This is a genomic window from Nicoliella spurrieriana, from assembly GCF_023380205.1.
In the GTDB taxonomy this organism is placed as follows: domain Bacteria; phylum Bacillota; class Bacilli; order Lactobacillales; family Lactobacillaceae; genus Nicoliella; species Nicoliella spurrieriana.
The window spans coordinates 1,326,443-1,557,128 of the sequence record NZ_CP093361.1; the positions used below are offsets into that span (position 1 = coordinate 1,326,443).

Below are 230,686 nucleotides of genomic sequence, written 5' to 3' on the forward strand. Positions count from 1 at the left end.
TAATTCCTCCATATATTAAAAAAGCCCTTGTGAATTTCACAAAGGGTTCTCTAGTAAAACAATTAGTCTAACGATCAATTTGTACAACGCCCGCTGCAATTTCTTCGAACGCCTTTCCAATTGACTTTTGTGACTTATATTCTGATAACAATGGCTTAGCACCGGCATCTAATTCGTGGGCCCGCTTACTTGCCAACATAATTAATGAATACCGAGAATTCACTTGGGTCAATAATTTATCAACTGATGGGTATAGTAACATTAATCTTCATCTCCTAACATTGAAAGGTAATCAGGCATTACACGAGTAACCTTCAATCGTTCGCTGCGAACGATGTTTTTAATATTGGTAACTGCATTTTCCACCTTATCATTCAAAACGGCATAGTCATAATTGCGCATCATCTTGATTTCACCAACGGCAGTATGAATTCGCTTATTGATAACATCCATTTCATCGGTCCCCCGACCAATTAATCGATTTCTTAATTCTAATAAGTCAGGTGGCGTTAGAAATACAAAGACGCCCTCTGGTGAATTAGCACGAACTTGCATGGCACCATTCACTTCAATTTCTAAAAAGACATCCCGCCCTGAATCAAGGGTTTGATTAACGTATTCCAGTGGTGTGCCATAGTAATTGTCAACGTACTTAGCGTACTCTAACATTTCACCATTCTTAATTTTTTCTTCGAATTCTTCCTTTGATACGAAGAAGTAGTCAACACCATTCTTTTCCCCATCACGTGGTTTCCTAGTCGTCATGGAGATTGAATATTGAAAATCAACATCTGGTTCATTAAAAAGTGCTTTTCTAACGGTTCCCTTACCAACGCCAGAAGGCCCTGATAACACAATTAACATTCCTCTTTTAACCATTTTTAAATATCCCTTCAAAATAAGCTATTATTTATATTATCACTTTTTTTAACCAATTTATCAACCCATTAATTTAGATTAAACGTGTTTCTTTTCTGAAGCCATCTTAAGCATTTCATCAGCATGTTCTAATGTTAATTTTGTCACCTTTTTACCAGCTAACATTCTTGATAATTCAGTAACCTGCTGATCATGGTCCAGTTTTTGAATTGTGGTTTTAGTCCGGTTGTTAATCACCTGTTTTCCAATAAAGTAATGGTGGTCACCAATTGCTGCAACTTGTGGTAAATGGGTGATGCAAAGGACCTGTTCAGTCTCAGCAATCGCACTGATCTTTTCGGCCATTGCCTGTGCAACACGACCACTAACCCCGGTATCAACTTCATCAAAGATAATTGAAGTTACCCCCTGTGCGCTAACAAAGATGGTTTTTAAAGCCAGCATAATTCTGGACAATTCACCACCGGAAGCAATTTTGGCTAATTCATGAAATCCTTCTCCCGGATTAGTTTGAATGTAAAACGCCACCGCTTCAATCCCATTGCTAGTAAAATGGTGGGTGGCATTGGGCGTAAAACTAACCTCAAAGCGCGTTTGTTCCATGTATAAATCTGCTAATTGTTGGTGAATGCGTCCTTCTAATTTAACTGCAGATTGATGGCGAAGCGAACTCATTTGCTCACCTAACTGCTGTAACTTCGTTTCCACAGTTAATAATTGTTCATCTAAATCATTACTATCACTTTGATCCGCTTCGGTTTGTTTTAATTCTTTACTAATTTTTTGATAGTAATTCAAAATTTTTTCAATGGAATCTCCATATTTACGCTTTAGTTGGTAAATCAAATCCAAGCGCGCTTCAATGTCCGCTAAGCGATTTTCATCGAACTCCTGTAAATCAGTTTCCCGAGAAATTTGATTAGAAGCATCCTGTAAGGCGTAGTAAGCATTCTGCAAGTCTTCACTAATCGCTTGATAGCTGTCATCGTATTGCTCAATGGATTGCATCGAATTCATTGCATCACCAATCATATCCAACGGGCTAATGGTTTCATCCCCATTAATTTGAACAAAGCTCCCCTTTAACGCATCGCTAATTTTTTGATGATTTAACAGCTGATCACGTTCCTTCACTAATTCGTCTTCCTCATTTGGTTGTAACTCAGCTGCATTAATTTCATTCACTTGAAATTGGAGCATATCAATATGCTGTGCCCATTGTTGTTGATTATTATTCTTATCTTCAACTAGCTGCTTGAGCTTTTTAAAACGACGGTAATAATGCTGGTATGATTCCAAAATGGTTTTGATGGGTTTGCCGATGAACTCATCCAAAAGATGTAGGTGGCGCTCCGGTTGCAATAATTCCTGGTGGTCATGTTGGCCCTCAATATCAACGATGGTCTGCCCAATCCGTTTTAAAGTATTGGTATTGACTAACATTCCGTTAACTCGACAAACATTCCGCCCATTTTGGGTAATCTCACGTTGTAAAATCACACTACCATCATCATGATCAATGCCTAGTTCATCTAATAAGCGGTAGGTCAGCCCGTCAGCTGGAAAGATAAATTGACCCTGTAAGACCAATTTATCGGCCCCCGATCGAATCAACGATTTAGAACCCCGCCCACCGGCAAGTAGGCCAATTGCATCCATTACGATTGATTTCCCAGCACCGGTCTCCCCGGTCAGCACCGTCATATGGTCCTCAAAATTGACCTCAATATGATCAATAATGGCTAAATTCTTGATGTTTAATTCCTGTAGCAATGGAGAAATCCCCCTATAACAAAAAAAGACTCAACGATTAAGTCCCTTTATTTTACCACTAGTTGATTTATTTTGTCTCTAAATTCGATAGCCGCTGCATCTGAAACACAGATAATCAAAACGGTATTATCATCACATAGGACCCCGAAGACGGAGTCGTAGTTCATTTTCTCCACTAACGAACTAAGAACGGCCCCGCTACCTGGAGAAACCTTGATCAAAACGTTCTTGTCCTGAACAGCGATTGAAATTAAAGAATCATCAACTGCTTGTTGGAGTTTTTTTTCGATATTAATTCTTTTTTCTTGTGGCAAGCTGTATTTATAGCCACCTAAACGGGAGGGCACTTTTACTAACCGCATTTCCTTGATGTCTCGAGAGACCGTTGCTTGAGTTACTTTGACCCCCACTTCATCAAGCATCTTAACGAATTCTGCTTGATTCCGGATTGCTTCTTTACTAATTAATTGTTTGATCATGTGTTGGCGATCTCTTTTTTTCAATTCGGAACCCCCCATTCCTAATGTTACTTTTTAATATTTAGTGCTTCATCTGCATTTTTTAGGACTTGCGCAACAGACACGTCTGGTGAAATTTCTGGATGCTCAACGGACTTTAAATGAATTAAGAATTCAATATTACCCTCGCCACCCTTAATTGGTGAAAAGTCTAATCCTAAGACTGAATAGCCACTGGCAACTGAAAATTGGATAATATCATTCAATACGTCAACGTGCACTTGATGGTCACGAACAATTCCATGTTTACCAACGTTTTCACGACCAGCTTCGAATTGTGGCTTCACTAGCGCAACGACTTCCCCTGCCGGTTCAATGATTTGCTTCAATGGTGGCAAAATTAAATGTAGTGAAATAAACGAAACATCAATTGAAGCAAACTCAGGACGACCATCAGTAAAATCTGCTAGCTTACTATACCTGAAGTTAGTATGTTCCATTACAATTACCCGGGGGTCATTTCTTAACTTCCACACCAATTGATTGCTACCCACGTCTAATGCATAACTTTGCTTAGCACCCGATTGCAGCATTACATCGGTAAACCCACCGGTCGAAGATCCAATATCCAATACGATGCGGCCACTAACGTCAATTTTAAATACCCGGAGTGCCTTTTCTAATTTCAAGCCACCACGACTAACGTACGGTAGCGGTTTTCCCTTGATGTGTAATTTAGTATCAACGGGAATCCGTTCCCCGGGTTTATCCAGTCGTTCCTCATTTTTACCCAGAACTTCACCAGCCATTACGGCCCGCTTGGCCTTTTCTCGTGAATCAAATAATCCCTGTGCGACCAATAAAATATCTACTCGTTGTTTTTCCATTCTTATGCTCCATTAAAATTGAAAATAAGAAAAAAACGATGCCAATAAAGTGGTATCAACGTTTTTTTCTGCTTGCATTTGCTTTAAAGCTGAACGTCCCGCTTCAATTGTCTTAGCCAATTGCTGATAGGAACGATCAAGCCCCATTAAATTCGGATAGGTGTTTTTATTTGCATCCTGGTGGACCGGTTTACCAAGTTGATCGGCACTGCTGGTAACATCCAAAATGTCATCATAGATTTGAAACGCAAGCCCGAACGATTTAGCAAATTGATCCAATAAGGGTTGGCAATCACTGCGGTTTGCAATGAGCCCCCCTGCCCGAACTGCATATAAAATTAAGTCACCGGTCTTATGACGGTGTAATTTTTGTAAATGTGCTAAAGCTAATTGATGTTGTTCATAATAAATATCATCAGCCTGGCCCGCTACCATCCCGGATGGACCGGCTAATCGACTCAATTGGTCCACCAACTCAATTTTAGTCGCTGCTGGTAATGAATTATCAACTAGCCACTGAAAGGCAAGTGTCAACAAACCATCCCCAGCCAACGTAGCCATTCCTGCACCAAATTTAACGTGATTAGTCGGCAGTCCCCGTCTTAAGTCATCGTCATCCATAGCTGGTAAATCGTCGTGAATTAATGAATAGGTATGCAATAACTCAACGGCACTGGCAGCTTTAAAACTCGCCTCATCTGGTTGGACTTGAAATGTTTCTAACACCGCAAGCGTTAACAACGGCCGCAGCCGCTTGCCACCAGCAGTAATCGAATAAAGCATTGATTTAGCCAACTGAGCTTGGTCCACATCTACCGGGACCCGTTGCGCTAGGAACGTATTAATTTGAGGCCGCAAACGAGCTTCAAAATCCATTAATTGTTTATCAACACCCATTATAATTACCCCTGATCACGATCAAATGGTTCTTCTTGGTTGTTTTGGTTCATAACCTTAGTTAACTTGTTTTCAGCATTGTTAAGTGTTGATTGGAGATCGCCACTTAATTTAATCCCAATTTGAAATTGTTTGAGGGCCTCTTCCAAGGGAACGTTGCCCTGTTCTAGTTGTTGAACAATTTGTTCTAATTTTTTCATATTTTGTTCGAATGTTGGTTGTTCACTCATTATCTAATCCTGCTCCTTAGCTTGAATTTGTTTAATTTCGGCGGTGGCGTTCCCATCGATAAACCCTAGTGTGATTTGGTCATTTACCTTTAAATCACTAACTCTTTGAATCACGTGCGTATCCTTTGAAACGTACGAATACCCGCGACCCATGATTTTCAATGGACTTAGGTGTTCCAAGGTGTTAACGAGTTTTTTAAATTGGTTTTGCTTGTCATTAAAGCGGTTGTAAACGGCGGCCTTCATCCGTTGATTTAATAAATTAAGCTGATTATTTTGAGCCTGCACCAATCTAATTGGTGATTGGTAACGTAAGTTATAATTTAGTTTTTCTAACCGCTGACGGTCCAGATTCAATTGATTTTGAAAGCCATTATTCAACCGATCACGCAAGTTATCTAATTGTTGAACGTAGCTTTCATATAACCGTTCTGGTTGCCGAAAGACATATGAACCCTTGATATTATTCAACCACTGTTGATTCCGCGCTAAGTAATTATGAAAGGCGTTGAAAATCCGCTCATGGGCATTTTGTAAACTAAATAACACATCGGATAACTTAGGAACAGCCATTTCAGCAGCAGCCGTCGGTGTTGCAGCACGTTGATCAGCTACAAAATCAGCGATCGTTGTATCAGTTTCGTGTCCGACCGAAGAAATCACCGGAATGCGACTTTCAAAAATCGCCCGAGCCACTCGTTCCTCATTAAATGGCCAGAGGTCTTCAATCGAGCCACCTCCCCGTCCAACGATCAAGGTATCAAAGTTCCCCAATTGATTGACCCGTTCAATTTGTCTCACAATGTCATCAGCAGCCTGATCGCCCTGAACAATCGCTGGAAATAAAACTAATTGAGCAATTGGGAACCGGCGCCTAGTCGTAGTAATAATATCCTTAATTACCGCACCGCTTTCCGATGTAATCACCGCAATTCGTTTTGGGAGCATTGGCAATGGCTTCTTATACTGGGGATCAAACAAACCCTCACTGGCTAGTTTATTTTTTAATTGTTCGTAAGCCTGATATAGTGCTCCGATTCCATCCGGTTCCATTTTATCAACGTATAATTGATAGGTCCCAGTTTTTTGGAAAACTGATATCCGTCCCCGCACATTGACCTTCATTCCATCCTCTAGCTTAAATGGGAGCTTCGCAAATACCGACTGCCACATTACAACGTCCATTTTGCTATGATCATCTTTTAATACAAAATATTGATGTTTTGGTCGCAGCCGGAAGTTAGAAATTTCCCCTGTAATAAAAACCTGCCCTAAATATGGATCAACATCGAACTTCCGCTTAATGTAGGTATTAAAGGCCGTTACCGATAGGTATTTATTATCATTAATCATTTTTAGCACTCCATGATGCTAATTCAACGGTTTGCCGCATTAAAATTGCAATCGTCATTGGCCCCACACCACCAGGAACAGGTGTAATGTAACCAGCAACCTTTTCGGCGGATTCGTAGTCAACATCCCCAACTAGCTTCCCAGCTTCGTTCAAATTTTGACCAACGTCAATTACGGTCGCACCGACCTTTAAATCTGCTCCTGAAACCATATGGAGCTTTCCAGTCGCAGCCACCACAACGTCTGCCTCCTTAATATAGCTTTTAGCATCTTGTGAATAGTGGTTCAAGACCGTTACGGTAGCATTAGCATTGATCAATAGGGCTGCCATTGGCCGACCCACAATTGAACTTCTCCCGATTACAACTGCTTTTTTACCAGTTAAATCGATGTTATATTCAGCAAACATTGCCATGACTCCCTTAGGGGTACATGCTACCGGGTAGTTTTTAGGTTCATTCAAGAATAAATTACCGACGTTCACAGGATGGAAACCATCAACGTCTTTTTCTGGTTTGATCGTTCTAGTAATCAATTGTTCATCAATGTGCTTTGGAAGTGGTGATTGAACTAAGATCCCATTAATTGCATCATCATCATTATATTCATTAACGACCTTTAACAATTCTGCCTGAGTGGTTTCCTTTGGGAGGTGGTTAACGATGGATTCGATGCCCAACTGTTCGGCTTTTTTGTGCTTATTCCGAACGTATCTAGCACTGGCCTGGTCATCACCCACTAGAATTACCGCTAAACATGGTTTAATTCCTAAACTATGTAGCTCGTTTACCATTTGTTTAGTATCATCATTAGTTTTTTTTGCTAACGCTTTTCCATCAATAATTTTTGCCATGTTCCAATTCAACCCCTTGATTTTTTATGCACCAATTCGAATTAACATTATCTTATTTTAGCATAACATAAAAAAGGGTTCGTACTGTGTACGAATCCTTTATAATAAATTAAATTATTATTAAGTTTTTAATAATTAACCACTAACTACGTGTGAAAGGACCCCGCTAACAAAGCGTCGGGAACGATCATCACTATATTTCTTGGTTAATTCGATTGCTTCATTAACCGCAACCTTATCGGGAATGTCATCAACGTAATCATGTTCATAGAATGCAATTCTAAGAATAATTAGGTCCACCTTTGCGATTCGATCGATTGACCACTTGGCGCTTAAATATTCACTAATTTGTGAATCTAACTCGGGTTGATGTGCTAATACACCATCAACTAATTGGCACAAATAATCGGGATATTCCGCTTGGTCATCCTTAACAATTACATGGAAGAACGCTTCCTTATCAGTCTCCTTATTTGCATTAATCGCAAATAAAGTCTGAAAAGCAAGTTCTCTAATTTGGTGTCGATTTAAACTCACTTTTTCTCACCCTTACTATTATCGTTATCTGCAAATAAATCATCAGGATCAATTTTGCTTTCAGAATGAGCATGAACAATCCCGTCCACATGAACGTTAACATCCAATACATCCAATTCGGTCATAAAGAGTAATTGTTGTTTGACCTTATCTTGAATTTCTAGAGCAACCTTTGGTACTGATACCCCGTATTCAACGTAGACGTAGATATCAACACTAACTTGATCACGGTCATTAAAGGAGAGCTTAATGCCCTTCCCAAAATCCTTGTGACCAAATAGTTCGTTTACTCCAGTGGAAAATGAACCACGCATGCGTTCAACTCCTGGAACCTTAACAGCAGCAATACTTGCAATAATTTCAAGCACCCGGGGAGCGATTTTAATCGAACCCGCGCTTTCTTTGCCACCCTTTAATAAAGTGTTACTATCTGCCATAAATATCACCCTTTCATTAGATGCCGGTATTGATATTGTAATTAAGCTCTAGAAATATAAGTCCCATCAGTAGTGTTAATTGATAGCTTGTCCCCTGAGTTAACAAAGAATGGAACTTGAACTACTAATCCCGTCGTCATCGTAGCTGGCTTGGAACCACCTGAAGCGGTGTTTCCCTTGATACTTGGTTCAGTATCGGCAACTTCTAATACTACGGTGTTAGGAAGTTCCACTCCAAGCGTTTCACTACCATATTGAACCACGTTCACTTCCATGTTTTCTTGAAGGTAGTTTAACTCATCCTTAATTTGGTTACCAGGAATGGTAATTTGTTCGTAAGTATCCATATCCATAAATACGTAACCAGAAGGATCACCGTATAGGTATTGCATCTTGCTAGTCGTAATGGGTGCTTGTTCCATCTTAGCACCGGCTCTAAAAGTCTTGTCCTGAACGGCACCGGTTCTTAAGTTCTTTAACTTAGAACGAACGAATGCGCCCCCCTTACCAGGCTTAACGTGTTGGAAACTGATGATCTTCCAAATTGCGTTATCTACTTCGATCGTTAACCCGTTCTTAAATTGTGCAGTTGAAATTGTAGCCATTGTTATTCCTCCTAATAGTAAAAACAATGATATCTCTATCTTAATGTCCTAAATATTATAACATACTTAGTCTAACATTATTAATTTTGCAAATAAAAAGGAGCCTCACGGAGGCTCCTTAGTTATCTTTTATCCGTATTATTTAGCGACAGCTTCAGATACTGGGTATACTGAAACTTGACGACGGTTACGGCCTAAACGTTCAAACTTAACGATCCCGTCAGCAAGGGCAAATAAAGTATCATCGCCACCACGCTTAACATTTTTACCTGGGTAAATGTGAGTACCACGTTGACGGTAAATGATTTGACCAGTAGCGGCCTTACCACCGTCAGGAATCTTAGTTCCTAAACGACGACCAGCTGAGTTACGACCATTGGCAGTAGAACCTCCCCCTTTATGGTGAGAGAAGAATTGTAAGTTCATTTCTAACATATCGATTACACCTCCACGGATGAAATTATTAATTAATTTTTAAGTTAACGTATTGCGAATACTGTTTCGCAATCTCCTTCATGCCTAGCTCAAATGCTGCAAGCAACGTCTGAGCTTGCAATGATTGCTCATCATTATCAATGACTGGCACCCTTACGATTAGCAATCCGCCATTAACGGAATCGCTTTGAACGTCTGGGGTAACACCAGCAACAGCAATTAACGCATTTGTCGTTGTAATGGACAATGCTGATGCCGCTGCACAAACAATGTCTTGACCATACTCGCCTGAATCAGCATGACCCGTTAATTCAAAGCCGGTAATCAAGTCCCCCTGACGGTGGATAATTGTCTGTATCATTAACTGCTCCTTAATTAAGCCTTGATTGAGTCAATCTTAACCTTAGTGTAAGGTTGACGGTGACCCTTCTTTGATTGGGCACCCTTCTTTGGCTTGTATCTAAAGATAGTGATCTTCTTTTCGCGGCCTTGCTTTTCAACAGTTCCTGAAACTGAAGCACCATCAACGAGTGGAGCCCCAACCTTAGCTGAGTCACCACCAACAAATACAACCTTGTCAAAAGTAACCTTGTCACCTTCGTTTGCGTTTAACTTTTCAACGAAGATTGATTCACCTTCAGCAACCTTGTATTGCTTACCACCTGTAATAATAATTGCGTACATCTATGTGCACCTCCTTAAATAATTTGCTTAGACTCGCCGAAATTAAGCGCCGGCAAAACCGAACTTAATACTTAAATCGTGCGGTTGTAGCTGTGGAAGTCCACAAATACAACAACGCTTAGTATACCCCATCTAATCAACTTAAGTCAAGCCACAAAAAAACATTAGCCTAAAAAGACTAATGTTTTTTAATGCTATTCACTAATGTCGCAGGAGAGACTCGAACTCTCGACCTACGGTTTAGAAGACCGTTGCTCTATCCAACTGGGCTACTGCGACATTCAAACAACATTAATGATTATACGAGATGATTTCAAATGTGTCAATCCATAATTTTAATTTACTGGTGATCAATGCTCTCAACCCCGCACTGGTGGTCGAACTCAGTCGCAATCTCTTTTTGCGAAAAATGCAGATCAGCTAACCCTAATTTTAGCAATAACTTCCATGCATGGTTAAAATCAGTCTCACTATGCTTAAAGTAGGCTGCATTCAACATGTTTTTAGTTGCTAAATAAAGCTTACTAAAATCAGTCTGGGTCAATTGTCGCCCTAATTTAGCTAACTGCTGGTCATCCACCAAGATGTTGCGGTTCCAGTTGCGTAAATTAGCAACCAATAAACAGCCTCGTAATACCCGGGTATACTGGACTAATAATTCATCCTTAGTGACTGCTTTGCGGTCAGCTTTCGCCATGAACCAGCCAATTTGAGCGGCTAATTCAGCAAATGATACATCTAAAGCAACCACCGCATTTTTAAACCGGGTCTCCGGTAAGGGGTGCAGTTGGTTGTGTTGTTCGTATTGACGATAATAATTCACCGCGTTGATTAGCATTGCTTGAAAATTCAATTTAACCATCCCTTCTAAATTAGTCGGCATTAATTTGTAAATCAGAAAGGTTCTTTAGGTACCAATCCCTTAAGAAATCGTATTTTAATAGTAATTGGAACCAAGAGACATTGTTATCCCCATCAACAATCTGCATTCCCCAATTCGGATTCACATCTGTCCCATCGTTAAACAGATTTAAAGTGGCCCCGTCTAATTTTAACTGGGCGCCGGTCTGCTTATAAGAAATTAATGAATACTTATCCTTGGCTGAACTGATGAATAATTCATCAATAATTGCGCGGGGTAGCTTCCGATTTTTAAACGCGTGAAAATGCTGATCACTCGTATCTAAAATGCCATAACTAACCTGATAATCATAATCAGCATGCATAAAATCAGCAAATGCAATTAAGGTATTTACTGCGATAATAATCGGGGTGGGGCCTAAATCATCATTTAATGTCTCCACAAATAAATCTAACAGGGCCTGATCATTAAAATGAATCCGTTTGATTTCAAATGATAGGTCAAACAAGGGGTTGCCATAGGTCGTATCAGTATATGAGATTCGATCATTATTGACTACAAACTTAAAAGTAATCCCATTATCTAGTTGAATCAGCCGTTGGGCAACATTGCCCGCAGTCCCGTTCATATCCATTTGAATCATTGAAGAAATATTATTTTCTTCTAACACCCGCGCCATAAAGATTAAATAAAAATCGGCACTAGAATACCTAATTGGAAATTGAACGTAATCGGTATCCATTTTAAAATGAATCAAATCATCGATCGATTTTAACAGTTCGTCCTTATCATCGGTATAAATCATCCGATCTAATAATTTGGAATAATCATCACCGCGCTTCAATCCCGCCTTTAACTGCCGATTGTATTCAAACAATGCAATGCTCATTTTACGATCACTATCCTTCATCATGGCTGCCCCCCTTATGGGTTGCTAAATATTGCATGTAATCATAATACAAGTTTGATTGCACCTCCATAAAGCGACCAAAGTTTTGGAATTTATCACGGATACTTTGCTTTTCGTAGCTAATGATCGTATCTTCTTTATTCAATTCTAAGATTTTAGACTCATTCTTCTTAATCTGCTTAGCACCAGCTGCAGCTTGATCGTCCTCCGCCACTAATTGCTTATACTGATCAGTCAAACTAGTGTGTTCTTCTTTGACCTTCGCAGCATCCCATGGCATTGTAAAGCCGGATTCATTTTCACGAATTGCCACCTTGAGCTGGCTCTTAATGGCATCGCGGTCAGTCTTTGAATCAATTAAGGTCTGTAGTTTTTGGCTTTCGTTAGTGATTTCCATAATATCATCAGAATAGTAGGTCTTATTTTCAGCTTCTAATTTAAACGATTGCCCTAGTTTGTTTAATTCCACATCATTAAATTCAAACCGGACGTTCAATACGTCTAATTCACCGAATAATTTATGGTCCCACCAGTTTCCGAAATACATCCGAAAACGGCCGTTTTCATATTCATTATAGTAAAAAAATGGAAACTCCATCCCTAAGTAATCAATCAATTGATCACTTAGGTAGTGACTCAATTCAGGTTGAATATCACTTACGATTAGTGAAACATCATACTTATCATCCACTGGTTTTTTTGGTTGCATAATGGAATTGAACCGTTCGGCATTAATCGATTGATAGATAGTTAAATCGTCATGATGACGTAATGCATCACGTAATGCATTCAAATGGTAAATCTTAGCGTTCAAACTAGTTTTGAGTTGGTCTGCGCTAGATTCGATTCTATCATTATTCATTGTTTACCCTCGCTCTATTTCGTAGTTTAAGGCTGCATCTTGTAATAAACAAAAATGTAGCCAACTTAAGTTAACTACATTCTATAATATCATAATTTAATTTTTAGGATAAATCTTTTTGCATTAAATTGTATTAAGTTTTCCACGGAAATCAGCTAATGCGGTGTAGCCCTTATCAGCCATGATCCGTTCTAACTCATTGGTCAATCGGTGGTAGACCCCGATTCCTTCAGCTTGGAGTTGGGTCCCAATTGAAACTAACTCCGCACCACAAAGAATGTGCGCAAAAACATCGGCACCGGTCTGGACCCCACCGGTCCCAATCACTTTGATCGAATCGTTCAACCGTTGTCTTAACGCCCGGACGTTCGCAAGGGCGGTTGGTAAGACCATCTTGCCACCCAGGCCCCCAAAGCCACCCTTGGGCTTAATTACGACCGATTCACTAGCAACATCGACCCACAGGCCATTGCCAATTGAGTTAATCGAATTAACATGGGTCAACGGAAACTGGTTCAAAATGGCCGTAATTTGATCAAAATGAACTAGGTCAAAATATGGTGGCAACTTAACCCCCAGGGGCTTCTTAAAGAAGCTGAACACTGATTGAAGCAGGGCTTGGGTGCCCTCAAAATCATATGCCATTTGGGGCTTCCCAATTACATTCGGGCAGGAAAGGTTCAATTCGGTCAATCCCTGATAGTCGGAATCTTGAATCTGGTTCAGCAATTGAATATCGTCATCCGCAGATAAGCCTGCCACCGATAGAATCGTCGGCTTCGCATGGAATTGTAAGACATATTGAATGTAGTAATCGAACCCGTTATTGGGTAGCCCCATTGAATTAATGGAGCCATTTGCTAGTTCGTAGTAACGCGGGGCGGGATTGCCGGCCCGCTTTTCAAGGGTGGCACTTTTAGTCACAGCGCCCCCCACAAATTCATCCTGCAATAATTCATCTAATTCGGTCGTACTTTGACAATGCACTCCCGAGGCGTTCAAGAACAACCGGTCAAAGGGCACCCCGTTGATTTGCCCCGTTAAATCAAACTTACTCATGTTTTATCCCCCAATTATAATGGCTTAATCTCAAATGAACGGGCCTCTAACACATCTAAGAATGCGGCGACTGTGTCTAGTCCAGTAAATAATGGAATTTCATTTTCAATTGCCGTTGCTCTAATTTGGCTTTCATCGTTTGCAGCCCGTTTCGTGTTATCCACCGTGTTAACGACCACCTGTAGTTGATCGTTTTGCAGTTCGGTCACCGCATTATTTTCTGATTCCTCAATTTTATCGATCCGATTAGCAACTAACCCGTGGTCTTCAAAAAATTGGGCGGTTTGGGCAGTGCCTTGAATTTGGAAGCCCAATGCTTTAAAGCGCTTTGCTAGGTCCAGTGATTCCTGCTTATCGGCATCAGCCACCGTAAACAATACGTTCCCATGGTCTGGAACGGTAATGCCAGATGCCACGAACGCCTTGTACAATGCCTTTGAGAAGGTCACATCTGATCCCATCACTTCACCGGTCGACTTCATTTCAGGCCCCAGCGTACTGTTAACTGCTGGTAACTTGCTGAAGCTAAATACGGGTGCTTTCACATGCACCGTCTGCGGTTCTGGAACCAAGCCCTCTTGATAACCTAATTCAGGGAGGGTCTGCCCCAGCATTACCCGAGTGGCAACTTGCGCCATTGGGATATTAGTGACCTTCGATAAGAATGGCACCGTCCGGGAAGCTCTCGGGTTGACTTCGATCACGTATGCCCGATGATCATGAATAACGAATTGAATGTTCATCAATCCAACCGTGTTCAAATCCTTAGCTAACTTGATGGAGTCATCAATAATTTGTTGTTTGATATTTGGTTGCATGTTTTGTGGTGGGTAAACCCCCATTGAATCACCAGAGTGAATTCCGGCCCGTTCAATGTGTTCCAAAATCCCAGGGATTAAGACGTTGGTCCCATCTGAAATCACATCCACTTCGGCTTCCGAACCCACTAAGTAGGAATCAATCAACACCGGATGTTCATTTGAGACCTTCACCGCTCTGTTCATGTATTCACGCAGTGCATCGTCTGAAGTAATAATTTCCATGGCCCGGCCACCCAGCACATATGAAGGCCGAATCAAGATCGGATAACCAATTTCATTTGCGACCTTAACCGCACCATCAACGGTAGTGGCAGTGGCCCCCTTGGGTTGGGGTAACTGTAAGCGATCGATGACTTCACCAAATAACTCCCGATCTTCACCACGGTTAATATCTTCGACCGTCGTCCCCAGAATCTTGATTCCGCGTTGATGGAGTGGTTCGGCTAGGTTAATTGCGGTCTGGCCACCAAATTGAACCACTACCCCCAGGGGTTGTTCATGGTCAATGACGTTCAATACGTCCTCTAGGGTCAACGGTTCAAAGTAGAGTTTATCTGAAATCGAAAAATCAGTTGATACCGTTTCAGGATTCGAATTCATAATAATGGCTTCATAGCCGGCCTTTTGAATCGCCCGAACGCTGTGGACGGTCGCGTAATCAAATTCGACCCCCTGTCCGATCCGAATCGGCCCCGAACCAACAACTAGAATGGATGGTTTCTTGCTTACCACTGATTCATCCTCTTCTTCGTAGGTCCCATAATAATATGGGGTTTGGGATTCAAACTCTCCAGCAACGGTATCCACCATTTTATAAACGGGCAGGATTTGCTGTTGCTTTCTAGTGGCCCGAATCTGATCGCCACTTTGGTCCCATAGCTTACCGATCACATCATCGGTAAATCCATTTTGCTTCGCTAAGCGCAACGTATCACTATCATGGTGCTTACGTAGTTGGTCCTCAATTTCAATGATGTGTAATAATTTATCAAGGTAAAATTCATTGATTTTAGTAATGGCATGGATCTTTTCAAGGGCTACGTGTCTTCTTAGTAATTCACAAATTACGAATAACCGGTCATCTTGAGCGGGCACTAATTGATTCAATAGTTCTTGGGTGTCGACCTTTGCAAGCCGCTCATCAAAAACGTACTTGTCATCAATTTCTAGTGACCGAACCGCCTTTAAGATTGATTCCTCAAAGTTTCTCCCGATTGCCATCACTTCACCGGTCGCCTTCATTTGGGTCCCTAGTCTGCGACTTGCTGCTGGGAACTTATCAAATGGCCACCGGGGAATCTTAGTTACCACGTAGTCCAATGCTGGTTCGAATTCTGCTAGCGTGGTCCCGGTAATCGGGTTGGTAATTTCATCCAGGTTTAAACCAACGGCAATTTTAGCCGCCATCTTAGCAATTGGATAACCAGTGGCCTTAGAAGCTAGTGCCGAAGACCGTGAGACCCTTGGGTTCACTTCAATGATGTAGTATTTAAAGCTATTGGGATCCAATGCCATTTGGATGTTGACCCCACCTTCAATGTCTAGTGCCCGAATGATCTTTAAAGCCACGTCCCGCATCATTTGATAATCGCGATCCGATAGCGTTTGGGTGGGTGAAACCACAATCGAATCACCGGTGTGCACCCCAACTGGATCAACGTTTTCCATTGATGCAACGATCAAGGCGTCATCCTTTGCATCCCGCATCACTTCAAATTCAATTTCCTTATAACCGGCAATTGATCTTTCGACCAGGACCTGGGTCACGGGGGATAGCTCCAACCCGTTCGTGGTAATTTCATCTAATTGGGCGTCGTTGTAAGCAAAGCCACCCCCGGTCCCACCTAACGTGTAAGCAGGCCGAATTACGACTGGATAGCCGACTTCAGCAACAAAGGCCTGGGCTTCTTCTAGCGTTGTTGCAATTCGTGATTCTGGAACTGGTTCATGTAGCCGTTCCATTAAATCTTTGAATAATTCCCGGTCTTCGGCCTCTTCGATCGAATGGAGCTTCGTGCCCAGTAGTTCAATTTTCAATTCAGCTAAGATACCGGAATCAGCTAGTTGCTTAGCCATGTTCAATCCGGTTTGCCCCCCTAGCGTTGGTAGGATGGCGTCCGGTAATTCTTGGCGAATGATTTTTGAGACGAATTCTAGGGTGATGGGTTCGATAAAGACCTTATCGGCAATTTCTTTATCGGTCATAATGGTTGCCGGGTTGGAGTTAATCAAAATCACTTCGTAGCCCTCTTCACGCAACGATAGACAAGCTTGTGACCCTGAATAATCAAATTCAGCCGCTTGGCCAATTACAATGGGTCCCGATCCGATGACCAGGATTTTTTTGATGTCGGTTCTCTTTGGCATTAGTCTTGACCTCCATTATTGTGCTTAATTAAATCAATAAATTGATCGAACATGTATTCAGAATCATGTGGTCCGGGACATGCATCCGGATGGAATTGAACTGAAAAAGCGCGATGGCCCTTTAATTTAACCCCTTCGACCGTTCCATCGTTGATTTCTTCGTGGGTAATCACTAAATCCGTATCCCGTAGTGAGTCCCGATCAACTGCGTACCCATGGTTTTGGGAGGTAAAGTTACACCGGGGACTATTCACATCGTGAACAGCGTGGTTAAAGCCACGGTGGCCAAACTTCATTTTGTAGGTCTTTGCCCCATTTGCTAGTGCAAATAACTGATGACCCAAACAAATCCCCATTAGCGGATAGCGTTCCTGAAGGGTCCGAATCGTATCCAGTGCGTATGGGTATTCAGTGGGGTCCCCAGGCCCGTTGGATAGCAATACCCCAGCTGGGCGAGATTCAATGATTTCCTTAACGGGGGTGTTCCCAGGAAATACGATCACGTTTGCATTTCGTTTTGAGAGGGCTTTGACGATTGATTCCTTCAACCCAAAGTCCAGCAATGCAATTCGAACGCCATCATTGGGGGCTTGGTAAATATTCTTCGTTGCTACTTGCTTGGCCTTAGCTTCTAATTCAGCTTGGTAGTCGCGTTCAAACATTTGATCGATCTTAGCCTGATCTAATTCGCTCACGATTACGGCGGGCATGGAACCCTCTTTTCTAATTTCCTTAGCTAGCTTCCGGGTATCGACGCCGGTTAAGCCGGGGAGGTCTTCTTGTTCGGCATATTCAGCTAGGCTCATTACCGAGCGAAAATTACTAGGTCTGCGGGCTAACTCATGGACGATAATTGCATCCACTGCAGGTTGAAAGCTTTCAAAGTCATCGCTGTTGATTCCGTAGTTGCCAATCAATGGGTATGTAAATACCATTGCTTGCCCGTAGTAACTAGGGTCGGTGATGGTTTCTTGATACCCCGTCATCCCAGTACTGAAGACGACTTCCGTAAACACATCTCGATTGGAACCGAATCCCTCTCCGGAATAAACCGAGCCATTCTTTAACACTAAGTAACGTTTCATTGTAATCCCCCTCAAATGTAATTAATAAACCTGTTTGCCATCAACGAACGTTGCAATCGTCTTCCCATAAACTGACTCGCCAATGAACGGTGAGTTCTTTCCCTTCGATAGGAAGTCATCTGCATCAATTTGGTACCCATGGTCTAGGTCCATGATTGCTAAATCAGCTGGATCGCCAACTCGTAATTGGCCGGCGTCAGTAATGTTAAACGCTTGAATTGGGTTGGTCACCATCCACTTCAACGCAGTGGCTAAATCGACCAAGCCGCTCTTCACAAAATGAGTATAAATTAAACTAAATGCGGTTTCAATCCCAACAATCCCAAATGCGGCGGAGCGCATCGAACCACTTTTTTCTTCCTTGCTGTGGGGGGCATGGTCGGTCGCCACCATGTCAATGGTGCCATCCAATAACCCGCTGATCAATGCCGCGCGATCTTCTGGAGTCCGCAATGGTGGGTTCATCTTCATCATTGGATTATCCATTTCAATCATCGAATCATCAAGGAGTAGGTGGTGTGGTGACACTTCGGCAGTCACGTTCAGCCCCCGGGCCTTTGCAATTCGTAATAATTCGACCGATTCCTTCGTCGAAATGTGGGCCACGTGATAGTGAACACCAGTGGCAGCAGCTAACACCAGGTCCCGTGCTAATTGAGCCGACTCACTTAACCCACTCATGCCAGGTAAGCCTAGGCGTTCGGCAGCAGCCCCCGCATTCATGACCCCACCATGAATTAAACTATCATCTTCAACGTGGGCCACGATTGGTAAGTGAACCGCTTGGGCCTGTTGCATGGCTTGATACATTGTATCAGCAGTTTGGACCCCGTGCCCGTCGTTGGTAAACCCAATCGCTCCTAATGCAGCCATCTTTTGAATATCGGTAATACGATCAGCCGTTAATGCCCCTGAAATCGCTGCGTACTGTTTCACCTTAATGACACCATCGCGGCGGTTACGCTTTACCATCTCAGCAAATGCAGCTGGTGTATCCACGACCGGGTCAACGTTTGGCATTGCAAAAACGGTCGTAAAACCCCCGTGAGCAGAAGCAAGGCTGCCGGTCTTAATCGTTTCCTTGTACTCTAATCCAGGATCGCGAAAGTGCACGTGGACGTCGACTAACCCGGGAATCACGTGGTTGCCAGCCGCATCAAAAGTTTGATCAACTGGTGTATCAACGGTCGAAGCAATTTTAGCAATCTTGCCGTCTTCAATCAGAATTGAGACCAATTCATCGTTCCAACGGGCATTTTTAATTAAGCTCTTCATTAACTATTCCTCCAGTAATCCACGTTGGTTTAACAACGTAGCCAAAATGGCCATCCGGGCAAACACCCCGTTGCGCATCTGGGTAAAAATACGCGATTTAGGAGCTTCTACCAGGCTTGAAGCAATTTCAACGCCCCGATTGACCGGTGCGGGATGCATGATAATAGCACCCTGCTTCATTAATTGAGCCCGTTCTTCAGATAGCCCATAGGTCCTGTAATATTCATTGGGCGTAAATGCTGCGACGGCGTTTTGGTTCAAACGTTCTAATTGGACCCGTAATAACATCACTACGTCTAGGTGGGGCAGGATGTCATCAATCGAATCGCAATAGGTCCCAAATTGATCAAAGTCAGCTGGATACCATTCCCGTGGACCCGCAAAGAAAACGTTGACCCCTAGCCGTTGTAAAATCTCAGCGTCGGAGCGGGCGACCCTAGAATGGGCTAAGTCGCCGATAATGCCGATGTTTAAACCCGTAAATTGACCAAATTCATCGTGAATCGTCATTAAATCCAAGAGGGTCTGGGATGGGTGTTGACCACTGCCATCCCCCGCGTTCACCAGGGAAAGATTGATATTTGGATCACTGGTCAATTGATCGTACCAACCAGTTTGGGAATGGCGAATCACGGCAATATCAACGCCAATTGCTTGCAGGGTCTTGAGTGTATCACCAAGCGACTCACCCTTCTTAACGGAACTATCAGCCGGATTAATGCCGATTAAATCAATTCCTAACTTCTTTTCAGCCATTTGAAATGAACTATGGGTCCGGGTGCTGTTTTCAAAAAACAGGTTCGCAGCATACACCGGTCGGACCAATCGGACCTGTGCAGTCCCTGCTTTAAACCGTTCTGCTAATTCAATCAAATCATTAATTTGAACATCTGTTAAGTCGTTAATGTTCAAGAAATGGTGGTCACTTACTGCTTGAATCATAATTGTGCGTCCTCCTCCAAAATAACCAGTCCAATGGATCATTAATAATTGAATGAATTTGATATCGGTCAAATAAAAAGGACCTCCTAACGATTAATCATCGTCAGAAAGCCCTTTGGTTTGGTCTTACAGTATGTATTCAGTGCGCTATCTACCACACCCATACTATCTCAAACCTTGGCGACTCTCTGGTCAACTCTTAAAGGATATCAATATTCATATGTTGATAGTATTATAGCATTGAATCCATCATAAGACAATCATAAATCAAAAAAGAGGGGCCGAATTGATCGGCTCCTCTTTTTAAATCGAAATGATTTTAACCAATGACTAGATGAACTTAACGAACTTCTTGTTACTGGTCAAATACCTACCCTTTCCAACATAGAAACGGGTAATTCCCTTGTAGTTCACGACCTTGTTAATCTTGATCTTAGAACCTGGTTTGTAGTACTTGAACTTCGTCGTAAAGTGCTTGTTACCATGAATGATGGCACCCTTTGGATTAATTACCCGAACGGTGTGCCGACCCTTTAGGTCTGATTCTTGGTAGTAAGCGCTAACGACATAGTTATGGTTAGCAGTGACGTAGGCACCCTTCCCACCAGGGAGAACGCCCTTAACGTAGTAACGAACCAAACCACTGGCTGAAACGGCAATCTTAGTTATCTTGAACTTGTCGATGTTCTTACCAGCCATGGCGCTAGACTTAGCAATCCGTTGGTCCTTAGCAAACGTTGGATTTTCGTAGAGGTAAATCTTCCGTTTATTGTAGACGTATTCAGAATGCTTAGTTAGGCGCTTGTTAAATGTAGCAACATAACCATCTACGTACCCCTTCGCTTGATTCCGTAGCGATGGGGTTGCAATGGTATCAGCCTTAGCTGCGGCCTTCCCATCTGCATACTGCTTTACATATACCGAATGCCCAGTTGCATAGGCCCTAGCAAAATCACTTGCGTAGGTTGATGAAACCCCGGATGGCAATACTGATGAAGCATTGTTAGAACCGGCAACATAACCATCATAACCACCCTGGTAGGTTGGTTGATCAGCATAGGCCTGACTCTTTCCAGTATTGGCTTTAGCAGCGGCAACCCCCATTGAGTAGTAATTATCACTAACGCTAGCGCTAGATGCACTGGAAGTTGCTGATGAAGACGTAGGTGCAGAATTTGAACTAGCAGTCGAGTTGGCGTTATTAGCACTCGTAGCACTCGCGTTACTACTATTCGAACTGGAACTAGCTGAACTGCTATTAACACTGGATGATGCAGTGCTATTAGCGGCACTCGACTTGGCAGCATTGGATGCACTGGCAGATGCACTAGCACTTGCAGACGCGCTAGCACTTGAAGATGCGCTAGCACTCGCAGATGCACTGGCACTTGCAGATGCACTGGCACTTGCGGATGCACTAACACTAGCCGCCTGACTTGAAGCGGCAACCACACCGGAAGAAATCAACGTTGCAGCACTAGTAGCAAGGTGGTCGTTCGTGTCAACGACGCTTGCCAATGAAGTTGCAATTGAGTGTTCAACACTGACAACTGCTTCGGCGCTGTTAGCAAGGCTTGCTTGAACAACAGCAGCACTGGCGGCAGCGTCCGCAACGGAACGAGCAGAGCTAGCAACGCTGTTGTTCCCAGCATTCGCTGCACTATTTGCGGCCACCGCAGCATTAACAGCGGTGGAGTTAGCACTAGTAGCGGCAGCGCGTGCTGATTGAGCAACCTGATCAGCAGAACTGGTCGTGCTAGTAGCCGAACTAATCGTTGCAGCGGCGGAATTAACCACCGCATTGGCAGCACTAGCAACGACGGCCGCACTGTTAGTAACGTTTGCAATTGAAGCAAGCATTGCATCTGAAGGATGCAGCCGTGCTAATGAACTAGCTTGTTGAGCTTGACTCATGACTTGAGCAGCGGTGGAGTTCAGCGTCTGCACCGTCTTAGTGGTGGTGGATTGAACCGCCGCATCAACGCTAGCAGCAGAACTCGTAAAGCCAGTAATGCTATTAGTTGCAACGGCAGCTGAGCTCGTTACTTGTGAGTCCTTAGCAGCAACACTGGCGTTCGATGCTGCTGAGTAAGCAGCTTGTGCAACCGTGAATGCGGATGTTGCTTGGGCATTCAGTTCATTGGCAGCACCTTGATTAACAAGGGCTTGTGAAGCGGCGGAACTTGCAACTAACGTTTTAGCAGCAACTAGTGATGCAGCGGAACTTAACACTTCGTTGGCTGCAGCAATCCCACTCGTTGCTGAAGTTGCTAGCCGTTCATAAATATCCCCGGCACTCTGGTTCCCCTCAACGTAGTAAGACTTAGCTTGAGCAGCAGTTGAATTGGCGAACGAAGCGTTCGTAACAATCGTTGCAGCAGCTGAGCTAGCAACTACGCCGGCAGAATCCACAAGCGTCTTTGCAGCATTGGCAAGACTGGCTTGCACAGATCCAGCGGAATTAAGGCTAGCGGCAGCACTAGCAGCGGAACTAGCGACACTGGCTTGGGCGTTAAGCACTCCATTGGTCGAGAATTGACTCCGCAAGTTGGCAATCATTGTCGCAGTCGAATTAATCGATTGACTAGCGGCACTAACGGCACCTGAAGCGGAGTTAGCAACGCTGGCGTAACTATCAGCCTGTCCAGTATCAACATTTGCAACACTGGCGACGCTGGCAGCACTCGTCGCAATCGAACCAACCGAACTGGTAACCTTACCAGCGGCATCCGTCCCGGCACTAGCGGCAGTCACTTCACTGCTAATTGCTTGGGCGGCAGTACTTGCCACCTTCATCGCACTTTGGGCGGTACTGTTATCATCAGTAGCAATTGATTGAGCAGCAGCTCCAATCGAGCTTAACGATGTGGCAACGATTACAGCAGCATCCGCTTGACTCCGGTAAATTGCAATCGTTGCAGCAGTCGATTCAGCAACTGAACGGGCTGAACTAGCTTGATCACGATTGCCGGCTTGGGCAAATGCACTGGCAGCGGTATTCGCACTTACTACGGATGCATTAGCACCATTAGCAGCACTCAATGCTGAATCAACGGTCTGACTAGCACTGTGTGCTTGTGAGAATGCTGAGCTAGCAACACTAGCGGCTGATGCAGCCTGGGTCAATGCACTATTGGCAACGACGGCAGCGGAACTAGCAACACTGGCGTTCGATTTAACGAATTGGTCCTCAGGATATGCTGAGGCAAGTGAAGCAGCAGCCGTTGCACTTGCAGTCGTGGTTTGAGCGGCTAAAGCAGCACTGGTAGCCTGTTGCGAAGCAACCTGACTATTGGCAGCAATTTGAATACTGACCGAACTAGTAACACTAGCATCGGCAACGATCTTAGTCACATCCCCCTGTGCATGCTCAGCAGCGGCTGACGCCCTGAGTGCATCGGATGCAGCAGCACTAGCCTGAACCGCGGTGCTCGTAGCACTACTGATTTGATCAGATAATCCATCCGCAGTCCTTTCGGCATTGACGGCAGCTGAAGCAGCTTGACTAGCAACGCTAGCATTCGTAACCACGGTGTTGTAAGCCGATGCGGCCACACTGACCATTGCAGTGGCAATCGCTGCATTTGCTGATGCAGACGCATTGTATCTACCAGCATTGGCGAAGTCACGGGCGTTAGTAGCACTAGTAGCTAGTGATGCATAGATTTGTGCATCCCGATCATTTGCACTGGCAGTTGCATTAGCACTGTTAACCAGTGCGACGGCGGAATTAGCACTATCCGTAGCAGCAATTGCGGCCTGCTTTTGAGCACTGGCAACTGCATTTACGCTGGTCAATTGACGATTAGCAACACTCACCGTTTGAACTGCAGCGGAAATGGCAGCGTTATTGGCAACCGCAGCAGCAATCGAATTAACGGTCCCAGCTGCAGCGCTCCCTTGAGCAACGTCACTAACCACTACCGCAGCTGCTGATGTAGCGATTGAAGCGGCTTGACTAGTTGGGTTCAAGTCACCATTAGCTTGACTTGCATAGCTAGCAGTCTGGTTGAATGCATTCGTAGCAGCACTCCCGTTCCCAGTAGCATCGCTAGCAGCAGCGGAAATGGCTGCACTAGCGGTAGCACTAGCAAGGCTAGCTAGTTGATCGGCAAGGCTTTGATCAGCAATCGCATTTGCAGCAGCAGTGCTAGCACTACTCTTGGCAGCGCTAGTAGCACTAGCCTGAACAGTAGCAACACTTTGTAAACTAGCAAGTCCAGTTGCAGTTGCAACCGCTTGACTTGCGTAGGTGCTTCCAGCATCGGTATCACCAACTGCGTATGCCGAATTAGCGGCACTACTCAAGCTGTTGACGAGGCTGTAAGCACTGCTTGCAGCAGTGGAAGTAGCGATAAGTGAAGCATTAGCAGCACTGGCGGCGCTAGCAGCACTTTGCGCTACGCTGGATTGATAATCAGCATCTGATTGCTTGGTTACAGCCGCATTGGCAGCACTAGTGGCAGTGGCAGCTTGTGCTGATACGAATTGGTTAGAAGCATCGTTAGCAGCAGCGCTGTTAGCATCGGCAGCATCGCTTTGGGCCATGCTTGTGACATGGTCAGTAGCAGTGGCAGCAGAAATGGCTTGACTTGCGTAACTACCTGCAGCACTAGCATCGTTATTAGCATTGTCAGCTTGGTAACTAACCGCATTCGAGTAGCTATTTGCACTGTTGGAAGCAGCTTGGCCACTATTGGAACCAGCACTGGATGCACTAGAAGCAGCGAAAGCAACCTGGTTAGCGGAACTAGCAACCGTTGCAGCACTGGCGGCAACGCTTTGATCAGAAACTGCCCGAGCCGATGCGGAACTAGCAACGTCGGCAGCGGAAATGGCGACGCTTTCGGCATCCGCAGCATTCACACTGGCACTAAGTGCAGCACTAGCGGCACTGATGGCCAACCCGGCAGCACTTGAGGCGACCGAACTGTCACCACTCTGGGCGGCATTCGAAGCGGCAATTGCGGCACTGGCTGCGGCACTATTATCCAAAGCAGCAGTCTGGTTAGCAGCACTAGCAACACTATTGGCACTGTTTGCAACGAAGCTAGCACTGGTGGCAACGCTGTTGGCAGATTCTGCATCAGCCAATGCAGCACTCGCCACGCTCGCAGCGGAAACCGCAACACCCGCAGCACTACTGATCTTCACGTTCGTTGGCTGAGCATTAGCTTGGCTTTCAGCAGCTGAAGCCACGTTATTAGCGGTATTGGCAGCCGTAGCAGTCCCAGCCATGTTGGAAGCAACGGCACTTGCGTTCGCATTGACCGTGTTAGTGGCGGATGCGGCTCCCGCGGCAGCTCCACTGGTCGTAACCGTAGCAGAACTAGTAACCACGGCGGCACTATCAGCAGAACTAGCATTAGCAGCAGCAGATGCAGCGATGGCAGCGAAACTAACGGCACTCGCCATTTTATCGGACAGAACACTGACGGCACTCATATCACTAACCCCTTGACTGGCTGCGGCACTTGCGATCACAGTGGCACTTGATGCGATAAGACTCGCAACACTGGCAACGCTGATTTGAGCATTGGCAGCACTGGCATAACTACCCGCAGCCGAGTTCAATGCAGCGGCTTGAGTGTAGTTTCCAGCGGCGTTCGCAGATGCAGCCTGACTGGCAATGAAGCTAGCCATATTTGCATTCGAACTAGCGACTACACTGGCTTGAGTAGCGTCACTTGCGGCAGTCGATGCCGTCACTGCAACCGAGGCGGCCCGACTAAACTGTTGACCGGCATCTGATTTCAGGCTGGTGATTGCGGCACTGGCTGAACTAACTAGGCTCGCAGTACTATTGATGGCCGCGTTGTTCGAGTAGTTAGATATAAAGCCACTCATTTGAGCACTTTGGGCGTTGGCACTGTTGGAATCAGCATTAATCATGCTATTAGCACTGGTGGCAACACTAACGGCAGTTGAAACCCGGTTTGCATCAGTGTTCGTAGCACTCGTTAGGTGATCAGTTTGGGTGCTTCCACTGGCGGCGTTCGCACTAGCAGCACTGGCGCTAGCGGATTCACGTTGCTGATCGCTTTCAGCCGTGCTTGCGACGAATGAATTTGCGGAACTCAGTGTCGTATTGGCACTGTCCACAGTGGCTTCATCACTAGCAGCTTGACTAGCGGCACTAACAACCACTAGGTTCAACTTAGCGTTTGCACTAGCTACACTGGAAGTAAATTGTGCAGCAGCACTAGCAACGCTGGCAGCTGAACTAGCGTTAACCCCCATTTGCGTTCCGGTTGCAACATCCCCATTTGCATATGCCGATGATGCTTGTTGATAGAAGGTCATTGCATTTTGACTCGCATTCGTTGCGGTAACGTTCGCGGAGCTAACCAAACTAGCGTTAGCTGAAATGTTATTTGCAACGCTTGTGGCAATGCTATTTTGGACCTTCGCATCATCATTAGCACTATTGATGGTGTTGGTTGCACTCGTTGCAACACTAGCAGCGGACTTAAAGGTCTGATCGTTTGGATCATTTACATAGTAGCTATTGATGGACCCAGCAGTTTGACTAGCAACCGATGCCTTCGAACTAACTGCACTATTAGCTGAGCTTGCAATTGAGGCGGTCGAGTTTGCACTGACTTGTTGGGCACTCGCAACTACGGCGTCACTTGCGGTCGCACTATTCGCAGAACTAGCAGCACTAGCTTTATCACTAGCGGAGTTCGTTTGAACATGGGCAAAGCTAGAGGCACTCGTAGCTTGACTAGCGGCACTGTTCAAGTCAACGGTGGCCGAGGCAATGGCCGAATCATCACTGGCAGCCTTTGCAGCAGCAACGCTCGCAGTCTTAGTAGCAGTAGCGATTGCACTGGCATTTGCAGTAATCGTCTTAGTAGCAGCACTGGCATTCGCAACCGTTACGGTAGCAGCATTGGCATAACTACTTGCGGCGATTAGATCACCACCCAGTTCAGCAGCGGTAGCGGAAGCATCCATGGCTGAAACCTGGGTCGCATAATCGCTCAACGTACTGTTCAATGATCCATTCGCACTGGTCAACGATTGAGCGGTGCTGTTCGCAGCAACGGCAGTGCTCGATTGAACTTCAGCATCACTTGCGTATGAAGCGATGGCGTGATTGTCCGCACTAGCAATGGCAGCATAACTTGCGACCGAGCTGTTCGAAGCATTTGCGCTCAACACATTAGCAACACTGTTGTTAACGGAACTAGCAACAATGGCAGCTTGATTTGCAATCGTTGCATCTGAAACGGCTTGTGATGCGTATGCACTAGCTGAATTAACGCTTAGGGTTGCACTCGCAATTGCTTGGGCAGTAACGCTTTGGTCCGATTGAACGGCCATCGAGTTAGTTTGCGCATTTTCAATCGTGCGATCTGCATCACTAGCAGCGGAGCTAGCAACGCTAGTGGCACTGGCAACCACTTGATTGGCAACGCTCGCAGTCACTTCAGCGGACTTCGCAACGCTAGCTGCAACACTGGCAACGCTGGTGGCCGAACTAGCCTGAACGGATTGGGCAACGGCATCGCTTTGGAAGGCCGCCATACTAGTGGCAGCGGAGCTGGCTTGTGAATTAAATACACTTCCAGCAACGAGGTTGCCGGCACCGTAGGCGACATTCGCCTGACTAGCAAAGTTACTTACGGTCTGAGCGCCATTTGCAGCCAGACTGTTATCACGGTCCGCTTGACTAACGGCTTGACTAGCATCACTAACAGCACTGGTGGCCGTTGAGTGTGCACTCGTTGCGATGCTATCCGCATCTGAAACGGTCACGTATGCACTGGCAACGACACTCGCAGCACTGGAGACGATGTGATCATTTGGTAATGCACTGACTAGGATGGCAGCAGTCGTTGAGTTGCTTTGGGCCACTTGGTCGTAACCGCTAGTAACTGCATTAGCAGAACTAGCAACCACGGCAGCGGAACTGGCGGCAACTTGGTTCGTATTCGTTTGACGAGCTAAAGCAACCGTTGCGCTCGCAATGCTTGCTGCAACCGTATTAGCAGCACTGGCACTGAGCGAACCCTGTTGACTAGCACGATCAGCAGCATCGGCAGCTGAATTAGCGGCCTGGGCGACGCTATTGGCGGAACTAGCCACACTGCTATCAACCAACGCATTCGATGAAGCGGCACTAACAATTGCTGCTTGTTGAGCAGTCACACTAGCGGCGCTCGCTGCATTAGCACTGGCAACCATTGCGGTGGTAGCAGCACTGGATGCGGTGTTGGCATACGATGCAGCAGCATCAACATCCCCGCTTTGGGCAGCGACGGAAGCAGCACTGGCGGTACTTTGGGCCACTGAACTTGCGACACTAGCAACTACGGCGGCACTTGAAGTCATAGCACTAGCACTAGCAGCTGCAATCGAAGCACTCGAAGCAACGGAAGCATTCGAATCAGCATCAGAAGCAGCTTGACTAGCAACGCTTGCTGCTGAATCAGCAACGACCGCAGCAGAACTAATTAGCGAGTTTGCAGGGTGTTGCGCTGAGTTCACAGTGGCTGATTGAGCAGCCGTGGACGCAGCACTGGCATCATGATGGGTCGCAACCGTGTTAGCACTAGCGCTTTCACTGGCAAGCTTAGTAGCGGCATTGGCAGCATCAGCAACACTACTGTTGTTGGTTGCGAGACTTTCAGCCCCACTTGCGACCTGCGATGCAGCAACTGCATTGCTTGCATAACTAGCAGCAGCACTTGCAACACTAGCGACGCTCACATAACTGGTAATTTGAGCTCCATCGTCAGTAGCGGCACTTTGATCAGCAATTGCGCTAGCGGCAGCAGAACTGGCAGCCAGGTTCGCAGCATTTGCACTAGCAACGGCAGTCGATGCTTGAGCAACTGCGGAGTCAGTAGCACTGGAGTACGCAGCAGCACTGCTGTTCAATGCATTTGCTTGAGCATAGTTACCGGCCGTCGTAGCCGATTCGGCTTGACTGGTGTAAACGCTGACCATTGTAGAATTCGAACTAGCAACCACGCTTGCATCGTTTGCAATCGTTGCGAACGAACTAGCTGCTTTGGATGCGTTAGCAGCACTGACTGCTTGCAACGAGGCGTCTGATTTAACGCTCCCTAACGAAGCAAGGACCGTCATCATCGCACTCGCAGCACTCTTGATGGTTGCATTGCTTAGGTTTGCTGATGCAAACGCACTCATTTGAGCACTTTGTTGATCAGCGGCATTGGATAAGCTCGTAACGACACTTACTGCAGATGCAGCGGCACTGGCGTATCCGGAAGCGGACGTGACATCAGCACTTCCAATCAATGCGAATGAATGCGTAGCGGCACTTCCAATCGTAGCGTGGGCGGCTTGTGATTGAGCATCAGCACTGGCCTGATCAGCAGCACTCGCAGCTGAATTAGCAGCACTAGCGGCACTGGTGGCAGCAGTCGCGTTCGATAATGCAACCGCATTGGCAGATTGTTCGGTCACTAATGCAGCACTAGCGGCACTCACGGCGGAATCTGCGATCGACTTCGCAACGGCAGCGGAAGCATTGGCACTAGCGGCAACACTCGCAGCCGAACTAGCTTGGTTCATGGCAGCAGTCGTTGCACTGCTGTTCCCACTATTTGCATTGAGCGAGGCAATGAAGGCCGCGCTCGAAGCAATTGATTGAGCAGTGGCACCAGTTGAAGCAGCAACACTGGCGTTATGGCTTTGAACCGCAACCACGGCCGCAGCGGAACTAACAACTGCACTTTGGGCGCTAGCGACGCTGGCAGCGGAACTAGCAACACTGGCAGCGGTCCTTGCGGTTTCAGCAATTGATTGAACCGTAGCGTTACTTGGGTTGGCAGAAGCAACCGCAGTAACTGAGGTTGCGGTGCTTGCGGCACTCGCAGCGGTAGTTCCAGCAACACTGGCAACACTGGATGCAACCGAATCATTAGCGCTCAGTGCATTGGAATCATCACTGACGGCAGCGCTGGCAGCGGAAGTCGTTACAACCGCATTTGATGCATTGACTGCATCACGCGCAGCGGCAGCAGCGTTCGCATCAGCAGTACTGCCAAGTTGAGCGGCACTCAACGCACTTGCGGCAACCACGGCAGCGGCAGAAGCCTTGGCTTGGGCCCCGGCAGCTGATGCAGCTGCGGTAGAAGCGATTGCGGTCGCAGCATTGGCAATTGACGTTTGGATAGTGGCATCGCTTGATTGAGCACTCATCGCAGCAGCGGCAGCAGCGGCGGTGGAAGTCAGGTCACTACCACCATTCTCATCACCACGGGCATACGCACTATTAGCGGATGCAACTAAGCTGTTGACGCTATTAACCGTCAAACTAGCGTTATAAGCATCCAAGTTGGCCGTTGAAGCAGCGCTGTTGGCAACTAGCGCAGCGCTACTTGCGACGCTGGATTGAACGGCAGCATCGGAAGTCGCAGCACTAACTGCTCCGGCAGCGGAACTAGCGATGACAGCCTGTGATTGAACAAAGCTGTTATTGCTGTTGGCAGCTACGATTTGATCAATGGCAGTCGATGCACTCGTAACTTGGCTTGCGTAACTATCAGCAACCGTTGAATCAGCACCTGCAACGACGGAGTAACTAGCTGCAGTTGAGGCATCTTGAGTCGTCCGCGTTGCATTGGTATTGATGCCCACTGCATTGCCACTAGCGAGTGAAGCGGTTTTGACGTTCGCATTCGAAGCGGAACTAGCAGCACTGTTAGCAGCACTACCGGCTGCATTGGCACTTTGGGCGGTACTATTTGCAACGCTAGCGGTAGCACTGGCGCTTTGGACGGTACTATTAGCTAAGCTGGCATCGGAAGCGGCAGCATCAGCAACCGCCTTAGCACTGGTAGCAGTGCTTGCAGCATTCACTGCAATCGACGCAGCAGCGGCTGCATTGGAACGTGCAAAACTAGCGGATGCACTGTTGCCGGCACTCGCGTAACTAGCAGCAGCAATCTTAGCAACGGTCGCAGCACTATTTGCCTGCGAACCACTAACAACGGCTGAGCTAGCAACTGCTGATTGGGTCGTAATCGTATTACTGTCGGTAACCACTTGATTCTTGGCACTTGCAGCCACTGCAGTTGCGCTATCGGCAACGCTGGCAGCCGAACTAGCGGCTAATGCAGCGGATTGTAGCGTAACGTTTCCAGAGTGGAGCGAAGCAAGCACGGAAGCGGCAATGAATGCGGAGTTTGCTGAAGCAGCAGAATGATCAGCTTGACTAGCAGCACTAAGTGCAGTCGTCGTGACGGAATCAACAGTTGCCGAATCAGCATTCACACTATTTTGTGCATCCCCAGCGCTTTGGGCAGCGGTATTAGCAACCGTTGCAGCACTGGATGCTTGATCAGCATCACTATCCGCCCCACTGGCCTGTTGAACAGCAACTAATGCATTTGATGCAGCAGTTAGGGCAGCGCTAGCAGTGGCGCGATCAGATTGGGCCTTAACCGCAGCACTGGAAGCAGCCGTTGAAGCGGCAGCGGCACTAGCAGCTTGGTCAGTAGCAACACTTACTTGCGATTGCATTCCAGTAGCCACTTGGGCAGCTTGGGAAGCAAGTAAGCTTCCGTTCGTAGCATCCCCAGTGGTGTAGGCACTATCAGCGGCACTGGCGAGGCTCTTCACAACGCTAGCGCTGGCACTAGCAGCACTGGAAGCTTGGTTTGCACTACTTGCAGCAACACTAGCGATTAGATATTGACTGTTTGCAAGCATTGATTGATCGTTAGCATCACTGGCGGCAACGCTTGCAACCGCACTATTGGAACTAGCAAGCGCTGCTTGTGATTGAATGAAGCGACTAGCAGCATTACTACTGTTGGCGGCAACGATGCTTGCAATGGTAGCAGTCACGCTAGTCATTTGCCCACTATCGCTAGCAGTAACCGAAGCAGCTAGGCTAGCGGTTTGGGCATCAGAAGCAGCGTTGTTCGCATCTACATCGGCAGCACCGGCATGGGCACTGGTTGCGACCGAGTAACTGTTTGCCAAACTATCACTACCGGCATCACTGACAGCAGCGGCACTGGCGGCACTCGCATTCGCACTAGCAGCATCGGTAGCGCTAGTAGTGGTGCTGTTGTAACCGCTAGCGGCGCTCGCAGCACTTTGGGCGGCGCTATTAGCAGCATTGGCAAGGCTAGTAGCAAGGACAGCAGCTGATTTAGCAGCGGCGGCACTGGCAGCGGCATTGGCGGCATCTGAAGCAGCCGAACTAGCAATGCTTTGGGCGGTATCCGCAGCGCTTTGGTTCCCGACATTGGCGACGCTTACAGCGACGCTGGCAGCCGAACTAGCAATTGAACTAGCGGTCGAACCAGCAAGCACAGCAGCACTAGCAATGCTATTTTGAGTGCTGTTGATTCCGGCCTCAGAACTAGCAACCGAACTAGCTGACTCAGCCACAGCGGCTTCACTAGCGGCAGCGCTAGATGCATTATTAGCGCTAGTGGCTAATGCTGCGATGGTCGAGTTGCTTGGGTGGGTATTGGCCATTGACGTTGCAAGCGATGCTTGTGCTGAAGCACCCTTAGCATCAGTATCAGCAGCAACACTGGCAACACTTGCCGATTGACTAGCCCGACTAGTGGCCACAGCAGCTAAACTAACGGCACTACTATCACTAGCAGCACTTTGGTCTGCCGTGGCGGCATTGGAAGCGGCACTTACCGCTTGACTGGCGGCGCTAACGGCAGCACTGGCAACCGATGCAGCGTTCACTTCTGCAGTCATGGCACTACTTAGTCCATTTGCTTGGGCTTGTAGACTAGTGGCTTGACTAGCAGCACTTTGGGCGGCAACGGTCGCGCTGGCGGCGTTGACACTGGCAGAACTAGCAGTTGATGCGTTCACGGAGGCAGCTGCGGCATTGGAAGCGGCAATTACGTTAAATTGACTAGCGAGTGTGTAGTTGTGCGCATCGTTAGCAGAAAGCGCCTGACTGGTGGTGAAGCTAGCAAGACTAGCGTTGACACTAGCCATTTGACTATTACTGTTAGCAACGATTGCAGCAACACTGGCGGCTTGATATTGAGCATTGGCAACACTTGCAGCAGCTTCAGCACTGGCCTGAACACTGGCCAACGCTACGCTGGCACTGTTCAATGCCACGCTAGCGGAACTAATTGCTGAGTTCCCCTGATTAGCAGCAGCAGTGCTTGCGACGACTGAAGACTGTTGAGTGGCAACGCTAACGTTCCCACTAACTCCGCCAGCAACGGAACGAGCAGTTGAATTAGCACTGGCAGCTTGATCGGCATTCGCACTCGCAGCTGATGAGTAAGTCCCTGCAGCACTATTAGCGCTGGCAGCGGACGTATCAGCAGCACTGGCACTGGCAACGATGGCACTGCTGTCAGCAGCGGCAACGTTCGCGGTCTCAGTCGCAATTGAATTCAATGAATCATTTGCAACGCTCGCGGTGTTGGCAGCGCTTTGAGCTGAACTAGCAGCGGACTGCGCAACGGTAGTTAGACTAGCGGCCAATGTGGCAGCACTAGCGGTACTGTCCGCGGTGGATTGGGCAACGTTCAGGTATGAAGTGGCGATGCTAATTGCAGAATCACCACCGGAAACGTTACCGGCGTTGTAATCAGAGACTGCAACGCTATTGTTAAAGGCGGCCGCAGTCGAATTATTGGCAACGACTGAACTAGCGGACGCAATTGCAGTTGTGTATGAACTAACCACTGCATAAGCACTGGTTGCAATGCTCTTTTGAGCTTGCGCATCAGTGTTGGCACTATTAATGATGGCCATGACACTGTTGGCAGCTGCGGATGCACTCTTGAACGTTGCATTCGATGGATCGTTAATGAAGTAGCTACCAATGGTACTAGTCGTGGCATTAGCACTATTAACGGTGGTGGTTACGACTACCCCGGTCGCACTGGCGGTGGATGCAGCCACGCTGGCAGCTGAATCATCAGCAAACGCAGTGCTGGTGGTCCCGGAAATTTGTCCGGTAGCAACGGCTGAAGCACTGGCAACTGAAGCAGCAACGCTATCGCCACTCTTAGCGGCACTAACGGCGCTTTGGATTGCAGCAGATGCGCTTGCAAAGCTGTTCATTTGCACCCCAATTTGTTGAACATCATTAGCTGCACTCGATGCAGCAGCACTCGCAACGTTAGTGTAACTAAAGATGGCACTGAAGTGGTTCAACATCGTTTGCGCAGTTTCAGAGGCAGTCGCAGCAGCTTGGCTAGCAACCTTCGCATAGCTATCACCAGCAGATGAACTCCCAGCAAGGTATGCGGAATTAGCTGAAGCCACGTTGGTAGCAACGGCACTCGAAGCACTGGCAATCGTGGTATTCAACGCACTATCAGAAGCATGAATGGTCTGGGCAACGAAGGCGGCACTCGATGCGATTGCATTTTGACTTTGGGCATCAACATTGAACGAACTAAGTGCGGCGCTAGCCATTGATGCAACTACGGCAGCACTAGCAACAGAAGCGTTCGAAGCATTGGCACTGATCAAATCAGCCATCCCGCTGTTCACAGCGCTGATGCTATTTGCATTGGAGCTAGCAGCCTTAGCGGCACTCGATGCAACCCCGGCAAATGAACTTGCAGCACTGGCGTTGGTGTTATCACCAGAAGTAACACTCCCGGCAACCGAACTAGCGGAGCCTGCCGTTGTGTTTTCGTTACTTCCGGCAATTGAGGCAGAAGTAGCTTGACTAGCGGCACTTTGGGCAGCAACCACGGCAGTTGAACCAACGGTGGCAGCAGAACTAGCAACTGATTGGTCATCAATTGCCTTAGCAGCAGCGGCACTTGCAACCACGGTTGCAGAAGCGGCCGTAGATGCTAACTTAGAAGTTGATTGTGACTGAGCACTCATTGCACCTGCGGCACTAGCAGCAAGTGAGGTTAAGAGTGCGCCTTGTGAAATATTCCCATCGGTGTATTCAGTGTTGGCAGCTGATACTAAGCTATTCACACTGGCCACGGCCAAGCTAGCGTTGTAAGAATCTAGACTAGCTTGACTCGCAGCAGCGCTAGCCACAACGGATGCACTAGCGGCAACGCTCGTTTGAGCATTCGCATCGGTATCAGCACTAGTGGCAACGCTAGCTGCGGAGTGCGCTAATGCAGCTTGAGCGGCAACAACACTGTTTTGTGGGTTTGCACTAGCCGTTTGATCAGCTACAGTAGCATTACTTTGGGCATTCTGAGTAAAGGTCGTCGTCATTCCAGCAGCAGAACTGGCTTGGGCCGCATCAGTCGAAGCCTGTTCAGCATCAACAGCGGTAGCACTGTAATTGCCATTCACATCGGCAGCATAACTAGCAGCAGTGCTGGAAGTGCTTGCGTTCTCAACGGCAGCGGATTTAACTCCGCTAACGGTTGAGTTCACGGCACTATTGGCACTAGCAGCCGCACTACTATCCGTATCGGCAGCAGCACTAGCATTGGATGCATCTTGATTAGCAGAATTGGCGGTACGATTAGCATCGGCAGCAACTGCCATCGCAGATGCGGCAATCGAAGCAGCCGTTGAAGCAGCAGTATTGGCAGCAATTGCGATTGAGTTCGCAACGCTAGCGGTCGAACTATTACCAACGCTAGCGGCACTAGCAGCAACCTTTGCAGCACTAGTAGCAGTCGAGCTAGCAACGACTCCGGAAGCAGCGGCAGATGAAGCCACACTACTTTGGGTGGTTGCAACGCTAGCAGCGGAACTAGCCACGGAGCTTGCGGATGACGCAACGGAGGCCTCACTCGTAGCGGCACTGGCAGCACTATTGGCAACGGCTGCATATGATGCGATCGTCGTGTTGCTTGGGTTGGCATTGGCAGTCGAAGTAGCAGCCGAAGCATCCTTAGCAGCAGCACTCGCGGTCGTACTAGTGGCAACACTGGTTGCATGGGCAGCAGTATTTGCAGCCGTTGCAGAATCAGTATCGGAAGTAACGGCCATGCTATCAGCATTCGCAGTGGCAGCGAAACTAGTAGCAGTCACAGCATTACTATTAGCAGCACTGGCACTATCGTCAGCCCCACTGGCAATTTGGGCATTGCTCAAGGCCGTCGAAGCAGCCGTAGAGGCAGCATTGGCAGTAGAACTGTCAACTTGCGCCTGCTTAGCAGCACTTTGCGCCGTGGTGTTTGCAACACTGGCAATTGATGCCTGCTTAGCAGCATCTTCAGATTGTGCACTCATGGCAGTTGCACTTTGGGCAGCTTGGGAAGCAAGCAGGCTTCCGTTTGCAATGTCACCATCAGTGTAAGCACTATTGGCAGCACTGGCTAAGCTGTTAACGGCACTGGCAATGGCGTTCGCATTACTTGAATCCACGTTAGCGGTACTTGCAGCGGCTGAAGCTGCTTGATAAGCACTGGCAGCGGTGGATGATTGAGCATTGGCATCGGCAATTGCGGCACTAGCAGTCGCGCTGGCTGAAGTGATGATCGATGATTGAGCCTTGATGTAACCATTAGCAGAATTACTACTGTTAGTGGCAACGATGCTGGCAACTGCACTGTTAGCGGTAGTAATCTGGCTACCATCGCTATTGGCAACGGAAGCAGCAACACTAGCGGTGTTGGCAGCATTAGATGCATTAGTAGCATCGGCATTGGCAGCACTCGCATTGGCACTTACATCGGTGGCATAGCTACTTGCCTTTGCAACATTGGCAGCATCACTAGCTGAAGCGGCGTTAGCGGAAACGGCAGTCGAAGTGGCATCGCTATTGGCGGTGCTTGCAGCAACACTAGCGGCACTAGCAGCAGTGTTGGCACTTTGGGCCACCCCGGCAGCTGAGTTGGCGGTGCTGTTAGCAGCATCTGCAGCAAGCTTAGCAGCAGCTACTGCTGACGCCGCACTTTCGGCATCACTGGCAGCCGAACTAGCGATTGCGTTTTCAACGCTCGCCGTGGAACTGTTTCCAGCACTAGCGGCACTGGCAGCGACTTTCGCAGCACTGGCAGCGGTGGAACTAGCTGTTGATCCGACCTTAACGGCGGAAGTGGCCACACTACTTTGAACAGTTGCAACGCTAGCAGCTGAACTAGCCACGGAGCTTGCGGAGGTAGCAGTTGAAGCCTGTGTTGAAGCAACACTCGCATCACTATTAGCAGCGTTTGCGTAGGAGGCAATCGTTGCATTCTTTGGATTAGCATTCGCGGTTGAAGTGGCCGTAGAGGCATTCTTGGATGCCGCACTGGCAGTCGAAGTAGCGGCAGAGGTTGCCGTACTTGCAACCTGGTTAGCGGCATCTGCAGAGCTTGCGTCAGCACTTACCGCACCACTATCAACACTAGCCGTCGAAACAGCACTAGTGGCGTCGGCAGCATTACTGTTGGCGGCACTGGCACTATCATCAGCCCCACTGGCAACTTGGGCATTGCTTAAGGCCGTCGAAGCAGCCGTGGAGGCAGCATTGGCAGATGCACTGTCCACTTGCGCCTGCTTTGCAGCACTTTGCGCCGCGGTATTTGCAGCATCAGCAATTGATGCTTGATCACTGGCATCATTTACTTGTGATTGCATGTTAGCGGCAGTTTGGGAAGCTTGTGAATCCAAGAGTTTCCCGTTGCCAGTATCCCCATTCGAGTAAGCAGAACTAGCGGCGGCAACGAGACTATTCACAGCAGCTAGACTTGCACTGGCAGTCGTGGAATCAACCACCGCCTTGCTAGCAGCGATCGAAGCAACTTGGGCTTGACTAACCGCAACGCTGGATTGAACGTTGGCATCGGCAGTAGCAGCACTGGCAGTCGCACTGGCAGAAGCAACAGTTGACGATTGGGCCTTGATGTAGCCATTAGCAGCATTACTACTGTTTTCAGCAAAGATACTATTCACGGCCGTTGAAGCATTGGTAACCTGACCACTATCGCCGTTAGCAACCGAAGCAGCAACACTAGCAACGTTAGCAGCACTGTTGGCGGAGTTTGCATCGTTAACAGCAGCCCCGGTGTATGTGCTGGTCTTGGTGTCTTCATTGGTTGCACTCGCATCGACACCGGCATCACTACCCGCAGCAGCACTGGCTGCGCTTGAATTTGCAATCGCAGCACTGGTAGCACTAGCGGCCGTCTTACTATCACCACTAGCAGCCACATTCGCAGCTTGACCCGCATTCGCAGCACTATTGGCGATACTATTTGCTACATCAGCGGCAGCTTTTGCAGATGCAGCGGAAGCAGCGGCATTCGATGCATCATTGGCAGCCGAACTAGCAATTGAGTTTTCAACGCTGGCCGTGGAACTATTTCCGGCACTAGCAGCACTAGCAGCAGCTTTCGCAGCACTATTAGCAGTTGAACTAGCAACAATCCCGGAAGCAGCAGCGGTTGAAGCCACACTACTTTGGATGGTTGCAACACTAGCAGCGGAACTTGCGACTGAACTGGCGGATGAAGCCACGGAAGCTTCACTCGTAGCGGCACTGGCAGCACTATTGGCACTAGATGCTAGCGATGCGATCGTTGAATTCTTAGCATTGTTATTCGCAATTGAAGTAGCAGTCGAGGCACTTTGCCCGGCAGCACTCGCAGTGTTAGCAGCAGCGGCACTAGCATCATTAGCAGCCTGGTTTGCAGCGTCTGCAGAAGTGACATCAGCACTGACGGCACTGCTATCAACAATGGCGGTTGAAGCAGCACTGATGGCGTTCGCAGCGTTACTGTTAGCAGCACTGGCGCTATCATCAGCCCCACTGGCAACTTGGGCATTACTCAAGGCAGTTGAGGCAGCCGTTGACGCAGCATTGGCAGTAGAACTGTCAGCTTGAGCCTGCTTAGCAGCACTTTGGGCCGTGGTGTTTGCAACGCTAGCAAGCGATGCTTGCTTAGCAGCGTCTTCAGACTGCGCACTCATGGCAGCAGCACTTTGGGCAGCTTGGGAAGCAAGGAGGCTTCCGTTAGCAATATCCCCATTCGTATAGGCACTATTGGCAGCACTGGCTAAGCTGTTCACGGCACTGGCAATACTATTTGCAATTCCAGAATCAACGTTAGCGGTACTTGCAGCAGCTGAAGCAACTTGGTAGGCGCTTGCAGCGGTGGATGATTGAACGTTCGCATCAGCAGTAGCGGCACTAACAGTCCCCATTGCTGAAGTAACGGTAGCAGCTTGGGTCTTAATGTACCCGTTAGCAGCATTACTACTATTCGTAGCAATAATGCTATTGAACATCCCGGAAACATTAGCAACTTGACCACTATCACTAGCGGCAGTCGAAGCAGCAACGCTGGCGGTGTTGGCAGCAGTTGATGCATTATTCGCATCGGTATTAGCAGCACTGGCATTGGCACTCACATCGGTGGCATAGCTACTTGCCTTTGCAGCATTGGTAGCGTCACTTCCGGAAGCAGCGTTGGCAGAAACGGCAGTTGAAGTGGCGTTACTATTAGCGGTGCTTGCAGCAACACTAGCAGCACTAGCTGCAGTGTTGGCACTTTGGGCCACCCCGGCAGCTGAGTTGGCGGTGCTGTTAGCAGCATCTGCAGCAAGCTTAGCAGCAGCTACTGCTGACGCCGCACTTTCGGCATCACTGGCAGCTGAACTAGCAATTGAGTTTTCAACGCTCGCCGTGGAACTATTCCCGGCACTCGCAGCACTAGCAGCCGCTTTCGCAGCACTGGCAGCAGTCAAACTAGCAGTGGATCCCACCTTAACGGCAGAGGTAGCAACACTACTCTGGTCATTTGCAACGCTGGCAGCTGAACTAGCCACGGAGCTTGCGGAAGTTGCAGTTGAAACCTGTGTCGAAGCAACACTGGCATCACTATTAGCAGCATTTGCGTAGGAGGCAATCGTTGCATTCTTTGGATTGGCGTTCGCGGTCGAAGTAGCCGTCGAAGCATTCACGGATGCGGCACTAGCGGTCACGGTAGCAGCGGAGGTAGCAGTACTTGCAGCCTGATCGGCAGCAGTCGCGGAGGTGGCGTCGGCACTCACGGCACTGCTATCAACGATGGCGGTGGAAGCCGCACTGATGGCGTTCGCAGCGTTACTATTAGCAGCACTGGCGCTATCATCGGCACCACTAGCCACTTGCGCATTGCTCAAGGCCGTCGAAGCAGCCGTGGAAGCCGCGTTAGCAGTGGAACTGTCGACTTGCGCCTGCTTAGCAGCACTTTGCGCAGCAGTATTCGCATCGCTGGCAATTTTAGCTTGGTCATTCGCATCGCTCACTTGTGATTGCATATTAGATGCAGTTTGGGCAGCTTGGGAAGCCAATAAACTCCCCTGTGCAATATAACCAGCGGTGTAAGCACTATTAGCAGCACTAGTCAAGCTGTTGACAGCCACTTGACTGTTATTAGCAGCAGTCGAGTCAACCACCGCCTTGCTGGCAGCGATCGAAGCGATTTGGGCCTGACTATTAGCACCATTGGATTGAACATCAGCATCGGCAGCGGCAGCACTCGCAACTGAACTAGCTGAAACAACGGTTGCAACTTGAGATTGAATGTAAGCATTGGATGCATTGCTACTATTAGCTGATGCAATGCTATTAATGGTACTAGTAGCACTATCCAATTGCCCACTATCATGATTGGCAACCGAAGCAGCAACACTTGCGGTATTGGCAGCAGTCGATGCATTGGCAGCAGCCGTCGTAGCTGAATCAGTATCAGTATTGACGGTTGCAGAATTAGAATTAGCTTGGGCGGCCGTTCCGGAATTATTTCCATCAGCGGCGTTCGCTTGACTAACGGTCGCATTAATGGCGCTATTAGCAGCGGAAGCAGCAGCACTGTCAGCATTGGCAGCGGTGTTAGCGCTTTGGGCGACTCCGGCAGCAGAATTAGCAGTGCTGTTGGCATTGTCAGCAGCAGTCCTAGCAGCAGCAGCGGAGGCAGCAGCATTTGAAGCATCAACCGCAGCAGAACTGGCAATGGCATTTTGAGCACTGGCAACGGAGCTATTGCCCACACTAGCGGCACTGGCAGCGACACTAGCAGCACGGTTAGCAGTGGCACTAGCCTTAGCACCACTCGTAGCTGCAGAATTAGCAGTGCTATTTTGGGCACTCGCAACGCTAGCAGCGGAACTAGCCACTGAACTAGCGGAGGCAGCAATCGATGACTGGCTCAAAGCATCGGTAGCAGCACTATTTGCAATTACAGCATATGAGGCAATCGTTGCATTCTTTGGATTGGCGCCAGCAGTCGAATTAGCGAGCGAAGCATTCTTGGAAGTCCCAGCATTCGCAACGCTAGTTGCAGCGTTAGCAACACTAGCAGATTGACTTGCACCATTTGCAGCAATCGCATCGGAACTAGCAGCAACTTGATCAACATTTGCACTAGCGGCATTCGCATTGGCATTGGCAGCGTTGCTGTTGGCAGCACTGGCACTGTCATCAGCGCCACTGGCAACTTGGGCGTTGCTAAAGGCCGTCGAAGCAGCCTTTGATGCAGCATTAGCTGTTGAACTGTCTGCTTGAGCCTTAGTAGCAGCACTTTGGGCAGCAGTATTTGCAGCGGCAGCAATCGATGCTTGATCACTAGCATCCCTTACTTGTGATTGCATATTAGATGCAGTTTGGGCAGCTTGTGAATCCAAGAGTTGACCATTGCCAGTATCCCCATTCGTGTAGGCAGAACTAGCGGCGGCAACCAAGCTGTTCACGGCAGCTAGACTAGCGCTGGCCGTTGTGGAATCAACCACCGCCTTGCTGGCAGCGATTGAAGCAACTTGAGCTTGACTGGCAGCAACGCTAGATTGAACGTCAGCATCGGCAGTCGCAGTTGAAGCCACGCCACTGGCGGAAGCAATTGTTGAAGCTTGGGCCTTGATGTAGCCATTAGCAGCATTACTACTGTTTGCGGCAACGATGCTATTAACGGCCGTTGAAGCATTGGCGACTTGACCACTATCACCGTTAGCAACTGAAGCAGCAACGCTCGCAACGTTGGCAGCACTATTAGCACTCGTTAATGCCGTATTCGCATTGCCAGCGTAGGTACTGGTTTGGGTCGCGTAGTTCGTAGCGCTCGTATCCGTTCCAGCATCACTACCCGCAGCAGCACTGGCGGCACTGGCATTGGCACTGGCGGCATTTGTGGCACTATCGGCAACGCTACTATCAGCACTGGCAGCCGTGTTAGCACTCTGGGCAGTACTGTTCGCAGCACTGGCAGCGATCTTAGCAGCATCAGCACTGGTTTTAGCAGCTGCAGCACTCGCAGCAGCATTCGATGCATCATTAGCAGCCGAACTAGCAATTGAGTTTTCAACGCTAGCCGTGGAACTATTACCAGCACTAGCGGCACTGGCAGCGGCAGCAGCAGCACTGTTAGCAGTGGAGCTAGCAATCGAGCCGGCGCTCGTAGCTGCAGTAGCAATGCTACTTTGAACACTGGCAACACTAGCAGCGGAACTAGCGACTGAGCTTGCAGAAGCAGCGATTGAAGCCTGGTTGGCAGCATCACTAGCGGCACTGTTGGCACTGGATGCTAACGATGCAATCGTTGCATTCTTGGCATTCGCATTGGCAGTCGAAGTGGCAATCGAAGCATTCTTCGATGCAGCAGAGGCTGCATGGTTAGCAATCGAATTAGCGGTACTTGCAGCAGCATTGGCTGAATTGGTAGCACTGGCATCAGCACTAACCGCTCCACTATCAACGATTGCACCGGAGGCATTACTGGTTGCATTAGCAGCATTACTGTTAGCGGCACTCGCACTGTCGTCAGCCCCACTAGCAGTTTGCGCATTGCTTAAAGCAGTTGCGGCAACACTAGCAGCAGCATTGGCAGTGGAACTGTCGGCCTGGGCTTGACTCGCAGCTGATTTAGCAGCAGTTGAAGCCGCATTCGCAATTGAGGCTTGCGATGAAGCATCGCTAGCCTGTGACTGCATCCCGATAGCAGTTTGGGAAGCAAGCGACGCCTTAATGCTACCGTCAGTGGCATCCCCATTTGCGTAATCACTATTAGCAGCAGTGATCAAGCTATTCACTAGGCTGGTGCTGGAACTAATGGCATTGGAGTCATTGTTCACTGCAATGACCGCCTTCGAAGCTACTTGATAAGCACTATTGGCAACGCTAGATTGAACCATTGCGTCCTTCGTAGCTGAACCAACGGTCTGATTAGCACTGCTTACAATGGTAGCTTGTGACTTAATAACGCCGTTCGCAGAATTACTCCCATTAGCAGCCATAATGCTATCGATGGCACTCGAAGCATTGGTAACCTGACCACTATCAAGATTAGCAACGGAAGCAGCTGCACTCGCAACATTCGAGTAGCTCCCGGTATCATTTTCATCAGAATTAACTACACTTGCATTATTAGCAGTTACTGAGTTGTAGCTATTTGCGGTGCTAGCAGTGGTTGAATTATTGCCAGAAGCAGCATTCGCAGAACTAGCAGTGGATGCAGCCGCACTATTGGCACTAGAAACGACCGTACTATCGGAGCTAGCCACACTATTGGCACTTTGGGCGGTATTGTTAGCAGCACTCGCATCGTTAGCAGCAGCATCAGCAGCAGCTTTAGCGGATGCAGCAGCGCTAGCGGCATTGGCTGCATCATTTGCAGCGGAACTAGCCTTAGCCTTCGCGGAAGCAGCAGCAGAACTATTCCCCGCATTGGCTGCAGCAGAACCGGCAGCAGCAGCGCTACTTGCAATTGAATTAGCAGTCACACCAGCAGCATTGGCAACACTAGCGGCACTATTTTGAGCACTCGCAATTGATGCATCGACACTAACCTTAGCACTAGCCGAAGCGGCTGTGGATGCCGCAGTTGAAGCGGCATTCGCAGCACTATTGGCACTGGATGCTAATGCTGAAATAGCGGAATTCTTCGGGTTAGCATTGGCAGTCGAAGTGGCAGCGGACGCGCTCTTAGCAGCATCGCTGGCGGTTGCAGCAGCAGCTGTATTCGCGGCGCTTGCAGCCTTACTGTTCGTGTTGATAGCACTTGCATCCGAAGTAACGGCAGTGCTATCAGCATTGGCGTTGGATGCAGCACTAGCAGCATTGGCAGCATAACTAGTGGCAACACTAGCATCATTATCAGCAGAACTAGCCTGTTGAGCAGCAGTAAGGGCAGCACTAGCAGTTGCAACGGCACCGCTAGCATTGCTTTGATCATTGGCAGCCTTAGATGCAGCAGCCTTCGCACTTGCAGTTGCAAGCGAAGCAATTGACGACTGCTTTGATGCATCAACGGATTGAGCATTCATTCCAGCAGCAGCTGTCGAAGCCTGTGCAGCTAGGAGACTTCCACCGTTAATATCACCATTTGAGTAAGCAGCATTCGCGGAACTGATCAATGCATTCACGTTGTTGGCGGTCAAACTAGCGTTATAAGCAGCTAAGTTCGCGGAACTAGCGGCACTAGTAGCGACTTGATAGTCACTGTTGGCGTTACTAGATTGAACATTGGCGTCCGAAGTGAGACTGTTTGCGGCTGAAGCAGCACCACTTGCAATCACAGTTTGTGAGTTGATGAAACTGTTATTACTGTTAGCAGCAGCGATACTGTTGATGGAAGTCGAAGCACTTGTCACTTGGTTACTATCTAAACCAGTAGCAACTGCATTTGAAACCGCTTGGGCAGCGTAGTTAGATGCAAGTGCTGCGCTTTGCGTTGCAGCAGTTGCAGACGCATTGATCGAATTAAGGTAACTATTTGCAATCGAGCCGGTCCCTGAATCCATTCCAGAAGCTGAATTAGCAGCTGAATTAGCGGAACTACCAGCAGCATTGGCGCTTTGTGCCGCACTATTAGCGGAACTAGCAATGTCACTGGCACTTTGCGCCGTACTATTGGCTGCACTCGCAGCATTCGCAGCTGCATTGGCAGTTGATCTTGCTGTATCAGCATTTGCAGAAGCATCGGCAGCATCGGCAGCAGCAGAACTGGCAGCAGAGCGTTCAGCACTAGCAGAGGCACTATTACCAGCACTAGCAAAACTAGCGGCAGCACTGGCGGCACTGGAAGCAGCAGCATTCGCACTGGTCCCACTAACGTTCGCAGTACTTGCGATGGTGGATTGAGTAGCAATCACGCTGCTGGCACTAGCAGCATTACTGCTTGCGCTATTGGCAACGGAAGCAGCACTGGATGCAACGCTTGCGGCTGAACTAGCGGCACTAGCTGCAGATTGAATTGCAGTATTGCTTGGGTGCAATGAAGCAAGAACGGAAGCAGCAATTGAAGCGGCACTAGCTGATGCAGCCGAACTAGCAGCGGTGCTAGCAGCCGTCTTAGCAGATTGATCAGCACCACTGGCAACGGAAGAATCACCACTAATGGCACTGCTATCAGCGTTAATATCGATTGCAGCGCTCGTTGCATTGGCAGCATCACTAGATGCTAGACTAGCATCATTATCAGCACCACTGGCAGCTTGGGCATTGCTCAAAGCACCAGCGACCACGCTAGCAGCAGAATTAGCAGTGGCACTATCTGATTGGGCCTTCGAAGCGGCAGTCGAGGCATTGACAGTTGCAGCAGACGCAATTGAGGCCTGATCAGAAGCATCATTAGCTTGTGAACTCATGGCAGTTGCAAGTGATGCCGCTTGGGAAGCAATGTAGCTACCGTTAACAGCATTTCCAGCGGTATATGCACTGTTGGCAGCACTAACTAAGCCGTCAACGGCAGCTTGATTAGAAGCCGCTGCACTGGAATCAGCATTGGCCTTGCTAGCAGCAGTCGAGGCTACTTGGTAGTTACTAGTGGCAATCGATGATTGATTCGTTGCATCGGTAGCAACGGAACTCAGCACTTCGTTAGCGGAACTAGCGGCAGTCACTTGAGCCTTGATGTAACCATTGGAAGCATTGCTCCCGTTAGCCGAGAAGATACTATTAATTGAAGTCTCATTATTATTTGCTTGTCCACTATCACTATTAGCGACTGAAGCAGCCACGCTCGCAACGCTGGCGTCGATCGATGCACTGCTTGCATCAGTATTTGCAGCACTGGCGTACGAACTAGTGGTAGTACTGTTGCTATTGGCAGTATTCGCAGCACTCGCGTTGTTCCCAGCGGCCTTGCTGGCAGCACTGATGGTCGAATTAATGGCACTGTTTGCACTGGATGCAGCAGTACTATCAGCACTGGCAGCACTATTAGCAGCAGCTGCAGCACTATTGGCAGCACTCGCATCATTAGCTGCGGAATCAGCAGCCGCACGAGCGGAGGATGCGGAATTAGCAGCATCGGAAGCGGCACTGGCAGCCGAAGCGGCAATGCTGGCTTCAGAACTGGCAGCCGAGCTGTTGCCGGCCTTCGCAGCGGCAGCTGCGGCACTCGCAGCGCTGGTGGCCGTCGAGTTCGCAGTAGACCCAGCGGATGCAGCTGAAGATGCGGCACTATTTTGTGCACTCGCAACACTAGCAGCCGAGCTAGCCTTAGCACTGGCAGCCGAAGCGGCACTCGATTGGTTAGCGGCATCGGAAGCGGCACTATTAGCAGATGAGGCTAGTGATTGAATCGTTGCATTACTTGGGTTGGCATTGGCAGTCGAAGTGGCCGTTGAAGCAGCCTTAGACGCCCCACTAGCAGCGGTGCTAGCGGCAGTACTGTTCAAACCAGCAGCGGAACTATCAGCATTGGCAGTACTTGCATCGGAGCTAGTCACTACACTGTTGGAAGCAGTATTGGAATTGGAAGCAGAAGCATTGGCAGCATTGCTGTTAGCGGCGCTAGCACTATCATCAGCCCCACTGGCAGCTTGGGCGTTGCTCAAAGCATTCGCAGCCGTTGTTGATGCCGAATTAGCAGTCGCACTATCTGCTTGGGCCTTCACAGCGGCACTATTGGCAGCGGAAGCAGCTGAGTCAGCAAGCTGAGCTTGATTTGTGGCATCACTAACCACTCCACTCATTGCAGCAGCGGTTGAAGCAGCCTGGGAAGAGAACGTCGTTCCCGTAGCGGTATCACCAGCAGCAAAGGCACTGTTAGCAGCCTTAACCAAGCTATTCACAGCAATCACACTGGCACTAGCGGTAATCCGATCGTTATTTGCATTACTTGCAGCAATTGAAGCCGCTTGAGATTGTGCATTGGCAATGCTAGATTGAACATTCGCATCCGAAGCTGCGGCACTAGCCGTAGAATTTGCCCCACTAGCAATCGTAGCCTGTGATTGGATGAAGCTATTCGAAGCATTACTGCTGTTTGCCGAAAGAATACTATTGATCGAATTCGATGCATTCATGACCTGACCGCTATCGCTGTTGGCAACTGAGGCGGCAAGGCTGGCCGTATTCGCAGCCTTCGATGCATTTGTTGAATCCGTATTCGCAGTCCCGGCATTCCCAGAAATAGTGGTAGCATAGCTATTGGCAGTGGTACTAGTGGTGGCATTGCTGCCGGCAGCGGCACTGGCAGCACTAGCATTCGCATTGGCGGCGGCGTTGGCACTGGCAGCCGTACTATTATCAGCACTAGCAGCATTATTGGCACTTTGGGCCGCACTGTTTGCAGCATTGGCATCAATGGATGCGCTATCGGCCGTCGACTTGGCAATTGAGGCCGAAGCAGCAGCATTCGAGGCCGTGCTCATTGCAGAACTAGCAATTGAATTCTCAACACTAGCCATCGAACTATTACCGGAACTGGCAGCTTTAGCAGCAGCACTAGCGGCACTGGTGGCCGTTGAACTAGCCTGATTGCCAGCATTAGCAGCACTGGAAGCGATGCTATTTTGAACGCTAGCAACACTAGCGGCCGAACTAGCCCGACTGTTAGCAGCAGAAGCACTGGCGGCTTGCGCTGCAGCAGCACTAGCGGCGCTGGTGGCACTAGAAGCCAATGACTTCACAGCCGAATTACCAGGTGTGGCGTTCGCAATCGAATTAGCGGTCGAAGCATTCGTAGAAGCGGATGCAGCAGCACTATTAGCAGACGTGTTGGCAGCACTGGCGGCCGAACTATTCGCGTTGATCGAAGTTGCATCAGCACTAACGGCACTACTATCGGTGTTAGCAGTGGTAGCATAGCCACTCGTTGCAGCAGCATTGCTGTTAGCGGCACTGGCACTATCATCTGCCCCACTGGCGGCTTGGGCGTTGCTCAATGCAGTTGAGGCAGCAGTTGAGGCAGCATTAGCAGTGGAACTATCCACTACTGCAGTCGAAGCAGCAGTGGAGGCAGTCGTTGAGGCAGCAGCAGCATTGGAAGCTTGATTAGATGCATCAATCGATTGGGCACTCATAGCAGTGGCAGTCGCTGCAGCCTGGGAAGCTAGGAAGGAACCATTAGCAGTATCACCCTTAGTGAATGCACTGTTAGCAGCGCTAACCAAACTAGTTACTAGGCTAGCGTTGGAACTAGCAGCATTAGAATCTAACGCTGCCTTACTTGCAGCCAATGAAGCTGATTTTGCAGCGGAACTAGCGGTACTAGATTGCAGATCAGCATCAGCAGTTGCGGCACTAGCCGTCGAACTAGCTGCAGCGACTGCCTTTGCTTGGGCAGCAATGTAGCTGTTCGAAGCGTTACTACTATTTGCTGATTCAATACTACTAATTGCACTAGCATTATTGGTGATTTGACCACTGTCACTATTAGCGACTGCAGCAGCCACACTCGCAACACTGGCATTGTTAGCAGCATCACTCGCATCATTTGAGGCAAGCGTAGCAGAAGCGTCGGTGGCACTATTGTAGCCGTTAGCAGTGTTGGTAGCTCCAGAATTCCCACTTGCAGCTGATTGGGCCGCACTAGTGGTCGAATTAATGGCACTGTTTGCACTGGATGCAGCCGTACTATCAGCATTGGCGGCACTATTGGCAGATCCTGCAGCAATATTGGCAGCACTGGCATCATTAGCTGCGGAATCAGCAGCCGCACGAGCGGAGGATGCGGAATTAGCAGCAGTGGAAGCTGCATTGGCAGCGGAACTGGCAATGCTGGCTTCAGAACTGGCAGCCGAGCTATTGCCGGCCTTCGCAGCGGCAGCTGCGGCACTCGCAGCGCTGGTGGCCGTCGAGTTCGCAGCGGAACCAACGGACGCAGCTGAAGATGCGGCACTATTTTGTGCACTCGCAACACTGGCAGCCGAGCTAGCCTTGACACTGGCAGCCGAAGCGGCACTTGATTGGTTAGCAGCATCGGCAGCGGCACTGTTGGCAGATGCGGCTAGTGATTGAATCGTTGCATTACTTGGGTTGGCGTTGGCAGTCGAAGTGGCCGTCGAAGCAGCCTTAGACGCCCCACTAGCAGCAGTGCTAGCGGCAGTACTGTTCGAACCAGCAGCGGAACTAGCAGCATTAGCGGTACTTGCATCGGAGCTAGTCACTACACTGTTGGAAGCAGCATTGGAATTGGAAGCAGAAGCGTTGGCAGCATTGCTGTTAGCGGCGCTAGCACTATCATCAGCACCACTGGCAGCTTGGGCGTTGCTCAAGGCAGTCGAAGCCGTCGTTGATGCCGAATTAGCAGTGGAACTATCTGCTTGGGCCTTCGAAGCGGCAGTATTCGCAGCGGCAACGGCACTCGCAGCACTAACGACTTGAGTAGAGGCATCAGTTGACTGAGCAATCATCGCAGCAGCGGTTACTGAAGCTTGTGATGAGAGATAAGTTCCCTGACTAGTATTCCCAGCCGCAAAGGCTACGTCAGCAGCACTAACGAGGCTGTTAACGGTGCTGGCACTAGCACTGGCAATATTATTATCATTATTTGCGTTACTTGCAGCAATTGAAGCAGCTTGAGATTGCGCATTGGCAATGCTAGATTGAACATTCGCATCCGCAGCTGCGGCACTAGCCGTAGAATTTGCCTCGCTAGCAATCGTAGCCTGTGATTGGATGTAGCTATTCGAAGCATTACTACTGTTTGCCGAAAGGATACTATTGATCGAATTCGATGCATTCATGACCTGACCGCTATCGCTATTGGCAACTAAGGCGGCAAGGCTGGCCGTACTTGCAGCCTTCGACGCATTCGTTGAATCCGTATTCGCAGTCCCGGCATTGGTACTAGTAGCAACTGCATAGCTATTGGCAGTGCTCTTAGTCCCAGCATCACTGCCAGAAGCGACACTGGCAGCACTCGCATTCGCAATGGCGGCGGCGTTAGCACTGGCAGCCGTACTATTATCAGCACTAGCAGCAGTATTGGCACTTTGGGCCGCACTGTTTGCAGCACTAGCATCAACAGAAGCGCTATCGGCCGTCGACTTGGCAATTGAGGCCGAAGCAGCAGCATTCGATGCCGAAATCATTGCAGAACTGGCAATTGAATTCTCAACACTAGCCGTCGAACTATTACCGACACTGGCAGCTTTAGCAGCAGCACTAGCGGCACTGGTGGCCGTTGAACTAGCCTGATTGCCAGCATTAGCAGCACTGGAAGCGGTGCTATTTTGAACGCTGGCAACACTAGCGGCCGAACTAGCCCGACTGTTAGCAGCACTAGCACTAGCGGCTTGCGCTGCAGCAGCACTAGCGGCGCTGGTAGCGCTAGAAGCCAATGACTTCACAGCTGAATTACCAGGTGTAGCGTTCGCAATCGAATTAGCAGTCGAAGCATTCGTAGAAGCGGATGTAGCAGCACTATTGGCAGAAGTGTTGGCAGCACTGGCGGCCGTACTATTCGCGTTGATTGAAGTAACGTCAGCACTAACGGCACTGCTATCGGTGTTAGCAGTGGCAGCATAGCCACTCGTTGCAGCAGCATTACTGTTAGCTGCGCTGGCACTATCGTCTGCTCCACTGGCAGTTTGGGCGTTGCTCAATGCAGTGGAGGCAGCCATGGATGCAGCATTAGCAGTGGAACTATCTGTTTGTGCTTGCTTAGCAGCACTGGAAGCAGCCACGGATGCAGCATTTGCAATTGATGCTTGATTAGAGGCATCAGCCGATTGAGCACTCATGGCAGTTGCAGATGCAGCAGCTTGGGAAGCAAATAAACTCCCGTTAGATGCATCTCCAGCAGCGTAGGCGCTATTGGCTGAACTGATCAAGTTTGCAATCCCACTTGCAGCATTACTGGTCGTATTCGAATCAATTGCGGCTTGGTTAGCAGCACTAACAGCAGCCTGGTAGGCCGAATTGGCGGTACTGGATTGTAAATCAGCATCGCTAGCAGCGGAACTAGCGACTGAATTAGCTGAGCTTGCAGTTGAAGCTTGAGTGCTAATGTAGCTATTGGAAGCATTACTACTGTTGGCAGAGAAAATACTACTAATTGAATTCGATGCACTAGCAACTTGATTACTGTCACTATTAGCAACCGTAGCAGCCTTACTTGCAGTTTGCGCATCATTGGATGCGCTATTGGCATCAGTAGCTGCAAGCTTAGCACTAGCAACTGTCGAAGCATTGTAGGCACTAGCAGTACTACTAGTAGTAACATTCCCGCTCGTAGCAGTATTAGCAGCATTGGCAGTCGAACTAGCCGCGCTGTTGGCGGAACTAGCAGCCGCATTCGCTGCACTTGCAGCCGCGTTGGCAGAACTAGCATCAATATTGGCGGAATCAGCATCGTTGGAAGCGGAGTTTACAATCCCCCTTGCAGTGGCTACAGATGCAGCAGCAAGCGTGGCCGTGATGATTGCTGAACTAGCAGTTGAAGCATCCTTACTAGCGGCTACACTATCCCCATTTTGAGCGGCACTGACGGCAGCAATCGAAGCAGATTGGGCACTGGCATACGCACTGTCAGCTACCTTAGTGGCTGATGTTGCAACTACAATTTGGGCACTGATCGTAGCCGCATCGGAATTAGCCCTGGAATTAGCAGATGCAGCAGCACTGGATTGAACCGCAGCATTCGTGGCAGCAGAAACGGCGGCCGATGCGAATGACTTGATCGTGGCATTGCTTGGATTTGCTGAAGCAGTGGCAACAGCAGATGCAGCTTGTACGCTCGCAGATTGGGCCTGAACTGATGCACTGGCAGCAGCACTAGCGGTACTCGTAACTACACCGTTAACAGCACTAAACTGCGTCCCCATGGCCGAACTATCACTATTTGCATTAGAATCGTAACTACCAGTTTTAATCGTAGCGCTGGAAGCGTTGGATGCATAGCTAACGGCTGTACTTGCATTGGTAGCAGCTGTAACGGCACTGCTCATTGCACTACTCAAGTTAGTGGCAGAATTAACATCATTAGATGCAACACTGGCGGCTGAAGTGGCACTCGTAGTTGCAGTTGCAGCACTTTGACTAGCAGTCTTAACAGACTCTGCATCTTGGGAAGCAAGGGCCGCATAACTAGCGGCGTTGGAATTAAATTCACTTGCAACTGGATAGTTATGGGCAGCATCGGCAGAGTTAGCTTGCGAAGCAGCTTGACTAGCTAAACTAGCATTAATGCTTGCTGAATTATTGTTGTTATTGGCAACTACGGCAGCGGAACTAGCAATTTGATATTGACTAGCTGCAACGCTAGCGGCACTATCAGCATCCTGCTTCACTCCGGACAATGCAGCACTAGCACTCGTAAAGGATTTGCTTGCAGAACTGATGACCGGGTTGCCAGAATTAGCAGCATTACTTACATAGCTATTCATAACTGCACTTTGCGCATCCGCGTTGTTAGAATCACTGGTAACGACGCTGTCAGCGGAACTAGCCGTGCTATTAGCATTTGACGCACTCGTAGCATCAGCATTCGCACCACTTGCATACGAACTAGCAACACTGGATGCAGAACTGGCAGCACTACTATTGGCAGCGGCAGCATTACTTGCCCCGCTCCCTTCATTTGCAGCGGCACTAGCGGCAGTGCTCGAGGCACTACTCAAGGAATTCATAGCAACATTAGCGCTATTCTCATCAACTACCGCTTGGCTAGCAGCTACAGAAGCGGTATTCACTAAGTTTGCAGCATCTGATGCAGCAGAACTGGCAGCACTAGCACTTTGGCTAGCTTGGTTAGCAACGGAAACCGCACTGGCAGTATAACTATCACCATCAGATGTATCACCAGTCTTGTATGCAAAACTAGCTTGCGCATAGTAGCTATTAGCACTAATTACAAAACCAATGATTGCTGAACTAGCCACACTGATCAATGCAGATTGTGAAGCCACGGCTGAAGAAGCGCTACTTGCGATGCTCTTTTGAATTTGGGCGTCGGAATTAGCACTATTAATTACCGTCATGGCACTATTGGCATTTGATGCTGCGGACTTAAAGGTCTCATTATTCGGATCAGTAGCAGCAATGCTATTAACTGCACTGTTCATCACCGTTGCACTGGCATTATCATCGCTAGTTACCACAGCAGCAGAACTAGCGGTTGATGCATAATTGCTAGCATTGGTAGCGTCAGTTCCCACTGCCACACTGGCACTATTAGTTGCAGCACTAGCAGAGCTAGTGGTACTACTTGCCCCACTAGCAGCGGCACTTCCACTATGATCAGCAGCATTAGCACTATTCGCAGCACTGGCCGCACTGGCGAAACTACTCATTTGCACCCCGATTTGGACAACATCATTTGACGCACTCGCTGCAGCGGAACTGGCAATCGTGGTGTAACTCAAGATGGCACTGGATTGATCAATCATCACTTTAGCAGCACTAGCAGCAGTTGAGGCGGCAGTGCTTGCAGCAGTTGAGTAATTATCTCCATCACCGGTGTTTCCAGCAACGTAAGCGGAGTTAGCGGATGCAACGTTGGTAGCCACCGCACTAGATGCGCTAGCAATGGTACTACTCAATGCGCTGTCGCTACCATAAATGCTAGTGGCAACACTCGCTGCACTGGATGCAATCGAATTTTGGCTCTGCGCATCGACATTGTATGAAGCAATGGCAGAATTAGCAGCACTTGCTGAAACGGCATAGCTAGCTACTGAAGCATTCGAAGCATTGGCATTCACCAAGCTAACAATTGATTGGTTTTCGCTACTAATACTATTAGCGTTGGAACTTGCTAAACTAGCGGAACTAGATGCATTTTTTGCATAGGAGTTAGCTAAACTATCGTTATTACTGTCACCAGCAACGACACTTCCAGCAGCGGAACTAGCTGAAGTGGCAGTGCTGGATTCATTACTACCGTTAGAAGTAGCATTAGCAGCTTGACTAGCTGCAGATGAGGCAGCATTGTTGGCATTAGCTGCATCAATAGCAGCTTTGCTGGCCACTGATTGATCCGAAATTGCCTTAGAAGCGGCAGTCGATGCAACCACCGTTGCGGAAGATGCGGTCGATGATTGGGCTTGCGCATCCTTGACTAAGTTCGCCATTCCAGAAGCAGCATTGGAAGCTTGAGATGCAAGGTTTGACCCCTGATCATTGTTTCCAGCAGTATAGGCACTATTAGCAGCAGCCACTAAGCTGTTTACATTGTTGGCGGTCAAACTAGCAGTTACTGAATCTTTATTAGCTTGAGCGGCTGCATTGCTGGCAACTACGTAAGCACTATTAGCAGTGCTGGATTGAGTATTAGCATCAGCTAGTGCGCTCGTAGCAACATTAGCGGCAGAGCTAGCAACCGTTACTTGATTCTTAACAATCGTGTTCGTAGCTGCAGCAGAAGCAATCGAATTAGCAGCGGTTGCGTTACTTTGGGCGGTACTGTTAAAGCCACTGGTAGCAACAGCAGCGGCACTAGCTTGAGAAGCATAGGTAGAGGCACTATTAGCAGCAGTATTGGCGCCATTAGCAGCGGTGCTAGTCGCATCATTGGCACTATTGGCCGAACTAGCAGTTCCAGAATCATTACTGGAAGCATTAGTAGCAGCATTGGCAGTCGAACTAGCAGCACTGTTTGCACTAGATGCAGTATTACTATCTGCACTAGCTGCGCTGTTGGCACTTTGGGCAGCACTATTGGCCGAATTAGCATCATTATTAGCTCCATCAGCAGTATTCTTTGCATTCGAAGCAGTTGCAGCATAGCTAGCTGCTGCACTGGCGGCATTGCTTGCAATTAACCGTTCTGAACTGGCGCTAACGCTATTACCAGCACTAGCGTAGCTAGCGGCATTTGAAGCCGCAACACTGGCGTTATAACTCTCAATGTTACCAGAATTGGCAGCCACACTGGCAATTACGCTTTGACTATTAACCACCGAAGCAGCAGAGCTAGCCTTAGCACTAGCGGATGAAGCAACCGATGCTTCGCTAACCGCAGCACTAGCGGCAGTACTTGCAGTGGAAGCTAATGATTTGATCGTAGCATTGCTTGGGTTGGCTGAAGCAATTGCAGATGCAGAGGCTGCACTAGCAACGGCACTTTGGGCCGTAGCACTAGCAGCTGCGCTAGCGGAGTTCGCAGAAGCTGAAGCACTAGTTACACTTGTAGCATCTGAATTAACTGCAGCGTTATCAACCCCAGCACTAGCAGCTGCTGTTGATGCATTGGCAGAATAACTAGATGCTAAACTAGCATCGCTATCAGCCCCACTGGCATTTTGCGCATTGTTCAATGCGGTGGAAGCAGCAGTGGAGGCAGCATTAGCATTTGAACTATCAGTTTGAGCTTGCTTGGCAGCACTAGCAGCAACCACAGCGGCAGAACTGGCAATTGATGATTGAGTAGATGCATCGCTAACCTGGGCACTCATTGCATTAGCAGATGTAGCAGCTTGAGAAGCGAAGATGCTCCCATCAGTTATATCACCAGCTGAGTAAGCACTATTGGCGGAACTTACGAGAACTGCAATTGCACTAGAACTAGCGGATGTGGCACTAGAATCAATTGCTGCTTTATTAGCAGCACTAGCAGCAACTTGATAAGCAGAGCTAGCAATGCTGGATTGGGTATTTGCATCCAAAGCAGCGGCACTCGCAAACGAGCTAGCGGAACTAACCGTTGAAGCTTGGGTACTGATGTAACTATTGGAAGCATTACTGCTATTAGCAGCAATAATGTTACTGATTGCATTCGAAGCATTTGAAATCTGGGTACTATCGCTGTTAGCAACTAAAGCGGCTTCGCTCGCCGTTTTAGCATCATTCGATGCTCCATTAGCACTATCGCTTGCAGCGCTGGCGTAAGCAATCGTAACGCTATTAGCGGAACTAGCAGAGCCATTCGTCCCGGAATCAGTATTAGAAGCATCACTAGCAGCATTCGCAGTCGAAGTAGCTGCACTGTTGGCAGAACTGGCAACACTGTTGGCGGAACTTGCAACGCTATTGGCAGCATTAGCATCGTTAGTGGCCGAGCTGGCATCATTAGCTGCGGTATCTGCTGCTGATTTAGCAGCTGCAGCGGATGATGCAGCATTAGATGCATCGTTATTGGCATTACTTGCAATGGAAGCATCTGCACTTGCAGTCGAACTATCCCCACTTTGGGCAGCAATGGAAGCAGCAATTGCTGCAGAACTAGCCTTTGAAGCAGCTGTAGAGGCTACTGTGGAGGCTGTACTTGCAGCGGATGTTTGGGAACTGATCGTAGCAGCATCTGAGTTAGCCCGTGCATGGGCAGAGCTAGCTGCAGAAGCAGCACTAGCAGCAGTACTGGATGCAGTGGCGGCACTGGATGCTAACGAAGCAATCGCTGAGTTCTTCGGGTTGGCACTAGCAACTGCAGCAGCAGAGGCAGCTTGACTACCCGCTAAAGTGGCTTGCGATGCAGCAGTGGAGGCAGCAGTAGAAGTACTGTTCACAGCATTGGAAGCAGCTGATGAATCAGTAGCAACCGCCTTACTGTCAGCATTCGCATTGTTAGCATAACTGGATGCACTAGCTGCATAACTGGAAGCAGCACTGGCGCTATCATCGGCCCCACTGGCGTTTTGCGCATTGCTCAATGCAGTTGAAGCAGTTGATGATTCATTGTTAGCAACGGAGCTATCAATAATTGCATTAGATGCAGCAGTCGAAGCTACAGTCGATTCTGAAGTAGCGATTGATGACTGAGTAGCTGCATCATCAGCTTGCGACTTCATTGCGGAAGCCATTGAAGAAGCTAGTGAAGCATTGAAGCCACCAGTAGTGGCGTCACCAGCAGCATATGCACTATTAGCAACGTTAACTAAGCTGTTAACCGCACTAGCAGTGGAGCTAGCAACACTCGAATCACTAGCAGCCTTGCTAGCTGCAGTTGAAGCGGTGCTGTAAGCATCGGCAGCAGTCTTAGATTGGGCATTTGCATCCGAAGTAGCAGAACTTGCAACCGAGCTAGCGGAACTAACCGTTGAAGCTTGGGTACTAATGTAGCTATTTGAAGCATTACTACTGTTGGCAGAGAAAATACTACTAATTGAATTTGATGCACTAGCAACTTGATTACTGTCACTATTAGCAACTGAAGCAGCTTGACTAGCAGTGGTGGCATCACTAGCTGCACTATTCGCAGCAGTACTTGCGGCACTCGCAGACGTACTAGTAGCTGAATTGTAACCATTAGCGGAATTGACAGTGCTAGAATTATTGCCAGATGCAGCAGAAGCAGCGCTAGCAGTTGAACTCGCAGCATCGTTAGCTGAACCAGCCACACTGTTAGCGGAGCTAGCCACACTGTTAGCGGAACTAGCCGTACTGTTGGCAGAATTAGCATCATTGGTAGCGGAATCAGCTGCTGATTTAGCAGAGGCGGCAGTACTTGCTGCATTGGATGCATCGTTAGCGGCAGCACTGGCAGCCGCAGCATCTGAACTGGCAGCGGAACTATTGCCACTTTGAGCATCTGCTGAAGCGGCACTGGCAGCGGAACTAGCCTTAGAAGCGGCAGTCGATGCTGCAGTTGACGCAGAACCCGCAATTGAATTTTGAGCACTGATCACTGCCGATGCAGAGCTTGCTTTGACACTAGCTGATGCAGCAGTCGAAGCGGCAGTTGATGCAGCAGTACTTGCTGAAGCAGCACTCGATGCTAATGAAGCAATTGCTGAGTTCTTAGGGTTGGCTGACGCATATGAGGCAGCAGATGAAGCGGCAGAACTAGCTGCTTGTGATTGAGCAGCAGCATTCAATGCATTGGAAGAAGTACTATTCACTGCAGTGGAGGCAGCAGATGAATCGTTAGAAACTGCAGAGCTAGCAGCACTGGCGTTGCTTGAGTAACTACCAGCTTGACTAGCAGCACTCGATGCGTTCGAAGCATAACTGACCGCTCCATTTGCAGTTGAAGCCGCAGCAATTGCTGATGTCATCTCACTACTCAATGTGTTTGCGGATGTAGCACCGTTCGATGCAACACTCGCAGCAGATTGTGCAATCGAAGTTGCATTCGATGCAGATACACTAGCTGCCTTAGCTGAATCAGCATTAGTAGCAGCGGATGATGCAAAATCAGCAGCAGTGGAGTTGTATGCACTCGCTTGGGTGTAGTTACCGGCACTATTAGCAGATGCAGCTTGGCTAGCGTTTTGACTAGCTAAGCTAGCATTGATGCTAGCCATTGCACTATTACTATTCGCAACGGAAGCAGCGGAACTGGCGACTTGATATTGGCTAGCTGCAACGGAGGAGGCGCTATCAACATTTGTCTTGATCCCGGATAATGCAGCACTGGCACTGTTGAAGGTCGAATTTGCACTCGAGATTGCAGAGTTCCCGGAGTTAGCAGAGCTAGTTGCGTAAGCACTCATGGTCGAACTTTGGACGTTGGCATTGTTGGAAGCATTGGTAACGACTACGTCAGCGGAACTAGCCGTGCTATTAGCAGTTGATGCCTTAGTAGCATCGGCATTGGCACCATTTGCGTATGAAATGGCGGCACTGTTAGCAGAACTAGCCGTAATACTGTTATTAGATGCAGCTGAACTAGCGGTACTACCCTGATTAGCAGCAGCGGAACTGGCAGCCGTTGAAGCAGCAGTTAGTGAATCAATTGCAACACTAGCAGATTGTTCATCCTTAACAGCTTGATTAGCTGCACTTTGGGCAGATGATACTAAACTACCGGTCGTAGCGGCCGCACTAACGGCGACACTAGCAGCACTACTTGCAGAGCTTGCAACGGCAACGGCACTCGCTGTGTAAAGAGAACCATTTGTGACGTCCCCCTTGGTGTATGCGGAGCTAGCCAATGCGTAGTAGCTATTCGCACTTGAAACGGCAGCACTCATATTAGCATTCGCAGAACTAACCAAAGCAGCTTGTGAAGACACGGCTGAAGAAGCGCTACTTGCGATGCCCTTTTGAACCTGGGCGTCGGAATTAGCACTACTAATTACGGTCATGGCACTATTGGCAGTGGAAGCTGCAGAACTAAAGGCCGCATTACTTGGATCATTAGTGACGAGGCTGTTGATCGTGTTCGTCATCGTGGTAGCACTAGCATTGTACCCACTGGTCTTAGCCGCAGCGGAACTAGCTGATTGATATGCACTATTAGCATTATTAGAATCAGTTGTTACTGTCCCTTCGGCAGATGATGTCACTGCACTTGCAGAACTAGTTGTGCTAGCTGCACTACTTGCATTATTATTCCCACTATTGGCAGTCGAGGCTGCACTGGAGGCTGCACTGGACGCATTCGCAAAGCTACTCATTTGAACGGCCATGTTTTGCACATCTTTAGCCGCACTGGAAGCAGCCACACTCGCAATATTGGTTTGACTCAAGATCGCACTTGAGTTATTGATCATGCTTTGTGCAGTAACGGAAGCCACACTCGCAGCCGTACTTGCAGCAGTCGAGTAATTATCACCATCACTAGTGTTTCCAGCAACATAAGCGGAGTTAGCGGCAGCCACATTACTATTAACCGCACTGGATGCGCTAGCAATGGTACTGTTCAATGCACTATCTGAACCCTGGAGTACGGTCGCAGTACTTGCGGCAACCGAAGCAATTGATTTTTGATTTTGCGCATCTGTGTTGTATGAAGTAATGGCAGAATTAGCCAGACTGGCTTGAGTAGCATAACTAGCCACCGAAGCATTTGAAGCATTGGCCTTAGCAAGGCTAGCGATTGAATCATTAACCGTGTTGACACTATCAGCACTAGAACTAGCTTGACTGGCAGATACCGATGCATCACTGGCATATGAATTAGCTGAACTAGCGTTGTTAATGTCACCAGTAGTAACGCTACCGGCAACCGAGTTAGCTGAGGAAGCAGTGTTGGATTCATTATTCCCGTTAGAAGTGGCAGTCGAATCCTGGCTCGCAGCAGATGAAGCAGCAATATTGGCAGAAGCTGCATTAATAGCAGCTTGGCTGGCAGAGGATTGATCCGCAATCGCCTTAGATGCAGCATTGGATGCATTCACCGTAGCATTCGAAGCCGTTGTGGATTGCGCAGATGCGTTACTGACCAATGCAGGCATACCCTTAGCAGCAATCGAAGCTTGGGCAGCGTAAATTGAACCATCGGTAGCATCACCGTTGGTGTAAGCACTATTAGCAGCAGCTACTAAGCTGTTTACATTGCTTGCAGTCAAGCTAGCAGTTACTGAATCTTTATTAGCTTGGGCAGCGGCAGAGCTAGCATCCGCATAGGCACTATTAGCAGTGCTGGATTGAGCATTGGCATCAGCAAGTGCACTCGCTGCAACGCTAGCGGCAGAGCTAGCAATCGATGCTTGATTCTTAACAATCGTGTTCGTAGCTGCAGCGGAAGCAATCGAACTAGCAGCAGTTGCATTACTTTGGGCGGTACTGTTAAAGCCACTGGTAGCGACAGCAGCGGAACTGGCTTGGGTTGCATACTTAGATGCACTATTTGTAGAAGCATTGGCCCCACTTGCAGAAACGCTAATGGCGGAGCTAGCGCTATTGGCAGTACTGGAAGTCCCGGAGTTGTTACCAGAAGCTGATGAAGCAGCACTAGCAGTCGAACTAGCAGCACTATTAGCAGAACTGGCGGCACTATTAGCAGAACTAGCAGCACTATTAGCAGAACTAGCAGCACTATTAGCAGAACTGGCGGCACTATTGGCAGCATCAGCAGCAGATTGAGCTGAAGATGCATCCTTAGCAGCATTCGATCCATCAATTGCAGCAGCACTAGCAATTGAATCTTCGGCACTAGCCGTAGAACTATCACCCTTTTGGGCAGCTGAAGATGCGGCACTAGCAGCGGAATTAGCAACTGAGTTCGCGGAACTAGCAACTGATGAAGCCGAGTTAACTGCTGAACTTTGGACTGCCACTGTTGATGAAGCAGCAACCGCATTTGAATGTGCAGTAGATGCTACAGCAGCTTCACTTGCAGCATTCGAAGCGGCAACGCTCGCACTGGATGCTAATGAAGCAATCGTCGAGTTCTTTGGATTAGCAGAAGCAACTGCGGCAGCTGATGCAGATGCACTGGCAGCCGATTGAGCTTGTGAAGCTGCATTGGTAGCATCAGTAGCAGCATTAGCGGTAGCTTGACTAGCGGCCTTGGAATCACCAGCGACAGCGGAACTAGCAGCATTAGCAGAACTAGAATACCCACTAGTGGCACTCGCAGCACTTGCCGTTTGGCTAGCATAACTAATGGCAGAACTAGCAGCTTGCGCAGATGCCACAGCATTCGAAGCGACAGTACTTTGTGAAGCCGCACTACTTGCAATGGCACTAGCCCGATCAGCAGCGGATTGAGCAGAGGCAGTGGCACTGGAAGCTGTAACACTATTAGCTTTGGCAGCATCAGCAGCTTGACTAGCGGCCGCAGCATAACTCGAAGCACTTGAATTAAATGCTGCAGCGGAAGTATAATTTTGCGCACTATTAGCAGATTCGGCCTGACTAGCAGCCTGACTAGCTAAGCTAGAATTAGCAATTACCGTAGCATCATTACTGCTTGCTTGAGAAGCAGCGGCACTGGCAATGCTGTATTGAGTACTTGCATCGGTCGAATCAGCATCAACGCTCGTCTTCGCACTGCTCAAAGCAGCGCTAGCAGAACTAAAGGCGGAGCTAGCGGTACTTAATGCACTGTTGCTTGCGTTACTTGGGTTGTTGACAATATTGCTCATGACCGTAGATTGACCATTCGCAGTGTTAGAGTAGCTAGTGACCACGCTATCAGCGGAACTAGCCACTGAGTTGGCAGTTGATGCCTTACTTGAATCGGTACCCGCACCACTTGCATACGAACTAGCGACACTGGAAGCTGAACTAGCGGCAGAGTTAGCTGATGTTGCAGATGAATTAGCCCCACTGGAGGCACTTTGTGCTTCATTAGAAGCAGAAGAATAGGCATTGCTTAAGTCCGCATGTGCAGAATTAGCTTGATTTTGATCGGAAATAGCCTTACTTGCTGCAATGCTCCCGGCTGAAGTAGTAGCCGCAATTGAAGTTGAAGCATTGGATGCAACCACAGCTAACGAACTCGCATTGGATGCAATCGAACTTGCCTGAGCCGCATAAGAAGATCCTGAAGTTACATTTCCGGCAGCATAATCAGAACTTGCTAATGAATAGTAACTGCTTTCACTAGCACTCATGGATTGAATTTGGCTATTAATCGATGAAGTAGATGAAGCTACTGCTGATACAACCGAATAAGCACTGGATGCAACTGAACTTTGGTTAGAGGCATCAATGCTAGCTGCATTAATTGTATTCATTGCACTACTTGCGACACTGTTAGCTGATTTAAATACAGAATCCGAAACATTGTTAATGAAGTAAGAATTGATTTCACTAGCAGTCGTACTATTAGCACTGTATGAAGTGCTAATTGCGGATGATGCTAAACTTGCTTGACGATTATAATCGCTTGCAGACGATAGATAACTTTGATTTGAATTATTTACACTACTAATTGAAGAACTAGCAATACTAAAGGCATTCGAAGCGCTATTAACGGAGGATGATCCCGAAGTAGTAGCAGCACTAACACTTGCAAAGGCGTTGGAAGCACTATTAAATGAATCAACAGCGGTGTTGATTGATTGAACGTCATTGGCAGCCTTAGAAGCAGCAACACTGGCACTATCAGTTAATTTTTGAATTGAAGCAGCGTTACTTGATAACGTAGTTGCAACTGAAGCAGCACTTGCAACCGCGCTCTTGGCGGCACTAGCAAAGCTATCTCCTGTGGTACTACCAGCTAGGTAAGCGGAGTTCGCACTCGCATCATCATTGGCAACAGCAGTGGAATAGCTATTCACGGATGCAAGCAAACTAGTATCGGAACCGTGAAGTGAAGTAGCTTCACTGGCGGCACTAGAAGCGATACTGTTTTGTGTATCAGCATCATTAGCGTAGCTGGTAATTGCAGACTGAGCAGAGGATGCAGCTTGGGCATACGAGGATAGGCTTGCATTGCTACCGTTAGAACCAGCACTAGCAATCGATGCAATGCTACCATTGGCACTATTAACACTGCTCCGATTGGAATCAGCTTGGGCAGCGTAGCTCGAAGCTTGAGCAGCATAGGAACTAGCAGAGCTAACGTTAGTGGAATCAGCAGTGTTAGCACTATTGGCAACTGATTGAGCAGAGTTTGCACTACTACTATTTTGACTTGCATTGGAATTGGCATTAGTGGCTTGACTAGCAGCTGATTGAGCAGATGACAATGCATCACTTGCAGCATCATTAGCAGCTTGGGCACTGGCTTGATCAATTTCAGCTTGCGCAGCAGCATTGCTTGCAGCGACCCGGGCTGAACTAGCAATTGATGACTGCTTATTAACATCAGTGATTTGATTTTGAATTGCTGATGAAGCATTTGCTGCTTGAACTTGATATGAATTTCCAGCGCTAATATCACCATTTTGGTAAGCAGAATTAGCTTCCGATACATATGAATTAACACTAGCTAAGTTAGCAGAAGCAGCGCTAGAATCCTGTTTAGCTTGACTATCAGCACCAGAAGCAGCATATGCTGCGGAATTTGCAATGCTAGATTGATTAATTGCATCACTATTATATGAACTAGCAGAACTGGCATCCAAATTAGCACTTGATGCGAATGCGGATACTACGGAGTTATTGCTGTTAGCAGCTGAGAGCGAGTTAGCTACATTAGCATAACTATTAGCAGAGGAATTGGCCGTACTAGTTGCATTCGCTGCGGATCTAGCAGAACCAGCGTATTCAGATGCCAACTGATAATCACTATTGACACCCACAGCGGTACTAGCAACTAAATTAGCAGATGAACTGGCAGAACTAGCAATTGAAGCGTCAGAACTAGATCCAGAAGTAGCTGCATTACTGTTGGTGTTAGCAGCACTCGAGGCACTTTGGGCAGTGCTATTAGCATTACTTGCGTTAGTAGATGCACTAGAAGCAATACTATTCTGAACGCTACCATCACTAGCATAACTTGATGCTGCACTAGCAGCTTCACTAGCATTGATTGCATCAATAGCAGCCTTGCTAGCCGCAGAACTAGCAGCACTTTGTTCAGAGATCGCATTACTACTATCACCATTAGTGGCATAACTTGATGCTGCAATAGCAGCACTAGATGCTACAGAATTTGCAGAACTAGCATCAGAGGATGCACTACTTGCCGTTGAACTTTGTAAGCCTGCGTTCGAACTATCATCCCGCGCCTTTGATGCTGCAGAACTAGCTACTGTAGCATCAGAACTAGCATTGGATGCAGCACTAGTTGCAATACTTGCATAAGAACTCAATGCTGAATTATTTGATTGCGCTTTAGCTGAACTATTCATTGATGATGCAATTGAGCCCGCACTAGTAGCACTATTTGAAGCATTCGTTGCCGTAGATGTTGCTGCATTAGCTTCATTTGAAGCAACTGAACTAGCAGAGCTAGCTAAACTACTTGAATTAGAGGCGTTACTAGATGAACTACTTGCTTGGACAGCATAACTACCAGCAGCAATTGCAGCACTATCAGCAGATCCAGCAGCAACTGCTTTATTGTACGCACTACTTGCATCAGTAGCAGCTTGGCTCATTACTGAAGAATCACTTGAAGCACGTGAAGCAGCACTAGATGCACTGATTGTATAACTAGCGACAGAACTATTAGCAACACTTGCTTTACTATCAGCAACAGAAGCATAACTAGAATTAATTGATACCTGAACGACATAAGAATTAGCTGCAGAACTATCCCCTGCAGAATAAGCACTAACTGCTAATGAAGCATTAGTAGATGCAGAAGTAGCTTCGTTACTAGCAGCGATTGCATAGCTAGCTGCAATTGATGCTTGAGAACTTGCAGCATAACTTGCCGAACTAGCATCACTGGACGCAATATTAGCATCAGCACTAGCGGAACTAGCAACGACACTAGCACTATTAGCTATACTACTATCGTTTTTCAGGTTAGCATCAGATGGATACATGCTAGCAATCGAACTAATTGCTGATGATTGTGAACTAACTTGAGCGCTACCTGAAGCAATGGATCTTGATCCGGAACTAGCAGTAACTGAATATGAATTAGCAGAACTACTATGAATGGTTGCATTAGATGATTGAATTGCAGCATCACTAGCACTAGCTTGAGCTGAACTGAGCATTGTATTCATACTAATGATTGCATTTGCAATCGAATTAGCGTTTGAAATAATGGGTAGTTGCGATTGCATTTTAATAGCTGATAATGAATCAATATCTTGATTGAACGCTATATTAGCACCAGATAAAGTTGCGTGTGCTTTACTAGCAGTTGTTACATAGCCATTAGCTTCAGCTAATGAAATCGCACCTAAAGATAGTGCAGAGGATGCCGCATTACTATCCATTTTATTAGCTGCTGATAGTGCTTGGCTACCCAAGCTACCAACTGCAATTGCATATGAAGATGGATTAGCAGAATTTAACGAGGCAATGCTATCATTCGCAATTGAAGCGTTAGAACTAGTTGCAACAACCGCTCCACTAATCGAATCAACAGTAGAAGCATCTGTTGCAATTGCATCAGATGCATTGGATGCTGCAACATACTCAGATTTAACCAACGAATTTCCAGAATTTGAATTATAAAGGCTAGTTAGCGAACTCATATAGTCACTAACTCCATTTTTAGCATCACTAGCACTTTGAATTAACGAAGTGATACTAGTGTATTGATTGCTAACAAACCCAGCGGAGCTAGAATTAGCAACAGAAAAAGAACTATACGACGAACTTGCAGAACTAGCAGCTTGTATCAATGAATTAGCAACGCTAATATCATGTTGTGGATTATAATCTGCATTTGATTTAAAACTATTATTAAGGCTATTCAAAGTAGTAATCGCATTTGCAGCTGTGTTACTATCACTAGTTGCTTTATTAGCAGCATTGGCAGCACTAGCAGCTGCATTAGATGCAGAATCCCCCGCTGCTGCAATCGCGGAACTATCTCCAGCAGCTAAATTGGCTTGAGAAATGGCATTAGCAAGTGCTGAAGATGCAGATGCAGAATTAGCACTTGGGTTTTGTGCATAAAGCGAGGAAGATAAACTAGCAGCAGCACTAGCACTTTCAGCATACTTAGATACTTCATTTGATAAACTAGCCACAACGTTTGACTGAGCAACAGCAATACTAGATTGTGTAGCAGCATCACTTTTAGCACTAGCAGCATCATTTGCGGCTGATGCTACAACACTAGCAGCACTTTCAATTTGACTATTTAATGATGAAATCGTTGCATAACTAGGTGAGGTACTATCTTTTGCAGTTTGCGCAGCAGCACTAGCTGCTACAGATGATGCATAGCTTGAAGAATTAGCAACATTACTAGTAGCTATTGAAGCAGTATTAAAGTAAGAGGTAAGAGAAGCTTCACCACCAGATGCACTCCCTGCAGCATTTGAAGCTTCACTAGCAGCATTATTAGCGACTGAAACCGCATTAGAAGCATTTGCAGCTGCAGTATTGCCGGCTGCTATTCCACTATTAGCAGTACTAACCATATCACTTAGTGTAGTATTATTAATGCTAGCAGCACTTGTCGCACTATTAGCAGAAATGAGCTCCTGACTAATTGCAATTACCGCGCTAGAAATTGCAGCCATTGCAGATGAAACGATAACGTTATCACTAGCTGTAGATCCAGCAATTGATGATAAAACTGTGGCGTCAGATGAAGCAAGCGTAATATAAGCTTGCGCTTGAATTGCAGTGCTTGAATCTCGCGACATTGATGTTGCCAAACTAACATTATTGCTTGCATCATCTAAGTAACTTCCTGCAATCCATGAACTACTGTTACTGCTGATGATACTGCCATTACTAATGTTATTACTGCCGTAGAAACTATTATTACCATCAGCAACCGCATTGGATGCAACTGATAATAATGAAGTTATTTCAGAACTATTAGAACTAATCGCAACGTACTCTGAACTAACAGTAGAGCTAAATCCACTTTGGAATCCAGCAAAACTATCAATAAATTCATAACTAGTATATGCTGAATTAGATAAAACAGAATCGGCATACGCCTTATAACTACTTACCTGGCTTGAATCTGTACTAACCGTACTATAGGCTTTACTTGCTGAATTAGCAATACTACTTGTCGGTGCATACATACTCTGATTACTTGAAACATTACTATACGCTTGATTATAATAATCATTTGCAAGTGTTCCTGGTTGATTACTTTGCCCATTTTCATACCCAATTTGATAGTCCATATCTTGACTATAAACAGCTGTATTAAAAGTAATGTCCTTTTGTCCCTGAAGATATCCAGCACGATAACGTTGTCCATATGTGAAATCGGTATAATAAGAATCTGTACTAGAACCATCCTCTGACGTAGGAGTATTGTTATCACCATCCATATAGGCTCTAACATTCATCGATGCGTTTGCAGCAGTTGTATTATCAACAGCATTAGTTGTGTCATTACTACTATGTTCTGATTTAACGGTATATAAATGAGCATTTGCAATTAATCCATAATTATTATAGGCATTATTAACAGCCGCTAATTGATCTTGAGGAACAATAAAACTCCAATTACCCTTCGCATCAGCTACAGCGGCATATACTTTATTTGGATTACCATCTGCATCTTTATCATTTGGATCATTAGATGCAGTTAAATCTCTCCCTGCATATTGATTCGTACCATAATTAACACTGATGTAAGCGCCTGCGGTTGAATTCCCAGAAATCTTTCCGGTAGTGGTGTTATATTGAATCCCTGAGATTTGGACATCTGGAACATGATTCATCTGAATATAACTACTAAGGGTTGTATTATAAACTCCATTAGGATTTTGACCGCCGGCTGATTCAGCATCGGCTAATGTAAGGTACGGATTAGTGGTATGTTGAAGGACCCCTTGGGTAGTTTCAGAAACGTTACCACTAGTATCAGCAGTTAAAGTTGAGGAAGAATATGGTCCATAAACATTTCCATTGGTATCAGTGAACGACATATAACTTCCATTAATTGAAACACTATTAGTAAAGAGAACGCTTCCACTATTACTATTTTTAGTTTTATCAATAACAATCTTTTTAGGATCAGTAATAGTAACATTTCCGCTGGCATTGATTAGTGAAATTGGACTATTTCCATCAGCTGATAATTGTAAAACTGAATTAGGAGAAACGTTCATGGTACTGTGGCCCCCAGTAAGAAAAATGAGTGCCATTGATGCCCCCTGCTGATTTCCTAAATTAGTAGCACTAACGTCTAATTCACCTTGACTATCGACATTAATATTAGAAGTACCACCTAGATAAATTAATCCGTCACCATTTTGTCCGCCAGTAAAAGTTGTTCCATCGCCATTCCCAGTAGCAGCAATATTTAGCTTAGCCCCACTAGCAATATTAATGTTTCCACCACCATTAGCATAAATCGCACCAGGTAAATAAGATGTTGAAGAAAAGTTAGTATTAACATATGGTTCAATATTTAAGGTAGCACCAGTATTAACATTAACAGTCCCATTACCATTAATAACAATTCCCCGATTATTACTATGGGCAATATTTTCACTAGTATTCCCACCAGGCTGTAAGGTAACCGTCGCACCGTGGTCAACGGTAAAAGTCCCCCCAGATCCTAGTTCAACAACGTTACCATCAAATGTAGAACCATTAAAAGTCGTTCCTGGTAAAAATTCAATGTTATTAACTTGGAAATTTTGTTGATTTGAGCCACTATTTAAACCAGTCCCAATATAAGCTTGTGCCAAAGCAACATAGCTAGGAGTTCCAACAAACGAAGATTCGTTATCAGGATTAGTACCATACTCTTGTGCAACAGCGTAAGGAGAATAGTTCAACCCACCATTAATAGTCACATTACTTTTAATCGGATTGTCATTAATATTGAAATTCCCAGCAGTGTCCGGAGTATTATCAGGATTTCCAATATACAAATTAGTCGTTGTGGCATAAGCTAATTGAGATCCAGTATAAGTAACATTATCATAGTACAAGTTAGCACTTGTGCCATGATAATGGTTAGTAACCGGTCCATAATAATTCGTTCCAAATGCAGTCATATTTTCCATGATAACAGTTGTAGCTCGTAAATTATAAGATGCACCAGCAAAGTCAACGGTTGTAGTCGTTCCATCCATTCGTAATCCATTAACAGTCATTGAATTATAATTTGCAATGTCCATATTATCATTGCCATAGTGAGGAATGTTCCATAGATTAAAATTAGCATCAACATTAACGTGCGTAACATTAGTATTCTGCATTACCTTATCGAATCCGGATGCAGTAGTAACATTTACAAATCCACTAATGGATGCAGCTGATCCACTAACCCCATTAGCAATTGCTTGACTATTAGCAATTGCTTGACTTTCAGTCGCACTTACTAACGATGCTACGTTGGATTCATAACCACTAATAACACTTGACCCCATTGAAATAGAATTAGATGCATTTCCAGCATCAGTTGCAAGGGATCCTGCACTATTTGACTGTGAATTCACAACCGTTGCAATACTACTAAGGGTTGCTGAATCAATATTGGAATTACTTGAAGCTGATGACAATTGATTAGATAGCGTTGAAATTCCAGATTGCGCTTGACTAGCAAAAACACTATCAATAGTAAGTGAAGAAACATAGTTAGCTAATGAATTAAAAGCAGATAATGCGCTTGCAGCATTTTCCTTAGCCGATTCACCGGAACTAGTTGATGTATCAGCATACCGAACCCTTAATATATATGCAGAACTAGCATTGGATTGAGCTGCTGATAAATCATTCATTGCATTCGTATAAGCACTAGCAACTAATGAGTTATTCGCAGACGCACTATTTAATTGCGCAGCCATGCTACTAATCTGTCCCGATGGGGTTCCATCATCAGTAGCATCTGCATCCCGATACAACAATTCCACGTTCTCCGCATCCGATGAGGACAGCTTATTAATATCAATCGCACTATTGACCCCATCCGAAGCGGTAAAGAGCGTTTGGAGATCATCAACTTGGGTGCTCGTCAAAGAAGCGTTCCCACTAACGGTGGCAACGCTGATGGCATTGTTTGAAACTGCTGATTGATCCGCACTGTTACTAGCAGAACTGGATTCAGCAGACGAACTAGCACTAGCTGACGAAGTAGAAGCGCTGCTAATAGCACTCGAGTCCTGCTTAGCGCTTGCGCTGGCTGAACTAGCACTAGAGCCACTTGTATCACTACTGCTAGAACTAGCGCTATTGCTGCTGCTTGCATCATCACTAGTAGTAGTACTACTACTGTCACTGTTACTACCACTGGCCTTGGTGACATCACTACTGCTTGCTGATTGATCAGCACTGGAGTGGTCAGTAGCACTGGATGATTGATCTGCACTACTGGAATCACTAGTAACGCTACTGGAGCTACTTGATCCCTGAGTCGAATGATTAGCAGCTGAATCCCCCGCCTCACTAGTCGTCGCATCCGAGCTACTACTGTCAGTACTAGCTGAAGATTTCACGCTCGCAGAGCTACTCGAGGCCGCAGCTGGCCCGTCAGTTTCATTGGTGTTTGAATCCGTCCCACTGTTGGTGTAATTAGCATCCCCAGTCGTATCGGCATGCACCGTCTTTTGGAAGCTCATTACGCCTCCGGTAAGCACGGTCAGCATGGATAAAGAAACCACGATCCAGTGTTTCTTTACCTTTCTAAGTACTTTTTTATCGTTGACCTTATTAAAACGATATTTATTATAAATCAAATTAATTCCCCCTCAGAATAATCTTGAATTATTCAATTCACTAAAAAACATTTAGGTAAGAATAAAATTACAAATCAGCTATGTTAGTCTTAAATCTTACGGTTTTAAAACTCAGTTATGAAACAATTGTAACTAAGCGATAACTAGTAATATATATTAATATAAAATTTATTATAACACCGCTTAAAATAAAAATATATAATGACCTTCCCACAAATTTATAGCTTAAATTAATTCTAACCAAAAAAACACCGTCGTTTCAAAAACGACGGTGTTTTTCATTTAATTATAGGAATTTAACAAACTTCTTGTTACTGGTAATATATTGTCCCTTACCAATGTAGAATCTGGTAATCCCCTTATACTTAACGGCTCTTTGAATCTTGATCTTGGAACCAGGTTTGTAGTAACGGCCCTTGTTATTAGTAAAGGTCGTACTGCTGTGCACCCGGGCCCCCTTCGGATTGATTACCCGGACCAACTTAACCGACTTATTCCGAATGTCCTTTGATTGATAGTAGACATTGGCTACGTAGTCAGGTCTTGCGGTCAGGTAACCAGCTTCCTTATGGTTAGAACGACGGGCAACGTAGTATCTTACCCGGCCATTCTTAGAAAGCGCGATTCTGGTAACCCTAAATTCAGCAATCTGATTTTGTGGTTTAACCACGTACTTCGCGATCCGGTTCTGTTGATTGAAAGTAGGACTCGTTTCGTAGAGGTAAACCGGCTTCTTGTTGTAGATATATTGTGGATGGCGCTTGAGCTTAGCGTTGTAAGCCTTAACGTATCCATCAACATAGCCCTTCGACTGACCAGCAAGTGATGCCGCAGCCTTTGAAGCCCGGTTCGCCGCAGCCACCCCACGGGCATAATCACGCCAGTAAGCACCGGATGATTTTGCAGCGGAGGAACTAGCGCTACTCTGGGTGCTAGTAGCACTGGATGCACTCGAGGCATTGGAACTAGCGTTCGAACTGGTAGCACTACTGCTGTTGGAACTCGTAGCACTAGAAGCATTACTAGTGGCACTGGAAGCATTACTAGTGGCACTGGAAGATTGAGCACTGGACTTAGCACTAGCACTTGATGCACTGGCACTGGCGCTAGCAATCGCACTCGATGCGCTCGCACTCGCACTGGCAATTGCACTAGATACACTTGCACTGGCGCTGGCACTAGCCAAAGCACTGGATTGAGCACTTGAACTAGCACTAGCGCTGGCACTGGCACTCGATGCACTGGCACTAGCCTTAGCACTGGTACTTGATGCACTGGCACTAGCACTCGCACTACTTTGAGCAGCACTGCTCATTTGAGAAGTAGTACTATTTATAGAGTTGTTCGTCACACTAGCAATGTCAGTGGCACTATTTAGTGCACTGACTGCTATTCTAACTTGACTCGCAGCAGAAGCGGCAATCGATTCAGCAACACTAGTTGCACTATTGGCACTGGCGACCACTTGGTTCGCACTATTAGCGGCGCTGGCATAACTACTTGCCAAGTTATTTGCGGAGCTAGCAGCCGTAGGATCACTTGCTAACGCAGCGGAACTAGCGACCCGGTTAGCTGATTGGGCAGCTTGGGTAGCATTGTTGACCACTACTTGAGCGGAACTAGCAGCTGCTTGGTTCGCATTTGCAGTCGCAGTCGCGGAACTAACGACCGTCGTTGCACTGGTCATTGTGGCCATTGCAGAGCTAGCAAGTGAGATGGCGCTGTTGAGGTATGCAGAGGCCATTGAGAAGCTAGCACTACCGTACTTGTTAACGGCACTGGTGTAGTTAGTTTCAGCAGCACTGATGACCCGATTTGCATCTGAAGCCGTGTTCGAGATGTTCGTCGTCATGGATGAGTTAATTCCATTCGTAACGGCAGCAACGGAATTAATGGTCATGTTAGCAGAACTGGTCTGACTAGCAGCAACGCTGGCAGCTTGAGCACTCGCACTAGCTTCATTTGCGTAACTAACCGCAAGGGATGTGTTGACCACAAGCATCCGGGCAGTTACGACCAATGAATCTGCTTGCGCAGCAGCACTGGCAGCGGAACTAGCCTTTTCAGCGTTACTATTTGCAACCGCAGCAGTTTGCGTCACGGTCTGAGTAGCAACACTGGCAACACTCGTAGCACTGGCAATTGCTTGTGCAGCAGAAGCAGCGTAGCTTTCGTAGATCGCAGCAGCAGCATTATCGTTAGCAGCGTACTTCGCAGCAGCGCTAGCCAATGCATTCGCCATTTGAGCTGAATTGCTTTGGACAACTGCATTTGCGGAGCTAGCAACGCTAGCAGCGGAACTAGCGGCAACGAATGCGGAACTAGCGAGGACTGATGCACTCGAGGCAACGCTGTTAGCAGCACTGGCAGAGGTCGCAGCTTGGCTCGCCGCAGCGCTTTGGGCGTTAATCGTACTGTTAGTTGACAACTTAGCTTGCACGCTTGCAATCACTGCATTGTTGCTACCAACCGCTGCACTAGCAGAGCTGGCAGTCCTTGCAGCAACGCTTGTGACCGCATTCGCAGAGTTAGCACCATTGGCACTGGCAGTAGCGCTTTGGGCCCCACTGGCAACGCTTTGGGCACTCATTGAAACTGGAACCACAGTGGAGGCATTGGATGCTAGTTGGATAACCGCTTGGGCGTTAGATTGCAAGGTCGCATTCGCGCTACTAATTACTTGAGCAGCGGAGCTAATGCCCAGGTTCGATTGACTAGCGGCACTTGCCAATTGAGCAGCTTGGGCACGGGCGGAAGTGACCACGGCGTTGGCAGATGATGCCACCACTAGTTGGGCACTTGCCGCCGAGTAGTCACCGGCTTGGGCAGTGGAACTAGCGGCTGCTTGGGCACTGGTGATTACCGCATTGGCACTGGCCGCAGTACTATTAGCAGTTTGGACTGCCACTTGGTTACCATTAGCTTGCATGTTCAGCGAAGCTAAGGCGCTATTTGCAGCACTAACTTGTTGGGCTAGCGACTGGGCGTTGCCAGTAATGACTTGGGTCGCACTGGCAACCGCACTGACCGTCGCATTCGATGGGTTCGTAGCCTTGATCGATGCAACTACGCTATTCGTAGCGTTGATCGAAGCCGCAGCAGTATTTACGCTGGTCGTGGATTGAACGGCAGCACTACTGATTTGACTGGCCTGAACGCTCACGGATTGAACCGCATTGTGATCGACCGTAGTGGCACTAGCAGCAACGCTAGCTTGACTAGCAATTTGCGTAACGTTTGCAGCTACGCTCACTGCAGAGCTAGCGAGGCGGGCAGCTTGGTTCGCACTCGTAATCGTTGCTTGAGCTTGACTGGCAAGTTGTTCGTCAGATTGGGCCTGTTGAGCAGCACTAGCGGCAATCGCTGAGTTTTGACTCAAGACCACGCTAGCGGAACTAGCGAGTTGCCCTAACTGAGCGGCACTGGATGCAGCGCTGATCGTAGCAATATTATTGCTATTGGCAGCAGTCAAGTCGTTATTTGCAACCGCAGAAGCTGCTAGTGAAGCGTAGATGTTAGCAACCCTTACGGCCTCATTGGCAACCGAGTTTGCATTAATGACAACGGCTTGGGCGGAACGAGCAGCCGATTCGGCACTAATTGCCACACTCCGTTGGGCAGTCGCATTGGACAACAAGCTCGTCAATTGAGCATTCGCACTCGCAGTCGTGTTGACAGCCGAAGTAATGGCAGCATTACTTGGGTTGGCACTTGCGATTCCATTGACGTCGTTATTCGAGAGCTGGCCGACATTAGAAGCGCTAGTAACGCTATCGGTAGCAATGCTTGCTGCAGCAGCATCATTATTGATGCCACTAACGGCAACGTTGGCAGCTGATAGGGAATCGCTAGTAGTGGAGTGGACAGCATCAGCGGAGCTAACGGCGGCACTGGTACTACTATTGACCCCAGCGTTAGCAGCACTGTGGAGATCGTTGTAAGCACCCCCGGCAGCAGCAAGTGCAGAATCAGCAACTTGTTGAGCACTAGCGGCTTGAGAAGCTGCTAGACTCGCCTGGGAAGTAGCAAGACTAACCGTGCTGGACTGCGTTGCAATTGATTGGTTCAACGATTGTAGTTGTTGAACCGCCCCAGATGCCTGGGAGTTCAAGTAACTACCATAACTGGAGTTCCCGTTTTGGTAAGCTTGAACGGCCTGGCTAGTCAATTGACCAACGCTAGCGGAGGTTTGACTGGCTTGGGTCTGGTAAACAGAGGCAACGGAGGCCGCGCTACTTGCATTGTTAAATGCGCTGGTAGCAACGCTTGCAGCTTGGTTGGCAGTCGAGTTAGCGGAACTAACTAGGCTGGCAGCCGATGAAACCACAAGGACCTGGGTGGCAACTAAACTGTTCCCACTGGCAGCTTGGGCTAAGCTATTAGCACTCGCAACCAATCCATTGACCTGCGTATTATCGCTGGTCGTGGATTGAGCAGCTTGACTAGCCTGTTGGGCATAGCTGAATGCCGAGCTAGCGGTACTAAAGACCTGTCCTGCGATCGAAGTGTTTTGAACGAGCGCAGCAGTTGCGGAACTGTTCAATGCACTAGCGTTTGAACTGGCCATCCGGTTATTAGCCACCGCACTGGCGACCACTAGGGCGGCCGATGAAATGACGGCACTGGCACTATCAACCACGGCACTGGCAGAACCAGCTTGTGATTGAACGAGTGCAGCAATTGAGCTAGCTGCAGTGGCATCGTTAGCATAGCTCGTAACCAGACTAGCGTAACTAGCGGCCAGGCTGGCAGCACTAGATGCTTGAATCCGTGCTTGGTTCGCAGCGGAAGCATCCCCAGATTGAGCAGCCGTTGAAGCAGCGGCGGCGGCTTGACTGGCAATGATTCCAGCAGACACAGCTGCCTGGTTCGTCTGACTTGCACTAATGCTATTGGCATTTGCCCGTTGACTTGCTGACGCAGCAACGCTCGCAGCGGAACTAGCAATGCTATTCGCGCTAGCAGCTTGACTGTTAGCAATCTTCGCATCGGTATTCGCGCTTAGGATCGTGCTGTTCGTCGCATTGGCACTAGCGGTTGAATCAATCGTCGTAGCCTGGCTACTTGCAAGCATGTTTTGTTGACTGGCACTCGCCGAACTAGCATTGGTGCTAGTAGCGTTAGCACTAACAGCTGCTGAACTAGCACTGACTGCCGAGTTCGTAACCCCGGCTTGACTGGTTACTACCGTTGCACTGGAGTTAAACTGACTAGCAATCGTAGCATAGCTAGCGGCGGAACTAGCGACCGCAGCGATTGAAGCGGCCCGGTCAATGACACTACTCATTGATTGAGCAACCGAACTATCGGCAATTGCAGCACTAGCGGCGCTTTGGGCACTACTGGTGAATTGAGCTGCTGAAGCACTTGCAGCACTGATGCTTGTGATTTGGGCACTTGCAATGCTTGCGTAACTATTAGCGATTGAGTTCAAACTAGCAGCCTGGGAGAATTGCTTAGTGGCATTGGCAACGGAAGCTTGGCTTCCCAAGATACTTGCCATTTGCGCATTGGAACTAGCAATTTGGGCGGCCTGACTAGCAATCATTCCAGCGGAACTAGCAGCAGCATAGTGACTATTAGCAAGGCTGCTTTGAACGGCAGCATCACTATTCGCACTGGATTGCGCTGCGACCGCAGCACTGATTGCAGCACTTGCAGAACTAATCGTGGCATTGCTGGAGTTGTTATTTACGATCGTGTTCACAGCGACCGAACCAGCTTGTCCGGAGTTCAGTGCACTTTGAACGGCTTGGTTTGCACTATTGACCTGCGTATTAGCAGCACTGGCACTCGTAATTCCAGTGACGGTCGAACTAGCGTAGCTGACCGCAGTGTCACTAGCAGAACTAGCGGTACTACTGTTGAAGACGTTCACGGTTGCGTTGGAACTGCTGAGGCTTCCGGCAATGGATTGAGCACTAGCGTTAACGCTGTTCAAGCTCGTCATTGCGACTTCGATCGTATTGGTATCCCGAATTGCTTGGGCAGCGGCAGCACTAGCATCACTAGCCAGCTTAGTTGCGGCTTGGGCAGCCGTACTTACCACCACTTCATTCCGGGCAATCGCAGCAGCTGATTGACTAACTTGGGCACTGTAGGTGTCCCCTAGTGATTGGGCTCCGGTATGGTATGCGGAGGTGGCTAACGTAGCGTTGCTTTGCATTGCGGCACTGGCGCTGTTCATCTCGGCCGTGGTGCTTGCGACCGCAGCACTGAGTGAATCAGCGGCAGCACTAGCACTAGCGGCAATTGAATTTTGCAAGCGTCCATCGTTGGCGGCCACACTAATCGTAGCAGCTAATTGATTGGCCTGACTAGCAACGCTGGCAAATGCAGAACTAGCGTTCGAAGCGAAGCTATTGATCGTATCGACCACGTTGGTAGCACTGGATTGGTTCGCATTGATCTTAACCACTGCTGAGCTAGTAACTGGTGCAGCGCTAGCGGCAACTTGTGACCCGCTGGTAACTGGGGCCACGGAAGCGCTCGCTACCGCGACGTTATTAGTAGCACTAGCGGAGGTCGCATTGACCGCATTGATCGACGCATCTTCGGCACTCGCAGCACTTTGAGCACTAGCGGCTGCCAATGATGCGGCAATTGAGAACTGGTTAGCATTGATTTGCGCATCAGTAGCGTGGCTAGCAGCTAAGCTAGCAGTGTTGGTTTGACTAGCAGCGGCTAGTGATTGTTGCAATGCAGAACTAGCTTGTTGGTTCGCAACGCTTACGAGGCTTTGGGCCGCAGCAGCGTATGCTGAACCAGCGTCACTCTTCCCATCGAGATATGCTGAGGTCGCTTCCGCATCGTTAAATGCAATTAATGAAGCATATGATGGAATGGCGGAACTAGCACTGGCAACCAGACTTGCTGCTTGGGAAGCCGCACTCGCAGCAACGCTCGCAACGACTGCTTGGGAAGCAGCGATTGAAGCCATTGTTGAAGCCTGGGTAGCAGCACTGTTGGTCGTTGCAGCAAATTGACTTACGACCTTATTGGCAGCGTGTTGACTAGCTAATGAACTCGTCGATGCAACGCTGTTTTGAGCCGTACTATTAGCACCACTGGCTGAAGCAGCAGCACTAGCAGCAGTCTTTGCATATTGATCCGCATCATTGGCGGTGTTATTAACGCCGGACAGTGCAGCAGAAACGATTGCAGCGGCGTTGTTAGTGGCACCACTGTGGCTGATGGCATTGGAGTTTGCATTATTAGCTTGACTAGCGGCAGCGACGGCTTGACGCTTAGCGGAGTCAGTCAATGAAGCAGCGTTTGAAGCAAGCGATGCATAACTGGATGCAAGGCTAGCAGCGGTACTTGCGGTACTCTTAGCAGCTTCAGCGATGTTAGATTGTGCAATTGCATCGCTTTGGGCACTGTTCAAGCTAGTAGCAGCACTGGCAGCTTGGGAAGCCAAGATACTCCCTAGTCCGTTGTTACCGGCACTGTATGCAGAATTAGCACCCTGGCCCAGTGAGTTGACCGCCTTGACTCCATCGGCAATCTTTTGATTATCGGTGGTAGCCTGGTTAGCAGCGCCCATGGCAGCAGCCGAAGCACTCGCAGCAACGTTGACCTGCGTCGTAACGTTGATCAAAGCAGCGGTCGTAGCACTCGCAGCAGAGTTAGCAACGCTTGCGGCAGTAGCAACTGCACTGTTGGTCGTGTTTTGAGCGGCAATGCTATTAATGTCAGTCGCATTTTGGTTAGCAACTGCATTATAACTATTTACCGCACTCCCAGCTTGGTTGGCATCGTTTGCGTAACTAACCGCTAGGCTAGCATTGCTCGTGACCCCGCTAACGGTATTGGCATTCGCAGAGTTAACTGCATTGGCCGATGAGTTAGCAGAGTTTGCGCTGTTCGAAGCAGCACTTTGGCCATTGATGGCGTTACTGATGGTAGCACTCGCACTGGTGACCACTGAATTAGCACTGTCAACGACGCTTGCAGCACTGGTAGCGGTACTTTGGGCAGCAGTGACGCTCGCAGATTGAGCTGAGGCATCAGCGCTAGCCTGATTAGCAGCACTGTTGGCGACCGTTGCAGCCGAAGCAGCTGAAGCAGCGATGCTTGCAGCACTTGCGGCGGCATTGGAATCACCAGCTTGTGCATAGGAGCTAGCAGCAACGGCAGCACTGGAAGCTTGCGCATCAGTACTGGCGGCCGTGGCATTGGCTGAACTTGCGGCTTGGTTGGCAGCACTCATTGATTGAGCGGCTGAACTAAGCGTAGCATTGGCCGAACTAGCAACTACGGTTGCGGAGCTAGCGTCACTGGCAGCACTAGTGGCAGCTGAATTAGCTTGGCTAATGACAGCATTGCTTGGTTGCAAGCTAGCTTGACTAGCGATGTCAGCCGCTCCACTAGCAACCGCGCTGTTCGTGATCGTAGCGGAACTAACGACGCTTTGCGTGTTAGCAGCAGCTTGATTGGCCCCAGCAGATTGACCGGAGACGGCCGCACTGGTGTTGGCGGTACTGGAATGCATCTGAGCAGCAATCGAAGCGTCGGCACTGGCCTGGCTTGCGATTTGGTTAGCATTGGTTGCATTCGCAGCAGCACTAACGATGCCAGCAATTTGCGCCTTCAAGGCTTCAGCTGACTTTTCAGCACTCAGGGCAACGCTGGCGTTGCTTTGGGCCGCTGAAGTAGCGATGGCAGCTGATTGTTGAGCAGCCCCGGCACTGGCCACTAGCGTGTTGGCAGCACTGGCATAACTAGCAGAAGACGAGTTAAAGGCGCTTGCTTGGGTGTAGTTATGGTTACTCATTGCGGAGTTGGCTTGGCTCGTAAAGAGACTGGCTAAGTTCACATTGGAACTAGCAACTGCATTGATGCTAGTAGCAACACTAACGGCAACGCTAACGGCATTAAATGCTGAGTTAGCGGCAACGCTAGCCTGCTTAGCAGTCGAATCAACCGCACTGAGGGTCGCACTCGCTTGATTGTAGGCAACATTAGCACTATTGACCGCAGCATTACTTGGGTTTGCACTCACGTAGCTGCTCATCAAGGCGCCCTGTTGGGTCGCAATTGCGGAATCACTATTAACCACGCTCGTAGCGCTACTTGCAATTTGGTTAGCGTCAAAGGCCGCCTTGGAGTTTCCATTAGTAAATGAGGCCGCACTCGTGGTCTGTGACAAGACGGAACTAGCTTGGGCACTATTGGCACTCGCCCGTGATGATTCAGCAGCGGAGGCACTAGATTGAACCTGAGCAACGGATTGATATGCAGTGTTGATGGCACCACTAGCAGCAGCGGCCTGATTTTGATCAACCACGGCTTGACTAGCAGCAACGCTAGTCACTACGGTTAAGCTGTTGTTTTGAACAGCCAAACTAGCGGCAGCACTGGCTTGTTGAATGGCAACTGAAGCAGTCGATTGGGCGTTAGCCACGGCAATTGAACCGGCCACTTGGTTCCCATTTTGGTAAGCAGTAGCGGCAGCACTAGAGTAGGCACTGGCTTGGTTAGCTGCGGTTTGGGCAGCTGATTGGTAACTAGCAATGGAAGTGTTATTTTGATGAATCATTGCATTCGCACTACTTGCAACCGAGTGGTTAATGGAAGCATCCTGGTTCGCACTACCGATTACAGCCATTGCACTAGAAGCAACCATTGCAGCACTGGCAATCACAGGATCACTTGGGTTGTTACGGTTAGCGTTACTGATTGCACTAGCAACCTGAGCAGCACTCGTCGCATCCCCATTCGTTGCTCCAGCAGCCGAACTAGCGACTGCACTGTAACTGTCGGCATTGGTTTGATCGACTTGGGCCACGCTCGATGCATTGGCACCGGAAGTAGCAGCTGACTTCGCAGCCGAAGCAGCGGAACTAGCAATCATGTTCCCGGATTGACCACCGTTAACGATTGCATTCGCAGAACTGTTCAATTGGTCAATCATGTTCGAAGCTGACGTAGCAGCACTCAAGGCGATTGAGCCATTGATGGCAGCGGTACTGGTAACCCCGGTTAAGGAGTTGACCAACGTAGCGTTGCTGGTCAAGGTTTGAGCAGCGGAACTAGCAGTTGCAATCGCTTGACTAGCGGTTGCCCGGTAGCTATCGGCAGCACTTGGGTTTCCAGATTGGTAAGCGGCATTGGCCATGCTATCAGCATTGGAAGCTTGTGCCAAGTTACTTTGAACCGTACTATCTAGCGTTGCGTTATTGCTTTGAACGTACTTGATGGTGCCATTAGCACTCGTGGCCAAGCTAGCAGCGGAACTAGCCATTTGATTAGCAGACGTAATGACTGCATCGGCTGAGTTAGCAGCGCTAGCATAACTAGCAAGTGAGCCGTTCGATGGGTTAGCATTAGCAAAGCTGTTGATGCCAGCGTTGACCGAACTAGCAGTCTGTGAAGCCGTGCTAGTAGCAGTCGCCTCGCTATTGGCAATGCTGGTGTAACTATCAGCAGCACTGGCGTTAGCATTGGCAGCTGAAACGGCACTCGTGGCAACTGATGAGATCGTTTGTGCCGTTGCACTGTTGTTGCCGGCATTGGATGCACCGTTGTTGGCCTGACTAACCACGGAGTTCGCAACGCTAGCAGCATTGCTGACCGCTTGGTTCGCAGAATTAGCAAGGGCTTCATCACTGATGGCCCGACTGGCAGCAACACTAGCAATGCTAGTTTGTCCAGCAACGACAGCGGCTTGGGAGCTAGCTACGCTAGATTGCGTGCTGATATCTTGGGCGAAGGAGTTCGCAGAAGCAAGGTATTGATCACCTTGTGAGTTGTTCCCCTTTTGGTAAGCATCGTTTGCTAATGCGACCAGCGTATTCGCATTGTTAGTAGCAACACTGGCGGCACTCGCAGCTTGGTTCGCAGCAACAGCGGCACTCGCAGCCGATTGTTTAGCGGCGTTTGCGATGCTGGATTGAGCGTTGGCATCTGAACTAGCACTGTTTGCAATCGCAGCATTGGAAGTGGCGATTGATTGTTGTTGTTTTAGAATTGAATTGTTTGGATATGCACTAGCCGCATTACTAATCGTTGCCGCATTACTATTAACGGCGTTGGTAGCACTATTAGCAACACTGGCTGCAGAAACAGCTTGGCTAGCTAGTTGGCTAGCAGCATTGTTATTGTTGTTAGCCTGGGTGTTATTACTGAACGTTGCGTCCGCATGCTTGCTAGTGGCACTAGCAATTGAACTGGCGGACTTACTACCGTCTTGGCCACTACTCAATGCAGCACTTCCGGCAGCACTCGCACTTTGGGCAGTACTATTAGCAGCACTAGCTACCGTGTTCGCACTTTGGGCAACGCTATTTGCGGACGCAGCATCATTTGCAGCAGCCGAAGCAGCTGCATTGGCTGAATCAGCAGCAGATTGAGCGTTCGTAGCTGCACTGGCAGCGCCACTGGCGATGACAGCAGCTGAACTGGCGGCACTACTGTTCCCTGCGCTAGCGTAACTAGCGGCAGCGATTGCAGCGGAACTGGCAGCAGCATTGGCACTGGCCCCGACTACATTGGCAGAACTAGCAACTGCGGATTGGCTCGCCACTACGCTACTATCATTTGCAGCTTGACTCTTAGCGGAGTTAGCAGTCGATGCAGCGGAAGTGGCAGTTGAAGCAGCGGAGCTTGCGATCGCAGCAGCGGATTGAACGGCAGCGTTGCTGGAGTTCAACGATGCTAAGACCGAAGCGGAAGTGCTTGCCGTGTTGGCAGCAGCAGCAGTGTTCGTAGCGGCACTCGCGGCGGTATTAGCTGAATTGTAAGCAGAAATAACACTTGCGGAAGCTGCGTTAACGGCGTTGCTGTCCACAATGATGGCATTAGAAGCACTAGCGGCAGTGGAAGCATAACTTGACGCCCAACTTGCATCGCTATCAGCACCACTGGCGGCTTGGGCATTGCTCAAGGCGTTGGCAGCAGCAGAGCTTGCGGCATTGGCAACCGAACTATCAGCTTGGGCCTGGGCCGCAGCGGATTGCGCATCGGTATTAGCAGCCGATGCGATCGCAGCTTGACTGGTAGCCACTGAAGCTTGGGCTGCCATTGCAGAAGCAGTCGAGGCAGCTTGGGAAGTTAGTAGTGCCCCCTGCGTAGTATCACCATTGGTGTAAGCGGTATTAGCGGCACTAACTAAGCTGTTGACCGCACTTGCATTGGAAGCAGCGGTATTAGATGCCACGTTGGCCGTACTTGCGGCACTGGAAGCAACTTGGTACTTACTGTTAGCAATGCTAGATTGACCCTTCGCATCAGCGGTGGCCACGCTTGCTGCTACACTAGCTGAGTTTGCAACCGCAGCTTGGGCACTAATGTAACTATTGGCAGCATTACTGCTGTTCGCAGTGGCAATGCTGTTGATCGTCCCCGCCACGCTTGTGATCTGAACACTATCACTAGCGGCCACTGAAGCAGCGGCACTGGCAGTTTGGGCAGCATTCGATGCAGCGTTGGCATCGTTATTTGCGGCACTCGCAGCGGCAGCGGTAACTGAGTTGTAGCTGTTGGCGGTGCTTGCAGTTCCGGAGTTGTTCCCGGCAGCAGCAGCGGCGGAGCTAGCAACTGAGGCCGCAGCACTGTTAGCGGAGTTCGCAATTGAATTATCCGCACTGGCAGCACTATTAGCAGAAGCAGCAGCGCTGTTGGCAGCATTGGCATCACTAGTGGCAGCATCAGCGATCGACTTAGCATTCGCAGCAGCGGAAGCAGCAGTCGATGCGGTGTTAGCAGCCGAACTAGCGATCATTGCAGCTGAGCTAGCGGCACTACTATCACCACTTTGGGCAGCAGTCGATGCCACCGCACTAGCTGAACTAGCAGCCGCACTAGCGGTTGATGCCACCTTGGTAGCGGAAGCAGCCGTTGAGTTTTGGGCACTGATCACAACCGAAGCTGAACTAGCCTTGGAGTGGGCAAGCGAAGCATTCGATGCTTGACTTGCGGCATCCGAAGCAGCCGATGATGCACTGGAAGCTAATGATGCAATCGCTGAGTTCTTCGGATTGGTTGCTGAGGTTACAGCAGCATTCGAAGCAGCAGCACTGGCTGATTGCGCCTGAGTAGATGCGCTAGCAGCTGAATTAGCGGTGGCGGAATTAATGCCACTGGCAACTGAAGAATCATGGTTCGTTGCAATTGCAGCCGAACTAGCAGCGCTGGAGTAACCACCAGCTTGGCTAGCTGCGCTAGCGGCATTCGATGCATAACTAACCGCGGTATTGGCATTTGAAGCAGCCGCAATGGCGGAAGTCATGGCACTACTCAAGCTATTTGCAACCGTTGCCCCACTAACGGCAACCGATGCAGCAGATTGGGCAATTCCGGTAGCAATCGATGCAGCGGCACTATTGGCCTTAGTGCTATCTGCAAATTGACTTGCAGCAGAAGCGTAGTTAGCAGCGGTGGAGTTAAATTGACTCGCCTGCGTGTAGTTACCGGCACTAATGGCAGCGATTGCTTGACTAGCGTTTTGACTAGCAAGGCTAGCATTCACGCTGACCATGGTATGATTGCTGCTTGCAGCAGAAGCGGCAGCACTGGCAACTTGGTATTGACTGGATGCGATCGTGGAAGCACTATCAACGTTGGTCTTAACCCCGGATAGTGCGGCACTGGCACTGTTAAATGCAGAACTAGCACTCGCAATTGCAGCGTTCCCAGAGTTAGCAGGGTTCATAGCATAGCTGTTCATGACCGTACTTTGGGCGTTGGCATTGTTAGATGCGCTCGTAACGGCTGCGTCAGCTGAGCTAGCGGTACTGTTTGCAAGGGATGCCTTAGCAGCATCAGCATTCGCACCACTTGCGTAGGCCGATGCGGCAGCGTTAGCAGAACTAGCATTACTATTCGTGTTTGCGGCACTGGTCGTTGCCCCGCTGCCTTCATTTGCAGCGGCACTATTAGCAGCACTGGCAATTGAATTCAAGGCCCCGTTCGCATCACTGATGCTTGCTTCATCCTTCACCGCCTGTTCAGCAGCAGTTGAAGCAACCTGGGTTAAACTAGCGGTGGATTGAACGTAATCAGCAGTTTGAGTAGCGGTGGAACTAGCGATGTTGGCATATGAAAGGGCGGACTTCATAGCGGAGTCCCCACCGGCAACGTTACCGGCATCATAAGCGGAGATGGCTAGGCTATTAGCAAGCGAAGCGACGCCAGAATTACTTGCAACGACGCTGCTGGCAGCTGAAATAGCCACTGCATAGGAACTAGCAGCACTATAAGCACTTGCAGCAATGCTCTTTTGAGTTTGCGCATCGGCATTAATGCTATTGATCGTCCCCATCACACTCGTAGCAGCGGAAGCAGCGCTTTGGAAGGCAGCGTTACTTGGATCCTTAGCTAGGTAGCTCGTAATGGAACCATTCGTAGCACTAGCATTCGAGGCGGTCCCATTCACAACGCTGGCAGCGGATGACGCAATTGCATTGTATGAACTAGCTGAAGCCACGTTGGTATTGGCAACGGCATAGTTACTAGTAATTGCACTAGCAGCGGCACTAGAAGCGTTGGAAACGGAAGCCACTGCACTGTTGCCGTTTTGTGCAGCATTATTAGCACTATTTGCGGCATTCGATGCATTCGCAAAGCTACTCATTTGAACAGCAATTTGTTGTACGTCGTTTGCAGCACTGGATGCAGCCACACTGGCAATGTGGGTGTAACTCAAGATGGCACTAGAGTGATCAAGCATCGTTTGAGCAGCGGTCGAAGCAGCAACGGCAGCATTACTTGCGGCAGTCGAGTAGCTATCACCATCAGAAGCACTTCCGGCCAGGTATGCTGAGTTTGCAAACGCAACGTTAGCAGAAACGGCAACGGAAGCTGATGAAATGGCAACGCTTAGTGAGCCATCAGAAGCATGAATCGAACTAGCAACACTAGCAGCGCTAGCAGCAATTGATTTTTGTCCCTGTGCATCAGCATTGTATGAAGCAATCGTAGCGTTAGCTAAACTAGCGGCAGTGGCGTAACTAGCTAATGATAGGTTAGCTGAGTTTGCACTCGCCAAACTAGCAATCCCATTGTTGACTGAATTAATGCTGTCAGCATTGGAACTAGCGAGGCTGGCGGATGATGACGCAGCTCCGGCATATGAATTAGCAGCACTGACGTTGGCTGAGTTACCAGCAACCACACTGCCGGCAACGACGCTGGCAGAAGCGGCGGTACTGTTCTCATTGTTACCATTGGAAGTAGCGTTATTAGCTTGGGCAGCAGCGGATGAAGCAGCGGCATTGTAAGACGTGGCACTAGCGGCAGCGGCACTGGCGATTGCTTGAGCGGCGATGGCTTTTGAAGCCGCAATCGAACCGGCACTGGTGGCAGCAGCAGCAACTGATGATTGCGTAGCCGCGTCGTCAGCTTGGGCCTTCATTGCAGCAGCGGAGTTCGCAGCTTGGGCAGCATAGATGGAACCGTCAGTGGCATCACCATTGGTGTATGCACTATTGGCAGCAGCAACTAAACTAGCAACGTTACTAGATGCGGAGCTAGTAAGGGTCGCATCGAAGCTGGCCTTACTTGCCGCAACACTAGCAGCTGCATAGGCACTGTTGGCAACGCTCGATTGGGTATTCGCATCAGCTAAGGCACTAGCAGCAACGCTAGCAGCAGATGTAGCTAGTGAAGCTTGGGCGCTGACAACGGTGTTCTTGTCATTGGCCTTAGCGAGGCTATTGGCAGCAGCCGCATTACTTTGCGCAGTGCCATTGTAACCACTAGTAGCAACCGCAGCGGAACTAGCTTGGTTCGCATAGTTCAATGCCTGTTGAGCATTGGCACTAGCGGCACTGGCAGCTTGATCAACCACTGAGTTATAACTAGTGGCAGAAGCATTCGTGTTGGCATTTCCACTGGCAGCCGACTTAACAGCATCGGCAGTCGAAGTGGCAGCCGAATTAGCAGAACTAGCAACGCTATTGTAAGCACTAGCAGCACTATTGGCGGCATTGGCCGTGCTGTTGGCAGCACTAGCGTCGCTTGCGGCAGAGTCGGCAGTGGACTTCGCAGCCGCAGCGGACGCTGCAGCGTTGGAAGCAGCAGTGGCAGCGGAACTAGCGATTACAGCGGCTGAGCTAGCAGCACTACTATTCCCGCTTTGGGCTGCAGTCGAAGCAACTGCGGAAGCGGAACTAGCGATTGCACTGGCGCTCGCAGCAGTTGAAGCTGCCGAATTGGCAATCGTATTTTGCGAATCGACCACTGCTGAAGCTGAGTTAGCCTTAACGTGTGCAGATGAAGCAGTTGCGGCTTCACTAGCGGCATTGGAAGCTGCCGTTGAGGCACTGGCTGCTAGGGATGCGATTGCAGAATTACTTGCATTCGTAGCCGAAGTAATGGCAGCGGTCGAAGCAGCGGCACTGGCTGACTTAGCCTGAGCAGCGGCACTAACGGCAGCACTTGCGGCACTCTCGTTTGCAGCGCTAGCAGCCTTTGAATCATCATTCGTAGCTGAAGCAGCGGCACTTGCGACACCGGAGTAACTACCGGCTTGACTGGATGATCCAGAAGCATTGGATGCATAACTAACGGCCGCGTTGGCAGTTGAAGCGGCAGCGACGGCAGAATCAACATCCTTGCTCAACCCATTGGCAGTCGTTGCATCAGAAGCGGCAACGGAAGCAGCGGATTGCGCAACGCCAGTGGCAGTTGAAGCGGTAACACTAGCCGCATTGGCACTGTCTGCAAATTGACTTGCAATGGCAGCATAACTACCAGCAGTCGAGTTCAGTTGACTTGCCTGCGTGTAATTACCGGCACTATTAGCAGCAACTGCTTGACTGGCATTTTGGTTTGCTAAGCTAGCGTTCACACTGGCCATTTGACTGTTACTGTTAGCAACGGAAGCAGCAGAACTAGCAACTTGATACTGACTAGCAGCCACAGTGGAAGCACTATCAACATTTGATTTAACCCCGGATAATGCGGCACTGGCACTACTAAATGCAGAACTGGCACTAGCGATGGCAGCGTTGCTAGCGTTAGCAGAACTAGTAAAGTAGCCGTTCATCACTGAGCTTTGGGCATTCGCATGGTTGGAAGCACTCGTAACCACCCCGTCAGCTGAACTAGCGGTACTGTTGGCAAGCGATGCTTTGGCAGCATCAGCATTAGCGCCACTAGCAGCAATTGAAGCAGCGGAGTTTGCGGAATTAGCTTCACTGGCCGTGCTAGCAGCCCCGGCACTGGCACCACTACCTGCATTGGCAGCAGCACTGGCAGCGGCACTGGCAATCGTGCTCATTGAAGCGTTTGCAACGGTGGCGTTGGTTTCATCATCCTTCGCCAGGCTAGCAGCAGTGGAAGCAACACTCGTCAAACTAGTGGTTGCAGATGCGTAACTAGAGGTCATCACTGCAGTTGAGCTAGCAAAGCTGGCGTATGAAGCAGCTGAAACCATCGCAGAACTACCAGCAACCTGGTTGCCGGCATTGTAAGCAGAAACAGCTAAGCTTTCCGCAACGGAAGCGGCAGTGGAATTGTTCGAAACCACTGTGCTTGCGGATGCAATTGCATTGACGTACGAACTAACGGCAACGTAGGCACTATTAGCAGTACTGCTTTGGAATTTAGCATCGGCATTCAAGCTATTGATCGTAGCCATGACACTCGTAGCAGCAGCCGAAGCACTCTGGAATGCAGAGTTCTTTGGATCCTTTGCAACGTAGCTATTAATTGAATCATTGGTAGCACTAGCTGAATTAGTCGTGGCATTTACGGCACTCGCAGCGGATGCAGCAGCGGAGTTGTAGCCACTAGTAGCAGTTAAGTTGCCACTGGCAACGGCGTAGTTACTGTTAATTTGACTAACGGCAGCACTAGATTCATTGGATGCGGAAGTCACCGCAGTCGTACCACCCTTAGCGGCACTGGCAGCACTATCAGCAGCGGATGAAGCACTGTTGAAGTTGCTGATTTGAACTCCCATTTGGTTCACGGCATTCGATGCATTCGAAGCAGCGGTACTTGCTACGGCAGTGTAGCTAGCAATGGCGCTGGAATTATTAAGCAACGTTTGCGCAGCATTTGAAGCATCCGTGGCGGCTTGACTAGCAGCCTTGGCGTAATTATCACCATCGGATGAACTGCCGGCTAGGTAAGCGGAGTTGGCAGCAGCAACGTTGGTAGCCACCGCACTCGATGCACTGGTGATGGTACTACTCAACGTACTATCGGAAACATGGACCACACTCGCAACGCTGGCGGCACTAGCTGCGATGCTGGCTTGAGCACTAGCATAAGCAGCCCCCGAAGCAATCAACGAGTTCGCAGCAGACGCTGCAGTGGCAGCGCTGGCTACGGAAGCGTTGGCGGAGTTCGCACTGGCAAGGCTAGCAATGGAAGTATTAACGGCGTTGATACTGTCAGCACTATCACTAGCTAACTTAGCTGATGAGGCTGCATTGGATGCATATGAACTAGCTAAACTGACGTTGGTCTCGTTACCGGCCACGACACTACCAGCAACGGAGCTAGCGGAAGCGGCGGTGCTGTTTTCATTGGAGCCATTGTTAGCAGCATGGTTAGCTTGACTAGCAGCGGAACTAGCAACGCTAGTGGCGCTTGAAACAGCGTCATTGGCATTCTTAGCATCTGTTTGGGCAGATTCAGCGACTGAAGCAGCGGAAGAAGCCGTTTGAACGGCAACGCTAGCAGCATTCGATTGAACAACTGCATCGCTTTGGTAAGCAGCTAAGCTAGCGGCAGCAGAACTGGCTTGGGAATTGAAGACGCTCCCGGCAACCGCGTTTCCAGCATTGTAAGCAGAAACCGCTTGGCTAGCAAAATGATTAACGACTGGCACCCCAGCCGCAGCAGATTGGTTATCCCGATCTGCTTGACTTGCGGCAGCACTGGCGGCGCTGGCGGCACTGGAAGCAACAACGTTCGCACTGGCAGCCACCGTATTGGCGGAAGCAACCACTGCAGCAGCAGATGAAGCAACGACATTTGCAGATGCTACTACCTGGTTATTCGGGTTGGCAGCTGCAATGCTTGCCGCAATGGCAGCGTTACTTTGGGCCACGCTGTTGTATCCACTAGTTCCAGTCGCAGCGCTGCTTGCAGTAACGGAATAGGAACCAGCTAATTTAGCGTTGGCATCGGTTTGACTAGCCGTAACGGAAGTAGCACTAGCATAACTACTTGCAGTACTGTTAGCGACACTGGCACTGCCTGAACCTTGGGTCGTAGCGCTATTGGCACTACTAATGGAGGCATTAGCGCTATCGACTGCAGCACTGGCACTAGCGACCGTACTATTGTTAGTAGCAGCTTGAGACGCAGCAGCACTAGCAAGTGAGGCCTGCTTGCTTGCATCGTTAGCAGCATTGGATGCAGCCGTTGAAGCCGCATTCGCAACGCTAGCGGCGCTGGCAGCGGTTGAAGCGTACGAACTAGCGGCAGCACTATCACCCTTTTGGGCCGCGGAACTAGCTGCAGCAGAAGCATTTGAAGCATCAACACTAGCTGAGTTCGCAGTTGAAGTTTGGTTCGAAACAATTGCATTGTCACTACCGGCAGCGGAGGCAGCATTAGAAGCAATAATACTGTTCGATCCAGCAGCACTAGCAGCGGCACTTGCAACACTGGCGGCGGAACTAACTGCAGCCGCAGCAGATGAAATGGCACTGTTGCTGGAGTTAATTGCGGCCTGTTTAGCAGCAGAATTAGCAGCACTATTGGCGGCATTAGCAGTGCTAGTAGCTGAACTAGCAGCAGAATTAGCGGCACTATTCGCACCGTTAGCATCACTGGTAGCAGCACTCGCAGCACTACTATTCGTATTAGCACCATTAGTAGCACTAGCAGCGGTTTGTGACGAGTTAGAAGCATTGCTTGCGTAACTAGCGGCAGCACTCGCAATCGCAGCAGTGTTAACTGCACTGTTGATTTGATTGACATAACTATTAGCAGCCGATTGATCAGCAATGGCAGCAGCAGCGGCTTCACTAGCCGTTCCCTTGGCAGCACTCGCAGTAGCAGCAGCGTTAGATGCAACTGCGATTTGGGCGCTAGCTGAAGTAGCAGCAGTTGCGGCACTAGCGTTATATGCAGATGCTTGTGAATAGTTTCCAGCGGAATTTGCGGAAAGCGCTTGACTAGCGTAAAGACTGGCCAAGTTAGCATTCGAACTGGCAATGACACTGGCACTATTTGCAGTATTAGCAGCAGCACTCGCAACGCTAGCGGCAGATGACGCCTTCGCCTTTTGACTATTAGCATCAGTTTGGACGCTCGTAATTGCAGCGCTAGCAGCATTCATGGATGCTGCAGCATTACTAATGGCAGCATTACTTGGGTTATTGGATACATACCCACTCATGGTAGCGCTTTGTTGGTCAGCAGTGTTGGAAGCACTCGTGACCACGCTAGCGGCAGATGAAGCTTGGCTTGCATAACTACCAGCAGCTGAAGCATCAGCACCGGCGGCACTAGCAAATGAACTAGTAGCAACACTAGCATTGGAAGCTTCGTTGCTAGCGGCACCTGCGCTTGCGGCACCACTATTCCCAGCACTAGCAGCAGAATTAGCCCCATCGGCAGCACTAGCGGCAGTGGAGGCACTAAATGAAGCTGCATTATTCGCACTTTGGGCAGCGTTGTTCGCACTTTGGGCGGTGCTGTTAGCAGCGTCGGCAGCGTTCTTAGCAGACCCAGCGGCACTGGCAGCACTAGCGGCGTCGGAAGCAGCGGAACTGGCAACTGACTTAGCAGCTGCAGCAGCGCTACTGTCCCCATTATTAGCAGCGCTAGCAGCAGCACTCGCAGCACTGGATGCAATTGAATTAGCAGTTGATCCAGCAACCGCAGCAGAACTAGCAGCACTACTTTGCACAGCTGCAGTGGAGGCAGCGGCACTGGCAACGCCAGCTTGGCTGCTTGCTACGTTCGCCTGACTAGTAGCGGCACTGGCTGCTTGACTAGCAGCAGATGCTAATGATTGAACAGTTGCGTTACTTGGGTTAGCAGATGCAATGACAGCAGCTGAATTAGCAGCCTTTCCTGCATCGGTAGCGTGGCTTTCAGCATTCGATGTAGCGGTAGCAGCACTGGCACTAGCACTATTTGCACTATTAACATCACTGTTAACTGCACTGACATCGATATTAACCACCCCATTAGCACTGGATGCATTGCCAGCATAGCTAGCAGCTGAACTAGCATCACTGACGGCATTCGTAGCGGTGGAGGCAGCGGCAATGGCTGAATTCATCGTACTGTTCAAACCAGCTGCTGAGGTTTGGGCACTAACGGCCTGACTAGCAGCTGATTGAGCGGCACTCGTGGCAGTAGCTGCAGTTTGACTAGCATTCGTAGCAGTGGATGCATTGGTCGAAGCTGCCTTGGCGTAGCTATCGGCGATCGAATTGAATTGACTAGCTTGGGTGTAGTTCCCGGCACTATTAGCAGACAATGCTTGACTAGCATTGGAACTAGCAAGACTAGCGTTCAAACTAGCGGTAGAACTAGCACTATTGGCCGTGGAAGCGGCACTACTTGCAGTTTGGTACTGCGTATTGGCAGCACTGGCAGCAGCATCGGCACTGGATTTAACACTGGTCAATGCGGAACTAGCACTGTTAAATGCGGAACTGGCATTACTGATGGCCGCATTGGATGGGTTAGCCACTTGGTAACTATCCATGGCGCCCTTGCTTTGGGTCGCAGTGTTGGAGTAACTATTAACGACACTATCAGCAGAGCTGGCCGTCGAGTTAGCAATTGATGCCTTATTGGCATCAGCGTTTGCACCACTAGCAGCAGTTGACGCAGCGGTGTTAGCGGAACTAGCCACACTATTAGTGGTAGAAGCACTATTCGTCGCCCCACTCCCAGCATTCGTAGCGGCACTGGCGGCAGCATTAGCGATGGAAGTTAACGAACCATTTGCAACGGTGGCGTTGGATTCATCATCCTTTGCCAGACTAGCGGCAGTCGAAGCAACACTCGTCAAACTAGTGGTTGCGGATGCATAACTAGAGGTCATCACCGCAGTCGAACTAGCTAGGTTGGCGTATGAAGCGGCCGAAACCATCGCAGAACTACCAGCAACCTGGTTGCCGGCATTGTAAGCAGAAACAGCTAAACTTTCCGCAACCGAAGCGGCAACGGAGTTATTGGCAGTCGCCGTGCTTGCGGACGCAATCGCATTGACGTACGAACTAACGGCAACGTAGGCACTGCTTGCAGTACTCTTTTGGGCCTGGGCATCAGCATTCAAACTGTTGATCGTAGTCATCACGCTGTTCGCAGCTGAAGAAGCGCTCTTGAAAGCGGTGTTGGTTGGATCATTTGCGAAGTAGCTATTGACCGTGCTCGTTGTAGCGCTTGCGGACGTTGTGGTCGTGCTTACGGCACTTGCAGCAGATGCAGCAGCGGAATTGTAGCCACTGGCAGAATTTAAGTTGCCACTGGCAACGGCGTAGTTACTGCTGATTTGACTAGCAGCCGCAATGGATGCATTGGAGGCGGAAGTCACCGCAGTCGTACCACCTTGCGCTGCACTAGCGGCATTTGACGCAGCGGACGAAGCACTGTTGAAGTTGCTGATTTGCACCCCGATTTGAGTCACTGCATTCGATGCATTTGACGCAGCGGTACTTGCTACGGCAGTGTAGCTAGCAATGGCGCTGGAGTTATTGATTAAAGTTTGCGCGGCATTCGAAGCATCCGTGGCAGCTTGACTAGCAGCCTTGGCATAATTATCACCAGCTGATGAACTCCCGGCCAAGTAGGCAGAGTTAGCCGAAGCAACGTTGGTCGCAACCGCACTCGATGCACTGGTGATAGTACTACTCAACGTGCTATCGGAACCATGAACCACACTCGCAACACTGGCAGCACTAGCTGCGGTGCTAGCTTGGGCACTGGCATAAGCAGCCCCCGAAGCAATCAACGAGTTTGCAGTAGACGCTGCAGTGGCAGCGCTGGCTACGGAAGCATTCCCAGAGTTAGCACTAGCGAGACTAGCAACTGAATTATTGACTGAGTTAATGCTATCGGCACTAGCGCTAGCTAACTTAGCTGATGAGGCTGCATTGGATGCATATGAACTCGCTAAACTGACGTTGGTCTCGTTACCGGCTACGACACTGCCAGCAACGGAGCTAGCGGAAGCAGCAATACTATTATTGTTACTACCACTATTGGCAGCATTAGAAGCTTGGTTCGCAGCTGATTGAGCGGAATTAACCGCATTCGATCCAGCAAGAACAGCAGCGCTAGCGGTGTTTTGAGCAGCAATTGCACTAGCAGCAGCATTGGAAGCCACTACGGTCGCAGAAGCAGCAATCGAAGCATTCGTTGATGCAGCCGTAGATTGGGCACTCATGCCATCAGCAGCTTGTTTAGCTTGGTTCGCTAAGATGGAACCCTGGGTAATATCACCGGCTGAATATGCACTATTAGCAGCACTAACTAGGCTGTTAACGTTACTTGCCGTAACGCTTGCGTTGTAAGAGTTCAGGTTAGCTGCACTGGCAGCGGAACTAGCCGTACTGTAAGCATTATTAGCAATTGATGATTGACCATTGGCATCTGATAATGCACTGGCAGTGACACTCGCTGCTGAATCAGCAGTGGACGTGTATCCGGCAACCACACTATTCGTCCCATTAGCCTTAGCTAAACTATCAGCAACGGCAGCGTTACTTTGGGCCGTGGTGTTAAAGCTTCCGGTAGCAACAGCAGCAGAACTAGCTTGCGATGCATAGCTTGATGCTTGCTTAGCATTCGCATTGGCAGCACTAACACTAGTCCCAATAGCAGATGCATAACTAGCAGCTTCAGAAGACGTCCCCGTATTCCCACTTGCAGCAGACTTAGCAGCATCGGAAGCAGAACTAGCAGCGCTGTTGGCACTTTGGGCGGTACTGTTAGCGGAACTAGCAGTTGAGCTAGCACTTTGCGCCGTACTATTTGCAGCACTGGCATCGTTGGCAGCTGATTGAGCAGCTGATCTAGCAGCAAAAGCAGATGCAGCAGCATTCGAGGCCGCATTGGCAGCCCCACTTGCAATTACAGCTTCGGAACTAGCAGCTGTGCTATTCCCCGCCTTAGCGTAACTAGCAGCGGCACTCGCAGCACTGGAAGCGGCTGAATTAGCACTGACCCCAGTGGCAGCAGCGGAACTAGCAACGATAGATTGTGAAGCAGCAACGCTACTGTCATTAGCAGCCTGATTCTTAGCAGCACTAGCCACTACGGCGGCACTCGATGCTGTTGATGCAGCAACACTAGCAGCATAAGCAGCTGACGTAATCGCTGCATTGCTTGGGTTCAATGATGCTAACACTGATGCAGCGGTACTTGCCGAATTAGCAGAATTTGCAGAACTAGTAGCGGTAGCTGCAGCGGAACTAGCAGCAGTGTAGGAAGCATTAGCACTAGTAGCAGCTGAACTAGTGGCCTGATTATCAGAATTAGCGTTGCCAGCATAACTAGCGGCATTGGATGCGTAACTGGAGGCAGCACTAGCACTATCGTCAGCACCACTGGCAGTTTGTGCATTGCTCAATGCAGTCGCTGCGGCACTGGATGCATCGTTGGCAACTGAACTAGCACTCTGCGCTTGGGTCGCAGCACTCGCAGCAACCACGGCTGCAGAGCTGGCAACTGATGATTGAGTAGCAGCGTCGTCAGCTTGGGACTTCATTGCAGAAGCCATTGAAGAAGCAACGGAAGCGTTTGAACTCCCATTCACGGCATCACCAGCAGCATAAGCACTGTTAGCAGCACTTACTAAACTGTTGACCGCAATGGCAGTGGAGTTAGCAACACTTGAATCATTAGCAGCCTTGCTAGCTGCAGTTGAAGCAGTACTGTAAGCATCGGCCGCAACCTTTGATTGGGCATTTGCAACCGAAGCGGCAGAACTGGCAACTACGCTAGCAGAGCTGATGATTGAAGCTTGGGTACTAATGTAGCCATTGGAAGCATTACTGCTATTAGCAGCAGCAATGCTAGTAACGGCACTGGAAGAGTTTGAAATTTGGGCGCTATCACCGTTAGCGACCGAAGCAGCCTTACTTGCGGTTTGCGCATCATTGGATGCATTATTTGCAGCCGTACTTGCGGCACTGGCAGACGTGCTAGTAGCTGAATTGTAACTATTAGCCGTACTTGCAGTGCCAGAATTATTGCCGGAGGCAGAATTAGCAGCATCGGCAGTCGAACTCGCAGCACTATTAGCCGAACTTGCAACGCTGTTAGCGGAGCTAGCCGTACTGTTAGCTGAACTAGCCGTACTGTTAGCGGCACTCGCATCATTAGTAGCGGAGTTGGCAGTTGATTTAGCAGCTGCGGCAGCACTCGCTGCATTGGATGCATCGTTAGCGGCAGCACTGGCAGTGGCAGCATCTGAACTGGCAGCAGAACTATCCCCATTTTGAGCAGCCGTGGAAGCGGCGCTGGCAGCAGCACTCGCCTTGGAAGCGGCAGTCGAAGCGGCGGTTGAAGCAGAACCCGCAATTGAGTTTTGGGCACTGATCACTGCCGATGCAGAGCTAGCCTTGGCACTAGCAGAGGCAGCGGTTGACGCAGCAGTTGATGCAGCCGTACTTGCTGACACAGCACTCGATGCTAATGAAGCGATTGCTGAGTTCTTAGGATTTGCTGATGCATATGAAGCGGCCGATGAAGCGGCAGAACTGGCTGCTTGTGATTGAGCAGCAGCACTCGATGCATCGTTAGAAGTATTGCCAGAAATGACCGTTGCATTGCTAGCAGCGCTACTTACCGCACTGCTATCCGCGTTGGCGTTTCCTGAGTAACTACCAGCTTGACTAGCGGCACTGGATGCATTGGAGGCATAGCTAATTGCTCCACTAGCGGTGGAGGCAGCGGCAATGGCTGAATTCATCGTACTGTTCAGACCAGCTGCTGAGGTTTGGGCACTAACGGCCTGACTAGCAGCTGATTGAGCGGCACTCGTGGCAGTAGATGCAGTTTGACTAGCATTCGTAGCAGTGGAGGCATTGGTCGAAGCTGCCTTGGCGTAGCTATCGGCGATCGAATTAAATTGACTGGCCTGGGTGTAGTTCCCGGCACTATTAGCAGAGAGCGCTTGACTTGCATTCGAACTAGCAAGACTAGCGTTCAAGCTAGCGGCAGAACTGGCACTATTGGCTGTGGAAGCGGCACTACTTGCAGTTTGGTACTGCGTATTGGCAGCACTGGCAGCAGCATCGGCACTGGATTTCACACTGGTCAATGCGGAACTAGCACTATTAAATGCGGAACTGGCATTACTGATGGCCGCATTGGATGGGTTAGCCACTTGATAACTATCCATGGCGCCCTTGCTTTGGGTCGCAACGCTAGAGTAGCTATTAACGACACTATCAGCAGAGCTGGCCGTCGAGTTAGCAATTGATGCCTTATTGGCATCAGCGTTTGCACCACTAGCAGCAGTGGACGCAGCGGTGTTAGCGGAACTAGCCACACTATTAGTGGTAGAAGCACTATTCGTCGCCCCACTCCCAGCATTCGTAGCGGCACTGGCGGCAGCGTTAGCGATGGAAGTTAACGACCCGTTTGCAACTGTGGCGTTGGATTCATCATCCTTTGCCAGACTAGCGGCAGTCGAAGCAACAGTCGTCAAACTAGTGGTTGCGGATGCATAACTAGAGGTCATCACCGCAGTTGAACTAGCTAGGTTGGCGTATGAAGCGGCCGAAACCATTGCAGAACTACCGGCTGAAGTATTTCCATTATTGTAAGCAGAAACCGCTAGACTTTCTGCAACCGAAGCGGCAACGGAGTTATTGGCAGTCGCCGTGCTTGCGGACGCAATCGCATTGACGTACGAACTAACGGCAACGTAGGCACTGCTTGCAGTACTCTTTTGGGCCTGGGCATCAGCATTCAAACTGTTGATCGTAGTCATCACGCTGTTCGCAGCTGAAGAAGCGCTCTTGAAAGCGGTGTTGGTTGGATCATTTGCGAAGTAACTATTGACCGTACTCGTTGTAGCACTTGCGGAAGTCGTAGTCGTGCTTACGGCACTGGCAGCGGATGAAGCGGCTGAATTGTAGCCACTGACAGAATTTAAGTTCCCACTTGCAACATTGTAGTTACTGCTGATTTGACTAGCAGCCGCACTGGATGCATTGGATGCGGAAGTCACCGCAGTCGTACCACCTTGCGCTGCACTAGCGGCATTTGACGCAGCGGACGATGCACTGTTGAAGTTGCTGATTTGCACCCCGATTTGGGTCACGGCACTCGATGCATTCGAAGCAGCGGTACTTGCTACGGCAGTGTAGCTAGCAATGGCGCTGGAATTGTTAAGCAACGTTTGCGCAGCATTCGAAGCATCCGTGGCAGCTTGACTAGCGACCTTGGCATAATTATCACCGGCGGATGAACTGCCGGCTAGGTAGGCGGAGTTAGCCGAAGCAACGTTGGTAGCAACCGCACTCGATGCGCTGGCGATGGTACTACTCAACGTGCTATCGGAACCGTGGATCACACTCGCAACACTAGCAGCACTAGCTGCGGTGCTAGCTTGAGCGCTGGCATAAGCAGCCCCCGAAGCAATCAACGAGTTCGCAGTAGACGCTGCAGTAGCAGCGCTGGCTACGGAAGCGTTGGCGGAGTTCGCACTGGCAAGACTAGCAATGGAAGTATTAACAGCGTTGATGCTATCGGCACTAGAGCTAGCTAATTTAGCGGATGAGGCTGCATTGGATGCGTATGAACTAGCCAAACTGACGTTGGTATTGTTACCGGACACAACACTGCCAGCAACGGAGCTAGCGGAAGCGGCAATACTATTATTGTTACTACCACTATTGGCAGCATTAGAAGCTTGGTTCGCAGCTGATTGAGCGGAATTCAACGCATTGGAAGCATTAACTGACGCATTGGAAGCTCTGTTCATAGCAGCAATCGCACTGGATGCAGCATTTGAAGCAACCGTGGTAGCAGAAGCAGCAATCGATGCTTGTGATGAAGCGTCAGCAGATTGCGCACTCATCCCAGATGCAGCTTGCTTAGCTTGATCAGCAAGCAGTGAGCCTTGTGAAATGTTACCAACTGCGTATGCACCATTAGCAGCATTGATTAAGCTGTTGACATTATTAACGGTCAAGCTAGCATTGTAAGAATCAAAGTTAGCGGAACTAGCAGCAGCACTAGCCACTGCATAGGCACTATTAGCAATGCTAGATTGCGTATTAGCATCAGCAAGTGCAGAAGCTGTGACACTAGCAGCTGAATTAACAATCGCAGTTTGAGCTGCAACCACGCTGTTTTGACTATTAGCACTAGCTAGACTGTTTGCAGCAGTCGCATTGCCTTGCACAGCACTATTCAAGCTGTTAGTAACCACGGCTGCAGAACTAGCTTGTGATGCATAGGTCGATGCTTGCTTAGCACTCGCATTGGCGGCATTAACACTAGTCCCAGTAGCAGATGCATAACTAGCAGCTTCAGAAGATGTCCCCGTATTACCACTTGCAGCAGACTTAGTAGCATCTGCAGTCGAACTTGCAGCACTATTAGCTGAACTGGCAGTACTAGTATATGATCCAGCAGCACTATTCGCTGAACTAGCGGCACTATTGGCGGAATTAGCATCACTTGCGGCAGCATCAGCATTGGAACGCGCAGTGGAAGCAGCTGCTGCTGCATTGGAAGCTACAGATGCGGCAGATGACGCAACGTCACGAGCTGAACTAGCGGAACTTGAATCACCATTTTGAGCTACAGATGACGCAACGGAAGCGGCACTAGAGGCGGCAGCACTAGCTGAAGCAGCAACACTTGCAGCGCTGGAAGCGTTGGTACTTTGACTAACAATTGCAGCGGAGGCGGAGTTGGCCTTATCATGCGCACTAGCGGCAACGGAAGCGGCACTAGCGGCAGCAGTAGCAGCAGCGCTTGCACTTGATGCAAATGCAGAAATAGTAGCATTTCCGGAGTTTGCTGAAAGCGTTGCTGAAGCGGAGGCAGCAGCAGTACTTGCGGCACTAGCTGAAGCAGCAGCACTAGCAGCAGCATTGGAAGTGTTAGAACTAGCAGTATTGGCAGCACTAGCATCGTTATTCACCTGACTGCTATCACTTTGGGCACTGCTGTTGTAGTTAGAAGCTTGGCTTGCGTAGCTACCCGCAGATGAAGCGGCATTGGCAGCAGCACTAGCAATACTAGCGGTGTTGATTGCGGAGTTAACGGTATCATTAAATCCGGATGCAACACTAGCTTCTGAATCAGCTGACTTAGCAGCAGCTTGGGCAACACTGTTTGCACTCGATACGATTTGATCAGCACTCTGTGCACTTGCTGCATTATCACTAGCAGATGCGGCAAATTTAGCAGCACTAGCATTAAGAGATGCAGCTTGTGAGTAGTTACCAGATGCAGTGGCAGCACTAGCTTGCGCAGCATTTTCACTAGCCAGGCTAGCATTAATAATGGCCATTCCATTGTAACTATTTACATTGGATGCGGCATTACTTGCGGCAATGTATGCTGAACTAGCAGTGCTAGAGAAACCGTCAGTTGCAGCCTTTGCACTGGTTAATCCATTACTTGCACTCGAAAGTGCAACGCTGGCAGCACTAATGGTAGCATTGCTAGAGTTAGTATTAACATAGTGACTCATCACTGAGCTTTGGGCATTTGCATTATTAACGTAGCTCGTCACCTTACTATCAGCTGTTGATGCATCAGCATTCGCAGCGGAAGCAGAGGTAAGTTTGTTGTTAGCATCACTCGCGGCACTAGCAGCGGTACTGCTTGCAGTGCTTGCCTGATTAGATGCACTAGTGGTTGCAGATGCGGTATTACTTCCAGCAGATTTAGCAGCTATAGCTGCATCATTTTCAGCAGCACTAAGTGAACTTAAAGCTGCACTTGCTGACTGTTCATCATCAACGGCCTTAGAAGCAGCTTGTTTAGCAGTCGCAGCTAAATTATTGGTATCAGACGCAGCACTACTTGCTAAACTAGCTTGGGTACTAGCATTATTCGCGTAACTAACCGCATTGGAAGCATAAATCGAGCCCTCGGCAAGTGAGCCGGTTTGATAGGCAGCGCTAGCTTGCGCATAGTAACTATTTGCACTTACCACGGCATTACTAATGGTTGCACTCGCCCCACTAATCAGTGCCACTTGGGAAGCTACTGCAGACGAAGCGCTGCTTGCAATACTAGTTTGCAACGAAGCATCGGCATTGTACCCGTTAATTGCGTTCACGGCGCTAGAAGCAACCGTAGCAGCACTCTTGAAGGTTGAATTATTTGGATCATTATTAAGGTAGTTATTGATTGAACCAGCCAATGAGTTAGCGGAAGTGACGTTACCACTAACCACTGCTGAAGCAGAACTAGCGGTGCTATAAGCAGAACTAACCACACTGCTATTGGCACTTGCAGTTTGACCAGCAATTACGGTAGCAGCACTAGCAGAACTAGCGGTGCTAGAAGCCCCACTTGCAGCACTGTTACCACTATCAGTAGCGGATGCAGTACTAGAAGCGGCACTAGCAGCACTATTGAATTGGCTCATTTGAACACCCATTTGTTGAACGGCACTAGCAGCCTTCGATGCAGCAACACTGGCGCTGTTGGTTTGAGCAAGAATTGCTGCTGAATTATTAAGCATTGCCTGAGCAGCAGCAGATGCAGCACTAGCAGCCGTACTTGCAGCACTCGAGTAATTATCACCATCAGACGTGCTGCCAGCAAGGTATGCTGAATTAGCGGACGCAATGTTAGTCGCAACCGCACTTGAAGCACTCGAAATGGTACTAGTAAAGCCACTATCACTACCTTGTAAAGCATTGGCGACACTAGCAGCACTCTTAGCAATACTAGATTGACTTTGGGCATCAATGTTCAATGAAGCCACCGCTGAGTAAGCCATACTTGCGGATTGCACATAACTAGCAAGCGAAGCATCACTGTTGTTGGACTTAATCAGTGCAGCAATACTGCTATTAGTGGTGCTAGTACTATTAGCACTAATGGTAGCTAAACTGGCAGAAGAAGATGCGGCACTAGCGTATGAGTTCGCTAAACTAGCGTTAGTACTGTCACCAGTAGTAACACTTCCGGCAATTGAACTCGCTGAATTAGCCGAATTCGTATTATTACTACCATTAGAATTGGCAGCAGAAGCTTGGTTCGCAGCTGATTGAGCTGAGCTCAAAGCAGCTGTTGCAATGCTAGCTTGATTGGATGCAACACTTTGGTCAGAAATGGCCTTCGATGCAGCAACACTAGCACTATCAGTAGCCGATGAAGCAACCGCAATTGCATCGGCAGCGGCCTTAGATGCGGCACTCATTCCGGCAGCAGCAGTAGAAGCTTGGTTTGCATAAATTGAACCATTCGCAGTATCACCATTAGCATAGTAACTATTGGCAACTGATACCAAACTATTAACGTTTGAAACCGTGTTGCTAGCGGTAATTGAAGCAGTCGTTGCACTGGCAGCAGCACTTGATGCAACTGCATAGGCACTATTAGCCACACTAGACTGAGTATTAGCATCAGCAAGCGCACTAGCGGCATTCGAAGCGGCAGTCGATGCTACATTTGCTTGGGACTTAACGATCGTATTTTGATCATTAGCAGTAGCCAAGCTTTGGGCGGCCGTCGCATTGCCTTGAGCCGTGTTCGTGAAGCTACCAGTAGCGGAAGCAGCTGAACTAGCGGCGCTGGCATAACTAGAAGCACTATTAGCGTATGAGACCGTGGTATTAGTACTCAAGCTAGTGGCGCTATTATAACTACCAGCCTGTGAACTAGCACTCGAGTTCCCAGCAGCAGAACTAGCAGCACTGGCGTTGGAACTAGCATTTGAACTAGCACTAGATGCCGTACTATTAGCTGAACTAGCAGTACTACTTGCACTGGATGCCGTACTGTTGGCATAACTTGCATCCTTGGCATATGAATCAGCAGCTGACTTTGCAGCAGCAGCTGAAGCTGCTGCGTTAGATGCATCGGTGGCAGCAGAATTAGCAATGGAACGGGCAGTACTTGCCGCAGAACTATCACCCCTTTGAGCAGCACTTGCAGCTGAACTAGCGGCACTGGATGCCGTACTATTAGCCTTAGATGCAGCGGTAGCAGCAGTAGAAGCATTGTTACTTTGCACCGTAGCGTTAGAGGCATCTGAGCTAGCTTGATCACGCGCAGAGGCAGCAGTAGAAGCAGCAGTAGATGCAACAATCGCCGCACTATTGGCACTGGATGCTAATGATTGAACAGCAGCGTTACTCTTGTTAGCCGAAGCAAGCGAATTAGCCTGTGATGCAGCCGTCGATGCCGCACTAGCAGAATCAGCAGCGCTAGATGCAGTATTAGAAGCTGCAGTATATGAGGCATTAGCTGAGCTGACGTCTGAATTAACAGCCGTGCTGTTGGAACTAGCGGCACTATTGTAGCCAGATGCTTGATTAGCATAACTGGAAGCCGAGCTAGCATCGTTGATGGCCCCACTAGCTTGGGTTGCAGCGGATACTGCGGAATTAATCGTACTATTGTAGCCTGAAGCAAGGCTTTGTTCCGATTCAGCCCGACTAGCTGCAGAATGAGCAGAGTCAGTAGCAGTAGATGCCGTAGCACTAGCTGCAGAAGCACTGGTTACGGCCTGACTAGCTACACTAGCATAACCAGCAGCAGTCGAGTTCAAGGAATTAGCCTGAGTGTAATTTTGCGCAGCATTGGCAGCTGCTGCTTGAGAAGCTGTTTGAATGGCCAAACTGGCATTGACGCTAGCGGTAACACTAGCGGTGTTTGCATCACTGGCTGCGGAACTCGCAATGGAAGCTTGGGTGCTAGCAGCTGTTGAATCATCATCAGCGTTGCTCTTCGCACTGGATAACGCTGCACTGGCAGAATTTAATGATGTAACTGCTCCACTGATAACTGGATTATCGGCATTTGCGGAGTTAACCACGTTTCCAATTGCCGTACTTTGTTGGTCAGCATTATTAGAATAGCTAGCAACAGCACTATCAGCGGATGACGCATCCTTGCTGTATTGAAGTGCACTGGATGCACTAGCATTCGCACCACTTGCAAATGATTGGGTAGCGGAATTAGCTGAACTAGCTACTGAACTAGTCGTAGATGCAGAGGAATTCCCTGAAGTCCCGGCAGTAGATGCATAGTTGGAAACTGAGACATAAGCACCGTTAATTGCATCATATGCAGAAGAAGTGCTTTGATAATCAGCACTAGCTGAAGCAACTGGCATGTCTGCAAAGGCAGTAAGACTTTGCATTGGGAATGCGAACGTACCAGCACTAGCTGTCACACTAACAGCTGAACTAGCAAGAGCACTTGCGCTTGATGTATATGCATTTCCAGAATCAATGTCACCCTTAGCATAGGCAGCACTAGCTGCAGTTGAATACTGAGCAATTCCAGAATTAAAGCCAACCAATGCAGAACTCATTTGTTGTAATCCATCATAAAGTGAAAGCACATTAACGGCCAAACTTTGTACCACATTGCTTTGCGTCTTGGCGTCAGTACTACCAGCATTAGCTGAATTCATTGCACTATTAACCGTCTTATTCGCACTACTGAACGTTACATTAGTAGGATCGTTAGCAAAGTATGAATTAACCAAGCTCGTCTTATTGACAAAATCAGAATATGCTTCACTGCTGCTTGGTTGGGCAATAAATGAGTTCACTGAGCTGGCATAAGATTGATCAGCCTTAACCTTATCAGCATATTTAGCAACTGAATTTATAATGCTGTCAATGTTATAAGCAATTAAACTTGTCGCACTTGAAGCACTATTTGCACCAGAATTACCATTGAAAATGGCAGCACTTGCACTTGAAAAGGCACTGGCAGCACTGTTAAATGAACCAAGTGCAATGTTGATGTTCTTAACATCATCGGAAGCCTTGGAAGCAGCAGTGCTGGCAGTGTTAGTCCAGTCTTGAATGGAGCTAGCGTTAGCTGATAGTTGAGCAGCAACTGAGCTTGCGCTGCTTACGGCAGCCTTAGCTGAAGAAGCAGCAGTATCACCATCAGATGTATTCCCTGCTAAGTAGTACGAATTAGCATTAGCATCATAACTGGAAACAGCTGCAACATAGCTATTAACAGATGATAGTAAGGCCGCATCAGACCCATGTAATCCAGTTGCAGACGATGCAACATTTGATGCAGTTGACCGTTGTTGATCAGCATCAGCAGTATAACTACTAATTACAGATTGAGCGGAGTTAGCGGCACTCGCATAGCCACTTAACACAACGTTAGCGGAATTAGTACTAACAACACTAGCCATACTAGTGTTAATTGTATTCACACTACTTAGTGCACTGTCAGCTTGACTAGCATATGAAGATGCTAATGCAGCATAGGAATTAGCAGAGCTAACGTTAGTGGAATCGGCAGTGTTAGCACTATTGGCAGCTGAATTAGCAGAGCTTGCACTACTACTATTTTGGGTTGCATTGGAACTGGCATTAGTGGCTTGGCTAGCAGCAGCTTGCGCAGATTGCATAGCAGCTTGGGCACTCTCGTTAGCATTTGAAGCATTAGACTGATCAATTTTAGCTTGCGAAGCAGCGGTACTTGCCGCGCTTTTAGCTGAACTAGCAACTGAAGCTTGATAACTAATGTCATTTGCTTGATCACTCATTGCTTGTGCAGCAATTGATGCTTGGGCTCGATATGAGTCCCCTGCACTAACGTCACCATTTTGGTAGGCACTATTAGCAGATGTAACGTAGGAATTAACGTTACTGAAGTTAGAAGCGGCAGCGGATGAATCCCGGTTAGCTTGATTGCTTGCAGCAATGGCAGCTCCAGCGGCACTATTAGCAATGCTAGATTGGGTTTGGGCGTCAACATTATAACTACTTGCACTAGTAGCATAACTATTTGCAATTGAAGCTTGTTGTGAAACTACTACATTGCTTGGGTTAGCACTTTGTAATGAACTAGCAGTAGAAGCTGCATTTGAAGCAGATTGATTAAATCCACTAGTAGCAATAGCAGCGGACCTAGCGTCACTTGCATATGAAGATGCTGAATTAGCATCTGCACTAATGCTTTGGTTGGTGTTTGAAATTGAACCATTCTCATTACTTGCAGAACTAGCAATTGAGTTAGCTTCACTGGAACCGTCGCTCGCAGCACTACTATTGTTATTAGCAGCACTCGATGCACTTTGGGCAGTACTATCAGCAGTACTTGCGTTATTAGATGCACTAGAAGCCAAACTATTGGCATTACTTCCATCCGTAGCAGCATTGGATGCTGCTGCCGCTGCAGTACTTGCTTGAGATGCAAACCTAGAAGCATCATCAGCAGCACTACTTGCAGCACTTCTAGCAGAACTAGCAGATGCACTATCACCACTATTAGCAACAGTGGAAGCAACGCTGGCAGCACTTGATGCAACCGCGTTGGCGGAAGCAGCATTAGAGGATGCTTGACTTGCAAGGACACTTTGTGAACTAGCCACTACACTTGCTGAACTAGCTTTGCTAGCAGCTGAACTAGCGATTACAGCATTTGAACTAGCAGCAGAAGCAGCCGATGAGGCAACGTTGGCATATGAACTTAATGCAGAATTATCTGGTTGTGCTTTAGCAGCACTCGACATCGCAGATGCAATCGATGAGGCATTTGTAGCACTATTCGATGCACTAGCAGCAGTGGAAGCAGCAGCAGAAGAGTATCCACTCGTTGCACTCGATGCTGAGCTAGCCATGCTACTTGAACTTCCTGCACTGCTTGAATAACCACTAGCTTGACTAGCATAGCTACCAGCAGCACTGGCATCACTAACGGCAGCACTGGCTGAAGCAGCACTGTTGAAAGCAGCTGTAATTGATGCATTTAACTTAGCAGCGTTAGTTTGATCAGTAATCGCCTGACTAGCAGCCAACTGTGCCTTTGAACTGGCAGTGGAGGCAGCAGAAGATGCATTCGAAATACTTGAAACTAACCCATTAGCTAGACTTGCATAAAAAGCAATTTTACTGTTAAAGTCATTAACTAAACTAGAATGACCAGCGATTGCTGCACTACTTGCAAGTGCATAAAATGAATTAACACCAGATGAATATTGACTAACCCATGTACTTAGTGAATTCATAGCTGAAGATGCATTTGAAGCACTAATATAGGCAGTTTGAGCACTCGTAAGTTGATTTCCGGCATCAGTATTTAAACTATTCAAGCTATCATTAAAACTAGCGATTGCAGATGATGCCGAAGCAATCACCGGATTCCCAGAATTAACGCTATTCGTGAAGTAACCATTTACGATTGATGCACTACTTTGTCCAGCAGCTGAATAGCTAGCTACCGCAGATGAAGCAGAGCTTGCTTTTGACACTGCATCTGAAGCATTGCTGGACTGACTCGAAACTGTACTATAAACATTTGAAAAGCTTGCTGAAATTGAATTAGTAGCTGAAGAATTAGAACTAGCAGTACTAGATGCTGCACTTGATTGATTTCCAGCATAACTAACCGCATTGGAATATGCATTGCTTGCAGCACTTGCAGCATTACTTGCAACACTAGAATCACTTGAAGCTCTCTGGGCAGCGCTAGAAGCACTACTTGCATAGCTTTGGGCAGCAGTATTAGCTGCACTCGCCGAATCATTCGCTGCGGATGCAGAATTAGAATTAATCACTACTTGCGCACTATACGATGAGGCAACGGAACTATCACCAGTACTATATGCACTGGAAGCTAGCGAAGCATTAGATGCGGCAGCACTAGCAGCATCACTAGCAGCTTTAGCGTAACTAGCTGCTGCAGAGGCAGCAGAATTAGCAGCGGAACTAGCCGAGCTAGCATCACTAGATGCACTGACGGCATCACTAGATGCAGAAGCAGCAGTGGAACTAGCACTTTGCGCAGTACTATTGTAACCACTCATTGTGGAATCATTTGGATATTGGCTAGCGATTGAACTAACCGCTGACGCTTTAGAACTAACAAATTGATTGTTACTAGACGTATTACTTGCGGCTACACTAGCTGAGCTTGCAAACGAACTAGCATCACTATTATGACTGCCGGCACTAGTTGATTGAGCGGCAGCTGAAGTAGAACTATTTTGTGCGGACTTAACATTGTTATTCATGTTATTAACAGCACTGGCAACTGAACTAGCTCCTGAAGCAGCAGCAGCAATGGCATTTGATTCGACTGCCATACTAGCCTTCAAACTACTTAATGCATCAGTAACAGAGCTTAAAACCGTATTCGCATTTTGCAACGTTGCATTAATGTTTGAAACATCAGTGGCTTGGCTTTGCGCTGGAATTAATGAGGCATGCCCACTTGATAGGTTACTTTTGGCAACATCACTGTTACCAGCCTTAGCAGCTGAAACCGCATTACTCCCATTAGAATAAGCAGAACTAGCATACGAAATCGCATTCGGATTTTCAGCATTATAGCTATTCATCTTATTATTTCCGTCTATAACTATCGAATTTTGAGTAGATGCGATTGCACTGAGGGAATCAGCATCAGAAACATATGAGGCTAATGCTGACTCAGCACTCGATCCGGATGCAGAATAATCACTAATCAGTGCATTATTTGGCGTGGAATTAACAGCACTCGAAAGCACCGAGGCAGCAGAACTGGGCCCACTTTTAACTGCACTAACACTAGCCAGCTGACTCTGGTTAGTGACATACTGTGCGCTTGCAGCGCTGGAAGAAAGTGGAATTGCTGCGGAAGCAGTTTTATAGGTATCACTAGCATTAGAGGCTAAGCTCATAATTTTATTTCCGGCAGCAACATCACTCGTCGAATTATAAGAAGTTAGATTGTCCAATGAACCTGCAGCACTAGCTAAAGTACTTGCAGCATCCTGTGCCCGCTTTTCCGCAGCTGCAGCAGCTGCAGCTGCGGAAGCAGCTGCAGATGACGCAACATTAGCTGAGTCTGAAGCTGCTGAAATTGCACTACTTGCAGCATTAGCAGAAGTTGCTGCAGAACTAGCAGAATCCAATGCAGACTGAGCAGCTGAATTCTTAGGATCGGTTTTTAATAAAGCAATTGCACTAGATGCAGCACTTGAAGCAATGGAAGCTTGCTCAGAAACGTTATCTGCCAAATTTGATACAGAAAGCGCAGCAGCAGAAGCACTATTAGCAGCAGATATAGCAGCACTATGTGCACTGGCAGCATCACTAGCAGCACTACTTGCGTCATTAGCAGCACTACTAATCAAAACAACCAAAGAATCAATTGCAGCTACACTTGATGAATTGCCATTACTAGCAGCTACTGCCTTTGCGCTGTTTGCTGTTGAAGTAGCTGATGCTGCAATTGAGGCTGCTTTACTATCAGCACCTGATGCACCATCACGTGATGCCCCAGCAGATGATGACTGACTGTTAGCAGCAGTTTTATCATTTTCGGCAGTTGCAGATGCAACTGAAGCAAATTCACTTGCTATTCTTGCACTAGCTTCAGCAATATGGCCTGCACTAATTCCAGAACTAGCAGTTGACACCATTTCACTAAGTGCTGATGAATTAATAGAAGCTTGGCTAGAAGCTTTGCTAACTGCCTGAAGTGCATTAGAAACAGCAACATAACCAACACTAGCAGCAGACATTGCAGATGATGTAGTCGATGAATCAGTAGTTGTTGTCCCTGCAATGGATTGCAAATTAACAGCATATGAAGACGCTAAAGTCACGAAAGCCCCCGCTTGAACTGCAGTGGCAGAACTAGCGGCTAACGATCTTGCCTTTGCAATATTGGCAATTGCATTACTTAAGTAGCCTGAGGCAATACTTTGAGAACTAGTTGCGCCATAAAAGCTATTATTTCCATCTGCATATGCACTGCTAGCAACTGACAGAAGCGATGCAACGCTGCTAATGTTAGCATCAATTATAATATTAGCGGAACTGATTGCTGATACCTGGGCAGATTGCAGTGCTTGCATCGAACTAATAAATTGAAACTCAGAATAACTAGTAGCTTGGGCGGTCGCATAACTAGAATCAGCAACAGCAGTACTATAAGCAGCACTAGCGGATGCTGAAGCCCCACTCGCAACTGAAGCCATACTCGATCCAGCAGGAACATATAGGCTGTGGTTAGATGTCACTGCACTATTTGCAATGTCGTAATAACGCTGCCCTAACGTATCACCCTTAGCAACATATCCGTTTTGGTATCCAATTTGGTAATCGATTGAATTATTATAAATTCCACTATTAAAGTTAATGTCCGATTGACCTTGTTTGTAACCGGCAGAGTATTGTTGACCAGCATCATAGTCATTTTTGTAAGTGGTATCAGATGAGTTAGAGGTATTGCCAGATTCACCATCCATATAGGCTTGGACGTTAACTGATGCTTCTTTATCAGGTTTAACGGTATTATAATGCGCAGTTACTGTAAATCCGTAATGTTGGGCAGCAGCAACTACATTTGCCAAATATGCAGTTGGTACGGTGACGCTAAATAGCCCATTGGAGTCAGATTTACCTAGATAAGAATTGGCAGTAGAAGTGTCATTGGTATCATCAGAATTCATTATTCCTTGGACTGGAACTGAATTTACATAATTACCATTTAAATCTGGTAATGTATAGCTTAATTTAATATATGATCCAGGCGTTGCATATCCAGTAACTACCCCAGTGGTTGGATTAAAATTAATCCCCCCGATTTGAACATCCTGAACGTGGTTCATTTGCAAGTACCTAGTAAATGCTGATCCAGGAAGGGTTTTATTAGCATTATTACTTACCAATGCTCCCGTGGGAGAAGTAGTGATATTCCCACTTGAGTCTGAATTAACAGTTGCACTGGCAAATGGCCCATAAACATTCCCGTTTATATCCGTAAATGAAGCCACCGTTCCAATGATTTTGACGGAATTAGTAATTAAACGACTCCCAGTGGATGTATTTTTACTAATGTCTAAAATAATTTTTTGCGGGTTATCAATGTTAACGTTACCGTTAGCATTGATTAAACTAATTGCTCCAGAACCATCAACAGAAGCGGTCAAGATCGATTCATTACTAAGGTACATATTACTGGAACCAGACAGATAGATTGCTGAATTAGTAACGTTTCTACTCAAATTAGTTCCGTTAAGGTTCAATTCACCCTGATCCTTAACATTAATCGTAGAAGCACCATTCATATAGATGAATCCACTAGTATTTTGGCCTCCCCACCAAGCCGTAGAACTACCAATCCCAGTTGGATTAACATTTAATTTTGCCCCATCGGTAACGTTAATGCTACCACCACCAGCGGAATAAATTGCTCCTGGCAAGTATTTAGTAAAGTTAGTATTAACGTATGGATTAACGTTTAATGTTGCCCCGGCGTTAACGTTCACATTCCCGGAACCCATTTGATAAATTCCCCAACTAGCTCCGAGCACGGAATCTTCACCACCATTACCACCAGGTGATAAGGTAACATTAGCACCATGGTCGACCGTAACGTTACCACCGCCACCAATTTCCAATACGTTTCCGTCATAGGTAGAGGCATTAAAGGTTACTCCTGGCAAAAATTCAGCAGATTGTACTTGGAAGACTTGTTGATTCGAGCCACCATTCACACCACTTCCACCGGAGGAACCACCCTCAGCTTGGGCAACCATGATTCCATTGACCTTTGACAAAGCCCCACCACTGGATGGCGCTTGAATTGCAGCATAGTTTTGCCCAGCATTGATGTTAACGTAACTCTTGATTGGATTATCATTAACGTTGATGCTACCACCATTAGCAGTGGCGACCGTATCAGCAGTATTGTTAGGATTCCCTAAGTACAAATTCGTAACCGTGGCGTAAGCTAATTGGGACCCAGTATAGTTAATATTATCGTAGTATAACTTAGCCCCAGAGGTTGATCTAGAAGTGATGGGCCCAAAGTAGTTAGCGCCATATAGATTCAAATTTTGCACGACCGTAGTTTGATCTTGGGCATTATATGATAATCCAGCAAAATCAACGGTCGAATTGGTCCCGTCCATTTGCATCCCATTAACGGTAAAGTTTCCACCATGATTATTAGTCCGGTACATATCATTATAACCTGCATACAAACTCCATAGACTAAATGTCCCATCAATATTAATATGGGTTACATTGCCATTCTGAAAGGCTGCATCAAATTGACTAGCATTAGTAACGTTCACAAACCCACTGGCGGCACCAGGATTAGCAGTATTGGCAGAGGCTTGACTAGAAGTCAGACTCGTTGCAGAAGAAACTTGCCTTACTAAGCCACTAACAGCAGATGATCCGGAAGAAATTCCAGTAACCGCATTGCTAACACTGGTGTAATAGGTATTAGCATTGCTACTCTGGGTCGTTACAGCACTTACTAAGCTTGCCATCGCAACTGAATCAATACTTGACCCCGCAGCAATTGCTGATGAGGCCGATGATAATGCTGCGGATAATGAAGAACCATTAACCTGCGCATTCGATGCGAACACACTATTCAAAGTTAGTGAAGTGACATAACTAGCAAGACTATTGTAAGTGGCTAAGGCAGACATTGCCCCTTGACTGGCAGCTTGACTTTTGGAATTAGATGTGGAATCAGCGTAACGAACTGAAAGCCGGTATGCATAATCAGCAGCACTGGAAACTTTCGCAAGGGTCCCTGTATTAGAAGCAATCGCAACTGAATTAGCACTCGCAACGTACGCATTGGAAGAAGCTGCACTATTCAATTGGGTAATTAAACTATTAATTTGGGTCGCTTGGTCATTGCCATCCCCCGTCGCATCAGCATCCCGAAACAATAATTCTACATTCGCAGCATCCGATGCAGATAGCTTATTCACGTCTAACTTGTTGACCGTATCGTTAGAGCCCGCAAAAATCTGGGTCAATGCATCAACTTGTGAGCTCGTCAAAGAAGCGTTACCACTTACGCTGGTAACACTATTTACGGAACTATTAGCATCATTGGATGACTCTGCATTGCTCAATGCAGCACTAGATTGGTTCGCACTAGCAGATGCACTGGCACTGGCGGAAGCTGATTCGCTAGCGCTTTCACTGACCGATGCACTGGCACTAGCGCTGGCAGATGCGCTCTCGCTAGCTGATTCACTAACACTAGCGGATGTACTGGCGCTGGCTAGCTTGCTGGCAGCTTCGCTGGCACTTGTGGATGCACTAGCACTAGCGGAAAGTGTGGCACTATCACTGCTGCTATCGTTGCTACTGCTAGAGGCACTGGCAGCAGTATCAGCACTATTAGAACTCGTTTGGCTAGCACTCGTGGCATCTTTACTTGCACTGCTCGTTTTTGAAGCTTCAGTTGAGCTAGACTGACCGCTTTGATCGGCTGAAGACGAACTAGTTGAACTAGCTGAGCTATCAGCACTGGATTGCAGTGAAGTCGAGTGGTTATCCCCAGCGGTAGTGGAATCACTAGTAACGCTTGATTCATTACTGGATGCACTAGCACTACTCTTACTGCCGTTATCGGAAGCAGACACAGTCGTTTGATTGGAATTAGAATCAGTTCCACTCGTAGTGTAATTAGCATCCCCCGTGGTATCAGCATGCACCGTCTTTTGTGCAGCCGCAGTGGCGCCACCAAGCACTGAGAGCATGGATAATGAAACCACTACCCATTGCTTCTTTACCTTTTTAAGTATTTTTTTATCGTTAACCTTATCAAATTGATATTTATTATAGAGCAAATCAATTCCTCCTCTACATGATCTAACTTTTTAAGTTATGTTCGAATTAACATGGTTTTAATAATCGGTATCTAAGAATTACAGATGCAAAATCTTAAATTATTCAGACTACACTTACTATATAAGTATAGCACTGTTGGTACTATTTGTTATAAACAATAAACATGATTATTTAGGTAATTAACATTATACCAAAATAAAATCCACTTCCAAAGGAGGCGGATTGATTTTAAGTTAATTAGTCTTGAAATAATTTCTAGTAAGAATTCCCACGATTGATTTCACTTCGTAGGCACATGCTTTAAACAACCGGGTCGATTTACGATCGAAGAAATACTTGAGGAGTTGATGGCGATAACGTCCTAAGTGTTTCAATTTTAAATCATAAAAAACGACCTTCGATTTATTATCAACATCCTTGCGGTAGACGTACACCGATTTACGATTATATGAATGGTTAGGGTGCAAGAGCAGTTTTTGATTAAAGGCGCTTACATACCCATCTAAGTAACCCCGCGTATCAAATTTAGGCTTTTTGGGCACCAAGTGGTCAGATTGCGCCTGAGCTAAGCCGCGTTGGTAATCCTCATCGTAGTGGTGTTGATTGTACGTTTTCTCATCATAAGATGCTGCTGTTGATTTAACATGGTGGCCCTCAGGCGTTACTTGGGCAACACTAGCCGTATTTTCCGCTGGACTGGATGCTAAATTCGCAGAACTCACCACCGCCCGTAGACTTGCCTTCGACCGGGCGGCGGCTGCGCTTGCTGCCGCCCGTGAACGACTGAGCTTTACGTTAGTCTGGTGAATCAAATCAGTTAGATTCGCTGCACTATGCATGCTCGCTAATGAATTGCCAATTGCGTTGACCTCATCGTATTTCGCCTTGATCATGGCCCCGCCACCATCAAACGCAGCGCGGCGCTGATTGGCCACGTGAATTAATGCTGCCATCGAATCGGTATTGGCAGCCATATGGCTAGCCCCACTCGTTGCAATGCTAGCGGCAGTGTCAGCATGCTTACCCAGTGCGGTCGCCCCACTATAATCCTGCTGGGCAAAGCGGGTGGCTAGCTCAGCATTATATGAATCAGTCTTTTGGACCGCGAGGGACGTGATCAGTTCCAAGTTCCGGTTATTTTCAAGCAGTGATTTGACTGGCGTCACCAGTTCGTCATTATTACTGATCATTGTTGAACAGCTAGTGGCGGTCGAACTGGCGACACTAGCCTCAGAAGCTAGCTGGGCGGCCAAACTAACTACTGAAGATTGGGGCTCCATCGTCCCAAAGGCGGCAATCTGATTAGCCCGCCTTTGGATTTCAGCTGCTTCAAAGGTCAGCTGTTGCGCACGGCCATTAGCATAGTTAATCATTGATGCCAAGCGGTGCGCACCATCCACACAGTCATCAACCGCATTTTGTGCTTGCTGGGTCACGGCACTAAGCGATGCGTTAAATTGCGGGAGCTGTTGTTTGCGAAGCATGGCTTGACTATTAAGCGCCTTGAAACTAACCTGTTGTTCAGCCATCATGCTAGCCTGTGAATAGGCATTCATCGCCTCAACGTTCGCGCTTTGAATCATGGTAAAGGCTTGATTAAGGGCGTTACAGTTATTTAAAATTTCAGCTGCTGCTGAACTGGTCAACTCCATCAGTGAAGTTAATGAACTATCCATATTGGGTTGGTCGATCGACGCAGCTGAATCGGCCAGACTTTGGTACAGTCCGGCGACATTACTGTTAAAATCAGCTCGATAGGAAGCGGCCAGCGCTGCATACGACTTGGTAACACTTGAAAAGCGCTTATCATTTTCCAAAATCACCTGGACTTGATAATTGATCCCGTGCACCATCGTAAATGCCGTGCTTGCCACTTGCAGCCGGTGGTTAATCGTCGTCATAATTTCAGATGCCTGCTGATATGATGCACTCGCTGCACTGGCTTGGCTATTAAGTTGAGGGTCATCGGGATATTGTTGAACCAATGACTGGACCGAGCTAGCATGCTGATCGATTTGATCGCTCAAACTTACGATGCGGGAAGCACTGGCACTCATTGCAGAGCGATTGATACTTGCCTGGCTAGCGATTTCGGTAATGGTATTTACAACGCTATTGTTCATGTTATCAACTTCCATATCCATAATTCTAAAATTTTTATAAAGAACGCTTATCTTTCTTATAATACATTATGATTGAATTGATGTAAATAATTCGAGACTAAAAAAGCGGAACGCCCTATTAATAAGGACATCCCGCTCTTTATTTTCATTCAATTTAATTTTAGTAGTGTTCCATGTATTGCTTCCGTTCCCATTCTGAAACTTGAAGCTTGTAGGCATCGTATTCAAGATGCTTAGCAGTATTGAAGCCCTTTAATAGACGTTCGCCAAGGGCGTTTTTAACAACGTCATCCTTTGCGAGTTCGTTTAAGGCATCCTTCAACGTTTCTGGAAGGCTTTCAATTTCGTTTTCGCTGCGTTCTTCAGCATCCATCTTGTAGATGTTCCGGCTAGTTTCAGGCATTGGTTGGAGCTTGTTTCTCAATCCATCCAAACCGGATTCGAGCAACACGGCGATGAACATGTATGGGTTTGCAGTAGGGTCACCACTCCGTAGTTCTAACCGGGTGGATAAGCCACGGGTTGCTGGAATCCGAACTAATGGTGACCGGTTAGAAGCTGACCATGCAATGTATACGGGAGCTTCATAACCTGGAACCAACCGCTTGTATGAGTTAACAGTAGGGTCACCAATGGCAGCAATGGCCTTCGCATGCTTCAATAATCCACCTAAGAAGTAGTAAGCATCTTGAGATAATTCAAGTTCACCATTCTTATCGTAGAACGCATTCCCCTTGTCATGGAATAATGACATGTTCATATGCATTCCTGAACCATTAATTCCACTTAGTGGCTTTGGCATAAAGGTAGCGTATAAGCCATGGCGCTTAGCAATCGTCTTAACCACGATCTTAAAGTTTTGAATGTTATCAGCGGTTTCAAGTGCGTTTGCGTATTTAAAGTCAACTTCGTGTTGACCTGGGGCAACTTCGTGATGGGCAGCTTCAACGTCAAAGCCCATCTTTTCCAATGTAAGCACGATTTCACGACGGCAATCTTCCCCTTGGTCCATTGGGGCACGGTCAAAGTAACTACCGGAATCGTTTAATTTAGTAGTCGGATTACCATTTTCATCCATCTTGAACAAGAAGAATTCTGGTTCTGGTCCAATGTTGAATGAAGTAAAGCCAGCCTTTTCCATATCCTTCAATACTCGGATGAGGTTATTTCTAGGGTCACCTTCGAAGTATTCACCATTTGGCTTTCTAACGGAACAAATCACTCCGGCAATCTTGCCGTGTTCTTCGCTCCATGGGAATGTCATCCAAGTGGATAGATCTGGGAAGAGGTACATATCACTTTCTTCGATTCTAACGAACCCTTCGATTGAAGAACCATCAAACATAATCTTATTGTCCAATAGTTCATCCAATTGACTAATTGGTAGTTCAACGTTCTTTACCGTTCCAAATAGGTCGGTAAACATCAAACGAAGAAAATTAACGTGCTCTTTTTCTACCATTTGTCGAATGTCGTCTTTAGTGTAATCATGTTTAGTTGCCATAAATAAATCGCTCCTCACATTGGATATCAAATTTAAATCGGATTGTTAAAGGGATTGTCGTTATCGGATAGGCCACCAAGATGCAAAAACTCATCTTGAAGTAAGCGCCGCGCCTCATCATCTGAAATCGATTTAGCTAAGGTCGCTTGCTCCTGTTTGCGCTTTGCTTCTCGCTTGGCCAATACCGCTTGAATATCCGCAATGTTTAACCCTTCACTTAAAAAATCCTTTACCTCCAAGATGCGATCAATATCATTTAAAGAATACATCCGGCGGTTCCCCTCATTTCGTTCGGGTGATACCAGCCCCTGTTCTTCATAATATCGAATCTGTCTTGCAGTCAAGTCGGTCAATTTCATCACGGTCCCAATTGGTAACACCGATAATGAACGACGTAATTCCTTTTCGCTCATAAGCTTCCCCTCCAACATCTATAATCATATCATGTTTTTTAATTTCGTCAAGCGTTAATGTTAGTTTTTATAACATAAGCTGCTTTTTTGTTAGTAAAGCCACTCCGTCACGGTTTTTTGGACCGCTGTTAATTCGGTCGGATGCTGGAGAAGGTTGAACCAATGAACATCCATTTTATTTCGGAACCAGGTCAACTGCCGCTTCGCATAGTGTCTGGAGTCCTGCTTGATTTTGGCAACGGCGGTCGGTAGATCAATTGCCCCGGTCAAGTACGGGAACAGTTCCCGGTAGCCAATCCCCTTGCCAGCAGGAATCGTATCCCCACCACGTTCAAGTAGCCAGCGCGCTTCATCCAATAATCCGGCCGCCATCATTAAATCGACCCGGTGGTTAATCCGTTCGTAAACTAAGGCGCGCTCGGCATTGAGCCCCACTAAGCAGGCATCGTATTGTCGCGTGGCTAATTGTGGTTGGTCCGAAAACCGGTGGCCGGTCTTTTGGTACACTTCCAGGGCCCGAATGACCCGCCGAACGTTGTTGACCGGGATATTCGCTGCAGCAGCGGGATCGACTTGGTTTAGGTGTTCCCACATTTGCTGATTGCCGACCCGTTTTGCCTGGGTATTGAGCTGTTTGCGGACCCGTTGATCTTCATCATCGCCCCCAAGCGTTAGGTTATTCAGGAGCGCTTGTAGATAAAAGCCGGTCCCACCAACAATAATTGGTAACCGGCCGCGGGCGCTAATTTGGTCAATCAGGCCGGTCGCATCCGTCACAAAGTTTGCGGCCGAATAGCGTTCGTCAACGTCACGGATGTTAATGAGGTGGTGGGGCACCCCGGCCATTTCAGTCGGTGTCACCTTGGCCGTTCCAATGTCTAGGTGGCGATAGACCTGCATTGAGTCCCCAGAAATAATTTCCCCATCAAATTGTTGCGCGAGTTGAATAGACAGCGCCGTTTTACCGACTGCAGTCGGTCCCACGATTGCGAGTACTTTTTGCAACGTTATTTCCCCCCTTGAATATGATTGCGCATTTTAAGTGCCAACGCTGGATTATCGGTAATCAACCCCACGTAGCGGTGGTACAGGCAAAATGCGATTTCAAACTTCGTATTTACCGTCCAGGGCCGAAAGTAATGGTGAAAACTAAAGATGGGATGCACCATTAATAACCGAATTTCCGGGTGGAAGATTTTAATCTGACGGTTTTTAAATAGGGTCTTCATTGCCCGGTAGTGATAAATCATTAAGCCAGCGGTTTCAGTCTGTGGCGCTAATTTGAGCATCTGCTGGGTCGACTGTAGGTTAAAGCTAGAGTAGATAACGTTAAAGGAATGCGCGTGGGTAGCAAAAAAGTCCGCTACTAGCGCTTCAATGCCCGGGTAGTGAATGTGGTCGGTCTTAATTTCTAAGTTCACATCACCAGTAAAGTGCAGATCATTTAGGGCTTGGACCATTTCACCCAGCGTCAAGATCCGTTGGATCCCTAATTCCGGGTGGGTCTGATTAGCGTTTAAGCGCTTAAGCTGCGCTAACGTTAAATCCTTAATCAAGCCCTGCCCGTCGGTCGTGCGGTCAACATCTTCATCGTGGATGATCACCATGTGCCCGTCCTTGGTCAAATGAACATCGGTTTCGATTCCATCGACGCCTAATGCGACTGCCTTGGTGAACGCAATCAGTGTATTTTCGGGTGCATCGTGCTTATCGCCACGGTGCGCAAAAATTTTGGTTCTCATTATTTAACAGCATCCTTTAAATTGGATTATCAAATTATTATCCATCTTACTGGAAAATTAAGGATAAATAAAGCATAATAGAATGGAAAGTTAATCTGAAGAGGAGGCGATACTATGCGTAATTTTGGTAAGGGATTCTTGGTCGGTGTATTTGCCACTGTTGGTTGTGCTGCAGGTGCACTATTTTCATTTAAGAAGACGGTCGTTGACCCAATCGAAGACCAAGAAAACCGGTATGAAGAAAACAGAAAGCGGGCTTTGCGAAAGAGCCGTTCAGCCCACCAAGGTTAATCCCAAAATAAAAGAGGTGCTTAGTCCTACTAAGCATCTCTTTTTTTGGTCTTTCCATTCCAATTCCGATAACCACTCTTTAAAACATAAATGGTTGGATAACCCTTTTTGTGCAGAAAACTCGCTGCACGCGAACTAAGGGTTTGCCCCTGATCGTATAGGATCACTGGCAAATCTGAACGAATATCACCATAAAGTTGTTTTAATGTGGAATACGGAACGCTCCGCGCCCCTAAGATGTGACCAGCATCAAAATCACGTTTTTCACGTAGGTCAATGATTTGGGCCCGCCTCTTAAGTTGGGTAAATTGATTTTCGTCAATTAAAGTGGCAACCTGATTGAGTCGGTAGCGATTGAACAAGAGCCAACCACCCCAGACGATCACGATGACCAGAACTGTAATTAAAAACGACAAGGTTTAACCAGTCCCTTCATTAAAGATTATTTACTTGCCCCAAATGCCTTATCAGCTAATTCAGCAGCACCCATGACCCCAGCATCGTTTCCTAATTGGGCAAGGCGAATCCGGGTCGAATCACGAACTGGCTTAAATGCATTTTCTTGGAAATATCTAGTGGTTGGTTGTAATAACGTGTTTCCGGCGTTAGACACCCCACCACCAATAACGATACTTCCTGGGTTAAAGATATTTCCAATGTTTCCAAGTGCAAGCCCTAGGTATGAACAAACCCGGTCCACCACTTGGTTTGCTAAAATGTCACCATTGTCAGCAAGGTAGAAAATAATCTTGGAAGTAATTTCTTCACGGGCATCTTCTAATTCCTTCAAGCGGGAAGTCCCAGTGAAGGTAGCGGCAAGGTCCTTTGCAACGTGGACGATTCCAGTAGCGGAAGCGTATTGTTCTAAACAACCACGCTTACCACAAGTACATAGGTATCCACCTTGCACTACGGTAATGTGACCAATTTCACCAGCGGCACCGTTAATTCCATGAACTAATTCACCATCAACGATGATTCCACCACCGACACCGGTTCCAAGGGTAACAAAGACCACGTCCTTTTCCTTGCTTCCGGCACCACGCCATGCTTCACCTAATGAAGCGGAATTAGCATCGTTATCGGCAACAAATGGAAGGCCTACGCCCTCTTCAATTTGTTGCTTGATTGGTTGGGGCGTCGTCCAGTTAAGGTTGTAAGCACCAGTAACGGTCCCCTTTTCACGGTTCACCGTTCCGGGAGTTCCCATCCCAATTCCGATGAAGTCACTTTTAACGTGGTTTGCGTTATCCATGGTTTCATTAATCGACTTAATGATATTAGGGACGATGTGGCTCCCGTTTTCACTAATATCAGTGGTAATTTGCCACTTTTCTAGGATTTGACCGTCAGTGGTCAAGAAGGCCATCTTGGTGGTGGTTCCACCTAAATCAATTCCAATTAACTTATTTGCTGCCATTACTAAATTCCTCCTAAATCGTGTTTCTTGGCTTCTTTTTGTTCTTCAATCCGGTGTTCGTGATTAAGAACTAATTTTGCATTGATAAAAGCTTCGTTAGAAATGACGTGGGCTTCGTGTAGATGATCCAATTCAAGGGCCATTACTTCGATATCCCATAGTCGTTTGCCAACGTAAACATAAATTCCAAATTGTTTTAGTAATTGTTGAACATCATACAACGTTTTCATTGTCCCACATCCTAAAGTAAAATGCACTAAATAATTTTAGTACTTGCCAACAAATCCAATATAGAATAAGGCAAGGGCGATGATCACTAGTGTGATGGTTGCTAAAATTTGCTTAGGTAATGAAATAAAGCGCTTTCTTGGTAAACCAACAAAATAGGCGGATAGGAACCCACCTACTAGGCCACCGATATGCCCTGCGATATCAATACTGGATGCAAATAGGTCGAACCCGAGGTTCAAGATGATGAAAAAGACAAACGTCTTCGTCATCTGCTTGACGACTGGATTTTCCCAAAATGTTTCCCCAATCATCATAAAGGCCCCAAACAGGCCGAAGATTGCGGTACTAGCACCAGCAGAAATATCATCACTAAATGCAAAACTAGCTAAATTACCAACAATTCCTGAAATAAAGAAAATTAATACGAACCGTCCGTGACCGAACAATGCCTCCAATTGAGTCCCCATGTAATACAATGTAATCCCATTGAACAGGATATGGGTAACGCTCAAGTGAATGAACAACGGCGTTACTAACCGCCAGAGCTGCCCTTCAATAATCAACGGATTATACTTGGCACCGAAGCGGACCAGGTTAGCAACGCTACTTGTACCACCATCGACAGTCATAATTAAAAAAACGGCCACCATGATGGCTAATAAGGTATACGTAACGAACGGTCGTGAATGAAGCTGAATTAATTTATTCTTCAAAAATGCACCCCGTTAGCTAATAATTGTTTGAATCTTAATATCAAATTGATTCACATCCCAATTCGGTGTTTCAAATAACTGCGGACCACGCGCCAGGCTAATCGTGTGCCCCTGATAATCAGCTAGGTAGCGATCATAAAAGCCACCGCCAAAGCCTAGCCGATCGTGGGTTCGACTGGCAAACGCTAATCCGGGGACGATAATCAAGTCAATCTCTGGCTTTGCAATTACCGAACCGCCCTTTGGCTCCATGATGCCAAAAGCGGTTTGAAACAACGGGGTCGTGTGGTCATAGGCCACGAACTCCATTTGAAAGTCCGGTAACGTTCTTGGCACCACCACCCGCTTGCCCTGGCTTAATGCCCGGTCAATAATGGGGGCCGTATCTAGCTCAATGGGCGCGCTTAGGGTTACCGCGACCGTCTTGGCAGTTTGCCAATCGGGATGTTCAAATAACTTTTGATACAAATTTTGATCTATAGATTGTGTTTGTTTTAAAGCCCTAATGATGCGACTTCGTAACGCTTTTTTATTCATTTTAATTTCCTACATAACAAAAAAGGTTTGGGTTAACCCCCAAGCCTTATTTGGTTTCACGGTGTAAAGTAACTTTACGGTCACGTGGACAATACTTCTTTAATTCTAGACGATCGGGGTTGTTCCGACGGTTCTTGCTAGATAAGTAGTTACGTTCGTGACATTCAGTACATTCTAAGGTAATGTGTACGCGCATTATTATCCCCCCAAACATTAATTAGTTTTTTAATTGAGTTTAACAACTATTGACTAAATCATTTTATCATTTTTTGCGGCACTTTGCTAGTGATTTAAGAAAGATTGTTAAGGAAAATTACTTAACACTTAATTATTACTGCTGCTGACGGTCGAGGTCGATTGAACGTACTTCCAGTACGCGGCATAAATTTGTTTAGCCAGATTGGTGTTATTATCTTCAGCATCGACCGGTAGGTTCGGAATTGCTAATGCCACCACCACCTGTGGATCAGAGGATGGCGCATACGATGCCAAACTCAAAGTAACGGTTTCAGTCCCCTTCCGACCACCGTAGTAAGTCTGGGCAGTCCCCGTCTTAGCTGAAACGGACGGACTAATCGTATTTAAGTTGATCCCCGTCTTATACTGATTGGTTCCGTGAACCACGTCGTACAATCCATCGGTAACAACTTTCTTTTGTGCCTGGGTCATATTAATTTCATTCAACACGTTCGGTTCAAATGAGTACTTGACCCGCCCAAGTTTTCCATTCGCACTAGTGCCACGAATTGATTGCAGAACGTGTGGCTGCAATCGATATCCACCGTTTGCAATCGTCGACATGTATTGTGCCACCTGCAGGGTCGTGTAGGCATCGTAGTTCCCAAATGAAAGGTCCAACGCATGGCCAATGTTTGCGGCTCCACCAGGTCCTTGGATCCCGGCAGATTCACCTGGAATATCGATTCCAGTCTTGACCCCTAATCCGAACTGATTGAAGTAACCACGCATGATGTTAAAGACGTTTGGATTCATATTCAACGGTCCGCCCTCAACGTAATTGAACTTCGCTTCCTTCATGGCTAATTGCATCATATAGGAATTAGATGAAACTTCCAGTGCGGTCGAGGCATCGATATTCATATTTGCGGACCCGTTCTTATTGAACCAAGAAGTCTTCTTGGTCCCACCAGCAATAATTGGCTTTTCAGTTAAAATATCATTGGTAGGGGTAATGACTCCATCCATGAGGGCCCCTGATACGGTGGCCCCCTTGACTACGGACCCCATAACAATTGAGTTATTGATGGCTCCTAATTCGTTGGCGGTCAATTTACCGGTCTTTGGATTCCGATTTACCCCGGCCATCCCAATAATTGCACCAGTATGTGGATTCATAACCACAGCATAGGCCCCGGTCGAATTCCCGACGCTTCCGCTTTCAGCATTTTCAACCAAACTTTGGAGCTTGTTTTGGAACTTATCGTTAATTGTTAATTGGAGGTTATCCCCCTTTTGACCACCGTACTTTTTAATTTCCTTCGTCACGCTGGTCCCGCGGGTCACTACCACCTGGGTCTGCGCCTTGGTCCCCTTTAATGTCGGTTCGTATTCTTGTTCCAGGTAACTCTGTCCAACACTATCGTTTCTGGAGTACCCTTGCGATAGTAACTCGTTGACCCGGTCACTAGGCAACCCAATTTTTTCAGAGGAAACCGTCCCGATGATACTCTTGATGGCACCCCCCTGTGGATAATCACGTGACCAACTAGTCCCAATCTGAATCCCGGGCATTTCAGAAAGATGTTCGCCGACTTCTGCAACTTCCTTACTAGAAACATTATTGGTCTTAATATAGGTCGTAGAAAGCTGGTAGGCCCCATTCATTTTGGTATAGATGGTTGCTGGGACCTTCATGCTATTATTTAAGTCAACGTGCTTCATTACATAATCGACTTCTTTTTCAGACACGTTCGCCGTCGTGTAGTTCCCATTTAACTTCTGCCTAATTTTTTCAGCATTGGTGGGACTAGCAACGTAGTAGTTTGCCATCTGGCGCTTGGTCAACGTATCGGTCGGCACCGTCACGTATTGACTCAATGCATTAGCAATTTCATACATCTTGGATGGTAACACGTTTAGTCCCTTAGTGTATGTAATTGCGCGGTGGGTGTTATTACCAACCAATACCTTCCCGGTAGAATCATAGATCATCCCCCGTTGCACGTTATCAGTCTTAATCGTGGTATCAGAACGGTTCACTTCCGCCTTATACTGGTTTCCGTCGATAACCTGTAAATATGCTAACTTAGCGATAAGTGCCGCAAACAAGATCCCCACGATAACGAAGATAAAGTTTAACCGAAATGAAATCTTGGAGCCGCCCTTATCCTTGCGACGGCCAAATAGGCCCTTTAAAAAATTATTCAAAATAATTAAATCCCCTTACGCATTTCATAATTATTCCCATAATGATATTTTATTTACTTTCGAATGAATGTACAATAAAATTATTGCTTTTTTAATCTATTTTTATTTGAGGTGCGAAACTAATGAAACGCTTTTTAAAATCGAACTGGTTTTTATCACTCAGTTTTTTATTGCCATTTGTTATTATGGCATGTTACTTCGCTTATCGCAACATGGCCCCCTTCGGTAGTCAAAGTATCTTGACCGTCGATATGGGGCAGCAATACGTTGACTTCTATGCCTATTTCAAACACGCCATCACCAGTGATCCCAGCAGTATTTTTTACTCCTTTTCCAAGGCGCTCGGGGGCGAAATGATCGGCCTATGGGCATACTACCTAACTAGTCCGATTAACTTAATTTTATTATTATTTCCCCTAAGAAGCCTCGCTAGTGGCATCTTGATCATGACCCTAATAAAGTATGGGCTCGCCGGATTAAGCTTTGGGTACCTCCTCTTCAAACGCACCAAAACGAACCTAGCATTGATTCCAGCATGGGCAACGATGTATGCGCTGAACGGCTGGATCATCGCTAACCAGTTGAACTTAATCTGGTTAGATGCCATGTACATGCTCCCGTTAGTCGTATTGGGAATCGAACGGTTGGTGGATACCGGCCGGATTAGGACCTATTTGATCAGTTTAGCGATGATGCTATTTATTAACTACTACATGGCATACATGGTCTGTATTTTTTCGGTCATCTACTTTGCCTACTATGCCACTACCCAGTACCGCTCAAAGCGTCAATTGCTGAGCAATACGGTCCGGTATGCGGGAAGCTCGCTTCTGGCAGGTGGGTTAGCAGCGTTCATTTTATTACCGACGTTTGCAGCCCTGTTGGTCAGCAAAGCTACTTACACCGTGACCAAGGTCAAATGGCAATTTGAGTATCAACCGTACAAAATGCTTGCAAAGTTCTTTAACGGTAGCTTTAACTTCGATCAAATGCCTAACGGAACCCCGAATCTATTCGTGGGGAGCGTTGCTTTGATCACCTTTACGGCCTTCTTCTTGATTCCTAAATTTAGGCCGCGCCAAAGAATTGCGGCAGCGCTAGTCACGGCATTGCTGGCCGCTTCAATGATGCTAAAGCCACTCGACTTATTCTGGCACGCAATGCAGTTTCCGATTTGGTATCCATACCGGTTTTCGTTCATCGCTTGTTTTTGGATTATTTGGATTGGCAACCACGCCTTCAACCAGCTTGATTCATTACGGGAGTGGATGAAGATTGTCACCATTGCGATCTTAGCGAGTGGTGCCATGCTGATCACCTTAAACATCAAGCGCTTCAGTAATTTTCTAACGGTCGAAAATGTTTCAATCGGCCTAATTTTAATGGTCGCGGCCATCCTGTTGGTCTTTTGGGTTCGTAACACCCAGTATTCGGCCATCGCGATTTTGATTCTGGTCTGCGGTGAGATGAGTTATAACGTCTTTAGCTCCTTAAACAATATTTCATACGTGACCAATCCTAACTACGTGAACTACACCCAAAATCTAAAGGAGCCCGTTGAACGCATCCAAGCTAGTGATTCTTCGTTTTACCGCATCGGTAAGACCTTCTACCGCACTAAGGACGATCCATTTGAAGCTAGCTACAATGGCGGTGACCACTTCTCATCAACGTTTGAAACGGCGACCCCTAAGTTCTTCGAAAATATCGGTCAACCAGATGGGGACGGCTTCACCGAGTATTCGAACGGAACCATGCTATCCGATTCACTGTTATCAATGAAGTATTGGCTCAATGCTAATAATCCCAACCCTAACCAATACCTTCAGGCGCTCACCAGCAAGCCGGATTTAAACCGCTATCAGCAATTGAATGAGCGAAATCACGTTCAAACCTACCAAAACCCATTCACCCTTCCAATTGCCTTTGCCAGCAGTAATCAAATTTTCAAACCAATTACCGCTACTGATCCGATCCGCTATCAATCCGATATCTTTAACCAATTGTTAGGGCAATCTACTGACCGGAGGTGGTTTACTGCCATCAATTTTGATAGTTCGACCTTTAAGAACCTTCCCCGCCAAAATAACCTGACCGGCGCCTTTCTCCAACGCAAGAACCTATTAAAGCCCGCAAACATGATGTTGACGTTTACACCTAAGACTAACGATTCGTACTACCTAACGCTGGGGAGCGCCATCAACTTAGGGAGTTCCCAGGACAGCCAAAACGTTAAAATTTACAAGAACGGCTTTCCATTGGATCAATATCCGACCTACCGCAATACCGTCATTACAAACGTTGCTTCTAAGGACAAGGGCAAACCCATCACAATCAACATCGAATTAACAAAATCAAGCTTACTATTGCAGAACTTCACACTGTACCAATTTCATAACCAACGGTTCGCATCGCAAGTGAAGCACTTACAGTCTCAATCAGCAACGATTAACAATTTCAATAGTGCTAAACTGCAGGGACGCATCAACATTAAAAACCACCAGGCATTGACGACTACGGTGCCATATTCTAAGGGCTGGCACCTCTTGATTAACGGAAAGACCCATCCAATCAAGAAATGGTCCGACATGTTCATTGGGGCTGATTTGACCCCCGGTAAGTACCACTTTAAATTATACTACTGGCCACCACTGTTGACTCCGGGGCTCCTGATTACCGGAACGACGATTTTAATCATTGGTGGTTACTACCTCGTTAAACGCCGCCATAAACGAGCATAATTAAAAGCCGCATTCAGCAACTAGCTGAGTGCGGCTTTTAAATTTGCAATTAATTATTCAACATTAGTAATTTTTACGATCATGTTTCCAGCAGGAATTTGAATCGTAACAACGTCGTTGACCTTATTACCCAATAGGCCCTTGGCAATTGGCGAGTCGTTGGAAATCTTACCTTCCAATGGATCTGCTTCGGCAGCCCCCACGATTTGGTAGGTTTCAGGATCACCATCGGGTTGTTCGACAAAGGTTACCTTTTTCCCCACGTTCACGATGTCTGAATCAGTATCGGCATTATCGACCACTTCTGCGTATTGCAGCATGTGTTCGATCGTAGCGATCCGGCCTTCGAGCATACTTTGTTCGTTCTTGGCGGATTCGTATTCTGAATTTTCGGATAAATCACCGTAACTCCGGGCAATCTTAATTCTTTCAATAATCTTTGGTCGTTGGTTCAACCGCAAGTCTTCTAATTCTTTTTCTAGGTTTTGTTTTCCTTCAGCAGTCATTGGAAATTTTTCATCAGCTGGCATTTAAATCATCCCTTCAAATTAATTTTTTAAATCGATGTATCAATATTATTTTCAACGCGATGGTCACCGTGTTGAATTAAAATCGACTTAATCTTAGTGGTCAACAGGTCAATTGCGACCTCGTTCTTCCCACCTTCTGGAATGATAATATCAGCATTCCGCTTAGTGGGTTCGATAAATTCATGGTACATGGGTCTGACCGTATCCAAATATTGTTGGATCACTTCATCAACGGTCCGGCCCCGTTCTTGGGTATCCCGTCTAATTCTTCTGATCAGGCGAATATCATCATCGGTATCAACGAAGACCTTAATATCCATTAAATCCCGTAACCGCTTATCGTCTAAGACCAAAATTCCCTCTAGGATAATCACATCCATCGGATCTTGGTGGACCGTCTCCTTACTTCTAGTTAGGCGGGTATAATCATAAACGGGCTTTTCAATCGCTTGGTAATCCAACAGCTGATTGATTTGTTCGATCAATAGGTCCGTATCAAAAGCTAACGGGTGATCGTAGTTGGTCAATTCCCGTTGTGCCATTGTCTTGTGTGATTGGTCTTTGTAGTAAGCGTCTTGTTGCAAAATCATTAGTGAATTGCCCAACAGGTGGTTAAAGATGGCACGACTAACAGTGGTCTTCCCACTTCCAGAACCACCAGTAACCCCAATTACAACCGGTCGTTTTCTTTTTTCTGTCATAGTATCAATCTCCCCTAGTCTGCTTGCTTGGTAGTCCCTTTACTAATACTCTTCAGTGAACTAATTTGGTCTTGCGAATAAAAGACGCGTTTATTACTGGTGTCGTTCAAATAATATAGATAGCCCTTGGAGCGCTCCTTTGGATTTAACGCTGCTTGAATGAACGTTAGGCTAGGGTTGTTGACTGGCCCGGGGCCGTATCCATGGTGGATTGCTAGATTATAAGCTGATTTGACCCGGTAGTCTTGCTTGGTCAACTTTTGCAGGTAGTTATTAGATGCATAGGCGACCGCAGCAGTGGCATCCAGGGTCAATCCCGCGTTTAATTTATTATAAAGGACCCCGGCAATAATTGCACCGTTTTTAGCGTTAACGTTCTCCCCTTGAACTAACGATGCTACCGTTAAGACCTGTTGAACGGTCAGCTTATTTTTCTTAATTTGACGATAGTAGGGCTTTAATTCGGTGTTGGTCTTTGCAACCATCTGTTCGACCAATTGTTTTAGGTTCTTGGTCCCATTTGCACTATAGGTCGCCGGGAATAAATACCCTTCCAGGCGGTACCGAACGTCCTTGGCCTTCGTTGCTGATTTCAACAACTCTGGATACTGTTTAGCCAATTGGTCGATGAACTTTTGATCATTCATTAGGGCTAAAAATTCCTGCCGGCTGTAATTCGTTCGTTGGGCTACCATATCAGCAACCGCTGAAATATTAGCGCCCTCACGAACCACGACCCGACCGCGCAACGCCCGTAGTGATTCTGCAGCGCCACCCTTTTGCAAGAGCTTTGCAATTTGATTTAGCCCCATCGAAGGTGCAAATTCGTAGTACCCAGACCGAAAGTTCGTGATGTTATGGGCCTTAACGTAGTAGTTAAAGACAATTCCACTTTTGACGATTCCTTGGTCTTGTAAGATTGAGCCGATCTTTTTATCAGAAGCGCCCATCGGAATGTTCACCTCGGTCGTTTGATGATCACTAGGGTTCAACGGTTTTAACGAGGTCTTCACATAGTTATGCCCCAAAAACACGATTGATATAAATAGGATAATCAAAATCGAGGCAATCCACAAAATAATTTTGCGCCCAAATTTAGCGGGTGCTTGTGAATCTTGATTTGAATCAGATTGATGCTCACTCACTGACTACGCCCCCAGTCTATATTGGTCGTCCGGCATCTAACGAATCGTAACGTTAAATTCATCTTGAAGTGCCTTTTTAACCTTATCAAAAGCCTTGTTAACATCATCATCAACCATTGTATCATGCTTATTTTGATAGGTAAGTGAATATGCAATCGACTTTTTGCCGGCTGGAATGCCATGCCCTTCGAAAATATCAAAGAGGTGGATATCGGTCAAATATGCACCACCACGTTTTTTGATTACTTCCACCAATTGATGGTTGGTAACTGATTGATCAACTAACATTGCGATATCACGACTGACCGATGGGTACTTAGAAATCGTGTGAGATTGTTGTTCTTGTTTTGGCATGTCAATTAGTTTTTGAAGGTCAAATTCAAATCCATAAGTCGCTTTGATCTTGTATTGCTTAGCAACGCTCGGGTGAATTTGGCCCACAAATCCGACTAAGTGCCCATGCACATAAACATCAGCAGTCCGTCCCGGGTGCATATCAGGATATTGATCAGTGGCCCGGTATTCAATGTCACCAGCCACGTTTAGTTCCTTCAATAATAACTCGGCAATCCCCTTAATTTGATAGAAATCAGTTGGGGCAGGGTCGTGATTCCAAGCCTTGTCGACTAATGAACCGGTAATTGCACCGGCCACGTGTTCAATTTCAGCTGGACGCGCTTGGTCAGCACTGTCCTTGTAGAATACCCGTCCCTGTTCGTATAATGCAACATCGTGAACACTACGCGCTTGGTTATAAGCAATGTCAGTTAGCAAGCCACTCAATAGGTTCATCCGCAGCGTCGTATGGTCGCTACTCATTGGAAAACTCAGGTTCGTTGGTGCACTGGGGCGCATCATGAACGAAGCGGCCTTATCAGCAGACGTGAGCGCGTATGAAATGGCGTGCGTTAAGCCAGCGCCCTCTAATACATCCCGCGTCTTTCGAATCAACGTTTGTTTTGCAGTCAAACGACCCACGGTGGTTTGACTCACTGGTAACGTACTTGGGATGTTGTCATAACCGTAAATCCGTGCGACTTCTTCGAACAGATCTGCTGGGATGTGAATGTCCCATCTTCTGACCGGTACGGTGACCGTAAAGGCACCATCGTCATTTTGCACTTCAAAACCAAGGCGTTCAAAAATCGAACTAATTTGAGTGGCTGATAGATTAGTTCCTAAGACCGCATTGATGCGTTCTGCAGTGGTCTGCACTACGCTAGGTTTGGCATGGTCATCACTAGCGGTCACGATTCCCTTTTGAACCGTTGCATGGTGATCATTACTAATCAATTCAGCCGCTGCATCGAGGGCTTCACGGACGCTTGCGTGGTCAACCCCCCGTTCAAAGCGTTGGGAGGCATCGGTGTGGATCAAATGGCGTTGCGCCGTCTTTCTAACCTTCACGGAATCAAAGGTTGCGCTTTCTAACACGATGGTCGTGGTGTTTTCAGTCACTTGACTAGCAAAGCCACCCATTACTCCGGCTAATGCAACTGGTTTGTCAGCATCAGCAACTACGATGTCATCCGCAACTAACTCATTGTCGTTTTCATTGAGCGTCTTTAGTTGTTCGCCATCGTTTGCTTGCCGAACCACTAATTCATGCCCGGCTAATTGATCGTAATCATAGGCGTGCATTGGTTGGCCGTACTTCCACATAATGTAGTTAGTGGCGTCCACTACGTTGTTAATTGGTTTGATTCCGGCATTCCAGAGTCTAATCTGCATCCAAAGGGGACTGCTTTGGACCTTCACGTTAGTCAACACCCGCAGGTTAAAATTAGGTGCGACCTTTGGATCAGCGGTAGCTTGAATTAAGTCGGCAGCGTTTTGCTCCCCGGTCTCATCCAATGCAGGGTGGTCCAACATTAATGGGAGGTCGTAAATTGCTGCTAATTCATGGGCGGTCCCGTAAATACTTAGCATGTCCCCTCGGTTTGGCGTCACGTCCAAATCGATTAAATCATCATCCATCCCTAAGTATGAATAAACAGCATCGCCAGGCTTGGCATCATCCGGCAGGAAGTAGATTCCATCGGCCCATTCCTTTGGCACAACGTTCTTATCGATGCCGATTTCATCTAATCCACAAATCATCCCGTTTGAAACAACGCCGCGCATCTTACTACGCTTAATTTTTTGATTATCAGCCACTCGCGCCCCGCTTTCGGCAACGATCACCTTCTTGCCAGCTTGGACGTTTGGCGCTCCACAGACAATCTGCACTGGTTCATCTTCACCGATATCCACTTGACACACGTGCAAATGATCAGAATCAGGATGGTTTTCCATTGATAGGATGTCACCAACCACAATTTTCTTTAGACCGGCTTCCGGTCTGAATACGCCGTCCACTTCAACGGCGGTTCTTTCGATTTTTTCAGCTAATTCGGTGGCTGGAACGTCGAGATCCAGGTATTCCTTTAGCCATTTGTAAGAAACAAGCATCTTTTATACCCTCCTAGTTAAATTGAGATAGGAACCGAACATCATCTAAGTAGAAGTCTCGAATATCTGAAACTCCGTACTTCAGCATTGCTAACCGGTCTGGGCCAAGCCCAAATGCAAAGCCGGTGTATTTATCAGGATCGACCCCCGCATTTCTCAAGACGTTCGGATGGACCATTCCTGCTCCTAAGACTTCGATCCAGCCGCTCCCCTTACAAACGCTACAACCCTTCCCCATACAGTTAAAGCAGGTAATATCAGCTTCGACGGATGGTTCGGTAAATGGGAAGTAACTAGGTCTAAGGCGAACGTTGAACTTATTGCCAAATAGTTCGTGGGTCAATAGTTCTAGCGTTCCCTTTAAATCACTCATGGTAATGGTTTCAGAAACCACCATCCCCTCGACTTGGTGGAATTGATGGGAATGGGTAGGGTCATCGGTATCCCGCCGATAAACGACCCCGGGTGAGATCATCTTAAGCGGGCCCTTGGTAAAGTCATGCTTTTCTAGCGTTCTGGCCTGCATTGGTGAGGTCTGAGTCCGCATTAAGATTTCATCGGTAATGTAGAACGTGTCTTGCATATCACGAGCGGGATGGTTCTTAGGGAGGTTCATCATTTCGAAGTTATACTTATCTTCTTCCACTTCTGGACCGCTCAAGACTTCGTAGCCCATCCCTAAAAATAAGTCGGTAATTTCATCAATGATCGATTGAATGACGTGGGGATGCCCCTTGGCAACCGGGGTCCCTGGAAGGGTCACGTCAATTTTTTCTGCAGCTAATTGTTGATTTAACTTTTTGTTCTCCAAATCAGCAATTTTAGCATCCAAAGCCGCTTGTAAATCATCACGGACCTTGTTAGCATAACTCCCTACCTTAGGGCGATCTTGAACTGCTAGGTCCTTAATTCCCCGCAAGGCTTGGGTAATGGGACCCTTCTTCCCCAGTAATTTGACCCTAATGTTTTCACGAATTGATTTAATATCAGTCGCATTCTTAATGGCGGCTAATCCGTCATCATGAATCCGGCTTAGTTCATCTTTTAAACCCATGTTGTTTCTTCCTCCTTAAAAAGTCCACAAAAAAAGCTCCATTCCTTAATTAAAAGGGACGAAGCTGCGCGGTACCACCCTACTTTAGGCGACCAAGGCCACCCACTCTTGAAGTCAATAACGGTGACGACCGGATATTTTTTGTCATTTCAACGCCCAATACCTGTTCAGAAAATGAATTCAGTCGACCTGCGGCTACTCTCAGCAATGATAACCTCTCTGTGAAACGATCAACCTACTAATTTTTCGTCGTAACATATCTAAATTGATATTAACCTATTCAATGTAATTAATCAAGCTTCTTTTTAATCGAACCACTTATTTGCCCAGGTATGAACTGAACTCATGATGGGTTCTAATTCTAATCCCTTATCGGTCAATTGGTATTGAATCAACGATGAGTCATCAAAAGTAACCCGGTTAACGATGCCATCCGCTTCGAGTTCCTTTAGGCGCTCAACTAAGACCCGGTCACTGCACTTATTGACGGCCTTTGAAATGTTCTTAAATCGCAATGGTCCTTCATTTAGCAACGTCTCAATGATCAATCCGTTCCATTTTTTGCCTAAAATGGAGAACGTTTTTTGAAATTTGGGACAGAGATGAAAATCAGGCGCACATTGCATTACCTTAGGTTCATCCATAAATATCACTCCTAAAAGAAATAATTGTTTAACATATATTCTATATTGATTTCATATTTTTTCAAATATTTGCTTTATTTTTTGGTTGAACGGGAGCAAAAATTCATGGATCGCTGCATAGTCATCAACCAATGAGACAATCACGCTTTCCCGATACTTCGGTCGGGCAAGCGTAAATCCCCACATGTGCTTTAAGATGATATCGCGTTCCATTGGTGAAAGTTCAGTGATTTTTTCAGCATTCTTCAAAGCCACGCGGGGATGGATAAAAGCATGCGAGCCTAAATTGAACTTAGTCACCCGCCAATCATAAAAAAAGAAGTCGTGTAACAGGCCCCCGCGGGCAATCGCACGGTAATTCAAATGAAGGCGCTTCGCAATTCGGTAGCTTACGTATGAAACGTAGAGCGAATGCTTCAACCGCGTCGAATGGTGATGCTGAACGATCGTATCCATCTTCTTTACCAATGGTTGTTTCAACAGGTCAGAAACGATCGAAACATATTCTGAATCATCCCGCCACTTAGATGCATCCACAAGCTGACCCCCTTCGTTATTTTTGTAGGTGGAACATAACGATTCCAGCGGCAACGGCAACGTTTAACGACTCTGCGTTCCCCTTCATCGGAATGAAGATGTTATCATCCGTCATTGCAAGCAGTGCTGATTGCATCCCGTTCCCCTCATTGCCCATAATTAGTGCAAAGTTTGGTTGGGCATTTACCGTATTTAAAGCCACGGCATTGGGATTCAATTCGGTCCCATAAACCGGTAGCCCCTGTTCATGGTATTCGTTGACCCATTCAACTAGATCGGCTTCAGCAATTTGCACGTGAAATTGGCTTCCCTGCATTGCTCTAGAAACTTTGGGGGCGTACTGACTAGCGGTACCAGCTCCAAAAACGACGCCCTGTAAGCCCATGGCATCAGCAGTCCGGACCATCGTTCCGATATTGCCGGGATCTTGAATCTGATCTAATAATAACCAGCCACCCCGAGCGTAGTTGGCTGCCACCTGATCACTAGCAGAAATGGTCACCACCGCGAAGATGCCCTGCGGTGTTTTGGTGTCTGCAATGTGTTTAGCAACCTCATCAGTCACCACTACACATTCATATTGATCCGCAAATGCAGCTCCATCGGCATTCAAGCGGGCTTGCGTTGTAATGATCGTAACGATGGGTTGCTCAGCCTTGATGGCTTCTGATACTAAATGCCAACCCTCCAATAGGTATTGATTAGCATTGTCACGACCGTGCTTAGTTTTTAACTTTGTCCAGGCCTTGACCCGGCGATTTTGATTTGATGTAATTTTTTCCATGATTTTTCTCCTATATAATGACGCACTTAATATTCTAACACACTTATTGTGATATAATTTTGTTGTTAACTATTTTTTAAATAAGAGGGATTTAAATGAAACCAACTTTAGAATTAATTGCATTTGGGACCGTCCAAGGGGTCGGCTTTCGTTGGGCGACCAAGCAAATTGCAGACCAATTGGGCCTCAATGGTTCCGTTACGAACTTGGCGGATGGCTCCGTTAAAATTTTGGCCCAGGGTGACCATCACAAACTAGATCAACTCGTCCAACAAATCAAAACGGCACCGACCAGTGCTGCTGAGGTGACCGACGTTAGTCTACGGTTTATTAAACACGATGAATTCAAGGGCTTTAGCGTGAATTAATTTGCAAATTCAGCTGAATTAATTTACGATATTTGGATAGACAATATTTCAAGCAGTTAGGAAGGATTTTGGATTTAAATGAAAAAGTTAAAACGACTAGGTGCGTTGGCCATGACCGGCTCATTAGTTTTATTATTGAGTGGTTGTGTGCAGACTGACAAGAGCGGTAAGCCATACGGTTGGTATTATGACTTATTTGGTAAGACCGGTGAAAACGTCCTGAACTTCATTGCGAAGTTCGTGGGCGGATATGGTTGGGCATTGATCGTCTTGACCGTCTTGGTCAGATTAGTCCTGTTACCACTAATGGTCAATCAAATGCGCAAGTCCACCACGCAACAAGAAAAGATGAACCTCCTAAAACCACAGATGGACGAAATTAGAAAGCATCAAAAGGCAGCTAAGACCCAAGAAGAACAGGTCGCAGCAAGCCAGGCAATGATGTCATTATACAAGCAAAACGGCGTCAGCATGACCGGAGGCATCGGGTGTTTACCAATGCTGATCCAATTGCCCGTCTTTGCGGCATTATATGAAGCAATCCGCTTCTCGCCAGAACTTTCTAAAACGATTTTCTTTGGTATTAAACTGGGCGATAAAAACATTGCACTGGCGATCTTGGCGTTCATCGCATACATCGTCCAAGCATTTCTGTCCCGGATGGGCCTGCCTGAGACCCAACAAAAACAGATGCAGGCAATGTTATTCATTAGTCCCATCTTCATTTTAATCATTGCCTTTCAAGCCCCCGCTGGATTGGGAATCTACTTCTTCATTGGTGGAATCTTTGCATGTATCCAAACCTTTATCATTAACCTATACAGGCCTAAGATTAGAAGAGAAGTGGAAGCAGCTGCAAAGCGCAATCCACCGAAAAAGGTGGATCTAGCACCCCTGACCAATGCTGAAAATGATGATCAGGCTTCCACAACGGAAAAAACACCAAAAAAACAAACCAATCGCAATCGTAACCGTAACGCCGGCAAACAAAACCGGAAGTAAATAAAAAGCGAACCGCTATTCAATAGTGGTTCGCTTTTTGGTTACTCTTGATTTAAATCGGACTGGGCTGGTTGCTCAGCTTGCTCGCGTTGCTCTAACGCTAAGCGTTGTTCCTTAGTGAGAATCGGTAGCGAAATGCTAAAGATCGATCCGGACCCGAGCGAACTTTCAACCGCAATGCGCCCATGATAAGCCTCTACCAAGCGTTTTGCAATCGAAAGTCCCAATCCATTGCCACCCTGGTCGCGACTTCTGGACTTATCGACCCGGTAAAAGCGCTCAAACACGTTGCCCATGTTATCTTGACTAATTCCTTCACCAAAATCCTGTACGGATAACTCCACACTACGCATATTGCGCGATAGTGAGATATGAATGATTTTACGGTCGGTGGAATACTTGACCGCATTATCCAATAGAATGACCAGGATTTGCGATAGATGACCACGATAAATTTGCGCATAGACTGGTTTACGGACGTCGTTATCAAACGTAAAGTCAAAGTCAGGATGCAACATCTGAAAATCACTAAATTGTTGTTCCACAACTTCTTCAACGTCAGTTACCCGGTCACGATAATTTAAACTAGCCTGCTCCACCCTGGAAAGGTCCAGCATTTCATTGATCAAGCTTTTCATCCGATCAATTTCGCCAATCGAAGCATCAATTGACTCCTGCAGGACTTCAGGATCGTCCTTCCCCCACCGTTTTAACAGGTCCATATGGCCCTGAATTACGGCGACGGGCGTCCTTAGCTCATGCGAAACATCCTCTACGAACCGCTGCTGTTGCCTAATGTAGCGTTGCATGGTGTCTAACATGTCATTGAACAATGTCCCTAGATCAGTTAATTCGTCGTTTTGATTTAACTTTGGCACCCGCTTAGTCGTTTTCGGCGACTCATTGACCTCATTAATCGTCCGGCGAATTTTATTGATTGGCCGTAAGAGGTACGCTGCCATTGCATACGCCAATAGGGAAGCCATGACGGTCGTGATCACTAACAGCAGTAATAAAATGACCACTAATTTTGCGGTTGACGAGTGGTAATCGTTTAGCTTGTCAATAATCCGGACGGTGCCGACCATTCGTCGACTATTCTTAGCATAGATTGGTGAATCCCCAACTAGGACCAACGAATGGTTGATGCGATCGGTATACACCCGGCGGTCAGTAACGTCTTGTTTGACCGCGTTAAATACATTGGAACTCCCCACCATGAATAACGAATGATGATTAGCATCCGAAACGTTAATTGCGGTGTTGTTCCGTGATAAGTCACTAAAGACCGAATCAGGTGCCAAGACTTGATCATCATGCCCCTTCGGAGACAGGCGTGGTGACAACACGTTATAGACCCCATCGTAATCAAATTTATTCAGTGCAGTCAACCGGCCAGCAACCCCATTTAAGGTCGTTTGAACGTGCGCGCGTTCTTGGTCCAACAAGACGTCAGAAAACCGATTATAAATTAAAAAAGAAAAGATTGATGCAACTAGAAAAACAACGATCGATGTGCCAACGGACCATTTCCACTTAAGTGAAATCCATCTCCTGCCGTTACTAACGTCATCAGTTTTCACACTTTGTGATTGTTGCTTATCTTGTTTTTGCATCATGAACGCATCACATACCCAGTTCCACGAACGGTTTGGATGTAGCTCTTTTCACCCTCACGATCAATCTTATTTCTAAGGTAACGAACGTAAACATCCACCACGTTGGTTTCAGCATCTGAATCATAACCCCAAACCTTGTTTAAAAGCACGCCACGGGCCAACACCACGTTAACGTTTTCCATTAACGTCAATAGTAATTCGTATTCCCGTTTGGTTAAGTCGATCACTTCATCGCCCCGCCGAACGATCCGGCTTTCCTTTTCGATGGTTAGGTCCTTAAAATGAACCACCTTTTGTTCTTGAGCCTTTTGATGTCCTTCGATCTTGATCCGCCGTAAGAGGGCCCGAATCCGGGCTAATAATTCTTCGATCGCAAATGGTTTTACGATGTAGTCATCAGCCCCATGGTCAAACCCAGAGACCCGATCGATCACGGAATCACGAGCCGTCATCATAATAATTGGGGTGTCCTTCTTTTCACGTAATCGTCTAGCCACTTCCATCCCATTTAACTTGGGTAACATCAAGTCCAATAGGATGACATCAAAATCTTCATTAATGGCTTCTTCAAGGCCATCACGACCATCGCCAGCAACGGTCACTTCGTAGCCTTCATGCTTTAATTCTAATTCAACGAAACGGGAGAGACTCTTTTCATCCTCCACAATTAATACCTTGGTCATATTTAAACCACCTTCATTTTTCATCTATCTTTTATTTTACCATACATTAGGCGATTTTAATTAATGTCTAATCGGCTTACTCAAAAATAAAAAGCCTTCAGAACCCATGGTGTTCTGAAAGCTTTTTTAATCCGGTAATTAGTTACTAGTGTTACTAATAACATCTTTACCATCGTAGTAACCACAACTTGGGCAAACGTAATGTGACTTACGTAGTTCACCACAGTTTGGGCATGGAGTTAAACCAGGGACATTTAACTTAATGTGACCCCGACGCATCCGCTTCTTAGCTTTAGAAGTTCTTCTTGCTGGTACAGCCAATATAAACCCCTCCTTCTTTAAAAAATATCCACTAGTGAAATTTTAAGTCTTACTAATCCTGGTTAAAAAAGTCTTTTAACTTTGTAAGACGTGGATCAACTGGTTTGTCAGCTGCCTTGGGATGATTAAAATCATCTTCCGAAACAACCTGCCAATCTTCGCCCGTAGGCATAATATTGAATTCAGATTCTTCCGGTGACAGGATGTGCATTGGAATTTGCAAGATGATATTATCGGCAACCGCCTTATCAAAGTCAATTGCGCCCTCCTCATCGGTCACTAGCGCAATTTCACCGGCGTTCCCATCATCTTGTTCGAAGCGTCTTAATGCCGCTTCATCTGGAACATAAACCTCATTAATGCTAAAGTCTAACGGGAATTTAACGGGCGTCAAAGAACGAGATGACGGAACCGTAATTTCACCCTTGACCTGGGCATTAACGATTGCGTTCCCCTGGTCGTAAAACACGTGCGATTGCACGGTCACCGGGTGAACATCAAGGATTTGATCAGCATATCTAGATAAGAGGTCATCCTTCAAATCTAGCTCTGCTTGTTCAGAAAGTGGTACGGCTTTGTAATCTTTTAAATCACTCAAATACCATTTCATATAGCAATTCCTCCTAATGCAACATGATTAATTATACTTATTCATAATTTTAATGTCAAGGTAATTTCCTTGATAGGCCTACTTTTTAATAATGGGGTGCCGATACAAATCTTCACTACGGTGCGTTTTCATTTGTGTCACCAACCCCGCTTTAAACTCGGCCCTCAACTGCGATTGTAGCACTGATTGGTCAATCTTTGAAATGATTGGTAGTTGAATCTGCTTTTTAACTTGTCTGAGATATGCTTGCCCCAACCGATTAAAACCTAATACCCGTAAATATGGGTGTTGGTCAAGCATTTCAGATGAATTGAGCTGCAATAGCACCGCTACTAGGAGGCGTTGAATCCGTGCGAACGTATAGCGTTTCGTTTTCACCGCATTTAGAAAGGCATCAAATTGTGGGTGCTTGATTGCAGAAGCCCTTAACCGATGCTCAAGGCCCTCGGTCATTTGATACCGCTGTGTAAGTGCTTCCAGTGATGTCGTCATCAATTGGTAGCGCAATAACGGCCAAAATGATTGCCAACTTAATGGGGTTTCCGAGGCGCTAAGCCGCACTCCTGATGGGGGCATGACGGCAGCAATTTGGCTTTGTTGCCCACTAACCATTAGTTGCCGAATCGCACTCCCACTCGCAAACTGAGTGTGAACCCCTTGATCATGATGCTGGCTCCCAATCCGTTGAATCGGGATTAGATTAAGGCGTTGGCCCAATTCATCAAGCGCCCGAGCGTAATTGAACCCCAAGATGTCATTGGGCTGATCGATTGAAACCCCAAATTGATCACGGAGTGCCGATTGAATTAGTGCTGGGTAGGGCTGTTGGTAGTTAGTAAAGTGCTGGGCGTCATCGTGCAACTGAATTTGGCCCAATGCGGCAAAATCATATTCCGGATGTTCACAACCAAACGCTAACGACTGACACCCCAGTTGGGTAACGAGCTGCATGGCGCCCGTAGCAAAGCGATCAGCTGGTTGGACTGCACTAAAAATGGGTAACTCCACTACCAGATCGACCCCGGCAGCAAGCGCCATTTCGGTGCGAATCCACTTATCATAAATCGCTGGTGCTCCGCGCTGGACCCAATTGCCACTCATAATGGCAATCACAACATCAGCATCCGAACGCCGCCTAGCAGCCTGTAGTTGGTATTGATGGCCGTTGTGAAACGGATTGTACTCCGCAACGATGCCAACTGCACTTAACATAGTTACCCCCTTCTTGCGACAAAGAACCACCGCGTCGTTTTGGGATTGATCTCACTCGTACCAAAATCAGCACTGGGCGTGACCTTAGTGAATCCGGCGGCGTTCAGTGCCCGCAAATACGTTTGCAACGGGTAGGTCCGTTCTAAATGTAATTCAGAAAATTCATCGTATGCATCCTTTTCCGGATTGTAGTTAAAAAACGCCAGGTCGTGTTCAACAGAATGTTCAAACTCACCTGCATATGAACGCCACATAAACGCCCGGGTCTCATCATGGTAGTTGTACATGTACCCCGGATAGATTACATCAGTTTGATACGGCGTAATGACATCAAATAAAAAGGTGCCATCATTATCAAGGTGGGCAGCCACTTGCTTAAAAAGGGTCGCTAGTTCAGTTTGATCGTGCAAATAACAAATCGAATCATCAAAGCACGTGATCGTTTGAAATGTTGCTAGTCCCGCTAAATCGAGCATATTCCCGTTATAAAGTGGTAATGAAACGTTGCTAGCGGATGCCTTTTGACTAGCAATTGCTAGCATCGCATCTGAGAGATCTAACCCACTAGGTGTAAAGCCCCGGTGGGCCAATTCGATAGCTAAACGCCCGTTCCCACAAGCAAGGTCTAACAGACTGCCCCCATTGGCATGCTTTAAAACAAATTGGACCCAGTTGGCATACATTTCTGGATCAAATAACTCATCGTATAGCTCGGCGAATTCACCATAAATCATTATTCAGTAACCCAGTTACTAATGTCTAATTCAGCAGCATCGGACCATAACTTTTCCAGGTCGTAAAATTCACGTTGTTCGCGTTGAAAGACGTGGACGATTACATCCCCTAGGTCAATTAAGATCCAATTTGCAGCATTTTTACCTTCCACTTGTTTAATTGTAATATCAGCCTTTTCGGCTTCATCCACAATCGCTTCAGCAATGGCTTTCACCTGTCTGCTTGAAGCAGCATCCATGATAATGAAGTAATCAGCCATCAAGCTAATTTGTTCCACATTAAGGGCCACGATATCGTGCGCCCGTTTATCATCAGCAGCTTTAACAACTACTGATACCTTATCCTTACTATCCATAATTATTTATCCTTTCTATATAAATCAGACGTTGGGACCCATGCATTGAACGTATCGATCGTTTTTGGAAATACCGCTACGTGGCGGTTCACCAGGAAGTCCAGCGTATGGAAGGTCTGGTATGCAACCCCGTTCGCTAAATTATCAAAGGTAATCTGGCGCGCTTCTTCGACCCCCGGAAAATCACGACCGGTTTCAATGTAGTCGGCCATGTACACGATCTGAGCTAATTTACTCATGTACGGAGCCCCAATGGTATGGTACTTAACCGCGTTTAAAACGTCGATATTGGTAATCCCCAACTCGTTTTTGACTAACAACCACCCTACGTATCCGTGCCAAACTGAATTGCCGTAATTCAATAGGTCCGGGTCCAATTGGTATTCGTGAATGGTTTTAATAAAGTCCTCATCCGGACGTTGCTTAGCATAATCATGGACTAATCCAGCGATACTTGCAATTTCTTCGTCCACCCCGTTGAGCCGGGCTAACTTAATCGCCATTTGTTCTACCCGTTGCACGTGGGCAAAACGCTTGGACCGCAAGGCGCCATCTAAGCGGTTTAGTAGTTCATCACGACTATATGGAACGATGTTTTCTTGATAATCTAAAATAACCTTACTCATAAAGATGATTCTCCTTTATATAATTATCAACAGCGGTAGGTACTAAGTAACGAATGGATTGCACCTGGTGAAGCTTACTCCTGATCAAAGTCGAAGACACGTCAATCATGGGCACATCGACCCAGACGACCGGGTACTTAGACGTAAAGGGATACCCATTGCGCCGCACGGCCACAAATTGGACCATCTTAATCAAATCATTGATGCGATACCATTTGGGCAGGTACTCAACCATGTCACCACCAATAATAAAGTAATAATTATTATTAGGGAAGCGGTGCGTCAATTCCTTAATCGTATCATAACTAAAGCTCTTCCCACCGCGTAAAATTTCGGATAGTTCTAGCCCGAGCTTGGCATTATCCTCAGTTGCAAGTCGCAACATATTAACCCGATGGCTCGCATCGATCGCATGTTTTCGATCAACGTGGGGCGGAATCGCATCAGGCATTAATAATACCTGATCTAGGCCCAATTGGCTTCTGACTTGATCGGCAATGATTAAGTGTCCAGTATGGACCGGGTTAAAAGTCCCCCCTAGCAACCCAATATTGTGGCCCCGTTCACGATGGCCAATAATTTGGGTCAATGTCTTCACGTTATCTTGGTAGCCAACTTTATTCATAATGATCCCACCTAAATTTGTTTAACTTCCTCTGAAATATGCCGGTGCTTTGCCTGATCAGCAATTTTAAATAGCAAGACCGTCCGGCCGATGGTTTGGACAACCTGAATTTGACTGTTTGCTTCCACGAATTCACGGACATCAGCTGGTTCCACCGCAGAATTTTGGAGGATGTTGACCTTCATTAATTCGCGGTTGTTCAAGGCGTCGTTGACCTGCGTCAACCAGGTTTCGCTCAGGCCATCCTTACCAATTGAAAAGAGTGGCCGCATCCGGTTAGCACGTGCTCTTAAAAAGCGTTTTTGCTTTCCCCTTAAATTCATCGTAATTCCTCCTATATCATTGAACGTCTTATCAAGACGGCTACTTGTTTAGGTGCCCAACCAGCAACAATCACGCCTGCTGGCACGGTGATCCACCCTAATCCTTCGATTACTAGATCGCTTTTTTCAGTCGTTTTAAACTCATGTCGAACCAACTCTGGGAAGTGTTTTAAATCCTCACCACTCGGCGGTGTTAATAAATCACCCAGGTGGTTAGCATAAAATGAATCAGCATTTGCTAACTTGGTCCGGTGGACGAAGAGGTTGTTTTCTACGTAGGCCGTAAACCCATACTTCTTGTCCCCATGAAGGTAGTCGAACCGAGCCACCCCAGCAAAGAACAGCGTTTGCTCTGGGTTTAATTGGTATGAACGTGGTTTGATCTGCTTTTGAGGCGCCACAATTTTTAAATCACGACCATTTAAATAGTGCGCCATTTGTTGCGCATGAATAATTCCGGGAGTATCAATAATCTGCTTCCCATCGGCAAGTGGAATTTCAATCTTATCCAACGTCGTGCCGGGGAACCGGGAAGTGGTAATTAACTCCTTAATCCCGGTACTTTGGCGAATAATTTGATTGATCAAGGTTGATTTTCCAACGTTAGTCACCCCGACAACGTACACGTCGCGTCCCTTCCGTTTTTTATCGATTACTTCCAACAGGTGGTCCACTGAGTCGTTCGTCTTTGCGGAGACTAGCTCAATCCCAATTGGTCGAATCCCATTTTTATTTGCCTGTTGACGAATCCAATCAGTGAGCTTACTGCGCTTGAATGAACTAGGCAATAAATCTGACTTATTGCCCACCATCAAGATGGGATTAGCACCCACGAACCGGTGTAATCCGGGAATTAAGCTCCCGTTAAAGTCAAAAATATCGACTACGTAAACGATTAAAGCATCGGTATCTTGAATCTGACTAAGTAACGACCGAAAATCATCATCGGTTAAACTAACCGGTGAAATTTCATTGTAGTGCCGTAATCTAAAGCACCGTTTACAATAAACATCTTCATCATTATCAACTGCTTTTTTGAGTGCGGATGCTGGTACGAACCCCAATCCATTGGGATCAGTGGTTTGAATGACTGCTCCACAGCCAACGCATCTTAATTCTTCATCTTCCATTAACTCTTAACGTCCTCCTGCCATTTTAAATCTGGGTATTTTTGGTGTAATTTATTCATGACCCGTTTTTCAATTTGCCGATTTACCTGGGTAATCCAGGCATCACTACCGACCAGTGGTTTAACTAGTACGCTATTTACATGGGCGTTGTTCGAAGCCCAAATATCAGTCATCAACTGGTCACCGACCATAATGACCTGATCATTTTTCAAATGATACTTCCGAATCGCCCGACGAATCCCATGCGGGAGTGGCTTCATTGCCCGTGAAATAAAATCAAGCCCCAGGTTTTGTACCACCCGTTGAATACGCGAACGCTTATTATTGGAAATCACGACTAGTCGAATATTGAACTGGGCTAAAGTGGCTAGCCAAGCTCGTAACTGGGGGGTTCCGTCAGGATTGTTCCATGGAATGACGGTATTATCTAAATCGGTCAATACCGCCTTAATCCCCATTGCATTTAGCTGGGCTGGCTTTAAATCGTAAATTGCTGGAACCATCCAGGTTGGTTTAAATTTTTCAATCATGACTAGAACTCCCCATAGTTAAATATTATGTAACCGGACGGTGTCCGGCATTAAGAAAAAAACTTCCACCAAGTGAAATGTCTGGTGAAAGTCTTATTTCTGTTATGCTAAAGCTTTCTTAGCAGCTTCTGCAAATGCCTTAAATGCATCTGCATCGTTAACAGCTAAATCAGCTAACATTTTACGGTTAACTTCGATATTAGCTAACTTCAAACCGTGCATCAATTTGCTGTAACTTAAACCATTGATTCTAGAAGCAGCATTGATCCGTGCGATCCAAAGCTTTCTGAAGTTGATTTTGTTGTTACGACGGTCACGGAATGCATAAGTACGTGACTTCATCACTTGGTCTTTAGCAGTCTTGAATAAACGGCTCTTTCCACCGCGGTATCCCTTGGCTGCTTTTAGCATGCGCTTACGACGTGCATGTGTAACGGTTCCACCTTTAACTCGTGGCATATTAAATTCCTCCTAAATAATGATGCTTAGATTAAATTACTTTAATAACTTAAGGTACTTCTTAGTGTTAGTAGCTGATACTACATGAGTCCCACGTAAGTGACGACGTTGCTTCTTAGTCTTACCGTGGAAACGGTGACTAGTAAAAGCATGGGCACTCTTTAAACCACCCTTAGCAGTCTTTTTGAAACGCTTTGCTACGGCGCGGTTAGTTTTGATCTTAGGCATTATGAATATCCTCCTTCAAAATATAGTCATAATTATAATTAATAATTATTTCTTTTCATTGTCACTTGGGGAAAGCATTAAGAACATGCTCCGCCCTTCCATCTTAGCTCTTTGGGTAACGACTGCAACGTCCTTGGTAGCATCAGCCATTTGGTTCAAGACCTTCCGACCGATTTCCTTATGGGTAATTGCACGGCCCTTAAACCGGATTGAAACCCGGACCTTAGCACCCTTGCTTAAGAATGTTTGAACTCGCTTTAACTTAGTATTAAAGTCATTGGTATCAATCGTAGGACTTAACCGAATTTCCTTAACACTAACCGTCTTTTGACTTTGCCGAGACTTACGAGCCTTTTTTTGTTGTTCGAAACGGTATTTTCCGTAATCGAGAATTTTAGCAACTGGTGGTTTTGCCTTAGGCGCAACTAAAACCAAATCCAAATTAGCATCTTCTGCTAATTGAAGTGCTTCGGCCTTAGTCTTTACCCCCAACTGTTCGCCCTTATCGTCAATTAAACGGACGTCACGGGAACGAATCCCATCATTGACAATCATATCGTTTGCTATGGTAATCCACCTCCAAGTATTTTCAAAAAGCAGAAAAAGCGGGCGCACGAAGGCACCCGCTTTTTAATTCGACATCAATCGAATCTTTACCGTACATTTGCCCAGCGACTTAGGTCCCTAAGGCGAGAAGCGGGATGCTTCTGCTTTTTATCTGTAAATAACTATACCAGAATTTTCCTAGTTCGTCAAGGCAGAACTAATCAGCTTCTCTGGAGTAGTTAGCAATGTCAGCCTTGATTTGATCCGTAAATGCTTCAAATGATTCACTATTACTATCATCTTGGCCGTAACGACGAACTGAAACGTTATTGTTCTTAACTTCTTCATCACCAACCACAAGCGTGTATGGAATCTTATGGGTTTGGGCATCCCGAATCAAGTAGCCCATCTTTTCAGCCCGTTCGTCCACTTCTGAACGAATTCCAGCTGCTTTAAGTTGTTCGTTTAACTTGCGAGCGTAGTCGCCGTGCTTTTCTTCGCTAACTGGGATAATCTTAACTTGCTTTGGTGCCAACCAAGTTGGGAAAGCTCCCTTGTATTGTTCGATCAAGTAGGCAACGAACCGTTCCATCGTTGAAACTAAGCCCCGGTGAATCATAACTGGTCTGTGTTCCTTACCATCTTCACCAACGTAGTGTAGGTCAAAACGTTCTGGTAACATGAAGTCCAATTGAATCGTGGATAGCGTTTCTTCATTTCCAAGGGCCGTGTAAGTTTGGACATCCAACTTAGGACCGTAGAATGCGGCTTCCCCTTCAGCTTCAACGTAGTCCAAGCCTAATTCATCCATGGCACCCTTCAACATGGATTGTGACTTGTTCCACATTTCGTCATTTGCAAAGTACTTTTCAGTATTCTTTGGATCACGATAACTTAATCTAAAGTGGTATTCCTTGATGTCGAAGTCGTTGTAAACATCCATCATCAAGTGCAAGATCTTCTTGAATTCTTCTTGAATTTGGTCGGGAGCAACGAACGTGTGCCCGTCATTTAAGGTCATTTCACGAACCCGTTGTAACCCACTTAACGCCCCTGATTTTTCGAATCGGTGCATCATCCCAAGTTCTGCGACCCGCATTGGAAGGTCTCTGTATGAACGGATATGGTGGTTGTAAATTTGGATATGACTAGGACAGTTCATTGGCCGTAATTCAAGCTCTTCACCGTCACCCATGTCCATTGGTGGGAACATGTCTTCCCGGTAGTGAGCCCAGTGCCCAGAAGTCTTGTAAACGTCTAGGTTCATTAAGACCGGTGTAACCACGTGTTGATAACCGTTGTTAACTTCCTTGTCGATAATGTAGCGTTCAATCACGCGGCGAACGGTAGCCCCATTTGGCATCCAGTAAGCTAATCCAGCCCCGACCTTAGGATCAACGAAGAAGAGGTCTAATTGGTTTCCGATCACCCGGTGGTCACGTTCACGAGCTTCTTGGCGCTTCTTTAAGTCGGCTTCTAAGTCGTCCTTCTTAAAGAAGGCAGTGGCGTAAATTCTTTGGAGCATTGGGTTAGAGGACTTACCTTCCCAATAAGCTCCGGCAACTGAGAGGAGCTTGAAGAACTTAAGTGGTTTCGCATCTGGTAACACAACGCCTTCACCTAAGCTTAAGTAGTCACCAATTTGATAGAAGACCACTTGATCGTCCTTAGCAAACTTACGGACTAAAACTGCTTGGTAAGGATCGCCATCAACTTGCTTTAAGGCATCTTCAAGGGAGAGGACCTTGCGTTCTAACTTAACGTCTGATTTAACCAATTGATTCATTTTATCAGCTAAGCCGTCTAATTCATCGGCACTAACTTGGCGGTCTTGCTTATCAGTATCCACAAAGAAGCCATCTTCATCGGATGCACTTTCACCAAAGCGAATGTCCATGAATGAATCAGCTAATACGGCCTTTAATAATTGAGCCGCAGTGGCCCGTAGCACGGTCAAGCCTTCTGCATCGTCCTTAGTTAAAATTTCAATTTTACCACCCTTTTGAAGTGGGGTTGTCAATCCAAATGTTTGACCGTCAACCTTACCTGCAACTGACTTCTTTGCAAGACTAATTGAGATTGACTTTGCGATATCTTCCGTCGTAACTCCAGCGGCGAATTCCTTTACACTTCCGTCTGGAAATTCAAATGAGAGTTGAGCCATAATTATGATCCCCTTTAAAATTATTATCCCTACTAGACTAAAAAACGCCCCATGTGTGCATATGTATAATCAGCACACATGGGACGTCGTAGCGCGGTTCCACCCACTTATTCACAGTTAAAAGACTGTGAACCCTTAATTTGGTATCTAACGTTAACCAAACGACCCGTCATTTCCAACGGGCAGTCAAATGAAGTGGTAATTTCCGGATGAATTAACGGACCTTCCAGTCAATGGCCCGCTTCCCTAATAAATTCAGCACCGCAAATCGTGTCTTCAAACACTTTTAGCTAGTAAGGATTTTCAATTATCATTAAACTATCATTTAGCACTAATGTCAAGTTAAACGTCCACGACTAATCATTCTAATTAGGAATCCCATTCACTAATCGCTCAGTCGCAGATTTTCACCCTCCATCCGATACTCCTTAGCCAAAAAGCGGATCCGTTGCATAATTCGACCGGCCCGTAATCCGTTTCGATCATTCTTCTTATCGTATGGTAAGTGGTTCTTTTCTAAATCATCCATTGATAGGTTCGAAGAAAAGAAGGTCGGTAATTCATTTTGCATTCGGTATTCCAAAATAACGCCCAGGACTTCGTCACGAATCCAATTTGAAATTACATCAGCGCCGATATCATCGAGCATTAAAACTTGCGCCCGCTTAACGGCGTCTAACTTATTCGCGTTGGTATTATCAGCAATCGAATTTTTCATTTCAACTGCAAAGCTTGGAAAATGAACCATCGTGGTGGAAACCCCCCGTTCGGCGAGCTCATTTGCAATCGCCCCCAACATAAAGGTCTTCCCAATCCCAAACGAACCGTATAAATACATCCCCCGTACGAATTGGTGGGGGTGTTTGGTATATTGATTCACAAACGTCACTGCGGCATTAAAAACCACCATCCGACTTTTTTGTTTTTCAACCTTAATATCAGAAAATGAAGCAGACCGGGCCTGCTTAGGAATCGAAATTGATTTAATGCGATCCTTTAGGGCCTTTGATTTTTGCTTTTCAATTGTTTCCATGGTGGGTGAGTAGCTAATATCAATCAAATGCCCATTGAACACCAATTCTGGTTGATACCCCGGAATCAAACGATGCTTACCGGCATTCGCATTGTGCTTTTGTTGCACAAATTCATAGATTCGCGCGGCTGAATGGCGAACGGCGTCGTTATCAATATGGTGCTTTTTAATGAATGCCTGGACATCTGGATCCTTAAAGGCTTGATTCATTAATTGACGGTACTGTTCATCAAAGCCAGTCTTATTTTTGATTGCCGCTTGCAGTTCACTTTGTAAGTCCTTAATCGTGATTCCCCCCATCATTTATTATTGTTAAAGTCCTTCAATAACTGTTCCATCTTCCGTTGTTCTTCGTCGGTAATTTCTTCATCCTTAGGTTGGTAATCCTTCTTCATCCAATCTGGCTCAAAGTGATTTACCGGCTGTTGGTTTCGGTAATAACTCCGCTTAGGTTTCGCATCCCCAGCTGATTGCTTTTGATTATACTCTTTAATCGCCCGCATGGCATCGACAGCAGACCGGACGTGATAATTTTGAATCCAATCGTTAGCCACGTAATTAAACAGTTGTTTTGGAATCTGGGGATTATCCCGATCAATTAGGACGTGGTAAATTAGCATGTTCAAAGCCCCGTCGGTCATCACGTGTCGATCAAGCATCTCTTCGATCAAGTGGTTCTCAGAACCAGTCGGAAAGCCATTATGCGCATGCTTTAACTTGGCTAAAAAAGTGGCAGGTGGATAGTATTCAGCCCCCTTGATCAGTGAACGTTCCTGTGCATTAAATTCACCGGATTTAGGCTGGGCATCTGCAGCCGGCGTTTGATTGGAATCAGGAGCTGGCGTTTGCACCGGGGCCTCATACATCCGACTGACCAAGATTTTTAATTTAGTGGGGTCAAATACGTTGTTGCGAACGTTGGTTGCCCGCACGATCAATTTGGCAATTGAGACTTCATCAATCCCATACATGCGGTGTTCATTAACAATTAGTTGGTAGTACTTTTTGACCTGATCAATGTGAACATACGACTTTGCCAGGCAGTCCAAGACTAAGTTAAAGTCAAAGTCCTTTGCATCCACCTGGAAATCATCTTTCGCATGGGCATCATTCACCGGGGTCTGCAAAGCATAATCGCGCTTTAAATTCCCAATCGTCTGGGGTTGATCAGTAATTTGATCAGCATCGATTTGAAATGAATCCAAGAAATTCTGGGTAATTTCCTCGGCACTCCCAGCTTGAAACGGCTTGATCAACAATCGGTTGGCCAAGCGCTGGTACATGGACTCCCCGATGTTTTCCAATAGTGCTAAGCTCAAAAGATCATCGTTAAAAAACTGCCGGTCAGTCAGGGGCGGCACTAATTGATAAATAATCACCGGACTGGAGTCGGTTTGTTGGACGAACGTTCTTAATAACCCCGCCCCCTCTAATTTAATCCGGCATTCCTTAAACCTACGAAAGTCAATTTGTAAAAATGCAAACACATCGGAATGGGAACGTTGCTGATATTCCTCACGCCGTTCATCACTATATCGCCAAAGTAAGCGGATCAATGCCGTCGCAACACTGCCGATAACGGGTTGATACAATAAATCGATTGCCTCGCTTGCTAGGTCGGATAACCGTTCATTTTTAACAACAATGAACCCCGTTTGGGGGTCGTTTTGCGCTAGTTGATTACTCATTATTTACCATTATCCTTTGATTCTTTGTCACGATCACGGTTCATGACTTCCTTCATCTCGTTATAAAACACGGTCATATCCTTGAACTGGCGGTAAACGCTTGCAAAGCGAATGTAAGCAATCTCATCAACGTTGGCTAGTTCCTTCATCACGTATTCACCAATCAATTGACTAGCGACTTCGGTGTCACCAGTCGCTCTGACTTTCGCTTCAACATCATCAACGATCTTCGCCATTTTATCTGATGAGACCGGTCGCTTTTCAGCAGATCGAATGATTCCGCGCAACACCTTATCGCGATTGAACTCTTCACGATTACCGTTGTGCTTGATTACCAATAATGGTGCGGTCTCGACGCGTTCAAAAGTGGTATAACGATACCCACAGTTTTCACATTCTCGCCGCCTTCTGATGACGGTGCCATCATTCGTCGGCCTAGAATCAATTACCCGCGAACTATTTTTATGACAATGGGGACATTTCATTTTGCTCACCTCGCCGTTCGTTTATCGTAAGTTATCCAGTAATTTTATCACTTGTTGCTTCGTTTGACCAATCGAACCCGAATTATTAATCGTAACGTTAGCTAACTGTTGTTTAATCGATTGACTCCATTGCTTTCCGATCAATTGGACCGCCCTAGCCGTACTAACGTGGTCGCGGGCGGTGATCCGTGCGACCTGCTCCACCGAATCACAGGTGACCATCACCACTAAGTCGGTATAACTAGCATACCCCGCTTCAAAGAGCAGCGGTGCATCTAACACCACGAGTGGGGTTTGTTGAGCACTTAACTCGTTGATCCGTTTTAAAATGGCGTGTCGAATGTATGGATCCAATAGCCGATTCAGCTGCATTAGCTTAGCATGATCAGCAAAGACGATTTGGCCGAGGCGCTTGCGGTCGATGGCATCCTCACCGGCGACCGTGGGGCCAAATGCATCCACAATTGCTAAATAGCAATCAGTGCCATGACGTTGCAACTGATGAACGATTCGATCGGCATCGATGATGGGCACCCCGCAAGCTTTAAACTGTTTACTTACGGTCGATTTCCCGGTCCCGATGCTGCCGGTCAAACCAATCAGCTTAGTCATCTACGCCCACAACTCTTTGACAGTTCGGACAAAAACTAGTTCCCCGTTGGGCCACCTTGATTTTTTCAATTGGCGTCCCGCAACGTTCGCAGGGTTGGCCCTTCTTGCCGTATACGTGGAGCTGACTTTGGAATTCACCGGCTTCGCCAAAGGCATTGGAATAAGAATGAACCGTAGTCCCATGCCCCTTGATGGCCAGTGCAATTTCATCGATGATGTTGCGGCGCAACACCTTAATCTGATCATCTGAAATTAAGTTCGTGGGTTGTTCTGGATGAATCTTACTCATCCAAAGCACTTCATCGGTATAAATGTTACCAAGTCCTGCAATGTGGTCTTGGTTCAATAGAAATGGCTTAATTTTACCGCGGCTCTTGTTCATGATCGACTTCATGTAGTCGAACGTTAAATCGGTTTCCGTTGGTTCCGGACCGATCGTCCCGATTCCAGACAAGGTGTGTTCATCCCCATTTTTAATCAGATACATCCGACCGAATTTACGGCTATCATTGTAACGGAGTTCGCGTCCATCGGTTAGGTGCATGATGATGTGGGTGTGTTTGTCTGGTTTTTCACCATCCGTTTCGACATCGTACTTTCCTTCCATTCGAAGGTGGGAAACAACGGTGTGGCCGTTATTTAATCTGAATAACAGGTACTTCCCACGTCGATCAATTTGGTTGATCGTACTACCGCTCAAACAATCAATAAACGTTTGGGCATCCACATTCAGCATCTTAGGATAAATTACATCGACGCTTTTAATCTGGGCCCCCTTAACTAACTGGGTCAGTCCTCTGCGGACGGTTTCAACTTCTGGTAATTCTGGCATTTAATTCAACCTCTCTTTATTTACTTAGCATCGTACCAAGTGGCCCCAAAGTGGCTGGCGACCTTAAGTGGAACGTGGAGTTTAACTGCTGAATCCATAATTTTGGGCACTAACTTTTGGAGCACTGGAATTTCTGATTCAGGAGCCTCAAAGACTAATTCATCATGAATCTGTAACAGCATGTTGGCTTGCATTCCTTCAATTGCCCTTTCCATATTAATCATGGCAATTTTAATGATATCGGCAGCACTACCTTGAATCGGTGAATTCATGGCAGTCCGTTCGGCAAATGACCGCAAATGGAAATTCCGGGAATTAATATCAGGTAAGTACCGTCTCCGGTGGGTAATCGTTTCTACGTAGCCCTGTTCATGGGCTTGTTTAACCGAATCCTGCATATACTTATGAACGTTTGGATATTCAGCAAAGTACCGTTCGATAAATTGCTTAGCGGCCTTTCTGGTGATTCCGGTATTTTTAGCTAGGCCAAAGTCACTGATTCCATAAACGATTCCAAAATTAACCGCCTTGGCTTGCCGCCTTAGCTCGGGCGTTACTTCGGCATTTGATTTTAAGCCGAAAATTCGGCGAGCCGTTGATGCGTGAATATCATCATTGTGTAAAAATTCATCCTGCATGTTAGTGTCACCACTAATCGACGCCAATACCCGCAGTTCAATCTGCGAATAATCGGATGAGAAAATTTGCCAACCGGGATGGCTAGGCACGAACGCCCGGCGAATCTGACGCCCCTCTTCAGTCCGAATCGGGATGTTTTGCAGGTTCGGATCCACTGAAGATAGCCTCCCGGTCTGGGTCAACGTCTGTAAGTAACGGGTGTGGACCTTATTATCGTCTGGATCAATGACCTTTAATAATCCATCTACATAGGTCGAAGCAATCTTACTTAACTGACGATACTTTAAGATGTTATCAACAATTGGTGCTTGGGGCGCTAATTGCTCCAAAACATCAACGGAAGTCGAATAGCCAGTCTTGGTCCGCTTAATAACCGGTAAGTTTAACTTATCAAATAGGATCGCGCCTAGTTGCTTGGGCGAACCGATATTAAATTCGGTCCCAGCTTCGTTATAAATCGCCTGTTCACATTCAGCAATCCGTTCGGAAAGCTTACTACCCATTTGCATTAGTTGATCGCGATTAACGGTAATCCCAGCAATTTCCATCCGGGCTAATACGAACGCAATCGGTAGTTCCAATTCGGTATATAACTTAGTTTGGTCATGCTCAGCTAGTTGGTCAAGCATCTTTTGCTTCAGGGTCGTAATCGCCAGCGCCTTTGCAGCCAGGTGGTTGAATAATCTGTCATCATCATCTGGAATCGACCGCTTGGCACCCTTTCCATAAACTGCTTCGTCACTTTTGACGTGGTAGTAACCATGTTTACTTGCGACCTTGCTTAAATCATTACTATTATCATTGGTATTTAATAAGTATGAGACCAATAACATGTCAAAATCAACGTGATTAAGCTCAATTCCCAAGCGATGTAAGCCTACGTACGCCCGCTTAGCATCGAAGAGCGCAACGGTCGTTTTAGCATCGGTTAGGATTGATTTCAACGGGGGCTGTTTTAAAAGTGCAACGTTTCTCGAAACAAAACAATGTTGCTCATCACTGATCACAAAGCCCACAAACGGTGCGGTGTGATAATTATCGCCATCCATCGCTAAATAAAAGGTCACCTGCGAGCCCAACTCATTAACGGCTGTTAGATTCTCATCATCCAAGCGGGTAAATTCGATTTTAGGCGTTTGCTCATCTGCAGAGGCGCCCATTTCACTTAAAAACTTGCGGAAGTTCATCTGTTGATAAAATGCAGTTAATTCCTTGATTTGATCACCCTGGTAGGCTAAATCAGCGACCCCAATTGTAAGTGGTGCATCCCGATCAATGGTGGCCAAGCGTTTCGATAGCAATGCTTGATCATGGTCTTCAATCAAGTGCTCCTTTAATTTCTTAGCGGTAATTTCATCAAGATGTTCATAAAGATTTTCAATCGAGCCGAACTGCTTAATCAATTTGTCAGCAGTTTTTGGGCCGACCTTGTTCACCCCAGGATAATTATCAGAAGAATCCCCCTGCAGACCCTTAACGTCAATAATTTGCTGCGGGGTAATCCCCATCGTTTCTTTAACGGATGCGGCAGTATAGTGATCGGTTTGACTGACCCCCGTCTTTGAAATGCTAACGGTGGTCCGGTCGGAACATAATTGGGTCAAGTCACGATCCCCGGTCACGATCGTCACCAGATAACCATCGGCCTCTGCTTGTTTAGCAATCGTACCGATAATATCATCGGCCTCATAGTTAGGGAGTTGGTAGCTCTTAATGCCCCGGGCAGTTAGTAGTTTTTTAATATATGGAAATTGTTCAATCAATTCATCGGGCGTTTTGCGGCGCCCACCCTTATATTCCTTGAACATTTTGGTCCGAAAGGTCACCTTACCGGCATCGAATGCAGCTAGTGCAGCGGTCGGTTTCACTACGGATAACATATTGTCCAACATGGTGTTAAAACCATAGATAGCACTAGTGTGGAGGCCATCTTGATTGGTAAAACGATCAACTGATTGGTAAAGAGCATAGAACGCCTTAAAAGCAATGCTATTTCCATCAATTAACAGTAGTCTCTTCTCAGCCATTTCATTCTCCTTAGTAATTTTAATTCGAAATAATCCACTTAATATTATATAACAATTTTCAGCAATTGAAAAAAGGAGCCCCCCGATAATTTAATTATCGAAGGCCTCCCCTAAATCGGTAACGATTAGTTCCGATTATCACCAGCACCAAAGATTTGTAATAAACTAAGGAACAGGTTAATGAAATTCAAGTACAACATTAATGCGCCACCAATGGCAACGCCGTTAGCTGATTCGCTATTTCCATTTTGGTTGTAGAACTGCTTTAGCATTTGAGTATCATAAGCAGTTAAACCAGTGAAAACGACCACCGTCACGATGGAGATGATCCATGATAACATCCCTACGTGTAGGAAAATATTAATCAAGGATGCAATAATAATGGCGATCAAAGCGCCAGTTAAAATGGTTCCCATCTTAGCTAAGCTGCGCTTTGTAATGAATCCATAAACGCTCATTGCGATAAATAGACTGGCACTAGATACGAATGCAGCAACGATGGAGGTATTGGTGTAAACCATCAAGATGTTCGAGAACACGAATCCGGTCATTGCCGAATAAATAAACAATAACGCTAGTCCCAATCCAGAAGAACGTAATGCAGCCCCCTGGATGAAAAATGGAATGATTGCCCAGACGATCATCAAGACAATTGCAGAACCACCTGACATCGAAATCCCATTTTGAACCACTAAGAAAGCGACTAATGCGGAAATTAAGATCGATGCACCCATCCAACCATAAACTCGAGCGAAGAATGAGTTAACGCCAACTGCGTTGTTAACCGCTCTTCTTTCCGTTGGTTGATCAAAATTATTCAAAAAATTCCCTCTTTTCTTTAAATCAAATTCAACTATTTAGACTATTATAGCAGACTAATTATTAATACTAAATCATTTTAACCATTAATTTACGTTTGGTCGTAAATCATTTAGCAAATTCTCATAAATTTTTTCATACTTTTGAATGTCGCCGGCACCCATGAAAATAATCACCGCATTTTGATAGTCAAGTAGTGGGGAGACGTTCTCCGCTTGGATCAAGCCCCCATCCTTTGTGATCTTATCAAAGAGGTCTTGACTAGATACGTTCCCTGATTTTTCACGGGGGGAACCATAAATCTTAGTCACATAGACCTTGTCAGCCTTGCTAAGGCTCTTTGCGAAATCATCCAAATAAGCAATCGTTCGACTAAATGTATGGGGTTGGAAGACCGCCACAATTTCCTTATTCGGGTATTCTTGGCGAGCAGCGTCTAACGTTGCGTTAATTTCTGATGGATGGTGAGCATAATCATCAATGATGATCATGTCAGCCACTTTTCGTTGGGCGAACCGCCGTTTAACCCCCTTGAAGGTCATGAGCTCGCGTCTAATTTCAGCTAAGTTAACGTCTTCAAAATATGACACTGCAATCACGGCTAGTGAGTTTAAGATGTTATGTTCACCGAACAACGGAATTTTAAAGTTCCCTAGATTTTGATCCTTGTGCATCACATCAAAACTGGAACCTTCAGTCGTTCGCTTAATATCAACCGCTCTAAAATCATCGGATTCACTAGTCCCATAGGAGTAAATGGGGACGTTCGCAGTTAGTTTAGTCAGGTTCGGGTCATCCCCCCATACAAAAATCCCCTTTTGAACTTGGTTAGCAAAGGTTTGAAAGGCATCGGTAACGTCTTCAATCCCCGTATAGTAATCAGGATGGTCAAAATCAATATTGGTCATAATTGCATAGTCGGGGCTAGTAGCTAGGAAGTGGCGCCGGTATTCATCGGCTTCATAAACGAAGAACCGGGCGTCCGGAACCCCCTTCCCAGTTCCATCACCAATCAAATAATCCGTAGCTGAAATCCCGCTCAATACATGGGCCAATAAACCAGTGGTACTGGTTTTACCATGGGCACCAGCAATCCCAATGCTGGTGTAGCCCTTGATCATTTCACCTAGCAATTGGTGGTAGCGATAAACGGTCAAGCCCATTTCACGCGCCCGGGTAATTTCTGGGTGGTCATCCTTAAAGGCATTTCCGGCAACAATGGTCAACCCGGCATGAATATTATCTGGATCGAATGGTAAGATCTTAATGCCAGCTTGTTCCAATCCCCGTTGGGTAAACGTATATTGATCGATATCAGAGCCTTGAACCTGATAACCCTGGTCATGCAAAATCAGTGCCATTGCACTCATCCCAGTCCCTTTAATTCCAACAAAATGGTAAATCGTATTCTTATCCAATTTAACTTCCCCCTATGTTATAACATCCCCCATATTAGCAGAAAAACTGCAACTAGTGGGACATAATCAACTAAATTTTAAAGATTTAATTTTTTAAAATCATCTTCCGTTAGGTAGACCTCCCGGGGCTTTGAACCGTGTTGCCCCGAAATGTAATTTTGCTGTTCCAAATCATCAATTAAGGTTGCCGCACGGTTGTAGCCAATGGAAAAGACCCGTTGTAACTTAGATGTGGAGACGGTCTTTTCCTTTGCGATATACGCTAAGACCTCGGGCATTAAGTCATCTTGTTGTTGGACCATATTGACCTTTTTCAACAACGACTTTGGATTAAACGCGTACTGCGGGGTCCCCTGGGTTCGGACCGCAGCGGTAACCTGTTCAATTTCTTCATTGGTAACAAAGGTCCCTTGAAGCCGCAGTGGCTGGCTCTTTCCGTTACCCAAGTAGAGCATGTCCCCACGGCCCAATAGTCGTTCGGCTCCAGCGGTATCAATGATCGTACGCGAATCGACTTGACTTGAGACCATAAATGCAATTCTAGTCGGGATGTTGTTCTTAATGGTTCCGGTAACGATATCGACACTCGGCCGTTGGGTCGCTACGATTAAGTGAATCCCGGCTGCCCGGGCTTTTTGGGTGATTCTAACGATATAGTCCTGAACCTCGGTCGAAGCGACCATCATTAAATCGGCCAACTCATCAATAATAATTACGATGTATGGCATCTTCAGCTGTGGTTGGTCACTTTCGACCGCCTTTTGGTTAAACTGTTCAATATTTCTGGCTCCGGCTGCCGCTAGTTTTTCATAACGTTCATCCATTTCCTTAACCGCCCACTTTAGGGCGGCAGAGGCCTCGTTTGGTTCTGAAATTACGGGAGCCAACAGATGTGGAATATTATTATATGGCGCTAGTTCAACGGCTTTTGGATCGATCAATAACAACCGTAGGTCCGCCGGGGTCGACTTGTATAGTAACGAGACTAACAAACTATTGATAAACACACTTTTCCCGGAACCAGTGGCCCCGGCAATCAATCCGTGCGGCATCTTAGTAATGTCAGTTACCTGGGGTTTCCCGGTCAAATCCACCCCTAGTGCAATCGTTAGCGGTGATTTAGCCTGTTGGAAACTATCGGCACCCAGGACTTCAGATAACATTACCGGACGGGGTTTCGGATTGGGAATTTCAACCCCGACCGTCGTGCGTCCTGGAATCGGTGCTTCAATTCTGATGTCCTTAGCGGCTAACGCTAGTTTTAAATCATCATTTAAATTGGTAATCTTGCTAACCTTGACCCCCAAGGCCAGCTTGACTTGAAATTGGGTCACGGTCGGGCCGTTGGTCCAATCAACGACCTCCGCATTAACGTGAAAGGCACTGAGCGTTCGGTCTAAGATTTCAGACTGATTTACGATCCAGTCATCAAGCGCAGCATCGTCGCGCCGTTGGGGTTCCTTTAGCATGGTAAACTTTGGAAACTGGTAGCCCTGTGAGTATTGATCACCGCTACTAAGCGTTTGGTGGTCAGGGTCACTTTCCCCCGGACCAATGTAGTGTTCAGACTCGTCGCTAGCTGGGGCATCGACCGTATCGGAAGCTGCCGCCACCGTTTGCGGCGAACTTGAATCACCATCGGCATGGCTGGAATCCGTAAGTGAATCGGATGCACTCGTAGACCGGTGTTCTATTACCCCGTCCTTAAAGAATTCGACGTCCTTTTGGGCATCAGTTTCATTATCTAAAATCGCTGATAGGGAATGCCCCAACCCATGCTTTGCTTGTGGCTTAGCTTTGGGTGCTTCAGAACTATTCGCCCGGTTAGCATTTAACTCCTCAGCGGCACTTGCAGAACCAACCGAATCACTAGCTGCTGAATCGGCTGCAATAGACTGCCGATGCCGAGCAATGCGGGACCGCGCTTCCCCGCTTGAATTAGTGGCTGCCGAACGCTTAGGGGGTTCACCGCCAGCTACATCCGAAGGCGCCGAATTTAATTCCGGTGCATTCAACCGGGCAGCAGTTACCTCATCATTAGCGGATGATTGATTCATTTTGGCAACTGCAGATTCAAACCGCTCAGCGTTGGGCTGTTCACTCTGTGGCACCCGTGGTTCGTCATTTTGGTAGGCGGCCCTATTTTCACTGGTTTCATCAACATCGTCAAATTGAATGACATCTGAATTAGCCCGGGTATTAATTCCATCATCAAATAGGACACAATCAGAATCGTGTTTATCTAGTTGTTCAATTAATTTCAAGTAGTAGCGGCCTAATTTAGACTCTTCCAAATATTCATCACCAGTGATGCGACGAGCATAGTTACCACGGGGCTGAAACGCCTGGGTCAACTTTAAAATTGAATTTTCAGATTGGGGTTGAAAATGATCACCGGTCGTCCGAAAGTTTTCCCGATGGGTCTTGTTCCCGTTCAACGAATCAATTGGCGTCCGATGGGTCATTTTATTATTAGAATAGCTAGCTTGATCCTGATTTGCCTTTGGTTTTTGTAAAAAGCGCCGGTAAAACGCCGGTCCATCATAATGGTTCATTTATCTTCACCCTTAATTAACGTTAATTATTCAAATATGTAAAATCAGGAGTGACCAGCTCCTGACTAATTATGAAAATAGATTTTGGGCCCGTGCAAAATCAAATTGAGTCCCAACTTGATAATCATCGGGGAGAATTAATGCTCCTGGTTTTTGGGGTGCATTGGGAATCTTTAGTTCGCGTCCTGAACAAATCATCCCATCACTTTCAACGCCCTTCAATTCACCAGGCCAGATTACTAGTCCACTTGGCATCATCGTTCCCACTTCGGCAACGACGACTTTAATGTCAGCTTGCATGTTAGGTGAGCCACTTACGATTTGCAGCGTTTTGCCATCCTGGACCTTAGTCTTGGTAATCTTTAGGTGGTCTGATTTAGGATGTTTTTCAACGGATTCCACATAGCCAACGACGAACTTAGGACTATCATCGACACTCAATTGGTCATCAAAATCAGCCGCTTTTAAGGCCGCATTCAATTGATCAACGTCAGCGTGGTCTAAAGTCACCTGGCCGTTTTGATCCTTTAATTTGGGTAGGTATTTACTAGCATCAAAGAAGTTGTAACCTAATACCGTCCCGTCCGTGGCGGTAATTTTGACGATGGAATCACGTTTAGTGACCACTTGCTCCTCAACATCTGGGTGCATTAATAAAACTAAGACATCCCCCATTTGGGATGGATTATAACTGGCTATCAATTTGTAACGTCCCTTCTGATTAATTTAATGATTCAATAAAGCTTTCCACTTGCGCTTGGGTCTTACGTTCCTTATTGACGTAGCGACCAATTTCTTCGCCATCTTCGAAGGCCACGAAGCTTGGAATCCCAAAAATATTTAACTCTGCTGCTAAATCGATGTTATCATCACGATCAACGGCCAAGAAGGTGTATTCGGGATGGTTAGCGACAATTTCTGGTAGTGCTGGTTTGATGACGGTACAATCAGGACACCAAGTGGCACTGAAAAAGAGCATGTACTTGCCGTTAGCAATTTTTTGTTTGAGTTCTGTTAGGTTCATTGGTTGTAATTCTTCCATTTGAATGTTCCTCCCTTGAAATTCTACGTTCATCATTATAACGTAATCATGAACAATTCGACAATTTTTGATTATAATAACAGTATAGCGTTAAATCCAATTGAAAGCAGGGATAATTTTGCAAATTAAAACTAAAATTAGACTTGGCATCGCAATCACAGCCGTAGCAGCGATTGAAGTCCTCAAAAGCGGCATTCGTGCCCGGGTCGAACACCGCATCTACCATCAAATTCATCAACAATTCGGCGGACAGACGATTTATGGGACCTGGCTACATCCAGAATACCGCCTAATTGCTGAGGACTATTACCTAGGCGGCGTTAACATTGTTGATGGTCAAACGATCACCGAGTATCAATTTACCGCCAGCGGTAACGGGAAGTTAGTCGAGCTATACAAGACCGATTCCCACCAAATTAGTTCGTTTTAAAATTAATTACAATTTTATAAATTGGCCCATTCTGACTGAACTTAGCCTCATACTCGGTCTCAACGTTGTCTGCTTGTTCTGGACTATCGTGGAGATCAAGCGATACATATTCAAAATTAGTCCCAAATTGATTGAACGAAATCAATGAATATTCAAATAGCCCCCGGTTATCAGTCTTGAATTCAAGCTGGTGGCCATCCTTTAAGACTTCGCGATAACTCCCTAAAAAGGTGGATGAGGTTAAGCGCCGCTTTGCGTGCCGTTTTTTAGGCCACGGGTCGGAAAAATTAAGGTACATTTTATCAATTTCGCCAGCCCGAAAGAGCGTATTGACCAACGCCCCATCGGTCTCCACTAGCTGGACGTTGGTTAATTGTGATTCGACTAACTTCCGTAATGCCACTGCAATCACTGATTCTTGTAATTCAATTCCAATGAAATTGATTTCGGGGTGGCGCTTGGCCATTTCAATAATGAATTGCCCCTTTCCAATTCCAATTTCAAGGTGCAGTGGTTGTTTTTTTGCAAACCGTTGATCCCACTTTCCGGCCCATGCCTCAGCATCGGTAACGATCAGGGTTGGTTGTGATTCAATATAGGGCTTGGCCCATGATTTATGTCTTACTCGCATTGCGAACTCCTTTAATTGATTAATCTAATTTTTGGTTGATTTTGTTAGTAATTAAATGATTAGTCAAAACCCAGCATTCTGCTAGGTTAACGACTAAACTGATGGCACCAATGATAATTGAGCGGCTCCCAATTAAGGTCATAATTGCAAAGATAACTGCAGAGGTGTTCAAAAGAACTGCAACGACCTGTTTAAAGCTTGTGAGCTGCAATTTAGTATCCACCGGATAGATATGGGTAAATACGTTGTTTGTAAAGTGGAAGTAAAATGGAATCAACTGGAAGCCAATCAAATAGAGGAACAACATGCCAATTAAAATTGGCAGGTAGGTCCCGCCAACCCCGACCAATAAAACGGCCCCGATTACCGTTAACCGTAGGTGTAGCCCACTATATTCGCCGTTTCGAACGATCGAATGGCCGTATAAGTAGCGATAGGTATTCTGCGGAAGCGGCTTGATCCGGTTGATCAAAAAGTCGAGGTAGCGACGGCGCTTGGTGGTCCCTTGAATGTTAGGCACATCGGTAAAGAGGTTAAAGAACTTATAGAGCGCAAGCATCCTAGCATCCTCGTTTTCGATTAACGTCCCCCAATTCAATGAGCGACTTTGCCACCCACGCTCATTTCTAGCGGTCATGCCAATAAATAAAGCACTGATCACGATGCCCAGCGAAGGAGCTAAAAGCGTCACCGTAAGGGCAACTAGGTTGATCAACCACTTTAATTTAGCACTGATCGATCGATGGTACGCAGCGTTGAACTGGTTTCTTAAATCGGCCCCCTTTAATATCACCATCGTAAATAAGAGGCCGAGTAACTCTAACCAATTAAACGCCATCGTGACCCGAATGAACGGTAATAAGATGAACCAAATTAGCAGCTGTGGAATGATTGCGATTAATACGCTATACCGATAAGCCGCCTTTAAATACCCGTGCATGGCACTTTCCTGCGGGATTAAAAAGATTCGATCAGCTGGTTCGATCAAAGTGGCTAAGTGGTTAAAGCTTTGTGCAATCAATCCAATCACAACGATGACGATTCCAGGCCACCATAGGCCGGTGTGGAGTTGTTTTAAGAGGTTGGAGTAAGCAAAGCCGAGCCCCCCGATCAAAAACAATAGCGCAATTACAAAAAAGTCATTAAAAACGTATCGAAGGTACTTCACCATCTCAGTCAGATGGGTCCCCAAACGTTGTTTAAATAAATCGCTCATTATGCCTCACCCTTCGCTAGCGAAAGGTAGATGTTGTTCAAGGAGTCCCCTGCATTCGGGAAGGCCCCCTTAATCTGCGCTAGGTCCCCTTCAATCTTGATTTGGCCATCATTGATCAATACGAAGCGATCACAGAATCGTTCAGCCGTATCTAAAACGTGCGTGGACATTAAAATGCTGCAGCCGTGTTGTTTTCGATCGTTAATTAGGTTCAACAGGTCGTTAACCGCCAGTGGATCCAATCCCAAGAATGGTTCGTCAATTACAAACATCTTAGCATCCGTCAAAAAGGCACACACGATCATTACCTTTTGCTTCATTCCCTTTGAAAAATCAACTGGGAACCATTCCAATTTATTATCCAACCGGAACGTCTGTAATAGATCATGGGCACGATTCCATGCTTGCTCTCGATCCAATGCGTATGCCATGATCGTCATTTCAATGTGTTCACGCAGCGTCAATTCATTATACAGAACCGGAATTTCCGGAATGTATGCAATTTGTTTTTTATACTCCGCGTTGTTTTGACTAATTTGATAACCATTGATTTCAATCGTCCCGGAAAATGGTGTTAACAGGCCAATAATGTGGTTAATGGTCGTTGATTTACCGGCTCCATTCAGTCCAATTAAACCCACTAATTCACCATCATGGACATCAAATGAAACGTCCTTTAACACGGGCACTTGTGAGTAGCCCCCGACTAAATTTTTAACATCTAAGGCCAATTCGATTCCCCCTAAAATTTACTTTACTCTCATTATAGCATACGCAGCCGAAACGCTTTCGTTTTCAAAAGCATTTTCAAATAGTGTATACTTAAATTAATTAATAATAAGGTAGGTAATTAATATGACTGATTGTATCTTTTGTAAAATTATCAACGGGGAGATCCCCAGCTACACCGTATATGAAGATGATGTCGTAAAGGCATTTTTGGACATCTCACAAGCCACTCCTGGCCACACACTAGTGATTCCTAAAAAGCACGTGCCTAACATCTACGAATATGATGCCGACTTTGCAAGTCAAGTCTTTGCAAGAATTCCAAAGATTGCCCGGGCCATCCGGAAGTTCAATCCCGATATTAAGGGGATGAACATCGTTAATAATAACGGTGAAATCGCTTATCAATCCGTATTTCACTCCCACTTCCATTTGATTCCTAGGTACTCGGATCAAGATGGTTTTAGCATGCACTTTGCAGACCATACTGACCAATATGACGATGCCAAGTATGAATCAATCGCCCATGCCATCAAGGAACAAGTGGAGGATTAATTAATGAGGAATCTATTTAAATTTGCCGGCGTTGCCGCTAGTGCGCTCGGGGTCTACTTAGTGGCCAATAAGGAAACGCCTCAGCAATTTTTCAAACGGACCACTAGTTTCGCCCTCGAAAAGGCCGAACAGCTGCAAACGTTCAATCGCGACCGGGCCCAATTTAACGACGCGTTGAATAAATTCAAGGTGGAATTGACACGGAGTCAAAAGGCCATTCGGGACGTTCAAACCAGAATTGATGAATATTCCTTTGAAATCAAGCCCCACCTGGATAAAATCAATCAGACCTTAAACCAAATGAAGTAGTCATTTCATTTAATTTTTAGTTAAGGTCAATTATGCGTGTGTCGATATAATATGAATTATGTTATATTGGAACATGTTAAGCAATCATACTTATAATTTTGTACGAATGGATGTGTTTTTTTTATGAAAAAATGGCTAGTTGGAGTAGCCGGAGTATTTTTGAGTTTAACCTTAGCAGCCTGTGGTAGTTCCGCAGTTGCAACTACTAACGGTGGTAAGATTACTCAAAGTCAATACTACAGTAGCATGAAGGAAACTTCTAATGGTAAACAAATCCTTCAACAAATGATCCTAAATAAGGTATTGGAAAAGAACTACGGTAGCAAGGTCAAGGATTCCCAAGTTAACAAGCTCTTTAACCAATACAAATCTCAATACGGATCACAATTTAGTGCCGTTCTTCAACAACAAGGATTAACGAACGCTACGTTCAAGAGTCAAATTAGAGATAATTTACTTCTTGAACAAGCAGTGCGGGCTAATACTAACTTCTCTGATTCTGCTTTACAAAAGCAATTCAAGAGTTTCCAACCTAAGATTACGGTTAATGCCATCTTGGTTTCTAAGAAATCAACTGCTGAAACCGTTATCAGTCAATTAAAGGATGGCAAGAGCTTTGCTAGCTTAGCTAAGAAGTACTCCACTGATACTAACACCAAGAACAAGGGTGGCCGGCTACCAGCGTTTGACAATACTTCATCATCAGTTGACTCAGCATTTAAGAAGGCCGCATACAAGCTTGATAAGAAGGGTGACTACACCACCACTCCTGTTAAGACTCAATACGGTTACCAAGTGATCCAAATGGTTAACCACCCTGCTAAGGGTACCTACAAGGACCACACTAGTGCCTTGAAGGATCAAATCGTTACTGCTGAAATGTCAGATAGTACGACGCTTCACAACATCGTTGCGAAGGTATTACGGAAGGGTGACGTTGACATCAAGGATAACCAATTAAAGGACATTCTTGCTAGTTACATCACTACTGAAAGTTCTACTTCAAGTAAATAAGCATTGAAAAGTCGCTGAATGGCGGCTTTTTTATTTGAAGCTAAAAAAGAGTCCGCTGCGAACGTAATTGCTCACAACGGACTCTTTTTCACGTGGTCTAATTCCCACCTAATAACTTTTTGGCATCGTTAAACCATTTACTAGTTTGTTTTTTAACGGTATCAAAGCCGTTTTCAATGTTCTTGCCAATATTATTGCCGCTCTTCTTCACATTGTCCCAAACGTTATCACTCTTATTATTGTTACTATTCCGTTGGTCAATGATCGTTTGCGCATCTTCAGTATTGAACTGGGTCTGCTTGGTCGTTGGAATGATCGAACTCATCTCACTCTTGAACAACGGGCCAATCCCAGTCCCGCTGAGGTTTTCCAAGTGATGATTACTATTGGTATCATCAAAGCCCTCCCAAGTAGCAACCACCGTATTAGGGGTATAACCAATGATCCATTTATCACGGGTCGCATCGGTATCGCCGGTCGAATCAGCTTCAGTACTCCCGGTCTTTCCAGCCACCTGGTAGCCAGCTGGTTTGGCATCGACACCGGTTCCGTTATCAAATACCCCCAGCATCATGCTGGTCATATTCTTTGCGGTGACCGAAGACATTACCTTGGTCCCCCGTTGCTTAGCGGTATTATCAATAATCACGTTCCCAGAGGCATCCACGATTTTACGGATGTAGTACGGCTTCATCGCAACCCCGTTGTTAGCGAACGCGGTGTAGGCCCCGGCCATCTGCTGTGGTGAAACCCCGGTGGATAGTCCCCCTAACGCTAGCGATAGGTTCCGGTCACTCTTTGTAATTGGAATGCCGAACTTCTTGACCGAATTATAGCCCGCCTCAACGCCAATCTTATTCAATAACCACACTGCCGGAGCGTTCATACTTTGCGCTAGGGCCTCATACATCGGGACCTTGCCGGTATATTGATCATTGTAATTTTGTGGGGTGTAGTGGTTAGCACCATATGAACGTTTTTGATTCACCAAACTGGAGTCAAAATGATAGCCATCTTCTAAGGCTGGGGTATACACAGCCAGCGGCTTCATCGTTGAACCCGGCTGCCGTTTCATCTGGATTGCCCGGTTGTAACCACGAAAGACGTGTTTGCCCCGGCCTCCAACGACCGCTGACACCCCACCAGTCTGTGGGTCCACCGCAATCGAGGCCGCTTGGACCTTCGTCCCATCGGCAGCGTTTTGGGGGAACATACTACTATCATTAAAGTTATTTTGCATTGCGGATTGCTGACTTTGGTTCAAATTAGTGTAAATTTTATAACCACGGTTCATAATATCAGCTTCAGATAGCCCGTAGCGATTGATGGCCTCGTCAATGACCGAATCGAAGTAGTATGGATAGCGATAACTATCCCGATAAGTATAGCTATCATGGACTTCAATTGGTTGGGCTTTGTACCTTGCGGCCTCCGCCTTAGTAATCTTACGATTATCGACCATTAGGTCCAACACGGTGTTGCGACGCTGTAATGCTAATTGAGGATGATCCACCGGATTATACGCACTGGGGTTGGTCAACATTCCGGCCAGTACGGCTGAGTCCGGAACCGAAAGATTTTTAACCGAGGTCCCAAAGTAGCGCTCAGCAGCGTCGTGTACTCCGTATACCCCATTGCCAAAGTATGCATTATTCATATACATGGTTAGAATTTGATTTTTAGAGTAGACGTTTTCGACCTGAATCGAAATAAAAAGTTCCTTTAATTTCCGTGAAAAGGTCTGCTCTTGCGATAGGTAGGCATTTTTGACTAACTGTTGGGTAATCGTGCTTCCCCCACCGCTAATGTAATCACGATGGAGCAATTTGTTTTTAACCCACAATAATCCGGCCCGTCCGAACCCCTTAATCGAAAAACCATGTTCATGGTAGAAGTTACGATCTTCGGTCGAAAGAATTGCATCGGGAACATTTTGGGAAATGTTGCGCATGCCGACATAGGTCCCCTTTTGGGAATATAATGCCCCCGCTTTTTTATTACTGGCATCGTAAATGACGGTCGATCTTTTTAACGATGAATTAAGATTTTGGACATCCATCGTTTTAGCAACGAACGTGAGATAAGTACTCATTGTAAATATGATGCCCATTACCACCATGATGATCCAGCGGTTAATATGGTAGCGGTGCCAAATCCGCTTTTGGATTTTTCTAAATGCTTGCCAATATGGTGAAATCGAATGGCCAATTTGGCGTGATGATTTTGGTTTCATTAAAGGCGTTTCGCTCCCTTCAAATATTACATTTAATTGTACCACAATTAGTAAATTCGAGATGCTCCAGCGTTAAAGCTTAATTTTTAACACACAAAAAATGGCGTCCCCACCAATTGGAAACGCCATTTTAATAATTAAATTACATTTCGTCTGGTGATTTAACACCCAGGAGTCTTAGGGATTCCTTTAATACGATCGAAACACTCTTAACTAGTGATAACCGGGCAGCTAAGTGGTTCTGGTCATCCAAAATCCTAGTGTGTGCATAGTACTTATTAAACGCCTTTGCTAACCTCAATGCGTACTTAGCAATTACTGATGGTTCAAATTCAGCACAGGCATCCTTAACGATGGCTGGAAAGTCATTCAATAGTTTAATGATTTCCCAAGCTTGTGGATCGTCTAAGTCACGACTACTAGTGTCTGCGTCAAAGTCAGGCACCCGTCTTAGGATACTTTCAGCTCTGACTCGTGAATATTGAACGTATGGACCGGTTTCACCCTCAAAGCGGAGTTGTTCTTCCAAGACAAAATCGATGCTATCCATTTTATCATTCTTAAGGTCACCAAAGATGATGGCACCGACCCCTACTTCTTGGGCCACTTGGTCCTTATTTGGTAGGTCTGGGTTCTTTTCTTCAATCTGCTTTTTAGCCAGTGCGATTGAATCGTTCAATACCTCGTCCAACAAAATGATCCGTCCAGAACGCGTCGAGAGCTTCTTACCGTTAACGGTAATTAATCCGAATGGAATGTGGTGGAGGTCCTTAGCAGATGGAACCCCCATTTCTTCTAGGACGGCCTTTAATTGCTTAAAGTAATACGTTTGTTCTGAACCCACTACGTAGAGGTTCATTGCAGGATGGTACTCACGGTCCCGGTAGATGGCAGTGGTAATGTCTCGGGTAATGTAAAGTGAAGCCCCATCACTCTTTAAAATCAACGCAGGGTTCAAATCATACTTACTAAGGTCTACGATTTGAGCCCCTTCAGATTCCTTCAAGAGGTGCTTATCCTTTAGCATTTGAATAACTTCGGGCATTTTATCGTTATAGAAGGCTTCCCCATTGTAGGTATCAAATTGAACGCCCAACTTATCGTAAATTTGGTTAAAGGCTTCCAATGAGACGGAACGGAACCACTTCCAAAGCTTGGTAGCTTCAGCATCCCCGTGTTCAAGCTTACTGAACCATTCACGAGCTTCATCATCTAATTCGGGATGGTTAACGTCTTCCTTATGGAACTTAACGTAGTATTTCACCAAATTATTAATCGGATCCTTTTTAACGTCTGCTTCATTTCCCCACTTCAAGTAGGCAGTGATCAACTTACCGAACTGCGTTCCCCAATCACCCAAATGGTTATCCTTAATGGGGTGGTAGCCGTTCTTAGCCAGGATGTTAGCAACCGCATTTCCAATTACGGTCGAACGTAAGTGACCCATTGAAATTGGCTTTGCAATGTTTGGGGATGACATATCGATTGGAACGTTTCCGTTCTTACCATCTTGGTTTTGGCCGTAGTCAGCTTTTTCACTTAAAACGGTCGTTAACACATCCCGACTAAAGCCCGGTTTGCTTAAAAAGAAGTTTACATAGGGACCCATCGCAACGACCTTTTCAAACCCGCTTGCATCAATGTTTGCAACGAGGTCTTGTGCAATCATTTGGGGTGCTTTGTGTAATGCTTTGGCAAGGGTGAAGGTTGGAAATGCCAAATCACCCATCTTAGCGTCCTTAGGCCGTTCAATTTTAGCTAGGACTGCTGAATGGTCCAAGCCGGCATCGGCATCCAGAGCTGAACTGATTAAAGAAGCAACTTGTTGTTTGTATTTATCCATGATTATTCCTCCATAAAATTAAAAAATCCCCTGCAAATATAATTTGCAAGAGACGGATGGTTTTATGATCCGCGGTACCACTCTAATTGATATGATTATCCGCTTGTTATTTATAATTTTAAGTCTAAAAAGCACGCTTTCAAGGCCATCGTAATCCGGCTTCCACCCTCCCGAAATCGCTTGATACTTAAAACCCCTACTACTCAATTATCATCGACTACATATCGAAAATTCGATAAAGCGGGTAACGGGAATCGGACCCGCGACTTAAGCTTGGGAAGCTCATATTTTACCACTAAACTATACCCGCATGCATTACTTAAAATAGTATATCATAATCACCAAAAAAAGTCATCACCCAAATGGATGATGACCAATCTTTTTTAACTATATTTCTTAACGTTACTCTTAATGAAGTCAGCTGACTTTTGTAATTTAGCTTGTTCTTCTTGGGTTAAATCTAATGCGACCCGCTTTACGACTCCCTTACGACCAATCACGGCTGGGTATGATAGGTAAACATCCAAGTCAGCCTGGTAGTTCGAAACTGGCATTACGGTCATTGAATTACTTAATACCGCGTTGGCTAATCGAACTGCAGCGGTGGCTACTCCGTAATTAGTGTATTGTTTCCCACTAAAGACCTGGAAACCACCCTTTCTAGCCCCATCATCCATTGCAGCTAAATCTAATCCCTTTTCAGCTGCTAATTCAGTAATTGGTTGATCAAAAACGGTCACAGTCGACCAAGCCGTAAATTGTGAATTGCCGTGTTCACCTAGGTTGTATCCATGAACTGATTTAGGATCAACATTTAACTCTTCACTTACTTCACGTAGCATTCTAGCGGAGTCAAGTAGGGTCCCGGTCCCAATTACCTGGTTCTTTGGTAGGCCCGTGTATTGTTGGTAAAACGAAGTAATGACGTCACAAGGATTACTAATATCAACTAATACTCCGTTGAACCCGGATGTTTTTAATTGTTCAGCAACATCCTTAACCTGCGCACTAGTAAATGGTAATTCAGCGAACCGGTCGGAAGACTTACTACTTTGTAAACTAACCTTTCCCATTGCTGAAATCACGACGTCCGCATCCTTTAATGCGGAATAATCATTGACCGTAATGTTAGTATGGAATGGCAGGTTGGGCATTGCATCTCGCAAATCGACAGCGTCGGCCACGACCTTGGCCTCGTTAGTATCGATCATTACTAATTCATCTGCAAATCCTGCTGAAACTATGTAATGGGCCACCGTTGAACCAACGTGCCCACTTCCAATTACACCAATTTTTCTACTCATAATTATCCACCTCGAATTAAAATTTTATTAGAGTAACAAAACTAATATAACACTTATCTCATAATTTTGCACTAGTAACACCCTATTAATATTAATAACTATGCTAAAATGGAAATATCAATTCAATTAGAAGGGAGTGTCTTCCCCATGTGGGTCACTTTAAACTATGTTCTATGGGGCTTTTTGATCATCTCATTAATCACGGGATTTACTCGTGACTACGCTAAGCGAATCATTCAATCTTTAATTTGGTCGCGCATTTTTTACTTTTTAATCGTTAGTAGTCAATTTGTCATCAGTATCCGCATTTTTCACCATAGTGCCGTAGCGGTAATCATTAGTGATGTCCTCTGTATTGCATCAATCGCACTCATCGAGCGCGGTTATCAAAAATTAGAAGCGCAAACATTTACCCGCTTAGATTCGCTGGGATTAACCCTAATCATTCTGGTCGCCATTATTGCACAAACGATTGCGCTAAAGTAATCTCATATCTTAATGGTGCTGTGATATACAGCAAAGCAATCAACAGACAACGAAAAAAGATTGATAAGCTGATTATCAAAATCTAATTAAAATTGTTGAAGCCCATAATCAGTTGGGACTCAACAATTTTTTTGATAAAATGTTATAATTTTTTCAAGAGGGGTGAACAATATGAAAATAAGCAATTGCGTAGTAATTACTGCCGGACTATTGTTTAGTTGCTTTGCATCTCCAAGCGTCGCAAATGCTGCCACCGGCTATGGGTACGCTAGTACGGCTACCCACAAAGTGAAAACCACTAAACCCATGAAGGTCTATAAAGTCCTGGTCGGCAAGGATGAAGCTCATAATCAGTTCTTCAAAGCCGGCAAGATCAAACGGGGCACCCATTTATCAGTTAGCGACTGGGTCATGAGTACCGGTGGTGGATACGTGGTTACCGGTCAATACCACTTAAAGCCAACTAGTAAGACGTTCTATTTTGTATTCGATCAAAATCAAAAGAAATGGTTTAAATAATAGCGATTCAAACAAACTACTTCAAATGGGATGATGTTATGAAAAATTATAGGTGGCTCTTTTTAGTTCTTTTTACGATGTGTGTCGGTTATCAAATTACTAATACGGTAGCACGGGCCAATTCTGGCATCCTAGATACATATCTTAATGGCGGCTACACTGCTTTTTCGAATGCAGTTAAGGATGCTAATAATCCAAACTACTTTGACCCTCACAATGCAGGTGATTACTATACCAAGATTCCAAAGGGATATCACTTCTTGATGGTTCGGAAAAACACTATCATCGGTGCAGCTGAAAAAATGAATGGCTTACCCACTTATCCGGTTCCATATGGTGATACGTTCATCGTTAATCAGATTATTAATGATAACGGGAAATACAGGTTTAAAGTTCATAATGAAAATCCATTCGCTACTCGGAAGACCCAATATATCTCTGCTAATCGGAAACTGGTGCAATTTATTTCAGATTCACTTAGGGTGAACCTTAGTGGAACTGCTGATCCACGAGAAACCAAAAATCCGGGTAAGTACTACCCCACCATTGCAGTTCCAACTGTCATCATGCAAGCCCTTATCCAACGTGACTATGGTAATCCTCCATACAAGCCAGCAACGTTCAAACGCGCTAGGAAACGGGCCCCTGGCGAGGAAAAACTACTAGTTAAATACTTTAAGAATCATGAAGTCAAGCCGATCAGTTACTATGTCAAACGGCATCAATTTTTTGATCGATACTTTGGTCTAAGGGGGAGTTCATCAGTAGTGAACTATCGTAAATATTTCCCCAAAAAGTTTTTAGACGTTCGAAACTATCTAAAATAACGTCGGTAGTTCCATAATTGGTTCAACGAAATCTGATCGTAAACAAATAAAGCCACAATTGCCCTGAGAAATCAACTCCAGGAGTAATTGTGGTTTTATAGTAATCTAAATTTATTCCATTTTACAATTCATTCAGGGCTGCTTGATGCCCCTAGCAGCCCTTTAAATTTGCCATTAACCATTTAATTATATTAATAGTAATATTCAAAAGGTGCATTATGGTATTAAACGGTTTTTAAATTGTTTTTTAAACTAACAGTACGGCATAATTAATAAAGTGATTAAACATCGTTTATGCAATCAAATAAGCAGTGCGCATCGCATTAATGACCATCAACATCATAAAATTTAAAAATGGTTCTTGGTAGCAGAAATATTCATTTCCTACGTCAAGAACCATTTATGGTAAGGAGCTATATCGCAGCCTTTTTTTCATTTATTTAGATTGACGATTGCGCTCTGCTAGTTCGATCGTTCGATCTACTAATACCGATTGTGCATCCATCACCGGATAGGAATGGTTGCCAGCCTGTTCTTGAGCAACCGATAGTTCGGTACATCCTAAAATTACAATATCACTCTTTAAGGTATTGACCATTTGGGCCAAGATATGATGATAGCGATTAGCATTCACCGTTCCATTTTCCTTAATATCGTGATAGATCAAATTCATGGTTTCATCCCGGATTTCCGCAGTTGGTTTAACGACTTCAAAGCCGGCTGCTTGAATTTCATGGTCATAGACACCATCATGGAGCGTCCCATTCGTGGCAATTAGCCCCACCCGCTTGGCAGTTGGATAACTAATTTTAATCTGCTCAACGGCCTCCCGTGGCATGTGCAAAATCGGCACGTCAGTTGCGGCTTGTAGCTGATCATAAAAGTAATGGGCAGTATTACAAGGCAACGTAAAGAAGTCCGGTTTCAGCAACGATTGTTGCTTGATATCCTCAAGTAGATCCGGGAGCGGATTGGGCTTAGTATGATCCAAAATATAAGCGGTCCGATCAGGAACGGTTGCATGGTTGACCAAAATATAATTGAGGTAGTCTTGATCATGATGCGCCGGTGTCCGTTGGTTCAAAAGATGCAGATAGCTTTCGGTCGCTTGCGTCCCCATTCCCCCGATGATCGAGAAAAAGTGCTTCATTGAAACCTACCCCTTATTAATTGCAAAGTATTTTGCGAAATTCTTGCTGTAGTTATGGAACATCCACTTCATCAAGGCCCAGCGTTTTAAATTGCGGTCCTTTGAATACCAAAAAGTGGTTCCGTACTGGTTTTGATCAATTAATTTTAATGCTGCTTGCTTTTCAGCATTGTCCTTAGCGTATTGCTTAAATACGGCAACGCTTACCCCTAGCCATAGGTAGTACTTCGCCGGGTCTTGATTAGCATAAACGGGCGCTTGATCTGATAGTGAATCAAAGGCATAGTCTTGAACGACCCAGTCAGCCAGATTATACCCATTTAACGTCACAAAGAAGCTACTCCGCCCCTGGCGCAGGTTAATTTCAAATAGCTTAAAGGAACCGTCACGCACATCGTATTTCATATCGAAATTTGCATACCCGGTAAATTCAATTGCTTCCAAAAACGTTTGAATCTGATTATAAATGGTTTGATTGTATTCTGGAATAATGGCTACATAATTTCCAATCGCAGAGGGTGCGCAGTCTTCTAGTAATGGATGCCCTAAACACATCATTTTAACATGGTGGTGTTTATCAACGTAGGCGTTTAAGACCCGCATATTACTATCATCCCCCGGAATAAAGTCCTGCAAAATCAAATCCGAAGTATACCCATTATCATAAATTTTACCGACAATGTCATTGAATTCCGCTGCTGATTTAATCACAAATGCCTTTTTCCGGCCCTCAAAGTGAACATCGAGCCACTCCACACTGTTTGTAGGCTTCAATGCAACTGGATAGCCAAACGGTTGCTCAATTGGGGTGGTTGACTCATACATTGCCTTACTAATGATCTTAGTCTTAGGATATGGCAAATTGTACTTATCACAAGTTCGATAAAAATTTTCCTTACTGTTCAACTGGCGAATTAAATCATAGTCAACGTATGGACATACAAAGACATCTGACAATTCATCCTTATGCTTGGAAATTAGTTCTGCATACCCATCCCCACAACCAATCAAAATAACTGGTTCAGAGTGATTAGCGTATTGTTGTTTTAACTTCCGCATTGCTTGGATCCACTGTGGATCTTCACTAAAGCCAGGAATTAGTTCTAAATCAACAATCTTCGTGAACCGGGTCGGTGCTAATTGAATTTCGGCATAGGCCTTGACCGGTTTACCGTACTTTTCGTAAAGTGAGCGGGCCATTCCATAGCAGTTAAAGTCACTCCCCAATAGAATCGGGGTAAAGTCAGTTTCACTCATTATTCTAGAATCCCTTCAAGATATTTTTGACCACCACTGAGTCGGTCTCATAAGGTGTATCAACACCATTGATTTTTTGGTAGGGGTCACGCCCCTTCCCTGCAACTACGACCATGTCGTTTTGACTAGCTAACTCAATGGCTTGAGCAATGGCCTGTTTGCGATCCATTTCAAAATGAACTGTCACCCGCTGGTGGTCGATATGAGCATCAATTTCATTGGCAATTGTGCGTGGATCCTCAAATGCAGGGTCGTCAGTGGTTAAAAAGGCAACGTCAGCATTTTGACTCAACGCCTTCCCGAACCCCTCTCTGCGATCTTCACCCTTGTTACCAGGGCTACCGACCACTACGATGACCCGGCCGGCTGGATTTTCACGTTTCAAGAACCCTAATAACGCGTTCATACTAGCGTAATTATGAGCATAGTCAACATATACCGTTCCATGCCCATGACTACGGTAGCTTTCCATGCGTCCTGGAATCATCACGGTCGCAAGTCCGGTGGCAATTTGGGTCTGATTTGCTCCGGCAATGCCAGCTGCAATGATGGCAGCAGTCGCATTGGACTCGTTATAATCACCAGCAATTGCAATTTGATAATTCCCAGCTAACTGCATTTGAACACTCCGGTCGTCAGTAGCTACTAAATCAATTGCATTGTGATCAAGCGTGTCAGCAGTGCTTACGAACCTAAAGTCAGGGGATAGCGGTAATTGTAACTTAACATCCTTCCGTGCAAATAAATAAATGTTTTCTGGTTGGCTCGTGGCCTTGGCCGTTTGGTAAACATCGTTTAAATAGTCCGTTTCAGCATTTATGATGCACACCGTCGAGTTAACCAGGAGTTGTTCCTTGCAGTGTAAATAATCCGCAAAGGTCGGGTGTTCATTCGGCCCAATATGATCAGGTGAAATGTTTAGAAAAATGCCCACATCAAAGTGCAGCCCATACACCCGATTTTTCTTGTATGCTTGTGATGAGACCTCCATTACTAAATGGGTCATCCCATTATCAACAGCGGTCCGCATGTACTTGAAAATATCAAGTGATTCGGGCGTCGTTAGGTGCGATTTGAACCGTTGAGCTGGTTTGGGTCCCACCACCGTATCAATCGTTGATATCAAGGCGGTTCGGTGGTTAGTCTGGTTCATTAAGGCCTGGTACGTAAAATAAGCAGAGGTGGTTTTCCCCTTCGTTCCGGTATAGGCAATGATGAAGAGCTCGTTTTGTGGATAGCCATAAAACGCAGCCCCCAATAGCGCCATTGCCTTTTGAACGTCTTTAACGATAATTGCCGTTAAGTTTAAATCTGCTGCCACTGGTTGTTCGGCTTCAGCAAGGTACCCAATCGCACCATGCTGTGCAGCAACCCTTAAATATTCAGGTTTAAAGTTTCCCTTACAACAAAATAGGTCGTTTAGTTCAATTAACCTTGAGTCATATTCAATATTTGCAAACGTTACGGCTTCAAGCGGTCCGCTGATGTTGATCAAAAGCGCGTGTTCTTGTAGCAGTGTAATTAATTCTTCAATTTTTAAAGCCACTGCAATTTCACCCTTCCTAAAACAACATTATTTTGTCTTATGAACCAATTCAACGGTCTTAGCAGAGGTATTTTCAGGGAAAAATACTTCATACCAAAGAATAAACGTGTAAATGGTAAAAATCTTTTGCATGTTAGACTTACCATTTGCGTGTTCTTTGACGATTCGTTGTAATTCATCGACATTAAAGAAGCGTTGCGCAACGTCTGAAGTAAAGGCTTCTTCGATCTTAGCATGGAACTTTGGCATGTTCATCCATGAAGCGATTGGGGATGGGAAGCCCATCTTTTCCTTATTAGCGACCCGTTCTGGTAGGGCAGCCATTGCAGCTTTTCTAAGTGAGACCTTGGTTTCACCCTTATGAATTCTGGTTTTAATTGGCATCGTAGCGGCAAAATCAGCCACCTTCTTATCAACCAACGGGGTCCGCACTTCCAGTGAGTTACACATACTCATCCGATCGGCCTTGTGCAAAATATCGAATGGTAACCAGGTATTGATGTCAAAGTATTGCATTTGCGTCATTTCATCCTTACCAGCCACTTCATCAAAAATGTGCTTGGTGAACTCACCAGAATCCCGGTTTAATGATGGGTCCTTTAAAACCCGGTCCCGGTCTTCATAATTAAAGACGTAGTTTACCCGGTAGTAACGCTCGCTAAGTGGTTGGGCCCCTCTAATTAAGAATCGCCGGCCATGGAAGCGCGGTAGTTTTTCAGCAACCGATGCTAAGCCCTTTCTAATTGGCTTGGGGACCCATCTTTGGTAACGTTCAAACGGAAATGCTTCTAGGTAGGTATTGTAACCACCAAAGAATTCATCGGCCCCTTCACCTGATAGTGCTGCTTTTACATCTTGACGGGTCCGTCGAGATAGGTAAAATAATTGAACGGCAGATGGGTTCGAAAGTGGTTCGTCCATGTAATACATCATGGTTGGCAAGAAGTTAAAGTAGTCATCACCATTAATGTAAATCGGCGTGTTCTTTTGGCCAATTTCCTTAGCAAATTCCGTAGACCATGCTAATTCACTATACTTGGAGTTCTTAAACCCTAGTGAAAATGATTGGATGGGTTTGAGTTTGGCTGCTTCATTCAAAACGTAACTTGAATCCACCCCACTGGAGAGAAAACTACCAACTGGTACGTCTGAGATCATGTGCTTTTCAACTGATTCCTTAACGATCTTGCTAATTTGCTTAGCATCACCATCAATCGTTTGGTTTTCGTCAATGTGATCGTAGTTAAAGCGGAAGTAGCGGTGCACTTCAGTGTCGCCACCAATCTTATGAACAAAGTATTGTCCTGGTAGGACCTTGTAAACGTTCTTGAACATCGTATCGCGTGATGGAACAAATTCAAAACTTAAGTGAATTGGTAACATATCGATATTTACTTGCTTGTTGAAATTAGGGTGATCCAAAAACGCCTTAATTTCAGAGCCCCACATGAATGCATCGCCATCATCATAGTAGTAAAGGGGCTTAATGCCAAAGTGATCACGAACCCCAAAGACTTCTTGCTTCTTACTATCATAGATTACGAATGCATACATTCCACGAAGCCGCTTCAATAAATCTGGACCCCATTCTTCGTATCCACGAATCAAGACTTCAGAATCAACGTCGGTATAAAATTTGTGACCCTTTTGCTTTAATTCTTCCCTGATTTCTTCGTAGTTATAAATTTCACCATTAAAAGTGAGGACCTTGGTGTTATCTTCACTAAACATTGGTTGACCACCGTGCGCAAGGTCTAAAAATGACAATCTCCGAAAGCCCATTGAAACATTATCATCTTGGAAGTATTGTTCATCATCTGGGCCCCGGTGTCTAATCCGATTAGCCATGTTAACAATCGTATTACTAGGGACATCCTTTTGATTTACATAACCAGTGAATCCACACATATTAATTTTCCCCTTTATTATTATCAATTCTTAGTTATTTTTAAATTAAATTTAAATAATCTTCAAGTACTAATTGTATCAAAAAATAATTTGATAAACTACTACCGTTGCTATTTCTTAACAAAAGTTGCAGATGTTATTAATTCAATTGACTATTCCTTATAATACCCATTTTGCAAATTTTAGCAACTAAATTTGACCAGTAACTTTATTTTATTACTGAATTATAGTAAAATATTAGTTGCTTGCCCCAATGGCGGAATTGGCAGACGCGCAGCGTTCAGGTCGCTGTTTGATTTTATCAAGTACAGGTTCGAATCCTGCTTGGGGCATCACAAAAGCGGAAGATTTTATCTTCCGCTTTTTTTATTGGTTTTGATCAAAATACTTATGAAATTCTCCCGGCGCAGCATCCCTACCTAATAAAAAGGTTGGTAGTTCGGCTTGACCACGCTGCTGATGACTAATGGTCAGTTGAAACCGTAAATCAATATGAACGTGTGCCCCCTCGTTTTTAAGGGGGTTGGCGGGAATCTTAATCACGTTTACATCCCGCAGGCCGCGTAATTCATCGTTAATGGGGTGCGTGGCAAATCCAGTTTCTTCAAGATATTCACGTTGAGCAGTCTTAAGCGGGGATTCCCCTGGTTCAACGTGGCCGGCAGGTAATAAAATCGTATGCAAATATGGATGCTTAATAAACCAAATCCGGCCGTCTTGAAACGCATAGGCGCTGGCACTTAAATGGCCATCCATGTTCTTGCGGTCTGCTAATCGATCCTGGTTCGTTCGAATGAACGTCACCGCAGTGTGGTATGCCTGCTCGTTAATTCGGTAGCGGGAAGTCCTCAGTTGGGCAAGCAACGCAAGCAGCGAATCAACGCTTTGTGCCATCATTGTTGCCACCATGGAAACTCAAGTTGTTTGCGCATTTGTAACATGAGGTTAGTCTCTTCAACATCATGGACCCGGATAATTTGGCCCCCCATATGAACCATCATCAATTCAGCCACCAGGGTCGACCAAACGTTTTGCTTAGCATCAATGCCAAATTGCTTTTTGAACATGCTCTTGCGTGAAATCGCAATTAACGTGGCGATGTTCATCTCGCTCAGCTCCCGAAGCGTATTGATCAGGTCAACGTCACTTGCCTGACTATCAGGAGCTAAAAAGCCAACGCCGGGATCAATGACCCAGTTATCATCATGAATGCCCAGCGAGGCAAATAATTCCTTCCGATTGGCGAAAAAGGCGGGCAATTGGTCCGGTTGCCACTGACTGATGCGGTGATTGTACATCGCAATTAAAGCGGGATGGTAAGCGGCTATTAATTTTAATTTCGCATCGCTGTCTTCAAAGCCATTAATGTCGTTTATAATATCAGCCCCGGCATCTAATACCGCCTGAATGACCGCTGGTTTATAGGAATCAACAGAAATAATTGCATCCGGAAATTCCCGTTTGATCAGCTTAATGAACGGAACCGTTCGCTTAATTTCGACTTCGGGAGCGATTTCTTGATACCCCGGGCGCGTCGATTGGCCCCCTAGATCAATGATCTTAGCGTTGTTGACCATGAATGATTCGACCTTCTTCAAAATGCTTCGTTCATTTAAATTCGACGCATTCCCGTCAAAGAACGAATCGGGACTGGTGTTTAAAATCGCCATGATGGCTGGGTCAATCGTTAGGTCTAACTCGAAATTAGCCCCGCGGAGCATAATTTGATGCCGGTGATAAATTTGCATTAACCCGGCGCTTAACCCGGCGCCCCACGCGGCAGTCGCAGTTAACTTGATCAACTGGTGTAATTGGACCTTATCAATCACCAGATTTAATTCATTCGTCAGCCAATAATTCACGTGCAGTTCAGTTAATACCTTCGATAATGAAGCAACATCTTGATTGCCAGTAATGACAATGTTAATTAAATCATTTTGGTTGTGCATTGGGACTTCTTTAACTTGCATTAATCAAATTCCTCCAGCGATTAGTTTAACGACGTCTTTAATATTGTAAAAGGAACCCACCACTATTTTTTGAGTTTGTGAATCAGCGGCAGCTAGGAACGCGGTGCCCCTTTCAATTGAGTGCGCATCAATGACCCGATTGTGCCCAGCTTGAATCGCGGGTTGCGCTTGAAAGAGCTTCAATAGTTCAGCCGAAGGCAGCGCGCGATCATGATTGGCCGGTGTAATCGTCACGAACGTCGCATTTTGTAGCTGTTGCAACTCCGCTACGCAGCGTTTTACCTCCTTATCGGCCAAAAAGCCCACCATGATCAACTTGGGTTGGGTCTTAAAATAGAAGTTGGTCGTGGCAACAAATGAATTAATGGCATCAAGATTATGAGCGCCATCAATAATCCAGCCGTTGGCAAGGCGACTAAAGCGACCTAATTTAGTCGTCCGCTGAATCCCTAATTGCAATGCATCTAGCTTAATGGGATGGGCATTCGTGCTGTTATAAAGGTGCCACCATTCAATTACCGATTGGGCATTTTTAATTTGAGGATCCCCCATCATTTGCAATTCTATTTGCATTTTGACGTTATCAATTTCAGCAGTGAACTTAGTCGGGGTCGCTAGTGAGCCGGGATCAATTTCGCTGATGGACACCTCCCCCGCTGAATGAAGGCTTGCGCCACGTTCGGCTGCAACCCGTTTTAAAATTTGGTTGACCACCGGACGTTGATTAGCGCAGGTAATGACTTGTTCGCCCTGCCTAATCATATTCGCCTTAGTAGTTGCAATCGCTTCTAACGTATTGCCCAAAAATTTAAAATGGTCCATCCCAATCAACGTAAAGAAACTATAATCGGAGTGGTCAATTGCATTGGTAGCGTCAAATTCACCGCCCATTCCACATTCTAAAATAATAAACTGTGCTTTTTGGGTAATAAAAAATTGAAGCGCAATTAAAAACCACCCCTCAAATTCAGAAATATCACGGGTCAAATCATAGCCCAATTCCTGACAAGTTCGTTGAACCACTTGCTTAGCATCCACGAATTGGTGTTCAGTAATTGGGACCTGGTTCAATGTAATTTGTTCTCGTGGATCGATTAAATAAGGGGTCGTAAATAATCCGACCCGTCGATCATCAGCCATTAACACATTATTGACCATGTTACTAGTCGAAGTCTTCCCATTGGTCCCACAAACTCGAATCACGGTTTGGTGGGGATGAGTTCGATAAAGGCGCTCGACAATTCGGTTCAATAACTCAATGCGTTGCTTGCCATCGTATTTCATGGTGTGGTTCAGGCGCTTCAAGCCTGCTTGGTATTGCGCTGCTTTTTTATCCATTAACTTAACCTAATTTCATCCAGTAGTTCGCGCTTGGCAGTGGGATCCTTAAATACACCCCGGTAGTACGTCGTTTTGGTACTACCAGCCTGTTTTTTAACCCCGCGCATTTCCATGCACATGTGCCGAGCATCAGCAATTACAGCAATGCCCTTCGGATGTAAGATTTCATCTAATTGCACCCCGATTTGGTGGGTCACGTTCTCCTGAACGCTCGGCCGGCTAGCAACAAAGTCAACCAACCGTGGAATCTTACTCAATCCAATAATCTTGCCATCCCTTGGAACGTAGGCAACGGTGACCCGCCCAAAAAATGGTAACAGGTGGTGCTCACACATGGAATAAAATGGAATGTCACGAACGATTACGGTCCCATTATCCTGCACATCGGAATTAAACACCTTATAGTTAGTAAATTCACGATTTAGCGATGAGAACACCTCGGCATACATTTTCGCCACCCGCTTGGGCGTTTCAATCAATCCCTCACGAGTGGGATCTTCCCCCACCGCAGTTAAAATGTCCTTGACTGCGGATTCAATCTTTTGTTGTTGTTGTTCATTCATAATTTGATCAAACTCCCGATTCCTTCAATTTCTTGACCCTCAATCTTAGCATTAGCAGCTGCTAATTTACTAACGTCACCATCATAAATCTGCATCATTGGTTCCAAAACGAATCGCCGGTTATTCATCTCAGGGTGTGGAATCTGCAATGTTTCGGTATCAATTTGCTCGGTCCCGAACGTAATAATATCAATGTCTAACGTCCGCGGGCCCCAGTGAATCTTTCTGACCCGGTGAAGCTGTTGTTCAATTTGATGAATCACATTCAACAATAGCCCCGCACTAAGGGTGGTGTGAATCTGAGCAGCTAGATTATAAAAATCATCCTGCTTCACCCCGCCGACCGGTGCGGTTTGGTAAACATCAGAGACCTTAGTCACTTCAATTTGTGGATCGGCATTTAATAGCTCCACCGCTTGTTGTAATTCACTGAGCTTATCACCCAGGTTACTTCCTAAACTCAAATATGCAACTGTCAAATTCATTATCCTTCCAATTCAATTTCAACATTATCCAAGACCCCATCAATGGGGAGGGCGAGTTTTCTAATTCTAACGATTAATCTCGCTAACTGATCACCATGGTGCGACTTGATTTCAGCAATGATTTTAGCGCCCAGCGTTTCAATCAACTGAACGCGATTGTTGGCAACTACGTCCGCTACCTCGTCAAAGACCAATCCATAATTTAAAGTATCCTTAACGTCATCAGAAGTCACTAACTGCGTAAAATTAGTCTGCATTTCAACATCAATTTGAATCGCTTGCCCAACGACGCGTTCTTCTTCCAATACCCCAATGTGGGAATGGAACTGCATGTTATTCAACCGAATGGTTTCCATTTCTGATTCACCCATTTCATTTTTAATATCCATTCTATCATGTAAAAACGGAATTCAAAAGACAATAAAAATAGAGCTAGATTTTAAATCCAACTCTATTTTGATTACTTAAATGCCTTGCTACCAATATCAGTTCGATACTCATAGTCATCTGAATTGACGAATTGGTCGAGGGCTGAATTTACCTTAGCTTGGGCCCGTTTTAAATCGGGGTCACTGGCAATTAACATCAAGACCCGACCACCGCTGCTGACTAATTGTTGGTCCACTTCAGTCACCCCGGCATAACTAATGCTAATTTGTTGATCGGATACGCTGGGCAGTGCCAAGTGATCACGATGCTTACCAGGATACCCAGCAGCAGCAATCACCGCCCCTAAGTAGAAGCGGTCATGTTGCCACTTAGGCGTTACCGGCCGACCGGCCATTAATTGCTCAATCACCGTTCCCAAATCTGATTCCAATTGTGGCAAGATTACCTGGGTCTCAGGATCACCCATTCGGACGTTAAATTCAACGACCTTAGTGCCGGTGGCAGTTTGAATTAATCCCGCGTACAAAAAGCCGGTAAACGGGTGGCCCTGCTCCTTCATCTCGGATAGGACCGGCATGATCACATCTTGTAAGGCGGCATCAACCACCGCTTGACTAAATTGCGGCACCGGGCTATATGCTCCCATGCCACCGGTGTTGGGTCCGCGATCGCCATTTAATAAGCGTTTATGGTCCTGAGCGATTTGCATGGGCACGACTTCGGTTCCATTAGCCATGACAATGAATGAGAACTCCTGACCAGTCATAAATTCTTCAATCAACACCTCGGAATCGGGATTGATTTCAAAGAGGTGGTGAATTGAATCCACTGCCGTTTGCTCATCCTTAGCAATGATCACGCCCTTCCCAGCGGCTAGCCCGTTGGCTTTGATCACAATCGGAAAGGCACCATTCTGAACGAACGCAATGGCGGCTTGAGCGGAATTAAATTCTTGATATGCAGCCGTTTTAACGCCCCGCTTTTGCATAATTTGCTTAGCAAAGGCCTTGGAACTCTCTAATTGAGCAGCCACCTTAGTGGGACCAAAGATGTTAAGTCCCCGTTCCCTAAATGCATCCACAATCCCCATTGATAGTGGTGCTTCGGGACCCACGATCGTCCAATCAACGTGGTTTTGTTGGGCAAATTCAACTAACCCCGCAAAGTCCATTTCATCAATATCTACGGTCCCCACGTTTGTAAGTTGATTCATCATTGGATTCCCGGGTGCTACGTAAACGTTTCTGTCACCATTTTCTGCTAACTTCTTTGCAAGTGAATATTCACGACCACCAGAACCAACCAATAGCCAATTTTCCATCATCATCGCTCCCCATTAATATTAGTGCTTAAAGTGACGAGCGCCACTGAATACCAATGCCACCCCTAATTCATCAGCCTTCGCAATTGAATCCTGGTCCTTAATACTCCCACCTGGTTCAACGATGGCCTTAATGCCGTGTTTAGCAGCAAATTCAACACAGTCATCCATTGGGAAGAATGCATCGGAAGCTAGAATGGCTTGGTCGTAGTTTGGTTTCGTTTCTGCCTTTTCAATTGCGATCTTAGTCGAATCGATCCGGTTAGGTTGTCCAGCACCGACCCCAAGGGTTTGATTAGCAGTGGTAACCACAATGGCGTTACTCTTAACGTGTTTAACCGCATTTTGGCCAAATGCCAACGCCTTTAATTGTTCTGCAGTTGGTTGGACCTTAGAAACGACCTTAAAGTTAGCGGCAGTTTCGTGAAGTAGATCACGGTCTTGAACCAGCATGCCACCCAAGACGCTCACTTCATCCTTGCCCTTAGCATCAATGGGGCCGAATGGGACCGTTAATAACCGAATGTTCTTCTTCTTAGCCAATACATCGTATGCTTCATCGGTAAATGATGGTGCAATCACAATTTCCAAGAAGATGGCATGCATCTTTTCGGCAGTGGCTAAGTCGACTTCCCTGTTCAACGCAATGATTCCACCAAAAATTGAAATTGGATCGGATTCATATGCGAGGTTCCAAGCCGATAGTAAATCATCAGCAGTTCCGATTCCACATGGGTTCATGTGCTTTAAGGCAACGACGGCTGGTTGTTCTGGGAATTCAGCAATAATTCTCAATGCTGCATCGGCATCCCGGACGTTATTGTATGATAATTCCTTTCCGTGCAGTTGCTTAGCATTTGCTAGTGAGTACTTTTCAGGAATGGGTTCGCTGTAGTAAGCAGCCTTTTGATGGCTGTTTTCACCGTACCGCATATCTTGGACTTTTTCATAGGTTAAAGTTAGTTTTTCTGGAAATTCTTCCTTAGTTAAGTATTGTGCAATTAGGGCATCGTAAGCCGCAGTGTGTCTAAATACCTTCGCAGCTAAATGGCGATGGTAATCAGCATCTAATTGATCCGCATCGTAGCGCTTGATGAATTCGGCATAGTCGTTAACATCGGTAATGACAATTACGTCTTGGCTGTTCTTTGCGGCCGCTCTAAGCATTGATGGGCCACCAATATCAATGTTTTCGATTGCTTCTTCGTCAGTAACGGATGGCTTTTCAATCGTTTCTTTAAATGGATATAGGTTTACACACACGAGGTCGATCGGATTAATCCCCTGGTCTGCAATTTGTTGCATATGTGTCTCGTTATCACGGCGAGCTAAAATTCCAGCATGAATGCGGGGATGCAAGGTCTTGACCCGTCCATCAAGCATTTCATCAAAATTAGTAATTTTTTCCACCGAGATGGCCTTGACCCCACCATCAACCAGGGCCTTCAACGTCCCTCCGGTCGAGACCACTTCGTAGTCGCGGGCTTCAAGTTGCTTAGCGAAATCAACAATTCCAGTCTTATCAGAAACGCTTAACAATGCTAACTTTTTCAATTTAGAGAACTCCTTTTTTAATCAAATCAAGAATCGTATTCGGATATAATTGGTGCTCCACTGCATGAATCCTAGTGGCTAAATCATCAACATGATCATCTGGATAGCGCGGGACGCTTTGTTGAGCAATAATTTGACCCGTGTCAACCCCTGAATCAATGTAGTGAATCGTAACTCCGGTCTGTGAAACGTTAGCCGCATAGGCATCTTCAATTCCATGTAACCCGGGAAAGTTAGGCAGTAGTGCTGGATGGATATTAATGATTCGTTTGGGAAAGGCGTCCAACAACGTTGGTCCAATAATCCGCATATAACCAGCGAGGAAGATGGCTTTAACCCCCTCCACCCGCAGATGGTTTAAAATAATTTGTTCACGGTGTTGTTTCGTGGTTCCATGCTTTGCTTCAATTACCAATGCCGGCACCCCAAATTGAGCGGCCCGCTTTAAAACGTAGGCGTCATGATGATCACAGACTAATAATTTAATCTCAATCGGTAGCTGCGCCTTCGCGATCGCCTCAAAATTAGTCCCGTTTCCAGAAGCAAAGATTGCAACTGGTAGTCGGTCACCACTAGTTGATTTCAACTGCTTTTCGATTACGGTTCACCACCTTACCAATTTGATAGTATGTTTGCGACTGCGCTTTAAGATTTGCTTGCACTGCGGCGACCTTCGATGGAGGAACTACTAGTACCATCCCAATGCCCTGATTAAAGACTTGATCCATGTCACTAGTGTCTAAGTGCCCCCATTCCTGTAGTGCTTTGAATAGGTGTGGGACGGTCCAAGTCGTGCGATCAATTTGGGCCGTTAGATTATCTGGAATGCTCCGTGACAGGTTATCAGCAATTCCGCCACCGGTAATGTGGGCGATCGAGTGAATCAAATCAGCTTGAATCGATGGATTAACCGCATGGTAGTAGAGCTTAGTAGGGGCTAACAACGCATCGATTAGTGGTTGCTCAAAGCCAGGGTAGGTTTGATTAACGTCTAGTTTGGCATCTTGGATAATCTTGCGCACTAAGGAGAACCCGTTCGAATGAACGCCACTGGAAGCCAGCCCAATTAAAACATCGCCAGCTTGGACCTTATCAGCGCCGAGTAACTCATCCTTATCACCGATTCCGACTGCAAAGCCGCTCAGATCATAGTCACCATTCGTGTAGATGCCCGGCATTTCTGCCATCTCACCACCGATTAATGATAGTCCCGCTTGCTTACAACCATCGGCAACCCCAGAAACGATTGCCTTAATTTGAGTAGGGTTCAACTTTCCGATGCCGACATAGTCTAAGAAGAAGAGTGGTTCAGCACCCTGGGCTAAAATATCATTAGCACACATGGCCACTAGGTCAATTCCAATCGTCGTATGCCGGTCAGCCTGAATGGCTAATAATAACTTAGTTCCGACCCCGTCGGTTCCTGAAATCAAGACTGGGTTTTTGAACTTAGCAAAGCTGTCCTTGAGGCTGTATTCAGCGCCAAAGCCGCCGATGCCCCCAATTACATTCGCATCCTGGGTGGCTCTTACGATCGACTTAATTTGATCGACCGCCTTAGCACCACTTTCAATATCCACGCCCGCTTGTTTGTACTGGTCGGCCATCTAATCCATCCCTTCGTATAGGTGTAAGCGTTTTGCTTCACGCTTGTACATTGCTTCATAATCATAAAGTGGAGTGGGGTACTTCCCATCGAAGTAGGCGGTACATAAACCATGGTATTGGTTATCACACTTCAAACCAATTGAATCGATCAATCCATCCACACTCAAGTACCCTAGTGAATCCGCACCAATTTGGTCGCGGATGCCATCCACACTGTAGTTGGCACCAATCAATTCACTGGGTTTTTGAATATCAATCCCATAAAAACACGGGAACTTCAAATCAGGTGAGGCAATCCGCACATGAATCGACTTTGCCCCAGCATCACGAAGTAACTGCACGATGTAGCGACTGGTCGTTCCCCGAACGATCGAATCATCAACTAAGACGATGTCCTTACCCTCAATTACCGATTTAACGACCGATAACTTCATCGAAACACCCCGTTCCCGTTTCTTTTGGGTGGGTTCAATAAAGGTCCTGGCAACGTATTGGTTCTTGATCATCCCCATATCGTATGGAATGCCGCTTTCGTTAGCATAGCCAATGGCAGCAGACAGTGATGAATTGGGCACCCCTAAGACCACGTCAGCCTTAACTGGATGTTCACGGGCCACCCGCGCCCCCATTCGCTTGCGCGCCTCATGGACGCTAACCCCGTGAATTACGGAGTCAGGCCGGGCAAAGTAAATGTATTCCATGGAACAAACGGTTAGTTCGGTATCAGTTGTATAGTGACCAATTTTAATCCCATCACCATCGACCTTGATTAACTCACCTGGTTGGATATCACGAATGAACTCAGCCCGCACTTGATCTAGCGCACAGGTCTCACTACAGATAACAACACTGCCATCCGCACGTTTCCCCATTACTAATGGCCGCAATCCATTTGGATCAGAGACGGCATACATTGCATCGGTGGCCATTAAGATGTATGCAAAGCCACCACGCATTCGATTAGCAGCGTCCTTAATTTTATCGGTAAAGTTATCCATTTCCGAAACTTCAATTAAATCACCGAATAGCTCACTATCGGAGTCGGATTGAAACTGAACGCCCTTAGCACTTAATTCGCGCTTTAAAGTGTCAGCATTCGTTAGGTTCCCATTGTGTGAAATTGCAAAGTGATTACTAATGTTTTCGAATAAAAATGGTTGAATGTTATTAATACTGTGGCTTCCAGCAGTCGCATACCGAATATGGCCAATTGCCGAATTCCCGTTTAAAATTTCTAACGTTTGTGGATCTTCAAAGACCTGGGCCAATAACCCTAATCCACGGTAGCGATGAAGTTGGTTGTGATCGTTAGAAACGATTCCAGCCCCTTCTTGCCCCCGGTGTTGAAGCGCATGGAGTCCATCATATGTTAAGCGGGTCGCATCAGGGGTTCCCCAGATGCCGAACACACCACATTCATCGTTTAAACTTTTGACTTCATTAGCCATGAGAGTCCTTCCTTCCAAGTTTGTTTCATTTCATTAACATCTAATTTTAAATGATCGTTGCTAAGCTTTAGGTCTAATTGAACATCATCGGTCGTGGTTCCTAACATGGTCGCATGGCCACCAACTAGTTGTTCAAATGCAGCTTGATTTTGGCGTGCAACGGTAATCACGAACCGGGATTGGGTTTCTGAGAATAGTTGTTCACGGGTTAGATCAGTTTGCCCATTGAACCCGAGTTCATTATCAAATAACGTTTCCAAGAGGGTCACAATCACCCCCCCCTCACTAACATCATGAACGCTGTCAACTAAGTGCTTCACAATTGCTTCGTGAACTAATTTTTGATTGGTAGCTTCAGTAGCAAGATCAAAGTGTTCAATCTTACCGCTAATCTTGCCAGCCAACATTTTTTGAATTTCTGAACCGCTGTAGTCATCGAAGGTTGCACCCAATACGTATACTAATTCATCACCTTGCTTAGCACTGGAACGGGTAATAAATTGATTATCTTCAATCAACCCAACCATTCCGATCAATGGGGTCGGATAGATGGCTTGGTTATCAGTTTCGTTGTAAAGGGAGACGTTTCCACCAATGACCGGAGCATCAAATTGTTCACACGCCTTAGCAATTCCCTCGGCTGACTTACTCATTTCAAAGTAACTTTCGGGATCGTCTGGATTCCCGAAATTCAAACAATCGGTAATCCCAATTGGGATTGCTCCGCTAGCAACAATGTTACGCGCTGCTTCAGCCACTGCAATTTGGCCCCCCTGGAATGGATCCAAGTAAATATAGCGCGCGTTACAATCGGTGGTCATTGCAAGTGACTTTTTCGTCCCGCGAATCCGCACTACGGCTGAATCACTGCCCGGTGCTAACACGGTGTTAGCTTGAACCCGGCTATCGTATTGTTGGTAGACCGATTGTTTGGAAGCAATCGTTGCTTGGCCAAGCATTTGGTTAACTAGCTTGCCCAGATCAGCAAATTCAGGGATAAATGGATCCACATCCTGTTTGAACCGGGCTGGTTCAACTAGGGGGTGGGTGTATTCAGGAACGTCATCTACTAACGTCCTAGTGGGAATATCACAAACGACTTCGCCGTGTTGGGAAAGGCGATATTGCCCATCGTCGTTAACACTCCCGATGACGACTGCATCTAACCCGTACTTTTCAAAAACATCCAAGACGGTTTGTTCATGGCCCTGCTTAACACACAGCAGCATTCTTTCCTGGGATTCAGACAGCATAATTTCATATGGGGTCATCCCGGGTTCTCTTTGTGGGACTAAATCAAGATTTAAATCGACCCCACTGTTGGCCTTAGCAGCCATTTCAGCGGAGGATGAAACTAATCCTGCCGCTCCCATGTCTTGAATCCCGACTAAGATATCACTGTGATGATGGGTGATTTCTAAACAAGCGTCCACCAGTAGTTTTTCCATGAATGGATCACCAACTTGAACGGCAGAACGATCGGATTCTTCTTCCTTACTAAACTGACTGGAAGCAAATGTGGCCCCGTTGATCCCATCCCGGCCGGTCTTTGCACCCACGTAGATAATGGAATTCCCGGTTCCGTGCGCCCGACCAGCTTCAATGTCCTTTTGATCCATGATGCCAACACACATTACGTTTACTAATGGGTTGCCATCGTAGCACTGGTCAAAACTAATTTCACCACCGACGGTTGGAATCCCGATACAGTTACCGTAACCAGCAATTCCAGCAACCACCTTGTCCAATAAAAAGCGGTTTTTCGGGTTGGTCAACTCACCAAACCGTAAACTATCAAGCGATGCAATGGGCTTTGCTCCCATTGAAAAAATATCACGGATAATGCCACCAACCCCAGTCGCAGCCCCTTCGTAGGGTTCCACAAAGCTCGGGTGGTTATGGCTTTCAGCCTTGAACACAACGGCTTGCCCATCGTTGATGTCTAAGACCCCGGCACCTTCACCAGGTCCTTGGATTACTCGAGAACCCTTGGTCCAAAACTTCCGCAAGATCGGTTTGGAGTTTTTGTACGAACAATGTTCACTCCACATTCCGGAATATAAACCGGTCTCAGTAAAGTTTGGTAACCGCTGCAATAATTTGGTTGCAATTAAATCGTATTCGCCATCGGTTAAGCCCCAGTCTCGATACACTTTTTGGTCTCTAATTGCTTCTGGAGTAAGTTCGACTTGTTTTTGCACTGATATTAGCTCCTCACTTGATTTAAGATCGATTTAAACAACGTTAATCCATCGGTTCCGCCAAGAATCGATTCGACTGCTCTTTCTGGATGGGGCATCATGCCCAACACATTCCCAGCTTGATTAGTCACCCCAGCGATGTTATTCCGACTTCCGTTTGGATTATCTTCATAGGTAAAAACGATTTGATGGTTTGCCTGAAGTTGCTTTAAGGTTTCATCATCGCAGTAATAGTTTCCCTCACCGTGAGCAATTGGAATCGTAATCGTTTCATCCTTTGCATAGCCGTTCGTAAACATGGTCTGATTATTGACGACCTTCAATGGAGCCCAATCAGAAATAAATTCCATGCTAGTGTTATTTTGTAATGAACCGGGAAGCAGTCCCGCCTCCACTAGAATTTGAAACCCATTGCAGACCCCAAGGACCGGCTTACCAGCTTCAGCCATTTTTTTAACGGCTTGCATTGCAGGGGCAAATCTAGCAATGGCACCACTCCTGAGATAATCACCGTATGAAAACCCGCCGGGAATTAAAACGCCATCGTATTGGTCCAGATTTGTTTCATCAGATCTGACCATGTCAGCTTCTTGGCCGAGTGCATCATTAATTGCATAGTACATATCCCAATCACAATTGGAGCCGGGAAAACTAATTACAGCGAATTTCATTGGTATCTATCCTTCCTCTACTTCGTAACTGTAGGTTTCCATGTTCTGGTTCACTAAGAGGTCCTTACAAATGGATTCAACTACCTTGATGGCAGCTTCCTTACTATCAGCATTAATGTTAACTTCGAAAAATTTCCCCTGTGAAATCGATTCGATCGAAGTGTAGTTCAAACGATGGAGGGCGTTTTTAACTGCTTCTCCTTGGGGATCTAAAATCGATGGTTTATGGGTAACGTAAATTTTAGCTAGGTACATTTTTAATTTCCTCTCTATTTTAAAGCTGCTTGTAATTTAGATAAAATCTCGCGATAACCGGTCATCATGTCACCAGTTTGTTTTCTAAAGACATCCTTGTCCAATGATTGCTTCGTGTCAGCATCTAAGAGCCGGCATGAATCGGGTGAAATTTCATCAGCTAAAATGATCTGCCCATCATCGGTAATCCCAAATTCAACTTTAAAATCAACTAAAATAATGTTCATTGATTTAAATAACTTAATCATTAATTGATTTACCTTTAATGCAATCGTCCGCATCGTTACTAACTGGTCCTCAGTGGCGATGTCTAACGCCTGGGCATCCGAATCATTAACCATTGGATCATGCAATTCATCACTCTTAAAGAAGTATTCAACCACTGGTTTAGTCAGTGGGCGTAGGTAGGTCGTCCCAAACCGCTTTTGAAAGTGTCCAGCAGCTAGGTTTCTAATTACCACTTCCAATGGAATCATCTGCACCCGCTTGTTCAACTGGTCGGTCGCATCCAGTTGGTTAACAAAGTGCGTAGCAACGCCAGCTTGGTTCAAATAGCCAAAAATCAGGCTGGAAATTTGATTATTAACGGCCCCCTTGTCTGGGATCAATTCGTTACGTTCCCCATCACCAGCGGTGGTGTGATTAGTGTAGTGAACCCGCAATACGTTCGGATCGTCAGTGGTGTATAATTCTTTGGTTTTGCCTGAAGCTACTAATGATGACATGGGTATGAACTCCTTATTTAAATTGATTAACTTGTTCTAACAACTTTGCGATGGAATCGCCAACGACCGTTACGTGGCCCATTTTCCGACCAGGTCTGATTTCAGCCTTGCCGTAATCATGAAAGTGCCATTCGGGATGCGTCGGAAGTGCCTGCCTAGCAACGGTCAGGTTATCACCCAATAGGTTCACCATCACTGCTGGATGGTCCTGTTCGATGGTTGGAATTGCCAGTCCGCAAATACTTCTAATGTGGGCCTCAAATTGAGAAATGTTACAAGCCTCAATTGAATAGTGACCAGAGTTATGGGGTCTAGGGGCTAGCTCATTTACTAGTAGCGTGCCATCTTCCATTAAGAAGAATTCAATCCCTAATACGCCCACTAATTCTAAGCGATCGGCAATCTTGGTGGCAATTTGGCTAGCTTGTTCGTGAACCGTGGTGGAGACGCGTGCTGGAACGATGCTCGTGTGTAGGATGTGGTGTTGATGGATGTTTTCACTCAACGGGAATGGAATCTTCTTGCCGGTCACGTCCCTAGTCACCATAATTGAAACTTCCTTTACGAATGGTTGTTTTTGCTCAAAAATCCATTCCCGGTCGTTCAATTCACCAGCGGCTTTTTCAACGTCACTTTGGTTATTAATATCAATTTGGTCGTGTCCATCATAACCACCTTCACAGGTTTTTAAAATTCCCGGAAAGCCAATTTCACTCACCGCCCGCTTTAAATCAGCAGCGGTATTAACGGCAGCAAAATTAGTGACTGGAATGTGATGCTCCTTTAAGAAGTTTTTTTCATGCAGCCGATGACTCGTAATTGTTAATTCATCAATGGCCTGTGGAACATCCACTAAGTTCGTGACCTTGGCTAGGGCTGCTTGATCAACATTTTCAAATTCATAGGTTAGAACATCCGCCCGTTGGGCTAGCTCTTGAAGCGCTGCTTGATCATCGTAATCCGCAACAATTTGGAAATCAGACACCTGAGCCGCAGGAGCATCCTTAGTCGGGTCTAAAATACCGACCTTATAGCCCATTGATTTAGCAGCCAGGGCCATCATTTGGCCTAACTGGCCACCACCTAAAATTCCGATCGTAGCGGGTGGTAAAATCGTCTTAATTGAGTTGGTCATTGCTCTTAATTGCCTCCTGAGTCTGATTAGTTCTAAACTGAACTAATTTTTGGTTAACGGTGTCGTTATGCAATGCGATAATTTGAGCAGCTAAAATCGCTGCATTTTTAGCCCCTGCATCGCCGATTGCAACGGTAGCCACCGGCACCCCTGATGGCATTTGGACCATCGAAAGGAGTGAGTCTACTCCATTAAGGGCCTTCGTTTGAACGGGAATTCCAATCACCGGAAGGGTAGTATTAGCAGCCATCATCCCTGGCAGGTGGGCAGCCCCACCAGCAGCAGCAATGATCACCTGATAATGTTCGCCTTTTGCTTGCGCACCAAATGTCTGTAACTGTTCGGGCATCCGGTGAGCAGAGATGACATGTTTGTCATAACTAACTCCTAGGCTTTCTAGCATTTCAGCAGTTTGCTTAACTACTGGCCAATCTGAGATTGACCCCATTACGAGTGCAACTTCCATCAAAAAAGTCTCCTTTACTAATTGGTACCTTAATAATAACAATTGGAACGAATTTCGTCAACAAAAACACGAACGTTATCATTTAAGTTTTCTTTTAAAGTTCGGTTTATTTTAAAGAAAAGATTATAAAAATGCAAAAAAATAACGCCCGGTTGGGCGTTATTTTTATTTACGGTTGCTAAAAGCAGTATTCAACTTACCGAAATCAATCGTTCCCAATCCAGTTGCTTGGTTGTAAAGCTTACCGGGTTGGCCAGTATAATAAAGATTATTGTTATTGGTGTCACTATCGAGCGGTGTAAATGGTGAGTCGGCTCCCTTAGCGAACTGATAAATCTGCGGATTCCAAAAGCCCATTCGCTTCCCCTGGGCACTGTTAATAACCGCAGCCATTCCAGCAATTTGGGGCGTTACTACACTCGTCCCACCGGTAACGTACCACTTTCCATTATAGTAGGATGCATATCCGGTATTCGGATCAGCATTAGCCACCACGTCCGGAACGTTTCGGCCGGAGTGCTTCCCGGTAACCACAGTTGGCTTATTCAACCGTTTTAAATAGCCATTGCCATATTCCCAAATTTGGCTAGCCCGGAACGTCCCTACGCCACTGAAACCAGCTTGGTAACTTGGGACCGGATTATAAGAACTAAACCCGCCCCCGCTTCCTGCAAAGTAACTAGCCACCCACTTAGCGGGGTTCCTAGCAGGTGTTAACGTGGCATCAGCATCAAATTTAGGGTAAAGGTAGTCACTACTCCAGGCGCGTTCCTTGCCGATGGTATAGTGCTTCCCATTAATGGTGTAATTTCTAGGCAACGTCGTCCCACCCACAGCGGTAACATAGGGCGAAGTGGCTGGGGTATCCGTCGTTAGTTTTGGATACCGATTCTCACCCATCCCATCGTAAGCTCCGTTATCACCAGTGGATGCAAATACGCTCATCCCCTGGCTAGCTGCTTGTTCAAACATTAAGTTCAAAATTTGGATGTAGTTTGCCGGTAATAAGCCCAGCTTAATTTGGTTCCTAACCTGGTTTTCACTCTGCCCCCAACTAATCGAAAGGCTACTAACTGCATTTTGTGAAACCGCGGTGGCCAATGAATTGATCATCCCAGATGCAGAAGCATTACTTTCATAGACGTTGATGTTAGCCTTAGGGGCCACTGCTCCCGCCTGCTCAACGTCCATTGCAGTCTCATCTTGTCCGGAATAAGAACTTTTCCCGATCTGATAAGTTTTGATTCGGTTGGCCTTAGCCGGAATGCCCTCTTTTTTCCAAAACTTAGTGGCATCACTCGGCTTAAACTTTGCAAACGAAATAATCCCAATTGTTTGCCCGGCACCAACATGGTTTTTGGAGTAAAGGGCTCCAGCATTATAAGTATCCATGAATTTTTGTGGTGTACCCTGATAGGTGTTAATATCACTGGTTTCTTTCGATAATTTATCGGAAGCCATCCGGCTAGAATTTAAATAGGTATTGTTGTTTAGTCCAAAGATGCCCATTACCTTAGCACTCACTGAATACGGTAGCTGATACTTACGGTTGGCCTTTTGATAGCTATCTCCTGGCACCTTGATATTTTGGAGCTTAATCTTAAACGCCCTTTCGACGTTCTTGGTCTGCCCAGTTAATTTAAGAACCAAATTACCGGAATAGACGCTGGTTTTGATGTGATATTTTTGGAAGTACTTTTTAATCTGCCTAACCGATCGATCAGATTGACCGTATCGTTTGGCGAATTGCTTGGGGGTTAAATACTTCCGATAGTTATCATTTCCGGGGGTAATCGTTTGATTCACGTATTCATCTAGTTGGCCCTTGGCCCGGGGGGTTAAAATCAAATTAATGGTTTGCTGCTTAGTCGCCTTAACTGCCGTCACCTTTTTATTACTGGCAGCACTGGCAGTAGTTGGTTCATTGAGACTAGTCATGCCCACTAGTGAAATTAGGGCGACTAATCCCACCTGAATTACTTCATTAAAGATGCTTGAATGGTTATGTGTGATTTTAATCAATCCTCTCGATCCTCTTCTTTTTGACGCTTTAACTTTTGTTTGGTTTTAATAATAATTATCGTTGTCAACGTTACCTGTAAAAGAATACAAACAATGATCCAAGTCGTAATAATCTGAACTTCACTAATGTTTAGACTCATGGTAATTATAAAAGTAGCAAGAACGACAATTATGATAAATACGGTTAACCAAATATAATCTTTTTTGCTCAACGAACCACCATTTCTGCTTTTTATTATTTGATTATGATAATATCTGTTAAAATACAATTATACTATATATTATTCAGTTTGACTAAACAAGAGAGGGGTAATAAGTTACTATGTTTAAAGATTTTAAAGCATTTATTTCCAGGGGGAGCGTCATCGATATGGCAGTCGGGATCATTATTGGTTCTGCATTTACCGGAATCGTCCAATCCCTTACTAAAAACTTGATCAATCCATTAATTGGGATTTTCTTGGGTAAAATCGACCTATCAGGAATTGTATTCACCGTTGGCAAGGCCCACTTTATGTTAGGAACCTTTTTGAATTCAATCATTAACTTTCTAATCATTGCGTTCGTGGTCTTTATCATTATTAGGGTTTTTAACAAGGTCACTAATCGCAATACTGCTTCTAAGCCCAGCACTACCGATCAGTTATTAACTGATATCAAGGGCATTTTGGAAAAAAGCCAGCCCAATGACGATCCAGCGAATGCTACCGCTGCCGATGCGGAAGACTCATCATCTGAGAATCCAAGTAATGGCTCAGCTGCTGATAAGTCTGCAGCAGCAAATCACGGAACTAAAAAGTAAGCATGGATTCGATAAAGGAAGGTTAAGTTGTGATAATTACTGCAGGAATGATTGGGGTGGGTAAAACCACCCTAACTGGTAAAATTGCCAAGCACTTTGGCAGCCGTCCGTATTACGAACCAGTCGGTGAAAATCCGGTGCTCCCGTTGTTCTACCGGGATCCAAAGCGCTATGGATTTCTGCTCCAAATTTTCTTTTTAAATAAGCGGTTCCAAATGATAAAGCGCGCGAAGCGCAATCCACATAACGTCTTGGACCGCTCAATTTATGAAGACCACCTGTTCACCCAGCAAAACCATCTGGATGGTAATATTTCGAATCAAGAACTTGCAATCTATGATGAATTATTAGCTAATATGTTGGGCGAGCTCCGTTCAATGCCCACTAACCATTCAGACTTAATGGTTTATTCATATGCGGACTTTGATACTGTACTTAGCCGGATCAAAAAACGAGGCCGTGAATATGAACAATGTGATAATGATCCACAGTTACAAAATTATTACTATCGATTATGGCAAGCATACCAAAAATGGTTTGCGGAATATGATGAAACTCCCAAAATCAAAATTGATTTACAAACGTACGATTTAGCGAATCCCAACAACGTTCCAATCGTGTTGGGGCAAATTGATGATGCGGTGAGTCAATTTAACGTTTAATTTACCAAAAACAGGCCTTAGTTTAAAAACTAAGCCCTGTTTTTTTAATTATAATCAAAATAACTATTCATTTAACGTGGCTAATACCTTTCCATAAATGGCCATTGCCAACATTAAATCATCAATTGGTTGAAATTCATTTGCTTGGTGCATCGTATTCTTTGTCCATGGGAATAACGCCCCAAAGGCCACCCCACGTTCCATCAACCGGGCAAACGAACCACCACCCACTACGTGTGGCTTAGCGTCAGTTTCACCGGTTAATTCCTTATAAACTGAAATCAAAGTTTTGACGAATGGATCATCAGCAGAAACAAAATGTGGTCCCATATCATCTTCTTGGGTCACATTGCCAGCAGTGGCCCCGTTAGTCAACCCACGCTGAATGTCAGCAGGGCCCATTCCCTTTGGATATCTAAAGTTAGTGTTGACCATGCCGCCATCTTTAATGTCATAGCGCATAATCCCAACGTTCATGGTTAAGTCACCCATTACATCGTCAGTAAGGTTAATGCCCAACTGATGGCCCCTTGAATCATCATGCAGCTTATTGGCAATGAACGAAACAAAATGCTTCGCATCCCCTGAAAATGGGTATTGATTTAGGAAGGTCGCTAAATAGGTTCCCGCATTTACCCCATCATCTGGTTCCATTCCATGGGCCGACTTTCCAATCACGTGCAATTGAAGGCCGCCATCGGTTAGTTCAGAATCACCGCTAACTGGATAGTGATCTAAGAACTTAGTAAAGTCATCTGAGACCCGTTCGTTATCATCTGATTCCACCACTGCAAATGCATCCCGTGGCACCATGTTATCGCGTAAGCCGGCTTTAAAGGTTCTGAGCGTAAATTCAGTATCTTCTTCCCCGGCATTGTGACCACTAAAGGTTGTTACAAAGGTAGTATTCCCCTTTTCACCGTTAATCACCGGAAATTCAGCATCTGGTGAGAACCCTAAATCAGGGGCTGGTTCGGTCTTTAAGTAGTGTTTGATGCCGGTCCAATTGCTTTCCTCATCGGTACCAATCAGAAAGCGAATTCTAAACTTGGGCTGAATCCCGGCATCCTTTAGCATCCGCAAACCATAGTATGCAGCTAGCCCCGGCCCCTTATCATCAGAAGTGCCACGACCATAAGCAACATTATCCTTAATCGTTAGTTCAAATGGATCGGTATTCCAACCTTCACCAGCTGGCATCACATCGGCATGCACAATAATCCCAAGGGTCTTATCGCCATCCCCATATTCAATGTAGCCGGCTAGATTATCATAGTTCTTGGTCTTAAAGCCATCCCGTTTCCCAATTTCCAAATACTTTGCCAATGCAGCGGCGGGACCCGGTCCTAATGGAAATTCATCACTTGCGTGTGCATCATCACGTTCACTATCAATTGATACTAATTCCTTTAGATCATTTAGATAGTCATCTTGATATGCTTTCGCCCTTTGTTTCCAATCAACAGTCATAAAAAGTAACCTCCTTAATTTATGTAACTGGTTTCATTTTAGCATAACTTCCAATGGTTGCCATGTTTAAAGGTGCTCATTTTTAATGATATAATAAATTCCAAGAGGTGGAGAGCATGAAATATATTAATCAAGCAACTTTAAAACAAACCATTCGCGTTAGACCCGATAATAGCTTTAAGGGGACGTATGGTCACATTACCCTAGTGGGCGGGAACGCAAACTTTGGTGGCGCCATTATCATGGCCACCATGGCTGCCGTTTACTCTGGTGCGGGGCTCGTTACCACGTTAACTGATCCGGCCAACAAAACTAGCATTCACGCCCAACTTCCGGAGGCAATGGTCGCTGATTATCATAACGTAGACACATTGACGAGTTCAGTTCAAGGGGCCGATGTAATCGTAATTGGTTGCGGATTAGGGACGGATGCTGAAGCTCTTGCAGTCCTGAAAACCGTTTTTAAGACCGTTACGCCCGAGCAATTGCTAATTATTGATGGGTCTGCAATTACAATGGTGGCAACCGAGCACCTATCGTTGCCAGATGCCCGCATCATTTTGACCCCCCATCAAATCGAATGGCAACGCTTGTCTGGAATTAAATTGGCAGACCAAAGTGATGTCGCTAGGAATCAGACTGTTCGTGATCAATTAAACGCCATTGTGGTGCTAAAATCACACCGCACCCAGGTTTACACTAAGGATGACGTCTATGAAAATACCGCTGGGACCCCTGCCCAAGCTACTGGTGGGATGGGTGATACACTAGCTGGAATGGTGGGCGGCTTCGTTGCCCAATTCGCTAATAAGGAAAATGCGGTCGCTGCTGCAGTCTACGCCCATAGTGCGATTGCTGACCAACTAGCTCAAAATCAATACGTGGTATTACCGCACCAAATTATCCATCACATTCCACAGTTCATGAAGCAAAACGAAGCGGATAAATAATCAACAAGTCAAAAGAGCATTCACAATTTAAATTTGTGAATGCTCTTTTCAATTAATCACTATTTAATATGAAGCTGATTCCGAATTCGAGCAACCCGGGCCCCCACAATTTGATCAGCCAAGCGGGTCTTAAGCGTCGCGTAAATATACACGCCACCACCTAAAACAACTGCGATTGCAGTTACAACCCCACTGCCAATCGTGGAATGAATATCCATAAAGTGTCCCAGTCCCCAGTTAAATGCAAAGACACTGATCAATGCTGTTAAGTAGGTCAAAATCGAGAATAATAAAATCTGGTTCGTTCGTTTTACCACTAACCGATAACTAATGTGAAATTGCTTCGTCAATGAATTAAGAATCAATCCGTTAGTAACGATAAAGCCAATAGAAGTAGCCACTAACGGGCCAAAGGTGCCGAATAATGCAATCGCTGGAACCTGACAAATAATTTTAACGATCGTTCCAATAATGAAGTACTTCACCGCTAATTTATTTTGGTAAATTCCCTGCATAATGGCAGAAATAACGGTGAACAACCCTAGAATAATGGAAACGATCGAGTAAAATGAAAGCACATTCGCCGATAAGTGTCCGTAGCCGGTCCCGTTAAAGAGCCGGTTCAATGGCCCAGCAATTGCTGCCATCCCCAGTGCCGATGGAATCATAATAAATTCAAATAAAATCAATCCATTGATAATTTCACGTCTAATTCCATCGTGGTCGTTATTGGTATAGGCTCTGGAAAGTAGTGGTACCACCGTAATTGCTAGGGCAGAGGCGAGGGAAATGGTAATCATGACCAGCTTATTAGCATTCCCCGCATAAATAGCAAATAGCTTTTGTAACACTACTTCTGGATAATTACGGAACACCCGCATCAAGTCGAAGAACGTAAATTGATCAATTAATTGAAAAATCAACACCCCAGCACCCAAAATAATGAATGGAACGGCTTGTTGAATAATTTCTTTGTATAATTGAATCGTTTTAACCTCTAGTTGGTGATTACTATTAGCAACCAAGCTCCGGTAGTAGTGACGGCGCTTGAAATAGTAGTACCCGAGCACTAGTAATCCGGCTACCGCCCCCATAAAAGCTGCAAAGGTCGACTGTGAAACTGCTGTAATCCAATCTCCCTTAATGACCCCTAGATGCATAATCAAAAGCGCTGTTATCAACATGTATAAGACCCGGACCAATTGTTCGACGAACTGTGAAATTGCTGATGGGGCCATATCTTGATAACCTTGAAAGAACCCGCGGGTCAAACTCATGGTCGGAATGACTAAAATCGCCCAAGAAAGTGCCCGCATAACTGGAATTACGTTTGGATCACCATTATCCAATAGTGGTGCCGCAAAGTACAAAAGCAATGCGAATATAATCCCAGTACTAATCGATAGCAACAGCCCCCGCTTGTATAATTTAAAGCCGACCCCGTATTCATTTAAGGTGTTATAGTGCGCCACCTGTTTAGCCACCGCGGAAGGAATTCCAGCAATTGCTGCAATTAACAAGACTCCATACACATTGTATCCCTGCACGTATAGGGCGTTAGCTTGGAAGAAGAATCCAGCGAACCAGATGCGCCAGGGAATGATATAAACCGCCCCCAAGATTCGCGATAGAATGCTCCCACCGGTCATCCAAGCAGAGCCCTTGAGCATCGTTTCTTGCGAACCCTTATCAGTATCAGTTAATCCCTGAACCGCTTCTTCGCGTTGCGTCTCTTGCATTTTTATTCCTACTTTCTTACTCGATTTCTGGTTAAAAATTACATAACTTACTAATTTTAATCAAAAATCGAATTGATAGCAACAGGTTGTTTTTAATCAATACCATTCCTTAACCAAAAAAAGCCCACTAAAAAGTGGACTTTTAAAGGAGCTTCAATTAGTTTGCAACGATGTTAACAATTTTACCAGGGACTACAATCACCTTTCGAATCGTCTTCCCATCGGTAAATTCCTTCACTTTTGCGTCAGCTAATGCTTGTTTTTCAACTGCATCCTTAGATGCATCCTTAGATGCCTTGATGTGTGCACGAACCTTACCGTTAACTTGCACTACGATTTGGACCGTGTCTTCAACTAGCATGCTTTCATCATAGGTAGGCCATGATTCGTATGCAATTGATTCATCATGCCCACACTTACTCCACATTTCTTCTGCAATGTGGGGCGCAATTGGTGAAAGCATTTTAATAAAGCCTTCCACATACTTAAATGGTAAACTGTCGGCTTTGTAGGCTTCATTAATGAAGACCATCAATTGTGAAATAGCGACATTGAAACGCATCCGTTCCATATCATTAGTAACAATCTTAACGGTTTCATTGTAGACCTTATCCAGCTTCCCATCATCGATGGTCGTTACCCGATCACGAAGATGGTTATTATCATCTAAGAAGAGGCGCCATACCCGGTTCAACCAACGGTATGAACCCTTAATTCCTTCGGTACTCCATGGCTTTGCTTCGGTCAATGGACCCATAAACATTTCATAGAGTCTAAGGGTATCAGCACCGTATTCATTAACGATATCATCTGGGTTAATTACATTTCCCTTGGACTTGGACATCTTTTCGTGGTTGGTTCCTAAAATCATCCCTTGGTTAACTAACTTTTGGAATGGTTCCTTAGTCGGAACTACGCCCAAGTCATAAAGGACTTTATGCCAGAATCGAGCGTACAACAAGTGCAATACAGCATGTTCTGCACCACCGACGTAGAGGTCGACTGGTAGCCAGTAGTTCATCTTTTCAGAATCCGCAATTTGCTTATTATTATGTGGATCGATATAGCGAATGTAATACCATGAACTTCCAGCCCATTGTGGCATCGTATTGGTTTCACGTTTACCCTTCCGACCATTCTTATCCACCACATTGACCCAGTCAGAAACATTGGCTAGTGGGCTTTCACCGGTTCCGGATGGTTTTAGATTATCGGTATTTGGTAGTTTTAATGGTAACTCATCTTCAGGAACTAAAGTGGTTTCACCATCTTCCCAGTGGATAACTGGAATTGGTTCACCCCAATATCTTTGCCGGGAGAAAATCCAGTCACGGAGCCGGTAGTTAACCTTCTTATGGCCAGCATCGTGTTCAGTTAACCAATCAATTGCAGCAGCGATGGCGGTCTTTTTATCCATGCCATCCAAGAAGCCGGAATTAATGTGCTTTCCATCACCAGTGTAGGCTTCCTTAGCAACGTCACCACCCTCAATCACGGGTTTAATTGGTAAATCAAACTTAGTAGCAAATTCATAATCACGATCATCGTGAGCAGGAACCGCCATAATGGCACCGGTTCCGTATGAAATCAAGACATAATCACCAATCCAAATTGGAACTGCTTCACCGTTAATGGGGTTAATTCCATATGCTCCAGTAAAGACCCCACTCTTGTTTTTGTTCAAATCAGTTCTTTCCAAGTCGGACTTGGTCGAAACTTGCTTGCGGTAGTCTTCAACAGCTTGTTTTTGATCGGGCGTAGTAATTTCATCCACTAATTTATGTTCTGGTGCTAACACCATGTAGGTAGCTCCAAACAATGTATCCGGTCTGGTGGTAAAGACTTCAATCTTTTTATCTTCATGGTCCTTGACCTTAAAGTCAACACTAGCACCAACTGAACGGCCAATCCAATTCCGTTGTTGTTCCTTGATGCTTTCAGGCCAATCCAAATCATCCAAGTCATCGATCAAACGGTCGGCATATGCAGTAATCCGTAGGACCCATTGCCGCATTGGGACCCGGTAGACTGGGAAATCACCCCGTTCAGTCTTTCCGTTGATCACCTCTTCGTTGGCAACCACGGTTCCACCCATTAAATCAGGTGCCCAGTTAACTTCAATTTCGTCTTCGTAAGCCAGGCCCTTCTTATAGAGTTGTTCGAAAATCCATTGAGTCCACTTGTAATAGTCAGGATCAGTCGTGTTAATTTCGCGATCCCAATCATATGAAAATCCTAATGACTTAATTTGTTTTTTGAAGACCCCGATGTTTTCTTCGGTAAATTTACCAGGATGATGACCAGTCTTCATTGCATATTGTTCAGCTGGCAATCCAAATGCATCCCACCCCATTGGATGTAAAACATTTTTGCCCTTCATCCGTGCCATTCTGGCCATAATATCAGTTGCAGTATATCCTTCTGGATGCCCAACATGCAGGCCCTTCCCTGATGGATAAGGGAACATATCCAAAACATAGTACTTTTCTTTATCTTGATCTTCACCGGTTGCAAAAGTATGATGCTTATCCCAGTAACGTTGCCATTTCTTTTCCACATCTGTATGATCGTAAGGCATTTAAATTTCCTCCTCTTTCTTCCTAAACAACAAAAAACGCCCCATAGAAAAAGATTCTTCTATAGGGCGACTATTCCGCGGTACCACCTAAATTCTCCACCCATAACGGGTAAAGCACTTGGATCCTTAACGCGGAAAACGTTTTAATCTACTTAATATCTAGTTCAATTAAAAATCGATTGCGATGAGTTCACTGATTAACCATCTAAATTCGCACTAACCATTTAGTCTCTGAAAAGAATTAACGCAGCTAATATTTCGCTTCATTTAAGTTGTTTAATTTAATGTTATAATAGCAAAGTTATCCTATAAAAGCAAGTTAACATTTTATTATTTTATGAAGGGAAGCATTTAAAATTAAAATTAAATCAGCATTAGCTTATAGTCACACGCTATTACAATCAGTTGTCCAAGCTGGTGATGTCGTTGTTGATGCCACAGTTGGCAACGGACATGATACTGAATTTTTAGCAAATTTAGTGGGGCCTTCCGGGCGGGTATACGGATTTGACGTCCAACAACTAGCCATCGACAATACCACCGCCCGCCTAAAAAATAGTAACCTTTTAAGCCGGGTCCGGTTATTTCATCAGGGCCATGAACAAATTGAGCAAGTTCTTGCCAAGGATGTTCAAATCAAGGGGGCCATGTTTAACTTAGGGTACCTCCCAGGTGGCGACCACCAAATGATTACAAATGGGGCCACTACAATTAAAGCAATTAAAGCATGCCTAACCCGCCTGACGCCATCCGGAATTATCGGAATCGTTTTATACTATGGCCACCCCGGCGGATTGACTGAAAAAAACGCCGTGATGAAATTTGCTAACCAACTACCCCAAAAACAATTCACGGTGTTACAGTATCAATTCATCAACCAAGTCAATGAACCCCCCATTTTATTAGCAATTCAAAAAAGATGAAGCATTTAACTATGCTACATCTTTTTTGCGATAGAAAACATTAATAATCAAAGCTAATCCTACAATGATGAATCCCACTAGAAAAACGTTGTGTAAAGCATTATATAAAATGTCCTTTAGATTTGGAATTAACTTTGCCGGAAGGGTTTCAGCAGCCTCTGGGTTCATTAATTTATTGATCATCTTAACGGAAGTCCCAGATACTTGAAGGGTCCCCACTCGTAATGAAGTATTCATAAAAATACCGAAAATAACGATAAACATCGTTTGCCCTAATGTGCGACAAAGGACGTTGAACGAAGTCGCTGCGCCCACGTTTTCATCCTTCACCTTATCTTGAATTACTACCGTTGGATTCGTCGTTGCAATTCCAAAGCCCAGACCACAAACCGAAGCCACTAACACTAATCGGTTAAATGAAGCTGTTTGGGGCATCATTATAAAGCCAATTGCGCCCGCTAACACCAGGCAAATGCCGACCGTTGTGACATCTCGTGAATGTAATCTTATGATTAACCATCCTGAAATAATCGATCCTCCAAACCATAAAATCGAACTAGGGGTAATCGCTAGTCCCGCCATTGAGGCCTTCATGCCCATTAACCCCTGAATCCAGTTTGGCACGTAGACTTCAATACACATCACAAAGCCACTAATAAAAAAGGTGACTAGATTTTGGGCAACGAATGAGCGATGCCTAAACATGCCCATTGGAATAATCGGTTCAGGAAATGAATGTTCATGCCTAATAAATAAAATAAAACTAACGAACAGGGCTACGAACCAAAATGCAATCCTTGATAGCCTTACCTGACGATCGCCAATCAATTGAATCATAAACATAATTGATAATATAATCACAACTAAATACACAATACCTAAATAATCAATATTAGCATGTTTACGTTCCGAATCTGATTCGAGTGCAAGCATGATCATGCCCATAATAATTAAGCCAATTGGCACGTTCAGAAAAAATATCCAACGCCAATTAAAAGTATCAACGATAAAACCACCAAATAGTGGTGCAATAACTGCTGAAATCCCCCATGCAGCACCATTCAATCCAATCACCTTAGACCGTTTAGCAAACGGATATATGTCAGCAATGATTGCGTATGCTACCGGTAGGATCACCCCTGCACCGATTCCTTGAATTGCACGCCAGATAATTAAACTAGGCATACTAGTGGCCAAACCAGATAACAGGGATCCAATCGTAAAAACCCCTAATCCAGACATTAGCACTCGTTTTCGGCCAATTTGGTCAGATAATTTTCCATATATGGGGGTGGCAATCGAACTGGTCAATAAATAAATGGAAAACACCCAGTTCATCAATGAAACCCCTTTTAACTCACCAACAATTGTGGGCATCGCAGTTGAAACAATCGTTCCTTCAATTGCACTTAAAAAGGTTCCCATAAACAATGCAATTGTAACAATTAACCGATTTGTTTCATTATTATCTAAGTTGTTCATACCTTCACCTATCTTGATAATAAAAAACCAACCTAATTTAAACTAAACCAGGTGGTTTTATATTAACTATTTATTTAATAACTTTTTTAATTCAGCAACCTTATCGGTATGTTCCCATGGTAGGTCCACATCGGTCCGGCCAAAATGGCCATAAGCTGCAGTGGGTTCATAAATTGGTCGTTTTAAATCAAGCATTTTAATAATTCCAGCGGGTCTCAAATCAAAGGTCTTTCTGACCGCCGCAGTTAAGTCAGCTTCCGAAATATCACTGGTGCCATAAGTATCAATTGAAATTGATACTGGTTCAGCAACCCCAATTGCATAGGCTAATTGAATTTCAACTTTGTGAGCTAATCCAGCTGCAACAATGTTTTTAGCAATGTATCTAGCTGCATAACTAGCGGAGCGGTCCACCTTAGTCGCATCCTTACCAGAAAATGCACCACCACCATGGTGAGCGGCACCTCCATAAGTATCAACAATTACCTTTCGACCGGTTAATCCAGCATCTCCTTGGGGACCCCCAATTACGAACCGACCGGTAGGATTGATAAAATACTTAGTCTTGTCATCTAATAGTGATTCCGGGATTACAGCCTTAACCACCTTAGAGATAATATCGGTTCTAATTTGATCTAAGCTAACTTCGGGACTGTGTTGGGTACTAATTACAACGGTATCAACCCGCAGTGGCTTGTCATTATCATCATATTCAACTGTTACTTCGGCCTTAGCATCAGGTCTGAGGTATGAAATCGTACCATTTTTTCGCAGTTCAGCAGTCTTACGCATTAATTTATGACTAAGTGAAATTGGTAAGGGCATCAATTCGGGTGTTTCATCAATTGCATACCCAAACATAATTCCCTGATCACCCGCTCCAATCTTACTTAAGACATCTTCATCTGAGCCTTCACGACTTTCAAGAGCGTCATCAACCCCTTGGGCAATATCTGGTGATTGTTCGTCAATTGCCACCATTACAGCACAGGTATCAGCATCAAAACCTAACGAGCTGTTTGTATACCCAATCCGTCTGATGGTATCTCTAACCACCTTTTGGATATTAACGTACGCAGTGGTAGAAATTTCACCAAATACTAACACTAATCCAGTCGTAACTGAAGTTTCACAAGCAACCCGGGCGTCGGGATCCTTGGTCAACATTGCATCTAAAATTGCATCACTAATTTGATCTGCAATTTTATCTGGATGGCCTTCGGAAACGGATTCCGAGGTAAATAAATGTTTCTCTCTCATAATATAATAATTCCCCCTAAATATTTTGGTTACAAGGCAGCTTCACAAAAGTGAATCCTATCGGGAATAGACTCATAACTATATCAGAGTATCACAAATATAATTGGAATAAAAGTGATGATTCACTAATTACATTAAATTTAATCAACTAATCAATATCAAAACACAAAAAAGAGACATCAATTAAATTGATGTCTCTTTTACACGATACCGGAGGTGGGGTTCGAACCCACACGATCTAAACGATCACTGGATTTTGAGTCCAGCGCGTCTGCCAATTCCGCCACTCCGGCAAAACATAAAGGCGGTAACCGGATTTGAACCGGTGATAAAGGTTTTGCAGACCTCTGCCTTACCACTTGGCTATACCGCCATCTCAAACTATTTAATGAAAGTTATTAACATGGGATAAGCCAGTTGGCCAAATTACTTTGACCTAAGGGCGGTATGTGGGAATCGAACCCACGCGTGTCGGATCCACAAACCGATGTGTTAACCACTTCACCAATACCGCCATAGCATTAAAAACAGGGATAGTAGGAATCGAACCCACATCAACGGTTTTGGAGACCGGTATTCTGCCTTTGAACTATATCCCTAAAATATGGAGGGGAGTGGATTCGAACCACCGAACCCGAAGGAGCGGATTTACAGTCCGCCGCGTTTAGCCAGACTTCGCTACCCCTCCGTAAATGGCGCGGGACAGAATCGAACTGCCGACACACGGAGCTTCAATCCGTTGCTCTACCAACTGAGCTACCGAGCCAAAAAATTGCTAGGGTGAATATTTAATTTTGAATTAATCAAAAACGGTCCGTACGAGACTCGAACTCGTGATCTCCGCCGTGACAGGGCGGCGTCATAACCAACTGGACCAACGGACCATCTTTATAATTATAATAATCATCAGTAATTTAGTATTACCAATGACCCGTACGGGATTCGAACCCATGTTACTGCCGTGAAAGGGCAGTGTCTTAACCACTTGACCAACGGGTCATAAATAATATTATGGAGAGTGAGGGATTCGAACCCTCGAAACAGGCTTTAACCCGTTTACATCATTTCCAATGATGCTCCTTCGGCCTCTCGGACAACTCTCCAAAAACTCCGGCAGGCGGGCTCGAACCGTCGACAACCTGATTAACAGTCAGGTGCTCTACCAACTGAGCTATGCCGGAATAATTGCGTGGCAACGTCCTATCCTCGCAGGGGGCGATCCCCCAACTACTTTTGGCGTGCGAAAGCTTAACTACTGTGTTCGGCATGGGAACAGGTGTATCCTTTCGGCCATCATCACCACACAAATTTAACTGTGAGAACTTCGTTCTCTCAAAACTAGATAATATTTTATTTTTCCGTGAGAACAACCTTACTTGGTTAAGTCCTCAACCAATTAGTACTAGTCCGCTCCATGCATCACTGCACTTCCACTTCTAGCCTATCTACCTGATCATCTTTCAGGGGTCTTACTTCCATAAAGGAATGGGAAATCTCATCTCGAGGTGGGTTTCACACTTAGATGCTTTCAGCGTTTATCTCATCCATACATAGCTACCCAGCGATGCGCCTGGCGGCACAACTGGTACACCAGCGGTATGTCCACTCCGGTCCTCTCGTACTAAGAGCAGCTCCTCTCAAATTTCCTACGCCCGCGACGGATAGGGACCGAACTGTCTCACGACGTTCTGAACCCAGCTCGCGTACCGCTTTAATGGGCGAACAGCCCAACCCTTGGGACCAACTACAGCCCCAGGATGCGATGAGCCGACATCGAGGTGCCAAACCTCCCCGTCGATGTGAACTCTTGGGGGAGATAAGCCTGTTATCCCCAGGGTAGCTTTTATCCGTTGAGCGATGGCCCTTCCATACGGTACCACCGGATCACTAAGCCCGACTTTCGTCCCTGCTCGACCTGTAGGTCTCGCAGTCAAGCTCCCTTCTGCCTTTACACTCGTCGAATGATTTCCAACCATTCTGAGGGAACCTTTGGGCGCCTCCGTTACTGTTTGGGAGGCGACCGCCCCAGTCAAACTGCCAACCAGACACTGTCTCCCACCACGATTAGTGGTGCGGGTTAGAGTGTTCATACAGCGAGGGTAGTATCCCACCAATGCCTCCATCGAGACTAGCGTCCCGACTTCTATGGCTCCTACCTATCCTGTACAAGCTATACAAACACCCAATATCAAGTTACAGTAAAGCTCCATGGGGTCTTTCCGTCCTGTCGCGGGTAACCTGCTTCTTCACAGGTATCTCAATTTCACCGAGTCTCTCGTTGAGACAGTGCTCAGATCGTTACGCCTTTCGTGCGGGTCGGAACTTACCCGACAAGGAATTTCGCTACCTTAGGACCGTTATAGTTACGGCCGCCGTTTACTGGGGCTTCGTTTCTGGGCTTCGCCGAAGCTAACTCATCCACTTAACCTTCCAGCACCGGGCAGGCGTCAGCCCCTATACTTCATCTTACGATTTTGCAGAAACCTGTGTTTTTGATAAACAGTCGCCTGAGCTTTTTCACTGCGGCTGCACATAGTGCAGCACCCCTTCTCCCGAAGTTACGGGGTCATTTTGCCGAGTTCCTTAACGAGAGTTCACTCGCTCACCTTAGGATACTCTCCTCGACTACCTGTGTCGGTTTGCGGTACGGGTAGTTAACTACTAACTAGAAACTTTTCTCGGTAGTGTGACGTCAACGACTTCCCTACTAAATTTCGGTCCTCATCACACCTTGTCAACCCGGGATTAAGCATTTGACTCAACCCCTGACTTAGTGCTTGAACATTCATATCCAACAGAATGCTTCGTTTAGCCTCCTACGTCCTTCCATCGGTCAAACATAGTTAACTAGTACAGGAATCTCAACCTGTTATCCATCGCCTACGCCTCTCGGCCTCGGCTTAGGTCCCGACTAACCCTGGGAGGACGAGCCTTCCCCAGGAAACCTTAGTCATATGGTGGATCAGATTCTCACTGATCTTTCGCTACTCATACCGGCATTCTCACTTCTAAGCGCTCCACCAGTCCTTACGGTCTGACTTCATTGCCCTTAGAACGCTCTCCTATCACGTAACAAAGTTACGTCCACAATCTCGGTAATATGCTTAGCCCCGGTAAATTTTCGGCGCAGGATCACTCGACTAGTGAGCTATTACGCACTCTTTAAATGGTGGCTGCTTCTGAGCCAACATCCTAGTTGTCTATGCAACTCCACATCCTTTTCCACTCAGCATATATTTAGGGACCTTAATTGGTGGTCTGGGCTGTTCCCCTTTCGACGGTGGATCTTATCACTCATCGTCTGACTCCTGGATATAAATCAATGGCATTCGGAGTTTATCTGAATTCAGTAACCCAAGACGGGCCCCTCATCCAAACAGTGCTCTACCTCCATGATTCTAAACTCCAAGGCTAACCCTAAAGCTATTTCGGAGAGAACCAGCTATCTCCAAGTTCGTTTGGAATTTCACCGCTACCCACACCTCATCCCAGCACTTTTCAACGTACACGGGTTCGGCCCTCCGGTGTGTTTTACCACACTTTCAGCCTGGACATGGGTAGATCACCTGGTTTCGGGTCTATCACAACATACTCGAACGCCCTATTCAGACTCGCTTTCGCTACGGCTCCGACTTTTCATCTTAACCTTGCATGTTATCATAACTCGCCGGTTCATTCTGCAAGAGGCACGCTATCACCCATTAACGGGCTCTAACTGCTTGTAGGCACATGGTTTCAGGAACTATTTCACTCCCCTTCCGGGGTGCTTTTCACCTTTCCCTCACGGTACTGGTTCACTATCGGTCACTAGGGAGTATTTAGCCTTGGGAGATGGTCCTCCCGGATTCCGGCAATGTTTCACGTGTATTGCCGTACTCAGGATCCTGAACTGAGGGAATTAGATTTCGTCTACAGGGCTATCACCTTGTGTCGCAGAACTTCCCAGATCTTTCGACTATCTAATTCTTTGGTAACTCAAATGTTCAGTCCTACAACCCCACCGAGTAAACTCGATGGTTTGGGCTGTTCCCCGTTCGCTCGCCGCTACTGAGGGAATCGAATTTTCTTTCTCTTCCTGTGGGTACTTAGATGTTTCAGTTCCCCACGTCTGCCTTTTGATGAGTATGAATTCGTCATCAAATAATAATCGATCAAGATTATTGGGTTTCCCCATTCGGAAATCTCCGGATCAAAGCTTACGTACAGCTCCCCGAAGCATATCGGCGTTAGTCCCGTCCTTCATCGGCTCCTAGTACCAAGGCATCCACCATGCGCCCTTAATAACTTAACCTATTACCACGAAGTGGTATTTGGTTAATTGAGTAAATACGAATAAACTATTTAAAAAACTCAAAATAACGCGGTGTTCTCGGTTGAAATTGTATTTAATACAATTCAATAATTTGGAAAAATTAAAATATTATCTAGTTTTCAAAGAACCAAGTTTGAGAGTAGACCTCTCAAAACTAAACAAAACTATGACTGTGCAAGGTTCCGAATTATTCCTTAGAAAGGAGGTGATCCAGCCGCAGGTTCTCCTACGGCTACCTTGTTACGACTTCACCCTAATCATCAGTCCTACCTTAGGCGGCTTGCTCCTCAAAAGAGGTTACTGCACCGACTTTGGGTATTACTAACTCTCATGGTGTGACGGGCGGTGTGTACAAGACCCGGGAACGTATTCACCGTGGCATGCTGATCCACGATTACTAGTGATTCCAACTTCATGCAGGCGAGTTGCAGCCTGCAATCCGAACTGAGAACGGCTTTAAGAGATTAGCTTGACCTCGCGGTTTCGCGACTCGTTGTACCGTCCATTGTAGCACGTGTGTAGCCCAGGCCATAAGGGGCATGATGATTTGACGTCGTCCCCACCTTCCTCCGGTTTGTCACCGGCAGTCTCACTAGAGTGCCCAACTGAATGCTGGCAACTAATAATAGGGGTTGCGCTCGTTGCGGGACTTAACCCAACATCTCACGACACGAGCTGACGACAACCATGCACCACCTGTCATCCTGTCCCCGAAGGGAACGGCTAATCTCTTAGCTTTGCAGGAGATGTCAAGGCCTGGTAAGGTTCTTCGCGTAGCATCGAATTAAACCACATGCTCCACCACTTGTGCGGGTCCCCGTCAATTCCTTTGAGTTTCAACCTTGCGGTCGTACTCCCCAGGCGGAATGCTTAATGCGTTAGCTGCGGCACTAAAGGGCGGAAACCCTCTAACACCTAGCATTCATCGTTTACGGCATGGACTACCAGGGTATCTAATCCTGTTTGCTACCCATGCTTTCGAGCCTCAGCGTCAGTTACAGACCAGACAGCCGCCTTCGCCACTGGTGTTCTTCCATATATCTACGCATTTCACCGCTACACATGGAGTTCCACTGTCCTCTTCTGCACTCAAGTTTCCCAGTTTCCGATGCACTTCTTCGGTTAAGCCGAAGGCTTTCACATCAGACTTAAAAAACCGCCTGCGCTCGCTTTACGCCCAATAAATCCGGACAACGTTTGCCACCTACGTATTACCGCGGCTGCTGGCACGTAGTTAGCCGTGACTTTCTGGTTAAATACCGTCACGATGTGATCATTTCCTATCACACCCGTTCTTCTTTAACAACAGAGTTTTACGAGCCGAAACCCTTCTTCACTCACGCGGCGTTGCTCCATCAGACTTGCGTCCATTGTGGAAGATTCCCTACTGCTGCCTCCCGTAGGAGTATGGGCCGTGTCTCAGTCCCATTGTGGCCGATTACCCTCTCAGGTCGGCTACGTATCATTGCCTTGGTAGGCCATTACCCCACCAACAAGCTAATACGCCGCAGGTCCATCCTAAAGTGATGCAAACGCATCTTTTAAACAAAAGCCATGCGGCTTTTGTTGTTATGCGGTATTAGCACTTGTTTCCAAATGTTATCCCCCGCTTTAGGGCAAGTTACCTACGTGTTACTCACCAGTTCGCCACTCACTTCGATGTTAAGTCAAGTTAATGCAAGCATCAACTATCATTAACGGAAGTTCGTTCGACTTGCATGTATTAGGCACGCCGCCAACGTTCGTCCTGAGCCAGGATCAAACTCTCATCTTATGATGAAAAGCTTAACGTTAGCTCTTCTTAATTTGTTACTTTAAAGCGAATTGACTTCGCATAAGTTTTTTGTACTTCATAATTAAATATGAAGTTCCTTACACATTTTTGTCATAATTTTGTTCAGTTTTCAAAGATCTACCAGTTAGTAACAAATATTTAATTTGAAATTAACTATTTAATACTATCACAATCAAGCAATTAATGTCAACACTTTTTTAATTAGTGATAACTAACTGCGAATGTCTTAAATGACAACAAAAAATATCTTACCAAGATTGACGATTTAAGTCAACCTTTTTATTCAGAAATTTTAATTTGATTAATTAAAACGTCATCCCTGGGACTATCAGCAGCATCAACTGGAACTGTAGCAATCTGATCCACTACATTCATCCCGCTAACCACTTGACCAAAAACAGTATGTCTAAAATCAAGCCATGGAGTCCCACCAAGCTGTTTATAAGCAGTAATAATTTCGCTAGGAAAATTAGCTTCTTTTAGCTGGTTTAATATTTCAGGATTGGTTTTTTTATTTTGAACAATAAAGAATTGACTTCCATTGGTATTGGGACCAGCATTCGCCATTGAAACAGCACCACGCAAATTATACAGTTGATCAGAAAATTCATCCTCAAATGGATGGTGCCAAATGCTTTCGCCACCATTACCAGTGCCGGTAGGATCACCAGTTTGAATCATAAAGTCATTAATAACACGATGAAAATTACAATGATCGTAATAATTAGCATTAGCTAATTCAATAAAGTTTTTAACAGTATTAGGTGCTTGATCTGGAAAAAGTTTAATTTTAATATCGCCCTTATCAGTTACGATGGTTGCATAGGGGCCATTTTCCTTATCAGTTTCTAATTGTGGGTACTTAATCATATTAGTCCTCCTAATTATTAAACAATCCGTTGACAATCTAATAACCATTATCCATGGTTTAAAAGATAAAATCAATTGGTATCCCTTTATTTTTTTATAAATTGATTATCAAAATCAAATTTCATCAATCCTTTTCTGATAAAATGAACTTAACAATTTATGAGGGGCGAACATTTTGACACAACTAATCGATTTTACATTGAATATTGATAAACACATTATTAACATCGTCAATACATTTGGTGATTGGACCTACTTAATTTTATTCTTAGTCATTCTAGTTGAAACCGGAGCAGTAATCCTACCATTCCTTCCTGGGGACTCGCTGTTATTTGCGGCAGCAGCCCTATCAGCTAACGCTAGTTATTCATTAAATATCTGGATATTCATCATTATCTTTTTGATCGCATCAATTACCGGTGATTCAGTTAATTTCTTAATCGGTAAAAAAGTGGGCAGCCGGTTACTGGAAGCAAAATGGGTACAAAGAATCATTAAGCCAGAACACATTGAAAAAACTAACCAGTTTTTTAATAAGCATGGTGCAGCAGCCATCTTTCTTGCCAGATTCATGCCAATCATCCGAACGCTAATTCCGTTTGTAGCCGCCACCGGAAAGATGAGTTATAAACAGTTCTTCACCCATAACGTGCCAGCTTGCTTTACATGGGTATTTATCTGTTGTGGAGCCGGATTCTTTTTCGGAAACATTCCATTCATCCAAGCACATTTTTCAGCGGTAATCATTGGAATTATTTTAGTTTCATTAATTCCGGCAATCGTTGGCCTAATTAGAGAAAAAATAAATAACTAAAAAAGCTACCTGTTGCGGTAGCTTTTTTAGTTATTTAAATTCCGTTTACTAAGCCAGAACAATAGTCCGTTCATAATCATTACTAACATTACAACCACGGTGAAGGATTGAATAAAAAAGGCCTCAGGCAATGCCTTAATAATGGGATCAACATTCGGATTAAAAATCCAATCCTGATTCCTGAACAAGATTTGATTAAACCAAATAAAGCTTTTTTGAAAATTCACTAAAGCCATGGTGACTAACGATGCCATCAATATCATTATCACCCTAAGCGGAACTAACAATCGCCAACCCTGTCTTTGTTTAAATAATCGAATCAGTGGCAACGTCAAAATCAATCCTGAAAATAACGTAAACGCATGGTTGAATAAAATCAGATTCTTAACATCTTTAAAATGCTGCAGTCCATCGAGTGATGACTTAAAAGATTGAAATTGCAATCGATCATTAAATGGATTCTGGAGATAATTTATAATCCTTAAGTAATCATCCATAATTGCATTTGCATTTACCCCAGTCGAACGAACCAGGTGCATCCAGTGAATATCTAGCCAATATAACGGAGTAAAATTAATCACGAATCCAATCGATAGACTTAAAATCAATAGTTCCAACCAAAAGCAAAGCAGATAATCACGCCAACTACTAATCATCTACTTGCCATTCATCAAGTGAATCAATTTGCCAAGTGGGTTTAATCTGCTTTTGTGCAATTTGTTCCTTAGTAGATACTCCCGTATAAACTAACAGCGTGTCAATGCCAAAGTTAATTCCAGCAGAAATATCAGTCATGTAATTATCACCGACCATTACCACCTGGTCCTTATTCAAACCAATGATTTTAAGTGCGTTGGCTAAAATAACGGCCTTAGGCTTTCCAATTAGTGTTGGCTCCACCTGGGTTGCATATCTAACTAAATCAACTAACGAACCAGCACCTGGTAACATCCCCCGTTCATTTGGAATATTAGTATCGGGGTTGGTCCCAATGAACTTCGCACCGTGTTGAATTGCAAGCGTTGCGATGCAAAACTTTTCGTAGGTTACCTCAGTATCCAGACCCACTACCACATAGTCTGGGTTATCAGAAGTGATTTCAAATCCACGGTTTGTTAATGCATCCACCAGCCCGGTTTCACCAATAACATATGCCCTTCGATGGTCAGCATCCGCATCATCATTCATGAAGTCAGCAGTCGCTAACCCAGCCGTATAGACATTAGACTCATTAACGTGAATATCATGATTATTAGCTAAGTTAGCGACCACATCATTAGGTAGTTTGGTCGTGTTATTAGTTACGAATAAAAAGGGCACGTTAGCAGCTTGCAATCTTTCTATGAAGCGCTTTGCTGCTGGAATGCGTTTTTTCCCCGCGTAGATGGTTCCATCTAGATCAATAAAATAGCCCTGATAATGTTTCATAAATTAAATCAATTCCCCTTTATTTTTGCTTTTGTCTAATCTTGAAGTGGCGCTTTCCCGTTCCCTTGGACTCGGTAATCACGGTTGCGTTCCGTTTGGCAATCGGTGGTTTCCTTCTGGTGATTTTTTCTTCCACAAAGGCATTCTTCGCCCGATTATTTTTTCGAGAGCGACTCCGTTTGTTAGTGACTGCGCGCCCAGTTCGATTTGTTTTGCGTCGAACTGGCTTTACCGGCTTGGCCTCTAAATTATGCAGGATAAAATAAGGGGCCCCAAAGTTACAGTATTCAACTAAAAAGTCCCCCACTGCACCAATTCTAGTCGCTGGGTTAACGTTTTTGTCATCAGCATAAAATCCGGTCAACCGCAATTGCCCATAGCCAATGTCTCCCAAAATATAATCATACTTGCTAAAAATGGTGTTATAGGCTGCACGTAAAGCTTCAAGGTCAAATGCTTCCCCCTCGTTTGCGACCAACTGGTATTGATATCCATTAATTTTAAAACTAGTTTCGTCCGTTTGATTAATCTGGGCTAGTGGCTTTCTTTGGGCCCGCTTTGCTTCGTAAGCCTCTTCAATCTCATTTCGATCCACACTACTCCTCCGTTCTATTTATTAATCAGGGGAAATTGTTTTGCTAAGTAATCGCTAAAGACATCGCGTAGTGGTTGATCATAGTACATATGATTTTTGCCAGCAATTGCAACCGTTGGAAAAAATGGAATAAACAAGTAGTGATCCAATAATGCTATTTCATACCACTCTTCATTCTTAACCACCTGTCCATCAAATTTTACAACGTCAGTTTTAGCATCGTATTCAATTCCCGCTGTTTCTATTTTACCAAAAATTTCACCACGAAAACCCATTCCCTTTTGTGGAAATCGACTTAAGAACCGCTTGTTTTTTTCAATTTCTCTAACCAACCGCCACAGATTGTAACCATTTAAGGTCGTTTTCATTACGTGCATCGAGTGTGGCAATAATTTATGAATTTGATTTTTATCAATCGGCCCAGCTGGTAGATCAGTTAAAAAGAGCCCGGCATTGATTACTGCAGCCTTGGTTCCAGCCTTTTGTTTCATTGCTGACAACCCAATTTGAGTTAATTCACCACCGTTAATCCAGTCCTTTGTCATTCGATGGTCAATTTTAGCAACCTTGCGGCTAGCTAGGAGGGCTTCGCCTTCCGATTCATAACCATCGATTTCGGCTTGATCACCTGCTAGTGCTGGTAAATCCGCAGTCTTAACAACTGATTCTGATTTATTAATCACTTGATGATTATCATTAAGGGTTAACTTGGTCGTCCCAACATAGTGTCCCCATTTTTGACACCCGGTCAAAAGGACATTATTATCTAACTCACCATTTTCCAATAAATGATGGGTATGGGAACCAAAAATAACATCGAATTCAGGATATTTAGCTGCATTGGCACGGTCAGACCCGATTCCTAAATGGGATAACATGAATAATACATCGTATTCACCACGGTGCTGTTTGAGTAACTTGGGAATCGCTAATTGATCATTAATCGGATTCCAGCCCACAAGCGGGTAGGTTAATATGTATGGAGCTGTGAACCCCATCATCATTATCCGGGTCCCCATTTTGGTCGTAATTTGCTTCGTTGGCTGGGCCCATTTTGGTTGTTCACCCGTTGTTAGTTCTTTGAGATTACCCAATACTACATCAAAATTAGCATCGTCATAAAGATGTTCCATTTGTGAATGGGTATTTGTCAACCCCTCATTGTTTCCAATCGTAACCGCATCGTATTTGACTTCGTTCATTAATCGGACGTTCGCTTGTCCATTAGTGGCCTCAGTCAATGGATGGGCTCGATCAACGGCATCGCCAATATCAAAAACGAAGACTTGGTATCCATCAGCCTCTAATTTAGCCCGTTGATTATTAATATAGCGTCTAATCTTAGGCCAATTTTCAAAATGTGAATGCATATCATTTGTGTGTAAAATTGCTAATTTCTCTGTCACAATAACCATCCCTTCTAGTGCCGTTTAGCAAAGTCAATTGCCTTTCCTTCAATTATCGTTTCAATCTCCGCCTCGGAAAGGGGGGTGCCAAACGGTAAATTACCATCTAAGTAATCTAATTCTGGACTATCAATTCCCACGTTAATGTTTTCCTTGATTGGGACTGAATAATGATGAATGTGCCCGTGTAAATTAATGATTTGGTGGACAATTCCTAACATCATCGGATAATGCGTTAAGTAGTATTGACGATGGTCGAATTTAAGTAGGACCCCCCACATCATTAAATTGAAATTTGGGTTTGCCATTCACTTGATAGTTATTCTTCTCCAAAAACTTAAAGAAATCACGACTATCATGATTACCCTTGATCAAAATTAAATTCCCATTTAACTGATTTAACACTTCCAGAATTTGCCGGTAGGCCTCCTTAGCCGGTTTGATGAAGTAAAGTGCAATATCACCAAGATGATAAACTACATCGGTGGGCTTAACCCGTGCGTTCCAGTTATCAATGATGGTTTGATTCATTTCATCAACATCCTTAAACGGCCGTGGTGCAAAGCTATTCATCCCTAAAAGATCCTTATGGAAGAAATGGGTATCTGAAGTAAAATATTTCATCTAATCACCTTCGTACTAATCATTATATTACATCATTTTCATCTTTATCAAAAAAAACTACTTTCTAGTTTTAGAAAGTAGTTTTTGAGGTTAGTTATTTCGCTTGCGACCAAGTTCATAAACAATGTAAATTACAATTAACCATCCGATTGAACCAATCAATGCAACTAATGTATCGAATTCAAATAGTAGGACAATGGCAACCATCCCTAAGAACGCTAATACAAAGTAATCTGAAGCTGGAAACAACGGTGTTTTAAATTCTAATTCAGATTCACGACCACTAGCTTTCACTTGTTTGCGGTACTTAATGTGGGTAATCACAATCGCACCCCAGATAAATATAAAACAAGTCGTAGCCACACTAGCAATAAACGTGAAAACCCCCTTAGGAATTACAATGTTCAAGATTACAGCAATTGCAATCACCAAGGTAGACGCTAAGATTGCGTTACTAGGCACCTTATTTTTAGATAGACGGTGCATCCGTTTGCTAAATTGATTGGATTCACGACCAGTTAGTGAGTAAAGCATTCGACCGGTCGTAAAGATCGCACTATTACATGCTGATGCTGCAGCAGTCAATACCACAAAGTTAATAATGGCTGCAGCAGAGGTAATTCCAATGTTTTTAAATACCTGTACGAACGGGCTGGAATCCTGACTGATATCATTCCAAGGATAGATCACCATTAATGCTAAAAGCGATCCAATGTAGAATAGCAAGATTCTGGTCGGCACCGAATTAATACTCTTTGGAATCACTTTTTCGGGATCTTTAGTTTCAGATGCGGTCATCCCAATCATCTCAATTCCAACGAAACTAAAGATAACCATTTGAAATGATAGGAAAAAGCCCTTCGCACCGTTAGCAAAAAACTTTCCATTGGTTAAGTTATTCAAACTAACGGGCCCCACTGAAGTTTGATAGTGCATTAATAGCAATACCACTCCGACTACAATCAATGCAATGATGGCAACTACCTTGATAATTGCGAACCAAAACTCAGTTTCTCCGAATGCCGAGACCGTGATTGAATTCAAAAAGAATAAAATGATCAAAATCAGTAGTGCTGGTAACCATTGCGGTAACGATGGGAACCAAAATTTCATATATAACCCTGCAGCAGTGATTTCTGCCATTGCAATGGCGATCCATGAGATCCAATAGGTCCAACCGGCAATAAATCCCCACCTGGCTCCCAGATACTTATCAATAAAATCAATGTATGAAGTACTATCCGGATTAGACATCAGTAGTTCCCCCAACGCACGCATTAGGAAGAAACAAGCAATTCCTGCAATTATGTATGCAAGTAAAATTGATGGTCCAGCAAAGTGAATCGACTGCCCGGCTCCTAAAAACAATCCGGTTCCAATCGTTCCCCCGAGCGCAATTAACTGGACGTGGCGCTCCTTTAATTCCTTGGACATTTGTTCATCATTTTGTCCCATTATTCACACCCCTTAATGAGCACATTATACATAGAATTAGGAACTTTCCATAGTAGTGGCCCACAATTTAAAAATCAGTAAACGAGTGTAAGTATCGTTATATCAATTAAAATTCACTTTATAATATTTTAAATGAAAATAATTCATTTTTAGTTGAAATAAAAATGGACACTCAATTTAAGAGGCCCATTTTAGCTGATTATTTAATAATGATGATTATTGGTGATCCTTTAATCGTTCAACATCTCGAACAATCATTAATTCTTCATTAGTAGGAATTAACAAGGTCTTAACCTTAGCATCATCGGTACTAATATCACGTTCTTCACCACGAATATCATTCTTCTTAGGATCAACTGCAATTCCGAAGTAGCCTAATTCATCAGTTACTTCTTGTCTAATCATAATATCATTTTCACCAACACCAGCAGTGAATACAATTGCGTCAACACCATTCATTTCAGCAATGTATTGGCCAATGTAGCGAATAATCCGGTTTTTATACATTTCTCTAGAAAGGTAAGCCCGGTGGTTCTTAGCTTGAACGCCTTCGATTTCACGCATATCAGCTGAAACCCCTGATACCCCTAGTAAACCAGATTGGTTATTTAAAATCTTAATCATGTCACTTAGTTTATCAATGCCTTCTTTTTCCATCACGTATGAAAGAACGGAAGGATCAACATCCCCAGAACGTGTTGCCATCATTACCCCGGTCAATGGAGTGAAGCCCATTGAAGTATCAAATGACTTACCGCCCTTAACCGCACACATTGAAGCACCGGCTCCAATATGCATGATAACTAACTTAAGGTCTTCGACTGGCTTACCAAGCATGGCAGCAGCCCGTCCAGAAACGTACCGGTAACTAGTTCCATGGGCCCCATACTTACGAGCACCATATTTTTCATAGTATTCATAAGGAATTCCATAAACATAGTTCTTTTCAGGAATGGAAGTGTGGAATGAAGTATCAAATACCGCCACACTAATAACGTTTGGTAAAATCTTCTTAAATGCCTTAATTCCTAGGATATTAGCAGGTTCGTGAAGTGGTGCTAGTTCTGATAGGTCTTCTAATTTTTGGAGAACTTCATCAGTGATTACTACTGAATCCTTAAATTCTTCACCACCAGCAACTACCCGATGGCCAACCCCAGTAATTTCATTGTAGTCGCTAATAATGTCCAAACTAAGTAGCTTGTCCAATACCAATTTAATTGCTTCTTCATGGTCTTTAACATCTAAAGTATCCTTATATTTCTTACCATCACCGTACTTAATTGATACGGTGGAATCTGGCATCCCGATTCTTGCGATGTCCCCGCTAGAAATAAGTTTTTCTGATGGCATTTCGAATAACTTGTACTTTAGAGTTGAACTACCAGCATTAATTGCAATTGATTTTCCCATAATTATTCTCCTTAAAAATATTATTATGAATTAGCTAATAAATCCTTTTGCTCCCAATCAACAATTTCTGCAATAAATTTTTGAAATGCAGCTTGATCCTTGAAGGAAGGAAATTCACCAATCATGATTTTATTAACTTGCTTTGCACCATTTCCATGACGTTGTAAGATCATAATTGCCTTTTGGGTCGCAGCATTTGCGAATAATTCCTTTGGCAAATTTAGCATTCCTTGGAGGTATGCATCATCTTGCATCCACTTTAATAGTGATTTTGACTCTTTAGTTTGAAATAAATTACTAGGAACCAAGAACACCCCAAATCCACCGGGCTTAACATGGTTCATTCCCTGCTCAATTAAGAGGTGGTGGGCATATGAGTGCCCCGTTTCAGAATGGGTCACATAGTTTTTAGCGTTTTCATCAATTGGGTAAAAGCCAACCGGTAAATCTGAAACTACTAAGTCTACGTTATTGACCAAAATGTTATTGATGGAATCTTGATGGATTAATTCTACTGGTAATTTTTGCATTTCAGCGCTAATTCCCGCAATGGAAAGCATTGAATCATCGTTATCAATTCCGATTCCATGCACAGTTGCGTGTAATTCGGATGATAACTGATGCATTATGGCCATCAATAGATTCCCGCTACCGACCGCTAAGTCCAAAATTTCAATTTCAGGCTGGGATTTAAAAATCCGGGTAAGCAAATAGCCAATAATGAATGCAATCGTGTCGGGAGTCAACTGGTGGTTAGATTGAATCTTATCCTGAGTGATGGCCTTAATCAATACCATCTGGATGGCCTTTCGAACATCCTTAGATGCCATGTCTGAATAATCAACCTGTGAATAAAGGGTTTTAAGTTGCTTAACTACCTCATCCCTCGGCTGTCCATTTTCCACATGAACATTATCATTATCTAACAGATTATTCCCATTTTCAATAAATGCATCTAGATAAGAACAATTTAATGCTTTTTGCAATAATTCAGTGGATTGATCCAATACCTTAAAAAGAGTCTCAGTATCTTTTCTGACCAGTATTCTCACCCTCCTTAAGTTAATGATTAAACAATCATTCATAATAATATTACCAGAAAATTATTGATAAATTCAAGATTGACCACCATTAAATTATTTTTGCTGATTTTTGAGCGTCGCACCACGTTCTTGATAATCACGAATAATGGAATGATTGGTCCTAATTTCGGCATTCATTGCCGTAATTTGAAATAGTAGGAGCGTAGTTAATAATAATAATACCATAGTTGCAATTAACGTCATTGAAGCCCTTCTCATTAATGATTACCCCGTTTTTAATAGTGATTTAGCTTTGAAAACATCCCCATTTTGCATGATTACCCGCGTCATTAAAACGTCGCGATGGTAGTGCCATTCAACATAATCGACCCCATCAATCAACGGAACGTAACCCCCATGCGTAGTCGTCATCCTAATGCTATCGTTAGCAAGTGAAATAATGTATTGTTTATCAGCAGTTTTAAGCACTAATCGATCACTTCGATGCTCAACGTATTTAAACCGATATTCCTTCGATTCAATCATTCTTAAATATAGATGAAATGCCGTTAAATGATTATCATGCTGGCGCCTAGTAACTACGTAACTAAATAAAATCCCACATAATAAAATGACCATTGCAACAACCATTAGCGAAATGATACTTTCGACGATCGTAAATCCATTTCGATTCCTAACGGATTTCAAGAATGCTTTTTTCATATTGATTTCGACTTTGCTCCATCTGAATTCGACTATTAATTAGTCTTGTATTGACGGTTTGAAAAACTGTCAAATAAAAAGTGGCTGCAGTACTAATAATTGCTAAGGCTAATAATGAGTCAATTAATGTAAATCCATTTCTACTACTCATATTTTACTCGATACACTCCCCATCCCAATTGAAACGTTTGTTTAACGGTTCGTTGGTTATTTTTTGATTGCCACCAGATCGTTTTAGGACTGACGTGGCCATTATCCTTAATTATAATTTCATCCTTTCCCTTTACGCCGACAAGGCCCTTTGGATACCGAATTCGATATGGCGGACTATCACCATTGCCATAAATGAACATAACGTGATTGTGAAAAAAGGTCACGGACACAGCAGAGTGGGTTTCCACCGCATAGCGCTCGGAGAACTGCCAGTGCTTTTGAAACGACTGCCAAAAAATACGCTCCTGAATTTTACCGGTATCAAAGCCCTTAGCAGCAAACAACCCAATTCCTAAAATCATGACGGTAACTCCCAATACGATTAACGATTCTAAGACGGTAAAGGCATCCCTACTTCTTAGCATTGTTATCAATAATCTTAATGCCATCCTTTTGGGCCTGTCGGGCTTGTTTTTCACTTAAGTAGCCCTTATTAATCAGGACCCCATACGTGACCTTATCATCATTATTTTCATTCAAGTAACTATCAATTTGGGTCTGGACCACGGATTCCATTGCGGTTCCATGAATTGACTTTGCATTATTCCGTTGGTTAGCAAGATTGGGAATCACAATTAAAATTAACAGGGAAATAATAAATAATACAATGGTCATTTCAATCAACGTGAACGCCTCTCTTTGGCGTTTAAATTTTATTTTCATCTACTTATAAACCTCACTTAAAGTATCATACATCGGTAATAACATGTTCAAATAGGTCACCACGATGGCTGAACCAATCACTATAAAAATAATCGGCTGGATAATTGCAATCAAGCGTTGGGATTGATTCCACAACTTGGCAAAGGACAACTTAGCATAAACGCTTAGCTTTTTAGCCACTACCTGGACCTGATCACCACGATCAAAAAACAATCCTGCCTCATTCGGTAAAAATGAATGCCGTTCAATAATCTTACTAATCCGGCCCCCAGCTTGCAGTGTTGCTTCTAGTTCCGACCCAATTTCATAAAAAATAGAGCGAGCACTAAATTGCTGCATTAACTTAGCAATTGATTTAGCCTCCATCCCACTTGCCAATAGTAATGAAACATTACTAGCAAAAAAGTAGGCATAGTATGCTTTGATCAGCACACCAATAATTGGTAATTTAGCAAATATTTCCACCCGTTGAATGGGCGTTTTTTGAAATATCCAAAGTGATAAAAGCCCAACGATTAACAAAAGTCCTGATAATAAGAACCACCACCAAAAATGATGACCACCACTGGGGACGGCACGCTCACTTATCATCGTTAGCTGGGGGGTCACAAAAAACTTAATCCCTAAAATGATAATTAATAGTAACCCGATTAAAAAAAATGGGTACATTAATAACGCCTTTAACTTATTTTGTTGTTTGTTCCGTTCGGCAATGAATAACTGGACTTCATGCATCGTATCAACCAGTTGACCGTGGCGTTCGGCAATTTGAATCTGGTTAACGATGTCATCTGGAAAATAATTACGCATGCCAGTCGCAAACGTTTCGCCATTGTTCAACTGGGTAAGCATCTGATCGGTAAATGGATCTGATTCGTAAAGTTCTGTAATTAACTTCATTGACTCCCCAATTGAAAACCCATTTTGTAGTAATGAATTAAATGATTCTAAAAAGCGTAGCTGCTTTTTAATTGATAACCCCTTACCCATACCACACCCGCTTTCCTTCCGTTGTACTTAACTGTCCCTTGGTAATTAAAGTCTGTAAGTCATTTCGCCATGCCTGAATGGATTGGTGCCCATCAATTAATTTTTCAAAGATGGCTTCACTAGTCACCGTATTTAACAGTGCCTTGGGCTGTCCGGAACTAGTATTCAATAGGCGCTGATATACTACCGTATTCAATGCTTGTTCTAAATAATCACGTTCAACCCCCAGGTTCATCAGCCGTTGCACTACCCCCAGGGGGGTCTTAGAGTGAATCGTAGTTAACACCAAGTGCCCACTTAAAGCTGCTTGGACCGCTGCTTGAGCGGTATTGGCATCCCGAATTTCACCAATAATGAAAATATCGGGCCGGTTTCTTAACCCGACCTTCAATAACTCTTGGTAGCTCATCTCAGCATCCGCATTCACTTGCAGCTGTAAGAAGCTCGGTTCATACACTTCCACCGGATCCTCAATTGTCATTATCATCTGATTTTGACTATATTGACGTGCCAAATGGTAGATGGTCGTTGTTTTTCCGGAACCGGTGGGACCAGCAAACACCATTAACCCCCGTTGACTAGCTCGCTGCTTTAAATCACGAAATTGATGCTCAAAGAAAAATTGGGTAGTTTGTTCATTCAATGGATAAATCAAACGAATCACCATTGCTTCACGCCCCTTAAAATCACCCACGGTAGAAAAACGGAGATAGCAACGAGCATTTTGATGCTGCCATTCCATTGCACCAATTTGGGGGCGTCGATGTTCACTAATCAACATGTTTCCGTTATATTTCAAGTAGTTAATGAGCTTTAGCCCGGTAATGCAATCAAGTGCCTGCATCGTGATTACCTGATTATGGTGGTGGCGTTCAATTAAGTACTTAGTGGTTCTGGGCACAATGTAAACATCAGCCGAACGATTTTGATACGCCTCACTAAGAATGCTATTAATTAATGCTTTTACATCCATATCATCCCTCCTTAATCTTTAATTACGCAAAAAAATTCCCAACCAACGAATCGTTGATTGGGAATTTAAAAATGTGGATTAAATTAATTATTCAACATTATCCGGAAGCTTAGCAGCTTCGTAGACATCTTGAACATCATCATTTTCTGATAGTTCATCGATTAAGGCAACATATTGGGAAACCTTGCCTTCAGGCACCTCAGTTACCGTATTTGGAATCATTTTAACTTCAGCAGTATCTAAATTATACTTACCTTGAAGTCCATCCCGAACTGATTGCATATTTGATGGGTCAGTGAAGATTTCAAAACGATCATCACTAGCCTTCATATCATCAGCACCAGCATCTAATGCATCCATGAGCATGGTATCTTCGTCAACGTCTAACCCGTCGCGAAGAATTACAATGTAACCCTTTCGATCGAACAGGTATGAAACAGAACCGGAAGCACCTAATGAACCACCATGGTGGGTAAATGCTGACCGAATTGCCGAAGCAGTTCGGTTTTTATTATCGGTCAAAGCAGAAACCATTACGGCAGTTCCACCAGGGCCATAACCTTCATAGTTAATTTCTTCGAACTTAGCTCCACCAACACCAGAAGCCTTATCTAACGCACGTTGAACGTTAGTCTTAGGCATGTTAGCAGCCTTCGCCTTATCCATTTCTAGTCGTAATTGGGGGTTACCGTCTGGGTCAACACCACCAGCCTTAGCGGCTTGATATAAGTTACGTGATATTTTTTGGAAAATCTTTCCACGCTTAGCATCTTGAGCACCTTTACGTCCCTGGATGTTATGCCATTTTGAATGTCCTGACATAAATTAAGCACTCCTCTCTTTATAATCCTAAATTAAACAAATATAATTATATCAATATCTAGGGGGCTAATCAAGGTACCAAGCCCTAATCAACTACTTTTGCCCCTAAACAATTCTGAAAATGATTCAAAGCCCATTGCTGTGCAGCATCAGATAGGGTCGCAACACAGGAACGGTGAATTACTAACTGATAACCCTTGTTATATGCATCCACTGCCGTATGCAAAACACAAATGTCGGTGCA

General features: G+C 45.8%; 137 protein-coding genes, 13 tRNA genes, 3 rRNA genes, 1 pseudogene, 1 riboswitch and 4 other annotated features (1 of these 159 only partly in view). Of the genes and pseudogenes, 17 read left to right on the plus strand and 137 right to left on the minus strand.

The window, feature by feature from the left end; genetic code table 11:
• Positions 1-67 precede the first annotated feature (67 nt).
• The 31 genes from rpoZ to MOO44_RS07285 form a co-directional block, all read right to left on the minus strand.
• Positions 68-262 (minus strand): DNA-directed RNA polymerase subunit omega, encoded by a 195-nt coding sequence (gene rpoZ / locus MOO44_RS07135; RefSeq protein ID WP_219054497.1) that lies wholly within the window; start codon positions 260-262, stop codon positions 68-70.
• Complete coding sequence (gene gmk / locus MOO44_RS07140) at positions 262-879, minus strand: guanylate kinase (RefSeq protein ID WP_260116448.1); 618 nt, start codon at positions 877-879, stop codon at positions 262-264. The genes rpoZ and gmk overlap by 1 nt, the downstream gene beginning before the upstream one ends.
• 78 nt (positions 880-957) lie before the next feature.
• Entirely contained in the window at positions 958-2,652 is a 1,695-nt protein-coding gene (gene recN / locus MOO44_RS07145; protein ID WP_260116449.1) for a DNA repair protein RecN, read from the minus strand.
• 47 nt (positions 2,653-2,699) lie between these two features.
• Positions 2,700-3,155: an arginine repressor gene (locus MOO44_RS07150; protein WP_260116450.1), complete on the minus strand. Its 456-nt coding sequence runs from the start codon at positions 3,153-3,155 to the stop codon at positions 2,700-2,702.
• A 23-nt stretch (positions 3,156-3,178) separates the two neighbouring features.
• The gene (locus MOO44_RS07155; protein WP_260116451.1) at positions 3,179-3,997 is read right to left on the minus strand and encodes a TlyA family RNA methyltransferase; all 819 of its coding nucleotides are present in this window, start codon (positions 3,995-3,997) and stop codon (positions 3,179-3,181) included.
• Positions 3,998-4,009: 12 nt separating this feature from the next.
• Positions 4,010-4,894, minus strand: a complete 885-nt coding sequence (locus MOO44_RS07160; RefSeq protein WP_260116452.1) for a polyprenyl synthetase family protein — start codon at positions 4,892-4,894, stop codon at positions 4,010-4,012.
• Positions 4,895-4,899: 5 nt separating this feature from the next.
• Complete coding sequence (locus MOO44_RS07165) at positions 4,900-5,124, minus strand: exodeoxyribonuclease VII small subunit (RefSeq protein WP_260116453.1); 225 nt, start codon at positions 5,122-5,124, stop codon at positions 4,900-4,902.
• A 3-nt stretch (positions 5,125-5,127) separates the two neighbouring features.
• On the minus strand, positions 5,128-6,477 hold the full coding sequence (gene xseA / locus MOO44_RS07170) for an exodeoxyribonuclease VII large subunit (RefSeq protein WP_260116454.1): 1,350 nt from the start codon (positions 6,475-6,477) through the stop codon (positions 5,128-5,130).
• On the minus strand, positions 6,470-7,330 hold the full coding sequence (locus MOO44_RS07175; protein ID WP_260116455.1) for a bifunctional 5,10-methylenetetrahydrofolate dehydrogenase/5,10-methenyltetrahydrofolate cyclohydrolase: 861 nt from the start codon (positions 7,328-7,330) through the stop codon (positions 6,470-6,472). The genes xseA and MOO44_RS07175 overlap by 8 nt, the downstream gene beginning before the upstream one ends.
• 135 nt (positions 7,331-7,465) lie before the next feature.
• Positions 7,466-7,867, minus strand: a complete 402-nt coding sequence (gene nusB / locus MOO44_RS07180; protein ID WP_260116456.1) for a transcription antitermination factor NusB — start codon at positions 7,865-7,867, stop codon at positions 7,466-7,468.
• Positions 7,864-8,304, minus strand: coding sequence for an Asp23/Gls24 family envelope stress response protein (locus tag MOO44_RS07185; RefSeq protein ID WP_260116457.1), 441 nt, complete (start codon positions 8,302-8,304; stop codon positions 7,864-7,866). The genes nusB and MOO44_RS07185 overlap by 4 nt, the downstream gene beginning before the upstream one ends.
• Before the next feature lie 41 nt (positions 8,305-8,345).
• Positions 8,346-8,909 carry an elongation factor P gene (efp, locus tag MOO44_RS07190; RefSeq protein WP_260116458.1) on the minus strand — a complete coding sequence of 188 codons (564 nt, stop codon included), beginning with the start codon at positions 8,907-8,909 and terminating at the stop codon, positions 8,346-8,348.
• Positions 8,910-9,047: 138 nt separating this feature from the next.
• Positions 9,048-9,344: a 50S ribosomal protein L27 gene (gene rpmA, locus MOO44_RS07195; protein WP_260116459.1), complete on the minus strand. Its 297-nt coding sequence runs from the start codon at positions 9,342-9,344 to the stop codon at positions 9,048-9,050.
• 28 nt (positions 9,345-9,372) lie between these two features.
• Positions 9,373-9,705, minus strand: a complete 333-nt coding sequence (locus MOO44_RS07200) for a ribosomal-processing cysteine protease Prp (protein ID WP_260116460.1) — start codon at positions 9,703-9,705, stop codon at positions 9,373-9,375.
• Positions 9,706-9,719: 14 nt separating this feature from the next.
• Complete coding sequence (gene rplU, locus MOO44_RS07205; RefSeq protein WP_260116461.1) at positions 9,720-10,028, minus strand: 50S ribosomal protein L21; 309 nt, start codon at positions 10,026-10,028, stop codon at positions 9,720-9,722.
• A gap of 19 nt (positions 10,029-10,047) precedes the next feature.
• Positions 10,048-10,124: a sequence feature (ribosomal protein L21 leader region), on the minus strand.
• Positions 10,125-10,233: 109 nt separating this feature from the next.
• A tRNA-Arg gene (locus tag MOO44_RS07210) sits at positions 10,234-10,307 on the minus strand.
• 61 nt (positions 10,308-10,368) lie between these two features.
• Positions 10,369-10,881, minus strand: coding sequence for a 2-deoxyuridine 5-triphosphate nucleotidohydrolase (locus MOO44_RS07215; RefSeq protein WP_260116462.1), 513 nt, complete (start codon positions 10,879-10,881; stop codon positions 10,369-10,371).
• Positions 10,882-10,900: 19 nt separating this feature from the next.
• Positions 10,901-11,803, minus strand: coding sequence for a hypothetical protein (locus MOO44_RS07220; protein WP_260116463.1), 903 nt, complete (start codon positions 11,801-11,803; stop codon positions 10,901-10,903).
• Positions 11,790-12,662 carry a hypothetical protein gene (locus tag MOO44_RS07225; RefSeq protein ID WP_260116464.1) on the minus strand — a complete coding sequence of 291 codons (873 nt, stop codon included), beginning with the start codon at positions 12,660-12,662 and terminating at the stop codon, positions 11,790-11,792. The genes MOO44_RS07220 and MOO44_RS07225 overlap by 14 nt, the downstream gene beginning before the upstream one ends.
• A gap of 123 nt (positions 12,663-12,785) precedes the next feature.
• Positions 12,786-13,721, minus strand: a complete 936-nt coding sequence (locus MOO44_RS07230) for a dihydroorotate oxidase (protein WP_260116465.1) — start codon at positions 13,719-13,721, stop codon at positions 12,786-12,788.
• 14 nt (positions 13,722-13,735) lie between these two features.
• Entirely contained in the window at positions 13,736-16,909 is a 3,174-nt protein-coding gene (gene carB / locus MOO44_RS07235; protein ID WP_260116466.1) for a carbamoyl-phosphate synthase large subunit, read from the minus strand.
• Positions 16,909-17,994, minus strand: a complete 1,086-nt coding sequence (locus MOO44_RS07240; protein ID WP_260116467.1) for a carbamoyl phosphate synthase small subunit — start codon at positions 17,992-17,994, stop codon at positions 16,909-16,911. The genes carB and MOO44_RS07240 overlap by 1 nt, the downstream gene beginning before the upstream one ends.
• A gap of 21 nt (positions 17,995-18,015) precedes the next feature.
• Positions 18,016-19,269: a dihydroorotase gene (locus MOO44_RS07245; protein ID WP_260116468.1), complete on the minus strand. Its 1,254-nt coding sequence runs from the start codon at positions 19,267-19,269 to the stop codon at positions 18,016-18,018.
• 3 nt (positions 19,270-19,272) lie between these two features.
• The gene (locus tag MOO44_RS07250; RefSeq protein WP_260116469.1) at positions 19,273-20,211 is read right to left on the minus strand and encodes an aspartate carbamoyltransferase catalytic subunit; all 939 of its coding nucleotides are present in this window, start codon (positions 20,209-20,211) and stop codon (positions 19,273-19,275) included.
• A 330-nt stretch (positions 20,212-20,541) separates the two neighbouring features.
• Positions 20,542-71,052, minus strand: a complete 50,511-nt coding sequence (locus MOO44_RS07255; protein WP_260116470.1) for a DUF5776 domain-containing protein — start codon at positions 71,050-71,052, stop codon at positions 20,542-20,544.
• 286 nt (positions 71,053-71,338) lie between these two features.
• Positions 71,339-113,710 (minus strand): DUF5776 domain-containing protein, encoded by a 42,372-nt coding sequence (locus tag MOO44_RS07260; RefSeq protein WP_260116471.1) that lies wholly within the window; start codon positions 113,708-113,710, stop codon positions 71,339-71,341.
• Positions 113,711-113,944: 234 nt separating this feature from the next.
• Positions 113,945-115,849: a hypothetical protein gene (locus tag MOO44_RS07265; protein ID WP_260116472.1), complete on the minus strand. Its 1,905-nt coding sequence runs from the start codon at positions 115,847-115,849 to the stop codon at positions 113,945-113,947.
• 145 nt (positions 115,850-115,994) lie between these two features.
• Positions 115,995-117,338: a type I glutamate--ammonia ligase gene (glnA, locus tag MOO44_RS07270; protein WP_260116473.1), complete on the minus strand. Its 1,344-nt coding sequence runs from the start codon at positions 117,336-117,338 to the stop codon at positions 115,995-115,997.
• A gap of 32 nt (positions 117,339-117,370) precedes the next feature.
• A complete protein-coding gene (locus MOO44_RS07275; RefSeq protein ID WP_260116474.1) occupies positions 117,371-117,751 on the minus strand; it encodes a MerR family transcriptional regulator in 381 nt (126 codons plus the stop codon).
• A gap of 90 nt (positions 117,752-117,841) precedes the next feature.
• A complete protein-coding gene (miaA, locus tag MOO44_RS07280; RefSeq protein ID WP_260116475.1) occupies positions 117,842-118,756 on the minus strand; it encodes a tRNA (adenosine(37)-N6)-dimethylallyltransferase MiaA in 915 nt (304 codons plus the stop codon).
• A 2-nt stretch (positions 118,757-118,758) separates the two neighbouring features.
• Positions 118,759-119,493: a glycerophosphodiester phosphodiesterase family protein gene (locus tag MOO44_RS07285; protein ID WP_260116476.1), complete on the minus strand. Its 735-nt coding sequence runs from the start codon at positions 119,491-119,493 to the stop codon at positions 118,759-118,761.
• Between the two features lie 114 nt (positions 119,494-119,607).
• On the opposite strand from MOO44_RS07285, the gene MOO44_RS07290 reads away from it, so the two are divergent.
• Complete coding sequence (locus MOO44_RS07290; protein ID WP_260116477.1) at positions 119,608-119,784, plus strand: DUF3042 family protein; 177 nt, start codon at positions 119,608-119,610, stop codon at positions 119,782-119,784.
• Positions 119,785-119,813: 29 nt separating this feature from the next.
• Here MOO44_RS07290 and MOO44_RS07295 read toward each other — a convergent pair whose 3' ends face one another.
• From MOO44_RS07295 to MOO44_RS07325, 7 genes are all read right to left on the minus strand, one after another.
• Positions 119,814-120,200 (minus strand): rhodanese-like domain-containing protein, encoded by a 387-nt coding sequence (locus MOO44_RS07295; protein ID WP_260116478.1) that lies wholly within the window; start codon positions 120,198-120,200, stop codon positions 119,814-119,816.
• A 26-nt stretch (positions 120,201-120,226) separates the two neighbouring features.
• Positions 120,227-121,204 carry an ROK family glucokinase gene (locus MOO44_RS07300; RefSeq protein ID WP_260116479.1) on the minus strand — a complete coding sequence of 326 codons (978 nt, stop codon included), beginning with the start codon at positions 121,202-121,204 and terminating at the stop codon, positions 120,227-120,229.
• Positions 121,205-121,206: 2 nt separating this feature from the next.
• Positions 121,207-121,434, minus strand: coding sequence for a YqgQ family protein (locus tag MOO44_RS07305; RefSeq protein WP_260116480.1), 228 nt, complete (start codon positions 121,432-121,434; stop codon positions 121,207-121,209).
• 36 nt (positions 121,435-121,470) lie between these two features.
• Complete coding sequence (locus tag MOO44_RS07310) at positions 121,471-122,085, minus strand: rhomboid family intramembrane serine protease (protein WP_260117327.1); 615 nt, start codon at positions 122,083-122,085, stop codon at positions 121,471-121,473.
• A gap of 75 nt (positions 122,086-122,160) precedes the next feature.
• The gene (locus MOO44_RS07315; RefSeq protein ID WP_260116481.1) at positions 122,161-122,685 is read right to left on the minus strand and encodes a 5-formyltetrahydrofolate cyclo-ligase; all 525 of its coding nucleotides are present in this window, start codon (positions 122,683-122,685) and stop codon (positions 122,161-122,163) included.
• A 46-nt stretch (positions 122,686-122,731) separates the two neighbouring features.
• A complete protein-coding gene (rpmG, locus tag MOO44_RS07320; protein ID WP_219054531.1) occupies positions 122,732-122,881 on the minus strand; it encodes a 50S ribosomal protein L33 in 150 nt (49 codons plus the stop codon).
• A gap of 128 nt (positions 122,882-123,009) precedes the next feature.
• The gene (locus tag MOO44_RS07325) at positions 123,010-125,073 is read right to left on the minus strand and encodes a peptidoglycan D,D-transpeptidase FtsI family protein (RefSeq protein ID WP_260116482.1); all 2,064 of its coding nucleotides are present in this window, start codon (positions 125,071-125,073) and stop codon (positions 123,010-123,012) included.
• Positions 125,074-125,195: 122 nt separating this feature from the next.
• Here MOO44_RS07325 and MOO44_RS07330 point away from each other — a divergent pair, with 122 nt between their 5' ends.
• Positions 125,196-127,814, plus strand: coding sequence for a YfhO family protein (locus MOO44_RS07330; RefSeq protein ID WP_260116483.1), 2,619 nt, complete (start codon positions 125,196-125,198; stop codon positions 127,812-127,814).
• 53 nt (positions 127,815-127,867) lie between these two features.
• Here MOO44_RS07330 and greA read toward each other — a convergent pair whose 3' ends face one another.
• The 8 genes from greA to MOO44_RS07370 form a co-directional block, all read right to left on the minus strand.
• The gene (greA, locus tag MOO44_RS07335; RefSeq protein WP_260116484.1) at positions 127,868-128,344 is read right to left on the minus strand and encodes a transcription elongation factor GreA; all 477 of its coding nucleotides are present in this window, start codon (positions 128,342-128,344) and stop codon (positions 127,868-127,870) included.
• A gap of 26 nt (positions 128,345-128,370) precedes the next feature.
• On the minus strand, positions 128,371-129,045 hold the full coding sequence (gene udk / locus MOO44_RS07340; protein ID WP_260116485.1) for a uridine kinase: 675 nt from the start codon (positions 129,043-129,045) through the stop codon (positions 128,371-128,373).
• 14 nt (positions 129,046-129,059) lie between these two features.
• A complete protein-coding gene (mltG, locus tag MOO44_RS07345) occupies positions 129,060-130,190 on the minus strand; it encodes an endolytic transglycosylase MltG (protein ID WP_260116486.1) in 1,131 nt (376 codons plus the stop codon).
• A 36-nt stretch (positions 130,191-130,226) separates the two neighbouring features.
• A complete protein-coding gene (pheT, locus tag MOO44_RS07350; protein ID WP_260116487.1) occupies positions 130,227-132,641 on the minus strand; it encodes a phenylalanine--tRNA ligase subunit beta in 2,415 nt (804 codons plus the stop codon).
• A 13-nt stretch (positions 132,642-132,654) separates the two neighbouring features.
• Positions 132,655-133,695 carry a phenylalanine--tRNA ligase subunit alpha gene (gene pheS / locus MOO44_RS07355; protein ID WP_260116488.1) on the minus strand — a complete coding sequence of 347 codons (1,041 nt, stop codon included), beginning with the start codon at positions 133,693-133,695 and terminating at the stop codon, positions 132,655-132,657.
• A 51-nt stretch (positions 133,696-133,746) separates the two neighbouring features.
• Positions 133,747-133,957: a binding site (T-box leader), on the minus strand.
• 43 nt (positions 133,958-134,000) lie between these two features.
• Positions 134,001-134,339, minus strand: a complete 339-nt coding sequence (locus tag MOO44_RS07360) for a winged helix-turn-helix transcriptional regulator (RefSeq protein ID WP_260116489.1) — start codon at positions 134,337-134,339, stop codon at positions 134,001-134,003.
• Positions 134,340-134,390: 51 nt separating this feature from the next.
• Positions 134,391-134,876, minus strand: coding sequence for an HD domain-containing protein (locus tag MOO44_RS07365; protein WP_260116490.1), 486 nt, complete (start codon positions 134,874-134,876; stop codon positions 134,391-134,393).
• A gap of 16 nt (positions 134,877-134,892) precedes the next feature.
• A complete protein-coding gene (locus tag MOO44_RS07370) occupies positions 134,893-135,660 on the minus strand; it encodes a TrmH family RNA methyltransferase (RefSeq protein ID WP_260116491.1) in 768 nt (255 codons plus the stop codon).
• A 95-nt stretch (positions 135,661-135,755) separates the two neighbouring features.
• On the opposite strand from MOO44_RS07370, the gene MOO44_RS07375 reads away from it, so the two are divergent.
• A complete protein-coding gene (locus tag MOO44_RS07375; protein WP_260116492.1) occupies positions 135,756-136,028 on the plus strand; it encodes an acylphosphatase in 273 nt (90 codons plus the stop codon).
• A 78-nt stretch (positions 136,029-136,106) separates the two neighbouring features.
• Positions 136,107-137,030, plus strand: a complete 924-nt coding sequence (yidC, locus tag MOO44_RS07380; protein WP_260116493.1) for a membrane protein insertase YidC — start codon at positions 136,107-136,109, stop codon at positions 137,028-137,030.
• Between the two features lie 41 nt (positions 137,031-137,071).
• Here the strand turns inward: yidC and MOO44_RS07385 are convergent, their stop codons facing one another.
• From MOO44_RS07385 to MOO44_RS07515, 27 genes are all read right to left on the minus strand, one after another.
• Entirely contained in the window at positions 137,072-138,646 is a 1,575-nt protein-coding gene (locus tag MOO44_RS07385) for a HAMP domain-containing histidine kinase (RefSeq protein ID WP_260116494.1), read from the minus strand.
• The gene (locus tag MOO44_RS07390) at positions 138,646-139,332 is read right to left on the minus strand and encodes a response regulator transcription factor (protein WP_260116495.1); all 687 of its coding nucleotides are present in this window, start codon (positions 139,330-139,332) and stop codon (positions 138,646-138,648) included. The genes MOO44_RS07385 and MOO44_RS07390 overlap by 1 nt, the downstream gene beginning before the upstream one ends.
• A 138-nt stretch (positions 139,333-139,470) precedes the next feature.
• Positions 139,471-139,653, minus strand: coding sequence for a 50S ribosomal protein L32 (rpmF, locus tag MOO44_RS07395; RefSeq protein WP_260116496.1), 183 nt, complete (start codon positions 139,651-139,653; stop codon positions 139,471-139,473).
• Positions 139,654-139,705: 52 nt separating this feature from the next.
• The gene (locus MOO44_RS07400; RefSeq protein ID WP_260116497.1) at positions 139,706-140,263 is read right to left on the minus strand and encodes a DUF177 domain-containing protein; all 558 of its coding nucleotides are present in this window, start codon (positions 140,261-140,263) and stop codon (positions 139,706-139,708) included.
• Between the two features lie 78 nt (positions 140,264-140,341).
• On the minus strand, positions 140,342-141,475 hold the full coding sequence (locus MOO44_RS07405) for a nucleotidyltransferase (protein ID WP_260116498.1): 1,134 nt from the start codon (positions 141,473-141,475) through the stop codon (positions 140,342-140,344).
• Between the two features lie 2 nt (positions 141,476-141,477).
• On the minus strand, positions 141,478-142,209 hold the full coding sequence (locus tag MOO44_RS07410) for a class I SAM-dependent DNA methyltransferase (RefSeq protein ID WP_260116499.1): 732 nt from the start codon (positions 142,207-142,209) through the stop codon (positions 141,478-141,480).
• Positions 142,209-142,565 carry a ribosome silencing factor gene (gene rsfS / locus MOO44_RS07415; RefSeq protein WP_260116500.1) on the minus strand — a complete coding sequence of 119 codons (357 nt, stop codon included), beginning with the start codon at positions 142,563-142,565 and terminating at the stop codon, positions 142,209-142,211. The genes MOO44_RS07410 and rsfS overlap by 1 nt, the downstream gene beginning before the upstream one ends.
• A 2-nt stretch (positions 142,566-142,567) precedes the next feature.
• Entirely contained in the window at positions 142,568-143,191 is a 624-nt protein-coding gene (yqeK, locus tag MOO44_RS07420; RefSeq protein ID WP_260116501.1) for a bis(5'-nucleosyl)-tetraphosphatase (symmetrical) YqeK, read from the minus strand.
• Positions 143,184-143,816, minus strand: a complete 633-nt coding sequence (locus tag MOO44_RS07425; protein WP_260116502.1) for a nicotinate-nucleotide adenylyltransferase — start codon at positions 143,814-143,816, stop codon at positions 143,184-143,186. Before MOO44_RS07425 ends, yqeK begins: the two co-directional genes overlap by 8 nt.
• Before the next feature lie 11 nt (positions 143,817-143,827).
• Positions 143,828-144,139, minus strand: coding sequence for a ribosome assembly RNA-binding protein YhbY (yhbY, locus tag MOO44_RS07430; protein ID WP_260116503.1), 312 nt, complete (start codon positions 144,137-144,139; stop codon positions 143,828-143,830).
• An 11-nt stretch (positions 144,140-144,150) separates the two neighbouring features.
• On the minus strand, positions 144,151-145,269 hold the full coding sequence (yqeH, locus tag MOO44_RS07435; protein ID WP_260116504.1) for a ribosome biogenesis GTPase YqeH: 1,119 nt from the start codon (positions 145,267-145,269) through the stop codon (positions 144,151-144,153).
• Positions 145,269-145,799 (minus strand): YqeG family HAD IIIA-type phosphatase, encoded by a 531-nt coding sequence (locus tag MOO44_RS07440; RefSeq protein ID WP_260116505.1) that lies wholly within the window; start codon positions 145,797-145,799, stop codon positions 145,269-145,271. The genes yqeH and MOO44_RS07440 overlap by 1 nt, the downstream gene beginning before the upstream one ends.
• A 102-nt stretch (positions 145,800-145,901) precedes the next feature.
• On the minus strand, positions 145,902-146,258 hold the full coding sequence (gene rplT / locus MOO44_RS07445) for a 50S ribosomal protein L20 (protein WP_260116506.1): 357 nt from the start codon (positions 146,256-146,258) through the stop codon (positions 145,902-145,904).
• A gap of 36 nt (positions 146,259-146,294) precedes the next feature.
• Positions 146,295-146,486, minus strand: coding sequence for a 50S ribosomal protein L35 (gene rpmI, locus MOO44_RS07450; protein ID WP_260116507.1), 192 nt, complete (start codon positions 146,484-146,486; stop codon positions 146,295-146,297).
• A gap of 45 nt (positions 146,487-146,531) precedes the next feature.
• Entirely contained in the window at positions 146,532-147,041 is a 510-nt protein-coding gene (gene infC, locus MOO44_RS07455) for a translation initiation factor IF-3 (RefSeq protein ID WP_260116508.1), read from the minus strand.
• 36 nt (positions 147,042-147,077) lie between these two features.
• Positions 147,078-147,205: a sequence feature (ribosomal protein L20 leader region), on the minus strand.
• Between the two features lie 44 nt (positions 147,206-147,249).
• On the minus strand, positions 147,250-149,196 hold the full coding sequence (thrS, locus tag MOO44_RS07460; protein WP_260116509.1) for a threonine--tRNA ligase: 1,947 nt from the start codon (positions 149,194-149,196) through the stop codon (positions 147,250-147,252).
• A 385-nt stretch (positions 149,197-149,581) separates the two neighbouring features.
• On the minus strand, positions 149,582-150,532 hold the full coding sequence (gene dnaI, locus MOO44_RS07465) for a primosomal protein DnaI (RefSeq protein ID WP_260116510.1): 951 nt from the start codon (positions 150,530-150,532) through the stop codon (positions 149,582-149,584).
• The gene (locus tag MOO44_RS07470; protein ID WP_260116511.1) at positions 150,529-151,917 is read right to left on the minus strand and encodes a replication initiation and membrane attachment family protein; all 1,389 of its coding nucleotides are present in this window, start codon (positions 151,915-151,917) and stop codon (positions 150,529-150,531) included. Before MOO44_RS07470 ends, dnaI begins: the two co-directional genes overlap by 4 nt.
• On the minus strand, positions 151,917-152,402 hold the full coding sequence (nrdR, locus tag MOO44_RS07475; protein WP_260116512.1) for a transcriptional regulator NrdR: 486 nt from the start codon (positions 152,400-152,402) through the stop codon (positions 151,917-151,919). Before nrdR ends, MOO44_RS07470 begins: the two co-directional genes overlap by 1 nt.
• A 21-nt stretch (positions 152,403-152,423) precedes the next feature.
• Positions 152,424-153,014, minus strand: coding sequence for a dephospho-CoA kinase (coaE, locus tag MOO44_RS07480; protein WP_260116513.1), 591 nt, complete (start codon positions 153,012-153,014; stop codon positions 152,424-152,426).
• Complete coding sequence (gene mutM, locus MOO44_RS07485; RefSeq protein WP_260116514.1) at positions 153,007-153,846, minus strand: DNA-formamidopyrimidine glycosylase; 840 nt, start codon at positions 153,844-153,846, stop codon at positions 153,007-153,009. The genes coaE and mutM overlap by 8 nt, the downstream gene beginning before the upstream one ends.
• Before the next feature lie 20 nt (positions 153,847-153,866).
• Positions 153,867-156,512 (minus strand): DNA polymerase I, encoded by a 2,646-nt coding sequence (gene polA, locus MOO44_RS07490; RefSeq protein WP_260116515.1) that lies wholly within the window; start codon positions 156,510-156,512, stop codon positions 153,867-153,869.
• A gap of 125 nt (positions 156,513-156,637) precedes the next feature.
• Positions 156,638-157,333, minus strand: coding sequence for a Bax inhibitor-1/YccA family protein (locus tag MOO44_RS07495; RefSeq protein ID WP_260116516.1), 696 nt, complete (start codon positions 157,331-157,333; stop codon positions 156,638-156,640).
• An 84-nt stretch (positions 157,334-157,417) separates the two neighbouring features.
• On the minus strand, positions 157,418-158,749 hold the full coding sequence (gene murC / locus MOO44_RS07500; RefSeq protein ID WP_260116517.1) for a UDP-N-acetylmuramate--L-alanine ligase: 1,332 nt from the start codon (positions 158,747-158,749) through the stop codon (positions 157,418-157,420).
• Positions 158,750-158,826: 77 nt separating this feature from the next.
• Positions 158,827-161,304, minus strand: coding sequence for a DNA translocase FtsK (locus MOO44_RS07505; RefSeq protein ID WP_260116518.1), 2,478 nt, complete (start codon positions 161,302-161,304; stop codon positions 158,827-158,829).
• Between the two features lie 69 nt (positions 161,305-161,373).
• Entirely contained in the window at positions 161,374-162,006 is a 633-nt protein-coding gene (gene ytpR / locus MOO44_RS07510; protein WP_341482921.1) for a YtpR family tRNA-binding protein, read from the minus strand.
• A gap of 19 nt (positions 162,007-162,025) precedes the next feature.
• Entirely contained in the window at positions 162,026-162,346 is a 321-nt protein-coding gene (locus MOO44_RS07515; protein ID WP_260116519.1) for a thioredoxin family protein, read from the minus strand.
• A gap of 118 nt (positions 162,347-162,464) precedes the next feature.
• Here MOO44_RS07515 and MOO44_RS07520 point away from each other — a divergent pair, with 118 nt between their 5' ends.
• Complete coding sequence (locus tag MOO44_RS07520) at positions 162,465-162,776, plus strand: hypothetical protein (RefSeq protein ID WP_260116520.1); 312 nt, start codon at positions 162,465-162,467, stop codon at positions 162,774-162,776.
• Here MOO44_RS07520 and trmB read toward each other — a convergent pair.
• Genes trmB through MOO44_RS07535 form a run of 3 tightly spaced genes read right to left on the minus strand, consistent with a single transcriptional unit; the run spans position 162,763 to position 165,354 of the window.
• Positions 162,763-163,407 (minus strand): tRNA (guanosine(46)-N7)-methyltransferase TrmB, encoded by a 645-nt coding sequence (gene trmB, locus MOO44_RS07525; protein WP_260116521.1) that lies wholly within the window; start codon positions 163,405-163,407, stop codon positions 162,763-162,765. The two genes, MOO44_RS07520 and trmB, sit on opposite strands and share 14 nt — an antisense overlap.
• Before the next feature lie 19 nt (positions 163,408-163,426).
• Positions 163,427-164,623 (minus strand): ABC transporter permease, encoded by a 1,197-nt coding sequence (locus MOO44_RS07530; protein WP_260116522.1) that lies wholly within the window; start codon positions 164,621-164,623, stop codon positions 163,427-163,429.
• Entirely contained in the window at positions 164,623-165,354 is a 732-nt protein-coding gene (locus MOO44_RS07535; protein ID WP_260116523.1) for an ABC transporter ATP-binding protein, read from the minus strand. Before MOO44_RS07535 ends, MOO44_RS07530 begins: the two co-directional genes overlap by 1 nt.
• Positions 165,355-165,478: 124 nt before the next feature.
• Here MOO44_RS07535 and MOO44_RS07540 point away from each other — a divergent pair, with 124 nt between their 5' ends.
• The 3 genes from MOO44_RS07540 (at position 165,479) to MOO44_RS07550 (ending at position 167,230) form a co-directional block, all read left to right on the plus strand.
• Positions 165,479-165,907 carry an HIT family protein gene (locus tag MOO44_RS07540; protein WP_260116524.1) on the plus strand — a complete coding sequence of 143 codons (429 nt, stop codon included), beginning with the start codon at positions 165,479-165,481 and terminating at the stop codon, positions 165,905-165,907.
• Positions 165,908-165,910: 3 nt separating this feature from the next.
• A complete protein-coding gene (locus MOO44_RS07545) occupies positions 165,911-166,216 on the plus strand; it encodes a hypothetical protein (protein ID WP_260116525.1) in 306 nt (101 codons plus the stop codon).
• 123 nt (positions 166,217-166,339) lie between these two features.
• Positions 166,340-167,230 (plus strand): peptidylprolyl isomerase PrsA, encoded by an 891-nt coding sequence (locus MOO44_RS07550; RefSeq protein WP_260116526.1) that lies wholly within the window; start codon positions 166,340-166,342, stop codon positions 167,228-167,230.
• 97 nt (positions 167,231-167,327) lie between these two features.
• Here the strand turns inward: MOO44_RS07550 and MOO44_RS07555 are convergent, their stop codons facing one another.
• The 4 genes from MOO44_RS07555 to MOO44_RS07570 all read right to left on the minus strand — a co-directional run bounded on the left by MOO44_RS07555 (position 167,328) and on the right by MOO44_RS07570 (position 172,610).
• On the minus strand, positions 167,328-169,463 hold the full coding sequence (locus tag MOO44_RS07555) for a transglycosylase domain-containing protein (protein ID WP_260116527.1): 2,136 nt from the start codon (positions 169,461-169,463) through the stop codon (positions 167,328-167,330).
• A 142-nt stretch (positions 169,464-169,605) separates the two neighbouring features.
• Complete coding sequence (argS, locus tag MOO44_RS07560; protein ID WP_260116528.1) at positions 169,606-171,306, minus strand: arginine--tRNA ligase; 1,701 nt, start codon at positions 171,304-171,306, stop codon at positions 169,606-169,608.
• Positions 171,307-171,545: 239 nt separating this feature from the next.
• Positions 171,546-171,616 (minus strand) — tRNA-Gly (locus MOO44_RS07565).
• A gap of 73 nt (positions 171,617-171,689) precedes the next feature.
• On the minus strand, positions 171,690-172,610 hold the full coding sequence (locus tag MOO44_RS07570; protein ID WP_260116529.1) for an L-lactate dehydrogenase: 921 nt from the start codon (positions 172,608-172,610) through the stop codon (positions 171,690-171,692).
• Positions 172,611-172,757: 147 nt separating this feature from the next.
• Between MOO44_RS07570 and MOO44_RS07575 the strand changes: the two genes are divergently transcribed.
• From MOO44_RS07575 to MOO44_RS07585, 3 genes are all read left to right on the plus strand, one after another.
• Entirely contained in the window at positions 172,758-173,096 is a 339-nt protein-coding gene (locus MOO44_RS07575; RefSeq protein WP_260116530.1) for a DUF1516 family protein, read from the plus strand.
• A gap of 171 nt (positions 173,097-173,267) precedes the next feature.
• Positions 173,268-173,615 (plus strand): hypothetical protein, encoded by a 348-nt coding sequence (locus MOO44_RS07580; protein WP_260116531.1) that lies wholly within the window; start codon positions 173,268-173,270, stop codon positions 173,613-173,615.
• Positions 173,616-173,653: 38 nt separating this feature from the next.
• Positions 173,654-174,442 carry a hypothetical protein gene (locus MOO44_RS07585; RefSeq protein ID WP_260116532.1) on the plus strand — a complete coding sequence of 263 codons (789 nt, stop codon included), beginning with the start codon at positions 173,654-173,656 and terminating at the stop codon, positions 174,440-174,442.
• A 436-nt stretch (positions 174,443-174,878) separates the two neighbouring features.
• Here the strand turns inward: MOO44_RS07585 and MOO44_RS07590 are convergent, their stop codons facing one another.
• The 4 genes from MOO44_RS07590 to asnB are packed head-to-tail and all read right to left on the minus strand — an operon-like array spanning position 174,879 to position 180,303.
• Positions 174,879-175,592 carry an amino acid racemase gene (locus tag MOO44_RS07590; RefSeq protein WP_260116533.1) on the minus strand — a complete coding sequence of 238 codons (714 nt, stop codon included), beginning with the start codon at positions 175,590-175,592 and terminating at the stop codon, positions 174,879-174,881.
• Between the two features lie 6 nt (positions 175,593-175,598).
• Positions 175,599-176,849 (minus strand): carboxylate--amine ligase, encoded by a 1,251-nt coding sequence (locus MOO44_RS07595; protein WP_260116534.1) that lies wholly within the window; start codon positions 176,847-176,849, stop codon positions 175,599-175,601.
• A 4-nt stretch (positions 176,850-176,853) separates the two neighbouring features.
• Positions 176,854-178,395 (minus strand): UDP-N-acetylmuramoyl-L-alanyl-D-glutamate--2,6-diaminopimelate ligase, encoded by a 1,542-nt coding sequence (locus MOO44_RS07600; protein ID WP_260116535.1) that lies wholly within the window; start codon positions 178,393-178,395, stop codon positions 176,854-176,856.
• A 27-nt stretch (positions 178,396-178,422) separates the two neighbouring features.
• On the minus strand, positions 178,423-180,303 hold the full coding sequence (asnB, locus tag MOO44_RS07605) for an asparagine synthase (glutamine-hydrolyzing) (protein WP_260116536.1): 1,881 nt from the start codon (positions 180,301-180,303) through the stop codon (positions 178,423-178,425).
• A 247-nt stretch (positions 180,304-180,550) separates the two neighbouring features.
• Here asnB and MOO44_RS07610 point away from each other — a divergent pair.
• A tRNA-Leu gene (locus MOO44_RS07610) sits at positions 180,551-180,635 on the plus strand.
• Positions 180,636-180,669: 34 nt separating this feature from the next.
• Here the strand turns inward: MOO44_RS07610 and MOO44_RS07615 are convergent.
• From MOO44_RS07615 to MOO44_RS07700, 18 genes are all read right to left on the minus strand, one after another.
• On the minus strand, positions 180,670-181,197 hold the full coding sequence (locus MOO44_RS07615) for an NUDIX domain-containing protein (protein ID WP_260116537.1): 528 nt from the start codon (positions 181,195-181,197) through the stop codon (positions 180,670-180,672).
• Complete coding sequence (gene folP / locus MOO44_RS07620) at positions 181,197-182,273, minus strand: dihydropteroate synthase (protein ID WP_260116538.1); 1,077 nt, start codon at positions 182,271-182,273, stop codon at positions 181,197-181,199. Before folP ends, MOO44_RS07615 begins: the two co-directional genes overlap by 1 nt.
• Positions 182,274-182,276: 3 nt before the next feature.
• Positions 182,277-183,611 (minus strand): bifunctional folylpolyglutamate synthase/dihydrofolate synthase, encoded by a 1,335-nt coding sequence (locus MOO44_RS07625; RefSeq protein ID WP_260116539.1) that lies wholly within the window; start codon positions 183,609-183,611, stop codon positions 182,277-182,279.
• Positions 183,611-184,177 carry a GTP cyclohydrolase I FolE gene (gene folE / locus MOO44_RS07630; protein ID WP_260116540.1) on the minus strand — a complete coding sequence of 189 codons (567 nt, stop codon included), beginning with the start codon at positions 184,175-184,177 and terminating at the stop codon, positions 183,611-183,613. The genes MOO44_RS07625 and folE overlap by 1 nt, the downstream gene beginning before the upstream one ends.
• Complete coding sequence (gene folK, locus MOO44_RS07635) at positions 184,174-184,656, minus strand: 2-amino-4-hydroxy-6-hydroxymethyldihydropteridine diphosphokinase (RefSeq protein WP_260116541.1); 483 nt, start codon at positions 184,654-184,656, stop codon at positions 184,174-184,176. Before folK ends, folE begins: the two co-directional genes overlap by 4 nt.
• Positions 184,657-184,661: 5 nt before the next feature.
• The gene (gene folB / locus MOO44_RS07640) at positions 184,662-185,033 is read right to left on the minus strand and encodes a dihydroneopterin aldolase (protein ID WP_260116542.1); all 372 of its coding nucleotides are present in this window, start codon (positions 185,031-185,033) and stop codon (positions 184,662-184,664) included.
• 89 nt (positions 185,034-185,122) lie between these two features.
• On the minus strand, positions 185,123-186,373 hold the full coding sequence (gene purD, locus MOO44_RS07645; RefSeq protein ID WP_260116543.1) for a phosphoribosylamine--glycine ligase: 1,251 nt from the start codon (positions 186,371-186,373) through the stop codon (positions 185,123-185,125).
• 21 nt (positions 186,374-186,394) lie between these two features.
• Positions 186,395-187,927 carry a bifunctional phosphoribosylaminoimidazolecarboxamide formyltransferase/IMP cyclohydrolase gene (gene purH, locus MOO44_RS07650; protein ID WP_260116544.1) on the minus strand — a complete coding sequence of 511 codons (1,533 nt, stop codon included), beginning with the start codon at positions 187,925-187,927 and terminating at the stop codon, positions 186,395-186,397.
• 1 nt (position 187,928) lies between these two features.
• Complete coding sequence (gene purN, locus MOO44_RS07655) at positions 187,929-188,513, minus strand: phosphoribosylglycinamide formyltransferase (RefSeq protein WP_260116545.1); 585 nt, start codon at positions 188,511-188,513, stop codon at positions 187,929-187,931.
• Entirely contained in the window at positions 188,500-189,534 is a 1,035-nt protein-coding gene (gene purM, locus MOO44_RS07660) for a phosphoribosylformylglycinamidine cyclo-ligase (protein ID WP_260116546.1), read from the minus strand. The genes purN and purM overlap by 14 nt, the downstream gene beginning before the upstream one ends.
• Complete coding sequence (purF, locus tag MOO44_RS07665) at positions 189,535-190,983, minus strand: amidophosphoribosyltransferase (RefSeq protein ID WP_260116547.1); 1,449 nt, start codon at positions 190,981-190,983, stop codon at positions 189,535-189,537.
• Positions 190,959-193,184 (minus strand): phosphoribosylformylglycinamidine synthase subunit PurL, encoded by a 2,226-nt coding sequence (purL, locus tag MOO44_RS07670; RefSeq protein WP_260116548.1) that lies wholly within the window; start codon positions 193,182-193,184, stop codon positions 190,959-190,961. Before purL ends, purF begins: the two co-directional genes overlap by 25 nt.
• Positions 193,185-193,189: 5 nt before the next feature.
• Positions 193,190-193,855, minus strand: coding sequence for a phosphoribosylformylglycinamidine synthase subunit PurQ (gene purQ / locus MOO44_RS07675; RefSeq protein WP_260116549.1), 666 nt, complete (start codon positions 193,853-193,855; stop codon positions 193,190-193,192).
• A 6-nt stretch (positions 193,856-193,861) separates the two neighbouring features.
• Entirely contained in the window at positions 193,862-194,110 is a 249-nt protein-coding gene (gene purS / locus MOO44_RS07680; RefSeq protein ID WP_260116550.1) for a phosphoribosylformylglycinamidine synthase subunit PurS, read from the minus strand.
• Positions 194,111-194,124: 14 nt separating this feature from the next.
• Positions 194,125-194,835: a phosphoribosylaminoimidazolesuccinocarboxamide synthase gene (gene purC / locus MOO44_RS07685; RefSeq protein WP_260116551.1), complete on the minus strand. Its 711-nt coding sequence runs from the start codon at positions 194,833-194,835 to the stop codon at positions 194,125-194,127.
• Positions 194,836-194,848: 13 nt separating this feature from the next.
• Positions 194,849-195,970, minus strand: coding sequence for a 5-(carboxyamino)imidazole ribonucleotide synthase (gene purK / locus MOO44_RS07690; RefSeq protein ID WP_260116552.1), 1,122 nt, complete (start codon positions 195,968-195,970; stop codon positions 194,849-194,851).
• Positions 195,954-196,439, minus strand: coding sequence for a 5-(carboxyamino)imidazole ribonucleotide mutase (purE, locus tag MOO44_RS07695; protein WP_260116553.1), 486 nt, complete (start codon positions 196,437-196,439; stop codon positions 195,954-195,956). The genes purK and purE overlap by 17 nt, the downstream gene beginning before the upstream one ends.
• A gap of 162 nt (positions 196,440-196,601) precedes the next feature.
• Positions 196,602-198,458, minus strand: coding sequence for a S53 family peptidase (locus MOO44_RS07700; protein WP_260116554.1), 1,857 nt, complete (start codon positions 198,456-198,458; stop codon positions 196,602-196,604).
• 322 nt (positions 198,459-198,780) lie between these two features.
• Between MOO44_RS07700 and mscL the strand changes: the two genes are divergently transcribed.
• Together mscL and MOO44_RS07710 are read left to right on the plus strand one after the other, a co-directional pair.
• Positions 198,781-199,260, plus strand: coding sequence for a large-conductance mechanosensitive channel protein MscL (gene mscL, locus MOO44_RS07705; RefSeq protein ID WP_260116555.1), 480 nt, complete (start codon positions 198,781-198,783; stop codon positions 199,258-199,260).
• Positions 199,261-199,307: 47 nt separating this feature from the next.
• On the plus strand, positions 199,308-199,922 hold the full coding sequence (locus MOO44_RS07710; protein ID WP_260117329.1) for a deoxynucleoside kinase: 615 nt from the start codon (positions 199,308-199,310) through the stop codon (positions 199,920-199,922).
• A 63-nt stretch (positions 199,923-199,985) separates the two neighbouring features.
• Here the strand turns inward: MOO44_RS07710 and pepV are convergent, their stop codons facing one another.
• Positions 199,986-201,392: a dipeptidase PepV gene (pepV, locus tag MOO44_RS07715; RefSeq protein ID WP_260116556.1), complete on the minus strand. Its 1,407-nt coding sequence runs from the start codon at positions 201,390-201,392 to the stop codon at positions 199,986-199,988.
• A gap of 116 nt (positions 201,393-201,508) precedes the next feature.
• Between pepV and MOO44_RS07720 the strand changes: the two genes are divergently transcribed.
• Entirely contained in the window at positions 201,509-202,342 is an 834-nt protein-coding gene (locus MOO44_RS07720; RefSeq protein ID WP_260116557.1) for an NAD(P)H-hydrate dehydratase, read from the plus strand.
• 59 nt (positions 202,343-202,401) lie between these two features.
• Here MOO44_RS07720 and MOO44_RS07725 read toward each other — a convergent pair whose 3' ends face one another.
• Positions 202,402-204,081: a putative polysaccharide biosynthesis protein gene (locus MOO44_RS07725; protein ID WP_260116558.1), complete on the minus strand. Its 1,680-nt coding sequence runs from the start codon at positions 204,079-204,081 to the stop codon at positions 202,402-202,404.
• 157 nt (positions 204,082-204,238) lie between these two features.
• Entirely contained in the window at positions 204,239-206,659 is a 2,421-nt protein-coding gene (gene leuS / locus MOO44_RS07730) for a leucine--tRNA ligase (protein ID WP_260116559.1), read from the minus strand.
• Between the two features lie 59 nt (positions 206,660-206,718).
• Positions 206,719-206,935 (minus strand) — a binding site (T-box leader).
• A gap of 86 nt (positions 206,936-207,021) precedes the next feature.
• Between leuS and mnmM the strand changes: the two genes are divergently transcribed.
• Positions 207,022-207,582, plus strand: coding sequence for a tRNA 5-(aminomethyl)-2-thiouridylate-methyltransferase MnmM (mnmM, locus tag MOO44_RS07735; RefSeq protein WP_341482928.1), 561 nt, complete (start codon positions 207,022-207,024; stop codon positions 207,580-207,582).
• Positions 207,583-207,591: 9 nt separating this feature from the next.
• Here the strand turns inward: mnmM and MOO44_RS07740 are convergent, their stop codons facing one another.
• The 16 genes from MOO44_RS07740 to MOO44_RS07815 all read right to left on the minus strand — a co-directional run bounded on the left by MOO44_RS07740 (position 207,592) and on the right by MOO44_RS07815 (position 217,301).
• Positions 207,592-209,064 (minus strand): MDR family MFS transporter, encoded by a 1,473-nt coding sequence (locus tag MOO44_RS07740; RefSeq protein WP_260116560.1) that lies wholly within the window; start codon positions 209,062-209,064, stop codon positions 207,592-207,594.
• Positions 209,065-209,130: 66 nt separating this feature from the next.
• Positions 209,131-210,324, minus strand: a complete 1,194-nt coding sequence (metK, locus tag MOO44_RS07745) for a methionine adenosyltransferase (protein WP_260116561.1) — start codon at positions 210,322-210,324, stop codon at positions 209,131-209,133.
• Positions 210,325-210,407, minus strand: a riboswitch (SMK box riboswitch). It abuts the gene before it with no gap.
• Positions 210,408-210,532: 125 nt separating this feature from the next.
• Positions 210,533-210,617: transfer RNA gene (locus MOO44_RS07750), tRNA-Leu, on the minus strand.
• A gap of 9 nt (positions 210,618-210,626) precedes the next feature.
• A tRNA-Cys gene (locus MOO44_RS07755) sits at positions 210,627-210,697 on the minus strand.
• A gap of 68 nt (positions 210,698-210,765) precedes the next feature.
• Positions 210,766-210,838 (minus strand) — tRNA-His (locus tag MOO44_RS07760).
• A gap of 14 nt (positions 210,839-210,852) precedes the next feature.
• A tRNA-Trp gene (locus tag MOO44_RS07765) sits at positions 210,853-210,923 on the minus strand.
• A gap of 6 nt (positions 210,924-210,929) precedes the next feature.
• A tRNA-Tyr gene (locus MOO44_RS07770) sits at positions 210,930-211,012 on the minus strand.
• Between the two features lie 5 nt (positions 211,013-211,017).
• Positions 211,018-211,090: transfer RNA gene (locus MOO44_RS07775), tRNA-Phe, on the minus strand.
• Between the two features lie 44 nt (positions 211,091-211,134).
• Positions 211,135-211,208 (minus strand) — tRNA-Asp (locus MOO44_RS07780).
• A 43-nt stretch (positions 211,209-211,251) separates the two neighbouring features.
• A tRNA-Glu gene (locus MOO44_RS07785) sits at positions 211,252-211,323 on the minus strand.
• Positions 211,324-211,336: 13 nt separating this feature from the next.
• Positions 211,337-211,427 (minus strand) — tRNA-Ser (locus tag MOO44_RS07790).
• 5 nt (positions 211,428-211,432) lie between these two features.
• Positions 211,433-211,505 (minus strand) — tRNA-Asn (locus MOO44_RS07795).
• Positions 211,506-211,511: 6 nt separating this feature from the next.
• Positions 211,512-211,628, minus strand: a 5S ribosomal RNA gene (gene rrf / locus MOO44_RS07800).
• Positions 211,629-211,700: 72 nt separating this feature from the next.
• A 23S ribosomal RNA gene (locus MOO44_RS07805) occupies positions 211,701-214,615 on the minus strand.
• Positions 214,616-214,834: 219 nt separating this feature from the next.
• Positions 214,835-216,410: ribosomal RNA gene (locus MOO44_RS07810) — 16S ribosomal RNA — on the minus strand.
• The 16S, 23S and 5S rRNA genes sit together here with 10 tRNA genes alongside, the layout of an rRNA operon.
• A gap of 300 nt (positions 216,411-216,710) precedes the next feature.
• Entirely contained in the window at positions 216,711-217,301 is a 591-nt protein-coding gene (locus tag MOO44_RS07815; RefSeq protein ID WP_260116562.1) for a peptidylprolyl isomerase, read from the minus strand.
• A gap of 175 nt (positions 217,302-217,476) precedes the next feature.
• Here MOO44_RS07815 and MOO44_RS07820 point away from each other — a divergent pair, with 175 nt between their 5' ends.
• Complete coding sequence (locus MOO44_RS07820) at positions 217,477-218,115, plus strand: VTT domain-containing protein (protein ID WP_260116563.1); 639 nt, start codon at positions 217,477-217,479, stop codon at positions 218,113-218,115.
• 26 nt (positions 218,116-218,141) lie between these two features.
• Here MOO44_RS07820 and MOO44_RS07825 read toward each other — a convergent pair whose 3' ends face one another.
• The 16 genes and pseudogenes from MOO44_RS07825 to MOO44_RS07900 all read right to left on the minus strand — a co-directional run.
• A complete protein-coding gene (locus MOO44_RS07825) occupies positions 218,142-218,771 on the minus strand; it encodes a TIGR01906 family membrane protein (protein WP_260116564.1) in 630 nt (209 codons plus the stop codon).
• The gene (locus MOO44_RS07830; protein WP_260116565.1) at positions 218,764-219,543 is read right to left on the minus strand and encodes a TIGR01457 family HAD-type hydrolase; all 780 of its coding nucleotides are present in this window, start codon (positions 219,541-219,543) and stop codon (positions 218,764-218,766) included. Before MOO44_RS07830 ends, MOO44_RS07825 begins: the two co-directional genes overlap by 8 nt.
• 19 nt (positions 219,544-219,562) lie before the next feature.
• Positions 219,563-220,138 carry a YutD family protein gene (locus tag MOO44_RS07835; RefSeq protein ID WP_260116566.1) on the minus strand — a complete coding sequence of 192 codons (576 nt, stop codon included), beginning with the start codon at positions 220,136-220,138 and terminating at the stop codon, positions 219,563-219,565.
• Between the two features lie 14 nt (positions 220,139-220,152).
• Positions 220,153-221,553, minus strand: a complete 1,401-nt coding sequence (locus MOO44_RS07840; protein WP_260116567.1) for a bifunctional metallophosphatase/5'-nucleotidase — start codon at positions 221,551-221,553, stop codon at positions 220,153-220,155.
• 5 nt (positions 221,554-221,558) lie between these two features.
• Positions 221,559-222,168 (minus strand): annotated as a pseudogene (locus MOO44_RS07845) (metallophosphatase).
• Positions 222,169-222,258: 90 nt separating this feature from the next.
• Entirely contained in the window at positions 222,259-223,623 is a 1,365-nt protein-coding gene (locus tag MOO44_RS07850; protein ID WP_260116568.1) for an amino acid permease, read from the minus strand.
• A gap of 216 nt (positions 223,624-223,839) precedes the next feature.
• The gene (locus tag MOO44_RS07855) at positions 223,840-225,036 is read right to left on the minus strand and encodes an acetate/propionate family kinase (RefSeq protein WP_260116569.1); all 1,197 of its coding nucleotides are present in this window, start codon (positions 225,034-225,036) and stop codon (positions 223,840-223,842) included.
• A gap of 23 nt (positions 225,037-225,059) precedes the next feature.
• Positions 225,060-226,121, minus strand: coding sequence for a class I SAM-dependent methyltransferase (locus MOO44_RS07860; protein WP_260116570.1), 1,062 nt, complete (start codon positions 226,119-226,121; stop codon positions 225,060-225,062).
• A 51-nt stretch (positions 226,122-226,172) separates the two neighbouring features.
• Entirely contained in the window at positions 226,173-226,322 is a 150-nt protein-coding gene (locus MOO44_RS07865) for a hypothetical protein (protein WP_260116571.1), read from the minus strand.
• Between the two features lie 21 nt (positions 226,323-226,343).
• Positions 226,344-226,781 (minus strand): ComGF family competence protein, encoded by a 438-nt coding sequence (locus tag MOO44_RS07870; RefSeq protein WP_260116572.1) that lies wholly within the window; start codon positions 226,779-226,781, stop codon positions 226,344-226,346.
• A gap of 143 nt (positions 226,782-226,924) precedes the next feature.
• Positions 226,925-227,359, minus strand: coding sequence for a hypothetical protein (locus tag MOO44_RS07875; protein ID WP_260116573.1), 435 nt, complete (start codon positions 227,357-227,359; stop codon positions 226,925-226,927).
• Positions 227,346-227,657: a competence type IV pilus major pilin ComGC gene (gene comGC, locus MOO44_RS07880; RefSeq protein WP_260116574.1), complete on the minus strand. Its 312-nt coding sequence runs from the start codon at positions 227,655-227,657 to the stop codon at positions 227,346-227,348. Before comGC ends, MOO44_RS07875 begins: the two co-directional genes overlap by 14 nt.
• The gene (gene comGB / locus MOO44_RS07885) at positions 227,658-228,647 is read right to left on the minus strand and encodes a competence type IV pilus assembly protein ComGB (RefSeq protein ID WP_260116575.1); all 990 of its coding nucleotides are present in this window, start codon (positions 228,645-228,647) and stop codon (positions 227,658-227,660) included.
• Positions 228,640-229,620, minus strand: coding sequence for a competence type IV pilus ATPase ComGA (gene comGA / locus MOO44_RS07890; protein WP_260116576.1), 981 nt, complete (start codon positions 229,618-229,620; stop codon positions 228,640-228,642). Before comGA ends, comGB begins: the two co-directional genes overlap by 8 nt.
• 87 nt (positions 229,621-229,707) lie before the next feature.
• Positions 229,708-230,442 (minus strand): YebC/PmpR family DNA-binding transcriptional regulator, encoded by a 735-nt coding sequence (locus MOO44_RS07895; protein ID WP_260116577.1) that lies wholly within the window; start codon positions 230,440-230,442, stop codon positions 229,708-229,710.
• A gap of 85 nt (positions 230,443-230,527) precedes the next feature.
• On the minus strand, positions 230,528-230,686 hold the end of the coding sequence (locus MOO44_RS07900; protein ID WP_260116578.1) for a cysteine hydrolase family protein. The gene runs 399 nt beyond the window's last position; 159 of the gene's 558 nt are visible here — the last part of the coding sequence; its start codon lies beyond the right edge, outside the window; its stop codon occupies positions 230,528-230,530.

Excerpts from the sequence above, each read along its gene's own strand:
- greA (WP_260116484.1), bottom strand. The coding sequence starts at position 128,344 with ATGCCAGCTGATGAAAAATTTCCAATGACTGCTGAAGGAAAACAAAAC.
- purK (WP_260116552.1), bottom strand. The coding sequence starts at position 195,970 with ATGACCAACTCAATTAAGACGATTTTACCACCCGCTACGATCGGAATT.
- argS (WP_260116528.1), bottom strand. The coding sequence starts at position 171,306 with ATGGATAAATACAAACAACAAGTTGCTTCTTTAATCAGTTCAGCTCTG.
- MOO44_RS07425 (WP_260116502.1), bottom strand. The coding sequence starts at position 143,816 with ATGAATAAAGTTGGCTACCAAGATAACGTGAAGACATTGACCCAAATT.
- nrdR (WP_260116512.1), bottom strand. The coding sequence starts at position 152,402 with ATGAAATGTCCCCATTGTCATAAAAATAGTTCGCGGGTAATTGATTCT.
- purF (WP_260116547.1), bottom strand. The coding sequence starts at position 190,983 with ATGGCTAATGAAGTCAAAAGTTTAAACGATGAATGTGGTGTGTTCGGC.
- MOO44_RS07300 (WP_260116479.1), bottom strand. The coding sequence starts at position 121,204 with ATGGCAGCAAATAAGTTAATTGGAATTGATTTAGGTGGAACCACCACC.
- MOO44_RS07160 (WP_260116452.1), bottom strand. The coding sequence starts at position 4,894 with ATGGGTGTTGATAAACAATTAATGGATTTTGAAGCTCGTTTGCGGCCT.
- MOO44_RS07330 (WP_260116483.1), top strand. The coding sequence starts at position 125,196 with ATGAAACGCTTTTTAAAATCGAACTGGTTTTTATCACTCAGTTTTTTA.
- MOO44_RS07585 (WP_260116532.1), top strand. The coding sequence starts at position 173,654 with ATGAAAAATTATAGGTGGCTCTTTTTAGTTCTTTTTACGATGTGTGTC.
- rpmI (WP_260116507.1), bottom strand. The coding sequence starts at position 146,486 with ATGCCTAAGATCAAAACTAACCGCGCCGTAGCAAAGCGTTTCAAAAAG.
- asnB (WP_260116536.1), bottom strand. The coding sequence starts at position 180,303 with ATGTGTGGATTCACTGGTTATGTAAATCAAAAGGATGTCCCTAGTAAT.
- purD (WP_260116543.1), bottom strand. The coding sequence starts at position 186,373 with ATGGAAAATTGGCTATTGGTTGGTTCTGGTGGTCGTGAATATTCACTT.
- rpoZ (WP_219054497.1), bottom strand. The coding sequence starts at position 262 with ATGTTACTATACCCATCAGTTGATAAATTATTGACCCAAGTGAATTCT.
- MOO44_RS07875 (WP_260116573.1), bottom strand. The coding sequence starts at position 227,359 with ATGCTAAGAAGTAGGGATGCCTTTACCGTCTTAGAATCGTTAATCGTA.
- MOO44_RS07400 (WP_260116497.1), bottom strand. The coding sequence starts at position 140,263 with ATGAAATGGTATTTGAGTGATTTAAAAGATTACAAAGCCGTACCACTT.
- udk (WP_260116485.1), bottom strand. The coding sequence starts at position 129,045 with ATGACAGAAAAAAGAAAACGACCGGTTGTAATTGGGGTTACTGGTGGT.
- MOO44_RS07590 (WP_260116533.1), bottom strand. The coding sequence starts at position 175,592 with ATGAAGCACTTTTTCTCGATCATCGGGGGAATGGGGACGCAAGCGACC.
- MOO44_RS07470 (WP_260116511.1), bottom strand. The coding sequence starts at position 151,917 with ATGAGTAATCAACTAGCGCAAAACGACCCCCAAACGGGGTTCATTGTT.
- MOO44_RS07230 (WP_260116465.1), bottom strand. The coding sequence starts at position 13,721 with ATGAGTAAGTTTGATTTAACGGGGCAAATCAACGGGGTGCCCTTTGAC.
- comGC (WP_260116574.1), bottom strand. The coding sequence starts at position 227,657 with ATGAAAATAAAATTTAAACGCCAAAGAGAGGCGTTCACGTTGATTGAA.
- yhbY (WP_260116503.1), bottom strand. The coding sequence starts at position 144,139 with ATGAATTTAAGGGGAAAGCAAAAACGCTTTTTAAGAGCACGTGCTAAC.
- metK (WP_260116561.1), bottom strand. The coding sequence starts at position 210,324 with ATGAGAGAGAAACATTTATTTACCTCGGAATCCGTTTCCGAAGGCCAT.
- efp (WP_260116458.1), bottom strand. The coding sequence starts at position 8,909 with ATGGCTACAATTTCAACTGCACAATTTAAGAACGGGTTAACGATCGAA.
- MOO44_RS07275 (WP_260116474.1), bottom strand. The coding sequence starts at position 117,751 with ATGAGCGAAAAGGAATTACGTCGTTCATTATCGGTGTTACCAATTGGG.
- rplU (WP_260116461.1), bottom strand. The coding sequence starts at position 10,028 with ATGTACGCAATTATTATTACAGGTGGTAAGCAATACAAGGTTGCTGAA.
- MOO44_RS07830 (WP_260116565.1), bottom strand. The coding sequence starts at position 219,543 with ATGAAACATTATCAGGGCTATTTTATTGATCTAGATGGAACCATCTAC.
- MOO44_RS07285 (WP_260116476.1), bottom strand. The coding sequence starts at position 119,493 with ATGAGAACCAAAATTTTTGCGCACCGTGGCGATAAGCACGATGCACCC.
- MOO44_RS07545 (WP_260116525.1), top strand. The coding sequence starts at position 165,911 with ATGAGGAATCTATTTAAATTTGCCGGCGTTGCCGCTAGTGCGCTCGGG.
- MOO44_RS07405 (WP_260116498.1), bottom strand. The coding sequence starts at position 141,475 with ATGTTAAGTGCAGTTGGCATCGTTGCGGAGTACAATCCGTTTCACAAC.
- MOO44_RS07240 (WP_260116467.1), bottom strand. The coding sequence starts at position 17,994 with ATGAAACGTTACTTAGTGTTAAAGAATGGCTCGGTTTATTCCGGAGAG.
- leuS (WP_260116559.1), bottom strand. The coding sequence starts at position 206,659 with ATGCCTTACGATCATACAGATGTGGAAAAGAAATGGCAACGTTACTGG.
- MOO44_RS07625 (WP_260116539.1), bottom strand. The coding sequence starts at position 183,611 with ATGGATAAAAAAGCAGCGCAATACCAAGCAGGCTTGAAGCGCCTGAAC.
- MOO44_RS07860 (WP_260116570.1), bottom strand. The coding sequence starts at position 226,121 with ATGAATGATTGTTTAATCATTAACTTAAGGAGGGTGAGAATACTGGTC.
- rsfS (WP_260116500.1), bottom strand. The coding sequence starts at position 142,565 with ATGGATAGTAAGGATAAGGTATCAGTAGTTGTTAAAGCTGCTGATGAT.
- pheT (WP_260116487.1), bottom strand. The coding sequence starts at position 132,641 with ATGCTTGTTTCTTACAAATGGCTAAAGGAATACCTGGATCTCGACGTT.
- MOO44_RS07825 (WP_260116564.1), bottom strand. The coding sequence starts at position 218,771 with ATGATTAGTAGTTGGCGTGATTATCTGCTTTGCTTTTGGTTGGAACTA.
- mutM (WP_260116514.1), bottom strand. The coding sequence starts at position 153,846 with ATGCCAGAATTACCAGAAGTTGAAACCGTCCGCAGAGGACTGACCCAG.
- purC (WP_260116551.1), bottom strand. The coding sequence starts at position 194,835 with ATGTCATCATTAGTAGCTTCAGGCAAAACCAAAGAATTATACACCACT.
- MOO44_RS07505 (WP_260116518.1), bottom strand. The coding sequence starts at position 161,304 with ATGAACCATTATGATGGACCGGCGTTTTACCGGCGCTTTTTACAAAAA.
- rpmA (WP_260116459.1), bottom strand. The coding sequence starts at position 9,344 with ATGTTAGAAATGAACTTACAATTCTTCTCTCACCATAAAGGGGGAGGT.
- mscL (WP_260116555.1), top strand. The coding sequence starts at position 198,781 with ATGTTTAAAGATTTTAAAGCATTTATTTCCAGGGGGAGCGTCATCGAT.
- rplT (WP_260116506.1), bottom strand. The coding sequence starts at position 146,258 with ATGCCACGAGTTAAAGGTGGAACCGTTACACATGCACGTCGTAAGCGC.
- carB (WP_260116466.1), bottom strand. The coding sequence starts at position 16,909 with ATGCCAAAGAGAACCGACATCAAAAAAATCCTGGTCATCGGATCGGGA.
- glnA (WP_260116473.1), bottom strand. The coding sequence starts at position 117,338 with ATGGCAACTAAACATGATTACACTAAAGACGACATTCGACAAATGGTA.
- MOO44_RS07595 (WP_260116534.1), bottom strand. The coding sequence starts at position 176,849 with ATGAGTGAAACTGACTTTACCCCGATTCTATTGGGGAGTGACTTTAAC.
- MOO44_RS07165 (WP_260116453.1), bottom strand. The coding sequence starts at position 5,124 with ATGAGTGAACAACCAACATTCGAACAAAATATGAAAAAATTAGAACAA.
- MOO44_RS07385 (WP_260116494.1), bottom strand. The coding sequence starts at position 138,646 with ATGCAAAAACAAGATAAGCAACAATCACAAAGTGTGAAAACTGATGAC.
- xseA (WP_260116454.1), bottom strand. The coding sequence starts at position 6,477 with ATGATTAATGATAATAAATACCTATCGGTAACGGCCTTTAATACCTAC.
- MOO44_RS07515 (WP_260116519.1), bottom strand. The coding sequence starts at position 162,346 with ATGGAAGAATTACAACCAATGAACCTAACAGAACTCAAACAAAAAATT.
- MOO44_RS07555 (WP_260116527.1), bottom strand. The coding sequence starts at position 169,463 with ATGAAACCAAAATCATCACGCCAAATTGGCCATTCGATTTCACCATAT.
- purQ (WP_260116549.1), bottom strand. The coding sequence starts at position 193,855 with ATGAAATTCGCTGTAATTAGTTTTCCCGGCTCCAATTGTGATTGGGAT.
- rpmG (WP_219054531.1), bottom strand. The coding sequence starts at position 122,881 with ATGCGCGTACACATTACCTTAGAATGTACTGAATGTCACGAACGTAAC.
- yidC (WP_260116493.1), top strand. The coding sequence starts at position 136,107 with ATGAAAAAGTTAAAACGACTAGGTGCGTTGGCCATGACCGGCTCATTA.
- MOO44_RS07550 (WP_260116526.1), top strand. The coding sequence starts at position 166,340 with ATGAAAAAATGGCTAGTTGGAGTAGCCGGAGTATTTTTGAGTTTAACC.
- MOO44_RS07440 (WP_260116505.1), bottom strand. The coding sequence starts at position 145,799 with ATGATTGAAAAATTTAAACCAACCTGGATGGTTCCAGCAATTTACGAT.
- MOO44_RS07840 (WP_260116567.1), bottom strand. The coding sequence starts at position 221,553 with ATGGTTATTGTGACAGAGAAATTAGCAATTTTACACACAAATGATATG.
- MOO44_RS07710 (WP_260117329.1), top strand. The coding sequence starts at position 199,308 with ATGATTGGGGTGGGTAAAACCACCCTAACTGGTAAAATTGCCAAGCAC.
- MOO44_RS07850 (WP_260116568.1), bottom strand. The coding sequence starts at position 223,623 with ATGGGACAAAATGATGAACAAATGTCCAAGGAATTAAAGGAGCGCCAC.
- thrS (WP_260116509.1), bottom strand. The coding sequence starts at position 149,196 with ATGGCTCAACTCTCATTTGAATTTCCAGACGGAAGTGTAAAGGAATTC.
- MOO44_RS07570 (WP_260116529.1), bottom strand. The coding sequence starts at position 172,610 with ATGAGTAGAAAAATTGGTGTAATTGGAAGTGGGCACGTTGGTTCAACG.
- MOO44_RS07895 (WP_260116577.1), bottom strand. The coding sequence starts at position 230,442 with ATGTCAGGACATTCAAAATGGCATAACATCCAGGGACGTAAAGGTGCT.
- MOO44_RS07855 (WP_260116569.1), bottom strand. The coding sequence starts at position 225,036 with ATGGGAAAATCAATTGCAATTAATGCTGGTAGTTCAACTCTAAAGTAC.
- MOO44_RS07315 (WP_260116481.1), bottom strand. The coding sequence starts at position 122,685 with ATGAATAAAAAAGCGTTACGAAGTCGCATCATTAGGGCTTTAAAACAA.
- MOO44_RS07200 (WP_260116460.1), bottom strand. The coding sequence starts at position 9,705 with ATGATACAGACAATTATCCACCGTCAGGGGGACTTGATTACCGGCTTT.
- MOO44_RS07815 (WP_260116562.1), bottom strand. The coding sequence starts at position 217,301 with ATGATTAAGTACCCACAATTAGAAACTGATAAGGAAAATGGCCCCTAT.
- yqeK (WP_260116501.1), bottom strand. The coding sequence starts at position 143,191 with ATGAGTAAGGTTATTTTAGATTATCAAGAAAACATCGTTCCATATAGT.
- dnaI (WP_260116510.1), bottom strand. The coding sequence starts at position 150,532 with ATGATGGGGGGAATCACGATTAAGGACTTACAAAGTGAACTGCAAGCG.
- MOO44_RS07740 (WP_260116560.1), bottom strand. The coding sequence starts at position 209,064 with ATGAACAACTTAGATAATAATGAAACAAATCGGTTAATTGTTACAATT.
- MOO44_RS07540 (WP_260116524.1), top strand. The coding sequence starts at position 165,479 with ATGACTGATTGTATCTTTTGTAAAATTATCAACGGGGAGATCCCCAGC.
- pepV (WP_260116556.1), bottom strand. The coding sequence starts at position 201,392 with ATGACTGTTGATTGGAAACAAAGGGCGAAAGCATATCAAGATGACTAT.
- infC (WP_260116508.1), bottom strand. The coding sequence starts at position 147,041 with ATGATTGTCAATGATGGGATTCGTTCCCGTGACGTCCGTTTAATTGAC.
- MOO44_RS07290 (WP_260116477.1), top strand. The coding sequence starts at position 119,608 with ATGCGTAATTTTGGTAAGGGATTCTTGGTCGGTGTATTTGCCACTGTT.
- MOO44_RS07720 (WP_260116557.1), top strand. The coding sequence starts at position 201,509 with ATGAAATATATTAATCAAGCAACTTTAAAACAAACCATTCGCGTTAGA.
- MOO44_RS07725 (WP_260116558.1), bottom strand. The coding sequence starts at position 204,081 with ATGCAAGAGACGCAACGCGAAGAAGCGGTTCAGGGATTAACTGATACT.
- MOO44_RS07185 (WP_260116457.1), bottom strand. The coding sequence starts at position 8,304 with ATGGCAGATAGTAACACTTTATTAAAGGGTGGCAAAGAAAGCGCGGGT.
- MOO44_RS07865 (WP_260116571.1), bottom strand. The coding sequence starts at position 226,322 with ATGACGTTAATTGCAACTATGGTATTATTATTATTAACTACGCTCCTA.
- MOO44_RS07375 (WP_260116492.1), top strand. The coding sequence starts at position 135,756 with ATGAAACCAACTTTAGAATTAATTGCATTTGGGACCGTCCAAGGGGTC.
- MOO44_RS07305 (WP_260116480.1), bottom strand. The coding sequence starts at position 121,434 with ATGAAAACGTTGTATGATGTTCAACAATTACTAAAACAATTTGGAATT.
- folP (WP_260116538.1), bottom strand. The coding sequence starts at position 182,273 with ATGCAAGTTAAAGAAGTCCCAATGCACAACCAAAATGATTTAATTAAC.
- trmB (WP_260116521.1), bottom strand. The coding sequence starts at position 163,407 with ATGCGAGTAAGACATAAATCATGGGCCAAGCCCTATATTGAATCACAA.
- folE (WP_260116540.1), bottom strand. The coding sequence starts at position 184,177 with ATGAATGAACAACAACAACAAAAGATTGAATCCGCAGTCAAGGACATT.
- MOO44_RS07245 (WP_260116468.1), bottom strand. The coding sequence starts at position 19,269 with ATGAAGAGCTTAATTAAAAATGCCCGTTGGAACGATGAATTGGTCTCA.
- MOO44_RS07225 (WP_260116464.1), bottom strand. The coding sequence starts at position 12,662 with ATGAATAATGATAGAATCGAATCTAGCGCAGACCAACTCAAAACTAGT.
- comGB (WP_260116575.1), bottom strand. The coding sequence starts at position 228,647 with ATGGGTAAGGGGTTATCAATTAAAAAGCAGCTACGCTTTTTAGAATCA.
- MOO44_RS07615 (WP_260116537.1), bottom strand. The coding sequence starts at position 181,197 with ATGGCACAAAGCGTTGATTCGCTGCTTGCGTTGCTTGCCCAACTGAGG.
- MOO44_RS07250 (WP_260116469.1), bottom strand. The coding sequence starts at position 20,211 with ATGATTCAAGCAGTAAGTGACCACCATTTCTTGAACATTAACGACTTA.
- MOO44_RS07580 (WP_260116531.1), top strand. The coding sequence starts at position 173,268 with ATGAAAATAAGCAATTGCGTAGTAATTACTGCCGGACTATTGTTTAGT.
- MOO44_RS07370 (WP_260116491.1), bottom strand. The coding sequence starts at position 135,660 with ATGGAAAAAATTACATCAAATCAAAATCGCCGGGTCAAGGCCTGGACA.
- MOO44_RS07390 (WP_260116495.1), bottom strand. The coding sequence starts at position 139,332 with ATGACCAAGGTATTAATTGTGGAGGATGAAAAGAGTCTCTCCCGTTTC.
- MOO44_RS07870 (WP_260116572.1), bottom strand. The coding sequence starts at position 226,781 with ATGAAAAAAGCATTCTTGAAATCCGTTAGGAATCGAAATGGATTTACG.
- yqeH (WP_260116504.1), bottom strand. The coding sequence starts at position 145,269 with ATGGAAGATGAAGAATTAAGATGCGTTGGCTGTGGAGCAGTCATTCAA.
- MOO44_RS07175 (WP_260116455.1), bottom strand. The coding sequence starts at position 7,330 with ATGGCAAAAATTATTGATGGAAAAGCGTTAGCAAAAAAAACTAATGAT.
- MOO44_RS07310 (WP_260117327.1), bottom strand. The coding sequence starts at position 122,085 with ATGGTGGCCGTTTTTTTAATTATGACTGTCGATGGTGGTACAAGTAGC.
- pheS (WP_260116488.1), bottom strand. The coding sequence starts at position 133,695 with ATGGGTTTAAAAGATGAACTAAGCCGGATTCATGATGACGGATTAGCC.
- purS (WP_260116550.1), bottom strand. The coding sequence starts at position 194,110 with ATGTACCTAGCTAAAATTTACGTTACCCATAAACCATCGATTTTAGAT.
- comGA (WP_260116576.1), bottom strand. The coding sequence starts at position 229,620 with ATGGATGTAAAAGCATTAATTAATAGCATTCTTAGTGAGGCGTATCAA.
- MOO44_RS07360 (WP_260116489.1), bottom strand. The coding sequence starts at position 134,339 with ATGGATGAACCTAAGGTAATGCAATGTGCGCCTGATTTTCATCTCTGT.
- MOO44_RS07265 (WP_260116472.1), bottom strand. The coding sequence starts at position 115,849 with ATGGAAGTTGATAACATGAACAATAGCGTTGTAAATACCATTACCGAA.
- coaE (WP_260116513.1), bottom strand. The coding sequence starts at position 153,014 with ATGACTAAGCTGATTGGTTTGACCGGCAGCATCGGGACCGGGAAATCG.
- polA (WP_260116515.1), bottom strand. The coding sequence starts at position 156,512 with ATGGCTGAGAAGAGACTACTGTTAATTGATGGAAATAGCATTGCTTTT.
- MOO44_RS07530 (WP_260116522.1), bottom strand. The coding sequence starts at position 164,623 with ATGAGCGATTTATTTAAACAACGTTTGGGGACCCATCTGACTGAGATG.
- gmk (WP_260116448.1), bottom strand. The coding sequence starts at position 879 with ATGGTTAAAAGAGGAATGTTAATTGTGTTATCAGGGCCTTCTGGCGTT.
- MOO44_RS07410 (WP_260116499.1), bottom strand. The coding sequence starts at position 142,209 with ATGATTTATGGTGAATTCGCCGAGCTATACGATGAGTTATTTGATCCA.
- MOO44_RS07575 (WP_260116530.1), top strand. The coding sequence starts at position 172,758 with ATGTGGGTCACTTTAAACTATGTTCTATGGGGCTTTTTGATCATCTCA.
- folB (WP_260116542.1), bottom strand. The coding sequence starts at position 185,033 with ATGGGTGAATCAGAAATGGAAACCATTCGGTTGAATAACATGCAGTTC.
- MOO44_RS07155 (WP_260116451.1), bottom strand. The coding sequence starts at position 3,997 with ATGGAAAAACAACGAGTAGATATTTTATTGGTCGCACAGGGATTATTT.
- purM (WP_260116546.1), bottom strand. The coding sequence starts at position 189,534 with ATGGCCGACCAGTACAAACAAGCGGGCGTGGATATTGAAAGTGGTGCT.
- MOO44_RS07220 (WP_260116463.1), bottom strand. The coding sequence starts at position 11,803 with ATGATGAAGGATAGTGATCGTAAAATGAGCATTGCATTGTTTGAATAC.